This window comes from Enterobacter sp. RHBSTW-00175, from assembly GCF_013927005.1.
Lineage (GTDB): Bacteria > Pseudomonadota > Gammaproteobacteria > Enterobacterales > Enterobacteriaceae > Enterobacter.
Window position 1 is genome coordinate 3,565,234 of the sequence record NZ_CP055930.1, and the last position, 230,686, is coordinate 3,795,919.

Consider the following 230,686-nt stretch of genomic DNA (forward strand, 5'->3'; position numbering starts at 1 on the left):
CCCAGCGTACCGCCCAGTACAGCAATCGGGACGTTCTTTTCCGGGTTTTCCACAACTTCGGCATTCGCACAGGCGGATTCCAGACCGAGGAATGCCCACAGCGTCATGGCGATAGATGACCCCACCGCAGTAAAGAACGGTACATTGTGCGGGTTCCAGGAGTTGGCATACAGCGTAGGGCTAAACCAGAACCAGCCGATGATGCACAATCCCACCACCGGGATGATCACCCCCCAGACGGTGATACTGCTGATCTGCCCGGTGATGCGCGCACCACCGAAGTTCGCAATGGTACAGATCCACAATACACAAATGGTGGCGATACCGATTTGTACCGGACTGAGCGTGGCACCAAACAGCTCCGTACCGTAACCGACAGCCGAAATAGCAATCGCCACGTTGGCAATCAGCAACGACACACCGTAGGTATAGTTGGCCATAAAGTTGCCCGACTTACCGAAGGCATACTCCGCATAGCCACCCATGCCACCTGATTTACGGCTGAACATCCCGCACTTGGCAAAGGCCCACGCCAGCGCCATTGAGCCAACGGCAGTCACCAGCCAGGAGATAATCGAGATCGTACCGACTTCTGCGAGCTTGGTGGGCAGCATGATAATTCCTGACCCCATCATGTTTACCATGGTGAGGATGGTCAGCTGCACCACACCCATCTTGTTAGACTTACTCATAATTTTTCTCCTTTCAGCAACGACGGCTGAGCGGCAGGTTGCTTGATGACGTTACAGCGAACGTGTTTGCGGCCGTCACACTCTTCCACGTACACGCCCTGGAGCTCTGGCGCAAAGCCTGGCAACAGGTTGATACCTTCTTCCAGCGCGGCAAAGTAGCGCAGCACTGAACCGCCCCAGACTTCACCTGGCACAACGCACAGCACGCCTGGTGGGTAAGGGAGAGCGCCTTCGGCGGCAATACGGCCTTCGGCATCGCGCAGAGACACCAGCTCCACCTCCCCGCGCAGGTAGGCATAGTTGGCGTCCTGGGGTGACATCACCACGCGTGGGAAATGAGACTTACGGAACATCTCTTTTTGCAGCTGTTTCACGTTATTACGCGCATACAGGTCGTGCATTTCCTGGCAAATCTGACGCAGGGAATAGTCGGCGTAGCGTTCCGGGTATTGCTTACAAATCGATGGCAGCACCTCTTTTAACGGTGCATCGGTCTGGAGCAGTTTTTCGAAGCGCACCAGCTGAGCCACAAGCTGCTGCAACTTGCCCATATCCTCTGCCGGGGTCAGCAGGAACAGGATGGAGTTCAGGTCGCATTTTTCCGGGACAATACCGTTTTCGCGCAGGAAGTTCGCGAGAATGGTCGCCGGGACGCCGAAATCCTCGTACTCACCGGTACGGGCGTTGATGCCCGGTGTGGTCAGCAGCAATTTGCACGGGTCGATAAAGTACTGATGCTCGGCATAACCTTCAAAGGCGTGCCAGTTCTCGCCAGGGACGAAGTGGAAGAAGCGCAGGTCAGTGGCAATTTCTGCTGTATCCCAGCTTTCCCACGGGCGACCATCTACGGTTTCCGGCACGAACGGGCGAAGGAACTGGCAGTTTTGCAGAATAAGTTTGCGCGCTTCGATACCTGTGACCACGCAATCCATCCACATGTTGCGACCGCTCTGGCCTTCATGCATCCGGGCGTTGATATCGAGCGCCGCAAACAGCGGATAAAACGGGCTGGTGGAGGCGTGCATCATAAAGGCGTTGTTGAGACGCTTATGCGGCACATAGCGCTGCTGGCCTTTGATGTGGCTGTCTTTCTTGTGGATCTGTGAGGTTTGCGAGAAACCAGCCTGCTGTTTATGCACGGACTGGGTCACCAGAATGCCCGGATCGTTCTCGTTTAGCTCCAGTAGCAGCGGCGAGCAGTCGGCCATCATTGGAATAAATTGCTCGTAGCCCACCCACGCAGAGTCAAACAGGATGTAATCACACAGGTGGCCAATGTTGTCCACCACCTGACGGGCGTTATAAATGGTGCCATCGTAAGTACCAAGCTGGATAACCGCCAGTCGGAACGGGCGTTCGTCACGGGCGCGACCCGGGGCAACTTCTGCGACCAGCTCGCGAAGATAGCTTTCTTCGAAGCAGTGCGCGTCAATCCCGCCAATAAAACCGTATGGGTTTCGTGCTGTTTCCAGATAAACCGGCGTCGCACCAGCCTGTAACAGCGCCCCGTGATGGTTGGATTTATGGTTATTTCGATCGAACAACACCAGGTCGCCAGGCGTCAGCAGGGCGTTTAAAACCACTTTGTTTGATGATGACGTACCGTTCAGCACAAAATAGGTCTTATCGGCATTAAACACTTTTGCCGCATGTTGCTGGGCAATACAAGGGGCGCCTTCGTGGATCAGCAGATCGCCCATGGCCACATCCGCGTTACACAGATCCGAACGGAACAGCGTTTCGCCAAAGAAATCCACAAACTGGTTACCGGCAGGATGACGGCGGAAGAACTGCCCCCCCTGATGCCCCGGGCAGTCAAACGCGCTGTTACCCTGTTTGACGTAATCTACGAGGGCACGGAAGAACGGCGGGCGCAGTTGGGTTTCGTACTTCTGCGCGGCAGCTTCAAGCTGGCGGCCATAGAAATCATTGCTGGTGTCAGAGCATTCAAAAACCCCCTGAATGCGGGACAAATATTCTGCCGGAACAATTTCTTCTTTATGTGTGGCAATAAAGACGGGAATACCAAATCCTGTTGCTTCTATTTCTTCTATCGCACCACTTGAAATATCGTTGATGGCCAAAACAACGGCAGCAACATCAATATAATCAGAAGCACTCACATCCACCATTTCGCGAGTGGTGGTAAAGCAATCAGGGCATGAACGGCTGGCAGCAATTTTTAAACTTTTCATCTTTATCTCTTTATTTTAGGCAATAGGAGGCCTTCGATTCTTTACAAGAAAAAAATCGATAATTTACCGGAATAAAAAGCAAAACCTGACCTCTGATAAAAAATCAGTTAATTGCTTTTTACAGAATTAAATCCAGTCCGTCCGGCTACGAAAGAGCCTGGATCAAGAGAAATGAGCGCACGTGTTCACAGGCAGTCGCCTGTAAAATAAGGTTTTTTAGAATAACCTGTAAGCAGATGCGCCAGAAGTCGAAGGACTACCGGGCATTAAAGAGATGAAAGTCGAAGCAGTTACGGTGGGCAAACATCATAATATGAGTTGTCCGCCGTATGTGGGGCATTAAACGATTGTTGTTTTCCATGTGTGTTTTCCTTTCAGTAATTGAAAGCATGGTCATTCTATCCAGGAAAGGGCGACAAACCGTGAAGGAGATCAACAATAATCGATCAGATCAGAAATAAATATTCTATTTTATTGAATATCGCAGATCAAAATGCTGTTTTGTATGATTAATGTTAACATTCTGTTTTTATATTGTTTTGATTGGCGAAAAATAAGCCGTAAATAACGGCTTTGCTATTTTCTAATATATACATAGGGTGTTATTTATTTTAATTAAAATCGAAATGAATAACTATTCAAATCATGAACCGATAACCGATACCGGTTTCAGTTAATAAATGACGAGGACGCGCGGGGTCGACTTCGAGTTTCTGGCGAAGGTGTCCCATATATATGCGTAAATAGTGACTATGCTCAACAGCGTTTGGTCCCCAGACCTGATTTAACAGCTGACGCTGGGTGAGGACCTTACCATGGTTGTTGAGCAAAACGGCGAGCAGACGAAATTCAATCGGGGTGAGGTGGATCTCCTCTTCACCGCGCTGGATGCGCCGCGAAGCTAAATCGACCTGAATGTCGGAAAAGGTGTACACCGGCTCTGAAGGCGTTGTGGCACTGTGTCGGCGCAGCGCCACGCGTAGCCGGGCCTGAAGCTCGCCAATCCCAAAGGGCTTGATCAGATAGTCGTCAGCACCGGCATCGAGTGCCGCAATTTTATCTGTCTCTTCGGTACGGGCCGAGAGCACCAGAATGGGCATCTGACTCCACTGGCGCACTTCGCGGATGAAATCGATGCCATCGCCATCCGGCAGCCCCAGATCGAGAATGACCAGGTCCGGCTTGCGGGTTGCGGCCTCGATCAGGCCGCGCTGGAGCGTCCCCGCGTCATGAACGCGCAGGCCGTCTCCTTCCAGCGCGGCGCGCAGAAAACGGCTAATCGCGAGTTCATCTTCAACAATCAGGACGTTAATCACAAATCCTCTGGCAATTCATCAAGTTCTGGCGGGGGATCAAGAGGAAGTGTAACACAGAAATGCGCGCCACCTTCCAGGCGGTTCGCCGCTGAAATGGTTCCCCCGTGCACATCGATAATGGCCTGGCAGATAGCCAGCCCAAGCCCGACCCCCGGAATGGCAGACTCCTTATTTCCGCGCGCGAACTTCTCAAAAATGGCGTGCTCCTGCCCGGCAGGGATGCCAGGACCGGTATCCCAGACCTCGAGCTGCAAGGTGTGTGCTTCTACCGTTGCGTTAATGCCAATACGGGCTTTCTGCCCCGCATATTTGGCGGCATTTTCCAGCAGGTTGATCAGCACCCGTTCGAACAGCGGCCCGTCAACGTGGATGAGCGTCAGCGGTTCTGGCAGGTTCAGCTCAATATGCCGACCGCCCATTCCGGGCTCGAGCATTTTTAAGGCGCTGCCAACCACTTCCTCGAGCGTCAGCCACTCTTTTTTGAGGTTAAAACCGCCGGACTGAATACGTGCCATATCCAGCAAATTATTCACCAGACGGGTGGTATTGAGTACATGCTGGCGTATTTCGCTGGCCTGCAAGGCGTGGCTGGAGCCTTCCGCCGCCAGGTCAAGCGTCAGGATCTCTGACTGACCAAACAGCACGGTGAGCGGGGTACGCAGGTCGTGTGAAAGCGCTGCAAGCAGGGAGTTACGAATGCTCTCGCGCTCGCTGGCAAGCCTTGCCTGTTCTTCGCTGCTGGTGAGCGCCAGACGTTCAAGCGCACTGGCAACCAGCAGGGTAAATGTCTCCAGCAGGCGTTGCTGCTCGGGGATCATCAGTTGGCGCAGGTTGGTAGGTTCGACAATCACCAGCCCATGATTTTTGTCGGCACTGCGCAACGGCAGGATCTGGTAAGGCACGCCTGGCAACGTATCGGTCCCGGCGCCGGCGGGCAAACCTTTATCAAAACTCCAGCGAGCAATGGCTTCATCCCAGGGTGTCATCCCGGTGGCTGACGTCAGCGGGCGCAACACACCATGCTCGTTTGGTAACAAAATCAGGTTACTGGCGTGAAACGTGGAGCGAATAAACTGCTCGCTGGTCTGGACGATATCCAGAGGCGTGCGGCCCACTGCCAGGGATTTGGACATCTCGTACAGATGGCGAGTGCGCTGTTCGCGATAGCGGGCAATCCGCGCCTGATAGCGAACACCCGCGGTCAGATTCCCGATAACCAGCCCCACGGTAAGCATCACGCCAAACGTCAGGATGTACTGCACATCCGAAACTGCCAGCGTGCCACGTGGGGCGATAAAGAACAGATCGAAGCTCACCACGTTGATAACCGTTGCCAGGACCGAAGGCCAGCGACCGTAGAAAAGCGCCACCACAACCACGCCCAACAGGTAAATCATCACCAGATTAGCGGCGTCAAAGGCGATCAGCCACTGGCTGGCAATGAGGGTTATCAGGGTGCAAAGTACAACGGCAACAAGGCAGCCGCGGATCTGAATACGCCATTTATCACTAAATGCCCGGGCATCCGGCAGGCGGCCTGGCAGGGGAGAGGGCTTGTCATCGAGTGCCACAATCACCAGATCCAGATCGGGTGCTCGTCGGGCCAGCTTATCGGCAAAAGATTCGCGGCTAAACCAGCGTCGATGCTGACGGCGACCAATAACGATTTTGCCGAGATTGTGTTCTCGCGCGTAGCGCAGAATGGCTTTGTCTTCCACCGGGTCGGAGAGGGTGGCGGTTTCAGCGCCAAGCTCCTGGGCAAGCCGGAGCGAGCCAAGGATCGCCCGGCGCTGGTTTTCCGGCAGCGCATGAAGACGAGGGGTTTCGACATACACCGCGTGCCAGACGCTGCCAAATTTTGCCGCCAGCCGGGCGGCAGTACGGATAAGCTTTTCGTTGCCACTGCCGTGATCAATGCACAGCAGAATGGCATCCCGCGTGTGCCAGACGCGCTCTTGTCCTTGCAGATCACGCCAGGCGCGCATCTGATCGTCAACGCGGTCGGCCGTGCGGCGCAGGGCCAGCTCGCGAAGGGCAATCAGGTTGCCCTTGCGAAAGAAATGCTCAATGGCGCGTTCGGCCTGGCCTGCGATATACACTTTACCTTCGTGCAGACGCTGGCGCAGATCGTCGGGGGGAAGGTCAACCAGCACGACTTCATCGGCGGAGTCGAAGAACGGATCCGGCACAGTCTCCCGCACCTGAATACCGGTGACACCGCTGACTACGTCGTTCAGGCTCTCCAGATGCTGGACGTTCACGGTCGTAAAAACGTCGATGCCCGCTTCCAGAAGCTCTTCGACATCCTGCCAGCGTTTAGGGTGGCGTGAGCCTGGCGCATTGCTGTGCGCCAGTTCGTCCATCAGGATAAGCGCCGGACGGCGGGCGAGGGCGGCGTCCAGATCGAACTCAGTGACCAGCCGCCCGCGGTGGCTGATACGGCGGGGCGGTTGCGCGGCAAGCCCGGCTAGCAGCGACGCTGTCTCTTTGCGCCCGTGTGTTTCAACGACGCCGATAAGAATGTCGAGCCCTTGCGCCCGTAACCGCTGTGCTTCAGTGAGCATGGCAAAGGTTTTCCCGACGCCCGCACAGGCGCCGAAAAAGATTTTCAGTTTGCCGCGATGGGCTTCAGCAGTCTGTTCGAGCAGCCTGTCCGGGTCCGGGCGAATGGGCTCGTCGGTCATTTAGTTTTTCCTTAGCGCGTCCAGCGCCAGATTCAGCTCAACAATGTTCACGACTGGCATCCCGATGAAACTGACCAGCGGTTTCTGCGTATGCTCAGCAACCAGCTGGCTGACCTGTTCGGTGGTCAGCTGGCGGGCGGTAGCCACACGCGGAATTTGCCATGCGACCGATGCCGGCGTCAGGCTGTAATCCAGCCCGCTGGCGGAGGCGGTCACCAGCTCGACAGGCACCTCGCGGCTGGCCTGCGGATTAGCTGCACGCAGTGCGGCAACGCGTTCTGCAATCGCATGGTCAAGCTCCGGGTTGCTGCCGGCCAGATTACTGCCACCGGAGGCCATCGGATTATACGGGCTTTCAGCCGTGGCGGAAGGGCGGCCCTGGAAGTAGCGGGCATCCGTAAAGTTCTGGCCAATAAGGCGCGAACCACGGGTTTCTCCATCCTGCATAATCAGCGAGCCGTTCGCCTGATCGGTAAACCACCACTGGCCCAGCGCGGTGGTCACCAGCGGGTATAGCCCGCCGGTAATCAGCGATAACAGAATAAACAGAAGTATAGCGGGGCGTAACATTGTCATTTGATTCACCTTTTAAACCAGCCCGAACAGGGTCAACAGCATGTCGATAACCTTGATGCCAACGAAAGGAACGACCAGCCCACCCAGCCCGTAAATCCACAGATTACGGCGTAGCATGGCGGCTGCAGTCAGCGGCTTGTAGCTCACGCCTTTCAGCGCCAGCGGGATCAGGAAGACGATGATCAGGGCGTTAAAAATCACCGCGCTGAGAATGGCCGACGCCGGGGAGTGCAGATGCATGACGTTCAGCGCATTCAACTGCGGATAGGTTGCCGCAAACGCCGCCGGGATAATGGCAAAATACTTCGCCACATCGTTGGCAATACTGAAGGTGGTAAGCGAACCACGGGTCATCAGCATCTGTTTACCGATGTGAACCACCTCAATCAGTTTGGTCGGGTTAGAATCGAGGTCGACCATGTTGCCCGCCTCTTTCGCCGCCTGCGTCCCGGAGTTCATCGCAACCGCAACATCGGCCTGCGCCAGCGCTGGCGCATCGTTAGTGCCATCACCCGTCATCGCCACCAGGCGACCTTCAGCCTGATACTGGCGGATCAGCGCCAGTTTGGCTTCCGGTGTGGCTTCTGACAGAAAATCATCCACGCCTGCTTCTGCGGCGATCGCGGCGGCGGTAAGACGGTTATCCCCGGTGATCATCACCGTTTTGATCCCCATCTTGCGTAGCTGGGCAAAACGCTCTTTGATGCCGCCTTTGACAATATCTTTCAGCGCAATAACGCCCAGCACATGCGACCCCTCAGACACCACCAGTGGAGTGGCTCCCTGACGGGCAACGCTGTCTACCAGTTTGTCCACTTCTGGCGGGAAATGGCCGTTGTTAGCTTCGATATGGCGACGAATGGCGTCGACGGAGCCTTTGCGGATCATCCGGTCCTGGATGTTAATCCCGCTCATACGGGTTTGGGCGGTGAACGGCACAAAGGTGGCATGCAGACTCTGCACATCGCGCTGACGCAGGTTAAAACGCTGCTTAGCCAGAATAACGATACTGCGGCCTTCCGGTGTTTCATCGGCCAGCGACGAAAGCTGCGCGGCGTCAGCCAGCGTTTTTTCATTTACGCCAGGTGCGGGCAAGAATTCCGACGCCTGACGGTTACCGAGGGTGATTGTCCCGGTTTTATCCAGCAGCAGAACGTCCACATCACCGGCGGCCTCAACGGCACGTCCGCTGGTGGCAATAACGTTCGCGCCCAGCATCCGGCTCATACCGGCCACACCAATAGCTGAAAGCAGCCCGCCGATGGTGGTCGGGATCAGACAGACCAGCAGGGCAACCAGCACAGTAATACTGACCGCGGTACCACCGTAAGCAGAAAACGGCCACAGGGTGGCGGTTGCCAGCAGGAAGACAATGGTCAGTGCAACCAGCAGAATGGTCAGGGCGATTTCGTTTGGCGTTTTACGACGCTGTGCGCCCTCGACCATGGCGATCATCCGGTCCAGGAAAGTTTCACCCGGGTTAACGCTGCACTGGATAACCAGCCAGTCAGAGAGAATACGCGTGCCGCCAGTGACGGAGGCAAAGTCGCCGCCGGATTCACGGATAACCGGGGCGGATTCCCCGGTAATGGCGCTTTCGTCTACCGATGCCCCGCCTTCAATGACTTCGCCATCGCAGGGGATGATGTCCCCGGCTTCAACCAGCACCACATCCCCTTTACGCAGCTCATCCGCCGGGACGTGATCCATCTGCGCGCCATGTTTTGGCTCGCGCAATTTGCGGGCAAACGCGGTCTTTTTTACCCCTTTCAGGCTGTTGGCCTGCGCTTTACTGCGGCCTTCCGCCAGGGCTTCGGCAAAGTTGGCGAACAACACGGTGAACCACAGCCAGAGGCTGATAGCCCCGGTAAACAGCGCATTTCCCACCAGATGACCAGTTCCCATCGCCACTGCCAGTGCCGTGGTGAGCAGGCTGCCAACCCAGACGATAAACATCACCGGGTTATGCCACTGAACGCGCGGGCTTAATTTTTTCACCGCATCCATTAGCGCCTGGCGAACTAAAGACGGTTCAAGCAGGGCCAGTTGTTTACGACTCATGACAAATTCTCCGCAAAATCAGCGTAAAGAGAGATATTCCGCGACCGGGCCTAACGCGAGGGCGGGGATAAAGGTCAGGGCACCGACCAGCAACACGGTGCCAATCAGCAGTCCAGTGAATAGCGCGCCGTGGGTTGGTAACGTACCGCTGGTGGTCGGTTGGATTTTTTTACTCACCAGCGAACCGGCAATGGCCAGCACGGGGACGATGACGCCAAAACGGCCGACAAACATGCAAAACGCCAGCAGACAGTTCCAGAACGGGGAGTTAGCGCTCAGGCCTGCAAAGGCGCTGCCGTTGTTGTTGGCGGCAGACGAGACGGCATAAAGCACTTCACTAAACCCGTGAATGCCCGGGTTGAAGATGCCGCTGCGTCCCGCTTCGGTCATCAACGCCAGCGCAGTGCCCAGCAGCACAAGTGCCGGAGTGACCAGGATAGCCAGTGCAGTGAGCTTCATTTCACGCACGTCGATTTTTTTACCCAGGTATTCCGGGGTGCGACCAATCATCAACCCGGCGATAAACACCGCCAGCAGAACAAACAGCAACATGCCGTACAGCCCGGAGCCTACGCCGCCAAACACCACTTCACCGATTTGCATCAGCCACAGTGGGATCATGCCGCCCAGTGCCGTAAAGGAGTCGTGCATCGCGTTGACCGCACCACACGAGGCCGCTGTGGTGACAACCGCGTAAAGGCTGCTCGCCAGAATGCCAAAGCGACTCTCTTTTCCTTCCATATTGATATTGCTGCTGGCACCCAGCTGCATGAAGTGGCTGTTGCCATTCCATTCGGCCCACATCACCAACGCTGCGCAAATCACGAAGATAAGGGACATCGCCCAGAGCAGGGTGCGGCCCTGGCGGCGATCGTTAACCACATCGCCAAACGCAAAGCACAGCGCGGCAGGGATCAGGAAGATCGCCAGCATTTGTACGCAGTTCGTCAGCGCCGTTGGGTTTTCAAACGGATGAGACGAGTTAGCATTGAAGAACCCGCCCCCGTTGGTGCCGAGCATTTTTATGGCCTCTTGCGAGGCAACCGGCCCCATTGGCAAAAGCTGTTTTGCCCCTTCAAGCGAGGTATAGCTTGTGTAGGGAAGCAGGTTTTGCAGCGTGCCTTGCTGAATAAAGAACAGGGCAATAATGAGGGCAATTGGAAGCAGCACCCACAGGATGATACGTGTCAGATCGACCCAGGCGTTACCCAACGTACCGACATTCTGACGCGCAAATGCTCGCGTCAGGGCGAAGATCACCGCAATGCCGCTGGCCGCAGAGAGGAAGTTCTGCACTGTTAAGCCAGCCATCTGGCTGAAGTAGCTCAGGGTGGTTTCACCGGCATAGGACTGCCAGTTGGTATTGCTGACGAAGCTGACCGCCGTGTTCAACGCCAGATGCCAGGACAGGCCCGGCAACTGCTGCGGGTTCAGCGGTAAAATGCCCTGAAGCATCAACATCGCGAACAGCGCAACCAGGCCGACAATGTTGAGCAGCAGGATAGCCATCAGATACTGGCACCAGTTCATCTCCTGGTCGCGTATTCCCAGTACGCGCCAGAGTCCTTTTTCAACGCTGCCAGCAACGGGCAGCGCCACGTTGTTTATCATCCTCGCAAGCAGGGTTCCCAGTGGTCTTGCAAGCAGGAACAGCACCAGTAAAAAGCTGGCAATAAGCAAAAACGCCTGAGCAGCCATCAGAATGCCTCCGCATTAATCAGGGCATAAACCAGATAACCCAATAACAGGAACACCAGCACGATGCCGGCAATCAGACCTGCACTCACAACCCACCTCCGGGTGACATTTATATTTGTTCTAAAGATAGGATTTACAGCGCAAAGATTTCGCAAAAATCAGGAGGGGGGATGTAAAAAAAGTATAAAAATGGAAATCCACAATTTAACTGTTGGTAAGTAAATCGTTAACTTTTTTGTAACTTAGTTACGGCGAGAGTGTAAATATTCACTAAATGGATGAAAATAAGTGGTCGGATGAGTAGTAAAATTACAAACAAAGCGATATTATTTTAGCCAGGTCACAGATTTTGAATTTTCCGGATGATGTTTCCGGCCAACTATAGGGGAGAAAATATGGATCTGTATAAAGAGTATCCGGCTCATATCGTTTTCATGCGACGCGCTTTCGCCGTAGTGGCTGGCGTGCTGGCACTGCCGGTCATGCTTTTCTGGAAAGACCGCGCACGTTTTTATAGCTATCTGCACCGCGTCTGGGCGAAAACCAGCGAAAAGCCGGTGTGGATGGATCAGGCCGAAAAAGCGACCTGCGATTTCTACTAATACTAAGATTACACACAGCAACAAAAAAACCGCCAACAGCAATGTGGCGGTTTTTTTATCCCTCTGGATTCGCGGTTCCGTTGGGTGGTCTTGCAGCCCCTACCCGGGATTTTCATCATACCCTACTGTAAACAGATGGCAATCCCTCTAAACCTTTATAAAATCCTAATTTTATTCGAATAATTTACCTTTGCTGGTGATGTTATTTATGATGCAGCGTCCCTTTCCACCATCTCGCACATGGGCATCGGTCCAGGGAAAGGTGTTTTTACAGCCGTAAAGCAACCCACCTACCCGGGCTTGTGTCCACCGACTTATCACCGGTGGTGAACGGTGGAGCGGTTAGCAGCAGGGACCGCATAATGAAACGCTATATATGCATTGCGTTCATTGTCGCTAGCGTACTCGTTGTTAAGCGTGATGAGCCGACCAGGTTTGTTGCATTGACCACGATAGCGCAGGACAAGTAGCGTTAAGGCCGCCTCGGGCGGCCTTTTTTATTTCATCACGTCTACACTTCATGGCAAAGTACCGTAAAAGGCCGCCGCTTTTTCCTTTGGTGGCGTGCCCTTACGGACATAATGGATATTTGCCTGGAGTTTTATGCCCACCCATCTGGTTTGGTTTCGCGCCGATTTACGCGTACATGACAATCTCGCCCTCGCGGCGGCCTGCCGCGATAAGCACGCACGCGTGCTGGCGCTGTTTATCGCTACCCCCGGTCAGTGGCAACAGCATGATGTGGCACCCCGACAAGCGGCATACCTTCGCTCGCATCTGAATCATCTGCAACATGCGCTTGCCGAAAAAGGCATTCCGCTGATTTATAAAGAGGTGAGTGACTTTGCTGCGCAGCAAGCCGCGGTAATGGAAATCTGTCAGCAGCACGACGTTACGCACCTTTTTTACAACTATCAGTACGAGTTCAACGAGCAGCAGCGGGATCGTCAGCTGGAAAACATCGCAGAAGAGGTTGTATGCCAGGGATTTGATGACAGCGTGATGCTGCCCCCCGGCAGCGTGATGACCGGCAATCATGAGATGTATAAAGTCTTTACGCCGTTCAAAAATGCGTTTATCAAGCGTCTAAAAGAGGGATTACCCGAGTGCGTTGCTGCGCCGGCCATCAGAGGTGAAGCCTTAACAGATTTGCCTGAACTCGCATTTAACTACCCGCAGGCAGCGTTTAACGACGCCCATTTTCCGGCATCGGAAAAAGAGGCTATCGCGCAACTGCGCCACTTCTGTAAACAGGGCGCGGCAGATTACGAAGCGCGTCGGGATTTCCCCGCCATTGAAGGCACCAGTCGTCTGTCAGCCTGTTTAGCCCTGGGCGTGCTGTCACCGCGTCAGTGTTTGCATCGCCTGCTGGCGGAACAGCCGCGTACGCTTGACGGTGGGCCAGGTTCAGTGTGGCTCAACGAACTTATCTGGCGCGAGTTTTACCGCCATCTGATGACGTATCATCCTGCTTTATGCAAACATCGGCCATTCATCCGCTGGACGGATAACGTCAAATGGCAGCACAACGATGAGCGCCTTCAGGCCTGGCAGAAGGGGGCAACGGGTTACCCGATTGTCGATGCTGCCATGCGCCAGCTCAATGAAACGGGATGGATGCATAACCGTCTGCGGATGATTACCGCCAGCTTCCTGGTGAAAGATCTGCTTATCGACTGGCGCGCCGGGGAGCGGTATTTTATTTCTCAGCTTATTGATGGCGATCTGGCCGCGAACAACGGCGGATGGCAGTGGGCAGCGTCCACCGGAACCGATGCAGCTCCCTATTTCAGGATTTTTAACCCTACAACGCAGGGGCAAAAATTTGATGCTGACGGTGAGTTTATCCGCCACTGGTTGCCCGCGCTTAAGGACGTTCCCGCTAAAGCGATCCACGACCCGTGGGCATGGGCGGATAAACAGGGCATAAGGCTCGATTATCCCCGTCCCGTAGTTGACCATAAACAGGCGCGAGTCGCCACGCTGGCGGCGTACGAAGCCGCTCGCAAAGCTTAAGAGAGTGATGATGAAAAACACTGAACTGGAAAGCCTGATTAACGAAAAACTCAACACCGCCACTTTCAGCGACTACGGGCCAAACGGTCTGCAGGTTGAAGGGCGCGAAACGGTGCAGAAAATTATCACCGGTGTGACGGCAAGCCAGGCGCTGCTGGATGAGGCCGTGCGTCAGGAAGCGGATGCAATCATCGTTCATCATGGCTATTTCTGGAAAAATGAATCCCCGATTATTCGTGGCATGAAGCGCAACCGGCTGAAAACGCTGCTGGCCAATGACATCAACCTGTATGGTTATCACCTGCCGCTGGATGCCCATCCCGAGCTGGGTAACAACGTACAGCTGGCGCAGCTGTTGGGCATTACCGTCATGGGTGAAGTTGAGCCTCTGGTGCCGTGGGGTGAGCTGGCCATGCCGGTCCCAGGGCTGGAGCTGGCTTCCTGGATTGAAGCCCGGCTTGGCCGCCGCCCGCTATGGTGCGGTGATACCGGGCCAGATACGGTTAAACGCATTGCCTGGTGCACGGGCGGCGGTCAGGGCTTTATCGACAGCGCGGCGCGTTTCGGTGTGGATGCATTCATCACCGGAGAAGTCTCTGAACAAACCGTTCACTCCGCACGTGAACAAGGGCTGCATTTTTACGCGGCCGGGCATCACGCAACAGAGCGCGGCGGCATTCGCGCACTCAGCGAGTGGCTGACGGAAAATACCGATCTGGAAGTGACGTTTGTGGATATCCCTAATCCTGCCTGATGAGAGGTGTTTAAGTGCAGCGAGCGCGTTGTTATCTTCTGGGTGAAACGGCAGTGGTTCTGGAGCTTGAGCCTCCGGTGACACTTGCCACGCAAAAGCGTATCTGGCGGCTGACGCAGCGCCTGGCGGATGTACCGGAAGTGGTGGAAGCCATTCCGGGTATGAACAACATCACCGTTGTGCTACGTAATCCGCATACTCTGGCGCTGGACGCCATTGAGCGTTTGCAGTGCTGGTGGGAAGAGAGTGATGCGCTGGAGCCAGAATCCCGGTCGATTGAGATCCCGGTCGTTTATGGCGGTAAGGGTGGCCCGGATTTATCTGTTGTGGCGCAGCACTGTGGGTTAACAGAAAAACAGGTTGTCGAACTGCACGCCTCGGTGAACTACGTGGTCTGGTTTTTAGGATTCCAGCCTGGCTTCCCCTATCTGGGCGGTTTATCACCCGAGCTGCATACGCCGCGTCGGGCTGAACCGCGCCTGAGCGTCCCGGCGGGAACCGTGGCTATCGGAGGGGAGCAAACCGGCATCTACCCGCTTGCCTCACCCGGTGGCTGGCAACTGATCGGACACACCTCTGCACCGTTATTTGAACCCGGGAAGGATGCGCCAATACTCCTTCGCCCTGGGGATACCCTGCGCTTTGTCCCGCAGAAGGAGGGGATATGTTAACGCTTATTCGCGCAGGACTTTATTCCTCGGTTCAGGATGCTGGCCGGTTTGGCCTGCGCCAGTCGGGCGTCAGCTATTGTGGCGCGCTCGACCGGCCGGCACTTGAAATTGCCAACCTGCTGGTGGGCAACCCTGGCAATACGGCGGCACTGGAAATCACTCTTGGTCAGTGTGTATTGGAATTTAGCCAGGAAACCTGGTTTGCCCTGACCGGTGCAGGTTGCGATGCAACGCTTGATGGCAAAGCGGTGTGGACGGGCTGGCGGCTGCGGGCGAAAGCGGGCCAGCGATTGGTGCTCAAACGCCCGTTACACGGCGTACGCAGCTACCTTGCGGTTGCCGGGGGTATCGATGTGCCGGAAGTGATGGGCTCGTCCAGTACCGATGCCAAAGCGGGCATCGGCGGGCATGAAGGGCGCCTGCTTCGCGACGGCGATCGTCTTGCCATTAAGCCATCATCTCGCCACTTCACCACAACCCAGGGGGTGAAACAACTGCTCTGGGGTAACCTGATCCGCGCCTTGCCAGGACCGGAATATCAGGAATTTGACGAGGTTTCTCAGGAGTCATTCTGGCGTTCTCCGTGGCACCTTAGCCCACAAAGTAACCGTATGGGTTATCGTTTGCAGGGGCAGCCGCTGACCCGTACGACAGAGCGTGAATTGCTGTCCCACGGTTTGTTGCCTGGCGTCATCCAGGTGCCGGGAAACGGTCAACCAATTGTGCTGATGAATGATGCGCAGACAACAGGTGGTTACCCGCGTATTGCCTGTATTATCGATGCCGATCGCTACCATCTGGCGCAAATACCGCTTGGGCAGCCGATCCATTTCGTTCAATGCTCGCTGGAAGAGGCGCTGAAAGCGCGTCACGATCAGCAGCGATATCTGGAACAACTGGCGTGGCGACTCGATGGTAAAGATTGATTTAAACGCCGATCTGGGCGAGGGCGGCAGCGCAGATGCCGAACTGATGACGCTGGTCTCTTCGGTCAATATCGCCTGCGGATACCATGCGGGCGATGCGCAAACCATGCTGGCGAGCGTGCGTAGTGCAATTAAAAATGGCGTAGCGATAGGTGCTCATCCTAGCTTCCCCGACAGGGAAAACTTTGGCCGCACGGCAATGGTTTTACCGCCTGAGACTGTTTACGCCCAGACGCTGTACCAGACCGGAGCGCTGGACGCGATTGTCCGCGCCCAGCACGGCGTAATGCGCCACGTGAAGCCGCACGGGATGCTTTACAACATGGCCGCACAGGATCCTGCTCTGGCGGACGCCATTGCCCGTGCCGTGTGGGATCACAATCCGCAGCTGATCCTGGTCGGGCTGGCGGGGAGTGAACTTATTCGCGCCGGTCAGCGCCTGGGGCTGGTCACTCGTCAGGAAGTGTTTGCCGACAGAGGGTATCAGCAGGACGGTAGCCTGGTTCCACGCGGTCAACCAGGAGCGCTTATCACTGATGACGCGCAGGCGCTGGTACAAACACTGGATATGGTGCGCACCGGGCGGGTGAGAACGATTAATGGTACTCAGGCAAACGTACAAGCTGAAACGGTGTGCTTACACGGTGATGGCGAGCACGCGCTGCTGTTTGCGCGTCGGCTGCGGGCGGCTTTTGCCGAACAGGGGATCCTCGTTCGCGCCTGAATTTTACAATAAGGACTGAAAGATGCCAGAAGGCCCGGAGATCCGCCGCGCGGCGGATAGCCTGGAGGCGGCGATAAAAGGCAAACCCCTGACGAATGTCTGGTTTGCTTTCCCTCAACTTAAGCCGTTTGAAGCACAGCTGCTGGGGCAAACGGTGACCCATATCGAAACGCGGGGCAAAGCACTGCTGACGCACTTTTCCCATAACCTGACGTTATATAGCCATAACCAGCTTTACGGTGTCTGGCGGGTGGTTAATACGGGTGAGTCATTGCAAACCACCCGCGTGTTGCGCGTTAAATTACAAACGGCCGATAAAACCATCCTGCTGTATAGCGCCTCGGATATCGAAATGTTAACGCCGGAGCAACTGCTCACTCACCCATTCCTGCAGCGTGTCGGGCCGGATGTGCTGGATACGCGGCTGACGGCGCGCGATGTTAAAGCCCGGTTGTTATCGCCCACCTTCCGCAACCGGCAGTTTTCGGGGCTGTTGCTCGATCAGGCGTTTCTGGCAGGTTTAGGCAATTACCTTCGCGTAGAAATTCTGTGGGCGGTAGGGTTGGCAGCACAACATAAAGCGTCGCAGCTGAATGATGCACAACTCGATGCGTTATCCCATGCGCTGCTGGATATTCCGCGCCTGTCTTACAACACGCGTGGCGTGGTGGATGACAACAAGCACCACGGGGCGCTGTTCCGCTTTAAGGTGTTTCATCGCGATGGTGAACCCTGCGAGCGGTGTGGCGGGGTGATTGAGAAGACAACGCTCTCTTCAAGACCGTTTTACTGGTGTCCTGGGTGCCAGATGTAAAAAAGCAAAACGGTAACCCAGAGGTTACCGTTTTTAATGTTTGTTCCCTCTCCACGTGGGAGAGGGTTAGGGTGAGGGCATCAGGCCGCACCCTATTCACATTAGCGCTTAATATCAGACTTAAAATCACGCTGCTCGTAGCCGGTATACAGCTGGCGAGGACGGGCGATTTTCATGCCTTCGCTGTGCATTTCGTTCCAGTGCGCAATCCAGCCCACGGTACGTGCCATGGCGAAGATCACGGTGAACATGGAAGACGGAATACCCATCGCTTTCAGGATGATACCAGAGTAGAAGTCTACGTTCGGGTAGAGTTTCTTCTCGATGAAGTACGGGTCGTTCAGCGCGATGTGTTCCAGCTCCATCGCCACTTCCAGCAGATCATCTTTGGTGCCCAGCTCTTTCAGCACTTCGTGACAGGTTTCACGCATCACGGTTGCGCGTGGGTCATAGTTTTTGTAAACACGGTGACCGAAGCCCATCAGGCGGAAGGAGTCATTCTTGTCCTTCGCGCGACGCACGAATTCAGGAATGTGTTCAACGGAGCTGATCTCTTCCAGCATCTTCAGTGCTGCTTCGTTCGCGCCGCCGTGTGCTGGTCCCCACAGGGAGGCAATGCCCGCAGCGATACAGGCGAACGGATTCGCGCCTGAAGAGCCAGCGGTACGCACGGTTGAAGTAGAGGCGTTCTGCTCGTGGTCTGCGTGCAGGATCAGAATACGGTCCATGGCACGTTCCAGCACTGGGTTCACTTCGTACTCTTCGCACGGTGTGGAGAACATCATACGCAGGAAGTTACCGGCATAAGAGAGGTCGTTGCGCGGGTAAACGAACGGCTGACCGATAGAATATTTGTAACACATCGCTGCCATGGTTGGCATTTTGGACAGCAGACGGAACGCCGCGATATCACGGTGACGTGGGTTATTCACGTCCAGGGAATCGTGGTAGAACGCCGCCAGCGCACCGGTAATACCGCACATCACCGCCATCGGGTGAGAGTCACGACGGAACGCATGGAACAGACGGGTGATCTGCTCATGGATCATGGTGTGGCGGGTAACGGTGGTTTTGAATTCATCGTATTGAGCCTGCGTCGGTTTTTCGCCGTTCAGCAGGATGTAGCACACTTCCAGATAGTTGGATTCGGTGGCTAACTGATCGATGGGGAAACCGCGGTGAAGCAGGATACCTTCGTCACCGTCAATGAAGGTGATTTTGGATTCGCAAGATGCGGTAGAGGTAAATCCAGGGTCGAAGGTGAAAACACCTTTAGAACCCAGCGTACGGATATCAATAACATCCTGACCGAGCGTGCCTTTTAGCACATCCAGTTCAATAGCATTGTCACCACCCAGGGTGAGTTTTGCCTTTGTATCAGCCATTTACGGTCTCCTTAGCGCCTTATGCTTAAGACTGCTGTTCACCGGATTTGCATTCAGCTGTTAATCACCGTTACCAGATTGTTATTTGGCTTACCGCTCAGCTCACGAGGAGAAACCAGGGTACAGAGCTATGGCGCCTTGCAGGTAAACGGATGAAATATCAGTGAAAACACAGCAAATCAGCGTTTTTGCAGTCCGAATTATTCAAACCTGTATATCACTAATAACTGTCCTGATAACTTCGGTCAATACCATCACACTGTTACATAACTATTTGTCAGGTGAAAGAGAGACCTCATAACTTTTGCGCATTATATGCCTTTTCTGATGACGTTTGTAACAATATTGTTTAACATTTGTCAAATCAGATGATTAAAATTTAAAAAGATGTTGTTATCGTGACCCTGATCACTGTTCCAGAGAAAACCCGACAAACTGTATGTAGGTTAATTGTAATGATTTTGTGAACGGCCTATACTGCCGCCAGGTCTCCGGAACACCCTGCAATCCCGAGCCACCCAGCGTTGTAACGTGTCGTTTTAGCATTTGGAAGCAATGTTTTGCATGACGCGCAGTTATAGAAAAGGAACGCTGCTTGACCCGCATCGCAGTCCGGAGGAAGGAAACAATAAGAACAGCATGTGGGCGTTATTCATGATAAGAAATGTGAAAAAACAAAGACCTGTCAATCTGGATCTCAAAACGATCCGATTCCCTGTAACAGCAATAGCGTCCATTTTGCACCGTGTTTCTGGTGTGATTACGTTTGTGGCGGTCGGTATTCTGCTGTGGTTGCTGGGAACCAGCCTCTCATCTCCTGAAGGATTCCTTCAGGCCTCTGCCATTATGAACAGCTTCTTCGTGAAATTTATCATGTGGGGCATTCTGACTGCGCTGGCATACCACGTTGTAGTGGGCGTTCGCCATCTGCTGATGGACTTTGGCTATCTGGAAGAAACCTTCGAAGCCGGGAAACGCTCCGCTAACATTTCGTTTGTGATTACTGTCGTGCTTTCACTTCTCGCAGGAGTTCTCGTATGGTAAGCAACGCCTCCGCATTAGGACGCAACGGCGTACATGACTTCATTCTGGTTCGTGCTACCGCCATCGTTCTCACTCTTTACATCATCTATATGATTGGTTTCTTCGCGACCAGCGGCACGCTGACGTGGGAAATCTGGAGCGGGTTCTTCGGATCTGCCTTCACCAAAGTGTTCACCCTGCTGGCCCTGTTCTCCATCCTTATTCATGCCTGGATTGGCATGTGGCAGGTGTTGACCGATTACGTTAAACCACTGGCTATTCGCCTTCCTCTGCAACTGGCTATCGTCGTTGCTCTGGTGGTTTACGTCATTTATGGATTCGTTGTGGTGTGGGGTGTGTAATGAAACTGCCAGTCAGAGAATTTGATGCTGTTGTGATTGGTGCTGGTGGCGCAGGTATGCGCGCAGCGCTGCAAATTTCCCAGAGCGGCCAGACCTGTGCGCTGCTCTCTAAAGTCTTCCCGACCCGTTCCCATACTGTATCTGCGCAGGGTGGTATCACCGTTGCGCTCGGTAATACCCATGAAGATAACTGGGAATGGCACATGTACGATACGGTAAAAGGTTCCGATTACATCGGTGACCAGGATGCCATCGAATATATGTGTAAGACCGGCCCGGAAGCGATTCTGGAACTGGATCATATGGGGCTGCCGTTCTCCCGTCTGGAAAATGGCACCATCTATCAGCGTCCGTTTGGCGGCCAGTCGAAAAACTTCGGCGGTGAGCAGGCGGCACGTACTGCGGCGGCGGCTGACCGTACTGGTCACGCACTGCTGCACACTCTGTATCAGCAGAACCTGAAAAACCACACCACTATCTTCTCCGAGTGGTACGCGCTGGATCTGGTGAAAAACGCCGATGGCGCAGTTGTCGGTTGTACCGCGCTGTGTATCGAAACCGGTGAAGTGGTGTACTTCAAAGCCCGCGCAACCGTGCTGGCGACCGGCGGCGCAGGCCGTATTTATCAGTCCACCACTAACGCCCACATCAACACCGGTGACGGCGTTGGCATGGCTATCCGTGCTGGCGTACCGGTGCAGGATATGGAAATGTGGCAGTTCCACCCAACCGGTATCGCCGGTGCGGGCGTTCTGGTGACAGAAGGCTGCCGTGGTGAAGGTGGTTATCTGCTGAACAAGCACGGCGAGCGCTTCATGGAGCGTTATGCCCCGAATGCGAAAGACCTGGCGGGTCGTGACGTGGTGGCACGTTCCATCATGATCGAAATCCGTGAAGGCCGCGGCTGTGACGGCCCATGGGGTCCTCACGCCAAGCTGAAACTGGATCACCTGGGTAAAGAAGTTCTGGAATCCCGTCTGCCGGGCATCCTGGAGCTGTCCCGTACCTTCGCCCACGTTGACCCGGTAAAAGAACCGATTCCGGTTATCCCAACCTGTCACTACATGATGGGCGGTATTCCGACCAAAGTTACCGGTCAGGCACTGACCGTGAACGAGCAGGGCGAAGATGTGGTTATCCCTGGCCTGTTCGCGGTAGGTGAAATTGCCTGCGTATCCGTACACGGTGCCAACCGTCTGGGCGGTAACTCACTGCTCGACCTGGTGGTATTTGGCCGTGCGGTGGGTCTGCATCTGCAAGAGTCGATTGCTGAACAGGGCGACCTGCTTGACGCGACCGACGCTGAAATCGATGCCTCTCTCGAACGTCTGAACCGCTGGAACGGTAACCGTAACGGTGAAGATCCGGTTGAAATCCGTAAAGCGCTTCAGGAATGTATGCAGCACAACTTCTCGGTATTCCGTGAAGGTGATGCGATGGCGAAAGGGCTTGAGCAGCTGAAAGCGATCCGCGAGCGTCTGAAAAATGCCCGTCTGGACGACACCTCCAGCGAGTTCAATACCCAGCGCGTTGAGTGTCTGGAGCTGGATAACCTGATGGAAACCGCTTACGCCACTGCGGTGTCGGCAAACTTCCGTACCGAGAGCCGTGGTGCACATAGCCGCTTCGACTTCCCGGATCGTGATGACGAAAACTGGCTGTGCCATTCCCTGTATCTGCCAGAGTCGGAGTCCATGACGCGTCGTAGCGTCAATATGGAACCGAAACTGCGTCCGGCGTTCCCGCCGAAGATTCGTACTTATTAATGCGGAGACAGGACAATGAAACTCGAATTCTCAGTTTATCGTTATAACCCGGATGTAGACGATGCTCCGCATATGCAGGATTACACCCTGGAAGCGGAAGAAGGTCGCGACATGATGCTGCTGGATGCCTTAATGCAGCTTAAAGAAAAAGATCCGACACTGTCGTTCCGTCGTTCGTGCCGTGAAGGGGTGTGTGGCTCTGATGGCGTGAACATGAACGGCAAAAATGGTCTGGCCTGCATCACACCAATTTCTGCGTTGCAGCGCCCGGGTCAGAAAATTGTTATCCGTCCTCTGCCAGGCCTGCCGGTTGTGCGTGATTTGGTGGTGGACATGGGGCAATTCTATGCACAATATGAGAAGATTAAGCCTTACTTATTGAATAATGGGCAAAATCCACCCGCTCGTGAGCACTTACAGTCTCCTGAGCAGCGTGAAAAACTCGATGGGTTGTACGAGTGTATTCTCTGTGCATGTTGTTCGACGTCTTGCCCATCGTTCTGGTGGAACCCGGACAAATTTATCGGCCCGGCGGGTCTGCTGGCTGCCTATCGCTTCCTGATCGATAGCCGCGATACCGAAACCGATAGCCGTCTGGAAGGACTGAGTGACGCTTTCAGCGTATTCCGCTGCCATAGCATCATGAACTGCGTCAGTGTTTGTCCTAAGGGGCTGAACCCAACGCGCGCCATCGGCCATATTAAGTCGATGTTGTTGCAGCGCAGTGCATAAGTAGTGAGAGGGGAGCGCTGTTCCCCTCACCCTAACCCTCTCCCTGTGGGAGAGGGAATAGATTGCAGGAAATCTTTAAAAACTGCCGACGACCTTCCCCCTCTCCCTGTGGGAGAGGGTCGGGGTGAGGGGAAACCCTTAAGACAGTTTCTAAAGGTTCCTTCGCGGGCCAAATGAAAAGAGCTCGCAGGTGAACCCCGGCACGTACACGTGGTGTGCGTGGTAGTTTCTACGGCGAAAGTAAGCATAAAAATGCTTAAGGGATCACGATGCAGAACGGCGCAATGAAAGCCTGGCTGGACTCTTCTTTCCTTTCTGGTGCGAACCAGAGCTGGATCGAACAGCTCTATGAAGACTTCTTAACCGATCCTGACTCAGTGGACGCAAACTGGCGTTCCATGTTCCAGGAGTTGCCTGGCACGGGAGTCAAACCGGATCAATTCCACTCCAAAACACGTGATTATTTCCGCCGTCTGGCGAAGGATGCCTCACGTTACTCTTCTGCGATTTCCGACCCTGACACCAATGCGAAGCAGGTTAAAGTTCTGCAACTTATCAACGCTTACCGCTTCCGTGGTCACCAGCACGCGAATCTCGATCCGCTGGGACTGTGGCAGCAAGACCGTGTAGCGGATCTTGATCCGGCATATCACGATCTTACCGAGGCTGATTTCCAGGAAAGCTATAACGTAGGTTCTTTTGCTATCGGCAAAGACACGATGAAGCTGGGCGAACTGATTGATGCGCTCAAGCAAACCTATTGCGGCTCCATCGGCGCGGAATACATGCACATTACCTCTACAGAAGAAAAACGCTGGATCCAGCAGCGTATTGAATCTGTGGCAGGCCATGCGACCTTCTCTGTTGAAGAGAAAAAACGCTTCCTGAGTGAACTGACCGCAGCAGAAGGCCTTGAGCGCTATCTGGGCGCGAAATTCCCGGGCGCAAAACGCTTCTCGCTGGAAGGCGGCGATGCATTAGTGCCAATGCTCAAAGAGCTGATTCGCCACGCAGGCAACAGCGGTACCCGTGAAGTGGTACTGGGCATGGCGCACCGTGGTCGTCTGAACGTACTGATCAACGTGCTGGGTAAAAAGCCGCAGGATCTGTTCGACGAATTCGCGGGCAAACATAAAGAACATCTCGGTACCGGTGACGTGAAGTACCACATGGGCTTCTCGTCTGATATTGAAACCCAGGGTGGCCTGGTTCACCTGGCGCTGGCGTTTAACCCGTCGCACCTGGAGATCGTCAGCCCGGTGGTTATCGGTTCCGTGCGTGCACGCCTGGATCGTCTGGACGAGCCAAGCAGCAACAAAGTTCTGCCAATCACCATTCACGGTGACGCAGCCGTAACCGGGCAGGGCGTGGTTCAGGAAACCCTGAACATGTCCAAAGCGCGTGGTTACGAAGTGGGCGGTACGGTTCGCATCGTTATTAACAACCAGGTGGGCTTCACCACGTCTAACCCACTGGATGCGCGTTCTACCCCGTACTGCACCGACATCGGCAAAATGGTACAGGCACCTATCTTCCACGTTAACGCAGATGACCCGGAAGCCGTTGCTTTCGTGACCCGCCTGGCGCTGGACTTCCGTAACACGTTCAAACGCGATGTGTTCATCGACCTGTTCTGTTACCGCCGTCATGGCCACAACGAAGCTGATGAGCCAAGTGCAACCCAGCCGTTGATGTACCAGAAAATCAAAAAACACCCAACGCCGCGCAAAATCTATGCTGACAAGCTGGAAGCGGAAAAATTGTCCTCGCTGGAAGATGCGACCGAAATGGTCAACCTCTACCGCGACGCACTGGATGCGGGTGAATGCGTAGTGAAAGAGCTGCGCCCAATGAACATGCACTCCTTTACCTGGTCGCCATACCTCAACCACGAGTGGGATGAGAGCTACCCGAACAAGGTTGAGATGAAGCGTCTGCAAGAACTGGCAAAACGTATCAGCACTGTGCCAGAAGCTATTGAGATGCAGTCTCGTGTGCAGAAAATCTATTCCGACCGTCAGTCTATGGCGGCAGGTGAGAAGCTGTTCGACTGGGGTGGCGCTGAAAACCTGGCTTATGCAACGCTGGTTGACGAGGGTATCCCTGTTCGTCTGTCCGGTGAAGATGCGGGCCGTGGCACCTTCTTCCACCGTCATGCCGTGGTGCATAACCAGACCAACGGTTCTACCTATACCCCGTTGCAGCACGTACATAACGGCCAGGGCCAGTTCAAGGTCTGGGACTCGGTACTGTCTGAAGAAGCGGTGCTGGCATTTGAATATGGCTATGCCACCGCAGAACCACGCACCCTGACCATCTGGGAAGCGCAGTTCGGTGACTTCGCCAACGGTGCGCAGGTGGTTATCGACCAGTTTATCTCCTCCGGCGAGCAGAAGTGGGGCCGTATGTGTGGCCTGGTGATGCTGCTGCCGCACGGTTATGAAGGACAGGGGCCGGAGCACTCCTCCGCGCGTCTGGAACGTTATCTGCAACTCTGTGCTGAACAGAACATGCAGGTGTGCGTGCCGTCTACCCCGGCTCAGGTTTACCACATGCTGCGTCGTCAGGCGCTGCGCGGGATGCGTCGTCCGCTGGTGGTGATGTCTCCGAAATCGCTGCTTCGTCATCCGCTGGCAGTATCCAGCCTGGATGAACTGGCTAACGGCACCTTTATGCCAGCCATCGGCGAGATTGACGAGCTGGATCCGAAAGCCGTGAAGCGTGTCGTAATGTGTTCTGGTAAGGTTTATTACGACCTGCTGGAACAGCGCCGCAAGAACAATCAGAAAGATGTCGCCATCGTGCGTATCGAACAGCTTTATCCATTCCCGCATCAGGCGATGCAGGAAGTGCTGAAACAATATGCTCACGTTCATGATTTTGTCTGGTGCCAGGAAGAGCCGCTTAACCAGGGCGCATGGTACTGCAGCCAGCATCATTTCCGTGAAGTGATTCCATTTGGGTCTGCCCTGCGTTACGCAGGTCGCCCGGCCTCCGCCTCTCCGGCGGTAGGGTATATGTCCGTTCACCAGAAGCAGCAACAAGATCTGGTCAATGACGCGCTGAACGTCGATTAATTAAAGGATACATAATGAGTAGCGTAGATATTCTTGTTCCCGACCTGCCTGAGTCTGTAGCAGATGCGACCGTCGCCACCTGGCACAAAAAACCGGGCGATGCCGTTAAGCGCGATGAAGTGCTGGTAGAAATCGAAACTGACAAAGTGGTACTGGAAGTACCGGCTTCGGCGGATGGTGTTCTGGATGCAGTGCTGGAAGATGAAGGCACGACCGTAACCTCTCGTCAGATTCTGGGTCGCCTGCGTGAAGGCAACAGTGCGGGCAAAGAGTCCAGCGCGAAATCTGAAGAGAAAGCCTCTACCCCAGCGCAGCGCCAGCAGGCCTCCCTGGAAGAGCAGAGCAACGACGCGCTCAGCCCGGCGATCCGTCGCCTGCTGGCAGAGCACAACCTGGACGCGGCTGCCATTAAAGGCACCGGTGTGGGTGGTCGTCTGACGCGCGAAGACATTGAGAAACACCTGGCGAAAGCACCTGCCAAAGCAGAAGCCAAAGCCCCTGCGGCAGCACCAGCGGCACAGCCTGCTCTGGGCGCGCGCAGCGAAAAACGTGTACCGATGACCCGTCTGCGTAAGCGTGTTGCTGAGCGTCTGCTGGAAGCGAAAAACTCCACCGCGATGCTGACCACCTTCAACGAAGTGAACATGAAGCCAATCATGGACCTGCGTAAGCAGTACGGTGACGCGTTTGAAAAACGTCACGGTATCCGTCTGGGCTTTATGTCCTTCTACGTGAAAGCGGTTGTTGAAGCGCTGAAACGCTACCCGGAAGTGAACGCATCTATCGATGGCGATGATGTGGTTTACCACAACTATTTCGACGTCAGCATGGCGGTTTCTACTCCACGTGGTCTGGTAACCCCAGTTCTGCGTGATGTGGATACTCTGGGTATGGCTGACATCGAGAAAAATATTAAAGAGCTGGCAGTGAAAGGCCGCGACGGCAAGCTGACCGTAGACGACCTGACCGGCGGTAACTTCACTATTACCAACGGCGGCGTATTCGGGTCACTGATGTCCACGCCAATCATCAACCCACCGCAGAGTGCGATCCTCGGAATGCACGCCATCAAAGATCGTCCGATGGCGGTAGACGGTAAAGTTGAGATCCTGCCAATGATGTACCTGGCGCTCTCTTACGATCACCGTCTGATCGATGGCCGCGAGTCCGTAGGCTTCCTGGTAGCCATTAAAGAGCTGCTGGAAGATCCAACGCGTCTGCTGCTCGACGTCTAGTTTTAGCAGTCTTGCCCGGCGGTGCTGAGCTTGCCGGGCCTACAAAAGCAATACCTAACGATTACCTGAAGGATGGATAGAACACATGAACTTACATGAATATCAGGCCAAACAGCTGTTTGCCCGGTATGGCTTACCGGCTCCGGTGGGTTATGCCTGTACTACCCCGCGTGAAGCAGAAGAAGCCGCATCTAAAATCGGTTCCGGCCCTTGGGTAGTTAAATGTCAGGTTCACGCTGGTGGCCGTGGTAAAGCGGGCGGTGTGAAGGTTGTTAAGAGCAAAGAAGAGATCCGTGCTTTTGCTGAACATTGGCTCGGCAAGCGCCTGGTAACTTATCAAACAGATGCGAACGGCCAGCCTGTTAACCAGATCCTGGTAGAAGCGGCGACCGATATCGCAAAAGAACTGTACCTCGGCGCAGTTGTAGACCGTAGCTCCCGTCGCGTGGTGTTCATGGCGTCTACTGAAGGCGGCGTGGAAATCGAAAAAGTGGCAGAAGAAACCCCTCATCTGATCCACAAAGTGGCCATTGATCCGCTGGCAGGCCCAATGCCTTACCAGGGTCGTGAGCTAGCGTTCAAACTGGGTCTGGAAGGGAAACTGGTTCAACAGTTCACCAAGATCTTCATGGGGCTGGCGACTATCTTCCTGGAGCGCGATCTGGCTCTGATCGAAATCAACCCGCTGGTTATCACCACGCAGGGCGATCTGATCTGCCTCGACGGTAAACTGGGCGCTGACGGCAATGCACTGTTCCGCCAGCCGGATCTGCGCGAAATGCGCGACCAGTCTCAGGAAGACCCGCGTGAAGCTCAGGCTGCACAGTGGGAACTGAACTACGTTGCACTTGATGGCAACATCGGCTGCATGGTTAACGGTGCGGGCCTGGCAATGGGCACCATGGACATCGTTAAGCTGCACGGTGGTGAGCCAGCGAACTTCCTCGACGTAGGCGGTGGCGCAACCAAAGAGCGCGTAACCGAAGCGTTCAAAATCATTCTCTCTGACGACAATGTGAAAGCCGTTCTGGTTAACATCTTCGGCGGTATCGTACGTTGCGACCTGATCGCTGACGGTATCATCGGCGCGGTGGCAGAAGTGGGCGTTAACGTCCCGGTTGTTGTGCGTCTGGAAGGTAACAACGCTGAACTCGGCGCGAAAAAATTGGCTGACAGCGGCCTGAATATTATTGCAGCGAAAAGTCTGACGGATGCAGCTCAGCAGGTTGTTGCCGCAGTGGAGGGGAAATAATGTCAGTTTTAATTAATAAAGATACCAAGGTTATCTGCCAGGGCTTCACCGGTAGCCAGGGGACTTTCCACTCCGAGCAGGCGATTGCCTACGGTACGCAGATGGTTGGCGGTGTAACGCCAGGTAAAGGCGGTACAACTCACCTGGGTCTGCCAGTGTTCAACACCGTACGCGAAGCAGTAGAAGCGACGGGTGCAACCGCGACCGTTATCTACGTTCCGGCGGCATTCTGCAAAGATTCCATTCTGGAAGCGATCGACGCAGGCATCAAACTGATCATCACTATCACCGAAGGCATCCCGACCCTGGACATGCTGACTGTGAAAGTGAAGCTGGATGAAGCTGGCGTGCGTATGATCGGCCCGAACTGCCCAGGTGTTATCACCCCGGGCGAGTGCAAAATCGGCATCATGCCAGGCCACATTCACAAACCGGGCAAAGTGGGTATCGTTTCCCGCTCTGGTACCCTGACCTATGAAGCGGTTAAGCAGACCACTGACTACGGTTTCGGCCAGTCCACCTGTGTGGGCATCGGTGGTGACCCGATTCCTGGCTCTAACTTCATCGACATCCTGAAGCTGTTCCAGGAAGACCCGCAGACTGAAGCGATCGTGATGATCGGTGAAATCGGCGGTAGCGCAGAAGAAGAAGCCGCTGCGTACATCAAAGATCACGTGACCAAGCCTGTTGTGGGTTACATCGCAGGCGTAACTGCGCCGAAAGGCAAACGTATGGGCCACGCAGGCGCAATCATCGCGGGCGGTAAAGGTACAGCGGATGAGAAATTCGCTGCACTGGAAGCTGCTGGTGTGAGAACTGTGCGCAGCCTGGCCGATATCGGCGAAGCACTGAAATCCATCATTAAGTAAGTCCTCTCTGCTCCCAGGACTGGGAGCTTTGAAATAAAAATGTCCGTTTCGACATGGTTGGCCGCTGAAAAGCGGCCTTTTTTATTACGCGCGGCATGTCATGAAATAGTCACAAACTGGTGTTAATTTACGGACTTGTAAAGGTAAAATATTTGTTATTTATTTGCGTTAAAGAAAGCGAGTGGAAAAATACGTAAGACCAACTAGAATTAATGTCCTGCCTGCATCCACATGCCTGCGCCACTATAGTTAATCAAAATCACCTCTGTTTATATTAATTATCCCATTCGATAACTTCAGATGTATTTACGTATACATATATTTAACATGGTTTTTACTCTGTTTACCGCAGCGGCACACAATTAACATAAAGCCTTAATTTTGATTTAAATCAATGTTTAATGTTTGGAAAAAGGCACCAAAAAGCGCTAAATTGTGCCAGATCAAAATGGCTGAAAAGTGGTAGTTTTGCTATAAGTTGATCACCGTCGTAAAACGTAAATGTGATTCAATAAAAACCTGTTTATTGTAAGGGTTTTGCAGCGTATTATATTTACGGGATCAATTTGGTTTTTTTATTAACGTATTTGCAACTTTTCATCACTGCTTTTTCCTCCCGTAGAGAATAAGCACTGAAGAAGGGAAGCAGATAACTTTGTATTGGGGCATGCGTGTGGATCTCTCTTATGGGGTTCACTCTCGGAGTCTTCATGCGATGAGCAAGGAGTCATGATGTTAGATATAGTCGAACTGTCGCGCTTACAGTTTGCCTTGACCGCGATGTACCACTTCCTGTTTGTGCCACTGACGCTCGGTATGGCGTTCCTGCTGGCCATCATGGAAACGGTCTACGTCCTCTCCGGCAAACAGATTTATAAAGATATGACCAAGTTCTGGGGCAAGTTGTTTGGTATCAACTTTGCACTGGGCGTGGCAACCGGTTTGACCATGGAGTTCCAGTTCGGGACTAACTGGTCATATTATTCCCACTACGTCGGGGATATCTTCGGTGCGCCGCTGGCCATTGAAGGTCTGATGGCCTTCTTCCTCGAATCCACCTTTGTAGGTCTGTTCTTCTTCGGTTGGGACCGTCTGGGCAAAGTCCAGCATATGGCGGTAACCTGGCTTGTGGCATTGGGTTCCAACCTGTCCGCACTGTGGATCCTGGTGGCGAACGGCTGGATGCAAAACCCAATCGCATCTGATTTCAACTTCGAAACCATGCGTATGGAGATGGTCAGCTTTGCCGAGCTGGTCCTGAACCCGGTAGCCCAGGTTAAATTCGTTCACACCGTGGCATCTGGCTACGTTTGTGGTGCGATGTTCGTTCTGGGTATCAGCTCCTACTATATGCTGCGCGGTCGTGACTTTGCTTTCGCTAAGCGCTCCTTTGCTATCGCTGCTAGCTTCGGTATGGCTGCAATCCTCTCCGTTATCGTACTGGGTGATGAATCCGGTTACGAAATGGGTGACGTGCAGAAAACCAAACTGGCAGCCATCGAAGCTGAGTGGGAAACACAACCGGCTCCGGCTGCCTTTACCCTGTTCGGTATCCCGGATCAGGATGCGCAGCAAAACCACTTCTCGATTCAAATCCCTTACGCGCTGGGCATCATCGCAACCCGCTCCGTCGACAAACAGGTTACTGGCCTGAAAGATCTGATGGTGCAGCATGAAGGCCGTATCCGTAATGGTATGAAAGCTTACTCACTGCTGGAACAGCTGCGTGCTGGTTCTACCGATCAGGCTATACGCGATCAGTTCAACAGCGTGAAGAAAGACCTGGGTTATGGGCTGCTGCTCAAACGCTATACCCCGAACGTCTCTGACGCGACGGAAGCGCAAATCCAGCAGGCCACTAAAGACTCCATTCCGCGCGTTGCGCCGCTGTACTTTGCGTTCCGTATCATGGTGGGCTGCGGCATCATCATGCTGCTTATCATCGCGGCGTCCTTCTGGTCTGTTATTCGTAACCGTGTCGGTCAGAAAAAATGGCTGCTGCGTACCGCGATGTACGGTATCCCACTGCCGTGGATTGCTATCGAATCCGGTTGGTTTGTGGCGGAATATGGCCGTCAGCCATGGGCGATAGGTGAGGTGCTGCCAACGGCGGTAGCGAACTCCTCCCTGACAGCGGGCGATCTGATCTTCTCCATGCTGCTGATTTGTGGTCTGTATACCCTGTTCCTGGTGGCTGAACTGTTCCTGATGTTCAAGTTCGCGCGCCTTGGCCCAAGCAGCCTGAAAACCGGTCGCTATCACTACGAGCAGTCTGCTGCGACTACTCAGCCGGCACGCTAAGACAGGAGTCATCAAATGATCGATTATGAAGTATTGCGTTTTATCTGGTGGCTGCTGGTTGGTATTTTGCTGATTGGCTTTGCTGTCACCGACGGTTTCGACATGGGGGTGGGGATGCTCACCCGTTTCCTCGGTCGTAATGACACCGAGCGTCGAATTATGATCAACTCCATTGCCCCGCACTGGGACGGTAACCAGGTGTGGCTCATCACCGCTGGCGGCGCGCTGTTCGCTGCCTGGCCGATGGTCTACGCGGCTGCGTTTTCCGGCTTCTATGTGGCGATGATTTTGGTGCTGGCGTCTTTATTCTTCCGTCCGGTGGGTTTCGACTACCGTTCCAAGATTGAAGACACCCGCTGGCGCAACATGTGGGACTGGGGCATCTTCATTGGTAGCTTTGTTCCACCGCTGGTGATTGGTGTGGCGTTCGGTAACCTGTTGCAGGGTGTTCCGTTCCACATTGATGAGTACATGCGTCTTTACTACACCGGTAACTTCTTCCAGCTGCTGAATCCGTTTGGTCTGCTGGCGGGCGTGGTGAGTGTGGCGATGATCATTACTCAGGGCGCGACTTACCTGCAAATGCGTACGGTAGGTGAACTGCATCTGCGTTCACGTGCAACTGCTCAGTTGGCCGCTCTGGTGACGCTTGTCTGCTTCGCACTGGCCGGTGTCTGGGTGGTGTACGGTATTGATGGCTACGTGGTGACCTCTGCGATGAACCATGCTGCGCCGTCTAACCCGCTGACGAAAGAAGTTGTGCGTCAGGCTGGTGCCTGGATGACTAACTTCAACAACATGCCTGTGCTGTGGGTTATCCCGGCTCTGGGTGTTCTGTTGCCGTTGCTGACTGTACTGACGTCCCGTCTGGAAAAAGGCGCCCTGGCGTTTGTGTTCTCTTCGCTGACGCTGGCGTGCATTATTCTGACGGCAGGTATCGCGATGTTCCCATTCGTTATGCCGTCCAGCACCATGATGAACGCAAGTCTGACCATGTGGGATGCAACATCTAGCCAGCTGACACTGAACCTGATGACGTATGTTGCGTGTGTGTTCGTACCGATTATCCTGCTCTACACCACCTGGTGTTACTGGAAAATGTTCGGTCGTATCACGAAAGAAGACATTGAACGCAACACTCATTCCCTGTACTAAGTAAGGAGCTGAATATGTGGTATTTCGCATGGATTTTGGGGACGCTTCTTGCCTGTGCATTTGGCATCATTACTGCCCTGGCGCTTGAGCACGTTGAAGCGTCCAAAGCGGGTGACGAAAAGCACTAATGAACATTATCGCGATGCTTTACGCGGTAATGGATAAGCGCCCGTTAAGGGCGCTTTCTTTAGTGATGGCATTACTGCTGGCAGGTTGTATTTTCTGGGACCCTTCGCGTTTTGCAGCGAAGACCAGCGAGCTTGAGATTTGGCACGGTTTGTTCATCATGTGGGCCGTGTGCGCAGGTGTTATTCACGGCGTTGGCTTTCGTCCGAAAGCCATTCACTGGCAGGGTATTTTCTGCCCGCTGATTGCCGATCTGGTGCTTCTCGCTGGGCTGATTTTCTTCTTCTTCTGAATAAGAAATGTCCGTTAATCATATGGGCTTACCCGAGCCCATAAAAATTTACTCTCCGTTTACTTTCTCCCATTCCAAACCACCTTTCCCGCGCGTATAGTAGCGAAGTTTAAAAGAGTTAACTTTTGTTGCATTACCGGGATGTAAAGTGAATACAACGCTGTTTCGATGGCCGGTTCGTGTCTACTACGAAGATACCGATGCCGGTGGTGTGGTATACCACGCCAGCTACGTTGCTTTTTATGAACGGGCACGCACAGAGATGCTGCGCCATCATCACTTTAGCCAACAAGTGCTGTTGGCTGAGCGAGTTGCCTTTGTGGTACGCAAGATGACGCTTGAGTATTTTGCGCCTGCCAGACTCGACGATATGCTCGAAGTCCAAACAGAAATAACATCAATGCGCGGAACCTCACTGGTGTTCACGCAACGGATCCTCAATGCAGAGAACACGGTACTGAACGAAGCTGAAGTACTGATTGTCTGTGTTGATCCACTCATCATGAAGCCTCGTGCGCTTCCTAAGTCTATTGTCGCGGAGTTTAAGCAGTGACTGACATGAATATCCTTGATTTGTTCCTGAAGGCAAGCCTTCTGGTTAAACTTATCATGTTGATTTTGATTGGTTTTTCAATCGCATCCTGGGCCATCATCATCCAGAGAACGCGTATCCTCAATGCCGCTAGCCGCGAGGCTGAAGCGTTTGAAGACAAGTTCTGGTCTGGTATCGAACTTTCCCGTTTGTATCAGGAAAGCCAGGGGCGTCGGGATAACCTCGCAGGCTCCGAACAAATTTTTTACAGCGGTTTCAAAGAATTTGCCCGTTTGCATCGTGCTAATAGCCATGCACCGGAAGCGGTTGTTGAAGGTGCGTCCCGTGCGATGCGCATTTCCATGAACCGTGAACTGGAAACCCTTGAAACGCATATTCCGTTCCTTGGCACAGTAGGTTCCATCAGCCCGTATATCGGCCTGTTCGGTACGGTGTGGGGGATTATGCACGCCTTTATCGCCCTGGGTGCGGTGAAGCAGGCGACATTGCAGATGGTTGCTCCGGGTATTGCAGAAGCACTGATCGCGACCGCTATCGGTCTGTTCGCCGCTATCCCGGCGGTTATGGCGTATAACCGTCTGAATCAGCGTGTGAACAAACTGGAACTGAACTACGACAACTTTATGGAAGAGTTCACCGCGATTCTGCACCGTCAGGCGTTTACCAGCACCGAGAGTAACAAGGGGTAAACCATGGCCAGATCGCGTGGACGAGGTCGTCGCGAGCTCAAGTCCGAAATCAATATCGTTCCGCTGCTGGACGTACTGTTAGTGCTGCTGCTTATCTTTATGGCAACAGCGCCGATAATCACCCAGAGCGTGGAAGTGGATCTGCCGGATGCGACAGAATCACAGGCGGTAAGCACCAATGACGATCCTCCGGTTATCATTGAGGTTTCCGGCGTAGGGCAATACAGCGTGGTGGTAGAAAAAGATCGTATGGATCAGTTACCGCCAGAGCAGGTGATTGCTGAAGCGCAGCGCCGCCTGGAGTCAAATCCGAAGACGGTCTTTTTAATCGGTGGCGCAAAAGATGTGCCTTACGATGAAATTATAAAAGCGCTGAACTTGCTCCATAGCGCGGGCGTTAAGTCTGTTGGCTTAATGACGCAGCCTATTTGATCACCTGCTAGCAGTGGGATACGAGTTTTTGGGAACCGATAGTGTCAAAGGCAACCGAACAAAACGATAAGCTTAAGCGAGCGATAATTATCTCCGCAGTGCTGCACGTTATTCTTTTTGCGGCACTGATCTGGAGTTCGTTCGACGAGCATATAGATGCATCAGCTGGCGGTGGTGGGGGGTCTTCCATCGACGCCGTCATGGTGGATCCTGGTGCGGTAGTACAAAACTATAATCGCCAGCAACAACAGCAGGCGAGTGCAAAACGTGCTGAAGAGCAGCGTGATAAACAGGCGCAACAGCAAGCTGAGGAACTGCGTGAAAAGCAGGCCGCGGAGCAGGAGCGTTTGAAGCAGCTCGAGAAAGAACGTTTGCAGGCGCAGGAAGCAGCGAAAGAGCAAGCGGAACAGCAGAAACAGGCTGAAGCCGCCGCTAAAAAAGCGCAGGAACAGCAGAAACAAGCCGAAGAAGCCGCAGCAAAAGCGGCTGCTGACGCGAAAGCTCAGGCTGACGCACAGGCAAAACTGGCCGCAGAAGCCGCGAAGAAAGCCGCAGCGGATGCCCAGAAACAGGCTGAGGAAGCAGCGAAGAAAGCGGCTGCCGATGCTCAGAAGAAAGCTGAAGCAGAAGCTGCGAAGAAAGCCGCAGCAGATGCCCAGAAGAAAGCTGAAGCAGATGCAGCGAAAAAAGCCGCTCAGGAAGCTGAGAAGAAAGCTGCCGCCGACGCTGCTAAGAAAGCGGCTGCCGCTGAGAAAGCCGCTGCGGAAAAAGCCGCTGCTGCTGAGAAGGCTGCTGCCGCTGCTGCGGCCAAGAAAGCCGCCGCCGCTGAAAAGGCTGCTGCCGATAAAGCTGCTGCCGCTGAAAAAGCTGCTGCTGATAAGAAAGCCGCTGCGGCTGAAAAAGCTGCTGCTAAAAAGGCTGCTGCGGAAAAAGCCGCTGCTGCCTCGGGAGTGGATGACCTGCTGGGCGACCTGAGTTCTGGTAAGAATGCGCCGAAAGGCACAACCAGTGGTAGCGCAGGTGGTTCATCTCCTGCTAAAGGAAGTAAGCCGGGGCAGGGTGGTGCATCTCAGGCAGAGATTGCTTCGTACATATCACAGGTTCAGGCAGCCATTCGTGGTCACCTGTATGACTGGGATACCTACAAAGGCAAAACCTGTACTTTGCGTGTAAACATTGGTTCAGACGGCTCGATACTTAGTGTGAAATCGGAAGGTGGGGACGATGCGTTCTGTCAGCAGATGCTGTCTGCGACCAGCAGAATGACCAAGTTCCCTAAACCGCCATCTCAGGCTGTGTATGAAACGTTTAAAAATGCACCACTGGACTTCAAACCTTAAGTTACATTTTCCCCGTGCAAACGGGGAAAAATAGACCAGGTTTAGTCACAGGGTTCTGGTAGTTTTGTCTATTTGAGTTTGTTAACATTCTGCTAAATTATCGCGGGTAAGGTTACCCAGATAAGGGAGATATGATGAAGCAGGCATTACGTGTAGCATTTAGTTTCTTAATGCTGTGGGCAGCTGTGCTGCACGCAGAAGTACGTATCGAAATCACCCAGGGGGTGGACTCGGCACGCCCAATCGGTGTTGTTCCGTTCCAGTGGGCCGGTCCTGGCGCTGCACCAGAAGATATTGGTGGCATCGTTGCGGCTGACCTGCGTAACAGCGGTAAATTCAACCCGTTAGATCGTTCTCGTCTGCCTCAGCAGCCTGGTACTGCGCAGGAAGTTCAACCTGCAGCATGGTCTGCGCTGGGTATTGATGCGGTTGTTGTAGGCCAGGTTACTCCTGGCCCGGACGGCGGCTATAACGTGGCTTATCAGCTGGTGGATACCGGCGGTGCGCCAGGTACCGTTCTGGCTCAGAACTCTTACAAAGTGAACAAGCAATATCTGCGTTATGCTGGCCACACGGCGAGTGACGAAGTGTTCGAAAAGCTGACCACGATTAAAGGCGCTTTCCGTACTCGTATCGCTTATGTGGTACAGACCAACGGTGGTCAGTTCCCGTATGAGCTTCGCGTGTCCGATTACGATGGTTACAACCAGTTCACTGTTCACCGTTCTTCACAGCCGCTGATGTCTCCGGCATGGTCACCAGACGGTTCTAAACTGGCTTATGTTACCTTTGAAAGCGGTCGTTCTGCACTGGTTATTCAGACGCTGTCTAACGGTGCTGTACGCCAGGTTGCGTCCTTCCCGCGTCACAACGGTGCGCCTTCATTCTCACCGGATGGTTCTAAACTGGCATTTGCTCTGTCTAAAACCGGTAGCCTGAACCTGTACGTGATGGACATTGGTTCTGGTCAGATCCGCCAGGTGACGGATGGTCGTAGCAACAACACTGAGCCGACCTGGTTCCCGGATAGCCAGAACCTGGCGTTTACTTCCGACCAGGCAGGCCGTCCACAAATCTATAAAGTGAATGTCAACGGCGGTGCTCCGCAGCGTATTTCCTGGGAAGGTACACAAAACCAGAACGCAGACGTGAGCAGCGACGGTAAGTTTATGGTAATGGTCAGCTCCAACGGTGGGCAGCAACACATTGCCAAACAAGATCTGGTAGCGGGTGGCGTTCAAGTTCTGTCGTCAACGTTCCTGGATGAAACGCCAAGTCTGGCACCTAACGGCACTATGGTAATCTACAGCTCTTCTCAGGGGATGGGATCTGTGCTGAATCTGGTTTCTACAGATGGGCGTTTCAAAGCGCGTATTCCGGCTACTGATGGACAGGTAAAATCACCTGCCTGGTCGCCGTATCTGTAAATAATAATTAATTGATTACTAAAGGAATCATAGAAATGCAACTGAACAAAGTGCTGAAGGGGCTGATGATCGCTCTGCCTGTAATGGCAATCGCAGCGTGTTCTTCTAACAAGAACGCAAGCAATGACCAGAGCGGCGAAGGCATGATGGGTGCCGGCACCGGTATGGACGCGAACGGCAATGGCAACATGTCTTCTGAAGAGCAAGCGCGTCTTCAGATGCAGCAGCTGCAGCAGAACAACATCGTTTACTTCGATCTGGATAAGTACGACATCCGTTCTGACTTCGCTGCGATGCTGGATGCTCACGCTAACTTCCTGCGTAGCAACCCATCTTACAAAGTCACCGTAGAAGGTCACGCGGACGAACGTGGTACTCCAGAGTACAACATCTCCCTGGGTGAGCGTCGTGCTAACGCTGTTAAAATGTACCTGCAAGGTAAAGGCGTTTCTGCTGACCAGATCTCCATCGTTTCTTACGGTAAAGAAAAACCAGCAGTACTGGGTCATGACGAAGCGGCTTACTCCAAAAACCGTCGTGCCGTACTGGTTTACTAAGAGAATTGCATGAACAGTAACTTCAGACATCATCTGTTGAGTCTGTCGTTACTGGTTGGAATAGCGGCCCCCTGGGCCGCTTTTGCTCAGGCACCAATCAGTAGTGTCGGCTCAGGCTCGGTTGAAGACCGTGTCACTCAACTCGAGCGTATTTCTAATGCTCATAGTCAGCTTTTAACCCAACTCCAGCAGCAACTTTCCGATAACCAAACCGATATTGATTCTTTGCGTGGGCAGATCCAGGAAAGTCAGTATCAGCTTAATCAGGTTATGGATCGTCAGAAGCAGATCATGTTGCAAATCGATAGCCTTAGCAACGGTGGTGCAGCTGCACAGCCAGCAGCGGGCGATCAGAGTGGTGGTGCTGCGGCAACACCGGCTCCGGCAGCAGATGCTTCAGCCTCGACAGGTGCGCCTGTACAGAGCGGTGACGCGAATACGGATTACAATGCGGCCATTGCACTGGTACAGGACAAATCTCGTCAGGAAGATGCAATCGTTGCGTTTCAAAACTTCGTCAAGAAGTACCCTGATTCCACTTACCAGCCAAATGCGAATTACTGGCTTGGTCAGCTGAATTACAACAAGGGTAAGAAGGATGATGCGGCGTTTTATTTTGCCTCCGTGGTGAAAAATTACCCAAAATCACCTAAAGCACCTGATGCGATGTTCAAGGTCGGCGTGATCATGCAGGACAAAGGTGATACCGCAAAGGCAAAAGCAGTCTACCAACAGGTTGTGACGAAGTTCCCGGGTACCGAAGGTGCCAAACAGGCGCAAAAACGTCTGAGTTCGATGGGATGATTACCGCATGACCAGAAATCGCCTTATTTCTGGTCGTGCAGCATGATTACTAAGCAGTTAAGTGATCTTCATCGAAATTTTTGTTGCGCAGAATTCTTAAATCAGTAATATATGCCGCCGTTGCCACGGGATATCAAACAACGTGAAAGCAGCGCAAAAGTGGGTCGTTAGCTCAGTTGGTAGAGCAGTTGACTTTTAATCAATTGGTCGCAGGTTCGAATCCTGCACGACCCACCACTAATCTGGTGGATAGTAGTAATTCAGCGTGAAGGATAACGTTGCGTAAGCAACGGCCAGTAGGGCGAGGCAAAGCCGAGTCATCCTGCACGACCCACCAATTAAAGCAGTACCGGTAATACAGAGTGGGTGATTAGCTCAGTTGGTAGAGCATCTCCTTTACACGGAGGGGGTCGGCGGTTCGAGCCCGTCATCACCCACCACTCGGGTCGTTAGCTCAGTTGGTAGAGCAGTTGACTTTTAATCAATTGGTCGCAGGTTCGAATCCTGCACGACCCACCAATTCTTATTGGTTCCGAGTGATAATTCAGGCAATACCCAGATGGGTCGTTAGCTCAGTTGGTAGAGCAGTTGACTTTTAATCAATTGGTCGCAGGTTCGAATCCTGCACGACCCACCAGCCTGAATAAATTTGAAGTACATCCCGCAAGGGGTCGTTAGCTCAGTTGGTAGAGCAGTTGACTTTTAATCAATTGGTCGCAGGTTCGAATCCTGCACGACCCACCAATGTAAAAAAGCGCCCTAAAGGCGCTTTTTTGCTATCTGCGATTTGAACGATTCGAACCTGCCGCAGGTTCGAGCCGAACAACGTGAGGCAGCGGAGCCGTTTACGGCGACGACCCGAAGGGCGAGCGAAGCGAGTCATCCTGCACGACCCACCAATGTAAAAAAGCGCCCTAAAGGCGCTTTTTTGCTATCTGTTATTCCGATATGTTTCGACCTTGTGGGTCGGGTTAGGCAAAGCCGCCACCCGACAAATGCTGCGCGCACCTAATTCCGGTGACTTTTAAGCTCAAATTCGCTATCTTGTTTAGTATACAAAACACAATTGCCACCCGTTTTGCTATGTCATGCAAAAGAAAGGCAATATTGTTAAGCCAGTAAAACGAGAAGCCAAAATGAGTGTGATGTTCGATCCAGAAGCCGCGATCTATCCTTTCCCGCCAAAACCCGTCCCGCTAACCCTGGATGAAAAACAGTTTTACCGTGAGAAAATCAAGCGACTTCTCAAAGAGCGCGATGCTGTGATGGTGGCGCATTACTACACCGACCCTGAAATTCAGCAACTGGCGGAAGAGACCGGCGGTTGTATCTCCGATTCCCTGGAGATGGCGCGTTTCGGCGCAAAACATCCGGCTTCCACGTTACTGGTAGCGGGCGTGCGTTTTATGGGGGAAACGGCAAAGATCTTAAGCCCGGAAAAAACTATCCTGATGCCGACGTTGAACGCCGAATGTTCACTCGATCTCGGTTGCCCTATCGAGGAATTCTCCGCGTTCTGCGATGCGCATCCTGACCGTACTGTCGTGGTCTACGCCAATACCTCTGCCGCGGTCAAAGCACGTGCAGACTGGGTCGTGACCTCCAGCATTGCGGTAGAGTTGATTGAACATCTCGATAGCCTGGGTGAAAAAATTATCTGGGCACCCGATCGTCATCTTGGGAACTATGTTCAAAAGCAAACCGGTGCTGATGTTCTCTGCTGGCAGGGGGCATGTATTGTGCATGATGAATTCAAAACGCAAGCGCTGGCACGTATGAAAGGGTTATACCCACAGGCGGCTATTCTCGTTCACCCGGAATCACCACAGTCGATTGTTGATATGGCAGATGCCGTTGGGTCAACCAGTCAGCTGATTAATGCTGCGAAAACGCTGCCGCACAAGCAGCTTATTGTGGCCACCGATCGCGGCATCTTCTATAAGATGCAACAGGTCGTGCCGGAAAAAGAGCTGCTGGAAGCACCGACCGCAGGAGAGGGCGCAACATGCCGTAGCTGTGCCCATTGTCCGTGGATGGCCATGAACGGCCTGAAAGCCATTGCGGAAGGGTTAGAAACTGGAGGTGTAGCCCATGAAGTTCATGTTGATGCTGCGTTGCGTGAAGGCGCGTTAATTCCGCTTAACCGAATGCTGGATTTTGCGGCTACACTACGTACTTAATTCAAAACGCCCAGGGGAAAAGATGGATTTTTTTAGCACGCAAAACATTCTGGTTCATATACCGATTGGTGCGGGTGGCTACGACCTGTCATGGATTGAAGCTATAGGCACTCTGGCTGGCCTGCTTTGCATCTGGCTGGCCAGTCTGGAGAAGATCAGCAACTACGCGTTTGGGCTTATCAACGTCACGTTGTTTGCGATTATTTTCTTCCAGATCCAACTCTATGCCAGCCTGCTATTACAGCTGTTCTTCTTTGCCGCGAATATTTATGGCTGGTATGCCTGGTCGCGTCAGAACAGCCAGCAGGAAGCAGAACTCCAAATCCGCTGGTTGCCGCTGCCCAAGGCAATCGCCTGGTTTGCGGCCTGCGTTGTCGCCATCGGCTTTATGACTGTGTTTATCAACCCGGTGTTCGCCTTCCTGACGCGCATTGCGGTGTCAATAATGTCTGCGCTTGGGTTGAATGTCACCCTGCCAGAGCTCCAGCCTGATGCCTTCCCGTTCTGGGATTCCTGCATGATGGTGCTGTCGATTGCGGCAATGATCCTCATGACCCGCAAGTACGTCGAAAACTGGCTGCTGTGGGTCATCATTAACGTCATTAGCGTGGTGATTTTTGCCCTGCAAGGTGTTTACGCTATGTCGCTGGAATATCTGCTGTTGACCTTCATTGCGCTGAACGGTAGCCGCATGTGGATAAACAGCGCGCGTGAACGTGGCTCACACGCGCTATCCAGTTAATGCTGGTGATGATGTGAATGACCGGACTGCATCTCGTTAAGATGGCAGTCCGGGCCATTACAGGGCTGATATTCCATCTGAATGGTTGCGTGAGCAATCTCGTAGTGGTGTTCCAGGAAATGCTGAATGCGTTCAAGTAGCGCATCATGATCGTGAGGTGGTATCACCTGGACGTGCAGCGTCATAATTGGTTTTTCACCGACCAGCCAGACATGAACATGATGCACGTTTCGCACCTCAGGGATCGAGCGGCACAGGTTGCGCTTGAGAGCCGGGATGTCCAGCGAAGTGGGAGCTCCCTCCAGTAACTCATTGACGCTCTCCTTCAAAAGCCGCCAGGCGCTGCGCAAAACAAGGCACGAAACCAGCACCGACAGGATCGGGTCAATAGGCGTCCAGCCTGTATAGAGGATAACCAGCGCAGCCACAACAGCCCCTACCGAACCGAGCAAATCCCCCAGCACATGAAGGGCCGCAGCCCGCACGTTCATATTCTTTTCGCCGCTACCGCGATGCAAGATCCAGAATGCCAGGATATTGGCAAGGAGCCCGGCAATGGCAATAACCATCATGGTTGCACCGGCTACAGGCTGCGGGTGTCTGAAACGCTGGAACGCCTCCCAGACGATAAGAATGGTAATAACAACCAGTGCAATGGCGTTAACAAAGGCTGCAAGGGTCGTGAGTCTGAGCCAGCCAAACGTATGACGGGCATTTGGCCGCCGGCGTGCAAACTGTACCGCCAGCAGTGCAAACAGCAGGGCGGCGGCGTCGGTAAGCATATGCCCGGCGTCTGCCAGCAGCGCCAGAGAGCCTGAAACCACCCCACCGATGACCTCGATGACCATAAAGGTTGCAGTAACCCCGAAAGCCAGCGCCAGCCGTTTGGCGTTGTCATCGGCCCAAGCGTGTGAATGGGAGTGTGCCATATCTATTTTCCTGGTTCATTTTTAGGTTAAGTGTAGAGTTTTTAATGTGTTACACAAACGTGTTTTTTGGCCTGTCTCTGCAAACCCCGGAGAGAGTGTAAAAGGTGGTTTACACTAAGCGGCGGGCAAGTTAGATTGAAAGCATTGCATTCAATACTAGAGTTATGGCAGAGCTGAATAGAAAATGAATTATCAGAATGACGATTTACGCATTAAAGAGATCAATGAGTTATTACCTCCAGTAGCACTCCTTGAAAAATTCCCCGCCACAGAAAACGCTGCAAACACGGTTTCCCATGCCCGCAAAGCGATCCATAAGATCCTGAAAGGTAATGACGATCGTCTTCTGGTGGTGATTGGCCCATGCTCCATTCACGATCCTGCGGCGGCCAAAGAGTACGCTTCCCGCTTGATTAAACTGCGTGATGAGCTGAAAGGTGAGCTGGAAATCGTGATGCGCGTTTATTTTGAAAAACCGCGCACTACCGTGGGCTGGAAGGGGCTGATTAACGATCCACACATGGATAACAGTTTCCAGATCAATGACGGCCTGCGCATCGCGCGTAAGCTGCTGCTGGAAATCAACGACAGCGGTCTGCCAGCTGCCGGCGAATTCCTGGACATGATCACCCCACAGTATCTCGCCGACCTCATGAGCTGGGGCGCCATCGGTGCACGTACCACTGAATCTCAGGTACACCGTGAACTGGCGTCCGGCCTTTCTTGCCCGGTTGGTTTTAAGAATGGGACTGACGGCACCATCAAAGTGGCCATTGACGCGATCAATGCTGCAGGCGCGCCGCATTGCTTCCTGTCAGTGACCAAATGGGGTCACTCTGCCATCGTGAACACCAGCGGTAACGGTGACTGCCACATCATCCTGCGCGGCGGTAAAGAGCCTAACTACAGCGCAAAACATGTGGCGGAAGTGAAAACCGGTCTTGAGAAAGCAGGACTGGCACCACAGGTGATGATCGACTTCAGCCACGCTAACTCCAGCAAGCAATTCCAAAAGCAGATGGACGTGGGCACGGACGTTTGTCAGCAGATTGCGGGCGGCGAAACCGCTGTTATCGGTGTGATGATCGAAAGCCACCTGGTGGAAGGCAACCAGAACCTGGAAGGCAGCGAGCCGCTGGTTTATGGCAAGAGCGTGACGGATGCCTGCATTGGCTGGGAAGATACTGACACGATTCTGCGTCAGCTGGCGGAAGCGGTAAAAGCACGCCGCGGCTGATACGAATTTTGGCAATAAAAAAGCGTGGATTGCTCCACGCTTTTTTTATGTCTGGCGAAAATTACTTCGCTTTACCCTGGTTCGCTACTGCCGCCGCTTTTGCAGCGATTTCATCAGCGTTGCCCAGATAGTAGTGTTTGATTGGTTTGAAGTTTTCGTCGAACTCGTACACCAGCGGCACGCCAGTTGGGATGTTCAGTTCGAGGATCTCGTCTTCACCCATGTTATCCAGGAATTTCACCAGCGCGCGCAGGGAGTTACCGTGAGCTGCGATGATAACGCGCTCACCGCTTTTCAGGCGTGGGAGAATGGTTTCGTTCCAGTAAGGCACAACGCGGTCGATGGTCAGCGCCAGGCTTTCGGTCTGTGGCAGTTCAGCATCGGTCAGTTTTGCGTAGCGCGGATCGTGGCCCGGGTAACGCTCGTCATCTTTGGTCAGCTCTGGTGGAGTTACCGCGAAGCCACGACGCCACTGTTTAACTTGCTCGTCACCGTATTTCTCAGCGGTTTCAGCTTTGTTCAGGCCTTGCAGGGCACCGTAGTGACGCTCGTTCAGTTTCCAGGATTTCTCAACTGGCAGCCATGCCTGATCCAGCTCGTCCAGGACGTTCCACAGAGTGTGGATGGCACGTTTCAGCACAGAGGTGTAAGCAAAATCAAAGCTGAAGCCTTCTTCCTTCAGCAGTTTACCCGCCGCTTTCGCTTCGCTTACGCCTTTTTCGGACAGGTCAACATCGTACCAACCGGTAAAGCGGTTTTCGTTGTTCCACTGGCTTTCGCCGTGGCGCACCAGAACCAGCTTAGTAATAGCCATCTCTTACTCCTCAAGCATTTTGAATGATAACAATTCTCATTATATTGCCGTGACCATGCCAGCGGCAACGCTTAACCATAACCATAGCGAAAATAGTCTCTCAGTGTAAGATGCTTGTGAATCCAGGGTTATGATTTTGTCTATGAGTGGCGCTATTTTCAGCAAGATGGGCAAAAAAAGCCCTCATGGCGAGGGCTCTGCTTTTATACTGCCGGATGACACCTGGTGTTATGCGTGAGGGATAAAATGATATTCCGTTACGCTAACGTACTCTTCACCCGGGCGCAGCACGCAGTCTGGCTGCGGCCATTCTGTATGGTTAGGGCTGTCCGGGAGGAACTCGCTTTCCAGCGCCAGACCCTGCCAGTCGCTGTACTCGTTATGTGTGCGGGCTGGCGTGCCGCCGAGGTAGTTGCCCGAATAAAATTGCAGGGCAGGGGCCGTGGTGTAGACCGTCATCTGCAACTTTTCATCCGCTGACCAGACGTGGGCTGCAGGCTGCTTCACGTCGCCTTTTGCCTGTAACAGGAAAGCGTGATCGTAACCTTTCACTTTGCGCTGATCGTCATCGCTCAGGAAATCCTGGGCGACAGATTTTGTCGCGCGGAAATCAAAGCTGGTGCCGCTCACCGATTTCAGGCCCTGATGCGGGATACCCATCTCATCGACCGGCAAATAGTCATCCGCCAGCAGCTGAAGCTTATGCTGGCGAACATCGCACTGGTTACCGTCGAGATTGAAATACGCGTGATTAGTCATATTGACCGGGCAGGCTTTATCGGTCGTTGCGCGGTACTCAATCGCAATACGGTTATCTTCCGTCAGGGTAAAACGTGCCGTGGCGGCGAGATTACCCGGGAAGCCCTGATCGCCATCGGGGGAGTCCAGCGAGAACAGCACTTCGCCATCATTCTGCCGAACAATCTGCCAGCGGCGTTTATCAAATCCTTCCGGCCCACCGTGCAGCTGGTTTTCGCCCTGGCTTGACAGCAGCGGATAGCTCACGCCATCCAGTTCAAAACGGCTTTTGGCGATGCGGTTGGCGTAACGGCCCACGGATGCGCCGAGATAGGCCGCCTGAGTGATGTATTGTTCCGGCGATGCGCAGCCGAGCAGGGTTTCACGCACGCTGCCATCAGGCATAGGCACACGTGCGGAGAGTAATGTTGCGCCCCAGTCCATCAGCGTAACCACCATCCCTGCGCTGTTGCGCAGGGTTAACAGGCGATACGGCAGACCATCCGGTGCGAGGGTTGGCGTTTCGTTTAGCACTGTCCCGCTCCTTGCGTTGCTTTACACACATAGAAGGTTTCTTTGATGCCGGTTTTGGCTTCGTATTGTTTCGCTACTGCATCCTGAACGGCCGGAACCAGCTCTTCAGGAATCAGCGCCACGATGCAGCCGCCAAAACCGCCGCCAGTCATGCGCACGCCGCCTTTATCACCGATGGTGGCTTTAACAATCTCAACCAGCGTGTCAATTTGCGGCACGGTGATTTCGAAATCATCGCGCATAGAGGCATGAGATTCGGCCATCAACTCACCCATGCGTTTCAAATCGCCTTTTGCCAGCGCTGAAGCGGCTTCAACCGTACGGGCGTTTTCCGTCAGTACGTGGCGAACGCGTTTAGCCACCACCGGATCAAGCTCATGGGCAACTTTGTTGAATTCATTGATTGAAACGTCGCGCAGGGCAGTCTGCTGGAAGAAACGCGCGCCGGTTTCACACTGCTCACGACGGGTGTTGTACTCGCTGCCTACCAGGGTACGCTTGAAGTTACTGTTGATGATAACGACCGCCGCGCCCTTTGGCAGCGGAACCGCTTTGCTTCCCAGCGAGCGACAGTCAATCAGCAGCGCGTGTTCTTTCTTGCCGAGGGCAGAAATCAGCTGGTCCATAATGCCGCAGTTGCAGCCAACGAACTGGTTTTCTGCTTCCTGGCCATTCAGCGCGATTTGTGCGCCGTCCAGCGGCAGATGGTAAAGCTGCTGGAACACAGTACCTACCGCCACTTCCAGCGAAGCCGACGAGCTCAGCCCGGCACCCTGCGGAACGTTACCGCTGATCACCAGATCGGCGCCGCCGAAGTTTTTATTGCGCTTTTGCAGATGCTTAACAACGCCGCGCACGTAGTTCGACCATTGCTGGGTATCGTGCGCAATAATCGGGGCATCAAGAGAGAATTCGTCGGTCTGGTTGTCATAATCTGCCGCTACCACGCGAACCTTGCGGTCATCACGTTTAGCGCAACTGATCACCGTCTGGTAATCAATGGCGCAGGGCAGCACGAAACCGTCGTTATAATCTGTGTGTTCGCCAATCAGGTTAACGCGGCCAGGCGCCTGAATAACGTGGGTGGCAGGGTAGCCAAATGCTTCAGCAAACAGGGATTGTGTTTTATCTTTCAGACTCATTTTTTTTAGACTCCTGATTCGCGATAGTGGACGTCGCTAACGGCACGCAGACGTTCTGCTGCCTGTTCTGCCGTCAGGTCACGCTGGGTTTCTGCCAGCATTTCGTAGCCCACCATAAATTTACGTACCGTCGCGGAACGCAGCAGCGGCGGATAGAAATGGGCATGTAACTGCCAGTGTTGGTTTTCTTCACCGTTAAACGGCGCGCCGTGCCAGCCCATCGAGTAAGGGAAGGAACACTGGAACAGGTTGTCGTAGCGGCTGGTCAGTCTTTTCAGCGCCAGCGCCAGGTCATCGCGCTGCGCATCGCTGAGGTCAGTAATGCGTTGCACATGTACTTTTGGCAGCAGCAGCGTTTCAAACGGCCAGGCAGCCCAGTAGGGTACAACGGCCAGCCAGTGCTCGGTTTCGACTACGGTACGGCTGCCATCTGCCAGCTCGCGTTGGGTGTAATCCACCAGCATTGGCGAGCCATTCTGCGCGTAATACGCTCTTTGCAGACGGTCTTCGCGTTCGGCTTCATTTGGCAGGAAGCTGTTTGCCCAAATCTGGCCGTGCGGGTGCGGGTTAGAGCAGCCCATCGCCGCACCTTTGTTTTCAAACACCTGCACCCAGGGATAGGTTTGGCCTAACTCTGCGGTCTGTGTCTGCCAGGTGCTCACCACCTCTTTCAGGGCCTCGATGCTCAGTTCCGGCAGCGTTTTGCTGTGATCGGGCGAGAAGCAGATCACGCGGCTGGTGCCACGTGCGCTTTCGCAACGCATCAACGGATCCTGGCTTTCCGGGGCATCCGGGGTGTCGGTCATCAGGGCCGCAAAATCGTTGGTGAAAACGTATGTGCCCTTGTATTCCGGGTTGGTATCGCCCGTGACGCGTGTGTTGCCCGGACACAGAAAACAGTCTGGATCATGCTGAGGCAGCGTCTGTTTTGCAGGCGTTTCTTGCGCCCCCTGCCAGGGGCGCTTAGCGCGATGCGGTGAAACCAAAATCCATTGCCCGCTGAGCGGGTTAAAACGACGATGTGGGTGATCGACGGGATTGAATTGCGTCATGACAAATCCTTAATTCGGATAGCCCTGCGGATGGCGTGACTGCCAGTGCCAGGTATCCTGTGCCATTTCATCGAGCGTGCGCGTTACACGCCAGTTAAGCTCTTTATCGGCTTTGGTTGCGTCAGCCCAGTAAGCCGGAAGGTCGCCATCGCGGCGGGGGGCGAAGTGATAATTCACCGGTTTGCCACACGCTTTGCTGAAGGCATTAACCACATCCAGCACGCTGCTTCCGACACCCGCGCCAAGGTTGTAAATATGCACACCCGGTTTGTCTGCCAACTGCTGCATCGCCGCAACGTGACCATCGGCCAGGTCCATGACATGAATATAGTCACGCACGCCGGTGCCATCTTCGGTTGGATAATCGTTACCAAAAATCGCCAGTGAATCGCGACGGCCAACGGCCACCTGCGCGATATACGGCATCAGGTTATTTGGAATGCCCTGTGGGTCTTCACCCATATCGCCTGATGGATGCGCGCCAACCGGGTTGAAGTAACGCAGCAGGGCGATGCTCCAGTCAGGCTGTGCTTTTTGCAGGTCGGTCAGGATCTGTTCCACCATCAGCTTGCTTTTGCCATACGGGCTTTGCGGCGTACCGGTAGGGAAGCTTTCGGCATAAGGGATTTTTGGCTGATCGCCATATACGGTAGCTGACGAGCTGAAGATAAAGTTTTTAACGTTTGCCGCGCGCATGGCTGAAATTAAGCACAGCGTACCGTTGACGTTGTTGTCGTAATACTCAAGCGGTTTTGCGACCGATTCGCCAACTGCTTTCAGACCCGCGAAGTGAATCACGGTTTCAATGGCGTGGTCGTGAAGGATTTCAGTCATCAACGCTTCGTTGCGAATATCGCCTTCGACGAAGGTAGGTTGTTTGCCGCCAAGACGTTCAATCACAGGCAGCACACTGCGCTTACTATTGCACAGGTTGTCGAGGATGATGACATCATGACCGTTTTGCAGCAGCTGCACGCAGGTATGACTACCGATGTAACCGCTACCACCTGTTACCAGAACTCGCATATTTCGCTCCATTGGGCTTATGGTATGAATTAACCATAGCATAACAGAGACACGAAAAGTGTGACATGGGATAAAATAGTGGAATCGTTTACACTAATCATCGCACCTTAATTTTGAATGGACGGTAGCATTCTAGATCAAAGAGATAACGTTGTAATGTTGCAGGTAATCTGAAAAGCGGGGGCAGAGCCCCCTTTGATTAATCGATTTTGCTCAGGAGATAGCGATAGCACTCACCATCCGGGATGAATTCCAGGCGGTGGGTAATGCAGGAAGGGGCATCTTCGGCGTGATGTGAAACAAACAACAGCTGGGTTTCACCTTCCCCGATCAGTACATCCACAAAGCGTCTAATCAACTGGCGATTGAGCGGATCAAGCCCCTGGAGCGGTTCGTCGAGAATCAACAAAGTTGGGTGTTTCACCAGCGCACGGACGATAAGCGCCAGCCGCTGCTGCCCCCACGACAGGCTATGAAACGGCGCGTCAGCGACCCGGTTATCCATACCCAGAATATCCAGCCACTGTTGCGCCAGCTTGTGCTGTTTGTCCGAAACCGCCTGATAAATGCCGATGGAATCGAAGAACCCCGACAAAATGACGTTACGCACCGTGGTACTGACACGGTAGTCCAGATGCAAACTACTACTAACGTAGCCAATATGCTTTTTGATGTCCCAGATGGTTTCGCCGCTTCCGCGACGACGGCCAAACAGGGTGAGATCGTTACTGTAACCCTGCGGATGATCGCCGGTTATCAGGCTCAGCAGCGTCGATTTCCCCGCTCCGTTAGGGCCAGTAATCTGCCAGTGATCGCCTGGGTTTACCGTCCAGCTCAGCTGGTTAAGGATAGGGCGATCGTTATAAGAAACCACACCGTTATGTAACACAATGCGCGGCTGGTGGGGATCTAAGCCGTGGCGGGCAGAAGGGGCGTCGGGCTCCGGAAGCGAAATGCCGTCCAGCTTTTCACTGTGCGCCAGCTGCGCAATCAGTGCCTGCTCCAGTAATGCGACTTTTTCACCGGTTTCGATCAGGCTACAGTCGGCTAAGACACCAGCATGCTGCACAAAATCCGGGATTTCATCAAAGCGGTTAAGCACCAGAACCAGGGTGTAACCTTGCTGATTGAGCTTTTCCAGCAGGGCTGCCAGCTGGGCACGGGATTGCACATCCAGCCCGTCGAAGGGTTCATCCAGGATCAGCAGTTCAGGCTCGCTCATCAGCGCCTGACACAGCAGCGTTTTTCGCGTCTCGCCGGTTGAAAGATATTTAAAACGTCTGTCCAGGAGGGCGGTGATACCGAATTGTTCGGCCAGATGCTGACAGCGTGCGCTGTCTTTTATTTCATCCTGGATTATCTCTGCCGTGGTGCGACCGGTATCTTCTTCACCTGGGCTGAGTAAGTCGGTGTTGTTACGTTGCCACTCATCGCTGACCAGCTTTTGCAGTTGCTCAAACGAGAGGCGAGTCAGGCGTGTAAAACCGCACTGACGCTCACCTTTAAGCTGAGTTAGCTCGCCTGCCAGCGCGCGCGCCAGGGCGGATTTACCGCTACCGTTTGTGCCGACAAAGGCCCAGCTTTCACCTGCGCGTAACGTTAAATCAGGAAGCGCCAGCGTTCGGGTATCGCTAAGACGAAACGTGCCTTGCGAAATATGCAATGATGACATGATTTATCCCATTTTTTGCAGCAATAAGCGTCAGGGATACGCACAGACGGCACGCTTGTCAATGCGCTTAGCATAATGTGGCGATAATCACCCGGTCTGCGTTGAAATATGCGGTGACGACAGCACCTTCCTCTAACTCATCCGCGTCGATGACCGGCACCGTGGCACACAGAATTTGCCCATCCGGTAACGTCATGAGCACCTCACACTGCTCCTCGCCGCGTTCAATGTGGCTGATTGCGCCGTGCAGTTGGTTATCGGCGTGTTTTGCCAGGTCAGGGTCGCGCGTGATGCTGACCCAGGGAGCTTTCAATAACACCAGAACTTCTTTGCCTTCATCTAGCCCGAGACGCTCTCCGCTTTGCGCGGTGATGGCCGCTTTCAGACGCGTAGCGCCGTCAGCCAGCAGGATCTCGATATGCTGCTGCACCTGCGAGTTGTCTCTTGCCGTTACGGTACCAAACCACTGGTTGCGGGCACTGGTCTGGAGCGAGAAACGGGAAATGGCGGCCAACAGGCTGTCCAGCGGAACGTTGTCGTCGTCACTTAAAACATCGAAAGCTTTTTGCTGTATCTGTGCCAGCAGATCGTAAAGCTGGATCAGACGTTGACCGTAGCGGGTCAGTACTGCTCCGCCACCGCCCTTACCGCCAGTCGCTCTGTCGACCAGTGTCTGCTCACTCAGGGTGTTCATCTCATTGATGGCATCCCAGGCGCTTTTGTAGCTGATACCCGCGTTTTTTGCCCCCTGGCTAATTGAGCCAGTTTGCTCTATTTGTTTAAGCAGGGCGATACGTCGCGGATCGGCGAAAAGCTTCTGCTGAAGTCGTAGGGTGAGGAGAATTTCGGCCTGCATAACAATGTCCTGGCAAAAAGTGTATTGTGACCCAAATGCCCCAGCGGGCAAAGCGCACCGCACAAAAGGGGATGTTTTTCTCACTTTTCAGGGTAGAATAAGACGTTCACAATGTCTGGAGAAAACCATGTTAGAGTTGTTGAAAAGTCTGGTATTCGCCGTGTTCATGGTACCAGTGGTGATGGCTCTCATCCTCGGTGCTATCTACGGCCTGGGTGAAGTGTTCAACGTGTTTTCGAACATCGGTCATAAAGACCAGCCTAAAAAGCAGCATTAATTCCCTACAAAACGCCCGGTCAGCCCGGGCGTTTTGCTCTCAAGTTTCTTCCTTTCACGCCGATATTATTCACAACATCGGGTGAGTTTACTCATTAATCGGTACGATTTATCGCTAGGATATCCCGACAGTTGTCGTTATATTCATATGTATATAACGAAACTCACAGGAGCTACAGATGGCACGTACATGGTTACGCCTTTTTGCAGGGGCAACACTGACACTTTCTCTGGCAGGTCACGCACTGGCTGAAGAAGGTAAAATCACGGTCTTTGCAGCGGCGTCTCTGACTAACGCGATGCAGGATATTGCGGCGGAATACAAAAAAGAGAAGAACGTTGAGGTTGTCTCCTCTTTTGCATCCTCTTCTACACTGGCGCGCCAGATTGAAGCCGGTGCACCTGCCGATCTGTTCATTTCTGCTGACCAGAAATGGATGGACTACGCGGCAGAGAAAAAATCTATCGATACGGCAACCCGTGCAACTTTGCTGGGTAACAGCCTGGTTGTTGTGGCACCAAAGGCCAGCGTGCAGGCTGAAATCGCCATCAACAAAGAGACCGACTGGACTCGCCTTCTGAACGGTGGCCGTCTGGCGGTGGGCGATCCTGAGCACGTACCTGCGGGTATTTATGCCAAAGAAGCCCTGCAAAAACTGGGCGCGTGGGAGACGTTATCCCCTAAACTGGCACCGGCGGAAGACGTGCGCGGCGCACTGGCGCTGGTGGAACGCAACGAAGCACCGCTGGGTATTGTTTACGGCTCTGATGCTGTGGTCAGTAAAGGTGTAAAAGTGGTTGGTACGTTCCCGGAAGATTCCCACAAGAAAGTGGAATATCCTGTTGCTGTGGTTGATGGACATAAAAATGCGACAGTCAGCGCCTTCTACGACTACCTGAAGGGCCCGCAGGCGTCTGCAATCTTTAAACGTTACGGATTTACGACTCACTAATGATATTGACCGATCCTGAATGGCAGGCCGTGCTGCTGAGCCTTAAAGTCTCTTCCCTGGCCGTTGTGCTGAGTTTGCCTTTTGGGATCTTCTTTGCCTGGTTACTGGTTCGCTGTAAGTTTCCAGGCAAAGCCCTGCTCGACAGTATTCTTCATCTTCCTCTCGTTTTACCCCCGGTTGTGGTGGGCTACCTGTTGCTGATTGCGATGGGGCGGCGCGGTTTTATCGGCGAAAGGCTATATGACTGGTTTGGCCTGACGTTTGCGTTTAGCTGGCGCGGGGCGGTACTGGCGGCGGCAGTGATGTCCTTCCCGCTGATGGTGCGGGCAATTCGCCTGGCGCTGGAAGGTGTTGATCTCAAACTTGAACAGGCGGCACGTACGTTAGGCGCAGGTCGCTGGCGCGTGTTTCTGACCATTACCTTACCGCTCACGCTGCCGGGCATTATCGTCGGTACCGTGCTGGCCTTTGCCCGTTCACTGGGCGAGTTCGGGGCGACCATAACTTTTGTGTCAAACATCCCGGGCGAAACGCGCACCATTCCATCGGCTATGTATACCCTTATTCAGACGCCTGGCGGTGAAAGCGCGGCGGCAAGACTTTGTATTATCTCTATTGTTCTGGCGCTGGTTTCACTGCTGGTTTCAGAATGGCTGGCGCGTATCAGCCGTGAACGGATGGGGAAATAACCATGCTGGAGCTGAATTTCACCCAGACGCTGGGCGACCATTGCCTGACGCTGAACGAGACCCTGCCGGCGAGCGGCATTACGGCTATTTTTGGCGTCTCTGGCGCGGGGAAAACCTCGCTGATTAACGCCATTAGCGGTCTGACTCGCCCTCAGTCAGGTCGTATCGTATTGAATAAGCACGTCTTAAATGACGTGGAAAACAAAATTTACCTGTCACCGGATAAACGGCGCATCGGTTACGTTTTCCAGGATGCAAGGTTATTCCCGCACTACAGCGTGCGCGGTAATCTGCGTTACGGCATGGCGAAAAGCATGGCCGGGCAGTTTGAGAAGCTCGTTGCGTTGTTGGGCATTGAACAACTGCTCGACCGCCTTCCGTCTTCGCTTTCTGGCGGTGAGAAACAGCGTGTTGCCATTGGGCGTGCATTACTGACCGCACCGGAATTACTGTTGCTGGATGAGCCGCTGGCATCGCTGGATATCCCGCGTAAGCGCGAACTGCTGCCGTATCTGCAACGCCTGGCCCGCGAAATTAATATCCCGATGCTCTACGTCAGCCATTCGCTTGATGAAATTCTGCATCTGGCAGACAAAGTGCTGGTGCTGGAAAACGGCAGTGTGAAAGCGTTTGGCAATCTGGAAGAGGTGTGGGGCAGCAGCGTCATGCATCCGTGGCTGCCGAAAGAGCAACAGAGCAGTATCCTGAAGGTCAGTGTGCTGGAGCATCATCCGCACTACGCAATGACCGCGCTGGCGCTCGGCGATCAGCATTTGTGGGTCAATAGGATTGATAAACCGCTTCAGTCTGCGTTGCGTATTCGCATTCAGGCCTCGGATGTCTCTCTGGTGCTGCAACCACCTCTGCAAACCAGCATTCGTAATATTCTGCGCGCCAAAGTGGCTCAGTGTTTTGATGATAACGCCCAGGTGGAAGTGCAGCTCGAGGTTGGCAGCAAAACGCTGTGGGCGCGTATCAGCCCGTGGGCCAGAGATGAGTTGGGGATCAAACCTGGCCTGTGGCTTTACGCGCAAATCAAGAGTGTCTCGATCACCACCTGATCACAGCAGGTGGGTATAGATATACTGCGCAATGCTGTCGGTGGTGTTGTCGCCAATTACCACGTTGGCGCGCGCTTTAATGGCGTCATCGGCATTGCCCATCGCCACGCCAGTGCCTGCGGCTTCCAGCATACTGATGTCGTTATAGTTGTCGCCAAAAGCAATCACGTTCTGCATTGACCAGCCCTGAGACTCCACATACTGCGTCAGACGTTTGCCTTTGCTGTTGCCTTTGCGGGCAATATCCACCTGATCGTGCCATGACCATTCGCATTCCAGACCGAGCGTCTGCTCGACGTGTTTTGCAAAGCCGTTCAGTTTGGTGGTGTCTTCGTCCGTCAGGGCGAATTTCCAGATAGCGTCAACATCCGCAGCCGCCTGGCGCAAAGAGGCAACCTGAGTAAAGACCGGACGCTGTGCTTCAGGCAACGATAACGCCCAGTTGCTGGTACGGATAACGTGGCCTGTTGGGCGTTCATACACCATCGCGTTATCTACATACATCAGGCCATGAATGTTGTGTTCATCCAGCAGATCAATCAATTGCAGCGCCTGAGGAACAGGCAGTGGATCAGACTCCAGAACCTTTTTTGCCTGATAATCATACAAATAAGTGCCATTACAACAAATTGCAGGTGTATCTAACGCCAGTGCCTGATAAAAAGGATGAATGGCAACGTGATGTCGACCCGTTACGATCAGGAGTTGATATCCCGCTTCTTTTGCACGCTTTAGCGCATCGAGAGAAGAGGGCAGCAGGGTTTTTTGAGGGGTAAGCAGTGTACCGTCTAAATCCAGTGCAATCACACGCGAGGTCATTTGTTCTTCCGGGTTAATATTGAATTTAAGGTCTTAGGGGATGGTACACCGAGTGAAGATCGCTGCAAAATTCCTGGCTAAAATTCAGCATTCACCGTTAAAAATAATCACTTTCACGCGCAGTGAGGAAAGGAGTATTCATGAAACAAACCGTTTATACCGCCAGTCCTGAAAGCCAGCAGATCCATGTCTGGCGTTTGAATGCAGAAGGTTCACTCACGCTGGTTCAGGTTGTTGATGTTCCCGGACAAGTTCAGCCGATGGTCGTCAGCCCGGATAAACGTTTTCTCTATGTTGGCGTGCGCCCTGAATTTCGCGTACTGGCTTACCGCATCGCCCCGGATGATGGCGCACTGACCTTCACCGCCGAAGCTCCGCTGCCGGGTAGCCCAACCCATATTTCGACCGATCACAAAGGCAACTTCGTGTTCAGCGGCTCCTATAACTCCGGCTGCGTCAGCGTGACGCGTCTGGAAGATGGCATCCCGGTTGAAACTGTCGATGTGGTCGAAGGGCTGGAAGGGTGCCACTCTGCCAATATCACCCCGGACAACCGCACGCTGTGGGTTCCTGCGCTGAAGCAGGATCGCATTTGCTTGTTTACCCTGAGTGACGATGGTCACCTGGTTACGCAAAACCCGGCTGAAGTGACGACCGTTGAGGGCGCAGGCCCACGCCACATGGTGTTCCATCCCAATCAGCAGTACGCCTATGTGGTGAACGAGCTGAACAGTTCTGTGGATGTGTGGGAACTGAAAGATCCAAACGGCGAGATTGAGTGCGTACAGACACTGGATATGATGCCGTCAGACTTCTCCGACACTCGCTGGGCTGCGGATATCCACATTACACCGGATGGCCGTCATCTCTACGCCTGTGACCGCACCTCAAGCCTGATTACCGTGTTCAGCATCTCTGAAGACGGCAGCGTGCTGGCGATTGAAGGCTTCCAGCCAACGGAAACCCAGCCACGCGGTTTTAATATCGACCACAGCGGGAAATACCTGATTGCGGCGGGACAAAAATCCCATCACATTGCGCTGTATGAAATCAAAGGTGAGCAGGGCTTGCTGGAAGAGAAGGGGCGTTATGCCGTAGGCCAGGGGCCAATGTGGGTTGTCGTTAACGCACACTAAGCGGTGTAAAACAAAAAACCTCGCCGATGCGAGGTTTTTTTATGCCCAGTGAATGGGTTTTGTAGGCCGGGTAAGGCGAAGCCGCCACCCGGCAAAACAGATTACTGCTTCGGCTCTGCAACCACTTTGCTACCCAGACCGCGGTTGTTGTATTCCCACATGCGGTTGAAGTTAGCGTCGTTCAGGTTGCGCTGCACGTTGCCTTTATCATCCACAGCACCGGTGTTGCCGGAGAATGGACGTTTAGACACTGCGGCGTCTGCCCACGGTTTTGCCGTGTTGAAACCTTCGTTGATCACGCTGTCGCGGATAACAACCTGGCCGTTGGTGGCAGAGTCCACATCCAGAGAGCGACCCAACTGCGCAACGCCATTACCGGACGCGGTGAAGCGGCTGTTCACCGCCAGGAAGCCGTAGAACAGGCTGGACTGTGTTGCCGGCGCGAACACATAACCTTCCTGCTGTGTACGGGAGTTCACTACGCGGAATTCAGTGTTATTAAACACCACGGCGCCACGACCAGAAACGAGGTCTACATCGCCTTCAACGTAGCTGTTGGTGACCAGAGTACGGGTCAGACGGTTATTCACAATCGTGTTCTGTACACCGCTGTTGGTCACGAAGAAGGTGTTCTGACGACCCAGAATGTTCACGTTATTAATCTGAACCTGATCGCCATCACTGCGCAGTGCAACCGCCTGATGAGTACCAGCATCCACGCTATCACCCAGGGTGTTTTGAATGGTCAGGTTCTGCAACTGAAGGCCGTTGTTCTGCGACCAGAATACCGCAGAGCACATCATACCCACGGTCGCGGTACGTTTGCTCTGGCAGTTATCGAACATATACCACGCAGGTTTGCCCGGCATATATTTCCCGGCCGGGTTCACCAGACGACGCCAGGTGTTGCTGTCGATTTCGGAGTCAATCGCCAGACCAATTTTCGCGTCGATGGCTTTTTCACCCGTACCGTACAGGGTAATGCTGCCTGGCGCGGCAGGCACATAAACGGTGCCTTCGTATTCGCCTGGCAGGATCGCGATGTACTGGCGGGATGCGCTGTGTTTGGTGATTGCTGCGTCAACTGCTGCCTGAATAGAGGTATGCGTGACACCCTGCGTACCTGCCGGGCCGACAACAAAATCAGGCTGCTTAGGCAGGTTGATTGAAGACGGGCTCCACGGTGCCCCATTTGGGTCCATTGCCGTGAAGTAACGCGCCTGGCTGAAGTTTTTCGCTTCATCAGCAGACAGTACCGGACGAGATGCGGTGCCCGGTGCAACCTGCTCAGAAGGCTGCTGGTCCGGTGGGGTTGAGCTACATGCGGATAATGTCACGCCAAAGGCAAGTGCTAACGCCAGACGGGAAATCCTGGAAATGTTCAAGGTAAAGCTCCTGGGTATGCAAGTCTTAACGAGATAGACGAAATAGCCTGCTTTTTTATACTAAGTTGAGCGAAACGGGAAGTTTAAATGGTAAAAAGTTGCATTTTTCGCCCAGCGGATGCGGGAAAGTAATCACAAATAAATAACATTTTCCGTAAAGGCGGTTGACAGCGGCAAACAGATGAAAATAAATGTCTATACAACCCATGACAAGTGGAAGCCCCATGCAGCAGCTTCATCCCGACGATGTTATCTGGCGTAATGCGCGACTGGCGACAATGGATCCCGACCATCCCGCCCCTTATGGACTGACTGAACACTCTGCGCTGGTGGTCCGCGGCCGGACGATCCTGGCCGTGATCCCCGAAGCAGACATCCCTCACGGGCACGCTAACAGCAAGGATTTAGCGGGAAGGCTGGTTACGCCGGGGCTTATCGACTGCCATACCCATCTGGTATTTGGCGGCGATCGCGCGGCGGAATGGGAGCAGCGGTTAAACGGTGTCTCTTATCAGACCATAAGCGCACAGGGCGGCGGGATTAACGCCACCGTGACCGCAACCCGCAACAGCACCCCGGAAGCGTTACTGAAGCTTGCTCAGCAGCGCCTGCAACGGCTGATGAATGAAGGCGTGACAACCCTTGAAATCAAGTCAGGATACGGTCTGAATGCCGAAGCCGAAGAGAAAATGTTGCAGGTGGCGCGCCAGCTCGGCCATAAAAATCCGGTGGAAATTAGCCCGACGCTGCTTGCGGCTCATGCGGTGCCCGCAGAATACCGGCATGACCCGGATGCCTATCTCACGCTGGTGTGCGAGCAGATAATGCCTGCCCTGTGGCAAAAAGGGTTGTTCGAATCGGTAGACGTTTTTTGTGAAAACGTCGGATTCACCCCAGCGCAAACCGAGCGGGTATTCCAGGCCGCGCTCGCGCTGGGTATTCCGGTGAAAGGGCATGTCGAGCAGCTTTCTAATCTTGGCGGCGCGGCGTTGGTCAGCCGTTACCAGGGGCTTTCCGCCGATCATATTGAATATCTTGATGAGGCCGGGGTTCAGGCGATGGCAGAAAGCGGCACTGTTGCAGTACTGCTACCCGGTGCTTTCTATTTCCTCCAGGAGCGCCAGCGCCCGCCGGTTGAACAGCTCAGAAAACAGGGTGTTGTTATGGCGGTCGCCACCGACTACAACCCCGGGACCAGCCCGTTTGCCAGCCTGCATCTGGCGATGAATATGGCCTGTGTCCAGTTTGGCCTGACCCCCGAAGAAGCCTGGGCTGGTGTGACGCGACATGCCGCACACGCGCTCGGACGTGGTGCAACTCACGGGCAGTTAAAGGCAGGTTTTGTGGCTGACTTTATCGTCTGGGATGCTAAGCACCCTGTAGAAATGGTGTATGAACCCGGGCGTAACCCGCTGTATCAACGTATCTTTCGTGGGGAGGCAGTATGACGTTATGGCGGCCCGTTTCTGAACAGGTCTGGCAGGGGCGCGATGACAGCGCAGAGGCCAGCAATGCCACACGCATTTTCCAGACCATCCGGCAGCAGGCGCAGTTTGCGCCCGAATCCTCAGGTATTGCGCTGCTGGGCTTCGGGTGTGATGAAGGCGTAAAACGCAACCACGGCAGACCGGGTGCCGTGCAGGCTCCCGATGTCCTGCGCAAAGCGCTGGCAAATATGGCCAGCCATCAGGGGCATGAGCGGCTTGTGGATATGGGCACGATTGATGTCGAGGGTGAAGCGCTTGAAGCCGCGCAGCGGGCGTTAAGCGATGCGGTTACAGCCTGCCAGCGTGCCGGGATGCATACGCTTGTTTTTGGCGGCGGGCATGAAACCGCCTGGGCGCACGGGCGCGGCGTACTGGATGCCTTCCCGCATGAGCGTGTGGCCATTATTAACCTTGATGCCCATCTTGATCTGCGCAAGGCAGAACGTGCCACCTCCGGCACGCCGTTTCGTCAGCTTGCGCACTACTGTGCTGAACAGTCTCGCGCGTTTCAGTATGCCTGTTTTGGCGTAAGCCGGGCGGCAAATACTCAGGCGTTGTGGGATGAAGCCGAACGGCTGAACGTGACGCTGGTTGAAGATCTCCATTTCCGTCGCGACGCGTTATCCGCGCTTGAGGAGGTTCTGGCCCGGGCAGACAACGTTTATCTGACCATCGATCTTGATGTGTTGCCCGCCGGTGAGATGCCCGCCGTATCAGCTCCTGCGGCGTTAGGTATTCCTGCGCTGGACTTGTTGCCGGTCATCGAGCGCATCTGCCGCAGCGGAAAACTGCGGGCGGCAGATTTAGTTGAATTTAATCCACATTACGACCGGGACGGTCAGGGGGCGAAACTCGCCGCCCGTCTGGCCTGGCAAATTGCTCACTGGTGGGCATAACACAGGTTAAGGAGTCACCATGTTTTCACGCTCACCTCAGACCCAACCGAGCCCGCCTGCGCCGTTTTACGAAAAGGTGAAGCAGGCGATCAGCGAAAAAATTGCCAGCGGCGTATGGCGCCCACACGACCGTATACCGTCAGAGGCTGAGCTGGTGGCGCAGTTTGGTTTTAGCCGTATGACCATCAACCGCGCGCTGCGCGAGCTGACCGATGAAGGCTTGCTGGTGCGCCTGCAAGGGGTGGGGACCTTTGTGGCTGAACCAAAAGGACAATCGGCCCTGTTTGAAATCCGCAGTATTGCCGATGAGATTGCAGCGCGTAACCATCAGCACCATTGCGAAGTGCTGGTGCTTGAAGAAACCCAGGCCAGTGCCGAACAGGCTCTGGAGCTGAACGTCAAAGAGGGGACGCGGGTTTTCCATTCGATAATGGTCCACTTTGAAAATGATGTCCCGGTGCAGATTGAAGATCGCTGCGTCAATGCGCTGAGCGTGCCCGAATATCTTGAACAGGATTATACCCGCACCACACCGCACGCGTATTTGTCGCTGGTGGCACCGCTCACGGAAGGGGAGCATATCGTGGAAGCAGTGCGCGCTACACAGCAGGAGTGGGAACTGCTGCGGATTAAAGAGCACGATCCCTGCCTGCTTATCCGCCGCCGCACCTGGTCATCGTCCCAGATAGTGTCACACGCCAGGCTGCTGTTCCCGGGAGATCGTTACCGGTTGCAGGGCCATTTTATGTCCTGAGGGTCATAAGAAGTAAAAGCGTGATAGCTAACTCAATATAACAAAATTGTATCTTTTTTGTTAAAACCATCCTTGTGTGTGCTTGTCTATACAAGTATATCTATTTGTATCATCTGTCCCGTATGAGGAGCACACAATGTCGTCAGGTAAATACCGCCAGCAGGATGTCCGCGCTGCGCGTGGCACCACGCTCACTGCAAAAAGCTGGCTCACCGAAGCACCGCTGCGCATGTTGATGAACAACCTTGATCCTGAGGTCGCAGAAAATCCCCATGAGTTAGTGGTCTACGGCGGCATTGGCCGTGCCGCGCGCAACTGGGAGTGCTACGACGCCATTGTAGAAGCCCTGACTCAACTGGAGAACGACGAAACTCTGCTGGTGCAATCCGGCAAACCGGTCGGCGTATTCAAAACCCACAAAAACGCGCCGCGCGTGCTGATTGCAAACTCAAACCTGGTGCCACACTGGGCGACCTGGGAACACTTCAACGAGCTGGACGCGAAAGGGCTGGCGATGTACGGCCAGATGACCGCAGGTAGCTGGATCTATATTGGCAGTCAGGGGATTGTGCAGGGAACCTATGAAACCTTCGTTGAGGCCGGTCGCCAGCACTATAACGGCTCGCTGAAAGGCCGTTGGGTACTGACTGCGGGTTTAGGCGGAATGGGCGGTGCACAGCCGCTGGCCGCAACGCTTGCTGGTGCCTGTTCCCTGAACATTGAATGCCAGCAGAGCCGCATCGATTTCCGTCTGCGTACCCGCTATGTCGATGAACAGGCCGAAAACCTTGATGACGCGCTGGCGCGCATTAAAAAATACACCGCTGAAGGTAAAGCTGTGTCGATTGCCCTGTGCGGTAACGCGGCGGATATCCTCCCGGAACTGGTGGCTCGCGGCGTTCGCCCTGATTTAGTCACCGACCAGACCAGCGCCCACGATCCGCTGCACGGCTATCTGCCTAAAGGCTGGACGTGGGAAGCCTATCAGCAAAAAGCCGAAACCGACCCGGAAGGCACGGTGCTTGCGGCAAAACAATCCATGGCAGAGCATGTGAGCGCCATGCTGGCGTTCAGCAAGATGGGCATCCCTACCTTCGATTACGGCAACAACATCCGCCAGATGGCCAAAGAGATGGGGGTGGCCAACGCTTTTGATTTCCCGGGCTTCGTACCTGCCTATATCCGCCCGCTGTTCTGTCGCGGTATTGGCCCATTCCGCTGGGTTGCCCTGTCCGGCGACCCGGAAGATATCTACAAAACGGATGCGAAGGTCAAAGAGATTGTTGCAGACGACGAACACCTGCATCACTGGCTGGATATGGCCCGCGAACGCATTAACTTCCAGGGCTTACCGGCGCGTATCTGCTGGGTAGGGCTGGAATGGCGCCAGAAGCTGGGCCTGGCGTTTAACGAAATGGTGCGCAGCGGTGAAGTCTCCGCGCCGATTGTTATCGGACGCGACCACCTCGATTCCGGTTCGGTCGCTAGCCCTAACCGTGAAACCGAAGCCATGCGTGACGGTTCGGATGCGGTATCCGACTGGCCATTACTGAATGCGTTACTGAACACTGCCAGCGGTGCAACCTGGGTATCGCTGCACCACGGCGGCGGCGTAGGAATGGGCTTCTCCCAGCATTCGGGGATGGTCATTGTCTGCGACGGTACTGACGAAGCGGCCGCGCGTATCGCTCGCGTGCTGCATAACGACCCGGCAACCGGCGTGATGCGACATGCGGATGCGGGTTACGAGATAGCGGTTGAATGTGCCAAAGAGCAGGGGTTAAACCTGCCGATGATCCCTGCCACACAAGGAAAGCTTTAATGAACGTTCTTACACTCACCCCCGGCTCACTGACGCTAAAACAGCTGCGTAACGTCTGGCGTCACCCGGTGACACTGGCGCTGGATGAAAGCGCCCATCGCGCAATTAACGACAGCGTTGCCTGCGTCGAGGCCATTGTGGCCGAAGGGCGCACCGCGTACGGTATCAACACCGGATTTGGCCTGTTAGCCCAGACGCGTATTGCGACTCACGATCTGGAAAACCTGCAACGTTCGCTGGTGCTTTCCCATGCGGCGGGCGTTGGGCAGCCGCTGGATGATGAGATTGTCCGTCTGATGATGGTACTCAAAATCAACAGCCTGGCGCGTGGTTTTTCCGGCATCCGACTGAGCGTTATCCAGGCGCTGATGGCGCTGGTGAATGCCGACGTCTATCCGTGGATCCCGGCGAAAGGCTCTGTGGGTGCCTCCGGCGACCTGGCTCCCCTGGCGCATATGTCTTTGCTGCTGCTGGGTGAAGGCAAGGCGCGCTGGCAGGGAGAGTGGTTACCTGCGAAAGAGGCGCTGAAAAAAGCGGGTCTGGCGCCGATTACGTTGGCGGCGAAAGAAGGCCTGGCGCTGCTCAATGGGACGCAGGCATCCACTGCATTTGCCCTGCGCGGCCTGTTTGAAGCCGAAGATCTGTTTGCCTCGGCGGTGGTGTGCGGTGCCCTGACCACCGAAGCTGTGCTCGGCTCACGTCGTCCGTTTGATGCTCGTATTCACGAGGTGCGCGGTCAGCGTGGGCAGATTGATGCCGCTGCGATGTACCGTCATTTACTCACGGATACCAGCGACATTGCCGAGTCTCACCATAACTGTGACAAGGTGCAGGATCCGTATTCCCTGCGCTGCCAGCCACAGGTGATGGGGGCGTGTCTGACGCAACTACGTCAGGCGGCAGAGGTATTGCTGGTGGAAGCCAACGCGGTGTCGGATAACCCGCTGGTGTTTGCCCAGGAAAACGAAGTGGTGTCCGGTGGTAACTTCCACGCTGAGCCTGTGGCAATGGCAGCAGATAACATTGCGCTGGCGATTGCCGAAGTGGGGGCGTTATCTGAACGCCGTATCGCGCTGATGATGGACAAACATATGTCTCAGTTGCCACCGTTCCTGGTGCGTAACGGCGGGGTGAACTCGGGCTTTATGATTGCCCAGGTGACGGCCGCGGCGCTGGCAAGTGAGAACAAAGCGCTGTCGCATCCGCACAGCGTGGACAGCCTGCCGACATCGGCAAACCAGGAAGATCACGTTTCGATGGCTCCGGCTGCCGGGCGTCGTCTGTGGGAAATGGCCTCTAACACCCGTGGAGTACTGGCGGTTGAGTGGCTGGCGGCCTGTCAGGGTGTTGACCTGCGTGAAGGGCTGAAATCCAGTGCGTTACTGGAGCAGGCACGCCATGTTCTGCGCGAGCATGTCACGCATTACGATGACGACCGTTTCTTTGCCCCGGATATTGATAAGGCGATGCAGCTTCTTGAGGAAGGGCGGCTGGTGGGATTGTTACCGTCGGTGCTGTAATTGCTTGCCCGGTGGCACTGAGCTTACCGGGCCTACGGGTGCAAAATGTAGGCCGGGTAAGGCGAAGCCGCCACCCGGCTTTTTATCAGGAGTACATCGCCGTTATCGACGCGCTTCCAAGCGAATGGAAGTGCACGTTAAAGCCCACCATCGCGCCGCTGGCACCTTCGTCCACTTCAATCCTATCCACATCCAGTGCATGAACCGTGAAGATATAGCGGTGGGTTTCCCCTTTTGGTGGTGCAGCGCCGCCGTACCCCGCTTTACCAAAGTCGGTACGCGTCTGGATCGCGCCCTCTGGCAGGGCGGCAACGCCAGAGCCCGCACCCTGCGGCAGGACGCGCGTGCTGGCTGGCAGGTTGGCGACAATCCAGTGCCACCAGCCCGAGCCGGTTGGCGCATCCGGGTCGTAGCAGGTGACGACAAAGCTTTTGGTTCCCTCAGGAACGTCATCCCAGGCCAGATGCGGGGATAAATTATCCCCCTGATATCCCATTCCGTTAAATACGTGGCGCTCAGGCAATTTCTCGCCGTCGCGCAGATCCTGACTGATGAGTTTCATTCGTTTTCTCCGTACTGAGCCGTGCAAAAAGTGTAATGCATAAACAGAGTACCGAAGCTAACGCCCTGGATTAAATCGCAAAATGTGCGGGAACCTTAACCGCTTCGACAACCGCGGCGGTCAGCTTGCGCAGCTGATCCCCGGTAATGAGATATGGCGGCATCAGATAGATAAGCTTACCGAAAGGACGAACCCAGACGCCACGCTCGACGAAGAAGCGTTGTAGCGCGGCCATATTCACTGGATGTGTTGTCTCAATCACGCCAATAGCGCCAAGCACGCGCACATCTGCAACAAACTCAGAACCCGATGCCGCGCTGAGCTCCTGCTGAAGCTGCGCTTCAATTGCAGCCACCTGGGTTTGCCATTCGCCGCTCTCCAGGATGGCAAGGCTTTCGCTCGCGACCGCACAGGCCAGTGGATTTCCCATAAACGTCGGGCCATGCATAAAGCAACCTGCTTCACCGTCGCTGATGGTATCGGCAACGTGGCGCGTGGTGAGCGTGGCGGAAAGCGTCATCGTGCCGCCGGTCAGCGCTTTACCCAGGCACAGAATATCCGGCGCAATACCGGCATGTTCACAGGCAAACAGTTTGCCGGTGCGGCCAAAGCCGGTGGCTATCTCATCGGCAATCAGCAGAATGCCTTCGCGATCGCACATCTTACGAATACGTTTCAGCCACTCGGGATGGTACATGCGCATCCCACCTGCACCCTGCACAACAGGCTCGAGGATCACTGCGGCTATCTCATGGCGGTGCGCGGCCATCAGTCGCGCAAAGCCGACCATGTCCATCTCGTTCCACTCACCACCGAAACGGCTTTGTGGCGCCGGGGCAAACAGGTTTTCCGGCAGGTAGCCCTTCCACAGGCTGTGCATCGAGTTATCCGGATCACAGACCGACATCGCGCCGAAGGTATCCCCGTGATAACCGTTGCGGAAGGTGAGGAACCGCTGGCGGGCCTCGCCTTTTGCGTGCCAGTACTGCAACGCCATTTTCATCGCCACTTCAACGGCGACGGAACCCGAGTCCGCGAGGAAAACGCACTCCAGCGAGTCAGGTGTCATCGCCACCAGACGGCGGCAAAGGTCAACCGCAGGCTGATGAGTGATGCCGCCGAACATCACGTGCGACATCTGGTCAATCTGCGCTTTCATCGCCGCGTTCAGACGCGGATTGTTGTAGCCGTGAATGGCGGCCCACCAAGAGGACATCCCGTCAACAAGCCGCTCGCCGCTGGCGAGATGCAGTTCGCAGCCGTGGGCAGAGGCCACAGGGTAAACGGGCAGCGGGTTCGTCGTGGAAGTGTAAGGGTGCCAGATATGCAGCTTATCGAAGGCGAGATCGTCCTGGGTCATAATCGACTTGTAAACCATTTTGAAAAGTTTTAGGTTTACGAGTATAAACCGAACCGAAAATTAACAAAACCCTTTGGAGAAGCCCGATGGCTCACCACGCACGCTGGACAATGTCGCAAGTCACTGAATTATTTGATAAGCCTTTCCTTGAGCTGCTGTTTGAAGCGCAAACGGTACACCGCCAGCACTTCGACCCGCGTCATGTGCAGGTCAGTACGCTGCTGTCGATCAAGACGGGCGCGTGCCCGGAAGATTGCAAATATTGCCCGCAAAGCGCTCGCTATAAAACCGGTCTTGAATCCGAACGCCTCATGGAAGTGGAGCAGGTCCTGGATTCTGCGCGTAAAGCGAAAAACGCAGGATCGACCCGTTTTTGCATGGGTGCTGCGTGGAAGAACCCACACGATCGCGACATGCCCTATCTGGAACAGATGGTGAAAGGCGTGAAGGAGATGGGGCTGGAAGCCTGTATGACGCTGGGAACGCTGAATGACGATCAGGCACAACGTCTGTCCGCTGCGGGTCTGGATTACTACAACCATAACCTCGACACCTCTCCTGAGTTTTACGGCAACATCATCACCACGCGTACCTACCAGGAGCGCCTGGACACCCTGGATAAAGTCCGTGATGCGGGCATCAAAGTGTGTTCCGGCGGTATTGTCGGCCTGGGCGAAACGGTGAAAGATCGCGCCGGTCTGCTGTTGCAACTGGCCAACCTGCCAACCCCACCAGAAAGCGTGCCAATTAACATGCTGGTGAAGGTGAAAGGTACGCCGCTGGCGGATAACGACGACGTCGATGCGTTTGATTTTATCCGCACCATTGCGGTGGCGCGCATCATGATGCCGACCTCCTTTGTGCGCCTGTCTGCCGGGCGCGAGCAGATGAGCGAACAGACGCAGGCGATGTGCTTTATGGCCGGTGCAAACTCTATTTTCTACGGTTGCAAACTGCTGACCACGCCAAACCCGGAAGAGGACAAAGACGTCCAGCTGTTCCGTAAATTAGGGCTGAATCCGCACCAGACTGATGTGCTGACGGGCGATAACGAGCAACAGCAGCAGCTGGAGCAGCAAATTTTCAACGCCGATACTGACCAGTTTTACAACGCGGCAGCTGTATGACCTGGCAACAACGCATAAACACCGCCCTGGAGGAACGCCGGGCGGCGGAGGCTTTTCGCGTACGCAGGGTTGTGGAAAACGGTGCAGGCCGTTTTCTCACCCGCGACAATCAGCGTTTTTGCAACTTCTCCAGTAACGATTATCTGGCCTTAAGTCAGCATCCGCAGATTGTCCGCGCCTGGCAGCAGGGAGCCGAACGTTACGGCGTGGGCAGTGGGGGATCAGGCCACGTCAGCGGTTACACCACAGCCCATCAGGCGCTGGAGGAAGAGCTTGCCGACTGGCTGGGGTATCCCCGTGCGTTGCTGTTTATCTCGGGTTTTGCGGCCAATCAGGCGGTGATTACCGCCCTGATGGGGAAAGACGACAGAATTGTGGCCGACCGTTTAAGCCATGCCTCACTACTGGAGGCGGCAAACCTGAGCCCGGCGCAGCTTCGCCGCTTTGCCCATAATGACGCCACCCCGCTTCACGCTCTGCTGGACAAACCCTGTGACGGCCAACAGCTGGTGGTGACGGAAGGGGTGTTTAGCATGGACGGCGACAGCGCACCGCTAAACGCCCTGCATGACGTTGCGCAGCAGCATAACGCCTGGCTGCTGGTGGATGATGCCCACGGGATCGGCGTGGTGGGTGATGAAGGGCGCGGAAGCGCGTATCACCAGGGCGTGAAACCCGAATTGCTGGTGGTGACGTTCGGTAAAGGATTTGGTGTCAGCGGAGCGGCGGTGCTGTGCAGTGAAACGGTTGCCGATTATCTACTGCAATTCGCACGACACTTGATTTACAGCACCAGTATGCCGCCTGCGCAGGCCGTGGCGTTATCTGCGTCAATGCAGGTAATACGTGGGGATGACGGAGAAGCACGTCGGCAGCGCTTAGCACAACACATCCGGCATTTCCGCCAGGGCTTAAGCACGCTGCCTTTCCAGAGCACTGACTCACTGAGTGCAATTCAGCCGGTGATCGTAGGGGATAACGGCCGGGCACTGAAGCTGGCGCAAATGCTACGCGAACAGGGCATGTGGGTGACGGCGATCCGCCCGCCGACGGTACCTCCTGGCACGGCGCGGTTACGCCTTACGCTCACGGCGGCTCACGAAACGCAGGATATCGATACGCTGCTGGAGGCGCTGTATGCCGCCCGTCAATAAAGAGGCCATTGCCGCTGCGTTTGGTCGCGCGGCGCAGAGCTATTCACAACACGATGAACTGCAACGTCAGAGCGCGCGTGGGTTGCTCAGCACGCTGGGCGAGAGCCATTTCCCGCAGGTGCTGGATGCCGGATGTGGCCCGGGCGCGAACAGCCGCTACTGGCGCGCCGCGGGAAGCTGTGTGACAGCTATCGATCTCTCTTCGCAAATGCTTGACGAAGCACGCCAGCAACAGGCGGCTGACCGCTATCTGGTCGCGGATATTGAAGCCATTCCCCTGCCCGACGGGCAGTTTGACCTGGTGTGGAGCCACCTTGCAGTGCAGTGGTGCAGCAGCCTGCCTCAGGCGTTGCATGAGCTGTATCGCGTGGCACGACCCGGTGGAAAAATCGCTTTTACCACGCTGCTTGAAAGCTCGTTGCCGGAGCTGAATCAGGCCTGGCATGCGGTGGATGCCGGGGCGCACGCTAACCGGTTTTTATCGCAGGATGAGGTGCTCCAGGCGCTGAAAGGCTGGCGTAACCGCAGCGTGGTGCAGACCATTACGCTCAGTTTTAGCGATGCCCTCAGCGCCATGCGCTCGCTGAAAGGTATTGGGGCGACGCATTTGCATTCGGGACGGGACAAAAAACCGCTTACCCGTGGACAATTGCACCGTTTAGAGATGGCCTGGCCGCAGCAACAGGGCGAGTTTCCGCTCTCTTATCAACTTTTTCATGGGATTATCGAACGTGACTGAACGTTATTTTGTCACCGGCACCGATACGGAAGTCGGTAAGACGGTTGCCAGCTCGGCGCTATTGCAAGCGGCGAATCTGCAAGGGTTTATCACCGCGGGCTACAAACCAGTGGCCTCGGGCAGTGAGATGACAACAGAGGGATTACGCAATACGGATGCGCTGGCGTTGCAACGTAACAGCAGCCTTACGCTGAGCTACTCGCAGGTGAATCCCTACACATTCGCCGAGCCAACCTCGCCGCACATCGTCAGTGCAGACGAAGGCCGGGCGATTGATTTCGCGGTGTTGTCGAAGGGATTACGCGCTCTGGAGCAACAGGCAGAGTGGGTACTGGTGGAAGGAGCAGGCGGCTGGTTTACACCACTTTCGGATCAACAAACCTTTGCCGATTGGGTACAGGCTGAACAGCTCCCGGTTATCCTGGTGGTGGGGGTGAAGCTTGGCTGCATCAACCACGCTATGCTGACTGCGCAGGCCATCCAGCAGGCGGGGTTGCGCCTGGCGGGCTGGATAGCCAACGATGTGGTCGCACCAGGCAGGCGTCATCAGGAATATCTGGCAACACTAAAACGCGTGCTGCCCGCGCCATGCCTGGGTGAGATCCCCTGGCTTGCTGAGGGGGCCGACAGTGCCGAAACCGGTCACTATCTGGATCTCAGCGTCTTGCCTCCAGTGTCATCCAGTGGGCAATAAGCTCATCATTCAGCTCGTTAACGTGGCCCTGTGCCACGTTACGCCCGCGATACAACATGCAGAAGCGGTCCGCAACCCGACGGATAAACGACAGCTGCTGCTCCGCTAACAGTACCGTCATACCCAGCTCACGGTTCAGCCTTATCAACAGTTGCGCAAGCTTCTGGGCAAAGCTCGGCCCTGCGCCGTGCATCGGTTCATCCAGAATCAACACCCGCGGGCGATTCACCAGGGCGTTGGCTATCGCCAGCTGATACTGAATATCGGGCGGTAACCCGTTGGCGCGTGTCTGGCGCAGCGTATAGAGCTGCGGGAAAAGCGCGTAAACCTCGCTTTTGGCTGAGGCATCAGGCTTTCCCGTGGCCCGCATCGCGATATGCAGATTCTCTTCAATGGTCAACTGCGAGAAAATCCGTCTGTCCTGCGAGACGTAGCCAATGCCAGGTCGGTTTCGCTGTTCAGGTGGCTGGCTGAGCAGATCGCGCGGTGGTGCCCCCGCTTCATGCCAGATGATTGTTCCGCTATCAACGGGTAAATTTCCCGCGATGCAGTTCATCAGCGTGGTTTTCCCCATACCCGGCAGGCCAATGACCCCCGTACACAGGCCTGGCGGTAAATCTAAATCAACATTCCATAGCGTATGTTGGCTTCCGTAAAACTGATTAACTGCACGCAGACTCAACATGTTTCTCTCCTTAAAAATCGATGTGGGTATGGCTCGTACGGATTGTGCAAAACTCCTGCCAGAACCGTTAAGTTGATTAAAAAAGAGACTTTTTTAGGAATGAGCCTGGGGCAAGGTAGGGATGCGGCACGGAATTGCACAGTGGCAGTGCTGGCGGTGTTGAGTTGTGGTGCAGCGATAAAATCACTGAATTGTGATTAAGATCTCACCAAACCGTTATGTCTGACGCAACTGATTATCATCAAAAAACAGCTATAAAATTTTTTTGTCACCCCACCGGTGGGAAAAACCGGGAATTAGCTGAGTGGCGGTCTATACGGGCTGGAAGCAGTTATCCACTATTCCTGTGGATAACCATGTGTATTAGAGTTAGAAAACACGCGATAAGCGAGAGAACACGCGGCTTACACCTGAATTGGTGCGAAACGCGGCTTTAGAAAATATCGGTTAAAAATCAAATTGTTATATAAAAGCAATTAGCGTAATGAAACTGTCACTGGTTGCCACAAAACTTTCATTACACGGCTTGACAAATGTTAAAAAAGAAAAAGTTCTGGGGATAACCCGGGTTCGCTGGTGTTTTATTTTGTCGCAGTCTAAATTTTGACCGGGATTACGCTAATCAATCGAACGCTACTCTAAATATCCTGACACGCCACTGGTTTTTCATCCAGTATTTTTTACTGGCAATCCTGGCAGCTGCGAGTAAAATTACTCACCTGCCGCTAATTACGTCATCAGGTCATCGCCCATGAGTAAACCGTTCAAATTGAATTCTGTTTTCAGCCCTTCAGGCGACCAGCCTGAGGCGATCCGTCGCCTGGAAGAGGGGCTGGAAGACGGTCTGGCACATCAGACGCTTCTGGGCGTTACCGGCTCGGGTAAGACCTTTACCGTTGCCAACGTCATTGCGGATCTCCAGCGCCCCACTATGGTGCTTGCCCCGAATAAAACCCTGGCGGCTCAGCTTTATGGTGAGATGAAAGAGTTCTTCCCGGAGAACGCGGTGGAGTACTTCGTTTCTTACTACGATTACTACCAGCCAGAAGCGTATGTCCCAAGCTCCGATACCTTTATCGAAAAAGATGCGTCGGTGAACGAACACATCGAACAAATGCGTCTGTCGGCAACCAAAGCACTGCTGGAACGCCGCGATGTGATTGTGGTGGCTTCGGTGTCCGCTATCTACGGTCTGGGCGACCCGGACCTGTACCTGAAGATGATGTTGCACCTTACCCAGGGGATGATCATCGATCAGCGTGCGATTTTGCGCCGCCTGGCAGAGCTGCAATACACCCGCAACGACCAGGCCTTCCAGCGTGGTACGTTCCGCGTGCGCGGCGAAGTTATCGATATCTTCCCGGCAGAGTCAGACGATATTGCACTGCGTGTTGAACTGTTCGACGAAGAGGTTGAGCGGCTGTCGTTGTTTGACCCGCTGACCGGGCATGTGGAATCGGTCATTCAGCGTTTCACGGTTTACCCTAAAACGCACTACGTGACCCCGCGTGAACGTATTGTGCAGGCGATGGAAGATATTAAAGACGAGCTGGCAGACCGCCGTAAGGTGCTACTGGCGAATAACAAGCTGCTCGAGGAGCAGCGTTTAAGCCAGCGTACCCAGTTTGATCTGGAGATGATGAACGAGCTGGGTTACTGCTCCGGTATCGAAAACTACTCGCGCTTCCTCTCTGGCCGCGGGCCGGGCGAGCCACCGCCAACCCTGTTTGACTACCTTCCGGCGGACGGCCTGCTGGTGGTGGATGAATCCCACGTGACGATTCCGCAGATTGGCGGCATGTATCGCGGCGACAGGGCACGTAAAGAGACGCTGGTAGAGTACGGTTTCCGCCTGCCATCAGCGCTGGATAACCGCCCGATGAAGTTTGAAGAGTTTGAAGCACTTGCTCCGCAAACTATCTACGTGTCGGCAACGCCGGGCAGCTATGAACTGGAGAAATCGGGCGACGAGGTGGTGGACCAGGTGGTGCGTCCTACCGGTCTGCTGGATCCGATTATCGAAGTACGCCCTGTTGCTACGCAGGTTGACGATCTTCTGTCTGAGATTCGTATCCGCGCTGCCATCAATGAACGCGTGCTGGTGACGACCCTGACCAAGCGCATGGCGGAAGACCTGACTGAATATCTTGAAGAACACGGTGAGCGCGTGCGGTATCTGCACTCGGATATCGATACCGTGGAGCGTATGGAAATTATCCGTGACCTGCGTCTGGGCGAGTTCGACGTACTGGTGGGGATCAACCTGCTGCGAGAAGGTCTGGATATGCCTGAAGTGTCGCTGGTCGCGATTCTGGACGCCGACAAAGAGGGCTTCCTGCGTTCTGAGCGTTCCCTGATCCAGACCATTGGCCGTGCCGCGCGTAACGTGAACGGTAAGGCGATCCTCTACGGCGATAAGATAACCCCATCGATGGCGAAAGCGATTGGTGAAACGGAACGTCGACGCGAGAAACAGCAGCGTTATAACGAAGAAAATGGTATTACGCCGCAAGGGCTGAACAAGAAGGTGGTGGATATTCTGGCGCTGGGTCAGAACATCGCCAAAACAAAAGCAAAAGGGCGGGGCAAGGCGCGTTCAGTGGTGGAAGAAGATACTGTCGTGCTGACACCAAAAGCGCTCCAGCAGAAAATTCATGAGCTGGAAGCGCAGATGATGCAACACGCGCAGAATCTGGAGTTTGAAGAGGCTGCGCAAATCCGTGACCAGCTGCATCAGTTGCGGGATTTGTTTATTGCAGCATCGTAACAAAAGCAAAATGGCAGCCAAAAGCTGTACTGCTTGTCAGTTAAGCACGGTGCATGATTCCGTTCACCTTAATATCAGCAGAAAATAATTCGTTCAGAACCTGTGAACGGGATAAGGGGGCCACCGCGGCCCCCTTATCAATTCCCGCGGCCCGCAATGAAATCGGTGCTTCGCACTGCGCTCACCTCCCGACCGTCTGCCTGCGGTCGGCTCGACTCGACATCCTGTCTCATTTCGCCTCTGGCCGCCATCCATGGCGTCCAGCCCTTGTCATCCGGCCTCCGGTTCGCCGATTTCTGCGGGACTCAACAACCGTGCCATTTTCAGGCCGCAGAGAAGGTTGAGGGTACCGCGAAGCGGTGATTTTCTTTGCCGGGAGCCGGGATTGCTAAGGGGGCTGCCGCCGCCCCCTTAGCACGTTCACTGCAGCGGATTATGCAGGTAGCAGGAAAGTCTGAGTGAACGGAACGATGCCACTAAAATAACAGAGTGGCTTAATATCGCTTAACTGACTGGCATTACAGCCAAAAGCTGCCATTTTTAGTGTTTTCTCCCTCTCCCTGTGGGAGAGGGGCGGGGTGAGGGCACCAGACCGCACTGAAGCAAAACCTTAACCCAACGCCTGAATCGCTTTCTCCAGTGCTTCACGCAGCAGATGACGATCGTGGCGATACTGAATATCGCTGGCTTCCAGTGGCTCCTGCACCACCACGCGTGCGCCGATCCCCGACACATCAGCTTTCGGCCCAACCACAACCGCGTCGATGATTTTTTTCCCGACGTACTGCTCCATGATACCGAGCTTGTCCGCAAGCGTCAGGCTTGCTGCCGCCGGGCTCAGTTCACGCCCTAAATTACCGATATAGACCACCGGAGCTGGTGTTCTGCGCAGGGCCTGAGCCAGCTCTTTTACCAGCAGAATGGGCATCAGGCTGGTGTAAAAACTTCCCGGCCCAATCAGGATCAAATCCGCTTCGCCGATAGCATCGACGGCTTCACGCGTAGCGGGAACGCCCGGATATGTCATGAGCTCTTTCGGCGGCAGGGTCAGCTGGTCAATATTCACTTCGCCGTAAACTTCATGGCCTTCCACATCAATTGCCATCAAGTCGACCGGTTGTTCAGACATCGGAATCAGGAACGCATCAACTTTAAGCAGATTACGTATTAAATTGATGGCTTCAAGAGGGCGAACGCTCAGGTGATCCAGCGCCTTTAACATCAGGTTTCCGAGGTTATGGCCAGAAAGTTCGCCATTACCGGCAAAACGGTACTCAAACATCGCTGACGCCACGCTCGGTTCGGTAATTAACTGATTTAAGCAGTTACGCATATCGCCCCACGCGATACCGCCTTCCGAACGACGAATGCGCCCTGTAGAACCGCCGTTATCGGTTGTAGTGACTATCCCTGTAAGCCTGGATCCAAGAGAGGAAAGTGAAGACATCACTCGCCCCAGACCGTGGCCTCCGCCAAGAGCGACTACCCGATCAAGATCCGCAAAAGTGCGATTGCGCATACCTATTCCTTATCACGTTCGAACAGCGTAACAGTAACCTAACTACCCCTAAAAGACGATGCTTCACCCGGTGCAAAATGACGTATATCAATGCGAAAGTACCGTTTTTGCGTATTCTGTTACGAAAATGCACGATCATGTCGCTATATATAAAATTATATAGCGAAAACCGATAATGGCGAAGAGGTGATTTCCGCGCTACTATCGCCTAAACCACGTTTTCGAATTTGAAAACATACACTCTAGCCTTTGTGCCTGTGTCGAAAGATATGGCGCTCTGGCCGTGGCGGATTTGCCACCAGGGTACAGAAAGAAATGACTGTGCCTCCCGTATCTGGAAAGGTGTACATGGCTTCACAACTTACTGATGCTTTCGCGCGTAAGTTCTTTTACTTACGTCTGTCGATTACCGATGTGTGCAATTTCCGTTGCACCTACTGTCTGCCTGACGGTTACAAACCTGGCAGTACCACCAATAATGGCTTTCTCTCCGTGGATGAAGTGCGCCGCGTCACGCGTGCGTTCTCTGAACTCGGCACCGAAAAAGTGCGGCTGACCGGGGGAGAACCTTCTCTGCGTCGCGACTTTCCCGATATTATCGCTGCTGTGCGCGAAAACGACCGTATCCGTCAAATTGCGGTTACCACCAATGGGTATCGCATGGCGCGGGACGTGGCGAACTGGCGTGACGCTGGCCTGACGGCGATCAACGTCAGTGTCGATAGCCTTGATGCCCGCCAGTTCCATGCAATTACCGGCCAGGATAAGTTTCGGCAGGTGATGGACGGCATTGATGCGGCGTTTGCTGCCGGTTTCGAGAAGGTGAAAGTCAATACGGTGCTAATGTGCGATGTAAACCACCATCAACTGGACACCTTCCTGGCGTGGATCAAATCACGCCGCATTCAATTGCGTTTTATTGAGCTGATGGAAACCGGCGAGGGCAGCGAGCTGTTCCGTCGTCATCACATCTCCGGCATGGTGCTGCGCGACGAACTGCTGAAACGCGGCTGGATCCACCAGATCCGCCAGCGCAGCGACGGCCCGGCGCAGGTCTTTTGCCACCCTGATTACGAAGGGGAAATCGGGCTTATCATGCCTTATGAGAAAGAGTTCTGTGCCAGCTGTAATCGCCTGCGCGTCTCGTCTGTGGGCAAGCTGCACTTATGCCTGTTCGGGGATGGTGGCGTAGACCTTCGCGATCTGCTGGAAGACGACTCTCAACAGGACGCGCTTGAAGCGCGTATTTCCGAAGCGCTGACGCATAAAAAACAGACCCATTTCCTGCATCAGGGCAACACCGGAATTACTCAGAACCTGTCATACATTGGCGGGTAATCAGTCTTAAGAAGGAACCAGAAGATGAGTCAGGTAAGCGCAGAATTTATCCCGACACGTATTGCTATTCTTACCGTTTCTGAACGCCGTGGTGAAGAGGATGATACCTCCGGCCACTGGTTGCGCGATGCGGCACACGAAGCCGGGCACCATATTGTTGCTAAAGCGATTGTTAAAGAGAACCGCTACGCCATCCGTGCCCAGGTTTCCCAGTGGATCGCCGGTGATGAAGTGCAGGTGGTGCTGATTACAGGCGGTACTGGTTTTACCGCAGGAGATCAGGCTCCCGAAGCGTTGATTCCCCTGTTTGATCGCGAAGTAGAAGGCTTTGGCGAAGTATTTCGGATGCTCTCATTTGAAGAGATTGGCACCTCAACCTTGCAGTCACGCGCGGTGGCGGGGGTAGCGAACAAAACGCTGATTTTTGCCATGCCGGGCTCCACCAAAGCGTGCCGTACCGCGTGGGAGAACATCATCGCGCCGCAGCTCGATGCCCGCACCCGTCCGTGTAATTTCCATCCCCATTTAAAGAAATAAGTTATGTCACAACTGACCCACATTAACGCCGCTGGCGAAGCGCATATGGTGGATGTGTCTGCCAAAGCCGAGACGGTGCGCGAAGCGCGTGCTGAAGCTTTCGTTACCATGTTGCCTGAAACCCTGGCGATGATTATCGATGGCAGCCACCACAAGGGTGATGTGTTTGCTACCGCACGCATTGCCGGTATCCAGGCCGCGAAACGGACCTGGGATTTGATCCCACTGTGCCACCCGTTGATGCTCAGTAAGGTTGAGGTAAACCTGCTGGCGCAGCCGGAACACAACCGCGTGCGAATTGAATCACTTTGCCGTTTAACCGGGAAAACCGGCGTTGAGATGGAAGCGCTGACGGCGGCCTCTGTCGCCGCGTTGACCATCTACGATATGTGTAAAGCCGTGCAAAAAGACATGGTGATTGGCCCGGTTCGTCTGCTGGCAAAAAGCGGCGGGAAATCTGGCGATTTTAAGGTGGACAGCCATGATTAAAGTGCTCTTTTTTGCTCAGGTCCGCGAGCTGGTCAACACCGATAGTCTGACCCTGGAAACCTCATTCGATAACGTTGCCGCACTGCGCGCACATCTGGCAGAACAAAGCGACCGCTGGGCGCTGGCGCTGGATGAAGGCAAATTGCTGGCGGCAGTTAATCAGACTCTGGTGGATTTTAACCATCCGCTGAAGGCCGGTGACGAAGTGGCGTTCTTCCCGCCGGTGACAGGAGGCTGAAATGGCTGAAACCCGAATTCTGGTAGGTCATGACCGCTTCAGTGTCGGTACAGAATACAGCTGGCTGGCGGAGCGCGATGAAGATGGCGCGGTTGTCACCTTCACTGGCAAAGTGCGTAACCACAATCTTGGCGACAGCGTGAAAGCGCTCACGCTGGAGCACTATCCGGGCATGACCGAAAAATCGCTGGCGGAGATCGTGGACGAGGCGCGTGGACGTTGGCCGCTCGGGCGCGTCACGGTTATCCACCGCATCGGCGAAATGTGGCCGGGTGAAGAGATCGTGTTTGTTGGCGTGACCAGTGCGCATCGCAGCAGCGCGTTCGCGGCGGGCGAATTTATTATGGACTACCTCAAAACCAAAGCGCCATTCTGGAAGCGTGAAGCGACGCCAGAAGGTGAGCGGTGGGTGGAATCGCGTGACAGCGATAAACAAGCTGCTGGTCGTTGGTAGTCTGTTTACGTGGATGTGTTAGTCTTAAAACGTGTGTCTACTTAATCTTAATCAGGAGTGAATCATGGACCGATTTCCGCGTTCCGATTCTATAGTGCAGCAGACCCGAACCGGGCTGCAAACGTATATGGCCCAGGTGTACGGCTGGATGACAGTCGGCCTGCTGCTGACCGCGTTTATTGCGTGGTACGCCGCAAATACACCTGATCTGATGATGTTTATCTTTTCCAGCAAAATCACCTTCTTTGGGTTGATCATCGCCCAACTGGCGCTGGTGTTTGTCCTCTCAGGCCTGGTGCAAAAGCTCAGCGCCGGCATGGCGACCACGCTGTTTATGCTGTACTCGGCGCTGACCGGGCTAACGCTTTCGAGTATTTTCATCGTTTACACCTATTCCTCCATCGCCAGTACATTTGTGGTGAGCGGCGGGATGTTCGGCGCGATGAGCCTGTACGGTTACACCACAAAGCGCGATTTGAGCGGTTTTGGCAGTATGCTGTTTATGGCGCTGATTGGGATCGTGCTGGCATCGCTGGTGAACCTGTGGCTCAAGAGTGAAGCGCTGATGTGGGCGGTGACCTACATTGGGGTGATTGTCTTCGTCGGGCTGACGGCCTACGACACCCAGAAACTGAAAAATATCGGCGAGCAGATTGACGTGCGCGATAGCTCAACGTTGCGCAAATACTCCATCCTTGGTGCGCTGACGTTGTATCTGGACTTTATCAACCTGTTCCTGATGCTGCTGCGTATTCTGGGCAACCGTCGCTAGAGGTTGGTGCGGCCTGGTGCCCTCACCCTGACCCTCTCCCACGGGAGAGGGAACAAACACTAAAAACGGCAACCTTGTTGCCGTTTTGCTTTTATTTTGCCAGTGCCTTCTCATTCTTCTCCCGCAACTTTTTCGCCCGGCTCTCCAGCAGCAAATAACAGACCGTCGCCAGCGCCAGCGGCAGGAAGTAATAGAGCATTCGATACGCGAGCAGGGCGGCGATAATCGTTCCCTGAGAGACGCGCTCCCCGGCAAGCAGGGCGATAAACACCGCTTCCAGCACGCCAATCCCTGCCGGGATATGGACAATTACACCCGCGATACTGCTCACCAGCAGCACGCCAAGCACAAAGAAGTAATTCACGTCTTCGCCAATCAACAGCCCTATAATCGCCCCCATTGCCATCCAGTTGGCGCTGGAAATCGCCATCTGTAATACCGCGAACTTCCATGATGGCAGCACCAGTTTTTGCCCTTTGATGGTTATATGGCGGCGTTTAGCAAACGCACAGGCCCACAGATAGAAGGCGATAATCAGCAGCAGCACCATGCCCAGAATCCGCAGCGTGGTTTCGTCGACATACCAGTGAGCAGGCAACTGCACCACGCCGGTGGTGAAGATCACCCCGCCGAGCAGAATGTAACCCAGCCAGTTGGTCGTGATGCTCAATGAGAAAATGCGGGTGATGGTGCTGCTGGGCAGTCCAAGACGCGAATAGAGGCGGTAACGCATTCCAATGCCGCCGACCCAGGTGCTCAGCGTCAGGTTGAAGGCGTAGCAGATAAACGACACCAGCATCACCTGGCGCTTTGCCAGCTTGTGCCCGCAGTAGGCGCGCCCCAGCAGGTCGTAGCAGCCGTAAATCAGGTAACTTACAATCACCAGCCCAGACTCGCCCAGCAGTACCATGCGGTTGTAGTTGCGGATAACCTTCCACACCTCTTCCCAGTCGACTTTCTGGGCGTACACCACCAGCAACACCGCGACGGCGATAAAGAAAAGCCAGGTGAGGATTTTCTTAGCCAGGCGCCAGTGAGGATGGGATTGTGACATCAGGTTTTTCCTCCATCTTCCACTTCAACGCGATCCTGTGTTTCCATTTCAGGCTGCACCGGCGGGTGTACCAGTGCAAGCTTAGGTGTGTGCGCGGGCAGCCAGCCGACCATGGCCGGGAAATGGCGCAGGAAGTGGAACACCACCACGCCGATACCGAGGTTCCACCAGGTACGTTTCGGTACCATAGAGTCATCCACTCGCACGCAGTCGTTAACGATCAGTCCCTGAAGGTTATCGCGCAGGGTTTGGTTGAACTGGCGATCGTGGACGATCAGATTGGCTTCAAGATTGAGCGACAGGCTCAGCGGATCGAGATTACTGGAGCCAACGGTCGCCCAGTGATCGTCCATCAGTGCGACCTTTCCATGCAGCGGTCGGCGGCGGTATTCGTAAATCTGCACACCGCCTTTTACCAGATAGTTATACAGCAGACGTGCGCCGACTTTGACAATCGGCATATCGGGCTCGCCCTGCACAATCAGTTTCACCCGCACACCGCGACGTGCTGCATTGCGCATGGCGTGCAACAAGCGGTAGCCAGGGAAGAAGTAGGCGTTGGCAATAATTACCTCGCGCTTCGCATTCGCCAGCATCTTCAGATAATGACGCTCAATATCATCCCGGTGCTCGCCGTTATCCCGCCAGACAAACAGCGCCTGCGCTTCGCCGGGCTTGCGGTTCTCTTCCGGGCGATGGTGGCGCTTCCACCAGCGTCGCACAGCATCTTTACCCGGCAGGTTTTCCAGTTCGAACAGTAAAATGTCCTGAACTACCGGGCCTTCGATACGGATCGCGTAATCCTGCTTGGCCTCAGGGCCATAGTCAGACATATGTTCTGCGGAATAATTAATGCCGCCGACAAAGGCTACCGCTTCATCAACCACCACAATTTTGCGGTGCATACGGCGAAAGAGATTGGTGCGCATGCCAAACAGACGCGAGCCGGGATCGTAGTAGCGGAATATCACGCCCGCCGACGTGAGTTCATTGACGAATTCGTCGCTCAGATCCGGAGAACCATAGCCGTCGAGCAGCACTTCGATTTTAATGCCGCGCAGGGCGGCGCGCAGCAGCACGCTATGTAACTGTTTCCCCACCTCGTCCTCGAACCAGATAAAGGTTTCGAGGATCACTTTCTGCTGTGCATGGTCAATGGCCTTGAACACCGCAGGATAATAGTTATCGCCATTTTCCAGCAGCGTGATGCGGTTTCCTTCCTGCCATGAGCATCTCATAAGTGGATCTCCACGCTAAGCGGGGCGTGGTCGGAAAGATGGCGCCAGTTGAGTAACGCCAGGGCAGTCGGGCTGCTGGCATGGGCATTTTTCACGTAGATGCGGTCAAGTCGCAGCAGGGGAAAGCGCACCGGGAACGTCCGCGCGGGGCGGCCATTGGCGCGGGTAAAAATCTCCTCCAGCCCGGCATCCACCTTCAGTGGGTGATTGGCCCGCTGACGCCAGTCGTTAAAATCACCCGCCACCACCACCGGCTCACCTTCCGGTAGGGCGTTGCTCCATTCGGCCAGCATCTTTAACTGCGCCTGACGGTGCGCTTCACGAAGGCCGAGATGCACGCAGCCAACGTGAACGGGAAATTCCAGTTCGGGTGGGATAATGCGGCAGTAAAGCAGCCCGCGTTTTTCGCTTTCGCCCACAGAAACGTCGCGGTTTTCGTAATATTCGATCGGGAAACGCGATAGTACCGCGTTGCCGTGGTGGCCTTCAGGGTAAACCGCGTTACGCCCATAGGCATAATCACTCCACATCGTATCTGCCAGAAATTCGTAGTGCGGCGTGTCGGGCCAGTTTTCGACATGCATTGGGTGCACATCATGGGCGCCCATAACTTCCTGTAGGCAGACGATGTCAGCACTGACGGTGCGTACAGCGTCGCGCAGCTCCGGTAACATGAAGCGACGGTTAAATGCAGTGAAGCCTTTGTGAATGTTAATTGTCAGCACTTTAAGCGATAAATGCTGCGTTTTATGCGTCATAAGCACCTTCCGGGGTGACTATCCTGATGAAAATAAAGTGTAGTAGGCGTCACAAAAAGATGCGGTGTTACGGAATTTTCCGTAAAGTGCGGTAGTCTGAATTAGCAGAGAAATGTTCTTCAGGAGAGAAGCCATGAAGTGGCAACAACGTGTTCGTGTCGCAACTGGCCTGAGTTGCTGGCAGATAATGTTGCATTTACTGGTCGTGGCCGTACTGGTGATGGGCTGGATGAGCGGTACGCTGGTGCATGTTGGCTTAGGGTTATGTGTTCTTTACGGTGTTACCGTACTGTCGATGCTGTTTTTACAGCGCCACCATGAAGCGCGCTGGCGCGAGGTGGGTGATGTGCTCGAAGAGCTCACCACCACCTGGTATTTTGGTGCTGCAATGATCGTGCTTTGGCTGTTGTCGCGTGTGCTGCAAAACAACCTGCTGCTGGCCCTGGCGGGTCTGGCAATTCTTGCAGGGCCTGCGGTTGTCTCACTGCTGACCAAAGAGAAAAAGCTACGCAATGTTTCGTCTAAACATCGCGTACGCCACTGAGCCTGTCGTGGCCGCTATAACCAAAAGCGGCCACAAACTTCCCCAGATAATCCCCATACTTGCATCCTTGAGATAAATTTGTTTGGTGATATCCGTAAAGTGCCGGATGGGGTTAATCCATGTAAGATCCTGCAACCACACCGGCATGTTCTCGATGGGAGAAACATACCCCGAGAGCAAGATCGCCGGCATCATAAAGACGAATACCCCGATAAACGCCTGCTGTTGCGTGGAGCACAGCGCTGAAATCAACAGACCAAATCCCACCAGTGACAGACCGTAAATCACCATAGTGAAGTAGAACAGGGCCAGCGATCCGGCAAAGGGAATTTGATATGCCCAGATCCCCACGCCCAGCACAATTGTCGCCTGGAAGGTGGCAACAATCAGCGCCGGAACGGCTTTACCGACAAAAATCTGCCAGGTGGCCAGCGGGGAAACCAGCAGTTGATCGAGCGTGCCTTGCTCGCGTTCACGGGCGACCGACAACGAGGTTACGATCATCACACCAATGGTGGTGATCATGGCGATAAGCGACGGCACCACAAACCATTTGTAGTCCAGATTCGGGTTATACCAGTTACGCACCACCAACTGGCTGTTGTTGGGTTTAGGTTTGCCTTCCATCAGCTCCTGCTGATAGTCCTTGACCACCTGTTGCAGGTAATTTGCGGCAATTTGCGCACTGTTCGAGTTACGCCCGTCCAGAATCAGCTGCATCGGTGCAGTCTGCCAGGTATCCAGGTTGCGGGAAAAGTCGGCCGGGAAACGCACCAGCAGCAGCGCTTTTTGCGTGTCGATGGTGGGCTGGATCTCCCTGGGGCTTTTCAGCAGCAGAATGTGGGTAAAGGCTTTCGCCCGGGCAAAACGCTGCGTCAGCTCTACGGAGTGTTTCCCGCTGTCCTCGTTGTAGATGGCAATGGTGGCGTTCGTCACCTCAAGCGTCGCAGCAAACGGGAACAGGAATACCTGGATCAGCACGGGCAGGATCAAAATGGCGCGGGTTTGCGGCTCGCGCAGCAGCGATTGCAGCTCTTTGCGGATCAATGTCCATAAACGGTGAAACATGCTCGCTCCTTAATCCAGTCGCCGTTTGGTTTTTACCCACGTCAGCCCAATAAACATTACCGCTGACACCATCAAAAACAGGATGTTGACAATCAGCACCGCCGGAATATTCCCGGCCAGGAACAGGCTTTGCAGCGTACTGACAAAATAACGCGCTGGAATGATATAGGTCACCGCACGGATGACGGCTGGCATACTGTCTATCTGGAAGATAAAGCCCGACAGCATGATAGACGGCAAAAAGGCGGCGTTTAGCGCAACCTGCGCGGCGTTAAACTGGTTACGGGTGATGGTTGAAATCAGCAGCCCCATGCCCAGGGTGCTCAGTAAAAACAGACTGGTGATAAAGAACAACAGCACCAGCGAACCGCGATAAGGCACTCCCAGAATGAACACCGACACCAGCATACAGAGCAGCATGGCCAGCATTCCGAGGAAGTAATAGGGGATAAGCTTACAGAGCAGCAGCTCCACCCGCGTGACCTCGGTTGAGAGCAGCGCTTCCATGGTACCGCGCTCCCACTCGCGGGCGATCACCAGCGACGTGAGGATAGCCCCGATCACCGTCATGATAATGGTCACCGCACCCGGAATAATAAAATGCTGGCTGATGGCGGCAGGGTTAAACCAGTAGCGGGTCTGTATGTCGATCAGCGGTTCGAAGGTTTCCCCCCTGTCTTCCGCCCGCTGTTTCTGCCAGAGCTGCCAGATGCCTTCGACATAGCCCTGCACAAAGTTGGCGGTGTTAGGCTCGCTGCCGTCGGTGATGACCTGAATCGGCGCGTCGGTATTTGCGCGCGCCATGTTGGCGGCGAAATCGACCGGGATAACCACCAGGCCGCGAATTTTCCCCGCCTGCATTTTCTGGATCAACGCCTGGCGATCGTCGCTGATGGTGGCGTCAATGTAGGGCGAGCCGGTCATGGCGTGGGTGAAATTCAGGGCCTCTTCGCTGTGCTGCTCCAGCAAAATCCCCACCCGCAGCTTGCTGGAGTCGAGGTTTATCCCGTAGCCAAAGATAAACAGCAGCAGCAGCGGGATTACTACCGCAATCAGCCAGCTGCTGGGATCGCGTACGATCTGGCGGGTTTCTTTGATGCATAACGCCCGCACCCGGCGCCATGAAATCGCGTTATGACTCATTAGCGTGTTCCTTATCCCAGTCGTGAATGAGCGTGATAAACGCCTGCTCCATGGTGGGGTCCGGTTGCTTATCGTCGGCGGCCTGGCTTTTCAGATCATCCGGCGTGCCGTGGGCGATCAATTTGCCGCGATACACCAGCCCGATGCGGTCGCAATATTCCGCTTCATCCATAAAGTGAGTGGTCACCATGACGGTAACGCCTTTCTCCACCATGCTATTGATGTGCAGCCAGAACTCGCGGCGGGTGAGGGGGTCAACCCCAGAGGTTGGCTCATCAAGAAACAAGATGTCAGGTTCATGCATCAGCGAGCAGGCCAGTGCCAGACGCTGCTTGAAACCGAGTGGCAGGTCGTCAGTGGCGTGAGAGGCAATGTTCGTCAGGCTGAACGCGTCGCTCATGCGGCTGATTTTCTCGTTTTGCGCGCGCCCGCACAGGCCGTAAACGCCGGAGAAAAAGCGTAAGTTCTGTTCAACGGTCAGGTTGCCGTACAACGAGAATTTTTGTGCCATGTAGCCGAGGTGTTGCCGCGCTTTCCCGGAGCTCACTTTCAGATCCATATCCAGCACCAGCGCCTTACCAGAGGTTGGCACCAGCAGGCCGCACATCATTTTAAAGGTGGTGGATTTGCCCGCACCGTTGGGGCCCAGCAGGCCAAAGATCTCGCCGCGTTTCACCGCGAAATTGACGTTGTCGGTGGCGGCAAAATCGCCAAACTTTTTGGTCAGGGATTTGGCTTCAATCACCGTTTCGCCTGGTGTGCCATCAACGGTATGCAGGATCGCCCCCAGCGGGGATTCTGACGTTCCTGCACCGCCCAGCAGGTCGATAAACGCGTCTTCAAAACGCGGTGCGGTCTCTTCTATCTCCACATCCGGCATTCCCTGCGCCTGGCGAATGTCGTCCACCGTGGCCTCTTTTTTGAGAATGACCCGCACAGATCGCCCCTGAATCATCCCGTCGCTGACCTGCGGCAGTTTCAACACTCGCTGGAGCAGCTTGCGGTTGGACTCCTGCGGGCTGTGCAACAAGAAGCTGCGCCCGGCCATGCTTTGCGTGAGCTTTGTCGGCTCGCCCTGATAAAGCAGCTCTCCTTCGTTCATCAGCAAGACATCGCGACACTGTTCCGCTTCGTCGAGGTAAGACGTGCTCCAGAGAATCAGCATCCCGTCGCCTGCAAGCTCGTGCACCATTTGCCACAACTCACGGCGCGAAATGGGATCCACGCCCACGCCGGGTTCATCAAGCAGCAGCACTTTTGGCTCACCCACCAGCGTGCAGGCCAGCCCGAGTTTTTGCTTCATCCCGCCGGATAACTTACCCGCGAGGCGCTCCGTGAACGGCCCGAGCGAGGTAAATTCCAGCAGGCGGGCGAAGGTTTTTTGCCGTGTTTCCCCGGTGACGCTGCGTAAATCGGCATACAGATTCAGGTTTTCCATCACCGTTAAATCTTCGTACAGACCGAATTTCTGCGGCATATACCCCAGCATGGCGTGAAGGGCGCTGTCGTCCTGGACGGGATCAAGCCCCAGCACGCGGGCGCGCCCGTCATCAGGTTTGAGTAACCCGGCGAGCATTCGCATCAGCGTGGTTTTGCCTGCGCCATCGGGGCCAACCAGCCCCGTGACATAGCCCTTTTGCAGCGTACAGTTCAGCGGCGCGACGGCGGGTTTATCCATGCCCGCGAAGCGTTTTACCAGATTGTCGAGTTGAATAACCGCATCATTCATGTCGTTCCCCGTCGGTGAATTTCACGGTAACCGGCATCCCCTGACGAAGGGAATCGTCAGCGTCTGTCACAATGATGCGCAGACGATAGACCAGGTCAGTACGCAGATCTGGCGTTTCAACGGTTTTCGGCGTGAACTCAGCGGTTGGCGACACAAAGCCCACCTTGCCGTGGTATGGCTTGTCAGGGCGACCATCGGTATAAAGCAGCAGCTCACGCCCAGGCCTGACCTGGCTGAGGTTCGGCTCGTCGATATAGGCACGCACCCACACCGGGCGCGTCAGCGAAAGGGTCAGTACGGTGCTGCCTGCGCTTAACATGCTGCCGGGCTCTACGGCGCGGGTCATTAGCGTACCGTCGGACGGGGCAACCAGCGTGGTGTCATGCAAATCCAGTTGTGCCTGCGCCAGTTGCGCCTGCGCCTGTTCAAGGCTGGCTTTGGCCTGTGCGATATCCTGCGGGCGATTACCGGTGTGATACTGGCTTAATTTATCCTGCGCGGATTTAAGCGTTGCCTGCGCCTGGTCGCGGGAAGAACGGGCATTTTCCAGGTCGTTGGCGGAAATGGTGCGGCTTTTCCACAGCCCCTGCTGACGGGCGTAGAAGTTCTGCGCATAGTCGTAGGCGGCCTGCGCCTGTTTGACTGCCGCCGCGGCCTGGGCAATTTCTTCATCGCGATAGCCTGCCAGCATCAGGTCATATTGTGCCTGGGCGACGGAAACGCCTGCTTTTGCCTGCATCAGCGCGTTCTCGTAAGGCGCGGTGTCCAGCACGCCTAACGTCTGCCCGGTTTTAATCGTGTCACCTTCATCAACAGAAAGCGAAGCCAGGCGGCCGCCAACGCGGAAACTCATGTCCACCGTTCGAATATCGACGTTGCCGTACAGCGTCAGGCCGTTGTCTTGTCGGCTCTGATACCACAGCCAGCCACCGATCCCCGCAGCAAGCAGAATAACGACCACCAGAATGATGGCGACAGGTTTTTTCATGACTTCAGGCTCCTTTGCGTTAAGCCTTGCAGGATCAGATCAAGGTGACAGGTGATCACCTGGCTAATCTGCGCGGCTTTATCCTCATCAAATTGTGTCCAGCCGGTGCGTAACAAAATGGTTTCCCGTCCCAGGCGAAAAGCCAGTACTTCGCCCAGCAGGGCGTGGGTATGCAAAATGGTCTCAGTATCGCTGGCATCACGGCCGGTATAGGCCGCAATGAGCCGGGTCAGGTGCGTGTGCATTGGGGAGATCACCTGATCGTGAACCAACTGGTAGGCGGCGGAAGGCGAGAGTTGTTCGCGTGAGATAAACTTACTCAGGTTCAGCGTATCGTCGTGCGTCAGCAGGCGGATCATATTATGGCAGGCGTTAAGGATAAGCTGACGGATGGCGGCCCGGTCAGGCGAGGGCTGGCTGAACAGCGCGGTGGTTTCGTCAACGTGCTGGCGAAAATGCGTGCTGATAAAATCGGCAATCCACTGTGCGCAGGCGAGGTACAAATCCTCTTTTGAGCCAAAATAGTAGGTAATGGCCGCTATGTTCTGCCCGGCCTGCGCGGCAATATCGCGCGTGGTGGCATGAAGTCCATACTCGCCAAACTGTGCCAGGGCGGCGGCGATAAGCTGGCTTTTGGCCTGTTCGCCTTTGGTTGTTGTCGGGGTTGTATTCATAGCAGCACTTAAAATTAATCAATCGATTGATTAAGATTATGCCCGGTTCACAATTTTGTCCAGTTGCACTCTTGTGCGGGAAATATTTCGTCGATGAATCACAGAGGGATATTTTATGCGCCACGTCACAAAAGCTGCTACACTCCGCTGCTTCGCGACATTGTGGTTTTTGTCCTCTCATATTCGTTATATCTCCCTGAAAACTACACCTGTGATGGTCGGGGCGGTTCGGAGTTTTTATGTCTTTTGATTCCCTTGGCCTGAACCCGGAAATTCTGCGCGCGATTGCAGAGCAGGGCTACGTTGAGCCTACCCCAATTCAGACGCAGGCAATCCCTGCCGTGCTGCAAGGCCGCGACCTGATGGCCAGCGCCCAGACCGGTACCGGTAAAACCGCTGGCTTTACCCTGCCGCTCCTGGAGCTGTTGGTTAAAAACCAGCCGCACGCAAAAAGTCGTCGCCCGGTGCGCGCCCTGATCCTCACGCCAACCCGTGAACTGGCAGCACAGATTGGTGAGAACGTGCGTGAGTACAGCCGCTATCTCAACATTCGCTCACTGGTGGTCTTTGGCGGGGTTAGCATCAATCCGCAGATGATGAAACTGCGCGGTGGCGTGGACGTGCTGGTGGCAACGCCGGGTCGTCTGCTGGATTTGGAACACCAGAATGCGGTGAAGCTCGATAGCATCGAAATCCTGGTGCTGGATGAAGCTGACCGGATGCTGGACATGGGCTTCATTCATGATATTCGTCGTGTGCTGGCTAAGCTGCCGTCACGTCGCCAGAACCTGCTGTTCTCTGCGACCTTCTCTGACGAAATCAAAGCCCTTGCTGAGAAACTGCTGCATAACCCGCTGGAAGTGGAAGTGGCGCGCCGTAACACGGCCTCCGAGCAGGTGACCCAGCATGTGCATTTCGTTGATAAAAAACGTAAGCGGGAACTGCTCTCGCAGATGATTGGCCAGGGCAACTGGCAGCAGGTGCTGGTGTTCACCCGTACCAAACATGGTGCCAACCACCTGGCGGAACAGCTGAATAAAGACGGCATTCGCAGCGCCGCTATTCACGGTAACAAGAGCCAGGGCGCGCGTACCCGTGCGCTGGCAGATTTTAAATCTGGTGATATTCGCGTGCTGGTGGCAACCGACATCGCCGCGCGTGGTCTGGACATTGAAGAGCTGCCACACGTGGTGAACTACGAGCTGCCAAACGTGCCGGAAGACTATGTTCACCGTATCGGCCGTACCGGTCGTGCCGCGGCAACCGGTGAAGCGTTGTCTCTGGTCTGCGTTGATGAGCACAAACTGTTGCGTGACATCGAACGTCTGCTGAAAAAAGAGATCCCACGCATCGAAATCCCGGGCTACGAAGTGGATCCGTCCATTAAAGCCGAGCCGATTCAGAACGGCCGTCAGGGTGGCGGTGGCCGTGGTCAGGGTGGTGGCGGTCGTGGCCAGCAACCGCGTCGTGCTGAAGGTGGCGCGCCAAAAGCATCAGGCAAACCGCCGCGTCGCAACAACGAGGCAAAACCAGCGGGTGAAAACCCGTGGCGCAGTGGCGAAGGGAAACCGGCAGGAGAAGGCCAACGCCGACGCCGCCCGCGTAAACCTGCCAGCGCGCAGTAATCTGGAAGCCCGGCCGTAAAGCCGGGCTTTTCTTTTTGCGACAACGAAAAGAAAGTGCCACAATAGTGGCTGTTTATACAGTGTTTCAGGTTTTCCGATGGCTTTAACCGCTGCGCTAAAAGCGCAAATTGGCGCCTGGTATAAGGCGTTACAACAGCAGATCCCCGACTTTATCCCCCGAGCGCCGCAGCGGCAGATGATTGCTGACGTGGCAAAAACGCTCGCCGGGGACGACGGGCGACATCTGGCGATTGAAGCCCCCACGGGGGTCGGGAAAACTCTGTCGTACCTGATCCCCGGCATTGCCATCGCCCGTGAAGAACAAAAAACGCTGGTGGTCAGTACCGCCAACGTGGCGTTGCAGGATCAGATCTACAGCAAAGATTTACCGCTGCTGCGCAAAATTATCCCGGATCTGCGCTTTACGGCGGCATTTGGGCGCGGGCGTTATGTTTGCCCGCGTAACCTGACGGCGCTTGCCAGCAGCGAGCCCACGCAGCAGGATCTGCTCGCATTTCTGGATGACGAGCTGACGCCAAACAACAAAGCCGAGCAGGATCAGTGTGCGAAGCTAAAAGCCTCTCTGGATAGCTATAAGTGGGACGGCCTGCGCGATCACACCGATCAGGCCATAGGCGATGACCTGTGGCGTCGGCTCAGTACTGATAAAGCCAGCTGTCTGAACCGTAACTGCCACTACTACCGCGAATGCCCGTTTTTTGTCGCACGCCGTGAAATTCAGGAAGCAGAAGTGGTGGTGGCTAATCACGCGCTGGTGATGGCCGCACTGGAAAGCGAAGCGGTTCTGCCGGAACCGAAAAATTTGCTGCTGGTGCTGGATGAAGGCCACCATTTGCCAGATGTGGCGCGGGACGCGCTGGAAATGAGCGCTGAGATCACTGCGCCGTGGTTTCGCTTGCAGCTGGATCTGTTCTGCAAACTGGTGGCGACGTGTATGGAGCAGTTCCGTCCTAAAACCACGCCACCGCTGGCAGTGCCTGAGCGTCTGAGCGAACACTGCGAAGAGGCTTATAGCCTGATTGCCTCACTCAATAACATCCTCAATCTTTGGCTTCCGGCAACGCAGGAGGCTGAACATCGCTTTGCGATGGGCGAACTCCCGAATGAAGTGATGGCGATTTGTCAGCAACTGGCAAAGCATCTTGAAAAGCTGCGCGGGCTGGCGGAGATGTTTTTAAACGATCTCAGTGAGAAAACCGGTACGCATGATGTGGTGCGATTGCACCGCATCCTGCTCCAGATGAACCGCGCGCTGGGGATGTTTGAAGCACAAAGTAAGCTGTGGCGACTGGCCTCGATGGCGCAGGCCTCTGGCGCGCCGGTCACCAAATGGGCCACCCGTGAAGTGAAAGACGGCCAGGCACATCTGTTTTTCCACTGCGTGGGGATCCGCGTGGCCGATCAGCTGGAAAAACTTATCTGGCGTAGCGTGCCGCATGTGGTGGTGACGTCGGCCACGCTGCGTTCCCTGAACAGTTTTTCACGTTTGCAGGAAATGAGCGGCCTGAAAGAGAAAGCGGGCGATCGCTTCGTGGCGCTGGACTCGCCGTTTAACCACTGCGAGCAGGGGAAGCTTGTGATCCCGCGTATGAAGTATGAACCGCTTATCGACAACGAAGAGCAGCATATTGCCGAGATGGCCGCCTACTTCCGCGAGCAGGTTGAGAGCAAAAAACACTCCGGGATGCTGGTGCTGTTTGCCAGCGGGCGCGCGATGCAGCGCTTCCTGGAACATGTTACTGACCTGCGGTTGTTGCTGCTGGTGCAGGGCGATCAGCCGCGCTATCGGCTGGTGGAGCTGCACCGCAAACGCATCGACAACGGTGAACGCAGCGTGCTGGTTGGATTGCAGTCATTTGCAGAAGGGTTGGATCTGAAAGGGGACTACCTGACGCAGGTCCACATTCATAAAATTGCCTTCCCGCCTATCGATAGCCCGGTGGTGATCACCGAAGGCGAGTGGCTGAAAAGCCTGAATCGTTATCCGTTTGAAGTACAAAGCCTGCCTGCGGCATCGTTTAACCTGATTCAGCAAGTGGGGCGTTTGATTCGTAGCCACGGCTGCTGGGGCGAGATTGTCATTTATGACAAACGTCTGCTGACCAAGAACTACGGCCAGCGCTTACTGAACGCGCTGCCGGTGTTTCCGATTGAACAACCGGACGTTCCGGAAGTGAAAAAAAGCCCGACAAAAGTGGCCGCCGGGCGTAAAAAAAGCATCCGTGCTAAGAGGCGCGGTCCTACTGGTAAGTAAAGGTGGCTTGCACAACGCTGCTGAAGGTGCCTGCCGCGACGGGCATTGAGGTCGCGTAATAGCGTGCCGCCATCGGAAAATCGGCCATGTGCGTGCTGGCATCAATGACCGCACTGAATCTGGCCTGGGGTGCAAGCACGATATAATCCAGACGATCGGCTAACTCTAATGCCATTCCTTTTGCGGTTCCGCTATTGGCGAACTTAAAGGGATGTATGGCATCGCGCTGACCATCAAGAGAGATAGTGGCAACCGCCAGCGTTGGCGGGCAATTTGTCAGTTTTAAATCAAAATCTTTCCACGGACCGGTATCGCCGACATTCTTGAAATCAGTGGACACGGCCTGCCCCAGATCCACCACCATATTCTGGCTGGCACTGTCGACCTCGCAGGTCGTGTCGTAAATGTTGCCCTCGATATTCAGCGTAACGTCAGTCGCGCCCGCGGAGAGGCTCATCAACGCGAGTAAAAATAGTAACGTTCTCATCATCCCTCCATTACTGGTATTCAAGATCGATTGTGGCAATCGTGTTAGCTTTACCCGCGGTAACGGTGGCGTCCGTCTGGTAATACTGTACGGCGAAGCGGATGACATCCGGAACGTTAGGTTCGGTTTTTCCACCGACCGGGATAGGGTAGTCGTATCTGAGATCGACACCGTCAAGCAGCATTCTCACACCAACGCCCGTAGCGCTGTCGTTGCCCGGGGTAAGGTTCAGGACATCATCAAACTGGCTATTAAGGCCATTCGCGCTGGTTACCGAGGCCGTGAGGTTGACCGCTTCCGTACAGGTGGCGTTGATATCGAAATACTTCCACGCCGTATAGCTGCCCACGTGAGTAAATTGTGAAACCGGGAAGTCACCTAACGTCACCGTCAGGTTCAGAGGATCGATGGAGCAGGTTGCCGTTCTTTCGGAGAGCGTGGCGGAAAAGTTGCTTGTATTCTGCGAACCAGATATACCGGCAGATTTATAAACGCCAAATCCAAAGGACGTCAGGGTATTTGTCAGGGTCCCACTGCCAATATGTGTTGCTGTTTTGATGAGACGTTCGGTGTAGCTGAAAGATAACGTTTGGCCGCTATCACTGGTGACGGTTCCCAGTGGCGTTGAGGTTGAATCACACTCGTAGCCCATGCCACGAACGATCTGTCCGCTGCTGTTTAACAGTTCAATGCCGATACCGTCAATATTGGTGGAGTAAACGCCCGGCATGCCTCCCACTTCTGTACCCGTTCCGTAATAGCACGCGATAACGGTGTGACTCGCTAGCTTTCCGGTGCAACTGCCTGTCACGGTGTGCGTTTTTGCCGAACCCGGGATGACGCTGCCAACATCAAGGGTGGTAGGGACAGAAAGCGTACCGGCAGCAATAGTATAGGGCAGGTCTGGAGAATCACAGGTTGTCGCCGCATGAGCATGCGGCACCAGACAGGCGCTTGTGAGGAGGACAACCAGCGCAAAGGTATATTTAAACATGTTCATTTTTTTCTCGGAAAGGTTTATACGCACTGCGCCGTGATGTTAATAACAGCACCGTTGTCTTTTGTTGGCAGGTGATAGGTTGCGGCGCAATGGCTGTCGGCAGTTTGTCCCCAGCTAACGTCAACCGTGCCTTTTTCCTGCATGCCGGTCAGATAAACCTGCCCGCCATCGCCCACGATAAACTCGCCATCCTGATGAGCCTGAGATGCCGTTGCGCCGAACGGGATAGCGCTGCCATCAGCGCGTTTCAGCGTCATTAATACCCGGCTGCCAACGTGCGTTTCATAATGTGCGCGCACGATGGCGCCGCGCGTTGGCGTCACGGTTTTGGCCGCCTGGTCAACATCCGCATTTCCCGGCAGCGTTTCGGTGTTGAGTGCAAGGGTGTTATGACGGTACGGCGACACGTACGGCACAATGGCATAGCCGCGGAAATCGGTATTCACGCCGGTCTGATTGGTGATGTTGGTGTCGTCTGCACCCGGGGCTTCGACCAGCGCGGCCGTCTCGCCCATTGGCTGACCCAGTGTGATGCCGTGCGCATGGGCGATCATACTTCCCTGCAACCCAACGTTAAGCTGTTGCTGCTGGTTATCCTGGGAATACCCGGCATTTACTTCACCGTAAGTACCTTTGTAATCTGCATTCAGGCTGGTGCTGTCGCCGCTGCTCTGACTGTGGCCTTGCTGAACACCCCAGCTCAGGTTATTGCCTGCAAGTGCGGTGCCGTTCAGACCCACGCTTTGGGTGGTATCGTGTTTTGTGCTGTTCAGGTTGTAGTTGACCCAGGTATTGCTGAGCCAGTGTTCGAGCGGGACAGAGACGTTGAAAGCGATGTTTTGTTCGCTCGTTTTTTCGTTGTTATCGTCACCGCCATCACGCGTGTTTTTATCCAGTCCATAACTGAGCCCGTAGCTGATGCCGTGCCATGAGTTGTTGTAGCCAATGTTCATTGAGGTCATCCCCTGGCTTGCGTTCCAGTAGCTTTCTTTAACCAGGCTTAATGTCAGGGACCCAAACGTACCGCCCAGAGACTGATCGACCGTGGCCTCCTGGCGGTCGCGGCGGGTATCGGGCGCTTCCCAGTCATCATTAAGGGTGTGTGAATCCAGGGTGTCTTGTAGGGTGTAAAAGCCTTTACTGCTGTAGCGATATCCGGCAATGGCAAAATGGGTGCCCGTGGTGGCAAAATCTTTGCTGTAGCGCACGCGCCACGATTGCCCTTGCGTAGGATCGCGATCCTGCATGGCAGATTTAGCATCGGTGACGTCAACGGAGAAGGCACCGAAATCGCCGATGTTTTTACCGATCCCGAATGCCAGCGCATCATAATACTGGCTGGCCTGAAGGCCGCCGTAGGCCGTTAAGCCATAAGGCAGCCCGTAGATGACCGTTCCCTGCATGAAAGGGGTTTTTTCGACGTCATTATCGTAGCTGCGGTAACGCCCGGCCGTCAGGCTATACTTGAGGCGGCCTTCGCGCTGAAGCACCGGGACAGAGGCATAGGGCACCACGAAATGCTGCTCGCTGCCGTCCGTCTCTTTCACGGTGACGTTGAGGTCTCCGCTTCCGCCGGTAGGGTAAAGATCGTTAATTTCGAACGGGCCTGGGGCAACATAGTTCTGATAAATCACATACCCATTTTGACGTACAAGAACCTGCGCGTTGCTGTGTGCTGTGCCGCGAATCACTGGGGCAAACCCTTTCATACTTTCCGGCAGCATGTCATCATCCGACGCAAACTGCGCGCCGGTGTAGGAGATACTGTCGAACACATCAGAAGGCGACGAGCTTTGACCAAGGGTCAATTCCCCACCTAAAGGTGCAATATCGCGCTGGGCGTAGGTATACACCGAAGAAAAATCACTTTCGGTATCGCTGTTGCTACTGGTTTTACTCCAGGTTGAATAGTTGCGAAAACGCCACGCGCCGAGGTTGAGCCCCGGTCGAAGATTGAGAAATGCGCTACGCTGGTCGGTGCTGTTTTCCCCTTTCCCGTGATTATCACCGGCGGTGAAGCTGTAGTTCAGCAGTAAGGCATTAATCCCTTCGTCGAACTCCTGGGGATCGACGTAATCGCGTGGCACTTGCGTAATAGCAGTCTGAGGAATGCTCAGCAGCAGTTGCTGCGGGTTAACATGGAACGTTGCGCTGGCGGAAGGGATTACGCTCAGGTCGACACACTGCGCGTTTTCATCCTGGGTAAATTTATCGCTTTGAATACCTAAGCTTTTTAATTGAGCAATGCTCAGGCACGGTTGGAGGCTCGATTTACCCTCGGCATCTTTCTTCAATGTAAATTCAATTTCTTTATTGGCGACTTTATTATTATTTACGTAGACGTCGACATGGTATTTTCCCGGTACTTGCCCTGGGCCAATCTCATAAATACTGAGATCGGTTTTTTCCTGGGACGGATTATCAATATCCAGTAAGGCCGGGTTGAAATAATCTTCGGCAAGAGCTGTTTGTACACAAACACCCAGCAACGTGCAGCCCAGTGCAATAAGCATTGAGCGTCTGTGCTGCTTTGGTTGTTTTGTTGTATATTCCCAGCCCATAATGGTGTCCGATAATGAATGATGATTTATTTTATCTGTGCAGTCCAGGATGGAGTGATTCCGCCATAATCATTTATTATTTTCCAGCTTACTGCATGTGCGGAGATATTTCCCGGGATGGTGAAATGAGTTTCGCCTTTCGGACTGGCATACGTCACCTTATCGATTTTTTTGCCGTCAAGTTTGATTTCCTGGAAGTTCATATAAAATGGTGTCGGGTTATCAACAATCAACTGGTTCCCTTGTTTATGCCAGACTAAATGTGAGGCAACATCTTCAGGTTTGTCTGTAATACCAGAGGGGCGATACAGCAATTTAATACGTGTCTTAATTGCTATTTGCAGCGTATTAACATTTTCCTTGCGACTGGATGAAGGAATGGATTTAATATTCAGCCAGAACAGCGATTCACGATCTGCCGGTAGGCTACCGTTGGTTCTGATGATACGCAGAACGTTACTCTGTTCTGCATCAAGACGGAACAGGGGTGGGGTAATCAGGAACGGTGCCTTCTCGCGAGTCTTGTCTTCCGTTTCGACCCATGACTGCACCAGGTAGTCGAGGTTATCCGGGTTGGTGATACTAATGGACGATTCTTTTTTATTTTCCGGATAGACCACGCGGGTACCGCCGATGGTAATACCCGCATGAGCGGCGGAGGTGAGCAATAATAAGGACGAAACCAGAAGGAATTTACGCATAGATTTACCGTAATAAAGGAAAAAAAGATATTAGCCACGGAGATGACTAATATCCTTTTCATTAGTTGTAAACGATGGTGAACGTGGATACCGAATTTGCAGGGCCAGCCGTAACGCTGCTGCCGGTCTGAATGTAACGGGCACCAAATTCCAGGTCATTGGTGGTTGTTCCTGATGTCAGTGTATATCCGGCAGAAGCCGTATATAAACTCAGTGGGTTTTCAGTTTTATCTAATAACTGAATACCAACACCGGTTGCAGTACCTGTACCTGCTGTTACCGCCAGCACATCACTGTTACTGCCATCTGGGGTTCCACCAAATTTCACAGCAGCACTGGTTACGGTTTCAGGACAATCTTTAAGTTGAATACTAAAGCGGGTAGTTGCTGTGGTCGATCCGGATCCCGTAAATGCAGATTTCGCAACTTTACCTAATGAAACATCAAGTGGGCTACTTAATCCATTCACAACGGTACAAGCAGAGTCAATAATTTCACCTGTGAAATTAATTTGTCCTTCACCGCTTGCAGCAAATGCGGATACGGAAGCACATGCCATCCCGGCAACAATGCCCGCAATAATAAGTTTTTTCATTGTGTTCCTCTGAATGAAAGTGAGTCATTTTGGCTTTAATCATCACCTGGGTGATTGATTCGCGAGGAACTATGTATGATAACTATGTCTTGTTCAATTAACCTTCTCTGAATCATAAACTTAATGAATTTAATGTGTGTTGCTAATTCTTTAAATAAATAAAAAAGGGCTTATAAAACAATAAATAAATATGGGGCGTTGACACGTCACTTAACGGCTGTGATGAATATCGCGACTCTTTTTCTCCTGAAAGTCTGTTTAGCGAAGGGAAAGCAAAAGGAAATGATTACCCGTATGTTATTTATCAGGGCTATAGTATCTGCAAAGCGTTATAAGGAGAGGTACCATGGATTATCGCAAAATTATCAAAGAGGTAGGCCGGGGTAAAAATCATGCCCGGGATCTGGATCTCGAGACAGCGCGTGAGCTGTACACCCAGATGCTGAACGGTGACGTGCCGGACCTGGAGTTGGGTGGCATTCTGATTGCGCTACGCATTAAAGGTGAAGGCGAAGCAGAAATGCGGGGTTTTTATGAAGCCATGCAGGCGCAAACATTCCACCTGACACCACCCGTGGCAAAGCCCATGCCGATTGTGATTCCCAGCTATAACGGCGCGCGTAAGCAGGCGAACCTGACACCGCTTCTGGCCATTCTGCTACACAAGCTTGGATTTCCGGTGGTGGTTCATGGTGTCAGCGAAGATCCAACCCGTGTTCTGACAGAAACCATTTTTGAGATGCTGGGTATCGAACCAACTCTGCACGCAGGCCAGGCGCAGGCAAAACTGGACGGACATCAGCCGGTGTATATTCCGGTAAAAGCGCTCTGCCCGCCGCTGGAAAAGCAGCTGGATATGCGCTGGCGAATGGGGGTGCGTAACAGCGCCCACACGCTGGCGAAACTGGCGACGCCATTTGCTGAAGATGCAGCGTTGCGCCTTTCCAGTGTGTCGCATCCCGAGTATGTCCCGCGCGTTGCTAATTTCTTTGATGATATTGGTGGACGGGCACTACTGATGCACGGAACCGAAGGCGAGGTTTACGCCAATCCGCAGCGTTGTCCGCAACTTATGCTGATTGATTCAGCAGGTGCGCGTGTCGTTCTGGAACGTGGTGAAGAGAATGTAGACGTGGTGTTGCCGTCAGCGAAAGATCCGCATACGACCGCACACTGGATTGAACAATGCCTTGCCGGGAATGTACCCGTCCCGCACTCCATTAAGCTGCAAATGGCCTGTTGCCTGTTTGCAACGGGTGAAGCTGAAACGGTGGAAGCCGGGCTCCAGCGCGTTGAGCAGTCATTTTAGGCAAAAAAAAGCCCGTCCAGTGGCGGACGGGCAAGCAAGGGTAACAACAACAGGGTCAATGAGGGTGGAGCAACTCGCCAGAGGGTATAGCGAGTGTGGAGCATAATTCCGTTCGGTTATTTGTAGATAACCGCAGTACCGCTAAGTTTGTTGTTGGTGTTTGCGGACGTAATGGTATAGCCGCTTGCACCCGCTGCTTCTGCTTTTTCAGCCAGTTTGGCTTCCAGGCCGTCCAGAGTGGTTGCACCTTCAGCACTTACCACACCGATTTTATTCATGCTCTGCGCCTGAGAAGAGGAGACGGCTTCTGCGGCGAATGCGCCAAAGGAAAGAGCAGACAGGGCAACAGCAGCAACAGCATATTTGATGGTTTTCATAGTTAATCTCTCGCAGGTTATTCTGTTAAGGGGACGATGTTCCGTCGATGTGATAAGTATCACGTTTTTTTGCGGAGGATAAAATCGAAGAGAATTGACGACGTTGCTCAAAAAAATTGAATGACAAATAAGTTATTGAATATTAATAAATTCGAAAGCTCAATTTACACTTCTTGTCGCTGCGCTTTACAGAGTCATAGTGAAGGGCACATTTTGCTACGCGTGGTGCAGAATTTCGTGAGAGTAAAGGAAACCGCTTGCGCGGTTATCTTATGTAAATGAAAGTCAACGTAACTGGCTATCTTTCGATCCTCTGCGATTATATCCTGTATATGATGAGTTTTGTGAATCTTTATCCTGCTGGCATGTGATGCATAACCTTACACCGGGAATGGCTTTACGCCGCGCCTCAGGGATTGGATCGCCGCACTCTTCACATACTTCTAAACTTTCACCCTGCGGTATCTCACCGCGAGCGCGTGCGACAGCATCTTCAATTGTACTGTTGATCTGTTCGTTGACCGCGTCGTCATTTGCCCAACCGGAAGCCATTGCCTACTCCTGTACAGGGGATGTACCTCATAAGATTACTATGGGGTTAAAAAACGTACAGTCAAGGTGGGGAAAAGAGAACTGCATCTGCAAGTCAGATGCAGTTCTTTATCAGGAGGGAGCTTATTTGTAGATAGTGGCTGTACCGTACATACGGTTTGTACCGCCGGCAGAATTGACCACAATGCCTTTAGCACCTTCTTCACGCGCTTTTTCGGCGAGTTTCGCTTGCAGGTCGTCAAGATTGGCTGCACCTGTTACAGAAACAGTGCCCGAAGGGCGCAACTGCCCGGTATCGTCATGCGATAGTGTTTCAACAGACCATGCGGAGAAAGATGCTCCTGCCAGTGCGCCTGCAATGACGATGAGTGTCAGGTATTTTTTCATAATCACATCCTCTGAATGACAACGGGTGATCCACAGTAAGTTTAGAAGCTTGCAGAGTGTGATTTGGAGCAAATATTTGATGATGATCTGCTTGTTTTTTGAACGATATAAATTGACAAACCGCTGACAGATCATAGACATACAGGCTACTGATTTTTTTCGCAATTTTATGCCCCGCACAGAGATATTTACCCTGGAGGCATCAAAGGGTATCTTACGCCGCTGTTTAAAGGAGAATGCCATGACTTCCCAAAAGCCGGGGTTGCACCCGCGTAACCGTCACCGCAGCCGTTATGATATGCAGGCACTATGCCTGAGCTGCCCACCGTTGCAGGACTTTATTGTGCAAACGCCTGCGGGTGAACCGTCGGTTAACTTTGCCGATCCGCAGGCTGTCAAAATGCTCAATAAAGCGTTGCTTGCCCACTATTACGGCGTTGCGCACTGGGACATTCCCGAAGGCTTTCTCTGCCCACCCGTGCCGGGGCGTGCGGATTATGTCCATCATCTTGCCGACCTGCTGGCGGAAGATAACGCAGGCGTTATCCCGAAACAGGCCACGATTCTGGATATTGGTACCGGGGCGAACCTGATTTATCCGCTGATTGGCGCGCATGAATACGGCTGGCGTTTTACCGGAACGGAAATTGACGCCAGTGCCTTCGCCAGTGCACAGGCGATTATCAGCGCCAATGCCGGGCTAAGCCGCGCCATTCGACTGCGTCGACAGAAAGATGCCGCAGACATTTTTAACGGCATTATTCATAAGAATGAGCAGTACGATGCCACCTTGTGCAACCCGCCATTCCATGACTCTGCGGCATCTGCCCGTGCAGGAAGCGAGCGTAAACGCCGTAATCTGGGGCAGGCGGAAGATGGTGCGCTGAATTTTGGTGGCCAGCAGCAGGAACTGTGGTGCGAAGGGGGGGAAGTGGCCTTCATTCTCAAAATGATCGCCCAAAGTAAAGCATTTGGCCGCCAGGTGAAATGGTTTACAACCCTCGTTTCCCGCGGGGACAATCTGCCGCCGCTGTATCGCGCGTTAACGGAAGTGGGTGCGGTTAAAGTGGTGAAAAAAGAGATGGCGCAAGGCCAGAAGCAGAGCCGCTTTATCGCATGGTCGTTTATGGACGATAACAAACGCAAAAAGCAGGCCTGAACCCGTAGGCCCGGTAAGCGCAGCGCCACCGGGCAATAAGGCTACAACGTCGGCTCCTGCGGCGGTGGCGCTGATGCCGGTGATGATAATACCTGATAGGTCTGCACCGGCATTCGTACATCCGCCAGATCAAAGTGTTTTTTTACCATGCTGTCGAGCGCGAATCGCACGGTCCACTGTTTAAGCGGTTGGGTGGTGAACGACACGCGCAAAGTGAACGCCGTATTGGTGAGCCCGACAATACCTGCAAACGAGGGCTCGCCAATGATAAGCCCCCGAATGCCGTCCATCTCCAGCAACTCTTCCACCGCGGCCTTTAGCGCCTGTTTTGCTTTATCTGCATCTTCATGACGATCGACATCATAATTCGCCACCACTGAGCCAATACCGCGCACGAAATTAGCGAAGGTGGTAATCGATGACCACGGAATAATGTGGTACGCGCCGGTGTCCTGGCGCACGCCGACGGAGCGAATGGACATCCGCTCAACCGTGCCGGTTAATGGCCCGATAGTCACCAGATCCCCGGTGTTCATCCCGTTCTCAAACTGAATGAAGATTCCGGTAATAATATCCTTCACCAGCGTTTGTGACCCGAAGGAAATCGCCAGCCCCAGTGCACCTGCACCGGCCAGCAGCGGGGCGATATTCACACCTATCTCTGACAGCACAATCATAATGGTAATGGTGCTGATAATGACCGCCAGCGCATTGCGAAACAGGGTTAACAGCGTGCGGGCGCGGGCGCTCGGCAGCGGCCTGCCGTGAATATCTGAAACCAGACGGTTCTCTATCAGGCTCGCCAGCAGCGTCCAGCCTACAGCGGAGAAGAACAGGATCAGCGCGATGCGAATCAGAATATCGACGGTCTTTTCCCCCGCGCCATTGTGCAGCCAGTTCCAGAAATCAAAAAGTCCCCAGGCGTTTAGCAGCAGCATCACGGCAATGCAGACGGTGAGAATTCTCGCCACCTTAAGTGAAACCGACGCCCAGCCATTCACCCTTTTTTGCAGCTCCGGGTAGTTGCGCTGAACCTGCGGCGACAAAGTGATAGTTTTTGAGATCCAGCGTGACAGCAGGCCCGAAACGAAGGCGGCTATACCGATAATGGCCAGACTTTTGAACGTTGCCCCCATCATAAATTTCAGGCTGTTGCCCGGGTCAAAGAGCGAGAAGAAACAGAGCACAATAAAGTAAGCGCTTGCCAGCCAGTGCCACACCAGCGCGAAGGCGCGTATGAACAGACTAAAGAACGACAGGGAACGGTCGGCCAGTTGTAGCAGGCTTTCAGTGATGCCTTTTTTATTATGAAAGATAAGGTACAACGCCCAGACGGTAATACAGAGCATGATCAACACATTGGCCAGTGCGCCGAACTGGACATTTACCTGATTAGAAATGATCGGCACGGCAACCAGCAACCCGTAGCCAATCAACCCGCTGAGAATACTCAATCGCATGGCCCAGTATCTGGCGCTCTTATCCTGAATGGCGAATGGGCGAAGCTCCGACACGCCCGGGCAAAAAATGAGTCGTAGCAGCGCCTTAAAGAACTCAATCAGGGCAAATGCGTTCAGGAACAGCGCCTGCTGAAAGGCGATGGTTTTACTGCCTGCATTTAGCGCGTCGCTCGATATCTGTCCGACAAACAGGGTGAGGGCCAGTAACAGTAAATCAATGGCAAATGCGCCAGTGATCATCAGCGGTAACGGAAACCAGCTGCCCTTGTCGCGGTTCTTTTTTCTCCCCCACTGACCCATTTTGCGGTACAGCGGCCAGGCGCACAGGCGTGCCAGCCAGTAAAAAGCAAACACAATGGCTGCCAGCATCAGGAAATGGCTTACCGCACTGGTAAAGGTCTGAGGATTGAAGGGTTTATGCGGAGAGCCAATCAAATTGCGCCAGAGCTGGGCAAAGCGTGACGAGAGGGCTTCACTGTAGTGTCGGCTCACCTCGGTGACGTTTTCAAGCACCGTTTTTTGTTCTGCTGCCTCTGGCGGCGCAATCGCGGGAACGGGCTCCTGAGACGGCGTAGCGGCAACTTTACGTAACTGGCCGATGAGCGCCTGGCGTGAGGCATCATTCTCAAGGATATCGGCCAGCGCGCTATAGGCCGCTTTTTTCTGCTCGACATCCGGTTCTGGCGGGGGCGTATTCTGCGCGGTGGACGATGTTCCGGTAGTGACGCCCGGGATAGCGACCGCAAGAGAAGGGGTGCAAAACAGGCTAAGTACAAGCAACAGTATCCACGGCACGGCATCCTCCGGTGAAAATGTCGAATGAAATGATAAGTATAGAAGGCAGGGGAAGGTGGAGGATTTTTGGGAACAATCTGGCAAAAAAAAAGCCGGGTGCAGCTTTCGCTTACCCGGCCTTGTGGCTGAAAGGTGTATCAGGAAACGTGTTGCAGGAACTCCTGCAAACGCTGGCTTGGTGGGTTCGCAATAAGCTCTTGCGGGTTGCCATCTTCAGCGATACGGCCTTTATCAATGAAAATCAGGCGAGACGCCACTTTCTCGGCAAAGCCGATTTCGTGGGTAACGATAACCATCGTCATCCCTTCTTCCGCCAGATCCTGCATGACTTTCAGCACCTCGTGACGCAGCTCAGGATCGAGTGCAGAGGTTGGCTCATCAAAGAGCATCATTTTAGGTTTTACTGCCAGCGCGCGGGCAATCGCCACACGCTGCTGCTGGCCACCGGACAGCTCAGAAGGGTAGTGGTGCGCACGCTCCGCCAGGCCAACTTTCGCCAGCAGATCTTTCGCCAGCGCTTCTGCCGCCGCTTTGTTTGCCCCGCGCACGCGCAGTGGGCCAAACATCACGTTTTCCAGCGCCGTCAGGTGCGGGAACAGGTAGAACTGCTGGAACACCATTCCTGCTTCCTGACGAATCAGGCGGTCGTCTACTTTCGGGTCATTCACTTTCAGACCGTCGACAATCAGATCGCCGCTGGTTATCTCTTCCAGCTTGTTGATGCAGCGCAGCAGGGTAGATTTACCGGAGCCAGATGGCCCGATAATAACCACGACTTCGCCCTGTTTAATGTTTAAATCGATATTGTGCAGCACCTGGGTTGGACCAAAGTGCTTGGAAACGTTTTTAAATTCAATCACAGGATTTTCATCCTTCTTTCAAGACGACGCAGAACAAAGCTCAGAACCAGAGTGATAATCAGATAGACAACGGCTACCGCACTCCAGATTTCCAGCGCACGGAAGTTGCCAGCAATGATCTCCTGGCCCTGACGGGTCAGTTCAGCAACACCGATAACGATAAACAGTGACGTGTCTTTAATACTGATGATCCACTGATTACCCAGCGGCGGCAGCATACGGCGCAGCGCCAGTGGGAGGATAACGTGGCGGATCGTTTCGCGACGTGAAAGCCCCAGAGCCAGGCCCGCTTCGCTGAAACCTTTATGAATCGACAGTACTGCACCACGGGTGATTTCCGCGATGTACGCACCGGAGTTAATCATAATGGTGACAACGGCCGCGCTGAACGGATCAATGCGCAGGTCGTTGAATGCCATAGGCAGGGCGAAGTAGATGAACATGACCTGTACGACGATTGGCGTACCGCGGATCACTTCGATGAAAACCAGTGCGATGTGGTTAGCAATCCAGCCACCGTAGGTGCGGGCGAAACCAGCGACAAGGCCGATAATCAACCCGCCAACCAGACCGAGGACCGAAATCCACAGGGTCATTTTGGCGCCTTCAAGCAAGAGAGGAATGGCAGGCCAGATGGCGCTCCAGTCAAACTGCATGATAATTTCCTGTTACTGTTACCGTGGTAAAAACAAAAAGTTAGCCAGAGGGATAACTAAAATTGTAGGCCCGGTAAGCATAAGCGCCACCGGGCTTTACTGTACCTGATGGATCAGGCTGATTTATTTAGGTTCAGTACCGAACCATTTTTTGTAGATTTCGTTGTACGTGCCGTTCTCTTTCAGGGTTTTCAGCGCGCCGTTAACTTTAGTGCGCAAGTCGTCGCTGCCTTTAGGGAACGCAATACCGTATTGCTGTGCTTCCAGAGATTCACCCACTGCTTTGAACTTGCCGTTACCCGCAGTTTTGATGAAGTAGAGGATGTTTGGCGTATCATGCAGAACGGCATCAGCACGGCTGGTACCCAGTTCCATGTATGCGTTGTCGATGTTCGGGAACTGACGCAGGTCTTTGGTTTTGATGTTTGCTTTTGCGTAGTCAACAGAACCGGTACCGCCTTTTACAGCAACCACTTTACCGTCGAGATCTTTAACGCTTTTAATGTCGTTATTGTCAGCTTTAACCATCACCAGCAGGCCGCTTTTGTAGTAGCCGTCAGAGAAGTCGATCGCTTTTTTACGTTCGTCAGTGATGGTGATACCTGCCAGCGCCAGGTCAACGTTTTTGGTTTGCAGTGCCGGGATGATGCCGCTGAAATCCATAGGTTTCAGGGTGTAATCCAGTTTGAGTTCTTTTGCGATAGCGGCCCACAGATCCACATCGAAACCAACGTATTTGTCACCCTGTTTGAATTCAAACGGAACGAACGCCGTGTCGGTCGCCACAACCAGTTTGTCGGCGGCCTGAGAAGACACCGCAAAAGCCAGGGTAAGTGCAGCCAGTGAAACTTTTAATACAGACTTCATAGCATTTCCTTTTATATCCACGGGGCGATCCCCTGCGAGAACAACAGGCACTATGAAAAAATCGTGCCAACTTTACAACTTATTGTTTTGCAAAGGGGATGATGTCATACGTTGCACAATAAACGTGGCAATCATGTTTTATTGCACCAAGATGGAGCACCCTTTTGGTGCGCTTCGTTTTGGTCAACTGACAGGGGGATATTTAGCGCGGGTTCTGACGAAAAAACAATCTTCTATTAACGGTTGTGTGAGGTGATTATTACATTTCGTTCACTTTTGCAGGGTGTAAACAAAAAAATGCGCACCATAAAAGTGCAAAACCCCCGCCGTAAGCGAGGGTTTAATAGAAAAATCGTATGGATTACTCGATGTTAGACTCGATAAACCACAAGAATTTATCCAGATCGCGGGAAGCTGCGGTGAAGATGTCGGCAGTGTCTTCGTCTTTGGTTTCACCGATGGCTTTACGCACGTCATTGGCGACAATCGCATACCTGTCCGCCAGCTCTTTCAGGTGATCCTGAACGGTGTGGATATCCAGCGGGTAACTTTTAAGCGGCGTTTTGCTGTTGATGACCTGCGTTGTACCTAGTGCAACACCACCTAACTGAACAGCGCGTTCGGCCATGGTATCCAGGTGGTCGGTCAGTGCAGTACGGAATCCATCCAGCATTTCATGTACGGCAATAAAGTTTGCGCCGCGCATGTTCCAGTGAGCCTGTTTCGTTATCAGCGACAGATCAATGAACTGGATCACCTGGCGATTCAGCAACTCAACAGTCGCTTTCTTATCACTATCTGATACATCGTTACGGGTATAAAGCAGATTAGATGATTTCGTTTTTACCAATTTAGCGGTACTCATAATCTCATATCCTCTTGATGTTTGTGTCCCAGGTAATTAACGAAATTGAGTATAGCACCCGTTTAGTACATTGCAGTTTTGATCCTGCCTATCAGTTTAATAGCGTAGAGTGTCTTGAGATGTAAATGTCTTTATTATCATTGCGATAATGTATTGGTTGCGAAGATGTTACTATTTCCCATCGAGCGAAACAGCGGTGCAATGATATTTCAGAATAATGCGAAAATTGTGAGTGAATAATACAGGAAGGGATACTGGCTTATATTCTGCATGGCCATTTTGCCATGCAGAATCATGTTCATCAGTTAATATCGATTTTTTCGACTTTGCTTTCGCGGCGCAGGGTCAGCGTGGAGCCCATTGACGCGGCAATAATAGAGCAGAGTGCAAGTGTCTGGGTGAAGGTCAACGTCTCTCCGAGGAACACCATCCCGGAGATCGCCGCCAGCGCGGGCTCCATACTCATCAACGTTCCAAAGATCCTTGTCGGCAGACGCGTAAGGGCAATCATCTCCAGAGAATAGGGCAGAGCCGTAGAAAGAATGGCAACCGCAAGCCCGATTGGCATGACAGACCATTGCCAGATGGATTCTGTGGCCTGTGCCATGCCAATAGGAACAAAGACGATCGCGGCAATTAATGAACCCAGGGCCACCGTTGCCGGGCCATGCTCTTCACCCGCACGCTGGCCTGTAAGAATATAGACCGCCCAGCAGGCTCCTGCGCCCAGCGCCAGTGCAGCGCCCGTTAAATCAATCTGCGACACATCCTGGCCAAGCGGCAGCAGGAACCACAAGCCCAGTACGGCTAACACCACCCAGATAAAGTCTACCGGACGGCGGGAGGAGAAAAGCGCCACGGCCAGCGGGCCGGTGAATTCGAGAGCAACGGCAATCCCAAGCGGTATGGTCTGAATAGAGAGGTAGAACATATAGTTCATGGCGCCCAGCGACAGCCCGTAAAACAGCAGGGGCAGGCGTTGCTCTTTTTTGAAGCGCAACCGCCAGGGTTTGAAAATGACCACCAGTATCGCCGTACCCAGCACGATACGCAGCGCGGTTACGCCAGGCGCACCAACCAGCGGAAAAAGCGATTTTGCCAGCGACGCGCCACTTTGAATGGAGAGCATGGCGATGAGTATGACTGCAACCGGCATCCAGACCGACGTTTTGCGGGATAACCCTGGCATCCTTTCTCCTGTCATTTTATGTCAAGTGAAGTAAAAGCCGCAGTGTATATGGAAATATGCTGCAACGGTTGAGACTCCGTTGAAAAAAAAAGGCGTGAAATCCGTAAAATGGTTAAGCGTTGATGGATTTATCGACTGTCAGATTAAGAATAATCTGGATGAAAGCAGCGGTATGGACGCGCAGTATTAGCTTTTTGATGCGAAAATTCTGCGTTATTTGAAAGAGATAGCTGAGGATGGAAACGTTCTGTTACAGGAAAGACATCTTTAGACATCACGAATCAGAAAGAGTTTCACAAGATTTTTTGATATATTTAAAACTTACGGATTTACTTGAAGCACATTTGAGGTGGTTATGAAAAAAATTGCATGTCTTTCAGCACTGGCAGCTGTTCTGGCTGTTTCCGCAGGTACCGCTGTAGCTGCTACTTCTACTGTTACTGGTGGTTACGCTCAGAGCGATATGCAGGGCGTGATGAACAAAGCTAACGGTTTCAACCTGAAATACCGCTACGAGCAGGACAACAACCCACTGGGTGTGATCGGTTCCTTCACTTACACTGAGAAAGACCGTTTCGACAACAGCGCTTACAACAAGAGCCAGTACTACGGTATCACCGCTGGTCCAGCTTACCGTCTGAACGACTGGGCAAGCATCTATGGCGTTGTGGGTGTTGGCTACGGTAAATTCCAGCAGACTGAAAACGAAGGTGCTAACCGCACTGCAAGCACCAGCGACTACGGTTTCTCCTACGGCGCGGGCTTACAGTTCAACCCAATCGAAAACGTTGCTCTGGACTTCTCCTATGAGCAGAGCCGTATTCGCAGCGTTGACGTTGGCACCTGGATCGCGGGCGTAGGTTACCGCTTCTAATCACTCCGGTGAGCCAATAAAAAATCCGCCCAATGTGGCGGATTTTTTTATGGAAAGTAAAAGCAAAACGGCAACCCAGGGTTGCCGTTTTTAGTGTTTGTCACCTCTCCCTATGGGAGAGGGCATCAGACCGCGCAGGTCACTTACTCTTTATATCGAAGATATCTGTTCCCAAATGGGTATAGTCAACTTTCTGTAACTTGAAGTTGGTAATGTACACTGGGGGAGCCTTCTTACCCGAAACAAACGGGTAATCATTTTTTATCTCTTCTGCGGAAATCCCGGTCCACTGGGAGAAGAACTCAAGGAAATCATTCGCCGAGCGGCGTGCCTTCACGATCCGATGCGTTTTATCATCGCTCGACAGCACCATAAACGGAACCTGGAAGTTCTGCTGGTACTTGTCATCATGCGCCAGGTACTGCACCTCTTTTCCACGTTCTTTAAACGCTAATCCGTGGTCAGAGAAATAGACCATCGAGAAACTTTCCCCGGTATTACGCAACTGATCATAGAGCTTGCTCAGCAGATCGTCCGTTTGCGTCATGGTATAGAGGTAGCAGGAGGTTTCCTTCGACTGAACGAATTCCGCGTATTTCCCCTGCGTGCGGTCACAGGCCTGCGGGTGTGAACCCATCAGATGCAAGACAATCAGCTGTGGCTGTGTGTGCGGGTTGGCAAAGACCTGAGCGGTCATTTTCAGTAGCGCGTCATCTTTGGTGTTTTTATCGGCTTCAAAATCACCGCTTTTCAGGAACTGAACTTCATCAGCACGCTTTGCAATACTGGCGATAGCCGTATCGTACTCGCCAATCTGCCCCTGATTAGAGAACCACCATGTCTGGAAACCGGCTCGGTTAGCCAGAGTAACAAAGTTATCCTGATACTGCGGTTTACCATCGACCACACGGTTTAATGTCAGACCGAGCGATTTTTGCGTCGAGCCGCTGGCGGCGATGTAATCGGTAAATAAGGTACCATTAACCGAGCTGGCAAACGGCGTATTATCCCAGTGGCCGCCAAACGCTCCCATCGCATCACGACGGGCGCTTTCACCAATCACCACCACATAGGTATGGTATTTCGGTTTGACCGCCAGCACGTTCCAGGTGTCTTTCATATTTGAAAGCTCAGCCATGCGCGCCTGCTCATCAACAACTTCCTGGTTATTGACCACCACGTCTTTCACGAAGCGGAAAACCGGGTAACCGGTATCTTTGAGCTTAAATACGCCACCCCAGGCAAGGTTTTGGACCGGGGCGACAAAGAAGGTCGCCACGCCAACGACCAGACACAGGTGTTCGATTTTACCCCAGGTTTTTTTCTCTTCGGGTTTACGGCGCATGGCAATGACGCCCAGCGCAAAAATGAAGAGGCCCACCACATAGCTATACCACGGGAAAATCGTCAGTATTTCTGTCGACTCTTCCATATTGGTGGAGTGCAGTGCCAGCAGGGTATTAAAGTTCGGCGAGCCATAGGCCTGGCCAAACGGGAAATAAAACGCAGCGACCAGAGAACAGATCCCGACTAACGTTTTCTGTGCGCGCGGAGCAGTACGCCACAACACGTGGAGTATGCAGGTAAAAGCTACGGCATAAAGCAGGCTAAATGGATAGCCAAGCGCAAAGTTAATCAGCAGCGATTGCAGAAAGTAGAATCCCGTCCACGGGCTTAAGGCCCGGCTGCGGGTAACAAGTGTATCTTTCAGGGTTAAATTCATAGGTCACTATCATGAAAACGCCATGTGCTCACCCTGGCGTCAAGGGTCAAAGCCTGCCTGAGAGTGCGTGGAAAGGGAATGTGGGTCCGCTTCAGCGAGCCGCAAATAGTGCAGGGCTGCACGAAGATAGTGCTAGTGGTAAATAAGATCAACAGTTGCTAAGCAGATGTTTTGCGAGGGGGATTGCAAATCCGTGAAAAAGTACGGGAATTAGGCGGCTAAAAGCCAGTTTACACGGGGATTGTGACGAAAAAATGAAGCGGCGTACCGCGACGCCGCTTAGTGGGATGGTTTATCGCCCTGCTGTGGTTTGTTGTTAAAAATGTCGCACAGCATAGACAACAGCATTAACCGTACTTTAAAGGGAGAGTGAGTAAACACGTTCATACACCTCTTGAATTCGTTCATAAGACCTCCTGATTTAAGATCCCTTCGATCCGTGAAGGGTGACTGCATTACATACAGATATAGCACAGGCTATATTGTATAGCTATGGCTATTTCGTTAATTTTTTGTGCTTGTACAGCTATGGTTTACAATGGCGCTCTCGTTACACGGCGCTGGAAGCGTCATCCCCATTGAGGACACACAATGAACCGTCGCGCAGGTAAGCCAACAATAAAAAAAACGACGCAACTGGTTAATGTTGAAGAGCATGTTGAAGGATTTCGTCAGGTGCGCGAAGCGCATCGTCGTGAGTTAATTGATGACTACGTTGAGCTGATCTCAGATTTGATTCGTGAGGTTGGGGAAGCGCGCCAGGTGGATATGGCCGCGCGTCTGGGTGTTTCGCAACCGACTGTCGCAAAAATGTTAAAACGACTGGCCTCTGTGGGCTTAATTGAAATGATCCCCTGGCGCGGAGTATTCCTTACGCCAGAGGGCGAAAAGCTGGCCCATGCGAGCCGCGAACGCCACCAGATCGTTGAGAACTTTTTACTGGTACTGGGCGTGAGCCAGGATATTGCACGCCGGGATGCTGAAGGTATGGAACATCACGTTAGTGAAGAGACGCTGGCGAAATTCCACGAATTCACTGTCAAATACGGGCCATCTGCAGAATGACAATCCCGGGATTGCAGGCGCTGAAACGCGATCGTTTCTTTCATCTCTTATTGATTATCGGGGCTGGGCTAAGCGTATTTGTCCCTTTTGCACCGCACACATGGCCTGCGGCTATCGACTGGCGCACGATCATCACGCTTAGCGGTTTAATGATGCTCACCAAAGGTGTCGAGCTGAGCGGCTATTTTGACGTACTGGGGCGTAAAATGGTGCGCCGCTTTGCCACCGAGCGCAAGCTGGCGCTGTTTATGGTCTTGTCAGCTGCCGTGTTGTCGACCTTCCTGACAAACGATGTGGCGCTGTTTATTGTTGTGCCGCTGACCCTTACGTTACGTAAACTCTGCGAGATCCCGGTAAGCCGACTTATCATTTTTGAAGCGCTGGCCGTTAACGCGGGTTCACTTTTAACGCCTATTGGTAATCCGCAAAATATTCTGCTGTGGGGGCGTTCCGGGCTGTCGTTTGCTGCATTTACCTGGCAGATGATGCCGCTGGCACTGGTGATGATGGTGTCGTTGCTGGTGGTCTGCTGGTTTGCATTCCCGGATAAGAGATTGCAGTACCACAGCGGAACAACAGGCCCGGAGTGGAAACCCCGGCTGGTCTGGAGCTGCCTGGCACTGTATATCGTCTTCCTGACCGCGCTGGAGATGAAACAGGAACTGGCAGGCGTAGGGCTGGTTGCCTGCGGGTTTTTAATTCTCGCCAGACGTGTTCTGGTCAGTGTGGACTGGACGCTATTGCTGGTATTTATGGCCATGTTTATTGATGTCCATCTGCTTATCCAACTGCCGGTTCTACAGAATCTCCTGCACAGCGTCAGCGGTTTGTCGCAGGCAGGTTTGTGGCTCACAGCAATCGGTTTGTCGCAGTTTATCAGCAATGTTCCTTCAACTATTTTGCTCCTCAATTATGTGCCTCCGACTGTGTTACTGGCCTGGGCGGTAAACATTGGTGGCTTTGGTCTTCTGCCTGGTTCGCTTGCCAATCTGATTGCCCTGCGGATGGCTAACGACCGCCGTATCTGGTGGCGATTCCATTTATGGTCACTGCCCATGCTGGCCTGGGCCGCACTGGTCGGTTTCCTGCTGCTTTAGAGGAATGGGCAAGAAATAGACAGAAACGCCACATTCGCAATTCCGCTCAGAAAGGTATAACTCACTTGTACCCATTGAACGAACATTGCGAGGAGCGTTGTATGCGTTATCAAAAACTGGGCAATACCGGTCTGTTTGTTTCTGAACTGTGCCTCGGCACCATGACATTCGGTGGTGAAGGCGGTATGTGGGGCAAGATTGGCCAGCTGCGCCAGAGTGAATCAGAGCAGCTGGTAGGGCGCGCACTGGATGCCGGGATCAACTTTATCGATACGGCGAACGTCTACTCAGAAGGGCGTTCGGAAGAGATAACCGGCCAGGCGCTGAAAAACCTGAAAGTCCCGCGCGAAAACGTGGTAGTCGCCACCAAAGTGTTCGGCGAAACGGGCACGGCAGGGGTGAATTCCCGGGGTAACTCTCGTTACCATATCATCAGCAGCGTGAAAGAGAGCCTGCGCCGCCTTCAGCTTGATCATATCGATCTCTATCAGTTACACGGCTTCGATCCGGCCACGCCGGTTGAAGAAACGCTTTATGCGCTCGATAACCTGGTGCAGCAAGGCCACGTGCGGTACATCGGAGTTTCCAACTGGGCAGCCTGGCAAATCATGAAAGCGCTTGGAATTTCCGAGCGGCTTGGGCTGGCGCGTTTTGCGTCGTTGCAGGCCTATTACACCATTGCCGGGCGCGACCTGGAGCGTGAGCTGGTGCCGATGATGCAAAGCGAAGGTGTCGGGCTGATGGTCTGGAGCCCGCTGGCGGGAGGTTTGCTGAGCGGGAAATATGGCCGTGACGGGCAGGGCGAGGCTGGCAGCCGCCGCCTGGAATTTGATTTCCCGCCGGTTAACAAAGATCGCGCGTTTGACTGTGTGGACGTAATGCGCACCATTGCCGGGAGTAAAGGCGTATCCGTTGCACAAATTGCCCTGGCGTGGCTGCTGCATCAGAAGGCGGTCAGCAGCGTCATTATTGGTGCCAAACGTGTGGACCAGCTTGATGATAATATCGCGGCTACCCACATCCGTTTAAGCGAAGATGAGCTAAAACAGCTGGATGCCGTTAGCGAGCTGCCGCGCGAATATCCGGGCTGGATGCTGGAACGTCAGGGCGAGTATCGTCGTAATCAATTAGCGCAGCAATAACCCCGCTTTCCTCGGCAGCATTCGCCTGCCGGGGTCACTATTTTTCCCGCACTGCTCACAAAAAACGATCCTTCTCTTTGATTGATTTTTCATCTTCACCTATATGACTAGTCATGAAATTTAAATGACTAGTCATATGGGGGGAGTCCATGAAGAAATTACTGCCAGCCAACTTTTTATGGGGAAACTCGGTTTCCAGTATGCAGACTGAAGGCGCATGGAATGAGGGCGGAAAAGGGATGTCGGTGTACGACATCCGGGAAGCAAGTGAACACGCCTCTGACTGGAAAGTAGCAACCGATTCTTACCATCGTTACCGCGAAGATTTTGATTTAATGCAGGATTTGGGCATGAACTGCTATCGGTTCCAGATAGCCTGGAGCCGCGTGTGTCCGCAGGGTGACGGCGAGTTTAACGAAGAGGGAATCGCCTTTTACGATCGCTTCATCAACGACCTGATTGCCCGCGGTATTGAGCCGATGATTTGCCTCTACCACTTTGATATGCCGCTGGCGCTGGCGCAGGAGTACAACGGTTTTAACGATCGCCGCGTTATGGACGCGTTTATCCGTTACGGCAAAAAGATGATCGACTGCTATGGCGATCGCGTGAAGTACTGGCTGACGTTTAATGAGCAGAACATTTTCCATATGCCGGAAGCCTTCAGAATTTCCGGTTACATGAAAGGGGAGAAAACCCTGCGCGAACTGTATGAGCTCCAGCATCATACGATGGTGGCGCATATGGCGCTGACAGAATATCTGCACCAGACCAAACCGGGCAAGCTGATGGGCGGGATGCTGGCACACCAGCTTATCTATCCGGCCACCTGTAAACCGCGCGATATCTTCTGTGCCCAGCAGTATGACGAGTTCCTTAATCAAAACCTGTTGCGCGTCTTTGCAGGGCAGGGCTATAGCCCGGCGGTGATGGCTGTTGTCGAACAACAGGGCTTCGGGGATATCTACCATCCTGAGGATTTGGCGCTGCTGGCGCGTACCAAAAACGACTACATGGCGTTCAGCTATTATGCCAGTAAAACCCTCGACAGCGACGCCATCCCGGATGGGACGCCGGTAAACTATTACCTGCTGCATGGCGACAAAAACAATCCGTACCTCAAAGCGACTGAGTGGAACTGGCAGATTGATCCGTTGGGCTTCCGCGCCATTATCACCCGCTACTACAACGACTGGCGTCTGCCGGTATTCCCGATTGAGAACGGAATTGGGGTGATTGAATCCTGGGATGGCGTTAACCCGATTGACGATACCTACCGCGTTGATTATCACCGCGCGCATATCGAGGCCATGAAAGAGGCCATTTTTGAAGACGGGGCGCAGGTTATTGGCTATCTCGGTTGGGGTCTTATCGACATTCTGAGTTCGCAGGGCGACATGCGTAAACGGTACGGTGTGGTGTATGTGAACCGCGAGAATCATGACCTGCGGGATATGAAACGCGTGCCGAAAAAGAGCTATGCGTGGTTGAAACAGGTTATCCATACCAACGGGCGCGAGATGTAAGTTGTACGCTGCCGGGCCGTTTTTGTGACTGATGAATGGGAATATCCGCTATGTCTGAAACAAAAATTACACCTGCGATGCAGTCCTTCGTCGACAGATTTGTTGAGTTTTCGGCGCGCCTTGCCAACCAGGTGCACCTGCGTTCCTTGCGCGATGCCTTCGCCACGGTAATGCCCATTTTTATCCTCGCCGGTTTAGCGGTGCTGGTGAACAATGTGGTGTTTCCTTGGCTATTTCACGGTGACACGCTGACGCAGTTCAAAGTATGGGGAGAGGCGATTATCAACGGTACGCTGAATATCGCCGCACTTTTGCTTGCACCGATGATTGCCTGGTCGCTGGCACGCAACAAAGATTTCGACAACCCGGTTTCGGCAGTGGTTATCGCGGTCAGCAGTTTTATCATCATGATGCCAATGCATCTGCAACTTACCCCGGTCGGAAGCCAGACCACGGTCAACGTCACGCAGGTGCTGACGTTTGCCAACATCGGCTCGACCGGGATTTTTGCCGGCGTACTGATTGGTTTACTCTCGACGGAAGTGTTTATCGCCATTTCCCGACTGAAGGCACTGCACATCTCGCTTGGGGAAAATGTGCCGCCGGCGGTGAGCAAATCTTTTACCGCGCTGATCCCAACGATCCTCACGCTCTCGTTATTTGCCGTACTGGCCGCGGTACTGGCAACCGTGATGCATACGGATCTTATCCATCTTATTACCACTTTTATTCAGCAGCCTTTGCGTCTGATTAACACCAGCCTGCCGGGCACTATTTTTATCTATAGCTTCGGTAATTTTTTGTTCACGCTCGGTATACATCAGTCGGTGGTTAACAGTGTGGTGCTCGAGCCGTTTCTGCTGATTAATACCAATGAGAACATGCTGGCCTTCGCCAACGGTCAGCCGATCCCACATATCATCAACAATATCTTTGTGCCGACATTTGGCATGGTGGGCGGTACCGGCAGCACCATCTCACTGCTGATCGCTATTTTTGTCTTCTCACGGCAAAAATCGGCCAAACAGGTTGCACGCCTGTCTCTGGCGCCAGGTTTATTCAATATCAACGAACCCGTGATTTTTGGTCTGCCGATTGTATTTAACCTGCCGCTGATGATCCCGTTTGTCCTGTTGCCTGCCATTGGCATTTACTTTGCCTGGCTCTGTACGACGCTCGGGTTAATGTCGCGTTGTGTGGTGATGATCCCCTGGACAACACCGCCTATTCTGAGCGCCTGGCTGGCGACTGCAGGGGACTGGCGGGCCGTGGTTGTGCAGTTGGCAATCATTATATTTGGTGTATTCTTCTACCTGCCTTTCCTCAAGATTGCCGAGAGAGTGGCATTAAGAAACAGCGGGACAGAAAACTAACGGAAGGAAAGGACGATGGCGGCGAAGTACATCACCATAGCGCGTGAAATTAAAAAACGTATTATCAGCCAACAGTATGCCGCCAATGAACCGCTGCCGGACCAGTTTGCGCTGGCGGCGGAGTTCAGTACCAGTCGTATGACTATTCAGCAGGCCATGCGGCAGTTGATTGTTGAAGGACTGGTGTACACCCGTCAGGGGCAGGGGACGTTCATCCGCAAGAATTTCCTGCAACTCTCGCAGTGGGATCTTTCAGGAAGCGACTACTTTGGCGCGACAAAAACCTGGGAGCATCTGGGCACGGTCAGCAGCCAGGTTGTCCATTTCGAACTGCGTTTTCCCAATGAGAAAGAACAAGCCTCTCTGATGATTAACGGTGATGCTCCCGTGTACGACTTTGTACGCCTGCGGTTGCTTAATGGCGAGCCAATGTCGCTGGATTCAACCGTAATGCCGCTCAATCTGGTGCCCGGCCTGAATAAAACACATCTGGAAAGCTCGGTATTTCAATACGTGCAGGAGACGCTGGGCCTGAAAATCATGGGGTCATACCGTGTGGTGCGTGCGCTAAAACCGAATGCACTGGATATGCAGCATCTGGTTTGCGAACAAACCGATCCGATTCTGGAGGTCGAGCAGGTTATCTATCTGGAAGATGGCACACCGCTGGAGTATGCCCACTGTCACTATCGTTACGATCACAGCGGGATCGTGATCGTAAATAATGGGTAATGTGCTATTCAGCTTTCAGGCACACGACTCAAAGTAACTGTCGGTGTCTTTAATATAGAGATCGTTCTGGCATAAATAGTGGATCTGACCAGGCTTAAACGTAAATCGAATTTTTTGAAAGAGTGAACGTTTAATTTTACTGGTATTTGCGCGGGACAAACCGTAATCATGGATGATTTCATGAACAAAACGGATGCTCTGAGCCGAAACATAGACAGGCGTTTTGGTTAACTGGATAAGTTTACTGATCCAGATGTCATCTGCGCGAGGACAGACCTTAAGGAAGTCCTCATTGTAGTGAAAATACTCCGGGATCATACTTTTCTTGAGCACCACACCACCCAGACCGGTGATGATATAGTCCTGCTCAATCACTTTCGGCACCGTAATTAACGGGAAATTACGATAGGTATCGAGGATATCTTTCTTCTTCTTTACCGTTTTACGCACACGGGCCGCGACAACACATTTTTGATTATGACGATAAAAGTCATCAAGAAGGGTTTGCGCCCAAATTTCGTTATAAATGGCATCGTCATCGGCATAGATCAGAATATCGTCATCCGTAGCAACTTGCAGTGCCGGGAATAATTTACGATAAGGTCCTGTATTCTTTACCCATTTAAAGACAAGGTTAGTGCCTGTCTGGCGGATTTTATCCGCCCACTCTGGCTCTTCAGTGATGCCATCGTCACTGAGATATGCTGTGCTGGAAACCCAAACAACAATTTGATCGACCCTGGTACTCTGGTTCGCAAGTGACCACACTGTTTGCGAACAGAGATAAAGGCGCGATTTTGTTGTTGTTAAGTTAATACTGATCATCGTGACTAAGCGGGCTCCAGAAAGAATTTACAACCCTACAAAATACAGAAAAAGCTGATTTTATAAGTTGGCGCATGATAGCACTTAGATGAAAAGAAGTAACCCCGAAGCTTTAGCAGAAAATGGCGGCAATGGGGAATATAGCAATTAATGTCTTTTGGCCGTGGCAAGAATGTGGGATAGCGCAAATAAAAAACCCCGACAGCGCGGGGTTTTTCGGATTACCTAAATAGCGGGTGCATTTAGTTTAAACGCACAGGCATCCCGGAACGGTTTTGAACTGCCTGGTCAACAACCGTGGATTCTACGTCAGCCTGAGAAGTCACAGATTGTACTGCGCTGTTCAGCGTAATTGGCACGATTTCGTTGTTGTTGAACTGGTCTTCGCTAGTAGACAGCGGGTTGTGAACCTCGATGTAACGGCTGCCATCCGGCTCGGAAGTGGCTTTTACCGGCTCGTTGATGAACTGTACGCGAGTTCCGACCGGTACGTTTTCGAACAGGAACTTGATGTCGTCGTTACGCAGACGTACACAACCGTGGCTCACACGCAGGCCGATACCAAAGTTGGCGTTGGTCCCGTGAATCGCATACAGACGGCCGATGTACAGGGCATACAGACCCATTGGGTTATCCGGGCCTGCCGGTACAACGGCTGGCAGCGGCTCGCCTGCGGCAATATATTCCGCGTGCATTTTCGCCGTTGGGGTCCAGGTTGGGCCTGCTTTCTTACGCTCAACTTTGGTGGTCCAGTTCAGCGGGGTGTCTTTACCCAACTGGCCGATACCGATAGGCAGCACGATCACGGTGTTAGTGCCTTTCGGGTAGTAGTACAGACGCATTTCGGCGCTGTTAATCACGATACCTTCGTGCACGGTATCTGGCAGGATCAGCTGCTGTGGGATGTTCAGTACGGTGCCAGCTTTTGGCAGATACGGGTCAACACCCGGGTTTGCTTCCAGCATGTTTGACAGGCCGAGCTGGTATTGTGCAGCAAAATATTCCAGTGGCTGGGAGTTACCCTCTTCAACGGTGACAACCTGGTTTTGACCCACCAGACGGCTACCGTCTGTCGGCAGAGGATAAGTCACCGCAGAAGCGGTTTTGCAAAAACCTACTACGGCTAACGCCGCCGCAAAAAGCGTTTTTAATTTCATGTTCATGTTGTGCGAGGTATCTGAGCCACTCTGGCGATTAGTTGATAAGTCTGAATCTGTGATGGGAGCGCATTATATGTGCATTCCCTCTCGCAGGGAATTCAGATGTGTACGAAATCACACTTTTTTCGATTTTGTTAAAGTTTAGTGGAAAGCTGCAACACGGGATCTCATTTCGGAATTGTGGCATAATGCCGTGTTTATCACACTTTTCGCAGGAATCTCCCGTGTTAGTTACCAGCAACGTCACTATGCAGTTTGGCAGTAAGCCGCTGTTCGAAAATATTTCCGTCAAATTTGGCGGCGGCAACCGTTACGGCCTGATTGGTGCCAACGGTAGCGGAAAATCCACCTTTATGAAGATCCTCGGCAGCGATTTAGAGCCGACGCTTGGCAACGTATCGCTCGATCCTAACGAGCGTATCGGTAAGCTGCGTCAGGATCAGTTCGCCTTCGAAGAGTTCACCGTGCTTGATACGGTGATCATGGGACACGCGGAGCTGTGGGAAGTGAAGCAGGAGCGCGATCGTATCTACGCGCTGGCTGAAATGAGTGAAGAAGATGGCTACAAAGTGGCCGATCTTGAAGTGCTGTATGGTGAAATGGATGGCTACTCTGCGGAATCACGCGCAGGTGAGCTGCTGCTGGGTGTCGGTATTCCTGTTGAACAGCATTACGGCCCGATGAGCGAAGTCGCACCGGGCTGGAAGCTGCGTGTGCTTCTGGCGCAGGCGCTGTTCTCTAACCCGGACATTCTGCTGCTCGACGAACCAACGAACAACCTGGACATCGACACCATCCGCTGGCTGGAGCAGACGCTCAACGATCGTGACAGCACCATGATTATCATTTCGCACGACCGTCACTTCCTGAACATGGTCTGTACGCATATGGCGGATCTGGACTACGGCGAGCTGCGCGTTTACCCGGGCAACTACGACGAATACATGACTGCGGCAACCCAGGCCCGTGAGCGTCTGCTGGCCGATAACGCCAAGAAAAAAGCACAGATTGCTGACCTGCAATCCTTCGTCAGCCGCTTCAGCGCCAACGCCTCTAAATCGCGTCAGGCAACCTCTCGCGCCCGTCAGATTGATAAGATCAAGCTCGATGAAGTGAAAGCCTCCAGCCGTCAGAACCCGTTCATCCGCTTCGAGCAGGACAAGAAACTGTTCCGTAACGCGCTGGAAGTGGAAGCCCTCACCAAAGGCTTCGAAAACGGTCCACTGTTTAAAAACTTCAACCTGCTGCTGGAAGTGGGCGAGAAGATCGCCATTCTGGGTGCTAACGGCGTGGGTAAATCCACCATGCTGAAAACGCTGGTCGGCGAGCTGCAGCCGGATAACGGAACCGTGAAGTGGTCCGAGAATGCGCAGATTGGCTACTACGCGCAGGATCACGAATACGAGTTTGAAAACGATCTGACGGTCTTCGACTGGATGAGCCAGTGGAAGCAAGAAGGCGATGACGAGCAGGCAGTGCGCAGCATTCTGGGGCGTTTGCTGTTCAGCCAGGACGATATCAAGAAGCCAGCGAAAGTGCTCTCCGGTGGTGAGAAGGGGCGTATGCTATTCGGTAAGCTGATGATGGAAAAACCGAATATTCTGGTGATGGATGAACCGACCAACCACCTGGATATGGAATCTATCGAATCGCTGAACATGGCGCTGGAAATGTATCAGGGTACGCTGATCTTCGTTTCCCACGACCGTGAGTTCGTGAGCTCGCTGGCAACCCGGGTGATTGAGATTACGCCTGAGCGCGTAGTGGACTTCACCGGTAACTACGAAGATTACCTGCGCAGCAAAGGTATCGATAACTAAAATAATTCCCCTCACCGTAACCCTCTCCCCATAGGGGAGAGGGGACTGCTCCGTGCGGTTTTCACCCTCGCCCCTATGGGGAGAGGGTCGGGGTGAGGGGCTATTGCATCACCCATTCACCCCCTTCAACGCCATTCACCAGCAGCTTACGTTTTTCTCCCGTCGGTAACGACACCTTCAGTGCTTTCCACGCCGGACGGTAATCCCCGCGCGCGTTGACCTTCAGATTGATGGTCGCTCCGTCACACACCATTTCCCACTCCAGCCACAGCGCATTACCTTTCTGGTAACCCCAGCTTTCGCCGTCATCTTCAAACACCAGGCCGGTCGTCGTACCCACGCCTTTCACCGGGAACAGTTTCAGTTCGCGGGTATCGTCTTTTTCGGTGCTCACATGGGTAATACGTTCGCTAAGCGGCAGACCAGCCCCGGCGCGTACCAACAACGGCAGTTTTTCCAGCGGCGCATCGCGGGTGATCCACTGGCCGCCAGAGAACCACTCGTGGGTGTAAAAATCATACCAGCCGGTTTCGTTATCCGGCAGCCAGACGCGACGTTCGCGCTGCCCGGCTTCGACCACGCTCGCCACCAGCACATCGCGGCCCAGCAAGAAGTCATCGCTCTCTTCAAAGGTCTGAACATCATGTTCATGATCGAGGAAGGTTGGGCGCAACATCGGTTCATCGTCCGCATGTGCCTGCCAGAGCAGGGTATAAAGGTAAGGCAGCAGGCGATAACGCAGTTCAATGGCGCTACGGATTGCAGGCGTCACACCCGGATACATCCACGGTTCGTTCACCGTATGATCGTCATTCCATGAGTGAATGGTAAAACGGGGGTGCATCACACCGTTTTGTACCCAGCGGACAAACAGCTCAGCGTCTGGTTTATCCCCGGAGAAACCGCCGACATCATGGCCCACGTTAAACAATCCGGACAAGCTCATCCCCAGCCCCATACGGGTGTTAAAGCGTAGCGTGTCCCAGTTGGTGCGGTTATCGCCACTCCAGGTCTGCACGTAGCGCTGCATCCCGGCACAACCGGAGCGGGAGATCAGATACGGGCGTTTTTCCGGGGCAAAACGCTGCTGCGCTTCCAGCGAGGCGCGCATCATCAGTAGCGGCATCACCGGGCGAATGTGCTTAATGGCGATCTCCTTGCCGAAACCAAAGCAACGTGCTTCGCCGTCCCACACTTCATATTCGTTATTGTCGTTCCAGGTGGAGTCGATCCCCATTTCCAGTAGCTGTGTGGTCACGCCGTTCTGCCACCACTGCACCGTCTGCGGGTTGGTAAAGTCGAGGTGCGATCCTTCGTCATCCCAGAAGCTGGAGCGTTCTGGTGCATCGGTTTCTGAATCGCGAATGAACAGGCCGCTCTCTGCGACTTCGTTATAGCGCGGATGATCCTGCAACAGGCACGGTTTGATGTTCGCGGCGAGCTTCAGCCCCGCATCGTGGAACGCCTGGCTCATCACTTTCGGCTGCGGCACCTTGTCGTAATTCCAGTTAAAGACGTAACGCTTGCCGTTAATGGAGGTATAACCCGACGACAGCTGGAACGAGTCGCACGGAATGGCGTGCTCTTCGCACAGGCGGATAAAGTTCATCAGCTGGTTTTGCGCGTCCGGCGCATCGGTGTAATGCATGGTTGAGCCGCTGTAACCCAGGCTCCATTTTGGCCCAAACAGCGTTTTCCCGGTCAGGCGCACGAAGGCTTTGGTGATATCCAGTACCTTTTTACCGGTAAAGATGTAGTAATCGATGTCGCCGGCTTCCGCCTGCCAGCGGCGATAGGCGGTATGGTAGTTGTCGATTTCGTTACCCAAATCCAGCCAGCAGCTGCTCAGGTTGTCATAAAACAGGCCGTAGCTCACGTCATCACGACGGGCGATAGTGAACGGAATATGTTTGTAGAGCGGGTCGGTACTGACCGCGTTATAGCCCATGGCGTCAAGGTTACGCATCTCATAGCGCTTACCGTTACGCTGTAAATCACCGGTTTTTTCACCCAGACCGTAGAAACGCTCGTCTTTACGACGGCTCAGGTAGTGCGCCACGCCATCGCCATGGGCGTTCAGCAGATAGGCGCTGGTCGGGCGGTCATTCACCAGCGGCTGCCACTCGCCCGCTTCATTCCGGTAATACCACTCCAGCCACAGCGGCTGATGCACTGTCACACGCAGCTGTTCCGTGGCGACCGTCAGGGTATCGCCCTGTTGTGTCAGCGTCCAGGCAGGGCAGGAAAAACCGCTGAGATCGTCGCGGCGACGGCCTTCCCACGGCACATCTTTCTCTGGCGCGATGCTCCAGGTGCGGTCCAGTGCCAGCTCGCCTTTGCGTTTAATCAGCACGCGGAACAGGTTCTCTTCCAGCACATACAGACACAGGCGGTGCTGATTATCCACCACCAGTTCCAGATGGTTCGCCGACTGTTTATCTACGGTCCAGCTTTTCAGGGTTTTCATATGCAATACATCCACTATCAGGCGCGCTTGGCGCGACGTTCAGCAATAAATGCCACCAGGAAAACAGCGCCAATCAGGTCAAAGAAACCCATGGCAATGAACAGCGGGTTAAAGCCGATTTTGTCGGCGGTAACACCAATCAAAAGAGAGAACAGGAAACTGGCGATCCACGCCGCCGATCCGCGCATCCCGTTGACGGTGGCCATCTGGCCCTTATCAAAAGACTCCACCACCAGAGCGCTTAACATGCAGGAGATAATCTGATGCCCAAAACCACCAATGGAGATCAGCACAATGGTGATATACGGGTCGCGGGTAATAGCCACGATGCCCAGAGAGATCATCAGGAACGCGCCGGTCACGGAGCTGGCAACGATTGAGTTAACGCGGGAGCAACCGAACCAGCGGGTATAGAGCCGGGTAAGATAGCCACTCGCCACGCTACCGATATCGGCGGCGAGGAACGGCAGCCAGGCGAACATCGCAATCTGCTTCAGGTCCATGCCGTGCTCTTTGGCTAGGTACAATGGCACCCAGAAGCTCAGCACGGCCCAGGCCGGTTCCGCCATAAAGGCCGGGATAGCAATACCGTAAAAACGTTTGTTTTTTGAAACCGTCTTCAGCGCCGTCAGGAAAGGCAGTTTGACCGCGGGCGGTTCGTTATCCTGCTTGATATATGCCAGTTCATCCTTGCCCAGGTTCGGGTGCTGTTCCGGGTTGTAATAAAACGCCCACCAGAGGATCACCCACAGCAGCGCCAGCACGCCGGTGAACATAAATGCACCCTGCCAGCCGAATGAGGCATGGGCAAAGTAGATAATCGGTGGCGCAAGCATCGCGCCAATCGAAAAGCCGACACCCGCCCAACCGGCGGCCACCGGGCGTTCAGATTTCGGGAACCATTCACCGATGGTTTTGGCGTTCGCCGGGGTGGCAGCCGCTTCTGAGGCACCCATAAAGAAGCGCAGGATCGCAAGATGCAGCCAGCTTCCGGCTCCCGCATGGAAAATACACATCAGCGCCCAGAGACCCGCACAGACCATAAAACCAATCTTCAGGCCGATGACATCAATCAGCCAGCCACACAGCGGCTGGAAAATGGTGTAGGCAATCTGGAACGCGCCCACTATCCAGGAGTATTGCTCGGTGGTGATGCCCAGGCTCTCTTTCAGCTCAGGTGCAAGAATTCCCAGTGAGTTACGGGTGATGTAGTTGACGGTGACGCCAAGTAAAAACAGAACCAGTACGTACCAGCGCAGGTTTTTAATGACCCGGCGGGTTTTACTTGCTGTTGCAGTGTTATTGATATCCTGACTCATTTCTCTCTCCACTAGAGGGACGGTAGGGGGCAGACGTTTCGGATGTCACACACATTTTTTATGGCTTTGATAGTTATCCGTTTTGCTGATAAAAGTTGCTATACAACTAGTATGGAAGCTGTGTGACAAATTCACATTAAGGGAGAAAATAGGCAGGCAATAGCGGATTTTGTGCAAGCTTTCTCATAACTGGCCGCAATCATTTGGCATTATTGTATTTAACGCACTGTTTACCTGATATTCACGTTATGAAAATTTTTTCATTTCGCAAATGGAGCGAGATCACAAAATGGATAAAAGACTAAAAATCGCTGAAATTGCCGCCCGCACTCAGCTTTCCATTAGTACGGTTTCGCGGGTGCTGGCAGGCAAGGCGAACACCAGTGAAAAAGCGCGCAGCAAAGTGCTGGAGTGCGCGCGGGAGCTGGGCGTGATGGATGGCATGGCAGCTGGCAGGCTGTTGCTGAATAGCCTGATGGTCTTTGCGCCGCAGCGGGCATTTGATGAGCGGTCCGACATCTTTTACTACCGGGTTATCCAGAGTGTAAGTAAAGGGCTGGCGTCTCATGAAGTCCGGCTGCGTTATTGCGCGCTGGAAGAGAATGACAGCGACGCCCAGCTGTTTCTGGCACGCATGAATGAAGCCGATACGCAGGCCGCTATTTTACTGGGGATAGACGATCCGCATATCCACGATCTCGCGGTGGATGTGGGTAAACCTTGTATGCTGATCAACTGCCGCGATCGTCTGATGCGTCTGCCCGCAGTTGCCCCTGACCACCGGGCCATCGGTGAACGCGCGGCTGAGTATCTGTTTGAAATGGGGCATCGCGAAGTGATGACTGTGCTGTGCCTGCGTCGTTACACCATGGAGCTACGTCTGGCGGGCATTCGTGAAGCGTGGCAATACCATAATCTGAAATTTACGGACAAGCGTGACCTGCTGGTAGTACCAAGCTTTAGCGCGAAAGAGACCGAACAGCTGGTCAGCGAATGGCTCCGTCAGCGAGAGGGGAAAGACCTGCCCACGGCGTTTTTAGTTGGCGGTGATTTTATGGCTGCGGGAACCATAAGCGCCTTGCAAAAGCACGGGCTGCGCGTTCCGCAGGATGTGTCGGTGATGAGTATTGATGGTTTTAATCTGGCGGCCATCCAGGATGTGCCGCTCACGGCGATACACGTTCCACGCGATGAGCTCGGAACAGAAGCGGTGCATATGCTTCAGCAGCGACTGATGCGCCCGACAGCGCCGATTGGTACGTTATTGTTGAATGGAACGCTGACAATTCGTGAATCAGTACGGCGGATACGTCAGGGGAAACGACGCACCGCCGTTGAGCGGGAAGGGTTATACGACAGTTAGACCATGCCCAGCGCGCGCTTACCGTGGATATTCAGGTCATTCACGGTAAAGCGATCCTGCCAGGTGGTTTCATAATCTTCACGCGGGAAATCGCCCGGAGATGCACCGGTTTCCAGCGCCGCTTTCACCTTTTTCGCATAGGCGAGGTTTTTCTCGCACATCGGCGCGGCAGGGATATACATCACGTTACCCCAGCCTTGTTGTTCCTCTACCGGGGCGACGGAGTGGATCACGTCACAGTGCCACCAGACAGAATCACCTGCTTCCAGCGCCGGAATGCTGGTTAACGCTTCGATTAACAACGGATGCCATTTTTCAGAAATCGGCAGCACGCGACCTGGCGCCACGCCACAAAGTTCATCTTCCGGTACGTCGTCCAGCAGTGGGCGCAGCAGAATGTAAGCCATCGCTTCCGGGATAGGCACTACGTGCAGCAGGCCCTGGCCCGGGATCATATCCGACAGTGCCGTCCAGCCCTGGAAGGTGCGGAACACAGAACACTTCGTGGTGTTATCTACAGTGTACTCTTCCACTTCGGTACGGTGCGCGGCATTCCACGGATCGTATTTCTCTACATTGCCGTCAAACACGCGAGCGAACACCTGCTGATAAGCTGGCAGCAGCCAGCGCTCCAGCGCGCCGGAATCGGTGTGCGCGCCCAGACCTTTGGAGGTGGTTCCCGGCGGGCGGCGGCGAATACGGTCAGGATAAATGACGCTCACATCCGGATTGAACCACTGTTTACCGTTGCTCTCGAATGTCCATAAACGGTTCAGGAACGATTGTACCTGCGCCATCTCTTCGCTCTGGCGGGCCTGCATCTGCGCCTGGGACCAGTAAATAGGGTAAATCTCCGGGCGGGAAGCCGTTAAGGTGCCGAAGAAGTTATCGCCCGGGCCTTTATAGACATCATCAAACTGATTGAGATCGAGATAGTCGAGCATCGAGTTATCCCATGCCAGCGCCTGCTCGCGAGGGAAGTGACCTTTGATCACCGCACAGCCACGGCGTTTTACTGCGTCCCGCTGTGCATCCGTGATCTGACCGTTTTTAACATCCGCAAACGGGATCACCGGCCAGACGGACTCGCCCTTATTTTTCAGCGCGTTAATCTCTGCCACACGGGTGGCGATTTTATCACTGAGCTTGTCGAACACCGCCTGAACGTCACCGATCTGCGCACGTAACTCACGTTTCATCTGACGGATTGCTGCTTTGTGGTCCGCAGGCAAAATTTCACTGGTAAACGTCAACGTCATAACTGCCTCGCATCTTTCATTCGAAAGTAAAAGTGTCTACAAGTGATACTTTAAGTTAAAAATAAGTTAATGCAAGTTTAAAAACTTGACGTGCAGCACAGGATGAAAAAAGAGTGAGGTGCCGGGGCAGTACCCCGGCGGGAGGCGATCAGAGGTCGAACGGGGAATGTGTGTCGAGCACGGCCTGAATGACATTCAGCGCGCCCTGGTGGTTGTTATCGTCGGTGCTATAGCGGCTGATGTCTTTAATGCTCTGTGCGGCGTTGCCCATCGCAAAAGAATATTTCACCAGTTTCAGCATTTCCGCATCGTTGCCGCTGTCGCCGATGGCCACGCACTCCTGCGGGGAGATTTTCCAGCGTTTCAGCAGTCGGCTGATACCGTTGGCTTTGTGCAGACCCGGGATAATCAAATCAACAAAGCCAAAGCCGCTGGTGACAGGTTTCATAATACCGTCCAGCGAGACATGCAGTTTGTCGACAAGGTTCGGGATATCGCTGTCCGGCAGGTTCAGGGAGAACTTAAACAGAATGTCGTTGATTTCGCGGTAATCGCTGATGCGTTTTAAGCGGTGATAGTGCTTTGACATCAGCTTCACAAACTCTTCCGGGGCGGTGTCGCTGACGTAAGCGCTCTCCAGCCCGCAGGCCACGAAATTCAGCCCTTTGTCTTTCAGTAACTCACCGACGACGATTTGCGACTCATGACGGGTCAGCTCTCCGTGGAAAATCTGTTCGCCGTGATCGAAAACCAGCGCGCCGTTTTCCGCCACGAAGGAGATCTGCTCTTTCAGCTCCGGGAAGAAGGAGATGAGCTGGTAATACTGGTTGCCGCTGGCGACAACGAACGCAATATTACGGGCTTTAAGCTGCTCAAACTGTGCCTGAAAGCGGTCTCTGTCGTACTGCTTGGCATCATCAAGGAAAGTTCCGTCCATATCGGTGACGATAACTTTAACGGTCATACTGTGCTCCTGGGTCACTGCGTTTGAAACATTCTAATAACAAGGTGACGGGGAGCACAAATTTAATTTCGAATGAAAGTCAGTAAGCCGGGTGGCGGCTTCGCCTTACCCGGCCTACGGGGAGAAGATGTAGGCCCGGTAAGCGCAGCGCCACCGGGCATTTTTTTACAGCGTATGTTCCGTACGCGCAATAATATCGTCCTGCGCATCCGGCGACAGGGCGGTAAAGAATGCCGAGTAACCGGCGACACGCACCACCAGGTCACGGTACTGGTCTGGGTGTTTCTTCGCTTCCATCAGCGTTTCGCGCGATACGATGTTGTACTGAATATGCCAGCCTTTATGCACCTCGAAGAAAGTACGCAGCAGGACCATCAGCTTCTGGCGGTCGCTATCGTTTTCCAGCGTTGCCGGGTTCAGCTTCTGGTTTAACAGTACCCCGCCCAGAATCGCTTCAGTCGGCAGCTTGCCTACGGAGCCAATCACCGCCGTTGGGCCAAGATGGTCAGTGCCGGAAGCCGGGCTTGCGCCTTCCGCCAGTGGCGTATGCGCTTTACGACCATCAGGCGTTGCCATCGTCGCCGCGCCGAACGGTACGTTAGCCGAAATTGAAGATGTCCCGGCGTAGTAATTACCGCCAATTGGACCACGGCCGTAGCGCGGGTTGTGGTACTGCTTAAGTTCCGCAATATAGGTTTCATACGCGCGGGTTAACAGTAAATCGACGCTGTCATCGTCGTTACCGTATTTCGGCGCACCGTTGATCAGGCGCTGGCGCAACTGCTCGTGGGTTAACCCTTCGTAATCGTCTGCAAGTGCTGCCGCCAGTTGTTGCTGGCCGATAACCCCCTGCTCGAAGACCAGCTTTTTAACGGCTGACAGGCTGTTGCCGAGGTTGGCAATACCCACCTGTAGACCGGAAACCCAGTCGTACTTCGCGCCACCTTGCTTAATGCTTTTCGCGCGCTCGATACAGTCATCCACCAGGGCAGAACAGAGAATATCGTGGACGTTCTCCTCCAGCATGGTGTCCACCACATACTCAATTTCGATGGATTTACGGGTGTAGTAGCGGATCTGGGTATCCCACGCGGCCATCACTTCTTCGAAGTTGCCGAAGTTACCGGCGGAAAGTGCTTTTTCCTGTGGCAGGAACACTTTACCGCTGGTGGCATCGCGGCCACCTTCCAGTGCTGCCAGCATCACTCGCGCAAAGTTGATAAAGCTCATGCCGGTACAGCGATAGCCCCATTTGCCCCCGACTGCGGTTTCGATACAGCCAATCGCCGCATAATCGTAGGCATCGTCTTTCTCAACACCGAGTTTGATGAATTCCGGGATCACGATTTCATCGTTGTTAAAGGCCGGCATCCCGAAACCACAGCGGATCACCTGCACGCAGGCGTCGAGGAAATCGTTGCTCATCCCCGCATGGTAACGCACGCTCAGGTTTGGCTGGGTAGAGCGCAGACGACCACAGGATTCGAGAATGGCGTAAGAGAGCGGGTTCACCGCATCCATTGGCTCGCCGTTCACCAGCTTCTGACCGCCGATGGTGACGTTCTGATACAGCGGGCTGCCCGCAGACGCTTTCGAGTGTGAGCCAGAGCGGATCTTGTTCACTTCCAGCAGCTTCAGCCAGCAGCTGTGCAGCAGCTCAATGGCGTGCTCGCGATCGAGAGACTGGTTCAGTTCGACATCGCGACGATAGTATGGGTAGAGATACTGGTCCATACGGGCGAACGACACGGAGTGGCCGTTGGACTCAATTTGCAGGACAAGCTGGATGAAATAGCACAGTTGCAGCGCCTGCCAGAAGGTTTTTGGCGGTTCGTGGGCAATCACATCGCAGTTTTCAGCCATTGCCAGCAGTTCGTCACGGCGGCTTTCACGGGTTTCGGTTGACGCCATTTCACGTGCCAGCGCGGCAAAACGTTCAATGTGCAGGCTGACCGCTTCCAGAACAATATCAATCGCTTTCAGGAACTGATCGCCATGCAGATCGTCCAGTACGGTCAGGTTAATGCGGGTGCGGCGTTCGGAAACTTTGGCACGTATCCCGTCCAGGCCTTTTTCCAGCACCAGCGGGAAGTTCACGGCCAGGTGCGCATCACCGGATGTCATATTACCTTCTGCCTTGATGATGCCGGTTTCCAGCAAGCCTTTTTGCTCGTCGGTGAACATGCCGTAGCAGCGATCCTGCACCGTCTGCCCACGCCACCACGGGCAAATTTCATGCAGCACGCGTTTGTTTTCTTCGCTTACCGCAAAACCTGCCCCCGGACGATCCGCCAGGTCATCAATCTCTTTTTCAATCCAGGAAACGGTGTATTCCGGGAAGATTGGCGCCGCGCGGACTTCACTTGCCTGGTTACCGATGATCAGCTCATCGTGTTTGATCCAGATGGTGCGTTGCGCCAGGTGGTGCGCCAGGGCCAGCGCACGACGTACCGGGATCGGCTTGTCCATGTGCTGCTGATACATCTCGGTGTAGTGCTGTGCGCGCTCGGTACAGACCGGCGGCTTAACAATGTGCACCAGTGCAGTTTTGTGTGCCTTAATACGGTCACTGAGGGTGTTGAGATTCAGGGTAGTCATAAGTTTATCCTCGTAAGGTCGCGGTTAACCCTTTCCGGCAGGCGTACTGTTGCGCGAAATCCAGCAGCGCAGGGTTATCCAGCGGTTTATCAGGGGCAGAGTAGGGTTGGCTGAGCAGGGTGTATTTGTTCATGCCCAGCGTGTGATACGGCAGAAAATGAATATCGCGGACGTTCAGTTCATCGGCGGCGAAATTAGTGATGGCGGTGATGGAGGCCTCATCGGCGTTAAAGCCCTGGATCAGCGGCACGCGAATGGTGAGCTGTTTTCCGGCAGCGGCAAGGCGCTTAAGGTTATCCAGCACGCGTTTGGCCGAGCCGTCCGTCCACTGTCTGAAGACCTCGCCATCCACGTGCTTCAGGTCAGCCAGGAACAGATCGACATAGGGCAAGGATGGCTCGATATAGTGCCAGGGCACGTGAAGACAGGTTTCAACAGCGGTATGAATTCCCTGTTCGTGGCTGGTTTTAAACAGTGCGTGCGCCAGCTCCGGGCTCATAAAGGGTTCGCCGCCAGAGAGAGTGATCCCGCCACCGCTGCGGTCGTAAAAGGGTTTATCGCGCAGCACGGTCTCCATAATCTCCTCGACCTGCTGTTCTTCACCGCAGACGGTGAGAGCCTGAGTCGGGCAGCAATCGGTGAGGGCGTCCAGCGTTTCTGCGTTCAGTTTTTCGCGGTGGATGAGCAGCCCATTTAATGCCCGCTCAATATACCCCGGGGCTGCCTGCTGACACAGATCACAGCCGTCCAGGCACAGACGAGCGTCGAACAGCACGTCCCGGGTACGGGAGCGGCTTTCCGGGTTCTGACACCAGCGGCAGCCCAGGGAGCAGCCTTTCAGGAACACCACGGTACGAATACCAGGGCCATCGTGGGTAGAATAACGCTGTATATTGAAGATCATTGTTTCGCCTCTCATCTTGCATATGAAGATTAAATTACTTTCGAATGAAAGTTATCTTGATGCAGGTCAACTCTTGAGCAGGTTTTGCCGTGGTAGGGTAAATGCAGGCTAATTTTGAGGGTTACATCATGGAACTTTATCTCGACACATCCGACGTTGCGGCAGTCAAAAAACTGGCCCGCATCTTCCCGCTGGCTGGCGTAACCACTAACCCGAGCATTGTTGCGGCGGGTAAAACACCGCTGGATGTTTTACTGCCCGAGCTGCACGACGCGCTGGGTGGCAAAGGTCGCCTGTTTGCACAGGTAATGGCGACCACCGCAGAAGGCATGGTGGAAGATGCGCGTAAACTGCGTGCCATTATTAATGATCTGGTGGTAAAAGTGCCGGTGACGGCAGAAGGGCTGGCGGCAATCAAAATGCTTAAAGCTGAAGGTATTCCAACGCTTGGCACGGCGGTATACGGTGCCGCACAGGGGATGTTGTCCGCGCTGGCGGGTGCTGAGTATGTTGCGCCTTACGTTAACCGTGTGGATGCGCAGGGCGGGGACGGTATCCAGACTGTTGCGGAGTTACAGCAGTTGTTGTCGCTTCATGCTCCACAGTCCAAAGTGCTGGCCGCCAGTTTCAAAACGCCGCGTCAGGCGCTGGACTGCCTGCTGGCGGGTTGCGAGTCAATTACGCTGCCGCTGGATGTGGCGCAGCAGTTTATCGCATCACCGGCTGTGGATGCGGCGATTGTGAAGTTTGAGCAGGACTGGCAGGGGGCATTTGGACGGACGTCTATCTGACGGGTGCGGTCTGATGCCCTCACCCCAACCCTCTCACACAGGGCTGAGGGTTCCCCAGTAATTTTTGTCTTTAATTCAGCGATGATATTACGCCATTGAATTAAGGGACTTACAGCGGTGTCATGGTCCGGCTGAAAATCGCCGACGCGTTTACGGAAGGCCGGGGCGACGCGCATGGATGCGCGGCGAGGGCGGCTTTACAGGGACGTTTCATCCGCCCGTCCCCGATTAGCCTGGAGCAAACGCTGAGGGCATCGCGAAGCGACGATTTTCTTGCCGGGAGCCCGGGTCGCCAGGGTAGCGGCGGTGAGCTACCCTGGCACGTTCACCGGTATTGTGGTGACAGAGTAGCAAGGAACGTAAAGTGAACGGAATGACCACCACAGCCGTATGTTCCCCCTCACCCCAGCCCTCTCCCAAAAAGGAGAGGGAGCCGTCCGTGCTCGTATTTTTGTGGGGATTCCTCAGCCCACGGGGAGAGGGAGCAAACATTAAAACGGCAACCTGAAGGTTGCCGTTTGCTTTAACCTCCGCAAACCTCACACCCCGGATTACGCATCAGCTTCATCTCGCGGAACTGGCAGGTCATCGCGTCATACATCACGATTTTGCCTGCCGCAGGCGTGCCGTAGCGGGTCAGTACCTTGATCGCTTCCATCGCCTGCATTGAGCCAATTACACCCACTAACGGTGCCATCACTCCCGCTTCCACGCAGGTGAGTGCATTTTCACCAAACAAACGACTCAGGCAGCGGTAGCAGGGCTCGCCTTCGGCGTAAGTGAACACGCTGATTTGCCCTTCCATACGGATTGCCGCCCCGGAAACCAGCGGTGTTTTATGGGCAAAACAGCCTGCATTTAGCTGATTACGGATAGCGACATTATCGGTGCAATCCAGCACCAGGTCATGCCGGGCGATTTGCGCGAACAGCGCGTCTTCCTCAAGCATGGCGTTAATAAGAGTGAACTGAACGTGGGGATTGATGCGGGTTAGTGCCGTTTTTGCTGACTCGACTTTGGCTTCGCCGAGGGTGGCATCTCTGTGCAACGTCTGGCGTTGCAGATTAGACAGCGACACGGTGTCAAAATCCAGCAGCGTCATGCTACCGACACCCGCCGCAGCCAGGTACTGCGCGGCGGCACAGCCCAGACCACCCAGCCCCACCACCAGTACACTGGCGGCCTTAAGCGCTTCCTGACCGTCGAAATCAAAACCGCGCAGCACAATCTGGCGGTTGTAGCGCAGCATCTCCTGATCGCTCAGTTCCACCGTCATGATTAGCCCCCGAACAGGTGGTTAAAGGTTTCCACCTCGACCCATTCACCCGCTTCCACATGACCGCGTTCGCTCTCGAGCACGATAAAGCAGTTGCCCTGGCTAAAGGAGCTGAAAATATGCGAACCCTGATGCCCCGTGGTGCTCACTTCCAGCTCGCCATCAGCGTTACGTGCCAGAATACCACGCTGGAAATCAAGACGACCCGGTGACTTCTTCAGACGGGTCGCCGCGCGCGCGCGCAGGCGTACCGGAAGCGGGCTGGCTTTATTGCCAGACAGTTTTGCCAGCAGCGGCTGCACCAACTGATAGAAGGTCAGGGCTGCGGATACCGGGTTGCCCGGCAGGCCGCAGAACCAGCTGCGCCCCAGCTTGCCAAAGGCGAAGGGTTTACCCGGTTTGATAGCCAGTTTCCAGAAGCCAATTTCGCCCAGCTCTTCAAGAATGGTTTTGGTGTAATCCGCTTCGCCAACAGACACACCGCCGGAACTTATCACCACATCCGCGCATTTATCCGCTTCAATAAAAGCGGCTCGTAGCTTTTCGGGATCGTCAGGAATAATACCCAGGTTGACTACTTCGCAGCCAAGCTGTTCCAGCATCAGGTGCACCGCCAGGCGGTTGGTGTCGTAAATCTGTCCCTCCTGCAGCGGCTGACCTGGCAGTTGCAGCTCATCGCCGGTGGAAAAGACTGCAACGCGCACACGACGGATAACGTCGATGTCGGCGATACCCAGTGACGCCAGCACGGGCAGCTCCGCTACCGTCAGTTTTTGCCCGGCGCTGAAAACGGTCGCGCCAAGCGTAATATCTTCACCCGCGCGGCGGATGTTCTGGCCTGCCCTGGCGCTGGCGGTAAAACGCACGCCCTCGTCGGTTTGTTCTGTCTCTTCCTGCATCACCACAGCATCGCAACCGGCTGGCACTGGCGCGCCGGTCATGATCCGGATGCAGCTCCCGGCAGGCCATTCACCGTTAAACGGCTGGCCCGCAAAGGCTTTACCCGCCACCGGAAGCGCCAGACCCGTCTGGATATCCGCCAGGCGTACCGCGTAACCGTCCATCGCGGAGTTATCGAATCCCGGCACGTTGAGGGGAGAAACGATATCGCGCGCCGCAATGCGACCGAAACAGCGTACTAAGGGCAGCGTTTCGTGGTCTTGCAGCGGGGAAATGCGGTTGAGCATCTGGGTCAGTGCCGTGTCGAGCGGCATCAGTCCGGCGGTAAAATCCATGGGTGGCTCCTGCGGAGTAACAACGAAAGCGCTCATTATGGCAGAAAAGTACCACTAACTGTATGACCCGATGGGTGTACCCTTTACATCACCGTGGCGTCTTTCTATATTCAAAAATTATCTGAAGAATCAGCAACGATAATGATATTTATAGAAAAAGCCGCTGATCAGGCGAGTGGGTGAGGCGAAATGGTTAATGCGGTAATCGCAATTCATGGCGGCGCAGGGGCAATCACCCGTGCGCAGCTCAGTCCCGAGCAGGAAAAGCGTTATATTGACGCGCTTTATAATATTGTGGAAACAGGGCAGCGAATGCTGGAAGCGGGCGAGAGCGCGCTGGATGTTGTGACCGAAGCTGTTCGTCTGCTCGAGGAGTGTCCGCTGTTTAATGCCGGGATTGGTTCGGTGTTTACCCGCGACGAAACGCACGAGCTTGACGCCTGTGTGATGGATGGTGCCAGTCTTAAAGCCGGCGCGGTTGCCGGGGTAAGCCATCTGCGTAACCCTGTTCTGGCGGCGCGTCTGGTGATGGAAAACAGCCCTCATGTCCTGCTGACAGGCGCAGGGGCGGAACAATTTGCCGTTGCGCACGGGATGGAATCGGTATCGCCTGACCTGTTTTCGACCCCGGAACGCTATCAGCAGCTGCTGGATGCCCGTTCAGAGGGAATTACACAGCTTGACCATACCGCGCCGCTGGATGAGAACAGCAAAATGGGTACGGTAGGCGCGGTTGCGCTGGATAAAGCCGGCAACCTTGCCGCCGCAACGTCTACGGGTGGCATGACCAATAAGCTGCCAGGGCGGGTAGGCGACAGCCCTCTCCCTGGTGCGGGATGCTATGCCAATAACGCCACGGCGGCAGTCTCCTGTACCGGAACCGGTGAGGTGTTTATTCGCGCACTGGCAGCGTATGACATTACTGCGCTGATGGATTACGGCGGCTTGAGTCTGGCGGAAGCCTGTGAGCGTGTGGTGATGGAAAAACTCCCGGCGCTGGGCGGTGTGGGTGGGTTAATCGCTGTGGATCATGAGGGGAACGTGGCGTTGCCCTTTAACAGTGAAGGCATGTACCGTGCCTGGGGCTATGCCGGAGATGCACCCAGTACGGGGATTTATCGTGAATAAGGGGGTTATGCGTGCCGCACAGTGAAAAGCTGGACAGCCGCGAGGTTCTGGCGGTTCAACAACTGAATATTGCGTTTCAGGAAGAGCGGCAGTTCGTCCCCGCAGTAAAAAATCTATCGTTTTCACTTAATCGTGGTGAAACGCTGGCGATTGTAGGCGAGTCCGGTTCGGGTAAGTCGGTCACGGCGCTGTCATTAATGCGCCTGCTCGAACAGTCGGGCGGAAAGGTGGAGTGCGACACGATGCTGCTGCGTCGTCGCAATCGACAGGTTATTGATTTAACTGAACTGAGCGCATCGCAAATGCAGGGGGTACGCGGCGCGGATATCGCGATGATTTTCCAGGAGCCGATGACTTCCCTGAACCCGGTTTTCCCGGTAGGTGAGCAGATTGCAGAATCTATCCGCCTGCATCAGGGCCTAAGCGGTGATGAAGCGCTGGCTGAAGCCAAACGGATGCTGGAACAGGTGCGTATTCCGGAGGCGCAGGCTATTTTGTCGCGCTATCCGCATCAGCTTTCGGGCGGGATGCGCCAGCGCGTGATGATTGCGATGGCGCTGTCGTGTCGCCCTGCGGTGCTGATTGCCGACGAACCGACCACCGCGCTGGATGTGACTATTCAGGCACAGATCCTGCAACTGATTAAAGTGCTGCAACAGGAAATGGACATGGGGGTGATTTTTATCACTCATGACATGGGCGTTGTGGCGGATGTCGCCGATCGTGTGCTGGTAATGCACCAGGGCGTTGCCGTTGAAATGGGCAGTGTAGAGCAGATATTCCATGCCCCGGAACATCCCTATACCAAAGCATTGCTGGCTGCCGTGCCGCGTCTGGGCGCAATGAACGGCAGCGCATTACCGCGGCGTTTTCCGCTGATTTCGCCGGGGGATACCGGGCGTCAGGAGGCTGAAACAGAGCAGGACACGGTTGTACCGGGTCAGCCTGTTTTGCAGGTACGCAATCTTGTGACCCGCTTCCCGTTGCGCAGTGGGTTGTTTAACCGCGTGAAGCGTGAAGTTCATGCCGTAGAGAACGTTAGTTTTGATCTCTGGGCGGGTGAAACGCTGGCGCTGGTCGGGGAATCGGGCTGCGGTAAATCCACCACCGGGCGGGCGCTGCTGCGGCTGGTGGAGTCTCAGGAAGGGAGTATCACCTTTAACGGGGAACGTATTGATACCCTGCCTTCCAGTAAGCTCCAGCCGCTGCGTCGGGATATTCAGTTTATTTTTCAGGATCCCTACGCCTCGCTCGACCCGCGTCATACCGTTGGCTATTCGATAATGGAGCCACTGCGGGTGCATAACCTGCTCGATGGTGATGCGGCCCAGCGGCGGGTGGCCTGGTTACTGGAACGTGTTGGCTTGCTGCCTGAACACGCCTGGCGGTATCCGCATGAGTTTTCCGGTGGTCAGCGGCAGCGAATCTGTATTGCACGCGCACTGGCGCTGAACCCGAAAGTGGTGATTGCCGATGAATCGGTGTCGGCGCTGGATGTCTCTATTCGCGCGCAAATCATTAATTTATTGCTCGATCTACAGCGGGATATGGGCATCGCTTTTTTATTTATCTCGCACGATATGGCCGTTGTTGAGCGCATCAGCCACCGGGTCGCGGTGATGTTACAGGGGCAGATTGTTGAGATTGGCCCTCGTCAGGCGGTATTTGAAAACCCGCAGCATCCCTATACCCGTAAGCTGATAGCGGCTGTACCGGTTGCTGATCCTACCCATCGCCACGCCCAGCGTGTGCTGTTGCAGGATGAGATGCCGGGCAATATTCGTAAACCGGGCGAATCGGTGGAGCGCGTGACGCTTCGCGAAGTCAGTCCGGGTCATTTTGTGGCACCTCCGCGTCAGGACAATGCATTCTCGCGGTTATAACTTACAACAGGCAGGAGAACACAATGGTTAAATTTGTTGCTCGTACATGGCTGTTAGCCGCGAGCGTGACGGCAGCCCTGGCCGCAGCCCCCGCGTTCGCTGCCAAAGATGTGGTTGTTGCGGTTGGCTCCAATTTCACGACCCTGGATCCGTATGACGCTAACGACACCTTGTCACAGGCGGTCGCCAAATCATTCTATCAGGGCCTTTTCGGCCTGGATAAAGAGATGAAGCTGAAAAACGTGCTGGCCGAAAGCTACACCGTATCGGACAACGGTCTGGTGTATACGATAAAGCTCAAAACCGGCGTGAAGTTCCAGGATGGCACCGATTTCAATGCTGAAGCCGTCAAAGTTAACCTCGATCGCGCCAGTAACCCGGAAAATAGCCTCAAGCGTTATAACCTGTTTAAAACCATCGCCAGCACTGAGGTCGTTGACCCTTCGACGGTGAAAATCACCCTGAAAGAACCGTTCTCCGCGTTTATCAATATTCTGGCGCACCCGGCAACGGCGATGATCTCCCCGGCAGCGCTGAAAAAATACGGTAAAGAGATTGGCTTCCATCCTGTTGGCACCGGGCCGTACGAACTGGTCACCTGGAATCAGACCGATTTTGTGAAGGTGAAAAAATTCGACGATTACTGGCAGAAAGGGTTGCCGAAGCTGGACACCATTACCTGGCGTCCTGTGGTTGATAACAACACCCGTGCGGCGATGCTGCAAACGGGTGAGGCGCAGTTTGCCTTCCCCATTCCCTACGAGCAGGCGGCAATCCTTGCAAAAAACAGCAAGCTTGAGCTGGTGGCTAGCCCGTCTATCATGCAACGCTACATCAGCATGAACGTCACGCAAAAACCGTTTGATAACCCGAAAGTGCGTGAAGCCATCAACTACGCGATTAACCGCCAGGCGCTGGTGAAAGTGGCGTTTGCCGGTTATGCAACACCCGCAACCGGTGTGCTGCCGCCAGCCATTGCTTATGCGCAAAGTTATCAGCCGTGGCCGTACGATCCGGCCAAAGCGCGCGAGCTGCTGAAAGAAGCGGGTTACCCGAATGGCTTTAGCACTACGCTGTGGTCATCGCATAATCACAGTACTGCGCAAAAAGTGTTGCAGTTCACCCAGCAGCAGCTGGCACAGGTGGGGATCAAAGCGCAGGTCACGGCGATGGATGCCGGGCAGCGCGCCGCAGAGGTGGAAGGTAAAGGGCAAAAAAAGAGCGGCGTGAGAATGTTCTACACCGGCTGGACGGCATCGACCGGCGAAGCAGACTGGGCGCTATCGCCGCTGTTTGCCTCACAGAACTGGCCTCCGACGCTGTTTAACACTGCGTTCTACAGCAATCCGCAGGTGGACAAAGACCTGGCGGATGCCCTGAAAACCACAAAACCAGAAGAGAAGGCGCGTCTCTATAAAGATGCGCAGGACGTTATCTGGAAAGAGTCTCCGTGGGTACCGCTGGTGGTAGAAAAGCTGGTTTCGGCGCATAACAAAGCGCTGACCGGGTTCTACATCATGCCGGATACGGGCTTTAGTTTTGATGACGCTGATTTGAAATAAAAGACTCATTCCCGCAGGCGACGGCCTGCGGGATGAGAGGGAAAGGCATGTTGAATTATGGGTGATGCTGCCAACTTACTGATTTAGTGTATGATGGTGTTTTTGAGGTGCTCCAGTGGCTTCTGTTTCTATCAGCTGTCCCTCCTGTTCAGCTACTGACGGGGTGGTGCGTAACGGCAAAAGCACCGCCGGACATCAGCGCTATCTCTGCTCTCACTGCCGTAAAACATGGCAACTGCAGTTCACTTACACCGCTTCTCAACCCGGTACGCACCAGAAAATCATTGATATGGCCATGAATGGCGTTGGATGCCGGGCAACCGCCCGCATTATGGGCGTTGGCCTCAACACGATTTTCCGCCATTTAAAAAACTCAGGCCGCAGTCGGTAACCTCGCGCATACAGCCGGGCAGTGACGTCATCGTCTGCGCGGAAATGGACGAACAGTGGGGATACGTCGGGGCTAAATCGCGCCAGCGCTGGCTGTTTTACGCGTATGACAGGCTCCGGAAGACGGTTGTTGCGCACGTATTCGGTGAACGCACTATGGCGACGCTGGGGCGTCTTATGAGCCTGCTGTCACCCTTTGACGTGGTGATATGGATGACGGATGGCTGGCCGCTGTATGAATCCCGCCTGAAGGGAAAGCTGCACGTAATCAGCAAGCGATATACGCAGCGAATTGAGCGGCATAACCTGAATCTGAGGCAGCACCTGGCACGGCTGGGACGGAAGTCGCTGTCGTTCTCAAAATCGGTGGAGCTGCATGACAAAGTCATCGGGCATTATCTGAACATAAAACACTATCAATAAGTTGGAGTCATTACCGAATTATGTATTTAAACGCCTGCTGGGGCTTATCCCTACGCTACTGATTGTGGCGGTGCTGGTGTTTTTGTTCGTCCATATGCTGCCGGGCGATCCCGCGCGGTTAATCGCAGGGCCAGAAGCGGATGCGTCAGTGATTGAGCTGGTTCGCAAACAGCTGGGACTCGATCAGCCGTTGTATAAGCAGTTCCTGCACTATATCGGCAACGTGTTGCAGGGCGATTTTGGCATGTCGATGGTGTCGCGCCGCCCGGTATCGGAAGAGATTGCCAGCCGCTTTATGCCGACGTTCTGGCTCACTATCGCCAGCATGACCTGGGCGGTGCTGTTTGGCCTGGTGGCCGGGATTGTCGCGGCCGTGTGGCGTAACCGCTGGCCGGATAAACTGGGCATGGCGCTGGCCGTGACCGGTATCTCCTTCCCGGCGTTTGCGCTTGGGATGCTGCTGATGCAGGTTTTTTCCGTTGAACTTGGCTGGTTGCCGACCGTAGGGGCGGATACCTGGAAACACTACATTCTGCCATCGCTCACGCTGGGGGCTGCCGTGGCGGCGGTGATGGCGCGGTTTACGCGCGCGTCGTTTGTCGATGTGCTGAGCGAAGACTATATCCGCACCGCGCGGGCGAAAGGGGTAAGCGAGAAGTGGGTCATCCTCAAGCATGGTTTTCGCAATGCGATGATCCCGGTTGTCACGATGATGGGGCTTCAGTTCGGCTTTTTGCTGGGCGGCTCGATTGTGGTGGAAAAGGTGTTTAACTGGCCAGGGCTTGGGCGCTTGCTGGTTGATTCCGTCGACATGCGCGATTACCCGGTTATTCAGGCCGAAGTGCTGCTGTTTTCGCTGGAGTTTATTCTTATCAACTTAGTGGTGGATGTGCTCTACGCCGCCATTAACCCGGCTATCAGGTATAAGTAAGATGCGATTGTTGAACTGGCGTCGTCAGGCCGTTTTGAACGCCATGCCGGGGTTAAAGCCGGACCATATCAGAACCCCGTGGCTGGAGTTCTGGCGGCGATTTCGCCGCCAGCCGGTGGCCATGGCGGCAGGGTTGTTTGTGTTGCTGCTGATTGTGGTGGCGATCCTTGCCCCGTGGGTTGCCCCTTTTGATGCGGAAAATTACTTTGATTACGACCGCCTGAATGACGGACCCTCGATGCTGCACTGGTTTGGCGTGGATTCGCTCGGGCGTGATATTTTTAGCCGTGTGCTGGTGGGGACCCGTATCTCACTGGCGGCCGGGGTATTTGCCGTGTTGATAGGCGCAGCCATAGGTACTGTGCTCGGCCTGCTGGCGGGGTACTACGAAGGCTGGTGGGACAGAATCACTATGCGCATTTGCGATGTGTTATTCGCGTTTCCTGGCATCCTGTTGGCCATCGCGGTCGTGGCCATTATGGGTAGCGGGATGGCGAACGTGATTATCGCCGTAGCGGTCTTTTCCATCCCCGCGTTTGCCCGCCTGGTTCGCGGAAATACGCTGGTGCTTAAGCAGCAGACCTTTATCGAGTCGGCGCGCAGTATGGGGGCCAGCGATACCACCATTCTGTTCAGCCATATTCTGCCGGGTACGGTGTCATCCATCGTGGTCTATTTCACGATGCGTATTGGCGTGTCGATTATCTCTGCAGCGAGTCTGTCGTTTCTGGGGTTAGGGGCACAGCCGCCAACACCGGAATGGGGAGCAATGCTCAACGAGGCGAGGGCGGATATGGTGATAGCGCCGCACGTGGCGATATTTCCGAGTCTGGCGATTTTCCTGACCGTGCTGGCGTTTAACCTGCTGGGTGATGGGTTGCGTGATGCGCTGGATCCGCGGATTAAAGGGTAGTGCAGTGAAATGTGCCGGGTGGCGGCTATACGCCTTACCCGGCCTATAAAAGAGGAGTCGGGAGATTAAACCCGGCTACCCCACAGGTCATACTCGTCTGCGTTTTCGACTTTCACACGTACGATATCACCCGGCTTCACGTTGGTTTCACCGTTCAGGTATACCGCGCCGTCGATTTCCGGGGCATCTGCCATGCTGCGGCCAATCGCGCCTTCTTCGTCCACTTCATCGATAATGACCAGAACTTCGCGGCCCACTTTTTCCTGCAAGCGTTCAGCAGAGATCTGCTGTTGCAGCTGCATAAAGCGGTTCCAGCGCTCTTCTTTCACTTCTTCCGGCACCTGATCGGCCAGTTCGTTTGCCGTCGCGCCTTCTACCGGGCTGTATTTGAAGCAGCCTACGCGATCCAGACGTGCTTCTTTCAGGAAGTCGAGAAGCATCTGGAAATCTTCTTCCGTCTCACCCGGGAAGCCAACGATAAACGTTGAACGCAGGGTCAGGTCCGGGCAGATTTCACGCCACTGTTTGATGCGCGCCAACTGGCGATCAACAGAGCCTGGGCGTTTCATCAGCTTAAGGATTCGCGGGCTTGCGTGCTGAAGCGGGATATCCAGGTATGGCAGGATCTTGCCTTCAGCCATCAATGGGATCACGTCATCAACGTGCGGATAAGGGTAGACGTAGTGCAGACGCGTCCAGATACCCAGTTTAGAAAGCTGCTCGCACAGGCCAACCATGCTGGTTTTCACCGGCTCGCCGTTGTGGAAGCCGGAACGGTGCTTCACGTCAACGCCGTAGGCAGAGGTATCCTGAGAGATCACCAGCAGCTCTTTCACGCCAGCATCAGCCAGACGTTTGGCTTCCGCCAGCACTTCGCCAATTGGGCGGCTCACCAGGTCACCACGCATAGACGGGATGATGCAGAAGGTGCAGCGATGGTTGCAGCCTTCAGAAATTTTCAGGTACGCATAGTGGCGCGGAGTCAGTTTTACACCCTGTTCTGGCACCAGGCTCAGGAACGGGTTGTGCTTTGGTTTTGGCACATAGTGGTGCACGTGCTCCAGTACTTGCTCATAGCTGTGCGGGCCGGTGATCTCCAGTACTTTTGGGTGCACTTCGCGGATTTGATCCACTTTGGCACCCAGGCAGCCGGTAACGATCACTTTGCCGTTTTCAGTCAGGGCTTCACCAATGGCTTCCAGAGACTCCTGAACCGCGCTGTCGATAAAACCACAGGTGTTTACGATCACCATGTCGGCGTTGTCGTAGCTTGGCACCACGTCATAGCCTTCGGTGCGAAGTTCGGTCAGGATACGTTCGGAATCCACCAGGTTTTTCGGGCAGCCCAGGGAGACGAAGCCGATTTTCGGCTGGTGCGTAACATTGCTCATAGGTTAAAAATTCATCAATTATGGAGTTATCAGGGCGGGATTTTACAGCGTTCCGCGGGGGATTTATACAGATCTGTGTGCTGAAGTGGCCTTGTCTGTCTGCCGCAGGTTAACTGCTTTGCTGCTGAACACTGTTTAGAATTACTTATCCCGGCTTTAAGCGTTGCTAATTGGCTAAAAAGTCACCAGACGATATCTTTCACCACATCAACTACACCTGTGAGGTTCTCAATGAAAGATATCTATGTTCAGTCAAAATTAGCAATGGCCAAAACGCTTCACTCTCATGGCGTCTCCGGGTGATGCTGCCAACTTACTGATTTAGTGTATGATGGTGTTTTTGAGGTGCTCCAGTGGCTTCTGTTTCTATCAGCTGTCCCTCCTGTTCAGCTACTGACGGGGTGGTGCGTAACGGCAAAAGCACCGCCGGACATCAGCGCTATCTCTGCTCTCACTGCCGTAAAACATGGCAACTGCAGTTCACTTACACCGCTTCTCAACCCGGTACGCACCAGAAAATCATTGATATGGCCATGAATGGCGTTGGATGCCGGGCAACCGCCCGCATTATGGGCGTTGGCCTCAACACGATTTTCCGCCATTTAAAAAACTCAGGCCGCAGTCGGTAACCTCGCGCATACAGCCGGGCAGTGACGTCATCGTCTGCGCGGAAATGGACGAACAGTGGGGATACGTCGGGGCTAAATCGCGCCAGCGCTGGCTGTTTTACGCGTATGACAGGCTCCGGAAGACGGTTGTTGCGCACGTATTCGGTGAACGCACTATGGCGACGCTGGGGCGTCTTATGAGCCTGCTGTCACCCTTTGACGTGGTGATATGGATGACGGATGGCTGGCCGCTGTATGAATCCCGCCTGAAGGGAAAGCTGCACGTAATCAGCAAGCGATATACGCAGCGAATTGAGCGGCATAACCTGAATCTGAGGCAGCACCTGGCACGGCTGGGACGGAAGTCGCTGTCGTTCTCAAAATCGGTGGAGCTGCATGACAAAGTCATCGGGCATTATCTGAACATAAAACACTATCAATAAGTTGGAGTCATTACCAACGCCATAATACGCATTATAAAGTGCGCTTTGGTGGCCGGGTCCAGCAGGAAGGTAATATTTCTCGCTGGATTGATACCGAAGAGATCCTGGCGGTGGCGCACGACCAAATTATTCCCGGTTATAAAATCGATACCACGAATACGCTGCGCCTGTGGAATGTGCAGGTGAATAGCGAAATTAATGCTGCACGCCTGGCGCAGGAAGAGGTGTCGGAGCCGGGAGAAAATACCTATCACTACGACAAGATCTCGCGCGTGCTCTATCCCGATGATTCAACGGAAGCCGGGCGCGAACTGCGTCTGCGGCAGGCCTATTTCCTGGCTTCGGCAACCATTCAGGACATCCTGAATCGCCATTATCTGCTGCACAAAACCTATGACAATCTGGCTGAGAAGATTGCTATTCACCTCAACGACACTCATCCGGTGCTCTCTATCCCCGAACTGATGCGGGTATTGATTGATGACCATAATTTCAGCTGGGATAAAGCCTGGGACGTGACATGCCAGATTTTCTCCTACACCAACCATACATTGATGAGTGAAGCGCTGGAAACCTGGCCAGTGGCGATGCTGAGCCGCATTCTGCCGCGCCATCTGCAAATTATTTTCGACATCAACGAGCGCTTCCTGAACAAGGTGCGTGAACAACATGGCAATGATGGTGACCTGCTGCGTCGCGTGTCGCTGGTGGATGAATCACATGGCCGCGTTGTGCGCATGGCCTGGCTGGCGGTTGTGGTGAGCTATAAGGTGAACGGTGTATCGGAGCTGCATTCCGATTTAATGTCACAGTCGTTATTTGCTGATTTTGCGCGAATTTTCCCAACACGCTTTACCAACGTCACCAACGGTGTCACCGCGCGTCGCTGGCTGGCGCTTGCCAACCCGTCGCTTGCCACAGTGCTGGACACGAATATTGGCCCGGCATGGCGAACGGACTTAAACCAGCTCAGCGAACTGAAATGGTATATCGATTACCCGTCCGTGAATTCGGCAATTTACCGGGCGAAGCGGGCGAATAAAAAACGTCTTGCTGATTACATCGCCACGCAATTTAACATTGTCGTGAACCCGGGGGCGTTGTTCGATGTGCAAGTGAAACGTATTCATGAATACAAACGTCAACTGATGAATGTGCTGCACATTATCTCACGCTATAACCGCATTAAGGCAAACCCGGAGGCGAACTGGGTTCCACGGGTAAATATTTTCGCGGGTAAGGCGGCGTCGTCGTACTACATGGCCAAGCAGATCATCCGCCTGATTAACGATGTGGCGCAGGTGGTGAATAACGATCCGCAAATTGGCGGCAAGCTCAAGGTGGTGTTTATCCCTGATTACAGCGTCAGCCTTGCGCAGATGATTATTCCGGCGGCCGATCTCTCAGAACAGATTTCACTGGCGGGGACAGAAGCCTCAGGGACCAGCAATATGAAATTTGCCCTGAACGGCGCGCTGACCATAGGGACGCTGGATGGCGCCAATATCGAAATGCAGGAGCACGTTGGCGCGAAGCATTTCTTCATCTTCGGGAATACGGCGCAGCAGGTTGAAGCATTGCGTTGCGGTGGTTATAACCCGCACAAAATCTTCGAACAGGATGAGGAACTGCGTCAGATACTGACGCAAATCGGCACCGGGCACTTTAGCCCGCAGGAGCCTGATCGTTATCGTAACCTGCTGGATTCGCTGATTAACTTCGGTGATCACTACCAGGTACTGGCAGATTACCGTAGCTACGTTGAGTGCCAGAATAAAGTGGATCAGCTGTACCGTCATCCGGCGGAGTGGACATCCAGCGCGATGCATAATATTGCCAACATGGGGTATTTCTCGTCTGACCGCGCCATTCAGGAGTATGCCGACAACATCTGGCATATCGGTAAAACCCGGCTGTAAGCGCGTAACCCCCGACCTTCAGGAAGGGGGTTATTGCAACAAACCATCCAGTACAGAGGAGAGCAACGTGTTGTTCTCCTTTCTGTATGAGGAGTAAATGCTGAACTGTGGCAGCGGGAAATGCGTTTCGATTCGTTTGAGTTTATACATTTCCGAATAGGTGGCGAACGCCCGCTCAGGAATAATGCCCAGACATTCGGTTCTGGCAATGATGATTAAAATCGAGGCAAACGAGGTGGTCAGCAGACATCTCTCGCTGGAGCGAAATTTTTTATCCACGATGCTGCGATAATAAATAATCTTCTCATTGCGCGTGTTGTACCCCACCAGACTGGCATCGCGGAATAACGCCTCGGTGACCGTATCGCCATAACGAGGGTTATCCTGCGCCGCGACCAGTACCAGCTTCATATCGCACACTTTTTGACAGGCAATATTGCTGTTTTCAATGGCAAAGGTGGAGAACACCACGTCTGCCTGGCGCATATTCAGCAACTCTATTATTTTTTGCTCATTGAGGTCGGCGGTGCGGTGTAACAGGCTGATGTCGGAATTGGCCAGCAGCAGTTTTTCTGTTAGTTCAGGCACTACCAGTGGGGAGATAAAGGATTCGGTATACAGGGTCAGGCGCTTTTTGAGCGTCGGTGTCGAGCCGGGCAGTAGCGTCGAGAGACGGTCGATAATAGAGATGGTGTTATCGTAAAGTTCATCTGAAAACACCGTAGGCAGCAGCATGTTCCCGCTGCGGACAAACAGGTTATCGCCCATCATTTCACGCAGTTTTCTCAGTGACTGACTCACCGCAGATGGCGAGATATTCAGCATGTCGGCCACTTTGGAAATACTTCCCACGCTATAAATTAAGCAAAAGATGGTCAGCAGGTTCAGGTCAATCTTTGATAATGAACATATTTTTTCTGACACTGGAATTGTCGACATATTCCCCTCAAGGTCTGCATGGTGACAGACAAAACAATCCTGTTAAAAAAATAGCATAGGCCTGATTGAAGCGCCTTCCGGGGGGAGAAGTTGTAACATTGTAAATGATGTTAATCAGTTGCGTTTTATTGATCTGAGGCAGTAAATTGAACAAAAATTGTACTTATCCTGAAGGTGCACAAAGGCTGACAGAGGAGGAAATAGCATGTCCGTTGACAGACTGAAACGCGATCTGCTGAACAAGCTGATCAACGCCCGAATCGATCTTGCGGCTTACCTGCAACTGAGGACGGCGAAAGGGTATATGTCAGTCAGCGAAAGCGAACATCTGCGTGATAATTTCTTTGAACTTTGCAACTTCATGCGTGAAAAAGCACCCATCCTGAAAGCGGAGTACGCTGAAAGTGAGCTGTTGGCTCTGCGTCGTGCCGCCGAGGTGCTCTCCATCGCAGGGGTATGTTTGATGACCGGACGCCACGACTGCCCAACGTTTATTACCGTCAACGCGGAGAAGCTCGAACACTGCCTGACTACGATCTCTCTTTGCATCATGTGTCTGAACGAGCACGCCCGGCTCGAACAGCACTAAGCCCTGGGGGAGGCAACTCCCCCATCTGATTAAGCTTTTGTAAAAGTGATAACGCGCGCGGGCTGAGTAGCTAACCTTTATGCCATCTGCTGATAAAGGAGCGCGTTATGCATCGATCCTCGCTGATTTTCCTGCCTGCATTGTTATTTCCCGTTTCTCTGTTTGCTGCGCCCGATGCGGTCAAGGTCGAGGTGTTGCAGAACAGGCTCGATCACCCCTGGTCGCTGGCATTTTTACCCAACAACAATGGCCTGCTGGTGACCTTACGTGGCGGGCAGCTCAGGCACTGGCAGGCAGGGAAGGGGCTTTCCGATCCGATTATTGGCGTCCCTAAGGTGTGGGCGAGCGGTCAGGGTGGCTTGTTGGATGTGGTGCTGGCACCTGATTTCGCACAATCGCGGCGAGTCTGGCTAAGCTATGCCGAAGTGGGCCACGACGGTAAAGCCGGTACTGCGGTGGGGTATGGCCGCCTGAGCGACGATGTATCACGGATTGAAGGGTTCCAGGTGGTATTCCGCCAGATGCCAAAACTCTCGACGGGGAATCACTTCGGCGGAAGGCTGGTGTTCGACAACAAAGGGTATCTGTTTATCGGCCTTGGCGAAAACAACCAGCGACCGACCGCGCAGGCGCTGGACAAGCTACAGGGAAAAGTAGTGCGTCTGACCCAGGACGGGAAAGTCCCGCGAGATAACCCTTTTGTGAATACGCCCGGTGCGCGGCCTGAAATCTGGTCTTACGGCATTCGTAACCCGCAGGGCATGGCGATGAATCCCTGGAGTAACACGCTGTGGCTCAATGAACACGGCCCGCGCGGCGGGGATGAAATCAATATCCCGGAAAAAGGCAAAAACTACGGCTGGCCGCTGGCGACATACGGTATCAACTACAGCGGCCTGAAGATCCCGGAATCACAAGGCGAACAGGTTAAAGGTACTGAGCCACCGCTGTTTTACTGGAAAGTTTCGCCCGCCGTGAGCGGAATGGCGTTCTATAACAGCGATGTACACCCGCAGTGGAAGAACAAACTCTTTATTGGAGCGTTAAAGGAAAAGGCGGTGATTGTGCTGAGCGTTAAAGGCAACAGTGTAACCGAGGATGGCCGCATTCTGGAGGACAGAGGGCAGCGTATTCGCGATGTCCGCGTGGGGCCAGACGGGGCGCTGTATATCCTGACGGACGAATCGGACGGGCAACTGCTGAAAGTCAGCCCGTCCGGGGGATAATCAGGAAACGGGCGTCATTACTGCATGTTGATAGGCCGGGCGCTCACTGAGCTGTTTGATCCAGCGTTCAAGGTGAGGACGTGGCGTCCACTTCAGCCCCATATTGGTCAGATTCCAGACAAATGGTGCGACGGCAATATCGCCCACACCGAACGCGTCACCCGAGAACCATTTATGTTTCGCCAGTTCATCGTCCATTAACGCAAACAGTGTTTCGCAGGCATCCTGCGCGGCGTGAATGGCCGGGTAATCACGTTCTGCTTCCGGGGTTCTGATAAGCCCCATCAGGATAACCCGGTGAGTTGGAGAGAGCGTCTGGTTCGCCCAGTCCATCCATTTTTCACCCTGGGCGCGTTTTGCCGGGCTTTCCACCCACAGGCGGCTCTGACCGTACTGGGCGGCGAGGTAACGCACGATGGTGTTGGATTCCCAGAGCGTAATGTTCGTTTCATCGTCAAGCAGCAGTGGCACCAGGCCGTTCGGGTTCATGGCCAGGTATTCGGCCTCTTTGTTCACCCCATACTGCAAACCCGCCATAATCTGCTTAAACGGTAAATCCAGCTCTTCCAGCGTCCAGAGGACTTTCTTAACGTTGGTTGAGTTGTTCCTGCCCCACAGCGTAATCATATTAACTCCCGAAATAGTCAAACAACCTGAGATGTGAATCAGAGCCAGCAATTCGACATGGTGAGATAAACCTAACAATTACGCAACAGAAGACAAAAAAATCACGCTGATCAAAGCGTATCCGGATGTTATTGCATAAACTTTAAAAACTTTACCTGGTTTAGGTTTCTTTAACAGATTTAGTGCGCTATTACTCATCGCTTCTTGCGACACGGTGATGTGACGTAATTTTTTGAATGGACACTCGGGTGGCATTTATGACGCAAAAAACTTCTTCTCTGCGCAGCCTGGCGGCAGGCTCTGCGCTTCTTTTTCTTTTTGCACCGACACTCTACGCAGCTGAGCAGGCGGCTCCTGAAGCCCCGCCTGTTGATGCGCGTGCCTGGATCTTAATGGATTACGCCAGCGGCAAAGTGCTGGCGGAAGGCAACGCCGACGAGCAGCTTGACCCGGCCAGCCTGACCAAAATAATGACCAGTTACGTGGTCGGTCAGGCGTTAAAAGCCGGTAAGATCAAGCTGGAAGATATGGTCACCATCGGGAAAGATGCCTGGGCGACCGGTAACCCCGCGCTGCGTGGCTCTTCGGTGATGTTCCTTAAGCCTGGCGATCAGGTTTCAGTCTCAGATTTAAATAAAGGGGTGATTATTCAGTCAGGTAACGATGCCTGTATCGCCCTGGCTGATTATGTCGCGGGCAGCCAGGACTCCTTCATTGGCCTGATGAACGGCTATGCCCAGAAGCTCGGGCTGAGCAATACCACCTTTAAAACCGTGCACGGCCTTGATGCGCCGGGTCAGTTCAGTACCGCGCGTGACATGGCGTTGTTAGGGAAGGCGCTTATCCACGACGTGCCGGACGAATATGCCATCCACAAAGAAAAAGAGTTTACCTTCAATAAGATCCGCCAGCCGAACCGCAACCGCCTGCTGTGGAGCAGCAACGTTAACGTTGATGGCATGAAGACCGGGACAACGGCAGGCGCGGGTTACAACCTTGTCGCTTCCGCAACTCAGGGCGATATGCGCCTGATTTCAGTGGTGCTGGGTACTAAAACCGACCGTATTCGCTTTAACGAATCGGAAAAACTGCTGACCTGGGGCTTCCGTTTCTTCGAAACCGTTACGCCTATCAAACCTGATGCCACCTTCATTAGCCAGCGAGTCTGGTTTGGCGACAAGAGCGAGGTCAACCTGGGTGCAGGCGAGGGTGGATCGGTAACCATTCCGCGTGGTCAGCTGAAAAACCTGAAAGCCAGCTATACCCTGACCGACAGCCAACTCACTGCGCCGCTGAAAAAAGGCCAGGTGGTCGGCACTATTGATTTCCAGCTTAATGGCAAATCGATTGAACAGCGTCCGCTGATTGTGATGGAAGCAGTTGAAGAGGGCGGGTTCTTTAGCCGGATGTGGGACTTCGTGATGATGAAATTCCACGGTTGGTTTGGTAGCTGGTTCTGATTTTTTTGCCGGGTGGCGGCTTCGCCTTACCCGGCCTACACTCTTTGCCCTTTTGCTGTGGGAGAGGGTTAATACATCAACTTAATCTGCTGTGCCTTCGCATGGGCGACCAGTTCATCATCCGGGCGACAATCGCTTGCGATCGCGTCAAAGCGTGCCAGCTCGCCCATTCGTGCTGAACGGACCTTGCCAAACTTACTGTGATCAACCACCAGGACATGATACTGCGCCGCGTTTAACGCCCAGTGCTTCACGGGTAACTCTTCCAGGTTAAAACAGGTCGCCCCTTGCTGCACATTGACCCCGGCCGCGGAATAAAAGGCGATATCCGGGCACAGGTTGCTGAGCGTGTCCTGGAGATTAAGCGGCTTAAAGATAGCATTGCTGGCGTGGAACTCACCACCGCAGAGAATCACCCGACACTCGGGTTTTTCCTGCAAGGCAAGGAAGGTGTTCAGCGAATAGCAAACGGCGGTAAAAGGCAGACTGCTGTCTATGGCTTCGATTATCCACGGGGTTGTCGTCCCGCAATCAAAGAATAACGTCTGATGAGGCTGTACCAGAGAGGCGGCCTGACGTGCGGCTTTACGCTTTTCTTCGACCAGACGCGTCTTTTGGTCGCTTATCAGATAATGGCTGGCGCTGCGGGGCTCAAGAACAATATACCCGCCCAGCAGCACGACGGGCGCGCTGTCGCTGTTCAGGTCACGACGAATGGTCATCTCAGAAACGCCAAGCAGGTTTGCGGCTTCTTTAAGATGCAGCTTATCACTGCGCTTCAGCGCCTGAAGCAGCTGAGCAATGCGGTCATCGCGACGTGTTTCCATAATTCCTCGGGGTGAAAAAGTGAGCCCCCGCAATGCGGGGGCTCAAGTGTAACCTGTTGGGCTGGGGTTAGTCACGCACCCAACCCTTGCGGATCGGGATGGCAAAAAGCGTGCGATAAAGCTGCGACAGCCCGTTATAAAGCGCCTGACCAAACAGACTCCACAGGATCGCCGCGCTCACGCAGCCAATCAATCCGACGAGGAAACCGCCCACCATATCCAGCGGCCAGTGCACGCCCAGATAGATGCGCGACCAGGCGATAGCGACGGCAACAACCATCAGCACAGCGCCAGACCAGACGCGGTGCCAGAACAGGAACGCCAGCGCGAAGGTAAAGATCACCGTACCGTGATCGCTTGGGAAGGAGTCATCCGGCGCATGGTGCAGGAAGGTATAACCCACATGATCAACGAAAGGACGATCGTGAGGAAAAATATGCCCAAGCGCAAAGCTTGCCAGCACGCTCACCGCAAGCGCCATGGCAACTTTGATCACCAGTTGACGCTGGGAGTTGACCTGGCTGCGCGGGCCCCATAGCCAGAGGATCGCGGCAAGGAGTGGAACAATGCTAATCAGATCCTTTGCAAAAAAGGTGGCGATATCGATAGACCACTCCGGGGAAGCCGGTGTGGCGTTGATCAGATAAAACAGCCCGTAATTCAGATGTTCTAACATAGTGTCGTTACTCTTTAGCAAACCGGGTGGAAACAAGTCCGTAGACCACCACCTGAGAAAACCAGACCCACCACCCAGCCCACAGGTTGTGAGAGAAGAAATGCGCCCCGCGCATGACCTGGCCGTAACCCATTGCCAGACCTAACACAACGCCCAGCACAACGAAGCTCCATGCCAGACGAGGGCGCTCGCGCCAGAAGGCAAAAAACAGACCCATGACCATAAAACCGCTGGAGGCGTGTCCACCCGGGAAGCAGCGACCCGGGCCACTGTCTGCCGGAGCAGCGCTGAACAGGGAATAAGAGACTGCCTTACCGCCATATTCCACCAGATCCCACGGACAACTGTGATGGCTAACGCTTTTCAGCACGCCAACGACCAGTGCACCAAGCCCCATAAACAGCGCGGCGGTAACCAGCCTCGCGTTACGCTTGTACGCGCCGTAAAACAATGCCACCGCGCCTAAAGCAATGGAGATGTACTTCGCCAGCCGGTGGTTTAACAAATCCAGCAGCGGGTTTTGCTGCAACGGGAAGCGCTGCGCTGCGGCGTCATACCAAAAGCCTGTTATCCATCTGTCGAGCGTTTCATCGCGAGATAGCCAGGTAAACAAAACGGCAAGGACTATCAGCACGAAAAGCTGATAACCATAAAAGCGGCCCGGCAAACGGTAAAGTCGTTTTGTCTTATTTGTCGGTAACTTAGATAATTCTGAACGGCTGGAGGTTTGTGCCATAATTAAGGTCAGTGACGTGAAATGTGGCTATCATATTAGTGTCAACTTAAGGAAACCTTAAACAACGACGATATACTCGCCATACTCCAGGTTGCCTGTGCATCGCCGCCTTTATGCAATCTGAATTATTCAGGATAGAGGTGCTTTATTTCTGTTTCTCCTCGATAAATGACTATCTCAGGAAGCAGCATTTCATTACACTCACCGCGATTTTTTCATCATAAAGAGACTGCATGTTAAACCGTTCTTCTTCCGGTAATCGTCTGGGACGTCAGGCGTTACTTTTTCCTCTGTGTCTGGTGCTCTACGAATTCTCAACCTACATCGGCAACGATATGATCCAGCCTGGCATGTTGGCTGTTGTCGAACAGTACAACGCAGGTATTGAGTGGGTGCCGACCTCCATGACCGCCTATCTGGCTGGCGGTATGTTTTTACAGTGGCTGTTAGGCCCGCTGTCAGATCGTATTGGCCGTCGCCCGGTAATGCTGACGGGCGTGGTGTGGTTTATCGTGACCTGCCTTGCCACGCTGCTGGCGCAAAATATCGAGCAATTTACACTGCTGCGTTTCCTGCAAGGGGTGAGCTTGTGCTTTATCGGCGCGGTGGGCTATGCGGCGATTCAGGAATCCTTTGAAGAAGCGGTGTGCATCAAAATTACCGCGCTGATGGCGAACGTCGCGCTGATTGCTCCCTTGCTTGGGCCGCTGGTGGGGGCTGCATGGGTGCATGTCGCGCCGTGGGAGGGGATGTTTGTTCTCTTTGCGGCGCTTGCGGCCATCTCCTTCTTTGGCCTGCATCGGGCGATGCCGGAAACCGCCACCCGGTTGGGCGAAAAACTGTCCCTTAAAGAACTGGGGCGCGATTACAAAGAGGTGCTGAAAAACGTCCGTTTTGTGGCGGGCGCGCTGGCAACGGGCTTTGTCAGCCTGCCATTGCTGGCGTGGATTGCGCAGTCACCGGTCATTATCATCAGCGGCGAGAAGCTCAGCAGCTATGAGTATGGCCTGCTACAAGTGCCGATTTTTGGCGCGCTGATTATCGGTAACCTGGTGCTGGCGCGTCTGACTTCGCGTCGTACCGTACGTTCGTTGATTATCATGGGCGGCTGGCCGATTGCGGCAGGGCTGATTGTGGCAGCTGTGGCCACTGTGGCGTCATCACACGCTTACCTGTGGATGACCGCCGGGCTGAGTCTGTATGCTTTTGGCATTGGGCTGGCGAACGCCGGGCTGGTTCGCCTGACGCTGTTTGCCAGTGATATGAGTAAAGGTACGGTGTCTGCCGCAATGGGCATGTTACAGATGCTGATTTTTACTGTCGGTATCGAGGTGAGCAAGCACGCTTACGCGTTGGGCGGCAATGGGTTGTTCAGCCTGTTTAACCTCGCCAACGGCGTGCTGTGGGTTGCCCTGATGGTAGTGTTCCTGAAGGATAAACGTGTCGGGAATGCGTTGCAGCCGTAATCTGTTGATGTTGGGCTGAGTGATCCCCACAAAACAGTACGAGCACGGACAGTTCCCTCTCCCCTTGGGAGAGGGAACGTAAACTCAATTAAACGGCGCTTCCCCGTTCAACACTTTCTCAATCACATCCAGCACACCTTCATCGTTGTTGTGCAGCGCTTCAAACCGGGCAACCTCTTTAATGTGAGGTCTGGCATTGGCCATCGCAAAGCTAAAGCCCGACTGACGCAGCATTTCCACGTCGTTTCCGCTGTCGCCAAAGGCCACTACCTCACCGTTTTCGATACCCCAGTGCTGCTGTAATATCCGCAGGCCATTGGCTTTATGCACGCCGGGGATAATCAGGTCGATACTGCCGTGGCCTGTGGTGACGGGCACCATGATATCGCCCAGCTTCTCATGCAGCATCGGCTGGATGCGCGGGATTTCGTCATCTGAAACATTAAGCCCAAATTTGAAGAAGATATCGTTCAGATTGTCGAAGTTATCAACCATTTCAAGTCGGTGGTAGTACTGGGCGGCAATCGCCTTGAAGCCGTCATTGTAGGATTTCAGTGTATAGGCGCTGCCTTTCCCGCAGGCGATGATCTCCACTTCCGGGACATCGCTTAACACGGCTGCCACGGCGGCGAAGTCGGCTTTCGACAGTTCACCGTTAAACACGTCTTCACCGGCATTCACCACCCAGCCGCCGTTTTCGGCCACAAAGGCTATCTCGCGCGCGATTTCAGGGAAGAATGAAATCAACTGGTAATACTGGTTTCCGCTGGCGACAACAAAGCGAATGCCTTGTTCTTTCATGCGTGCATATTGCGCCAGAAAACGCTCACGATTGTAGGTTTTCGCATCGCTCAGGAAGGTGCCATCCATGTCGACTGCAATCAGTTTAACGCTCATATCCCTTCTCCAGTGTCGTGTGTTCTGCTTCTGGTTTTGCTACCGCGCGCGCCACCAGCGCCGCAATCATGACCAGCCCTAACACCACCAGCATGGCGCTACGCAACCCGTAGTGCTCACCCAGGAAACCGAGCAGTGGTGGGCCCACCAGGAAGGCGAGGTAACCTGTCGTGGCAACCACGCTGACGCGCGTTGGGGCATCCGGACCGGTGTCGCTGGCGGCGGAAATGGTCAGCGGGAAGCCCAGCGATGCGCCAAGCCCCCATAAAATCACCGAGACACCGGCAATCCAGTCGACATCCACAAAGATGATCATCGCAATTCCCAGCCCGCCCAGCAGGGCACTGGCACGAACCACCGTCACGCGGCTGTAGCGGTCGATGAACCAGCCGCCGGTAAAGCGACCAACGGTCATACCCAGCGTAAACCCGGCGTAAATCAGCGAGCCGGAGGTTGGACTAAATCCGTGGCCATCCACCATCAGCAGCGGTAGCCAGTCATTTGCGGAGCCTTCGGCAAAGGCCATGGCCAGCACCACCACGCCTATCAGCATCAGCTGCATGTCGCGATAAAACGGCAACCCTTTCTCCGCCGATTTTTGCTCGTCAGCGGTGTTTTTGCCCGTCCCGCCAGGGATTGCTCTGATACCGGTAAGAATGGGCACAATGCAGACCAGCGCAGCCAGTAAGATATGCAGACTGGCGGCGATCCCGAATGCCGTGAGTGCCATCCCGACGCCAGCGCCTGCCAGCGTGCCGAGGCTGTAAAAACCATGCATCATGGGTAGCACGGTTTTGTTCATTTCGCGCTCAACGGCTGCCCCTTCAACGTTGATTGCCACTTCGGCTGCACCAAAACTGCCGCCAAACACCGTCAAGCCCAGAGCAAACAGCACTGGGGAGGCGAACCACAATGCCAGGCTCAGTACCAGCATCCCAAATACCGCGCAGCACATGGTGGTACGAATAACTGCGCGCGTACCAAAACGCTTCACCAGCCATGCGGAGCAGAGAATACCGCTCATTGAGCCTACCGACAGGCCAAACAGCACAATGCCCATTTCTGCGGTTGATACCGACAAAATGTCGCGGATGGCGGGTGTGCGGGTCGCCCAGGATGCCATAAGCAGCCCGGGGATAAAGAAGAACATAAAGAGCGCCCACATGCGCAGTCGAAGGGCTTTACGGGGTGAAGTCACTGTCATTGAGGTAAGCACCAGAAGTACAACAATAGCGACAACACTACCAAGTTTGTGTACATTTGTACATAAACGAGATGAGGATTTTATGAGCAGACCACCGAACGATCCCAACCGCCGGGAGAAGATACTCCAGGCCACGCTGGATACCATTGCAGAACACGGGATCCATGCGGTTACGCACCGTAAAATTGCCAGTTGTGCAGGTGTGCCGCTGGGATCGATGACCTACTATTTTGACGGTAAGGAATCGCTGCTTGAAGAGGCGTTCACGTGGTTTACGCGGCAAATGTCGCAGCAGTACCGTGATTACTTTGCAGGCGTTAACGGCCCGGAAATGGCCTGTGAATCCATTACCACCCTGATCCACAGTTCTGAAGTCACCACGCCGCACAATATGGAGCTGATGTATCAACTGTATGCCTTTATGAACCGCAGCCCGGCGCTTAAAACAGTGATGCAGGACTGGATGAAAATGAGCCAGAACACGCTTGAGCAGTGGTTTGACCAGGTCACTGCCCGCGCGCTGGATGCGTTTATTGAAGGCATGACGCTGCACTTTGTAACAGACCGACAGCCGTTATCACGGGAAGAGATCCGCATGATGGTGGGGAGGATTGCGGGTGAGGGCAGGCGCTAGTAAGTGGTTGCGCCGGCCGTCATATTCACCACCGCGCCCGTCATCGCATTCGCTTCATCCGAGGCCAGAAACGCGATGGTATTTGCCACCTGTGCCAGCGTCGGCAGGCGTTTTAGCATGGTGCCTTGTGCCGCACCACCTAAAAACGCATCCACCGAAATGCCCATTCCCTTTGCCTTTAGGGCAAACAATTCACCCACATACGAACCCGCCTGGACCGCATCGGCAATGGCGTGGGAGCGTATGCACAACACCCGGATATTTTTCGGCCCCAGCTCACCGGCGAGCGCCCGTGTAAAAGCCTCTATCCCCGCACACCCCACGATATGCCCGAGATGACCCGGCATGGCCATATTCGCCGCCGGTGCGACGACAGTGATGATACAGCCTGCGCGCTCGGCGCCCATTTTCGGTGAAACAGATTTTGCGATGTTGAAGTACGCCGTGAGGAAAGGATCGAATCCCTGTCTGAATTCGGACAGAGTTAATTCATCGATACGTTTCCCCTGGTCGTGCATAAAACCGGTGGCGTTAACCACCACGTCGATGCTGGTGAGGGCCGGAAGCGGGTCGGTGCCGTGGAGAGCATCAAAGATAAACGTACTGGCTGTGCCGCCCGCGGCGCGGATGCTTTCTGCTGTGGCGTCCAGTCTGGCCTGGTCACGCGCGCCGAGGTATACGTGCGCGCCATCGCGTGCCAGAGCATGTGCCACCGCACTGCCGATTGCACCGCTGCCGCCAAAGATGAGCGCGGTCTGGTGTTTGAGTTGCATGTGTCCACCTTTGTCAGTCCGGGTGAACCAAAAGTATGTGCGATGGGTGGGGAATTGACGAGGGAAGGGGGGATTTCAGGCAACAAAAAACCCATCAACCTTGAACCAAAACGGCGGGGTTGATGGGCTCCACAAATTGGGGACATCAAAGAAAAGCAGTGGCACTAATTATGACTACCCCCTGAAAGAAAAGTTCTGCGCATATCTAAAATATTTTCGACTATGCGCAAATTTTCTCTCTATCCCAGTCCTGGCCAGATGATGATGATGAGTGTACCGGCGAGTGTCAGCAGGACGTTGGCGATAGCGTAGGTGCCCGCGTAACCCAGCGCCGGGATGTTGCTGCGCGCGGTGTCGCTGATGATTTCCATCGCCGGGGCGCAGGTACGCGCACCCATCATGGCGCCGAACAGCAGGGCGCGGTTCATGCGCAACACGTAAGCACCAAACAGGAAACAAATCACCACCGGCACCAGGCTGACGATAAGTCCGGAAACCAACATTTGCCAGCCGACAGAGCCCAGGCTGTGGCCAATGCCACTACCGGCGCTTAAACCCACCCCGGCCATAAACACCATCAGACCAAACTCTTTCACCATGTTCAGCGCACCCTGCGGGATATAACCGAAGGTCGGGTGGTTAGCTCGCAGGAAGCCAAGCATAATCCCGGCGAACAGCAGACCGGCGGCGTTACCGATGCCAAAACTAAAGTTGCTGAACTGGAAGGTGATCATCCCGATCATCAGGCCGACAATAAAGAAGGCGCAAAATGCCAGCAGGTCGGTCACCTGGCTGTGAATGGAGATAAAGCCGATGCGGTCAGCAACGGTTTTCACGCGACGCGCATCACCGCTCACTTGCAGCACATCACCTTTGTTCAGTACCACGTTATCGTCGATTGGCATCTCAATCTGGCTGCGGATCACGCGGTTTAAGAAACAACCGTGATCGGTCAGCTTCAGCTGCGCCAGGCGGCGGCCAACGGCATTATGGTTTTTCACCACAATCTCTTCGGTGACGATACGCATGTCGAGCAGATCGCGGTCGAACACCTCTTTACCGTTACGGAAGCTGGGGTCGAGGCGCGCGTGGGCATCAGGGTAGCCTACCAGAGCGATATCATCGCCCATCTGTAATACGGCATCGCCGTCGGGGTTTGCCAGAATGCCGTTACGGCGGATACGTTCGATGTAACAACCTGTCTGGCGGTAAATGCCCAGCTCGCGCAGATTTTTACCGTCGGCCCAGGCAACCAGCTCTGGCCCCACGCGATAGGCGCGAATAACCGGGAGATAGACTTTACGTTTGCTGTCGGTGTCCAGACCGCGCTCGCGGGCAATTTGCTGCGCGCTGGTCTGCAAATCCTGGTGCTGGAGTTTTGGCAGGTAACGCGCGCCAACAATCAGGCTCACCAGGCCAATCAGATAGGTCAGGGCATAGCCCAGGCTCAGGTGATCGAGTGCGGTTGAAAGGGAATCGCCCGCCATACCGGAGTGGCGAAGGGTATCGCCCGCACCCACCAGCACCGGCGTGGAGGTCATGGAGCCTGCCAGCATACCGGCCGTTAAGCCGATATCCCAGCCAAACAGTTTACCCAGACCTAACGCTATCAGTAGCGCGCTGCCGACCATCACCAGGGCCAGCATCAGGTAATTCTTACCGTCACGGAAGAAAATTGAAAAAAAGTTCGGGCCTGCTTCCACGCCAACACAAAAAATAAACAGCATAAAACCTAAGTTGAGCGCGTCCGTGTTAATGCTGAAATGCTGCTGACCTAATAATAAAGAAACGACTAAAACGCCAATCGAATTACCAAGTTGAACTGAACCCAGGCGTAATTTACCCAGGCAAAGGCCCAGTGCCAGTACCACAAATAATAACAGGATGTAATTCCCGTTTAACAAGTCTGCGACGTTTATATTCACGGAGGCTAACTTCTTGTTTACCAGTAAGTTGTTGAATGAAGAGGCTATTTGGGCTACTGTTTTGGGCGTCAGGGAAAAATCCTAAATCCCATACACCCTTAATTAATTCCGTAAAACAATAGCTGCGGGTTAGTTTAATCGTATTAGCGATCGGCGGCTACCTATTATCGCATTACCCTGTGCGGGCTTCGGCAAGGATTGCCACACTGCTTTATCTGACTGGGCGTCCACTGGACGAAAGTGTATTTGATAGAGAAGAAGTCAGGAGGATAGTTTGAACATTAAACGAAACTGGGCGGGCGTGATCAGCTGTTTTTTGCTCTTCACGGTGGTTTGCCTGTCTTTGGCCTTTAATGTGAAAGGGGCATTCAGGGCCTCAGGCCATCCGGAACTGGGTTTGCTCTTCTTCACCCTTCCGGGGGCGGCGGCCAGTTTTCTCTCTCGCCGGGGAGAGGTGGTCAAGCCGTTGTTGGGGGCAATGCTGGCCGCACCGTTATGCCTGTTACTGATGCGTCTGCTGTTTGTCACGACAAGAAGCTTCTGGCAGGAGCTGGCCTGGTTACTGAGCGGGGTTTTCTGGTGTGCGTTGGGCGCGCTGTGTTTCTTATTTGTTCGCAGCCTGATGCGCCAGCGGCGTCACCACAAATAAAAACGCCCTCGCGCTGAGGGCGTCTTACCATTACTGGGCGGCAAACAGGCCCAGGTTTTCTTTGGCGTAAGCTTCGAAATCAGTGCAGCCGCCAATGTGTTTCTGATCGAGGAAAATCTGCGGTACGGTTTCAACCGGTTTACCTACGGTTTTTTCCAGATCGGCTTTGCTGATCCCTTCCGCATGGATATCGACATAACGGAAGTTAAAGTCATCACGCTCTTCGGTCAGTTTTTCTGCCAGTTCTTTAGCGCGCACACAGTAAGGGCATCCTGGACGACCAAAAATTACTGCAAACATTTCTCTCTCCTCAAAAAACAAGCCTGACGGCGAATGGCACTTATATTGCACGATAACCTGCCGGAATGAAAAGAAGGTTTCACCTGTCGCTTTAATATCTTCAGGCTATGTTTGGCCAATTACATGCCCGGCATCTTTGCCTATACTGGCTGCCATACCGCGTACAGACCGACCAAAGAGAGACACCATGACGCCAACGATTGACCTGCTGCGTTCCCACCGCTCAATTCGCCATTTCACTGATGAACCCATTACCCAGGCGCAGCGCGAGGCGATTCTCGACAGTGCAAGAGGCACCTCAAGCTCCAGTTTTTTGCAGTGCTCCACCATTATCCGCATCACCGATGCACAACTGCGTGAGCAACTGGTCACGCTGACGGGCGGGCAGAAGCACGTCGCCCAGGCGGCTGAATTCTGGATCTTCTGCGCTGATTTCAACCGCCACCTGCAAATCTGCCCGGAGGCCGAACTGGGTCTTGCCGAACAACTGTTGCTGGGCGTGGTGGATACTGCGCTGATGGCGCAAAACGCGCTGACGGCGGCTGAGTCTTTAGGGCTTGGCGGCGTGTACATCGGCGGCCTGCGCAATAACATTGAGGCCGTCACTGAACTGCTACATCTGCCAAAACATGTGTTACCGCTGTTTGGCCTGTGCCTTGGCTGGCCTGCTGATAACCCGGATGTGAAGCCACGCTTGCCTGCGGCCATGATCATGCATGAAAACCGCTACCAGCCTGTCGATCAGGAATTACTGGCACAATACGACGAAGAGCTGGCGCACTACTACATGACGCGCGGCAGCAATACGCGTCGTGATACCTGGAGCGACCATATTCGCCGCACGATCATCAAAGAAAACCGCCCGTTTATTCTCGATTATTTGCATAAACAGGGTTGGGCGACGCGCTAGCACATTCATCCTGTGCCTCTCTGCCGCTATACACGTCATCCTTCAGGCTGCCTTGATTCAACTTGAATGATTTTGTGTATATGATACGCAGGCTTTTCCCATGTCTTTAGAGAGGTGCAGGGTGAAAATTGCCATTTTGTCCCGGGATGGAACGCTCTATTCATGCAAACGTCTGCGAGAAGCAGCGTCAATGCGCGGCCATCAGGTTGAAATCCTCGATCCGCTGTCCTGTTATATGAACATCGATCCGGCGGCGTCGTCCATTCACTATAAAGGCCGCCAGCTCCCGCTTTTCGATGCAGTGATACCGCGCATTGGATCTCAGATTACCTATTACGGCACCGCTGCGCTTCGCCAGTTCGAAATGCTCGGCAGCTACCCGCTTAACGAATCCGTCGCGATTTCCCGCGCCCGCGATAAGTTGCGTTCTCTGCAACTGCTGGCCCGCCAGGGCATCGATCTGCCCGTTACCGGGATTGCCCACTCGCCGGACGATACCAGCGACCTGATCGACATGGTGGGCGGCGCGCCGCTGGTGATCAAGCTGGTGGAAGGTACCCAGGGTATTGGCGTGGTATTGGCCGAAACGCGGCAGGCGGCGGAAAGCGTGATTGATGCGTTTCGCGGCCTCAATGCGCATATTCTGGTGCAGGAATATATTGAAGAAGCCAAAGGTTGCGACGTCCGCTGTCTGGTGGTTGGCGATGAAGTGGTTGCGGCCATCGAGCGCCAGGCGAAAAACGGGGACTTCCGTTCAAACCTGCACCGTGGTGGCGTGGCGCGGGTTGCCAACATCAGCGAACGTGAACGTGAAATCGCCGTTAAAGCGGCGCAGACGTTAGGCCTGGACGTAGCCGGTGTCGATATTCTGCGTGCCTCACGCGGCCCGCTGGTGATGGAAGTGAATGCATCCCCCGGGCTGGAAGGCATTGAGAAAACCACTGGCATTGATATCGCCGGGAAAATGATCGCCTGGATCGAACGCCACGCGACCCCTGGGTATTGCCTGAAAACGGGCGGTTAAATGGATTCGCACGCACTTTTTGCGTACTCTATGCGAAGTTATTTTTAAAGAGGCTGCACAGCTATGGATTTACAGGTCGTTCCTACACTGGATACGTTACGTCAATGGCTTGATGATGCGGGTATCACGTACTTTGAGTGCGATTCCTGCCAGGCACTGCATCTGCCGCATATGCAAAATTTCGACGGCGTGTTCGATGCCAAAATCGATCTGATCAACGACGTGATTCTTTTCTCGGCCCTTGCTGAAGTTAAACCTTCTGCGCTGCTGGCGCTGGCTTCCGATCTTTCGGCGATCAATGCCAGTTCTTTGACGGTGAAAGCATTTCTCGATATTCAGGATGATAATCTGCCAAAACTGGTTGTTTGCCAGTCTTTATTCTCCGGGGCAGGGGTGTCCTTCAAGCAATTTTCCTGGTTTATGCGCCTGAGCGAAGAGCAGATCTCTATGGTCATGCTGGAAGCCAGCGCACATCATCTGCTCTTTAGTAGTGAAGAGGAATCAGAGAATGATGATGCATCTCCCAATTTTCTCCACTAGTGCTGTCTGACTTTTGCGCAGTCGCTGCCAGAGCGACTGCATAACACCATTTTTTCTGCTGTCATTAACCTTTTTTTAAAGAATATTTCACCTCCCCTAAGGCCATTTCGGCTTATCACGTAGACATAACCTGCATAAAAAATTGATAAAAGGCGTTTTTTCGTCTGGGCTATAGCCGGAGACACGGGCTACAGTTATTCTTGCGATGCTTAAAAAAGCGAGCGGAATCTGCCGGGTAAAGAGATTTCTTTTTATTTTGAGCAGAGCGACAAACTATGCATGATTATTGCATATCTTCAGATTGCACAGTTTTAGTTCGTTTGTTAACGAGCTTTCAGAAGGAATAAAGATATGATCGCCTTGAATAAAAAATGGTTATCGGGTCTGGTTGCGGGTGCTCTGATGGCCGTCTCTGCCGGCACGCTCGCTGCGGAACAAAAAACGCTGCACGTTTACAACTGGTCTGACTATATTGCGCCAGACACGGTCGCGAATTTTGAAAAAGAGACCGGCATTAAAGTGGTCTACGACGTTTTCGATTCCAACGAGGTGCTGGAAGGAAAACTGATGGCGGGCAGCACCGGTTTTGACCTGGTGGTTCCTTCTGCAAGCTTCCTGGAGCGTCAGCTGACGGCAGGCGTCTTCCAGCCACTGGATAAGAGCAAGTTACCGAACTGGAAAAATCTCGATCCAGAAGTCCTGAAACTGGTGGCCAAACACGACCCGGACAACAAATACGCGATGCCATATCTGTGGGCGACCACCGGTATCGGCTTTAATGTTGATAAAGTCAAAGCGGCGCTGGGCCCGGACGTCAAGCTGGACAGCTGGGACGTAGTGCTGAAGCCAGAAAACCTTGAGAAGCTGAAAAGCTGCGGCGTTTCTTTCCTCGATGCGCCGGAAGAGATTTTCGCCACCGTGCTGAACTATCTGGGCAAAGATCCTAACAGCAATAAGGCTGATGACTACACCGGCCCGGCGACCGATCTGTTGCTGAAACTGCGTCCAAATATTCGCTACTTCCACTCATCTCAGTACATCAACGACCTGGCAAATGGTGACATCTGTGTGGCAATTGGCTGGGCAGGGGACGTGTGGCAGGCGGCTAACCGCGCGAAAGAGGCGAAAAACGGTGTGAACGTGTCTTACTTCATTCCGAAAGAGGGGGCGCTGGCCTTCTTTGACGTCTTCGCGATGCCGGCTGATGCAAAAAACAAAGACGAAGCGTATCAGTTCCTCAACTACCTGATGCGTCCTGACGTGATCGCCCACATCAGCGACCACGTTTATTACGCGAACGGTAACAAGGCTTCTGTGCCGCTGGTGAGTGAAGCGATCCGCAATAACCCGGCTATCTATCCGCCAGCGGATGTCTTCGCCAAGCTCTTCACCCTGAAAGTCCAGGATCCAAAAATTGACCGCGTACGTACCCGTGCGTGGACCAAGGTGAAAAGCGGTAAATAACATTTAGCGCGTCTGATGTAAGCCGGGCAAGCGTAGCGCGCCCGGCAACCGGCGCACCGATATGGTGCGCCTGCACCATGATTTGATTTATGCCGGAGAGCACCCCGTGAATGATGTGATCCCCCGCCCGCAGGCGAAAGTCCGTAAAGCGCTGACCCCGCTTCTTGAAATCCGCAACCTCACCAAATCCTTTGACGGCCAACATGCCGTAGACGATGTCAGCCTGACTATCTATAAAGGCGAAATTTTTGCTCTGCTCGGTGCATCCGGCTGCGGTAAATCTACGCTGCTGCGAATGCTGGCGGGTTTCGAGCAACCCACTGCCGGGCAGATTATGCTCGATGGTGTCGACCTCTCCAGCGTGCCGCCGTACCAGCGCCCAATCAACATGATGTTCCAGTCTTACGCCCTGTTCCCGCATATGACGGTAGAGCAGAATATCGCGTTCGGCCTGAAGCAGGACAAACTGCCTAAAGCCGAAATTACCGCGCGTGTGGCCGAAATGCTGAGCCTCGTACACATGCAGGAGTTCGCGAAGCGTAAACCGCATCAGCTCTCTGGCGGGCAACGTCAGCGTGTGGCGCTGGCGAGAAGCCTGGCGAAACGCCCGAAACTGCTGCTGCTCGATGAGCCAATGGGTGCGCTGGATAAAAAACTGCGCGACCGGATGCAGCTCGAAGTGGTGGATATCCTTGAACGTGTGGGCGTGACCTGCGTAATGGTGACCCACGACCAGGAAGAGGCGATGACCATGGCCGGGCGTATCGCGATCATGAATCGCGGTAAGTTCGTGCAGATTGGCGAGCCGGAGGAGATTTACGAACACCCGACTACCCGCTACAGCGCGGAGTTTATCGGTTCGGTCAACGTCTTCGAAGGGCTGCTGAAAGAGCGCCAGGAAGATGGTCTGGTCATCGAATCGCCTGGGTTGCAGCATCCGCTTAAGGTCGACCCGGATAACTCCGTCGTGGATAACGTGCCGGTGTATGTCGCGCTGCGTCCTGAGAAAATTATGCTCTGTGAAGACCCACCAGCCGATGGCTATAACTTTGCCGTGGGTGAAGTGGTGCACATTGCCTATCTGGGTGATCTCTCCATCTACCATGTCCGTCTGAAGAGTGGACAGATGCTCAGTGCCCAGTTGCAAAACGAACATCGCTACCGCAAAGGGTTGCCGACCTGGGGCGACGAAGTGCGTCTTTGCTGGGATGCGGATAGCTGCGTCGTGCTGACGGTATAAGGAGCGGACAATGAGTACACTTGAACCTCCAGCCCGCGTACAAAAACCGGGTGGTTTTGCGCACGGACTGACGCGCTTTAAGATGGCGCATGGGCGCAAGCTGGTGATCGCCATGCCTTATATCTGGCTGATCCTGCTGTTCCTGATGCCGTTTTTGATCGTTTTCAAAATCAGCCTGGCAGAGATGGCGCGGGCGATCCCGCCTTACACCAACCTGATGGATTGGGCTGACGGGCAACTGACCCTGACGCTGAATCTTGGCAACTTCCTGCAACTTACCGACGATCCGCTCTACTTTGAGGCCTATTTGCAGTCATTGCAGGTGGCGGCGATCTCGACGATCTGTTGCCTGTTGTTGGGGTACCCGCTCGCGTGGGCGGTGGCGCACAGTAAGCCATCGACGCGTAATATTCTGCTGTTGCTGGTGATTTTACCGTCGTGGACCTCGTTCCTGATCCGCGTGTATGCGTGGATGGGGATCCTGAAAAACAACGGTGTCCTGAACAACGTCCTGATGTGGCTTGGGGTTATCGATCAGCCGCTGACCATTTTGCATACCAACCTCGCGGTTTATATCGGGATTGTCTACGCCTACCTGCCATTTATGGTGTTACCAATTTATACCGCGCTGACGCGGATTGATTACTCGCTGGTGGAAGCCTCCCTTGATTTGGGCGCACGTCCGCTGAAAACCTTCTTTAGCGTGATTGTGCCGCTCACCAAAGGCGGGATTATTGCCGGTTCGATGCTGGTGTTTATCCCGGCGGTAGGGGAGTTTGTTATCCCTGAACTGCTCGGTGGCCCGGACAGCATCATGATTGGTCGCGTGCTGTGGCAGGAGTTCTTCAATAACCGTGACTGGCCGGTGGCGTCTGCGGTGGCGATTGTGATGTTGCTGCTGCTGATTGTGCCTATCATGTGGTTCCACAAGTATCAGCAAAAACAGATGGGGGATCACGGATGAACAACTTACCGGTAGTACGCTCCCCGTGGCGGATCCTGATCCTGGTGCTCGGGTTTACCTTCCTGTATGCGCCGATGCTGATGCTGGTTATTTACTCCTTTAACAGCTCGAAACTGGTGACGGTGTGGGCGGGCTGGTCGACGCGCTGGTACAGCGAGTTGTTCCACGATGATGCAATGATGAGCGCGGTGGGGTTAAGCCTGACCATTGCGGCGTGCGCCGCCACAATGGCCTCGATCCTCGGCACTATTGCCGCAATGGTGATGGTTCGCTTTGGGCGTTTTCGTGGGTCCAACGGCTTTGCGTTTATGATAACCGCGCCGCTGGTTATGCCAGACGTGATAACCGGCCTGTCGTTGTTACTGCTGTTCGTTGCACTGGCTCATGCAATTGGCTGGCCTGCGGACCGTGGAATGCTGACTATCTGGCTGGCTCACGTCACCTTCTGTACCGCCTACGTGGCCGTGGTTATCTCCTCGCGCCTGCGGGAACTGGATCATTCTATTGAAGAGGCAGCCATGGATCTTGGCGCCACGCCGCTGAAGGTGTTTTTCATCATTACCTTGCCGATGATTATGCCTGCGGTGATCTCCGGCTGGCTGCTGGCGTTTACCCTGTCTCTGGACGATCTGGTGATTGCCAGCTTTGTTTCCGGGCCGGGGGCGACAACCCTGCCGATGCTGGTCTTCTCCAGCGTGCGTATGGGGGTTAACCCAGAGATTAACGCCCTGGCCTCTATCATCCTCGGTGTGGTCGGCGTTGTCGGTTTTATCGCCTGGTATCTGATGGCGCGTGCTGAAAAACAACGCGTGCGTGATATCCAGCGTGCAAGACGCGGCTGAAGCATTTAAAATTTCCAGTGAAGTGCCGCGCGTGTCGCGGCACTGTTTTTCAGGGAAGTAAAACATTGGGATTCTTTAAAAAGTCACGTCAAACGCACGCCCGTCTGAACGTCCCTGCGCTAGTGCAGGTGGCGGCGCTCGCCATTATTATGATCCGCTGTCTTGATGTGCTGATGATTCTGAATACGCTGGGTGCGCGTGGTATCGGTGAGTTCATCCACCGCAGCGTGCAGACGTGGAACCTGACGCTGGTTTTTATGAGCAGTCTGGTGCTGGTGTTTGTTGAGATTTACTGTGCGTTTTCTCTGGTTAAAGGGCGTAACTGGGCGCGCTGGGTTTACCTGCTGACGCAAGTGGTGGCCACGGGTTACCTGTGGGCGGCCTCTCTGGGTTATGGTTACCCGGAGCTGTTCAGCATCGCAGGGGAATCCAAACGCGAGATTTTACGCGCGCTGTTTATGCAAAAACTGCCGGATATGCTGGTGCTCTGTTTACTCTTCGTTCCGGCCTCCAGTCGACGGTTCTTCCGCCTGCAATAATGTGTATAATCGCAGCCCTCGTTATTCTTAAGGTTTTCATATGCAGTGCGCACTCTATGACGCGGGTCGCTGTCGCTCCTGTCAGTGGATAGAACAGCCCGTCTCTCAACAACTCACCGCCAAAATGACCGATCTGCAACAGCTGCTGGCTGAACACGCGGTGGGCGAGTGGTGCGCACCGGTCAGCGGGCCTGAACAGGGTTTTCGCAATAAAGCCAAAATGGTGGTCAGCGGCAGTGTCGAAAAACCGCTGCTGGGGATGCTGCACCGCGACGGCACGCCGGAAGATTTAACAGATTGCCCGCTCTATCCTGCTTCGTTTGAACCGGTTTTCGCCGCGCTGAAGCCTTTTATCGCCCGCGCGGGATTAACGCCTTATAACGTGGCCCGCAAGCGCGGCGAGCTGAAATACCTCTTACTCACTGAAAGCCAGCGTGATGGCGGCATGATGCTGCGTTTTGTGCTGCGCTCAGAAGCCAAGCTGGAACAGCTGCGCACGGCGCTGCCGTGGCTTCAGGCACAGTTGCCACAGCTTAAGGTGATTACGGCAAATATTCAGCCGGTGCATATGGCAATCATGGAAGGGGACAAAGAAATCTTCTTCACCGAACAGCACGCACTGGCCGAAAGCTTTAACGATGTGCCGCTGTGGATCCGCCCGCAGAGCTTCTTCCAGACTAACCCGGTAGTGGCGAGCGCCCTGTACGCCACCGCCCGCGACTGGGTACGGGCGCTGAACATCAACCATATGTGGGATCTGTTCTGCGGAGTGGGCGGGTTTGGCCTGCACTGTGCCACGCCCGAAATGACGCTGACCGGGATTGAGATCTCCGCTGAGGCCATCGCCTGTGCAACGCAATCGGCGGCCGAGCTTGGGTTAACGAATCTTCATTTCCAGGCACTGGACTCCACGCAGTTTGCCACCGGGCAGGGCAAGGTGCCGGAGCTGGTGCTGGTGAATCCTCCGCGTCGTGGCATTGGTAAAGCGCTGTGCGACTACCTAAGCCAGATGGCGCCGGATTACATTGTCTATTCCAGCTGCAACGCACAGACCATGGCGAAAGACATTGCTCATCTGCCGGGTTACCGCGTTGAACGCGTTCAGCTTTTCGATATGTTCCCGCACACCGCGCACTATGAAGTGCTGACGTTGCTCGTTAAATCTTAAACAAAATGTGAACTCTTCCACCCTGCGAAATCAGGTAAGCTTAAGTCATCAGAATTAAATAAAGGCTTACCGATGAAGCAGATCCTGCTGGTGGAAGATGACCACGATATCGCCGCGCTCCTGCGCCTGAATCTGGAAGATGAAGGTTACGCCATTACCCACGAGCCGGACGGGGGGAAGGCGTTGCTGCGCCTGGAACAAACGCCCTGGGATGCCGTTATCCTCGATCTGATGCTCCCGACGGTCGACGGCCTTGAGATTTGCCGCCGCATTCGCCAGATGACCCGCTACCTGCCCATTATTATCATCAGCGCCCGCAGCAGTGAAACTGACCGTATTACCGGGCTTGAAACCGGGGCGGATGATTACCTCGCCAAACCGTTTTCGGTGCAGGAGCTGATTGCACGCATTAAAGCGCTGTTTCGTCGTCAGCAGGCGATGGGCCAGGCGCAAACCACCGGCAACATTCAGGCGCACGGCCTGACGCTCGAACCACTCAGCCGCAGTGTGCGTCTGCACGGGCAGGAGGTCGATCTCACACCACGCGAATTCGAGCTGCTGTACTTTTTTGCCCGTCATCCGGGGGAGGTATTCTCGCGACTGGCGTTGCTGGAGCAGGTCTGGGGATATCAGCACGAAGGCTACGAGCATACCGTTAACACCCATATCAACCGCTTGCGGATCAAGATTGAAAAAGATGCCGCAGAGCCGGAGATAATCCGAACGGTCTGGGGCAAAGGCTATAAATTTGCGGAGCAAAACGATGATGCGACGTTTTAGCCTGGGTCAGCGCCTGACGCTGCTGTTTGTTTTGCTCTTGCTGCTCTGTGCGGCGGTGGCCTGTCTGGTGCAAATGTACAGTAGCCAGCAATATGGCAACGCCATGGTACAGCGTCTTTCCAGCGGCCTGGCGCAACAGATTGTGCAGCGTGAGCCGATTCTGGATGCGCAGGGTAGGGTTGACCGCCTGGCGCTGAAACCCCTGTTTGATCGGCTGATGACTTTTAACCCGAGCGTAGAGCTGTATGTGGTTTCACCTGAGGGCGAACTGCTGGCAGACGCAGCGCCTGCGGGACATATCCAGCGGCAAAAAATCGACATCGCGCCGGTGCAAACCTTTCTTAGCGGGGCCGTGATGCCGGTGTATGGCGATGATCCGCGCAGTACCGATAAACAGAAAGTCTTCAGTGCGGTGCCGCTGCGTCAGGACGGGGAGTTACGCGGTTATCTGTACATTATCTTGCAGGGCGAAGAGTCGAACATTCTGGCGGATATTGCCTGGCATAAGGCGTTGTGGAGCACAGCGCTGTGGTCGTTGTTGCTGGTGGCGCTGTTTGGCCTGATGGCGGGATTACTGGTCTGGTATTGGGTGACGCGCCCGGTGAAGCGCCTGACGGTGGAAGTAGCCGGGCTGGAGCAGGACAGTATCAGTGCGATTAAACAGCTTGCTGCGCAGCCGCTGGCGCCGGCCACGGGTGATGAAGTGGCGACACTGCGTAATACCTTTATCGAACTGGCACGCAAAATCACCTCCCAGTGGGATCAACTGGCCGACAGCGACCGCCAGCGCCGGGAGTTTATCGCCAATATCTCTCATGATTTACGCACGCCGCTGACCTCGCTCCTGGGCTACCTGGAAACGTTGTCGCTGAAATCCGCCACCCTGACCCCGCAGGAACATCAGCAGTATCTGACCACCGCGTTGCGTCAGGGGCAGAAAGTGCGCCATCTCTCTCAGCAGCTGTTTGAACTGGCGCGTCTGGAGCATGGTGGCATCAGGCCACAGCGCGAGCGCTTCGCAATGGGGGAGCTTATTTCTGATGTCGCGCAAAAGTTTGAACTGACGGCGCGAACCCGTGCGCTTCAACTGCATATTGATGTGCCAGGCCCCTTGCCGCTGGTGAACGCCGACGTGTCGATGATTGAGCGCGTGGTGACCAATCTGCTGGATAACGCTATCCGTCATACGCCAACTGGCGGGGAAATTCGTCTGGCGGTATGGCAAGAAGATGAGCAGTTGCAGGTTGAAGTGGCGGACAGCGGAATGGGTGTGGATGCAGCGTTGCGTGATGATCTGTTTGTACGGCCTTCGGCGTTAAACACGCAGGCATCGCGGGATAACCGTGGCGGGCTGGGGTTGTTGATTGTTAAGCGAATGCTGGAGCTACACGGGGGGGGGATCAGGCTGATGGATTCGGTGAGCGGGGCGCGGTTTAGGTTCTTTGTACCCTTATAGAATTGCCGGATGGCGCTGCGCTTATCCGGCCTACAATTCCCCCCGTAGGCCGGGTAAGGTGCAGCCGTCACCCGGCAAAAACGATTACTGCGGGAACCACTGCTCGCTGATTTTCTGATAAGTGCCGTCAGCTTTAATCGCTTTCAGGGCGCCGTTCAGTTTTTCCAGCAATGCTTTGTTATCCGGGCGAACCGCGATACCCAGACCGGTGCCGAAGTACTGTGGATCGGTCACTTTCTCGGTTGCTGTACCCAGCTGCGGGTTGGTTTTCAGCCACTCGTTCACCACGGCGGTGTCACCAAACACGCCATCAATACGGCCGTTTTTCAGGTCGATAATCGCATTCTGGTAGCTGTCATAGGCCACGGTTTTCACTTCAGGATGTTTGTCCTGAAGGTATTTCTGGTGCGTGGTGCCGTTTTCCATACCGATGCGTTTGCCTTTCAGCTCGTCAAAGGATTTATAAGCACCTTTCTTCGCAATCACCACGGCGGAGTTCGCGTAGTACGGGTCGGTAAAGGAAACCTGCTTGCTACGCTCTGGCGTGATATCCATACCGGAGATCACCGCGTCGTATTTTTTGAATTTCAGCGACGGGATCAGGCTGTCAAAGGCGTGGTTGGTGAAAGTGCAGTCGGCCTGCATCTGTTTGCACAGCGCTTTTGCCAGGTCGATATCGAAACCGACGATCTGGTTGCTGGCATCCAGGGATTCAAAAGGTGGGTAAGTGGCCGATACGCCGAAATTGATTTTATCTGCGGCTGCTGCGCCAGCGGCGAAAGTTGCCAGTAATGCGGCCAGAACTAACTTTTTCATTTTAATACTCCCGTCTGTCAATCTGTCTTATGCGCCGTGTCTGCGGCATGGACGTACAATGCCAGTGATTGAATTTATATGCAATAAAAATGATTAAATATTATTTTATAAATAAAAAAAGACGGGCAGTGTTTAGACTTGCCCGTCTTCTTGATTTGTGATTATGCAAAAGATGATTTAATTACGGCGTTCAAACGCCAGCGCTTTGCGCTCGATTAAACGCATCATCAACGTCAGCAAACCATTCACCACCAGATACACCAGGCCCGCTGCGCCAAACACCATGACATCGTAAGTGCGTCCATACAGGAGCTGCCCGTGGCCCATCACTTCCATCAGCGTGATGGTGTAGGCCAGAGAGGTACTCTTGAATACCAGCACCACTTCGTTGGAATACGACGAGAGCGCACGTTTAAACGCATACGGCAGCAGGATAGCCAGCGTGTCTTTCTTGCTCATCCCCAGCGCACCGCAGGATTGCCATTGCCCTTCCGGGATCGCACGGATCGCACCGTAAAACAGCTGCGTGGTATAGGCCGCGCTGTTCAGCGAAAGTGCAATCAGGGCGCACAGCCACGGTTCGGAGAGCAGATGCCAGATAACCGGATAGTCCTGTAATGACGGGAACTGCCCTGGCCCGTAGTAAATCAGGAAGATCTGCACCAGCAGTGGCGTACCGGTAAACAGGGTGATGTAGCCGCGCACAATCCACACCAGCACTGGCGTTTTCAGCGTCAGGATGATGGTAAAAATAAGCGCCAGGATCAGAGCCACGATGATGGACGCCACCGTCAGCGTCAGGCTGGTGTGCAGCCCTTTCATCAGCTCGGGTAAATACTCAAGCATCAGCCTGGTCTCCGTTCAAAACGCGTTGCACGCAGGTCAATACGCTTAAGGATGTACTGACTCAGCAACGTGATCACCAGGTAGATAGCGGCGGCCACAATGTACCAGGTAAACGGCTCCTGGGTACGGGTCGCGATACTTTTGGTTTGCAGCATCAAATCGTTCACGCTGATAAGGCTCACCAGCGCCGTATCTTTCAGCAGAACCAGCCACTGATTACCCAGCCCCGGTAGGGCATGGCGCCACATCTGCGGCATCACCAGACGGAAGAAGATGGCGGATTTCGACAACCCCAGTGCCTGGCCGGATTCCCACTGCCCCTGAGGCACCGCTTTTAGCGCGCCGCGCAGCGTCTGCGACGCATAGGCAGAGTAGAGCAGGGAGAGCGCGATCACGCCGCACAGGAACGGGCTGACGTCAAAATTCTCAATCTGCATCTGAATCGGGATCTGTACCACACCAAGATTGATGGTGAAGCCATCTGACAGCATCAGCAGCAGCTGCGAGGAGCCGAAATAGATGAACAGGACCACCAGAATCTCGGGTAGTCCACGCAGCACGGTCACCAGCGCTGAGCCCGTCCAGGCGACGGGGAACCATTTAGCTGATTCCCACACCGCGAAGAACATCGCCAGCACCAGGCCGATAATGAGTGCGCAAACGGCAAGGCCGACGGTCATCCCGGCGGCGCTTGCTAAAGGAAAAATTTCATTCATCAGGAATTACTTCTGGAACCATTTTTTGTAGATGGTTTCGTAAGTGCCGTCTTTTTTCACTTTTTCCAGAGCGGCGTTGAATTTCTGCTGCAATTCGGTGTTGCCCTGGCGAACTGCGATACCCAGGCCGGTGCCGAAGTAATCTTTATCCGTCACTTTGTCGCCCACAGAGGCCAGCTTGTCGTTCGCTTTCAGCCACTCAGTTACCACGGCGGTATCACCAAATACGCCATCGATGCGGCCATTTTGCAGATCCAGCTTCGCGTTTTGATAGCTATCGTAAGGAACGGTGGTGATTTCCGGATGTTTATCCATGATGAATTTCTGGTGAGTTGTGCCGTTCTGCACGCCCACTTTCTTGCCTTTCAGCTGATCAACGGAGGTGTATTTTCCTTTTTGACCAATGAACAGGGCAGAGTTGTCATAGTAAGGAGTAGAGAACAGAACCTGTTTTTCACGCTCAGGGGTGATGTCCATGCCCGCCATTACGGCATCAATACGGCGGAACTTCAGGCTTGGGATCAGGCTGTCGAACGCCTGGTTGCTGAAGGTGCAGGTTGCATCGATCTCTTTACACAGGGCGTTAGCCAGATCGACATCGAAGCCAACAATTTTGTTGTTCGCATCGATGGATTCAAACGGAGGATAAGACGCTTCAGTGGCGAAACGAATAGTCTGGGCTGCGGTAGCGGAAAGGCTGACGCTCGCAAGCAGCGCTGCAATCAATACTTTTTTCATTATCATTTTCCCTAACACATCAGTGAGATAAGTAATTTTTAAAGGCATCGGTTTGTGGATTTGTGAAGCAGCTCGCATCGCCTTGCTCGACGATAAATCCGTTTTCCATGTAGACCACGCGGCTGGCGGTTTTGCGCGCCACTTCCACTTCATGGGTTACGATAACCTGCGTAATGTTGGTTTCCGCCAGTTCACGGATGATGCTCACGATCTGGGCGGTGATTTCCGGGTCGAGTGCCGCGGTCGGCTCATCAAACAGCAGCACGGCCGGTTCCATCATCAGTGCGCGGGCAATGGCCACACGCTGCTGCTGACCACCGGAAAGGTGCAGCGGATAACGATCGCTGTAAGGCTTAAGACGCAGACGTTCCAGCAGTTTTTCGGCACGAGCCATCGCCTGTTCTTTGCTTAAACCGAGCACGCGACAAGGCGCTTCAATCAGGTTTTGCAGTACGGTCAGGTGCGGCCAAAGATTGTATTGCTGAAACACCATTCCCACGTTCTGACGCAGTTCGCGAATGGCTTTATCAGACGGCGTTTTCGCGAAATCAAAGTGGTTACCGGCAATCGCCAGCGTACCTGAACGAGGCATTTCAAGCAGATTGAGGACACGCAGAAGGGAGCTTTTGCCTGCGCCGCTTGGGCCGAGCAAAACCAGCGTTTCGCCCTCTGGGCAGTTCAGCGTGATGTCGAACAGCGCCTGGTGTGCGCCGTAGAAGCAGTTAATGCCGTTTAGTTTAATACTCATCGGGGCAGTCTTTACTCATCCAGGCAATCTATAGCAATTGAGGCCGCAGATAGTACCGTTGACAGAATAGTTATGCAATATTTATGCGTTAAAAGTTAAATATAACCCGTAATACCTTCTAAACATAGCACAAAATAGCGAAGGGCAATGGCGGCGAGTATAAATGTCGGCATTCCGCATGAAATGCCGTACATTTTACGGGGTTAACAATTTTATAACGGATGGTTTAGCGGTTCTCAATCGACTGGCGCAGCGTGCCTGCCGGGGCATGAACACTGCCGCCCACGTAGCGTACGTCGTCGATAGCCCAGCACTGTCCTTCGCGGATCATCAGCACTTCATCCTGCCAGGATTGGGTTCCCTGGGTGAGCTTCACGCGCAGAGGAATGTTTCGCGCATCGGTATTAGGAATGGTGGATGCGCTGGCGACTTCGGCGCTGTCAGGGAGCGTTGTGCGGCTGGAGAAGGGATCGTCTTTCAGCAACGTATTATGCTGCGGATCGCGACTTGCATCATTCAGCAGTTTCGCCAGACCATCGCTCAGATACGGGCGCAGCGCGGTAATGTCATTATTGCGGTGCTGAATACGATAATCATAGAACTGCTGTGCCACAGTATCCGGACCACCGTCTATGCAGGGGCCGCTGCGCGTTCCGATATCCTTAAAAGCCGGTGTAACCGTCGTGGTGCAGGCGCTGAGCACCAGCGCGCATGGCACTAAAAGCGTTAAAGCAGAGTAGCGCATGTTGATTTCCTTATTTATTAACTATCCTTTCAATCATAGCGTAACGAACCGATAATGCTGGCTGAGTTGCACCCTAAGGCATTGAACGCTAAAGAAGGAGAGAAACGATGCAGTTTTCAACAACGCCAACCCTGGAAGGGCAGCCGATTATCGAGTATTGCGGTGTGGTAACGGGCGAAGCCATTCTGGGCGCGAATATCTTCCGCGACTTTTTTGCCGGTATCCGCGACATCGTCGGCGGGCGCTCTGGCGCATATGAAAAAGAGCTGCGTAAAGCGCGCGAAATTGCGTTCAAAGAGCTGGGCGAGCAGGCCAAAGCGCTGGGCGCTGATGCGGTTGTCGGGATTGATATCGACTACGAAACGGTAGGCAAAGATGCCAGTATGCTGATGGTGAGCGTCAGCGGCACGGCGGTGAAAACCCGCCGATGAAGCGTTTGCTCTCCACGCTCCTGCTGGCGCTGTTGCTGGCAGGGTGTGCCACTGAAAAAGGCATTGTCGATAAAGGCGCATATGAGCTGGATACCCGCCACCAGGCGCAGGCCGCGTATCCGCGTATTAAGGTGTTGGTTATTCACTACACCGCCGATGATTTTGACAGCTCGCTGGCAACACTGACGGATAAAAACGTCAGCTCACATTATTTGATCCCCGCACATCCTCCCGCACCTGACGGTAAACCGCGCATCTGGCAACTGGTGCCGGAGAGTGAGCTTGCCTGGCACGCGGGTATTAGCTTCTGGCGTGGCACGAACCGTATAAATGATACCTCTGTGGGGATTGAGCTGGAAAACCGCGGCTGGCAGAAAACGGGCGGAAATAAAACGTTCACGCCGTTTGAACCGGCGCAAATTGCCGCGCTTATCCCGCTTGTGAAAGACATTATTGCCCGTTACCACATCAAACCGGAAAACGTGGTCGCGCATTCCGATATTGCCCCACAGCGCAAAGACGACCCAGGCCCGCTGTTCCCGTGGCGTGAGCTTGCGCAGCAGGGTATTGGCGCATGGCCCGATCCGGCGCGCGTCGCGTTCTATATCAATGGACGGCCACCTTCTCAGCCAGTGGAAACTACCGCGTTGCTGGATTTACTCGCGCGTTACGGTTATGAGGTCCCGGAAAATAGTACCGAGGCTCAGCAAAAACGGGTGATTACGGTATTTCAGATGCATTTCCGCCCACAACGCTGGGATGGTGTAGCTGATATAGAAACAATGGCTATTGCCGAAGCGCTTTTAGAGAAATACGGGCAGGGGTGATCCTTCGGTATCACCCGAATTCTTACACTTTTCCATCACTTGCTTGAGATTAATCTTAAGTTCAATCTCAATTAATTTATAGTTAATTGACTTAAAATTACCCGAGTTTAATATAGACACATAGCTTGCTAAGCATCTTCAGGGATTACGTTAATACTTATTGTCTATTTTCAGTAACTGATCCTGGTTTTGATTCAATAATACGCCGGGTAATTTAATTCACTGGCATGTGTATTCTATATTAATAATTTAATCATCTTAAACGGGTATAACAATGTTAAGCATTTACGGTAAAAAACTGCGTCCACACGATGAAATGGAAACCATTATTTCTGCAACGTCATCGTATGAAGAAAAAACGTTAAAGAAATGGCAGAAAATCTCGACGGTAGATTCTGAGTATATTCATGTTATCGTCAGCGGTGAAGTTGAGTTCCGCCGTGCATCTGACGAGCTGTGCATGTTTACATTACAAGGGCAGTGCATTTTTGGTCTGTCAGCTATTTTTTATAACTCCTCTCATATGTACGGCCTGGTGCGAGCAAACACGGTAGTGCGCTCTATCAAAAAAGACGATTTTGCACGCCTGATGACAGAGAAAAACCTGTGGCCTGAGCTTACCAAAGTGCTCTCATGGTATATCTGCCTGCTGAGCAAGCGCGATGACGTGCTGGTTGCCCGCAGTGCCTATTCCGTTGTCCGCGAATTTTTACTTGAGATCAATGAACTGATTGTAAATCATCAACGTGATATCAACGTTTATGATTACATTCAGGAATACACCAACCTGGCGCGGAGTACCATTATTAAAATCCTCTCAGACCTGAAAAAAGGACAATATATTGTTGTCGAGAAAGGTCGCCTGATTAATATGACATCATTGCCAGAAAAATATTGATTATTCCAGCCGATCTCCTTTCTTAACTAAAGGAGACTGTTTTATCTCTTTATTAATGCTGTGTTTTTGTGAAATATCCTGCGTTTCGTCAACGGGCGGCGCGGGAATTTTCCCCTGCGAGTAATCCTGCTGTTGTTCCTGCAATGCCTGCTTAAATAATTCTTTTAATGATGCATCGTTATTATCCGCACTGTCGGAGGCAATATCATGCGCTTCTGTTCCTGGCAAGGTATCCCGTGAAGTGTCATGAGCAACATTGCCATCCGGTGCTTGTTGCCAGTCGGCATCATCGCTATTGAGCGGCAGATCCTGCATTGCCGGCAGATGCGCACTTTCATGCTGAGGTGCCGGTTTCGGTTGCGGGAACGGTTTGCTTACATACACATAATGCATATCTGAAAGTTGGGTTTCCGGCTTTGCGATGCTCACTTTTACCGGCTCAGGTGCCGGGTGTCGCAGGTTCCAGTAAGTGTGGGCATAAAGCCCGGTTATCAGCATGGCGCACAAACCCACTATCCATAACAGGAATAGGCCAGCGATCTTTTTAACGTCGGGAAAACGATACGAAAACCAGACGGCTTCCCCGGTGGTGTAACTGCGCTGGGCCGCAAGACATATCGTGGACATTATGATTGTTTCTCCTGCGTTTTCGCCCCGGCGGCTGGCTGAGATGCCTGAATAAGTACGCTGGGGGTCGTGTTGGTCACACGCATCAGTTGCATCAGCGTGTCTTCACCTGGAATACCATCTACGTGCAGGTTCATTTGTTGCTGGAAAATACGGGTGCGTTGCATTAGTTCTGCCGTCCAGCTTTGGGCTTGTGTTTCCGGGCGGGAAAGCGCCTGGCTCAGCTGGCTGTCGAGCCACGCAATATCTTTATTGCTGCTGGCTGCGCTGATCTCATCTTTACCTGCGGGCGTCAGACGGTGCAGCTGGGTGTAATTCCCGGTGGCATGTTGGTTGAACCAGCTGCGGCTCACCTGCCAGGTGCGGTTATTCATTAACAGATCCATGGAGTCATTCCCGGCGCGGGCAACAACGGCATAGTTAAGATGATTGCCGGTTTTCAGTTCACTCACCCACGGGTAACCCTCCTGTGCCAGCTCTGCCACCGGGGCACTGCCTTGTTTGCACATCAGGTTCACCTTCGCGGCGTTCTGGCACAGCGCATCCTCTGCCGAGGCATCGTAACCCCACATGAGATACAGCTGATGCATTGCATCCGGCTGGTTAACCATTTCGCCATCAATTGCAGGAGCCACCGGCATTTTTACCTGCGGTTTTTGTTGTTTCCAGCTTGCCGGAACGGGCAGCTGAACAGGCAGTTTTGCGCTAAGGGTGGATGTCAGATACCAGCCGCAGGCGGCGAAGAGTACAGAGGCAAACAATCCAACGGTGGCCAGCTGTTTACGGTGGCTCACTGGCGGAAGGGCTTCGCCTGCCGCGAGGCGTAAATGGCGCGGCCCAACCATCGGAGCGCGTTCTGTCCATGCGGCCAGCATCGACAGATGGGCAAGTTCATTCAGTTTACTGATGTTGCCTTTGGTCAACGCGTGAAATTTACGCACGCGGGCAGGAGCCAAAGGGGATGTTTCAGCGCCATGCTCTTCACACTGAGCCTGCACATAACTGAGAAATTCGCGGCAGGTCAGCGCCCGGAGAGCGTGGTGCGTATGCACATATTCCCGAAGACCGGACTGCGCCAGCAGGTGAGCTTCCTGTTCGGCTGCGCCCATCAGTACCACTGACAACGAAATCTCGCGCTCCTGAGCACGGGTCAACAACATAGCGAGCAGATCATGACAGCTCTCTTTCATTGCTTCGATATGCGAAATCACCAGCACCTGATGCGTTGCTCTGCGCGAGGATGACGCCTGCTGCCAGTGGCCCAGTACCATATCAATCGCCTGAATACGGGACGCACTCTCTTTGGTGCCAGGGTTGAGTTTATACAGCAGGCTGCTGGCGCTCAGTTTCGGGAAGGCATTAATTGCCAGGACTGTCTGGTCGCCTTTCTTTAAGGCATCACCAAACTGACGGGTCAGTTGAGCATCGTTGCAAAAGAGTCCAGTTACCCCCACCTGCCGGGTTTTTTCTTTCAACAGGTTAAATACATCCTGGTGATAGGGAACGAAAAAGTCGCCTGACAGGCGAGTGACTTTTCTGAATGGCGGAGTGTGAAAGTTGAAATGACTCTGATACATAACGTCTTACCGGCTCTTTATATGAATAGCAATGGTGCGAAAAGTAAGGTAAGCCGGGGTTCCGGTCAATTTACAAACAGGGTAAAAATAACCTCCTGATACGCCTTAACATCTGGTTTTTTAACGGTCAATATTTTTCTGTATGAAAGTTAATGGCAATGCCAGTAGTCGATAACGAACCGCCTGACTATTATTTGCATCACATATTGGCGCAGCACGCTGCTGCTTATTTTCGCTTTGCTAAAGGCCAGATGAATAATGAGGTTCTCATTTCTTTCCCGGTTGATTACGCCCTGTATTATGTTTGTATTGCTGATTTTTTGTGGTCAGCAAGGGTACGTCATCATTAAAGATTATAAAAAAGTTACCACCAAGTTAGCTAATGCTGATAAACAGCCCAAAAAAAGTCGCCGTGAAGATAAAAACTTTGCACTTTTTACGGCTGCGATACGCCAGGTTAACCAGTCGCAAGCGGTAAAAACACCGCTGGCTGCAGAGGTTGAAGGCATCGTAAGCAGTGACGACGCCTGGCTTTCCTTTGCCATGATCAAGACGTCTGGCGGGCAAAAAAGCTACCGAGAAGGCGAGACGCTCAGCGGTTTTAATGGTGCTTTTATCGAAGAGATTAATAAAGATAATGTGGTGGTTAATTACGAAGGTACTACGCAGGTATTGGCATTAAAGAAACCTGATTACTTTAAAGGGGGCGTAGATAGCGGCCCGGTAACCAAATCGACAAAAGATGCTGGCGCTGACAGCCTGCATCTTGATGATTATCTGGTATTAAAGCCGTTAATCGAAAAAGGCCAGCTGGAAGGCTATAACCTTAATCCACGGAACGTATCATCTTTCTACAGCCATACCGGGCTGGAAAAGGGAGATGTGGCGGTGAAAATTAATTCAGTCGATATGACCGAAGCGTCACAGGCGAAAAGTATTATTGCTAACTGGTCGAAAATGAAAGAGGCGGAGGTCGTCGTCAGGCGTCATGCTCACCTTGAAAATATTCGGATTAATGTTCTAAACAATTAACAAGTGTACAGACATGAAGAAATTTCCATGGGCGTGCGTGGCGCTTACCGCATTGTCGTTATATTCCGGTTCGCTGTTTGCAGCAAACTTTAGCGCCAGTTTTAAAAATACCGATATTCGTGAATTTATCGATACGGTAGGTCGTAATTTAAATAAAACTATTCTGGTCGATCCTTCCGTTCAGGGAACGGTATCCGTCAGAACCTATAACGTGCTGACGGAAGATGAGTACTACCAGTTCTTCCTGAGCGTGCTGGATCTGTACGGTTTGTCGGTGATCCCGATGGATAACGGTATGGTGAAAGTGGTGCGCTCAAGCGTGGCGCGTACCGCAGGGGCCCCGATTGCCGACAGTAAAAATCCGGGCAAAGGGGATGAAATTATCACCCGCGTTGTGCGCATGGAAAATGTGCCTGTGCGTGAACTGGCTCCGCTTCTGCGCCAGCTCAACGATGCCTCGGGCATTGGCAACGTGGTGCATTTCGAGCCGTCTAATGTGCTGTTATTAACCGGTAAAGCCTCGGTGGTGAACCGCCTGGTGGATCTGGTTGAGCGCGTCGATCGCTCCGGAATGCAGCGCCGTGAAATTGTCCCACTGCGTTATGCCTCGGCCAAAGAGCTTTCCGACATGTTGAACAACCTCAACAACGAAGAGCAGAAAGGGCAAAACGCGCCGCAGTTGGCGACCAAAGTGGTGGCAGATGACGAAACCAACAGCCTGGTTATCAGCGGGTCGGAAGGTGCACGGGCACGTACCCGCTCGCTTATCGGCCAGCTGGATCGCGAGCAGAATAACGAAGGTAACACGCGTGTGTTCTACCTCAAGTATGCCAATGCCGCCAAAGTGGTTCCGGTTTTAACCGGGATTGGCGAACAGCTGAAAGACAAAGCGGGGGCGGCAAAAGCGAAAACCGCCACTGCGACAACAGATCTGAATATTACGGCTGATGAATCCACCAACTCGCTGGTGATCACCGCCCAGCCAAACGTTATGAGCTCGCTGGAGAAGGTGATCGACAAGCTCGATATTCGTCGTCCACAGGTACTGGTCGAGGCGATCATTGCTGAAGTCCAGGACGGAAACGGACTGGATCTTGGCGTGCAGTGGACGGGTAAACACGGTGGGGTACAGTTTGGGTCCACGGGCTTACCGATAAGCCAGGTGAAGAATGGCAACCTGAAAGGGGTGAGCTTCACCGGTATGGCAACCGGATTCTTCAACGGCGATTTCGGTGCGCTGATGACGGCACTCTCTACCGAAGGCAAAAACGACATTCTTTCCACACCGAGCGTGGTGACGCTGGATAACAAAGAAGCCTCGTTCAACGTCGGCCAGGATGTACCGGTGCTTTCCGGCTCGCAGACTACCAGCGGCGATAATGTCTTTAACTCCGTTGAACGTAAAACGGTCGGCACGAAGCTGAAGATTGTTCCGCAAATCAACGACGGCGACATGATTCACCTGAAGATTGAACAGGAAGTGTCCAGCGTGGATAACAGCGCCACGGAAGATGCCAGCCTCGGCCCAACCTTCAACACGCGCACCATCAATAACGAAGTGATGGTGCACAGTGGCCAGACGGTTGTACTGGGCGGTCTGATGGAAAACGTCACCAAACAGTCGGTATCGAAAGTGCCGCTGCTGGGCGATATCCCGCTGGTGGGGCAGCTTTTCCGCTACACCTCGCAAGATACCTCTAAGCGCAATCTGATGGTCTTCATCCATACCACCGTTCTGCGTGATGACGACAACTACAGCGCGGCAACCAAAGAACGTTACGACCAGATGCGTGCGCGCCAGCAGCAGCGTATTGAAGAGAAGAAACTGGGCATTGTTGCCCCCACGGATAACGCCGTGTTGCCTTCTTTCCCTGAACAGAGCGGCGTTGCACCGGTGAAAACCAGTAGCACCACTACCTCGCGCAATCCGTTTAAAGAGTAAGGCAGGGGCGTAACGTGGACGAACTGAGTAAATTTCTGTGCAGCGGCAGCTACGCGAAAGACAACGGCATCCTGTTTTACAACGACGATGTCTATGTCCGTGACGATGTACCGGCGTTTGCGCTGCTGGAAATGCGCCGGGTACTGGGACGTTCTTTTGTTCCCGTGACCCTGACGCCGGAATCATTTGAAGAGATGCTGGCGAAAATCTGGCAACAGAACAGCGGTGTCTCACAGCAGCTGGTTGACGACATGGATGCGGATATCGATCTGATGGCGTTAACCGAGGAGATCCCCGATAACGAGGATCTGCTGGATAACGACGAAAACTCGCCGGTGATCCGCCTGATCAACGCCATTCTTGGCGAGGCGGTAAAAGAGGGCGCGTCGGATATTCATATCGAAACTTTCGAACGCACGCTGAGTATCCGTTTTCGTGTCGATGGCGTGTTGCGACCGGTACTGCAACCCGCGCGAAAACTCGCGCCGCTGCTGGTCTCGCGTATCAAGGTGATGTCAAAACTCGATATCGCGGAAAAACGCCTTCCGCAGGATGGCCGTATTTCGCTGCGTATTGGCCGTAAGGCTATCGACGTGCGTGTTTCCACCATTCCGTCGCAGTATGGCGAGCGCGTGGTCATGCGTTTACTCGATAAAAGTAACCTCAAGCCGGATATCAACAAGCTCGGCCTGATTGATGAAGAGCTGGAAAAGTTAAAAGGGCTGATTGACCGCCCGCACGGCATTATCCTGGTCACCGGACCGACAGGCTCCGGTAAAAGTACCACCCTGTACGCTATTCTTTCGGCGCTCAATGGCCATGAACGCAACATTCTGACCGTAGAAGACCCGATTGAATATGAGCTGGAAGGGGTGGGACAGACGCAGGTTAACCCGCGCGTGGACATGACCTTTGCCCGCGGGCTACGCGCAATCCTGCGCCAGGACCCGGATGTGGTGATGATCGGGGAAATTCGTGACGGCGAAACTGCGCAAATTGCAGTGCAGGCGTCGCTAACCGGTCACCTGGTCATGTCTACGCTGCATACAAACAGCGCCGCAGGTGCGATTACACGTCTGCGGGATATGGGGCTGGAGTCATTTTTAATCGGTTCATCGTTGCTCGGTGTCATTGCCCAGCGTCTGGTGCGTCGGCTGTGTACTCACTGCCGCACGACCAGTCCGCTGGACGACAATGAAAAAGTACTGTTCAGCTTTATGGAAACCCCGCCAAAGGCAATTTATCGCGCCGTGGGGTGTGAACATTGCCGCCAGAGCGGCTATCAGGGACGTGCGGGCATTCATGAATTCCTGGTGGTAGACAGCACCATGCGTCGTGCCATTCATGAAGATAAAGATGAAATGTCCATCGAAACGCAGCTCTTTAAGCAGGCCTATAGCCTGCGGGAAAACGGCCTGCTGAAGGTGATTAGCGGCGTCACGTCACTTGAAGAAGTGATGCGGGTCACCGCCGAACGTGGAGGCGATGACTGATGGCCTTCTACGCATGGACGGCAACGGACGCAGCGGGGAAAACCCGGCGCGGCACGTTGCAGGCCGAGGGGCAAAAGCAGGTTCGCCAGATGCTGCGTGAACAGAAGCTAATGCCCGTAAGTATTACCGAAACCCGCGAGAAGGCGGCGGCGGGGAAAGCCGCAACCGGCGCCAAACTCTCCACGCCTGTGCTGTCGATGTTTACCCGCCAGCTCTCTACGCTGGTCAATGCCGCATTGCCGCTGGAAAGCGCGCTAAAGGCTATTTCGAAACAGACGGAAGACAAAAAGCTGGCGTCGATGGTGGTGGAGATCCGCGAAAAAGTGGTGGAAGGGCATACGCTGTTTGACGCTTTTAGCCAGTTTCCGCGCACCTTCGACAAGCTCTATTGCACGCTGGTGATGGCGGGTGAGAAAACCGGGCATCTGGGCGATGTGCTGGAAAAGCTGGCGGAATACAACGAACAGCGCCAGAAAATGAAAAGTAAGCTAACGCAGGCGATGGTCTACCCGATCACCCTGACGGTGGTGGCGATTGCGGTGATCAGTATTCTGCTGGTGGCGGTGGTACCGCAGGTGATTGAACAATTCACCCATATGAAACAGCAACTGCCGATAACCACCCGCACGCTTATCGCCGTGAGTGATTTTTTGCAGGCTTACGGGATTTATATCGCCGGCAGCCTGGCAGGAGCGTTTGTCGGGTTTAAAGCCTGGATCAGAAACGGCAAAAACCGCTTTCTGTGGCACAGCTGGCTGGTGAATGGCTCGCCGATTAAAAAGCTGGTGTGCGCCATTAACAGCGCCCGCTACATCCGCACGCTGAGTATTTTACAGGCGAGTAGTGTCCCGCTGCTGGAGGGGATGTATATCGCGATGGATGGTATCGAAAACCTCCGCGCGCGACAGGTCCTGGAGCAGGCGGCCGATACCGTTCGCCAGGGGGCATCATTATATGCGGCACTGGAACAGGCGAAACTCTTCCCGCCAACCATGCTGTACATGATTGCCTCCGGTGAAGAGAGCGGTGAATTAGGCAACTTAATGGATCGCGCGGCAGAAAACCAGGAATCCGCGTTACAGCACCGCATTACATTAACACTGTCGGTTTTTGAACCGGCGCTGGTGGTATCAATGGCGACGATAGTTTTATTTATCGTGCTGTCAATATTACAACCGCTTCTGGGTGATGCTGCCAACTTACTGATTTAGTGTATGATGGTGTTTTTGAGGTGCTCCAGTGGCTTCTGTTTCTATCAGCTGTCCCTCCTGTTCAGCTACTGACGGGGTGGTGCGTAACGGCAAAAGCACCGCCGGACATCAGCGCTATCTCTGCTCTCACTGCCGTAAAACATGGCAACTGCAGTTCACTTACACCGCTTCTCAACCCGGTACGCACCAGAAAATCATTGATATGGCCATGAATGGCGTTGGATGCCGGGCAACCGCCCGCATTATGGGCGTTGGCCTCAACACGATTTTCCGCCATTTAAAAAACTCAGGCCGCAGTCGGTAACCTCGCGCATACAGCCGGGCAGTGACGTCATCGTCTGCGCGGAAATGGACGAACAGTGGGGATACGTCGGGGCTAAATCGCGCCAGCGCTGGCTGTTTTACGCGTATGACAGGCTCCGGAAGACGGTTGTTGCGCACGTATTCGGTGAACGCACTATGGCGACGCTGGGGCGTCTTATGAGCCTGCTGTCACCCTTTGACGTGGTGATATGGATGACGGATGGCTGGCCGCTGTATGAATCCCGCCTGAAGGGAAAGCTGCACGTAATCAGCAAGCGATATACGCAGCGAATTGAGCGGCATAACCTGAATCTGAGGCAGCACCTGGCACGGCTGGGACGGAAGTCGCTGTCGTTCTCAAAATCGGTGGAGCTGCATGACAAAGTCATCGGGCATTATCTGAACATAAAACACTATCAATAAGTTGGAGTCATTACCCCGCTTCTGCAACTTAATAACATGGTAGGTTAATTAAATGGCTATAAAACGTAAAAACCTGGCTCGCCAGGCGGGCTTCACTTTGCTCGAATTAATGGTGGTAATTGTTATTCTCGGCGTTCTGGCGAGTATGGTCGTACCCAACTTAATGGGCAATAAAGAAAAAGCGGATGCCCAGAAAGCAACCAGCGATATTGTTGCGCTCGAAGGTTCACTCGATATGTATAAGCTGGATAACCACCGTTATCCAACCACCGAACAAGGCTTGCAGGCACTGGTGACAAAGCCTGAGATTGCGCCAATCCCAAATGGCTACCGCGCTGATGGCTATATCCGCCGCCTGCCACAAGACCCGTGGGGAAGTGATTATCTGCTGGTCAGCCCGGGTGAACACGGCGCTGTAGACGTATTTTCTGCGGGCCCGGACGGTGAAGCGAACACCGCAGATGACATCACAAACTGGTCACTCGACAAACAAGCAAAATAATGAAAAAGCAACGCGGCTTTACATTGCTGGAAATTATTCTGGCGCTGGTGATATTTGCCAGTTGCGCCATGATGGTGGTGTCAACAATACCGTCACGCAGCGGTGCGGATATATTTGGCCAGCAATTAAAAGCCCTTGTGGATTATGGTTCCGATCGTGCAGTGATGGACGGAAATATCGTCGGGCTGGTTATCACGGCTGAAAAATATCAGCTGGTGACGCTTGAAGAGAAAAATGGCGAGCGGCACTGGGTGCCATTATCTGCCGGGCGAATTACCACCCGTGGGGATTTTCCCGAAGAGATGCACGTTTCGCTTTCCCCGCAGCGACTGGCCGCCACGACAGATGCCGAGCCGCAAATCGTCTTTCTGCCTGACGGGGAGATCGGCCGTTTTACGCTTGCGTTGCAAAGTTACGATAAACAGCACCATTTCCGCGTGGTGTCGCAGGGCGCGGCGCCCGTTTCGGTGGAGAACGATGACTAAACGCAGAACGACGCAAAAAGGCATGACGCTGCTGGAGGTGATGGTCGCGCTGGTTATCTTCTCCACCGCCGCGCTGGCGCTGATGAACTCCGTCTCCCTTAACGTGCGCTTTACCCACGGCCTTGCCGAAACATTGCAGGCCAGCTGGGTGGCCGAAAACCAGCTGGCGGAAGCACAGCTCAGCAAAAGCGATTTCCCGGATGCTGAAGAACAGGGCACGGAGCTGATGGGCGGGCGCAGCTGGAACTGGCAAAAGCAGCGGGTAAAAACCGCCAGCAATGTCTGGGCCAACGAAATCCGCGTCTATGCCGAAGGCGATGAAAGCCAGCCGGTGATAGCGCTGCGTATTATTCCGCCAGGAGAGATCAAGTGAAAAACACGCAACGTCAGCGCGGTTTCACCCTGCTGGAGATCATGATTGCACTCACTATTTTTGCGGTGATCAGCACGCTCGCCTGGCAAATTCTGGACGGCGCGATGCGTACCAGCTCGGCAACAGATGCCAGCGCGGCAAAGCTTAACCAGGTTCAGCGCGCCTGGAGCCTGATGGAGCGCGATTTCTTTCAGCTTCAGGCGCGCGCGCCGCGTAATGAGCCGGATGTGTTCCGGCAGGATGAGAACGCCATCGAATTGACCACGCTCAACGGCGTGAGCGGAACGGTGCAGCTGGAGCGTGTGCGCTGGCGGCTGGAAGAGGGGGTTTTGTACCGCGATGTCTGGCCCGCTATCGATGGCCCGGAAAATATAAAACCGGATGAAGTGCCCGTTGTGCATGAGGTGAAGTCGATGCAGTGGCGTTTTTACCTTAAGGGCTGGCAGAAAAGCTGGACGGATAACACCCATCAGCCGGAAGGGGTTGAGCTGAGCCTGACGATGGAAAATGGCAATACCTGGCGCTGGGTATTCACCACCCCCGGGGATATGCCTGAGGTCGCGGCTGCCCCGGAGAAAAAAGATGAGCAAGCACCGGCAGCACCTGGCGCAGTGCCAGCACCAACGGCGCCGCCGGTTGCCACAGGAGCAGAGCCATGAGTCGGGTGAACAAACAGCGAGGCGTTGCCCTGCTGGTGGTGTTGATCCTGCTGGTGATGATGTCAGCGCTGGCGGCCAAAATCAGCCAGCAGTTCTGCCGCAATCTGCAAAAAACGCACTACCAGGTGAGTCAGCAGCAGTTGCGCTGGGCCATGCTGGCGCAGGAGAAGGTGGTCAAAGACACCCTGCAAACCGATGCCAGCGGTGAAAGTAAAGCGCTGGCACCCGAGGGTGACTGGCATCAGCCGCTGGAGACCCAGGGCGATAACTACACGGTGGTGAGCCAGGTTGACGATGCGCAGGACTGTTTCAACGTCAATAACCTGCTGGCCGTCGACACATCCGCTCAGGCGCAAAACGCGCCTGCTGTGGTGGAAAAGCCGCGCAAAGAGCAGATTGTTGAGCAAATTCTGACCGATGGCGGTATCAGCCAGACCTCCGCCGAAGAGGTCTATCTCCAGCTGGCGGATTACCTCGATGGTGATAGCACCACGGTTAAAGAGGGTGCTGAAATTGACGCCTGGGCAGGGGTTGTCCCGGCGCGGCAGCCCGCGAATCAGATGATGCGCAACATTGCAGAAATCAAGCTGCTGCCGGCGTTCCCCGCATCGGCGTATTCGAAAGTCAGCACGCTGTTGTGCGCGCTGCCAGACATGGCCGCGAAGGTGGACGTGAATACCCTCAAACCGGAAAACGCAGCCGTTCTGGCAGCGCTCTTCCCGGGGAAGTTAACGGAAGATGACGCCGCCCGACTGCTTGATGCCCGTCCCGAAGGGGGCTGGGAAAGCGTTGAGGCGTTCAGCAAAGCACTGGAGCAAAACTTCCCGCAGTTAAAAGACGATTTGCCGCAGGTTGCAGAGCAGATAGCCATCAATAGCCGCTATTTTCGCGTCAACTATACCGGCAACACTGACGATTTAACGCTTCGCGTGGTCAGCCAGCTTCAGGTTAATAACGAAGCCGGCGAGATTGTGACGTGGCAACGTCGTTACCGAATGATTGAATAACAAAAGTCGATATCTATGAAACAGGTACTTTTTATTCGTCCCGACAGCCGCGAGGACGGGAAACTATGGTGGTGCGAATCCGGTAGCCAGCAGGTTGAAGCGCTGGATAACCTGGCAGAACTCAGCTCACTTGCCAGTCATTCTCTGGCCGCTCGCGTGTGCTTATTGCTCCCGACGAGCGACATGATCTTCCGCCACTTTACGCTACCTAAAAAAGGCATGGCATCGCCGGGCACGGCGTTCTCATGGATGGCGGAAGAGACATTAATTGGCGAGGTGGACAACCTTCACTGGACGGTGCTTAACAAAAAAGGGCGTGAAGTGGATGCCGTGGCGATCGATGCCACGCGCCTGCGCCAGTGGCTTGCCTGTTTTCGCGAAGTGGGCTTAAACGTCATCCAGGCGTTACCGGATGCCTGGCTGCTGCCTTGCACCACGGGCGGCAGCACGGTTGTTGCACTGGAAGATAACTACTGGCTGCGTCTGGCTCCGGCTTCTGCCTGCGAGGTGGATGGCGCACTGCTCCCGATGCTGATGCAGAAAACGGGCGAAAGCGAAGTGCGTTGCTACGGTGATGTTCCGCACGGTATTGACGTGGATGAATCTTTGCCGTGGCAGCACCCGCTGGCGCTGATCCAGCCCCAGTGGCAGGCTTGTAAGATCAATGTGTTGCACGGCGAGTTCAGTTCGCGGGGCGCGCAAAAAGGGGTAACGAAAGGCGTAAAGGCGATGATCGTTGCCGCCGGTTTGCTGTCGCTCGGCTTGCTGTTAGGCCCGCGTGTGGCGATGGCCTGGATGCTGGTGCAGGAAGAAAACCAGGTTCAGCAGGAGATTGTGCAGGTTTACCAGCACCACTTCCCCAGTATGCGTCAGCAGACCAACATCAAATACCATTTTGGCCAGAATATTAAGAAACAGCGTAAGGGGATCTTCCTGCAACTGGATGAGCTGGAAAAAGCGAAACAGGCCGTGCCGTCGCTGGAAATTAATGCACTGGAATATGATGCGACGCAAGGCGTTCTGACCCTGAGCGTCAGTGCGGAAAGCCCGCAGGCATCACAGGAGTTCGTTAACCAGACGCGCGCTAATTTTGATTTTGCTCTACAGCCAGTTTCAAAAGAGGCGCCTTATACCGCGATGATCACAGGGAAATATAAATGAAAGAACGAATCGCGCAGCTGAAATCGCGTTACCAGAATTACAGCGCCAGAGAAAAAATAATCTTAAAAGTGTGTGCCGCCGCAATAGGCTGCGCCGCGGTGTACTACGCCGGAGTGATCCCGCTGGATAATATGATTCAGGGCAGTAAATCAACACTGGCCCGACAAACGGAAACCCTGAACTGGATGCGTGTCGAAATTGATAAAAACCATCTTCAGATGCTTCAGGTTAAAACGGATAACCCACGCAGTGTTGTGGAAAATAGCGCTCATGAGATTAATTTATCGCTCAGTGATGTGCGCCAGGATGGGCAGACATTATCGTTCGTGGTGAGCCGGGTGAATGTTTATGAATTAAAAAACTGGTTGCGTGAAATCAATCAGACTTCGGGAGTCCGGTTGCAGAAAATGAACCTTACCCCTGTTGACCATATCAGCGATGTCAAAGCCGAAATTCAACTGACCTGGATGAAAATAACATGAATACCTTCGCACTGATCCGGGAGGTTTACCCTGTTGGGTTTCCCGTAATGAGTGCGGTGTTAGGCGCAATTACGGGCAGTTTTCTGGGGGTTGTGGCAGAGCGCGTGCCGGCAATGGTGATGGAAGACGAGGGATGCGGCAATCTACTGTTCCCGGGCTCTCACTGCCCGGTGTGCCAGCATTCGCTGAGGGTTTGGGAGAATATTCCGCTGCTGAGCTGGCTGTTTCTGCGCGGACGTTGCAGCCAGTGCCGCACGGCGATCCCGCTGCGCATCTTCCTGATTGAGCTTTTCACCGCGCTGTTTTTTGGCACAACGGCCTGGTGTGTACCTGATGTGCAGGCACTGCTCGCGCTCTGGCTGCTGGCCGCATTTCTCCTGCCGCTGGCAATGATTGACGCGCAGCATCAGTTACTGCCCGATTGCCTGACGCAGCCGCTGTTGTGGGCGGGGCTCCTCTTTCATACGTTCGACCATTCTTTGCCATTGCGCGATGCGCTTTTTGGCGCAGTGGCGGGGTACCTTTCGCTGTGGCTGGTGTACTGGGCTTTTCGCCTGGCGACGGGGCGCGAAGGGCTGGGATACGGTGATTTTAAACTGCTGGCGGCGCTGGGGGCATGGTGTGGCTGGCAGGCATTACCTTCTGTTGAGCTGATCGCGGCAGTAAGCGGCATTATTGGTTATTTCATATTTAATAATTTAAATAAAAATAACCAAACTATTTCTTTTGGCCCTTATTTATCTGTTGCAGGCATGATTGTTTTTATCGGGCAGGTATTCTCTGTCACATTCTAAATGTACAGGTCAAGGTTTTTTGAAATTTTTTTCGACGGGGAAATGAAAGGTATCTGCTTTTTATTCCGTGTATCGTAATAAACATAAAATAGATGGAGTGGAGCGTGTCTCTTTAACAGAGAGATTTTTCAGGTAGTAAATATTTATAGTAATACCCCGCAAGTTATATTGTTTTAACTATTGCATGTAGAAAATTCCATGTCTTAAAGGAAGATATGGGTCATTTAATTACGAATAAATTTATCAGGAAACAAAAATGAAATTTATGAAGCCTAAATATCTGGCACTTTTTGTTGCAGCGGCATCCGGCTCTGTATTTGCCGCCGCGCCAGGTACGCCTTCAATCAGCAGTGGCAATGATAAGTTTGCTATCGTTGAAGTTGACCAGGCCGCACAGGATTACGGTACTCTCGTTAAAGTGCACAACGATGGTGTGGATGTGAAGGTTGAGTGGAACGTCTGGAGTGGCGATGCGCCGACCACCGGTAAAGTTCTGCTGGACGGTCAGACCGTTTGGTCTGGTGCATCCGGTGCGTCTGGCTCTGCAACCTTTAAAGTCAAAAAAGGTGGCCGCTATCAGGAACAGGTTGAACTCTGTAACGCCAGCGGGTGCTCCAAAAGCGCAAGCAAGCTGATCATCGTTGCCGATACTGACGGCAGCCACCTGCTGCCGCTGAATGTTCCTCTGCAAGAGAACAACAAAACCTTCGCGCAGCACACCGATAAAGTGGTGGGGGCGTATTTCCCCGAGTGGGGCGTGTACGGTCGTGAATTCCCGGTGGACAAAATCCCGGCATCTAACCTGAACCACATCCTGTATGGCTTCATTCCAATCTGCGGCGGCGACGGCATCAACGACGGTCTGAAAACCGTTGAAAATGGTAACAGCTTCGCGGCCCTTCAGCGCGCCTGTGCGGGCCGTCAGGACTTCACCGTGGCCATTCACGATCCGTGGGCTGCTCTGCAAAAACCGCAGTCTGGCGTGACGAACTGGGACGACCCGTACAAAGGTAACTTTGGTCAACTGATGGCGCTGAAAAAAGCCCATCCGGATCTGAAAGTGCTGCCATCTATCGGCGGCTGGACCATGTCCGATCCGTTCTACAAAATGAACGACACGGCGATCCGTGCACGCTTCGTGGCCTCTGTTAAAGACTTCCTGAAGACCTGGAAATTCTTCGACGGCGTAGATATCGACTGGGAATTCCCGGGCGGCGGCGGCGTGAACGAAACGTTGGGTAATCCTCAGCAGGATAAAGCCACCTACACCGCAGTGATGCATGACCTGCGCACCATGCTGAACGAGTTGTCAGCAGAAACCGGTCGTACCTATGAGCTGACCACCGCAATTGGTTCCGGTAAAGATAAGATCGAAGACGTTGACTACAACACGGTACAGCAGTACCTCGACCATATCTTCCTGATGAGCTATGACTTCTACGGCGCGTGGAGTAACACCGAACTCGGTCACCAGGCGGCGCTGCACGCACCAGCATGGCGTCCGGACACCAACTACACCACCTCTAACGGCGTCGATGCGCTGCTGGATCAGGGTGTACAGCCAGGTAAAATCGTGGTGGGTGCGGGCATGTATGGCCGCGGCTGGACAGGTGTGCATGGTTACACCGGCGACAACCCGTTCACCGGTACCGCAACGGGCGCAGTGAAAGGCACCTGGGAACCGGGCGTAGTTGACTATCGTCAGATTGTGAACGAATACAAAGGCAAGCCAGGCTGGGAATACGGTTATGACGCGGATGCGGAAGCACCATACGTCTTTAACAAATCTACCGGCGACCTGATCTCTTATGAAGATGCCCGTTCGACGACTGCGAAAGGCAAATACGTGCTGGCGAAAAGCCTGGGCGGCCTGTTCTCCTGGTCTATCGACTCTGATAACGGCGACATCCTGAATGCGATGAACGAAAGCCTGATGGGGGGCTCAACGCCTGTTGAACCTGTCGTCACCAACCATGCGCCAGTGGCAGCGGCAGCGGATCAGTCCGTGACCGGCCCGGCAACGGTAACCCTGGATGGCTCTGCATCCACCGATCCAGATGGCGATGCAATCACCTACAAATGGACTCAGATTTCTGGCTCCAGTGTAACCCTGACCAACAGCAACAAAGCGAAAGCGAGCTTCTCTGTTGGTGCTGTGACCAGCAACCAGACTCTGGCGTTCCGCCTGACCGTGACTGATGCCAAAGGCCTGAGCAGCACCGCTGACGTCCAGGTTCTGAACAAAGCACCGAAAGCCAACCAGGCACCGGTTGTTAACCAGATGCAGACGGTGAATCTGGAAGCAGGTCAGTCTTACGCGCTGAACGTTCAGGCTGCGGATCCGGATGGCGATGCCCTGACCTATGCGTGGAGCGTTCCTGCTGATATGAATGCGACCGGTACTGACACCGCGAACGTGAACATCACTGCACCGGAAGTCACCTCTGATTCTTCCTACACCCTGAGCGTGGTGGTGAGCGATGGTAAAACCAGCGTTCAGTCCAACGTACAGGTTAACGTGGCGCCGAAAGCGACCCCGGTCGTTCCATCTGACGAAGGCACTACGCCATCTGATGAAGGCACGACTCCGGCAGATGAAGGCACTACCCCAGCAGACGAAGGTACTAAACCGGCTGATGAAGGCACTGCGACCGGCAGCTGTGATAACCCGGTTGATGCCAACGCCAGCAAATATGCTGCGTGGGAATCCAGCAAAGTCTACAACAATGGCGATATGGTAAGCGCTGATAATCTGGTATGGAAAGCGAAATACTGGACTCAGGGCAACAAGCCAGGCTTTAGTGCAGATGCATGGGAACTGGTAAGCCAGGTGAAAATGAACTGGCGCGCTGACACCGTCTACAACGGCGGCGACAAGACGACCTACCAGGGCTTCGAGTACCGCGCAAAATGGTGGACTCAGGGCGACAAACCAGGCAACAGCGATGTATGGGTGAAAGAAGGCGCGTCGGCAGACTGCAAATAATCTTCTGAGCCTGAAATTGTGGGCGTGATATCCGCCCACAATCACTGACCATGCCCCGCTTCGGGTGTGGTCAGTAAATTCAAATACGTTAACAGGATGTGTGTAAGGAGAATGACGATATACCACGCCGGGTGAATAATGAAGCGTTTACTGTTGCTGTTATTAATATTGAGTCAAAGCGCATGTGCGAATTGCTGGAATAAGGCGGCCCATTATTATCATGTCGATCCTTATCTGCTTTATGCCATCGCCAATGTGGAATCAGGAATGAATCCATATGCTGTCGGGAATAATCATGACGGGACGCACGACGTTGGATTAATGCAAATTAACAGCTCACATTTCCCAGAACTGGAACGGCAAGGCATTGATGAATACCGCCTGATGACGGAGCCCTGTACCTCCATTATGGTTGGTGCATCTATTCTCTCAGGAATGATAAAGGTTTATGGATATAACTGGGAAGCTGTGGGAGCGTATAACGCCGGGCTTAAAAAGGAAAATTATCCCAAGCGTATGATGTACGCCCATAAAGTCTGGTCGAAGTATCAGCAATTAAAATCTGAGACACACGAGAGAAATAACTGGTGAGTTTTTTCTTTTTTGAAGCGTACTCCTCAGTATTCTTCAGAAAATGAAAAGCAGCTGTCTGGAGCTTATTTATTAATGGATTAATAAATAAGCTGGGATTTTAACTAACATAATCGTATTTAACAGGAATAACCGAGATGAATAAAAGGACATTACTGAGCGTATTGATTGCAGGGGCTTGCATAGCACCTGTTATGGCTCAGGCCACCATGCTGAAGGCAGAAAGCAGCGAGCCTTACACCATGAAAGCCAGCGATCTGGCGAAAAAAGAGAAAGAACTGACGGATTTTCCGCTGATGCAATCTGTGAAGGATACTATCCGTACGCTGGACAACGCTTCAGTTGAGCAGATTGAGCCAGGCCGCGCTTCCAACCCGGAAAACGTTAAACGCGTAGAAGGGATCCTGAAAGAGAGCGACTGGGAGTACTTGTTCCCGCTGCGCGCCAAAGATTATAGCTACAGCAATTTCCTGAAAGCCGTTGGTAAATTCCCGGCGCTGTGCGACACCTATAAAGATGGTCGTGATAGCGACGCCATCTGCCGTAAAGAGCTGGCAACCATGTTTGCTCACTTTGCCCAGGAAACGGGCGGTCACGAAAGCTGGCGTCCTGAAGCCGAATGGCGTCAGGCATTGGTTTACGTGCGTGAAATGGGCTGGAGCGAAGGCCAGAAGGGCGGTTACAACGGCGAATGTAATACCGACGTCTGGCAGGGTCAGACCTGGCCGTGCGGGAAAGACAAAGACGGTGATTTCCTGAGCTACTTTGGTCGCGGTGCGAAGCAGTTGTCCTACAACTATAACTACGGTCCGTTCTCCGAAGCGATGTATGGCGATGTTAAAGTTCTGCTGGAAAAACCAGAGTTGGTTGCGGATACCTGGTTGAACCTGGCGAGCGCCATCTTCTTCTTCGCTTACCCACAGCCGCCAAAACCAAGCATGTTGCAGGTGATTGACGGTACCTGGCAGCCAAACGATCACGATAAAGCGAATGGCCTGGTCCCTGGTTTCGGCGTGACGACCCAAATCATCAACGGTGGCGTTGAGTGCGGCGGTCCGACTGAAATTGCGCAGTCTCAGAACCGTATTAAGTACTACAAAGAGTTCGCTAACTATCTGAACGTTAAGGTTCCGGCTGACGAAGTACTTGGCTGCGCCAACATGAAGCAATTCGATGAAGGCGGCGCGGGCGCGCTGAAGATTTACTGGGAACAGGACTGGGGATGGAACGCAGATACACCAGACGGCAAGACCTATGCCTGCCAGCTGGTGGGCTACCAGACACCATTCAGTGCGTTTAAAGACGGCGACTACACCAAGTGTGTGCAGAAGTTCTATAACGTGAACATCGTGAATGACGACGGTTCAGCGAGCACACCGGATGAAACCCCGACGCCAGTGCCGGACGAAACCCCAGCGCCAGTACCTGATGAAACCCCGGCAGCGGTAAACCACGCGCCAGTGGCGCAGATTGCGGGTCCAATCGGTGCCGTTGAAGCGGGTGCGCAGGTTTCTCTGAGTGCTGAAGGTTCTACTGACGAAGACGGTAACAAACTGACCTACACCTGGCGCTCTCAGGATGGCCAGACCGTGACCGGTGAAGACAAAGCGGTTGTGACCTTTACCGCGCCAGAAGCGGCGACAGCGCAGCAGTACGAAGTGAGCCTGACCGTCAGCGATGGTGAGCTGAGCAGCAGCACCACCTACTTGCTGAACGTGAAAGCGAAAGCGGCAACGCCATCACAGGATGAAGGGACTTCCGGCTCTTACGCTGCATGGAGCGCGAACAACAAGTACAAGGCAGGCGATATCGTGAACAACCACGGTAAACTGTTCCAGTGCAAACCGTTCCCGTACAGTGGCTGGTGTAACAATGCCCCGGCATACTATGAACCAGGCGCAGGTCTGGCATGGTCTGATGCCTGGACGGCTCTGTAAAAAACAAACGGCAACCTTTGGGTTGCCGTTTTAGTGTTTGTACCCTCTCCCCGTGGGAGAGGGCCAGGGTGAGGGCATCAGGCCGCACCCGTTTAATTATCGATGCAGCTTCCCGTGATCCCGCAACCATGCCGCCGTACGGATAATCCCTTCATCCAGCGTCACAATCGGTTTATAACCCAGCTCGTTCTCTGCGCGCGAAATATCCAGCGTAAAATCAAAGTTCAGCTTAGACACGCCGTAATGCGTCAGGGCAGGCTCTTTGGCGGATTTATTCCCAAAACGCTCCATACTGCGGGCAATCATATCCAGCATTGGGTACGGCACAGAGCGAATACGGCAGTTGATTTGCAACTCGTCAATCAGCCGCTGAACAATGCTGCGAAGTGTGCAGGGCTCACCATTGGTGATGTTATACGCACGGCCAGACACCAGCTTATCGCTATCCGGCTGGCTTGCCAGCCACATGGCGTGAATGGCGTTTTCGTAGTAGGTCATGTCCACCAGCGCATCGCCGCCACGTGGCAGCAACACGCTGCCGTAGTGGTGCATCATCTGCGCCAGGCGCGGGATAAACACTTTGTCGTGCGGCCCGAACAGGCTTTGCGGGCGCAGTACGGTAAACCGCGTATGCGGGTTAGACTGCGCCAGCAGATCGATCACCTCTTCACTGGCCGCCTTGCTGCGGGCAAACTCACAGGCAAAACGTGCCGGGCGGAAATCTTCCTGAATATCGCGATGATGGTGATAATCGAAATAGAGCGACGGCGAGGAGATATGAACAAAGTTACGCACGCCCCAGGCAACGGCCCATTCGCCCAGACGACGCGTGGCGCGTACGTTGGCAAGATCAAAGGCCTCCTGCGTACCCCAGGGAGAGGTAAAGCTGGAGCAGTGCCACAGCGTATCGATACCGGCGAGCATCACTTTCGCCTGTGAGGAAACCAGTTCCGTCAGGTCGGCATGAACAAATTCTGCGCCCATTTTTTGCAGCAGCTTGCCCATCGCCTCGTTGCGGCCGGTAGCTCTGACGCTAACGCCTTTGTTGCGCAGAAACTCGACCGCGTTTCGGCCTAAGCCGCTGGTTGCACCGGTAACCAGTACCTTCATATCGATCCACTGTGTTGAAAAAGAATTTCGTGCGCATTCTTCCGTGAATTACGCCTGTATGCAATGGGAAAGGTGAAAGAATAAGACTTTTATTTAGATCTTTTCCTTCTTTTGTTCTGCAAGTTGCGCAATGCGTTTTGCCATTCCCCGGAAGATAAACAGATGCGCCGGGATCATCAACAACCAGTAGAACAGGCCCGGCATTCCATGCGGATGCCACCAGGCCCGAACGTCCAGTTCACGGTGGCTGCCTTTATCTTTCAGGGTAAAACAGAGCCGCCCAAGCCCGGGCGCTTTCATGCCAAACAGCAGCGCCAGCTGCTTTTCGGGTTCAACGATGATTACCTTCCAGCTGTCCACGGTATCGCCCACGTTAAGGTACGGATGAGCCGGGCGACCTTTTGCGAGCTTATGCCCAATCAACAGATCCATTGCGCCACGGGTTTGCCAGAGAATATTGCCAAAGAAATAGCGCTCTTTGCCGCCAATCTGGTTAATCACTTCCCAAAGGGCTTCCAGGCTGGCGGCGGTTTTCACCGTACAGCCAGCCTGTTTCGGGTAGTAGCCGTACTCCGGGCGCCAGCGGGCAAAAGCCTGGGTGTCGTAGCCCCAGTCGCTGGAGTTCACCAGTTTTTCTTCTTCTTTGAGTGTGTTGCGTACAGCATCATCAAAACGGATCAACGTTTGCGGGATCAGCGCGCGAAGCTCGCGATCGTCAGCCAGAAGATCGTGTTTTAGCCCCTGGATCAACGCTTTTGCCGTGGTTGGCGGCACTGAGGTAATGACATTCAAAAACCATACGGAGATCCAGCGGGTCGGGAAGGGGATGGGGAGCAGCCAGCGATGGCGGCCGCTGACCTGCATGAAATGTTCGAATTGTTCCTGATAGCTCAACACTTCCGGGCCTGCGGCTTCCAGCACCCGATGCTGGTCAGCGGGGTGCTCCAGCAGAGACACCAGATAATGCAGCAGGTTTTCCAGCGCAATGGGCGTGGTACGTGAGCGCACCCAGCGTGGGGGGGTCAGCACCGGCAGGTTATAGACCATATCACGCATCACTTCGAAGGCGGCTGAACCGGCCCCGACGATGATCCCCGCCCGCAGTTCGGTCACGGGGATCCCGGCACTGCGTAATGTTTCCGCAGTCAGCTGACGCGCGCGCAGGTGATCGGATTGCTCATGAACAGGCGCCTGGAGAGAGCTTAAAAAAATCACCTGTTTAACTGGTGATTGCAGCAGGGCATCGCGAACGTTCATCGCTACCTGGCGCTCATGGGCGATAAAATCACCGCCTTCGCCCATGCTGTGCACCAGATAATAAAGCGTGTCGACACCTTCCAGCAGCGTAGTCAGACCTTGCGGCCAGTTTAAATCTACGCTGTGGCAAGTGACGTTCGGCAGGTTTTGCTTTTGCAGGCGTCCAATACTGCGTGCCGCAGCCAGCACCTGATGGCCTTGCTGGCTTAATACCGTCGTCAGGTGCTGGCCAATATAGCCACTGGCACCCAGCACCAGAATACGTTGCGGCACGTTACGCTCCTTTGTTAACGCTGTAAAAATGCCTGCCAGTGGCTCACCACCTGGGCAAGCTGCTCACGGCTAACATCAAGATGCATCACCAGGCGCACAATCGGAGAGGCATTCAGCAGAACGCCGCGCGCTTTCATAAATTCGCCCAGCGCGGCCGCGTTATCCTCGCCTACGCGAACAAACAGCATGTTGGTGTCGTGACGCATCACGTCTGCGCCAATTTCACGCAGTTGCGAAGCCATCCAGGCAGCATTGTCGTGGTCGTCTTTCAGACGCGCGACGTTGTTTTTCAGCGCATACAAGCCTGCGGCTGCGAGGATCCCGGCCTGACGCATTCCGCCGCCGGTCATTTTACGCCAGCGATTTGCACGCTTAATGTAATCCGCATTGCCCACTAACAGTGAGCCAACCGGCGTGCCCAGACCTTTGGAGAGGCAGATAGTGAACGAGTCGCAATATTGCACGACCTCTTTCAGTTCACAGCCATACTCCACGATGGCGTTAAAAATACGCGCGCCATCAACGTGCAGGCCGAGTTTGCGTTCGCGGGTGAATTCCCACGCCGCTTTCAGGTATTCACGCGGCAGTACTTTGCCATTATGGGTGTTTTCCAGGCTTAGCAGTTTTGTGCGCGCGAAGTGGATGTCGTCGGCTTTGATTTTTGCGGCGACCTTATCGAGCGGCAGGGTGCCGTCAGGCGCAGCATCGATCGGCTGTGGCTGAATGCTGCCGAGCACCGCCGCACCGCCCGCTTCATACAGGTAGTTATGCGCACCCTGACCGACGATATACTCTTCACCACGCTCACAGTGGCTCAGTAGCGCCACCAGGTTTGCCTGGGTGCCGGTTGGCAGGAACAGCGCGGCCTCTTTACCGCTTAACTCCGCCGCGTAGCGTTGAAGTTCGTTTACCGTCGGGTCATCGCCGTACACATCGTCCCCGACCGGGGCGGCCATCATCTCTTCGAGCATGGCGCGCGTTGGGCGGGTAACGGTATCACTGCGTAAATCAATCATGGCAAGTCCTTATATTTAAAGAGGCGTGCCAGATGTTTTACCTGAGCCAGTTGGTTTTTGCCAGTTCGATTACCTCGTCACCACGGCCATTAATGATGGCGCGCAGCATATAAAGACTAAAACCTTTGGCCTGTTCCAGCTTGATCTGCGGCGGGATAGCCAGCTCCTCTTTGGCGACCACCACGTCCACCAGTACAGGGCCATCGAGTGAAAATGCGCGTTGTAGCGCCTCGTCCACGTCGGCGGCTTTTTCCACCCGAATACCGGTAATGCCGCAGGCTTCGGCGATGCGGGCGAAATTTGTATCATGCAGTTCAGTGCCATCCGTCAGATAGCCACCGGCTTTCATCTCCATCGCCACAAAACCCAGCACGCTGTTGTTAAAGACCACAATTTTGAGCGGCAACTTCATCTGTACCACTGACAGGAAATCCCCCATCAACATGCTGAACCCACCGTCACCGCACATTGCCACCACCTGACGTTCCGGCGCAGTGGCTTTAGCGCCCAGCGCCTGTGGCATGGCGTTGGCCATAGAACCGTGGTTAAACGACCCCAACAGACGCCGCTTGCCGTTCATTTTCAGGTAGCGTGCTGCCCAGACGGTAGGCGTGCCCACGTCACAGGTAAAGATGGCATCGTCGTCGGCGAAATGGCTGATCTGCTGCGCCAGATACTGCGGATGAATGGCTTTGTCGCTCGGTTTCGCCAGGTCGTCCAGCCCTTTACGCGCATCGCGGTAATCGCTCAGGGCTTTATCAAGGAACTTACGATCGGTTTTTTCTTCCAGGTGGGGCAGCAGCGCGGCAAGCGTCGATTTGATATCGCCCACCAGTGCCATATCTACCTTGCTGTGCGCGCCAATACTCGCCGGGTTGATATCAATCTGAATGATTTTGGCATCCGACGGATAGAACGGACGGTAGGGGAACTGGGTGCCAAGCAAAATCAGCGTGTCGGCGTTCATCATGGTATGGAAACCGCTGGAGAAACCAATCAGCCCGGTCATGCCCACATCGAACGGGTTATCGTACTCCACGTGTTCTTTGCCGCGCAGGGCGTGGACAATCGGCGCTTTAAGTTTGCCGGCAAATTCCAGCAGCTCTTTATGCGCGCCCGCACAGCCGCTGCCGCACAGCAGGGCGATATTGCTGGAGTAACGCAGCAGTTGAGTCAGCTTTTTCAGCTCTTCTTCGGTGGGGGTAACAACGGGCTGTGGCGCGTGATACCAGTGGGTGCTGGCGCTTTCAGGCGCGGCTTTCAGCGCAACGTCACCGGGTAAAACCACCACCGATACCCCGCGATTTAGTACCGCTTTGCGCATGGCAATCGCCAGCACCTGAGGGATCTGTTCCGGGGTGGAAACCAGCTCGCAGTAATGGCTGCATTCACGGAACAGCTCCTGAGGATGCGTCTCCTGAAAATAGCCGCTGCCAATCTCTGTTGACGGAATATGTGCGGCAATCGCCAGCACCGGAACATGGTTACGATGACAGTCAAAAAGACCGTTGATCAGATGCAGGTTTCCTGGCCCGCAGGAGCCTGCGCAAACGGCAAGCTCGCCGGTCAGCTGTGCCTCTGCGCCTGCGGCAAATGCAGCCACTTCTTCATGACGGGTTGGCATCCATTCGATGGTTTTCATCTTGTTCAGGCTATCGCTTAACCCGTTCAGGGAATCCCCGGTAACACCCCAGATACGTTTTACGCCAGCCTGTTCAAGGGTTTTTGCGATGTATGCAGCCACAGTTTGTTTCATGGTGATCCTTCTCCTGTTTGTGATACCGCCTACAAGCTTAGATGAAACTCGCCGCAACGCCCGATGGATCCCCCTTATTTAAAGGTGCTTTTCATTGGTTACTATTCGTCATAATCTGATGATACCTCGGGTAAAAACAGGAATAATTTCAGATGGTTAAAGCAATGTTAATTGCTGTTAATAAAAAGCTAGCGTGCGACGATCTCGGCAAACTCTTGTTACGACTTGCCGTGGGTGGGCTGATGCTGTTTCACGGCCTGCATAAGCTGTTTGGTGGCGTGGGATTCATTAGCGGGATGCTGGTGGAAAAAGGGTTACCAGGGTTTATCGCCTACGGTGTGTTAATTGGTGAAGTGGTGGCCCCGGTGCTGATTGTTCTGGGTCTTTTCACGCGTCCGGCGGCACTGGTGCTGGCGTTTACTATGGTGATTGCGTGGCTGATGGTGGGAACGGGTAAAACCTTCGCGCTGGATGCGGTTGGCGCATGGGCCATTGAAAGCCTGGTGTACTTCTTTATCGGCGCACTGGCAGTGGCATTTTTAGGGGCAGGGCGTTACGCAGTGGGGAAAGACCCCGCGTATAAGTAATCGGGGTTTGAAGTTGTAGGCCCGGTAAGCGCAGCGCCACCGGGCTGTCTTTTTTATGCGAGAACCAGGTCACCCTGCGGATGACATGAGCACGCCAGCACGTAGCCTTCGGCGATTTCCGCGTCCGTTAACGTCATGGTGCTGGTGACGGTATAGCTGCCATCCACCACTTTTGTTTTGCAGCAACCACACACGCCAGCGCGACAGGCGGCAACAACGGGGACTTTGTTGCTTTCAAGCGCTTCCAGCAGCGTAGTGCCTACGCGGCCAAAGAAGGTCTGAGCCGGTTGCAGCTTCGTGAACTTCACGCCACTGGTCGCGGCTTCCGCCACCGGGGTAAAGAACTGCTCTTTAAAGAAGCGGCTAACGCCCAGCGCTTTCACTTCGTCTTCCACGATATCCATGTACGGCGCAGGGCCGCAGGTCATCACGGTGCGGGACGCGATATCCGGCACGCTTTGCAGCAGCTCACGGCTCAGGCGACCGGCAACAAAACCCTGTGTTGCGTTATTTTCAGCTACCAGCGTTACCGGGTAATTACGCCATTCGTCGGCAAAAATCACATCTTCCGGCGAACGCACGCTGAAGATCACCTGCACATCGGCCTGCGGACGATTTTTTGCCAGCCAGCGACGCATCGACATCACCGGCGTAACCCCACAACCCGCTGCCAGCAGCAGGAATTTATCTTCCGTCTTATCATCACAGGTGAAATCACCCTGTGCATCAGACAGCCAGATATAATCCCCGCGCTTCACATCGCGGGTCAGCCACTGTGAACCCGCACCGTCATCAATCCGACGGATGGTGAGTGTAATGTATTCGCTCACACCCGGCGTAGAGGAGAGGGTGTAGGCGCGCAGGGTGTTTGTGGAATTGCGGACACTGACCAGCGCATACTGACCTGCACGGTACGGATAGTAGTCATGGCACAGCAGTGACAGCGTCCACACATCCGGCGTCTCCTGATGGATGTGATGAACCTGCATCCGCCACGGACATTGTGAGGTTGGCATCGTCATGAATCGCTCCTTATGCACTCAGCAGCTGCTGCATATCTTCTTCAACGGTGGTGACCGAACGCAGACCGAATTTCTCGTTCAGCACGGCCAGCAGGTCTGGCGTCAGGAAGCCTGGCGCAGTTGGGCCGGTCACGATGTTGGTCACACCCAGGGAGAGCAGGGTCAGCAGGATGACAATTGCTTTCTGTTCGAACCAGGAGAGCACCAGTGACAGCGGCAGATCATTCACGCCACAGCCCAGTTTTTCCGCCAGGGTTACCGCCAGAATGATGGCAGAGTAAGCATCGTTACACTGACCGGCATCGACCAGGCGCGGCAGGCCTTCGATGTTGCCGAAGTCCAGCTTGTTGAAACGGTATTTCCCGCACGCCAGAGTCAGGATCAGGCAGTCTTGCGGAACGCTGGTGGCGAAATCGGTGAAGTAGTTACGCTCACCGCGTGCGCCGTCGCAGCCGCCGATCAGGAAGATGTGGCGCAGTTTTTCACGGCTGACCAGATCAATCAGGGAATCGGCCGCACCCAGCAGGGTTTCGCGGCCAAAGCCGACGGTGATCAGGTGTTCGATTTCGCTGTACGGGAAGCCGGCCATCTGCTGCGCCTGGGCGATAACAGGTGCAAAATCGTCACCTTCGAGGTGGCTCACACCCGGCCAGCCGACGATGCTGCGGGTCCAGATGCGGTCATCATAGGCACCCACGGTTGGGTCGATGATGCAGTTAGAGGTCATCACGATTGGGCCAGGGAAGCGGGCAAATTCAACCTGCTGGTTCTGCCAGCCGCTGCCGTAGTTCCCGATCAGATGTTTGAATTTACGCAGTTCCGGATAGCCGTGAGCAGGCAGCATTTCACCGTGGGTGTAGACGTTCACGCCCGTGCCTTCGGTCTGTTTCAGCAGGTTGTACAGATCTTTCAGGTCATGGCCGGAGATCAGGATACATTTGCCTTCGGTCGCTTTGACGTTGACCTGGGTTGGGGTTGGGTGACCGTAGGTGCTGGTTTCACCGGCATCCAGAATGCTCATGACTTTGAAGTTCATCTGGCCGATTTCCATTGAGCACTCCAGCAGAGCGTTCATATCGGAAGGCCAGGTGCCGAGCCATGCCATGATTTTGTGGTACTGGGCGTAGATATCGTTGTCGTACTGGCCGAGCACGTGAGCGTGTTCCATATAGGCCGCAGCACCTTTCAGACCGTACAGGCACAGCAGACGCAGGCCGAGAATGTTCTCGCCAATCGCCGCTTTGTCTTTGTTCGGGGTAAATTCTGCCGCCTGACGCTGCAAATCGCCCAGGTCGTCGCTCACCAGCTGAAGGCTGGCCATTGGGTTATCCACACGGGCATTCGCGTCTGCATTCAGGGATTGTGCTTTCAGCGCTTCGCGCAGGGCGATGGCTTCACGGGCATAACCGACAATGCGAGGGGAATCAAAGTTTACGTTCGTCAACGTGGAGAAAAATGCGCGAGGTGCAAAGCTGTCTACGTAGTGGTCGATAATGCCGTATTCACGGGCTTTAAACGCCCATGCAGAAAGACCTTGCAGGGCAGCAATCAGCAGGTCCTGGAGGTCTGACGTTTCTGCCGTTTTGCCGCACATACCCTGCGCGTAGGAGCAGCCATTGCCTGCCGGGGTACGGATGGTTTGTTCACATTGCACACAAAACATAATCACACCTGTTAAAGTTATATTTGATATACATCTTTAAGATTATGCTTGTGCCAGAACGGTGAAAAGCCCTTTCTGCTACAAAATAGAGGGATATTGATTTAGCGCAATTTTGGCGGCAGACAGGCTACCGCCAAAGAAGTATCAGGCGGAGAAGAACGCCATCAAAACAGGAACCAGCAGGCTTAAAATAAAACCGTGCACGATGGCGGCAGGCACCATCTCCAGCCCACCCGAACGCTGTAATACCGGCAGGGTAAAGTCCATCGAGGTTGCGCCGCACAACCCCAGTGCGGTGGAGCGACTGCGACGCACAAGGCCCGGGATCAGCATAATGGCTATCAACTCACGCGCCAGGTCATTAAAGAAGGCTGCGCTGCCAATGACCGGGCCGAAAGATTCAGTGAGCAGAATACCCGACAGCGAATACCAGCCAAACCCGGAAGCCATCGCGAGACCTGTTTTCAGCGGCAGGTCGAGAATAAAGGCATTAATCACACCTGCGACCATTGAACTGGCAATCACCACCACCGCAACCATCATTCCGCGGCGATTAAGGACAATCTGCTTCAGCGTCATGCCATTATTTCGCAGCTGAATACCGATCAGGAACAGGAGGAATATCAGGGTATATTCGCTGGCTTCTGTAGCGTGTTGTAAAAATGCCCATCCGGTTAATCCCAGCAGGAAACCCAGTACCACCACACCGCACAGTTTTAATGATTCCAGCGCCATTGCAATTCGCGAAGGCAACTTTTCCTGATGGTGATGATTTTTCCATGGAATAGTCCGTTCGAGCCAGAACAAGGCCGCGATATTGCACAGCAAAATAACCACAACAGTCACGATGGAATAATGAAGGATTGCAAGCAGATTGACGGCCAGGTTATCCAGGAAAGCCAGGCTAATTCCCATAAAGAATAGAATGACGTAGACAATCCAACTGAGGAAGCGATTGATGAGCCTTAATGCTGATTCACGATGAAGCGGAATAAGGTAGCCCACAATCAGGGGCAGCAGAATGATTAAGAGTCCTGAAAACATGAACAGCCGGGTCCTTATGGGTATCTGTTGAGCGCCAGAGACACTACCCAATAAAGGCTGTCCAGTAAAGCGGCAAAAGAAAGCCGGGTGGCGGCTACGCCTTACCCGGCTTGTGTAGGTGGTGCGGTCTGATGCCCTCACCCCGACCCTCTCCCGTGTACGGTCCGGGGACATGGTAGACAGGTGTTCGGGGACATGGTGAACACTTTTTAACATCCTTTACCCATGGTGATCGACTTTTTCTTCAGGTCGATCACCCCCACTTTCGTGCTGTACCACCACACCTCGTAGCTGCCGTCTTCCTGCATCTCCTTCAGCCCGACCCGTTCTCCCCTGAACGCCTTGCCTGCGCTCAGACTTACCCCTTTCACGCTCAGCTTTCCGCTGATATCCACTTTCCTGACCATCACGCCCTCGTCGTATTCCGGGGGCGTGGTGTTGCCGCTGTACTGCCGCTCTGACGGCTTATACCGCGACCCCGGTACCGCCATATCCAGCGCCTCATGCGGGCGTTCAAGGTTATAGACTGTCCGCCAGTGGTCGAAGGCGCGCTGCAGTTCGCCCCCGCTCGCGAACCACTTCCCCTGCAGCACTTCTGCCTTCAGGCTCCGGTGAAAACGCTCCAGCTTACCCTGCGTCTGCGGATGATACGGCCGGGAGTGCCCCACCCGGATACCCAGACGCATCAGCCACAGCTCCAGCGCCGTCCAGGTGCCGGTGGTGTCTCCCCACGGAGAACCGTTGTCCATCGTCATCCGGTCCGGCAGGCCGTAGCGCTCAAACACGCTGACCAGCTGCTGCTGCACGGTCTCGCGCCGTTCATCGGTACAGTGCGCCAGGCACAGGGAAAATCGGGAGTGGTCGTCCAGCAGGGTGAGCGGATGGCAGCGGCCGCCTCCAAAGGGAAAGTGGCCCTTAAAATCCATCTGCCAGAGGCGGTTCGGCGCGTCATGTTCGAACCGTCCCGTGGCGGGAATGCCCGGTGAAGTGCCCGGCAGCAGACCGTGACGGGCCATGAGGTTATGGACGGTGCTGAAGGCGGGCATGGTGTGCCCCTGGTCTTCCAGCCAGCGCTTTATCTTGCGTGCGCCCCAGCGTTCATGGCGGTCATGCGCCATACGCAGCAGGGCAGTGATGTCGTCAGATGAGCGGTTCGGGGAATGGTGCGGTATGCGCGGGCGGTCCTGAAGGCCGGAGGCCCCTTCCTCCGCCCAGCGGCGAAGCCACTTATAGCCGGTGGCAGGTGAAATGCCGAAGCGACGGCAGAGGGAACGGATGTTCGCCCCGTCCTGCGAGGCGAACAAAACAAACTCGGTACGTAATGACATGGTATCTCTCGCATCCCAGGACATAAGCGACTCCATAAACGGGTTCTTATGCCTTAGTTGTAAGTGTCTACCATGTCCCCGAACAAGTGTTCACTATGTCCCCGGACCGTACACCCGGTGGGAGAGGGAGAAAACAGTTAATCGCGTTTTTCCAGCAGAGTGCGGTAGAGCACGCCACCCAGAATACCGCCGATGATTGGCATCACCCAGAACAGCCACAGCTGCTCAAGCGCCCAGCCACCCTGGAAAATCGCCACGGCGGTACTGCGCGCCGGGTTTACCGAGGTATTGGTTACCGGAATAGAGATCAAGTGGATAAGCGTCAGAGCCAGACCAATGGCAATGGGCGCGAAACCGGCGGGTGCATGTTTGTCTGTTGCGCCGTGAATAACCAGCAGGAAGCCTGCGGTCAGCACAATTTCAATGACGATGGCTGACATCATGGAGTAGCCGCCTGGAGAGTGCTCACCAAAGCCGTTAGATGCAAAGCCGCTGGCTGCTGCGTCAAAGCCTGCTTTACCGCTGGCAATAACATACAGAACACCCGCAGCAATAATGCCGCCAATAACCTGTGCAACAATGTAGCCAATAACGTCTTTTGCCGGGAAGCGACCGCCAGCCCACAAACCTAATGTCACTGCCGGGTTAAAATGACCGCCAGAAATATGTCCAACCGCAAACGCCATGGTTAATACGGTTAAGCCAAATGCCAGAGCCACACCGACAAAACCAATCCCTAATTCTGGAAATGCTGCTGCCAGAACTGCGCTGCCGCAGCCACCGAACACCAGCCAGAATGTACCAAAACATTCTGCCGCTAATTTTCTGAACATAACCACCTCAATAATAAATTTCCGCACACTTTCCCGCATACGGGTTATATCGTCATAAAGGGATGACGACTCAAAGAGTCATTATTTTAGAAACCAACAACACCCCTTCGCCACTTAAATAAATTCGATAAATTTGATTTAAGGCAATGTGATGTCAATCCTTGTTCAAAATGAAGGTTAATACAGCATAGTCCACTTCTCGGGCGGTAGTATCTTGTGTGGTAATTCCTATTTCAAATGAAACGTTGCGGGGAAATTCTGATTTTTTCGTGCGGCTTCGGAATAACTGAGGTGTATTACAGTGTTATGCAGGGCTTCCTCCCGCTATACTCCTGATAACTTGAAGGAAAAAGCGACCTATTCGCGGGGGATTTATGCTTCTCGAACGTGTGGATATTGTGGGATTTCGCGGTATTAACCGCCTGTCGCTGACGCTTGAGCAGAACAACGTTCTGATTGGGGAGAACGCCTGGGGTAAGTCCAGTTTGCTGGATGCGCTCACGTTGCTGCTGTCACCGGAGGATAAACTGTACCACTTTGTGCACGATGACTTCTGGTTTCCTCCGGGCGATGTTACGGGGCGTGAAAAGCATCTGCATATTATTCTGACGTTCCGGGAGGCAGAACCGGGCCGACACTGTGCGCGCCGCTTCCGCCCGATGTCGCCGTGCTGGGTTCCCTGCGATGACGAATTCCACCGTATCTTCTATCGCCTGGAAGGCGAGCTGGGCGAAAACGACACCGTGTTAACCCTGCGCGAGTTCCTTGATGGGAAAGGTAACCCCATTCCGCTGGATAACATCGACGAACTGGCCTACCACCTTATTCGCCTGACACCGGTACTGCGTTTGCGCGATGCGCGATTTATGCGCCGTATCCGTAACGGCACCGTACCGAATATGCCGGAAGTGGAAGTCACCGCACGTGAACTGGATTTCCTGGCACGCGAGCTGGTTTCTCGCCCGCAAAATTTAACCGACGGCCAGATTCGTCAGGGCCTCTCGGCGATGGTGCAACTGCTGGAACACTACTTTTCCGAGCAGGGGACCTCGCAATCTCGCAACCGCCTGATGCGCCGCCGTTCTCATGATGAACAGCGAAGCTGGCGGTATCTCGACATTATCAACCGGATGATCGACAAACCCGGTGGGCGCAGTCACCGGGTGATCCTGTTGGGGCTATTTTCCACACTGTTGCAGGCGAAAGGTACTGTCCGGCTGGACAGGGACGCCCGTCCGTTGTTGCTGGTGGAAGATCCTGAAACCCGTCTGCATCCCATTATGCTTTCCGTCGCGTGGCATTTACTGAATTTGCTGCCGCTGCAACGCATCACGACCACCAACTCCGGGGAACTGCTGTCGCTCACGCCCGTTGAGTACGTCTGCCGTCTGGTGCGCGAATCCTCACGCGTTTCTGCTTATCGGTTAGGGCCGGGTGGGTTAAATGCGGAAGATGGCCGCCGCATCGCGTTCCATATCCGCTTTAATCGCGCCTCATCGCTCTTTGCGCGCTGCTGGCTGCTGGTGGAAGGGGAAACGGAAACCTGGGTCATTAACGAGCTGGCGCGCTTGTGTGGGCACCATTTTGATGCCGAAGGCATTAAGGTGATTGAGTTTGCCCAGTCGGGGTTAAAACCGCTCATCAAGTTTGCCCGTCGGATGGGAATTGAATGGCACGTTCTGGTAGACGGCGACGAGGCGGGTAAAAAATACGCCGCTACCGTTCGCAGCCTGTTGAATAACGAGCGGGAAGAAGAACGCGACCATTTGACCATGCTCCCGGCCATGGACATGGAACACTTTATGTATCGTCAGGGATTTGATGACGTTTTCCACCGTGTAGCGATGGTGCCGGTCGATGTGCCGATGAATTTGCGCCGGGTGATCGCGAAGGCAATTCATCGTTCGTCAAAACCGGATTTAGCCATTGAAGTGGCAACAGAGGCAGCGAGAAGGGGTGTGGAGTCAGTGCCAACGCTACTGCGGAAAATGTTCTCCCGCGTGCTGTGGCTGGCACGCGGGAGAGCCGATTAAGTTCGGCTTGCCTGGATAACCTGATCGGTCAGGCTATCCAGCAGCTCATAACGGCGGCGATACTCAGAGCGCTTTTTGCTCGCAATCTCTTCCATCGGTTTGCGCGGCATCGTGAGCGGCAGAACGAAGTTGCCGTTATCACGTTGCTCACCACCAATGGAAAGCCAGAAGCTGTCGTAATCTGCCAGCAGTTTGCCCTCTTTTTTCTTGCGATAACGCCAGCTGCGATAGATGTGGGTGGCGTTACTCACCGCGACAATCTGCTCAACCGGGAAAGCGGTTCCCAGCGTCATCGCGGTTTCAACCAGCAGACGTTTTGGGAACAGGCCGTGACAGGCTTTCGTCGCCCCCTGAATCAGCTCGTGAGGTACATGGGCTTTTGCACCCTGCAACCCGCCAATAAAGAGCGTGGATTTCCCTTCGAACTGACACAGTGTAAAAGTTATCTCAGCCAGAACGGTGTTCTGATGGTCGCAAAACGCCAGTGTCGCTTCACCTTCTTTATCGAGGAAGGCATCGGCGCACAGACGCACGGTAAATTGCTGTTCATCTTTGCCTGTTAGGGTCAGCAGCGTCATGCCGGGTTTAGACAAATAGCCGTTCATCAGGGTTGCCGGAAGATGGCGACTCATCGCCTGGTAATGCCAGTTGAGAGACTCAAGCGCGTGCTGGCGGGTCATATTGACCGTCAGCCACGGGCGATGCAGACGACACGGCAGACCAGGCTGCACCTGTAGCATTTGCATTAAGCGGGGTTGTTTTGCCAGGTTTGCCAGCAGACGCGCGGTGCTGAATGGCGTTGCCAGCGAACGTAACATGAATTTACGTCGATAAGAGGGGTTATGCCACGCAAGTCCGGGCGTGAGATTGCCAAACGCCAGGTTTTTGAACAGCTGCCAGCCGGATTTGGGTTGCGGCTGATGTGAAAAAGGTGTGTCGACGATGGAAGACATGATAGATCTCGCTTCTTTTGGCAGACCTTTATTTCAGCAGGAGGTATATCAACATCTCGTAAACAAATTGTGACGATTCCAGGAAACAGGGGTTTCGTTGAGGAGAGGTTTAGTTAGAATCAACCGTTATGATTGCCGGAACATTTATTTGGAATATTTATGAACCTTAAGGGAAAACGCAGAAAGCTGTTACTGCTGCTGGCGGTGGTCGTGTTAGCGGGCGGATTCTGGTTGTGGCAGGTGCTGAATGCGCCCGTACCGCAATACCAGACGTTGATCGTACGCCCGGGTGAGCTGCAACAAAACGTACTGGCGACAGGCAAACTGGATGCGCTTCGCAAGGTTGATGTCGGGGCTCAGGTCAGTGGTCAGTTGAAAACCCTGTCGGTTGAAATTGGCGACAAGGTGAAGAAAGGTCAGTTGCTGGGGGTTATCGATCCTGAGCAGGCTGAAAACCAGATCCGTGAAGTGGAAGCCACGCTGATGGAGCTGCGCGCCCAGCGTAGCCAGGCGCAGGCGGAGCGTAATCTCGCGCAGGTGACGTTAACCCGTCAGCAGGCGCTGGCTAAAACACAGGCCATTTCGAAACAGGATCTGGATACCGCCACAACCGAGCTTGCGGTCAAACAGGCGCAGATTGGCACCATTGATGCACAAATCAAGCGTAATCAGGCCTCGCTGGATACGGCAAAAACCAACCTCGACTACACGAAAATCGTGGCACCAATGGCCGGGGAAGTGACGCAAATCACCACCCTCCAGGGGCAAACGGTGATCGCAGCGCAGCAGGCACCGAATATCCTGACGCTGGCGGACATGGGCACCATGCTGGTTAAAGCACAGGTATCCGAAGCGGATGTTATCCACCTTAAGCCGGGGCAAAATGCCTGGTTTACGGTGCTGGGTGACCCGCAAACCCGCTATGAAGGCGTGCTGAAAGACATCCTGCCAACGCCGGAAAAAGTGAACGACGCCATCTTCTACTATGCCCGCTTTGAAGTGCCAAACCCACAGGGTGTGCTGCGTCTGGACATGACCGCACAGGTGCACATTCAACTGACCGGGGTGAAAAACGTGCTCACTATTCCGTTGTCCGCCCTGGGAGAATCGGCAGGCGACAGTCGCTATAAAATCAAAGTGCTGCGCGCCGGTGAAACCCGTGAACGCGAGGTAATGATTGGCGCGCGCAATGATACTGATGTGGTGATTGCCAAAGGGCTGGAAGAGGGAGAAGAAGTGGTTATCAGCGAAAGCCATCCCGGAGCCGCTAAATGACGGCATTGCTGGAACTGAATAACATTCACCGTAGCTATCCATCAGGTGACGGGCCGGTTGACGTGTTAAAAGGGATTTCCCTGCGCGTGGAAGCGGGTGAGATGGTGGCGATTGTCGGGGCGTCTGGCTCTGGTAAATCCACGCTCATGAACATCCTCGGTTGTCTGGATAAACCTACCCGTGGCACGTATCGTGTGGCGGGGACGGATGTCTCCACGCTGGATGGCGATGCGCTGGCGAAACTTCGCCGCGAACACTTTGGGTTTATTTTCCAGCGCTATCATTTGCTTTCTCACCTGAGTGCGGCGCAGAACGTTGAAGTCCCGGCGGTGTATGCAGGCGTTGAGCGGAAAAAACGGCTGGAGCGCGCTCAGGGGCTGCTGACGCGTCTTGGACTGGCAGAGCGAGTGGATTACCAGCCATCGCAGCTTTCAGGCGGCCAGCAGCAGCGTGTGAGTATTGCACGCGCGCTGATGAACGGCGGACAGGTGATTCTGGCGGATGAGCCGACTGGCGCGCTCGACAGCCATTCCGGCGAAGAGGTGATGGCTATCCTTCATCAGCTGCGTGACCAGGGGCATACGGTCATTATCGTTACCCACGATCCGCTGGTGGCGGCACAGGCGGAACGGATCATTGAGATCCACGATGGCGAACTGGTCAGTAACCCGCCTCCGCACCCGTCAAGGGCGGCAGCGCCGAAAGAGGTCTTGCCTGCGTCAAGCGGCTGGGGGCAGTTCGCCAGCGGTTTTCGCGAAGCCCTGACAATGGCCTGGCTGGCGATGGCGGCTAACAAAATGCGGACATTGCTCACCATGCTCGGCATCATCATTGGGATCGCCTCGGTAGTGTCGATTGTGGTGGTGGGTGATGCGGCGAAGCAGATGGTGCTGGCGGATATCCGGGCGATAGGCACCAATACCATTGATGTCTATCCCGGCAAAGATTTTGGTGATGACGAGCCCCAGTATCAGCAGGCGCTGAAATACGATGACCTGATGGCTATCCAAAAACAGCCATGGGTTAACTCCGCCACGCCTGCGGTATCGCAAAATTTACGCCTGCGCTACGGCAATATCGATGTGGCGGCCAGTGCTAACGGCGTTAACGGTGACTATTTTAACGTGTACGGGATGACCTTCAGCGAAGGGGCAACCTTTAATGCGGAACAGTTGGCTGGCCGGGCGCAGGTGGTTGTGCTGGACGCCAACTCGCGCAGGCAGCTTTTCCCGGATAAAACGAATGTGGTGGGTGAAGTTATCCTGGTAGGAAACATGCCAGCCACGGTTATCGGTGTGGCGGAAGAGAAACAGTCGATGTTTGGCAGCAGCAAGATTTTGCGCGTCTGGCTGCCCTATACCACGATTTCCGGGCGGATCATGGGGCAGTCGTGGCTGAACTCCATCACTGTGCGCGTGAAGGAAGGCTATGACAGCGCGCTTGCCGAACAACAGCTTGAGCGTCTGCTGACGTTGCGCCACGGGAAGAAGGATTTCTTTACCTGGAATATGGATGGCCTGTTGAAAACGGCTGAAAAGACCACACATACTCTTCAGTTGTTCCTGACGCTGGTCGCGGTGATTTCGCTGGTTGTGGGTGGCATCGGGGTGATGAATATCATGCTGGTGTCGGTGACAGAGCGCACCCGCGAGATTGGTATTCGCATGGCGGTTGGGGCCAGGGCAAGCGATGTGCTGCAACAGTTTTTGATTGAAGCGGTGCTGGTGTGCCTGGTAGGAGGCGCGATGGGGATTGCCTTATCGATGATTATTGCCTTTACCTTAAAGCTCTTTTTACCCGGCTGGGAGATTGGCTTCTCGCCTGTGGCGATCCTCACCGCATTTTTGTGTTCGACCTTTACCGGTATCTTGTTTGGCTGGCTGCCTGCGCGCAATGCAGCGCGATTAGATCCGGTGGATGCGCTGGCGCGGGAATAGCCCGAAAATAAAAATGCCAGCCGATCGGGCTGGCATTTTGCCTGCGGGATGTACACAATGAAACAGAGGGCTACGCAACAACTTCCGCTTCGATGGGCACGATGACGCTGGCATGATTGCCCTTCGGCCCCTGGTGTACATCGAACCGAACCGATTGTCCGGCTTTGAGCGTTCTGTAACCATCCATCTGAATGGTGGAATAGTGAGCGAAGATATCCTCGCCGCCGCCTTCGGGGCAGATAAACCCAAACCCTTTGGCGTTGTTGAACCACTTAACAGTACCCATTTCCATGCTTCGACATCCTTCGTAAATCTTATAAATTAAGATGGAATGAACCGGTGGTGGAGTGGGGGCTGTTCAAAACCTCGCCATCTCACGCCTGTACAATTTAGATAAACGAAACAGGGCGTCAAGAGTTTGGCGCTGGAGTTGGGACAATAATCAACCAAAATTTGAAGCAGTTAACGCTATTGCAACAGTTTGTGACAGACATCGCGGATGACAGTAATAGATGATTGTTATCTAACATCTGAGGTAGATTCAAAGTGATTATGCAAAATGGGTAAGACGAACGACTGGCTGGATTTTGACCAGCTGGCGGAAGACAAAGTGCGTGACGCGCTAAAACCGCCATCCATGTATAAAGTAATGTTAATGAACGATGATTACACGCCGATGGAATTTGTTATTGACGTGCTACAAAAGTTCTTTTCTTATGATGTAGAACGTGCAACGCAACTGATGCTTACCGTTCATTATCGTGGCAAAGCTATCTGCGGCATCTTTACCGCCGAAGTGGCGGAAACCAAAGTAGCGATGGTGAACGACTACGCAAGGGAGAACGAGCATCCGTTGCTGTGTACGCTGGAAAAGGCCTGATAAGGCATAAAATTGGGGGAGGTGCCTATGCTCAATCAAGAACTGGAACTCAGTTTAAACATGGCTTTCGCCAGAGCGCGTGAGCACCGACATGAGTTTATGACCGTCGAGCATTTACTGCTCGCACTGCTTAGCAACCCATCCGCCCGCGAAGCGCTGGAAGCCTGCTCCGTGGATCTGGTGGCGCTACGTCAGGAACTCGAAGCCTTCATCGAACAAACCACACCGGTGCTGCCAGCCAGTGAAGAAGAGCGCGACACGCAGCCGACGCTCAGCTTCCAGCGGGTATTGCAGCGCGCGGTCTTCCACGTCCAGTCTTCCGGGCGTAGCGAAGTGACTGGTGCAAATGTGCTGGTTGCCATCTTTAGCGAGCAGGAGTCACAGGCTGCCTATCTGCTGCGCAAACACGAAGTCAGCCGACTCGACGTGGTTAACTTTATCTCTCACGGAACGCGAAAAGACGAGCCTAACCAGGCATCGGATTCCAGCAATCAGGTCAATAACAATGAAGAGCAAGCAGGCGGGGAGGATCGTATGGAAAACTTCACCACCAACCTTAACCAGCTTGCTCGCGTTGGCGGTATCGACCCGCTGATTGGCCGCGATAAAGAGCTGGAGCGCGCGATCCAGGTGCTGTGCCGTCGCCGCAAGAACAACCCGCTGCTGGTGGGTGAGTCTGGCGTGGGTAAAACTGCGATTGCCGAAGGGCTGGCCTGGCGTATTGTGCAGGGCGACGTGCCGGAAGTGATTGCCGATTGCACGATCTATTCGCTGGATATTGGTTCACTTCTGGCGGGCACCAAATACCGTGGTGATTTCGAAAAACGCTTTAAGGCGCTGTTAAAACAGCTGGAACAAGACACCAACAGCATTCTGTTTATCGATGAAATTCATACCATCATCGGCGCAGGTGCGGCCTCTGGTGGCCAGGTGGATGCCGCTAACCTGATCAAACCGCTGCTCTCCAGCGGCAAGATCCGCGTGATTGGCTCCACGACCTACCAGGAGTTCAGCAACATCTTTGAGAAAGACCGTGCGCTGGCGCGTCGCTTCCAGAAAATCGACGTGACTGAACCGTCCGTTGAGGAAACGGTGCAGATCATCAACGGCCTAAAACCGAAGTACGAAGCGCACCATGACGTGCGTTATACCGCGAAAGCGGTGCGTGCGGCGGTAGAGCTGGCGGTTAAATACATCAACGACCGTCATCTGCCTGATAAGGCAATTGACGTGATTGATGAGGCGGGTGCGCGCGCGCGCCTGATGCCAGCCAGCAAGCGTAAGAAAACCGTTAACGTGGCGGATATTGAGTCTGTAGTCGCCCGTATCGCGCGTATCCCTGAGAAGAGCGTTTCTCAGAGCGACCGCGACACGCTGCGTACGCTCGGCAATCGCCTGAAAATGCTGGTCTTTGGTCAGGATAAAGCCATTGAGGCCTTAACCGAGGCTATCAAGATGGCCCGTGCCGGACTGGGGCATGAGCATAAACCAGTGGGTTCCTTCCTGTTCGCCGGCCCGACCGGTGTGGGGAAAACCGAGGTGACGGTTCAGCTCTCTAAAGCGCTGGGCATTGAGCTGCTGCGTTTTGATATGTCCGAGTACATGGAGCGTCACACCGTCAGTCGTCTGATTGGTGCGCCTCCGGGATATGTGGGCTTCGACCAGGGGGGGCTGCTGACCGATGCGGTTATTAAGCATCCGCACGCGGTACTGCTGCTTGATGAAATCGAGAAAGCGCACCCTGACGTGTTCAACATCCTGTTGCAGGTGATGGACAACGGTACGCTGACCGATAACAACGGGCGCAAGGCGGACTTCCGCAATGTGGTGCTGGTGATGACCACCAACGCCGGGGTACGTGAAACCGAGCGTAAATCCATTGGGCTTATCCACCAGGATAACAGCACCGATGCGATGGAAGAGATCAAGAAGGTCTTTACGCCAGAATTCCGTAACCGTCTGGACAATATTATCTGGTTCGATCACCTGTCGACTGAGGTTATCCATCAGGTCGTGGATAAGTTTATCGTCGAGTTGCAGGTTCAGCTGGATCAGAAAGGCGTGTCGCTGGAAGTGAGCCAGGAGGCCCGCAACTGGCTGGCTGAGAAAGGCTACGACCGTGCGATGGGTGCGCGTCCAATGGCGCGTGTGATTCAGGACAACCTGAAGAAACCGCTGGCGAATGAACTGCTGTTTGGTTCGCTGGTGGATGGCGGCCAGGTGACGGTGGCGCTTGATCAGGCGAAGAGCGAGCTGACGTACGATTTTCAGAGTGCGGCGAAGCATAAGCCTGAAGCGGCTCACTAAGTTAAACGTTGAACTTAAAAACCGGGCATTTGCCCGGTTTTTTTATGCCTGCAAGGTAAAAGCAAAACGGCAACGGCGTTGTCGTTTTTAGTGTTTGTTCCCTCTCCCTGTGGGAGAGGGTTAGGGTGAGGGCATCAGGACGCAGAGGAATTTTGCGAGGCGCTTTCCAGTTTCTTTCGAAGTCAGTTGCTGGATAAATCCACAGTAATAAAATGGCGGCGCACCTGCAAAATCAGGTGCCGGGATTGGCGTCCTGATTACACACTAGAAATGATGTTGATGCGTCAACTATCATCAGGTTCGTTCACACTTTTGAAAGCTAGCGATATAATCCGCAGACTCAATTATGGTGGGCTGAACCGGGGCTTCTTTTGAAGCGCCGATTTTCCCGTGTGGGTCGGTACGCCAAACCGGTTCAGTCTGCCACCTGAGTTGGCGTTCGGGTGGAGATCTCATAATTTCACACGGAGTCATAACCAAATGGAACATAACAATTTTTCACAGCTATACACCGAACTCTCCCTCAATCCCGATCTCCCAACGCTTGCTGAGCGTTGCAAACTGCTCACTGAAATCCTTCTGGACTGCAAATCACTTCCGCAGACTCAGCCTGTTTGTCGTTGTCTGGGGGCGTACCTCGAAGACGTTAAAACCGGCCTCGCAGAATCAATGCGAGATTTTCAGGTCGTTGAATTTGAAGCGGAAGAAGAACTGCCGGGCAAAAAAGAGTGGCTACTGGAAGATACGGAAACGAAGTGCGATTACTGCCGGGCTCTGAACCATGTGCTGCTCATATCACATTTTGACCTCGACATGCTGCCGCACCTCTCGGGATTGCTTCATGACATCACGCATTCAATGGCGACAGATTTGGTGGCATCCGGTGGTGAAAACACTGTGATCCATATTATTTCCTGAGTGCGGACTTGAGCGTCGGGGAACAACCCCGGCGCTTTGTGGATGAACCCTTTTTTTTGGTGACTTTATAACTTATTGATTTATAAAGACAGGATAGTCTCACTTGAAAAAAGGGTTTACTGTCTTAAAGTTGATTATTTTCTTTACGAACAATAAGATGGCGTAGATTCGTTTCAGTTCACTGCCGTACAGGCAGCTTAGAAATCAAGCCATACGACATCATGGTTAGATAACCTGTTCACTGCCGTACAGGCAGCTTAGAAACTGTAGAATTGTTTTCTCTTTGTCTACAACTAGTTCACTGCCGTACAGGCAGCTTAGAAATGAACGGATTTACCATCCGGCGAGATAATCACGTTCACTGCCGTACAGGCAGCTTAGAAATGATGGATTCATTGTCTCAGGGGGCTTAATGAGTTCACTGCCGTACAGGCAGCTTAGAAATTGCTCACTTGGGTGAACAGGCCGTACTCAATGTTCACTGCCGTACAGGCAGCTTAGAAATTTTTGAGGCCACGGAAGGCAAGACGTGAAATGTTCACTGCCGTACAGGCAGCTTAGAAATTTACCATCAAGCCAGTACAGCATTGCAATCGGTTCACTGCCGTACAGGCAGCTTAGAAAACCGAAAAGAATGGCCGCAACGATATTTGGATGTTCACTGCCGTACAGGCAGCTTAGAAAGAAGGCCGTCGATATGTCCCGCGCTAACAACCGTTCACTGCCGTACAGGCAGCTTAGAAATTCCCACTGCGCACCATTTTTGCGGGCAAAGCGTTCACTGCCGTACAGGCAGCTTAGAAATGAATAGCCGAAGTCAAGAGCGCTCAGCACTTGTTCACTGCCGTACAGGCAGCTTAGAAATATCCCAGAAGTTTGAGAGTCTCCCGACTCTTGTTCACTGCCGTACAGGCAGCTTAGAAAGCATGGCGTCTGAAGTGTGGGTCACGTTTAACGTTCACTGCCGTACAGGCAGCAAAACTAAAACTAACCCTCTAAAACATTTATGGTATCTATTTAAAACTTAATATCAGCAAATCTGCACTCTTTATTTTTTTCACAATAAATAAAAAATTCATTCATATATTAATTATATTTCAATAAATATATTATTCGTATCAATAATGCATTGAATGTGGAAATATTTTTTTCGATTTATTATCGCGGTAATGACTATTCATTCGATTCCCGTCACAGTTGTTTTCATCTTATTTTCGATAACATACTGTACATTCAATGTCTTGAAATGAAAGCCCTTGCCATGGCAGTAAACAGCATTACTCCAACTGACTTAAAAACCATTCTGCATTCAAAACGTGCCAATATTTATTACCTGGAGAAATGTCGCATCCAGGTAAACGGTGGTCGCGTTGAATATGTTACTCAGGAAGGTAAAGAATCATTTTACTGGAATATTCCCATCGCCAATACCACAGCCGTCATGCTGGGCATGGGAACCTCCGTAACGCAAATGGCGATGCGGGAGTTTGCGCGGGCTGGTGTGATGGTTGGCTTTTGTGGAACGGACGGCACGCCGCTCTATTCCGCAAATGAAGTCGATATTGATGCCTCCTGGCTATGCCCGCAAAGCGAATATCGACCGACGGGATATTTGCAAAACTGGGTCTCATTTTGGTTTAACGAAGATATGCGTTTACAGGCGGCTAAGCATTTTCAGTTTATTCGTTTAGAGCAGATCGAAAAACAATGGTTAGGGTTGCGAATGCAGCGTGAAACCTCTTTTCAGCCGGATCCCGGGACGCTGAGAAATATCCTTGAACGCGCTCGACAGGGTATGGAAAACGCTAACGACCACACCACATTGATGCTCCAGGAAGCACAGCTCACGAAATCGCTCTACAGGCTGGCCAGTCAAACCGTAGGTTACGGCAGCTTTACCCGGGCTAAACGGGGCGGCGGTGCAGATTCGGCAAATCGTTTTCTCGATCAAGGTAATTATCTGGCCTACGGATTGGCAGCGGTGGCGACCTGGGTCACTGGTATCCCTCATGGCCTCGCGGTCATGCATGGTAAAACCCGACGTGGGGGACTGGTCTTTGATATTGCCGATTTAATAAAGGATGCGCTGGTAATGCCGCAGGCCTTTATCGCCTCGATGGAAGGGGAAGACAATCAACTTTTTCGTCAGCGCTGTATTAGCATCTTTCAGCAAACAGATGCGCTGGACGTAATGATTTCCACCTTGCAGGACACCTCGCAGACACTGGCGGAAAACGCATCATGAATGTCCTGCTCATTTCCCGTTGTACAAAAAATGCCCGTGACGAAAGCTGTCGTCTCATCGACCAGTTTGCTGAACGAACAGGTGATGCGGCCTGGCAGACAACTATCACACTTGATGGCATTACCACCCTCAGAAAACTGCTGCGCAAGACGGCTCGTCGAAATACCGCGGTTGCCTGTCACTGGCTTAAGAAAAACGGGCAGACAGAGCTGCTGTGGATTGTCGGAAACCTCAGACGTTTCAATGCGCAGGGGCGCGTTCCTACCAACCGTACCACTCAGCATGTCCTGAAAAATGGGGCAGAACATCAGTGGAACAGTGCCGAAAGCATCGCATTGTTGGCTGCCATCGCCGGGCTGTTTCACGATTTTGGTAAAGCCGGGATGAGTTTTCAGCAGACGCTGCGGGGAGAGAGCAAACATTTCAGTCAGCCCTATCGCCACGAGTGGATTTCGGTTCGATTGTTTCAGGCGTTTGTCGGTGAACAAACGGATGCGCAGTGGCTGGCGTCGCTCGAACACCTTAAAGCCACAGATGAAAAGGGTATGCTGAAAGCGCTAACGATGGATACGCCCGAAAAGAGCAACAGCCCGTTGCGAGAATTACCGCCGCTGGCAAAGGTGATTGCATGGCTGATGCTGTCGCACCATCGTTTGCCGCAATCTCACTCTGCACGCCCTCAAATGTTGTATTGCGATGGCTGGCTTGAACGTCAGCTGAATGCAGACTGGAATTCGCTCAACCACATATCCACAGAAAAGCATCGCTGGACGGATCGCGACAGAAAAAATGTCTGGAAATTTCCGTATGGTACGCCTCTGAAGAGTCACACGTGGCGTGAGAAAGCGCGTCAAATTGGTAAACGTATTAGAAACATGCCTGCACTTCTTCATTATGGTGCAATGGATAATCTGTTCACCGTCCATCTTGCACGTTTGTCGCTGATGCTGGCAGACCATGTTTACTCATCTCAATCCGCGTTTGTGGGATGGCAGGATGAAGCCGTCCAGACATGGGCCAACAGCGATCATCGGACGCATCTACTCAACCAAAAACTTGATGAACACAATGTTGGCGTGGCGCACCTTGCATTGCTGATGGGACGCTCGTTCCCCACGTTACGCCGTACGCTGCCTGCTATTGCCCGGCATAAAGCCTTTCGGGAACGGGTGAAAAATCCCCGTTTCCACTGGCAGAACCAGGCGTGGGATGTTGCCGTGTCCCTGCGGGAAAAAAGCACTGAACGGGGTTTTTTCGGCATTAATATGGCGTCAACCGGGTGCGGTAAAACCTTTGCCAACGCCAGGATCATGTACGGCCTGGCTGACGAGCAGGAAGGATGCCGGTTTAGCGTGGCGCTGGGATTACGGACGCTGACGCTACAGACTGGGCAGGCTTTGCAATCTCGATTGGGGCTGGATGATGACTCGCTGGCTGTGGTGACCGGTGCGGCGGCGGTGAAGGAGTTGTACCAGGATAATGATGAAGAAGATACCGGCAGCGCCAGCGGCGAAGCATTTTTTGCCAGCCATCATTACGTCCATTACGAAGGTGCCACCGGGAGCGGCATTGCCCAGCAATGGCTGGCGAAAGAACCGACTCTTAACAGACTGGTTAGCGCGCCAGTTCTGGTTACGACCGTAGATCACCTGATGCCAGCCACCGAAGGTATACGCGGTGGTCGGCAGATCCCCGCCATGCTGCGTTTACTCACCAGTGATCTGGTGCTTGATGAGCCAGATGATTTTGACATTGATGATTTGCCTGCCCTGTGCCGACTGGTGAACTGGGCGGGTATGCTCGGCTCCCGTGTACTTCTCTCTTCTGCGACATTACCGCCAGCATTAACAGAAGCGCTGTTTGAAGCCTATTGGGAAGGTCGAAAAGTCTGGCAGGCTGAATGCGGTCACTCTGACAGGCCACTAAGCATCTGTTGCGCCTGGTTTGATGAGTATGGCGCGCAGTCGGAAGATGTGGCTGACGAAAATCATTTTCGTGAGGCGCACGGCAGATTTGCGAGCCAGCGCGTTAAGCGCCTGCCAGACCAGCCACGGCTCCGATTGGGGAAACTGGCGGCTGTTGAGCCGCAGTCAACCAGCATTGCAGGCGTAATTTCAGCAGTGGCAGAAACCCTGCACCAGCAAATGATTGAACTCCATCGCCAGCACCACTCTGCGCATCCCAACGGCAAAACCGTGTCGTTTGGCCTGATTCGTATGGCCAATATCAACCCGCTGGTTGCCGTCGCACAAGCGCTGATGGCATTACCCTCACCAGAAAACTACCGCATCCATTATTGCATTTATCACAGCCAGCATCCGCTGGCGGTGCGTGCGGCAATTGAAAAGCGGCTGGATCGCGCTTTTACCCGGCATGAGCCGGAGCAGGTCTGGCAACTGCCGGAAGTGCAGCAGGCGCTGGCCTCGTCGGAGCAGCATCATCTTTTTGTCGTGCTCGGAACCTCTGTCCTGGAGGTTGGGAGAGATTTTGATGCTGACTGGGGAATTGTCGAACCCAGTTCGATGCGTTCGCTTATTCAGTTTGCCGGGCGTATTCAACGCCACCGTCAGCAGGTTCCTGAACGTGAAAATCTGGTGATTCTGGCACAGAACATACGCGCGCTTCGGGGGGAAACCGTGGCCTATTGTCGACCCGGTTTTGAAACCGAACGCTATATGTTGCCTGGTCACGATCTTCACGACCTGCTCAGCGAAGAGGGGTATCGCGCACTGAATGCAATTCCACGCATTGTTGAGGGGGTTGCGGGCAATGCGCTGGCGGCGCTGGAACATACCCGGCTGCGTGCTGCGCTGCTGGAAGACGGAGATAAATCAGAAGCGATAGCGGCATCCTGGTGGCGGCTTCCCCTGACGTGGAACGGTGAGCTTCAGCAACGTACGCCGTTTCGCCGCACGTCGCCGCAGACCTCGTTTTTTTTGAGTATGGAAGAAGACGACGACATCCCCGAGTTTTGTCTGATGCAGGAAAACGGTGGGTTAAAGCCGGCAGGGGGATTTAGCCTACAAACGCTTTCCACGGCTGAAGGCGTGGACGCGTGGATTGCAGTTGATTATGCAGAGGTACTCCAGGCACTGGCCGAGACGAAGCATATGGAGTTGACGGCTGTATCACGACGGTATGGTGAAATTACGTTGAGAGTCGGGAGGGGAGACGAGACAGAGCAGTGGCTGTATCACCCGGTGTTGGGTGTGTTTCGCGCCCCCTGAAAAAGGGCGCGAGCTGCTTGTACAGCAGTAATAAATAATAGGGACTTTATATATTTCTAAGCTGTCTAAACGACAGTGAGTGAAGATTATATTCATTTGTGGGGTTTTGACAAGTTAATCATCTTTGAATAGTAACTTAATATAGGTGTAGATAAGAAAATTGAAATGGGTTAATTTATCATTGGTTTGATAATGGGATTATTTATTACGATGATAATTAATAGGTTTTTATTTTTCTCATTTATTGTTTTTGTCTTTTTGTACTCAAAGTATTCATATTGATTATAAATTTGTTTTTTATATTTATATGATTTATTGATATGGAAAATTAAGGTGATATATGAGTGAAGGAGCACTGTTCTCATTTATTTCAGCCTATATAGCCGGGCGACGGCAAGCAAAGCTGGAAGCATTTGACAAAGGGGCCGCAAAACGTAGCGATGAAGATAGTGCGACGCTTGCGGCTGAACGACGGGAGCTGGAGCGTCGCTATGAACCGAAAGCGTGGCTGACGGATGCGGCGAAGCGAGCCTGTCAAATTAACCTCGTGACCCATGCGGCGAAATTTACCCACGGGGATTCAAAAAGCAGCAGTATTTACAGCGAGGCAGCGGCGGAAGGAGGTTATCTCAGCAGCGCAGCGTTGTCAGGTCTGGAACCGGATGCCGTTGGAAATGCTGCGGCGCTGGATGTGGCAAAAATGCTGCAAATGCGGATTGATGGTGGCGATTCTCTACTGGCGAGCCTGAAACGCGGCGATCGCCGTGCTCTGGCCGTTTTTACCAATGATGCTGATCAGTTGAATGAGTGGGTTGAAGGATTTTCGCAAGCCTTTTCGCCCGGAGTGCCTGTCTCGCACAAGCTTGCTAAACAGGGCTATTTCCCGGTAGGTGACGAGTACCATTTGTTAAGCCCGCTATTTGCCACTTCGCTCGTTCACGCGGTGCATCAGAAAATGATTGCCCTTCGATTTGGTGATGAAGTTAAAGCTATCTGGAAAGCCCGACGTGAGAAGACCTGGCATCCAGGCACGCTAACGTCATTCCCGGATTCAGCAGAAATGCATTTTGGTGGCACTAAACCGCAGAATATTTCTTACCTCAACAGCGTGCGCGGTGGGCGTATGTGGCTGCTGTCTTGCCAGCCGCCACAGTGGAAAAGAGCAGAGAAACCGCCGACAAATTTACAGTCTATTTTCACATTGGGCGGCCAGTTTGATCGGCGTGCGAAAGGCACCGTCAGGCTGCTTGTTTCCTTGTTAAAAAGCGCCGGGGATTACACCAATTTTCGTATTCGCGAAGCGCGTGATGAGTATATTGATGCGCTGATCGACCTGCTGTTTGTCGTGGCGTCAGAACTTCAACGAAGCGAGTGGCAGCACTGGACAATTAAATGCCCTCAATTAGCCAGTCATCAAATGCTCTGGCTCGATCCCTGGCGCGCAAAAACAGACGAAGCTTTCCGTCTTGAACGTGAAAAAGAAGACTGGCAGGCAAGCGTCGCAACAGATTTTGCCCTCTGGCTGAACGTTCGTTTGAATAAGGAATTAAAGGACTTTGGGAAAGTAGAGCAACGTGAGTGGGAAACCCGCGAACGCTTACGCTCCAACCTGCGCGAGATGGAAAAAATCATCCAGGAGGCGCTTATATGAGTTCATTGATTCTGCTTCGCCGTATTCGGGTCGAAAACGCTAATGCGATAGCTGGCCTGACGTATGGTTTTCCTGCTATCACCCATTTTTTGGGTTTTTCCCATGCGCTCTCGCGCAGGTTAACTGAAACCCAGGGGCTGCATATTGACGGATGTGCGGTCATAAGCCATGAGCAGCAAATTCATGCGCATTCTTCCGGGCGTGATTATCAGTTCGCGCTAACCCGTAATCCCCTGACGCGTGAGGCAAAAACCGCCTCCTTCAATGAAGAGGGGCGTATGCATATGACGGTGTCGTTACTGCTCGAATGTCATGGTGAAATCCCAAATGGTGAATATGGGCAGCGTGACCTGGCTGAGTATCTTACCCGGGTGTGCCCAACGCTTCGGCTGGCGGGCGGAATAATCGTCGATATCCAGAATATCTCTGTTATGGCAATGCCTGCCAGTAGTCGAGAGATGGCGCGATTACAGTGGCAACTGATGCCGGGCTTTGCGCTGCGCGATCGCAGCGGCTGGTTGAATACACATCATCAAACCCTTCTGGAAAATGATCCAAATGCCACACTGCTTGACGCCTGGTTCGATTTTTCGGCTTTGAAAACACGGGCTGAGCCGCTCGAACAGGGCGACATTCAAGAAGGTGACGCTGTCCGGTGGCAGTACGTTCCCAAACCCAACCCCGGTTATCTGGTGCCGCTAATGACGGGTTACCAGCGTATTTCCGAGCTATTTGCCCCGGGCGTGGTAGCGAATGCGCGTGACGCAGAAACACCTTTCGCGTTTACCGAAGCGGTGTATGGCGTGGGCGAATGGTGTGGGCTGCATCGAATTCAGTCTCTTGACGAGATTTTCTGGCGTTATCGCACGACGGAAACGGGCTATTACTGTCAGGGTGCGGGCGCACCGGTGACATCTGAACATCTAATTTAAAAAGGACTTCTCTATGGCAAAGGCTCCAACAGCCGTTAAAACGGCGTCTGTACTGGCATTTGAACGTAAGCTTGCGACCTCGGATGCGGTGATGTATTCCGGAAACTGGGACGGTGACCAGTGGCAGCCCATTCGCATTCAGGAAAAGGCCGTTCGCGGCACGATTTCGAATCGTTTAAAAAATGCACTCACCAACGATCCGGCGAAACTGGATGCTGAGATCCAGAAAGCCAATCTCCAGCGGGTGGATGTGGCTGCATTACCAACAGATGCAGATACCTTAAAGGTTAAATTTACCCTGCGCATTCTGGGAAATCTGTCGATCCCTTCAGTGTGTAATGACCGGGCCTATCAGGATGAGCTTCAGCAGGTCATCGACGGTTATATCAGTGAACAGGGTTTTACCGAACTGGCACGCCGTTATGCCACCAACCTGGCGAATGGCCGTTTTTTATGGCGTAACCGTGTTGGCGCCGAAAAAATTGTTGTGAAGGTTACAGGCAGTCAGTCGTGGGTGTTTGACGCTTACGATTATGCATTGCGCGATTTTTCCTCCAGCGATAACAATCTCAATGCACTGACTCAGGAAATCGAAAAAGGGCTTAGCGGCGAAGGATTTGTTTTATTGAATGTAGAAGCGCAGGTCCTTCTCGGCGAGGGTCAGGAGATCTTCCCGTCTCAGGAGCTGGTGTTGGACAGTAATAGCAGCAAAAGCCGCCTGTTGTATCAGGTGGAGGGGGTTGCCGGTATGCACTCACAGAAAATCGGCAACGCGCTGCGCACCATAGACACCTGGCATCCTAATGCTGATGAATTGGGGGCCATTGCGGTAGAACCCTATGGTTCCGTTACCAGCCGCGGCGTGGCGTGCCGGCAGCCAAAGGAGAAAATGGACTTCTACACGTTGCTTGATAACTGGGTAACGAAAGGTCAAAAGCCAGATGTTGAACAGC

209 protein-coding genes, 5 tRNA genes, 1 other RNA gene, 1 pseudogene, 1 CRISPR repeat array and 1 riboswitch (2 of these 218 running past the window's edge) are annotated in these 230,686 nt (G+C 53.8%); of the genes and pseudogenes, 128 read left to right on the forward strand and 88 right to left on the reverse strand.

The window, feature by feature from the left end; all coding sequences use genetic code 11:
- From potE to kdpF, 9 genes are all read right to left on the reverse strand, one after another.
- Positions 1–692: the 5' portion of a putrescine-ornithine antiporter gene (gene potE / locus HV107_RS16945; protein WP_014069358.1), read on the reverse strand. Its footprint begins 622 nt before the window's first position; only the first 692 of its 1,314 coding nucleotides appear in the window; the start codon lies at positions 690–692; its stop codon lies beyond the left edge, outside the window.
- Positions 689–2,887, reverse strand: coding sequence for an ornithine decarboxylase SpeF (gene speF / locus HV107_RS16950; protein ID WP_182060043.1), 2,199 nt, complete (start codon positions 2,885–2,887; stop codon positions 689–691). Before speF ends, potE begins: the two co-directional genes overlap by 4 nt.
- 256 nt (positions 2,888–3,143) lie before the next feature.
- Complete coding sequence (gene speFL, locus HV107_RS16955) at positions 3,144–3,248, reverse strand: leader peptide SpeFL (RefSeq protein ID WP_003858645.1); 105 nt, start codon at positions 3,246–3,248, stop codon at positions 3,144–3,146.
- Positions 3,249–3,525: 277 nt separating this feature from the next.
- Positions 3,526–4,203 (reverse strand): two-component system response regulator KdpE, encoded by a 678-nt coding sequence (gene kdpE, locus HV107_RS16960; protein ID WP_014069360.1) that lies wholly within the window; start codon positions 4,201–4,203, stop codon positions 3,526–3,528.
- Positions 4,200–6,887: a two-component system sensor histidine kinase KdpD gene (gene kdpD, locus HV107_RS16965; RefSeq protein WP_182060044.1), complete on the reverse strand. Its 2,688-nt coding sequence runs from the start codon at positions 6,885–6,887 to the stop codon at positions 4,200–4,202. The genes kdpE and kdpD overlap by 4 nt, the downstream gene beginning before the upstream one ends.
- The gene (kdpC, locus tag HV107_RS16970; protein ID WP_182060045.1) at positions 6,888–7,463 is read right to left on the reverse strand and encodes a potassium-transporting ATPase subunit KdpC; all 576 of its coding nucleotides are present in this window, start codon (positions 7,461–7,463) and stop codon (positions 6,888–6,890) included. It abuts the gene before it with no gap.
- A 12-nt stretch (positions 7,464–7,475) separates the two neighbouring features.
- Positions 7,476–9,524: a potassium-transporting ATPase subunit KdpB gene (gene kdpB / locus HV107_RS16975; protein WP_182060046.1), complete on the reverse strand. Its 2,049-nt coding sequence runs from the start codon at positions 9,522–9,524 to the stop codon at positions 7,476–7,478.
- A gap of 18 nt (positions 9,525–9,542) precedes the next feature.
- Positions 9,543–11,222, reverse strand: coding sequence for a potassium-transporting ATPase subunit KdpA (kdpA, locus tag HV107_RS16980; protein ID WP_182060047.1), 1,680 nt, complete (start codon positions 11,220–11,222; stop codon positions 9,543–9,545).
- Positions 11,222–11,311 (reverse strand): K(+)-transporting ATPase subunit F, encoded by a 90-nt coding sequence (gene kdpF / locus HV107_RS16985; protein ID WP_014069365.1) that lies wholly within the window; start codon positions 11,309–11,311, stop codon positions 11,222–11,224. The genes kdpA and kdpF overlap by 1 nt, the downstream gene beginning before the upstream one ends.
- Before the next feature lie 306 nt (positions 11,312–11,617).
- On the opposite strand from kdpF, the gene HV107_RS16990 reads away from it, so the two are divergent.
- The 7 genes from HV107_RS16990 to nei all read left to right on the forward strand — a co-directional run bounded on the left by HV107_RS16990 (position 11,618) and on the right by nei (position 17,729).
- The gene (locus tag HV107_RS16990; protein ID WP_013097552.1) at positions 11,618–11,824 is read left to right on the forward strand and encodes a YbfA family protein; all 207 of its coding nucleotides are present in this window, start codon (positions 11,618–11,620) and stop codon (positions 11,822–11,824) included.
- 603 nt (positions 11,825–12,427) lie between these two features.
- Positions 12,428–13,840: a deoxyribodipyrimidine photo-lyase gene (phrB, locus tag HV107_RS16995; protein WP_182060048.1), complete on the forward strand. Its 1,413-nt coding sequence runs from the start codon at positions 12,428–12,430 to the stop codon at positions 13,838–13,840.
- Between the two features lie 10 nt (positions 13,841–13,850).
- Positions 13,851–14,594: a type 2 GTP cyclohydrolase I gene (locus HV107_RS17000; RefSeq protein ID WP_182060049.1), complete on the forward strand. Its 744-nt coding sequence runs from the start codon at positions 13,851–13,853 to the stop codon at positions 14,592–14,594.
- A 14-nt stretch (positions 14,595–14,608) separates the two neighbouring features.
- Positions 14,609–15,265 (forward strand): 5-oxoprolinase subunit PxpB, encoded by a 657-nt coding sequence (gene pxpB, locus HV107_RS17005; RefSeq protein WP_182060050.1) that lies wholly within the window; start codon positions 14,609–14,611, stop codon positions 15,263–15,265.
- On the forward strand, positions 15,259–16,191 hold the full coding sequence (gene pxpC / locus HV107_RS17010; RefSeq protein ID WP_182060051.1) for a 5-oxoprolinase subunit PxpC: 933 nt from the start codon (positions 15,259–15,261) through the stop codon (positions 16,189–16,191). Before pxpB ends, pxpC begins: the two co-directional genes overlap by 7 nt.
- A complete protein-coding gene (gene pxpA, locus HV107_RS17015; RefSeq protein ID WP_182060052.1) occupies positions 16,178–16,915 on the forward strand; it encodes a 5-oxoprolinase subunit PxpA in 738 nt (245 codons plus the stop codon). The genes pxpC and pxpA overlap by 14 nt, the downstream gene beginning before the upstream one ends.
- A 22-nt stretch (positions 16,916–16,937) precedes the next feature.
- Positions 16,938–17,729: an endonuclease VIII gene (gene nei / locus HV107_RS17020; protein WP_182060053.1), complete on the forward strand. Its 792-nt coding sequence runs from the start codon at positions 16,938–16,940 to the stop codon at positions 17,727–17,729.
- A 101-nt stretch (positions 17,730–17,830) separates the two neighbouring features.
- Here the strand turns inward: nei and HV107_RS17025 are convergent, their stop codons facing one another.
- A complete protein-coding gene (locus HV107_RS17025; RefSeq protein ID WP_182060054.1) occupies positions 17,831–19,114 on the reverse strand; it encodes a citrate synthase in 1,284 nt (427 codons plus the stop codon).
- Between the two features lie 639 nt (positions 19,115–19,753).
- Here HV107_RS17025 and sdhC point away from each other — a divergent pair.
- The 27 genes from sdhC (at position 19,754) to pnuC (ending at position 42,028) form a co-directional block, all read left to right on the forward strand.
- Positions 19,754–20,158, forward strand: coding sequence for a succinate dehydrogenase cytochrome b556 subunit (sdhC, locus tag HV107_RS17030; protein WP_182060055.1), 405 nt, complete (start codon positions 19,754–19,756; stop codon positions 20,156–20,158).
- Entirely contained in the window at positions 20,152–20,499 is a 348-nt protein-coding gene (gene sdhD / locus HV107_RS17035) for a succinate dehydrogenase membrane anchor subunit (RefSeq protein ID WP_008501088.1), read from the forward strand. Before sdhC ends, sdhD begins: the two co-directional genes overlap by 7 nt.
- Positions 20,499–22,265: a succinate dehydrogenase flavoprotein subunit gene (gene sdhA / locus HV107_RS17040; RefSeq protein ID WP_014069375.1), complete on the forward strand. Its 1,767-nt coding sequence runs from the start codon at positions 20,499–20,501 to the stop codon at positions 22,263–22,265. The genes sdhD and sdhA overlap by 1 nt, the downstream gene beginning before the upstream one ends.
- A 15-nt stretch (positions 22,266–22,280) precedes the next feature.
- The gene (gene sdhB, locus HV107_RS17045) at positions 22,281–22,997 is read left to right on the forward strand and encodes a succinate dehydrogenase iron-sulfur subunit SdhB (RefSeq protein ID WP_182060056.1); all 717 of its coding nucleotides are present in this window, start codon (positions 22,281–22,283) and stop codon (positions 22,995–22,997) included.
- Positions 22,998–23,266: 269 nt separating this feature from the next.
- Positions 23,267–26,074 (forward strand): 2-oxoglutarate dehydrogenase E1 component, encoded by a 2,808-nt coding sequence (sucA, locus tag HV107_RS17050; RefSeq protein WP_182060057.1) that lies wholly within the window; start codon positions 23,267–23,269, stop codon positions 26,072–26,074.
- Positions 26,075–26,088: 14 nt separating this feature from the next.
- On the forward strand, positions 26,089–27,309 hold the full coding sequence (gene odhB / locus HV107_RS17055; RefSeq protein ID WP_182060058.1) for a 2-oxoglutarate dehydrogenase complex dihydrolipoyllysine-residue succinyltransferase: 1,221 nt from the start codon (positions 26,089–26,091) through the stop codon (positions 27,307–27,309).
- Between the two features lie 85 nt (positions 27,310–27,394).
- On the forward strand, positions 27,395–28,561 hold the full coding sequence (sucC, locus tag HV107_RS17060; protein ID WP_014069379.1) for an ADP-forming succinate--CoA ligase subunit beta: 1,167 nt from the start codon (positions 27,395–27,397) through the stop codon (positions 28,559–28,561).
- Complete coding sequence (gene sucD, locus HV107_RS17065; protein ID WP_182060059.1) at positions 28,561–29,430, forward strand: succinate--CoA ligase subunit alpha; 870 nt, start codon at positions 28,561–28,563, stop codon at positions 29,428–29,430. Before sucC ends, sucD begins: the two co-directional genes overlap by 1 nt.
- A 732-nt stretch (positions 29,431–30,162) precedes the next feature.
- The gene (gene cydA, locus HV107_RS17070) at positions 30,163–31,731 is read left to right on the forward strand and encodes a cytochrome ubiquinol oxidase subunit I (protein ID WP_182063537.1); all 1,569 of its coding nucleotides are present in this window, start codon (positions 30,163–30,165) and stop codon (positions 31,729–31,731) included.
- Positions 31,732–31,746: 15 nt separating this feature from the next.
- On the forward strand, positions 31,747–32,886 hold the full coding sequence (gene cydB / locus HV107_RS17075) for a cytochrome d ubiquinol oxidase subunit II (protein WP_014069385.1): 1,140 nt from the start codon (positions 31,747–31,749) through the stop codon (positions 32,884–32,886).
- Between the two features lie 14 nt (positions 32,887–32,900).
- Entirely contained in the window at positions 32,901–33,014 is a 114-nt protein-coding gene (cydX, locus tag HV107_RS17080) for a cytochrome bd-I oxidase subunit CydX (RefSeq protein ID WP_182060060.1), read from the forward strand.
- Complete coding sequence (gene ybgE, locus HV107_RS17085) at positions 33,014–33,304, forward strand: cyd operon protein YbgE (RefSeq protein WP_182060061.1); 291 nt, start codon at positions 33,014–33,016, stop codon at positions 33,302–33,304. Before cydX ends, ybgE begins: the two co-directional genes overlap by 1 nt.
- 148 nt (positions 33,305–33,452) lie before the next feature.
- Positions 33,453–33,857, forward strand: a complete 405-nt coding sequence (gene ybgC, locus HV107_RS17090; RefSeq protein ID WP_014069388.1) for a tol-pal system-associated acyl-CoA thioesterase — start codon at positions 33,453–33,455, stop codon at positions 33,855–33,857.
- Positions 33,854–34,546, forward strand: coding sequence for a Tol-Pal system protein TolQ (tolQ, locus tag HV107_RS17095; protein WP_182060062.1), 693 nt, complete (start codon positions 33,854–33,856; stop codon positions 34,544–34,546). Before ybgC ends, tolQ begins: the two co-directional genes overlap by 4 nt.
- A 3-nt stretch (positions 34,547–34,549) precedes the next feature.
- Positions 34,550–34,978 (forward strand): colicin uptake protein TolR, encoded by a 429-nt coding sequence (tolR, locus tag HV107_RS17100; protein ID WP_003858589.1) that lies wholly within the window; start codon positions 34,550–34,552, stop codon positions 34,976–34,978.
- A 41-nt stretch (positions 34,979–35,019) separates the two neighbouring features.
- Entirely contained in the window at positions 35,020–36,318 is a 1,299-nt protein-coding gene (gene tolA / locus HV107_RS17105; RefSeq protein ID WP_182060063.1) for a cell envelope integrity protein TolA, read from the forward strand.
- Positions 36,319–36,452: 134 nt separating this feature from the next.
- A complete protein-coding gene (tolB, locus tag HV107_RS17110; RefSeq protein ID WP_182060064.1) occupies positions 36,453–37,745 on the forward strand; it encodes a Tol-Pal system beta propeller repeat protein TolB in 1,293 nt (430 codons plus the stop codon).
- A gap of 35 nt (positions 37,746–37,780) precedes the next feature.
- The gene (gene pal / locus HV107_RS17115; protein WP_003858578.1) at positions 37,781–38,302 is read left to right on the forward strand and encodes a peptidoglycan-associated lipoprotein Pal; all 522 of its coding nucleotides are present in this window, start codon (positions 37,781–37,783) and stop codon (positions 38,300–38,302) included.
- Between the two features lie 9 nt (positions 38,303–38,311).
- Positions 38,312–39,106, forward strand: a complete 795-nt coding sequence (cpoB, locus tag HV107_RS17120; RefSeq protein ID WP_182060065.1) for a cell division protein CpoB — start codon at positions 38,312–38,314, stop codon at positions 39,104–39,106.
- A 161-nt stretch (positions 39,107–39,267) separates the two neighbouring features.
- Positions 39,268–39,343: transfer RNA gene (locus tag HV107_RS17125), tRNA-Lys, on the forward strand.
- Between the two features lie 127 nt (positions 39,344–39,470).
- Positions 39,471–39,546 (forward strand) — tRNA-Val (locus HV107_RS17130).
- Positions 39,547–39,549: 3 nt separating this feature from the next.
- Positions 39,550–39,625: transfer RNA gene (locus HV107_RS17135), tRNA-Lys, on the forward strand.
- Between the two features lie 42 nt (positions 39,626–39,667).
- A tRNA-Lys gene (locus HV107_RS17140) sits at positions 39,668–39,743 on the forward strand.
- A 31-nt stretch (positions 39,744–39,774) separates the two neighbouring features.
- A tRNA-Lys gene (locus HV107_RS17145) sits at positions 39,775–39,850 on the forward strand.
- Positions 39,851–39,879: 29 nt separating this feature from the next.
- A non-coding RNA gene (locus HV107_RS17150) (RtT sRNA) lies at positions 39,880–40,005 on the forward strand.
- A 237-nt stretch (positions 40,006–40,242) separates the two neighbouring features.
- Entirely contained in the window at positions 40,243–41,286 is a 1,044-nt protein-coding gene (gene nadA / locus HV107_RS17155; protein ID WP_182060066.1) for a quinolinate synthase NadA, read from the forward strand.
- Between the two features lie 22 nt (positions 41,287–41,308).
- Positions 41,309–42,028, forward strand: coding sequence for a nicotinamide riboside transporter PnuC (gene pnuC / locus HV107_RS17160; protein WP_182060067.1), 720 nt, complete (start codon positions 41,309–41,311; stop codon positions 42,026–42,028).
- On the opposite strand, the gene zitB is transcribed toward pnuC, so the two are convergent.
- Entirely contained in the window at positions 42,025–42,957 is a 933-nt protein-coding gene (gene zitB, locus HV107_RS17165) for a CDF family zinc transporter ZitB (RefSeq protein ID WP_182060068.1), read from the reverse strand. The genes pnuC and zitB overlap by 4 nt on opposite strands.
- Before the next feature lie 184 nt (positions 42,958–43,141).
- On the opposite strand from zitB, the gene aroG reads away from it, so the two are divergent.
- The gene (gene aroG, locus HV107_RS17170; protein ID WP_182060069.1) at positions 43,142–44,194 is read left to right on the forward strand and encodes a 3-deoxy-7-phosphoheptulonate synthase AroG; all 1,053 of its coding nucleotides are present in this window, start codon (positions 43,142–43,144) and stop codon (positions 44,192–44,194) included.
- Between the two features lie 61 nt (positions 44,195–44,255).
- On the opposite strand, the gene gpmA is transcribed toward aroG, so the two are convergent.
- The 7 genes from gpmA to modE all read right to left on the reverse strand — a co-directional run bounded on the left by gpmA (position 44,256) and on the right by modE (position 52,028).
- Complete coding sequence (gene gpmA, locus HV107_RS17175; RefSeq protein ID WP_014069398.1) at positions 44,256–45,008, reverse strand: 2,3-diphosphoglycerate-dependent phosphoglycerate mutase; 753 nt, start codon at positions 45,006–45,008, stop codon at positions 44,256–44,258.
- A 228-nt stretch (positions 45,009–45,236) separates the two neighbouring features.
- Positions 45,237–46,280, reverse strand: coding sequence for a galactose-1-epimerase (gene galM / locus HV107_RS17180; protein ID WP_182060070.1), 1,044 nt, complete (start codon positions 46,278–46,280; stop codon positions 45,237–45,239).
- Complete coding sequence (gene galK, locus HV107_RS17185; protein ID WP_182060071.1) at positions 46,274–47,422, reverse strand: galactokinase; 1,149 nt, start codon at positions 47,420–47,422, stop codon at positions 46,274–46,276. Before galK ends, galM begins: the two co-directional genes overlap by 7 nt.
- A 5-nt stretch (positions 47,423–47,427) precedes the next feature.
- Positions 47,428–48,474, reverse strand: a complete 1,047-nt coding sequence (gene galT / locus HV107_RS17190) for a galactose-1-phosphate uridylyltransferase (protein ID WP_182060072.1) — start codon at positions 48,472–48,474, stop codon at positions 47,428–47,430.
- A gap of 9 nt (positions 48,475–48,483) precedes the next feature.
- The gene (gene galE, locus HV107_RS17195) at positions 48,484–49,500 is read right to left on the reverse strand and encodes a UDP-glucose 4-epimerase GalE (protein WP_182060073.1); all 1,017 of its coding nucleotides are present in this window, start codon (positions 49,498–49,500) and stop codon (positions 48,484–48,486) included.
- Between the two features lie 199 nt (positions 49,501–49,699).
- Complete coding sequence (gene modF / locus HV107_RS17200) at positions 49,700–51,172, reverse strand: molybdate ABC transporter ATP-binding protein ModF (protein WP_182060074.1); 1,473 nt, start codon at positions 51,170–51,172, stop codon at positions 49,700–49,702.
- A gap of 67 nt (positions 51,173–51,239) precedes the next feature.
- A complete protein-coding gene (gene modE / locus HV107_RS17205; protein ID WP_182060075.1) occupies positions 51,240–52,028 on the reverse strand; it encodes a molybdenum-dependent transcriptional regulator in 789 nt (262 codons plus the stop codon).
- Between the two features lie 127 nt (positions 52,029–52,155).
- Here modE and HV107_RS17210 point away from each other — a divergent pair, with 127 nt between their 5' ends.
- From HV107_RS17210 to modC, 4 genes are all read left to right on the forward strand, one after another.
- Entirely contained in the window at positions 52,156–52,305 is a 150-nt protein-coding gene (locus tag HV107_RS17210; RefSeq protein ID WP_182060076.1) for an AcrZ family multidrug efflux pump-associated protein, read from the forward strand.
- Between the two features lie 178 nt (positions 52,306–52,483).
- Complete coding sequence (gene modA / locus HV107_RS17215; protein ID WP_182060077.1) at positions 52,484–53,257, forward strand: molybdate ABC transporter substrate-binding protein; 774 nt, start codon at positions 52,484–52,486, stop codon at positions 53,255–53,257.
- Positions 53,257–53,946 carry a molybdate ABC transporter permease subunit gene (modB, locus tag HV107_RS17220; RefSeq protein ID WP_014069407.1) on the forward strand — a complete coding sequence of 230 codons (690 nt, stop codon included), beginning with the start codon at positions 53,257–53,259 and terminating at the stop codon, positions 53,944–53,946. The genes modA and modB overlap by 1 nt, the downstream gene beginning before the upstream one ends.
- A gap of 2 nt (positions 53,947–53,948) precedes the next feature.
- Complete coding sequence (gene modC, locus HV107_RS17225) at positions 53,949–55,007, forward strand: molybdenum ABC transporter ATP-binding protein ModC (protein WP_182060078.1); 1,059 nt, start codon at positions 53,949–53,951, stop codon at positions 55,005–55,007.
- Here modC and HV107_RS17230 read toward each other — a convergent pair whose 3' ends face one another.
- Positions 55,008–55,826, reverse strand: a complete 819-nt coding sequence (locus HV107_RS17230; RefSeq protein ID WP_182060079.1) for a pyridoxal phosphatase — start codon at positions 55,824–55,826, stop codon at positions 55,008–55,010. It abuts the gene before it with no gap.
- A gap of 140 nt (positions 55,827–55,966) precedes the next feature.
- On the opposite strand from HV107_RS17230, the gene pgl reads away from it, so the two are divergent.
- Positions 55,967–56,962, forward strand: a complete 996-nt coding sequence (gene pgl, locus HV107_RS17235) for a 6-phosphogluconolactonase (protein WP_182060080.1) — start codon at positions 55,967–55,969, stop codon at positions 56,960–56,962.
- Positions 56,963–57,063: 101 nt separating this feature from the next.
- On the opposite strand, the gene HV107_RS17240 is transcribed toward pgl, so the two are convergent.
- Positions 57,064–58,347 carry a putative acyl-CoA thioester hydrolase gene (locus HV107_RS17240; RefSeq protein WP_182060081.1) on the reverse strand — a complete coding sequence of 428 codons (1,284 nt, stop codon included), beginning with the start codon at positions 58,345–58,347 and terminating at the stop codon, positions 57,064–57,066.
- Between the two features lie 224 nt (positions 58,348–58,571).
- Here HV107_RS17240 and hutI point away from each other — a divergent pair, with 224 nt between their 5' ends.
- The 5 genes from hutI to hutH all read left to right on the forward strand — a co-directional run bounded on the left by hutI (position 58,572) and on the right by hutH (position 64,826).
- Positions 58,572–59,795, forward strand: a complete 1,224-nt coding sequence (gene hutI, locus HV107_RS17245; RefSeq protein WP_182060082.1) for an imidazolonepropionase — start codon at positions 58,572–58,574, stop codon at positions 59,793–59,795.
- On the forward strand, positions 59,792–60,730 hold the full coding sequence (hutG, locus tag HV107_RS17250; RefSeq protein WP_182060083.1) for a formimidoylglutamase: 939 nt from the start codon (positions 59,792–59,794) through the stop codon (positions 60,728–60,730). The genes hutI and hutG overlap by 4 nt, the downstream gene beginning before the upstream one ends.
- Before the next feature lie 19 nt (positions 60,731–60,749).
- A complete protein-coding gene (locus HV107_RS17255) occupies positions 60,750–61,484 on the forward strand; it encodes a histidine utilization repressor (RefSeq protein ID WP_182060084.1) in 735 nt (244 codons plus the stop codon).
- 136 nt (positions 61,485–61,620) lie between these two features.
- The gene (gene hutU, locus HV107_RS17260) at positions 61,621–63,306 is read left to right on the forward strand and encodes a urocanate hydratase (RefSeq protein ID WP_182060085.1); all 1,686 of its coding nucleotides are present in this window, start codon (positions 61,621–61,623) and stop codon (positions 63,304–63,306) included.
- Complete coding sequence (gene hutH / locus HV107_RS17265) at positions 63,306–64,826, forward strand: histidine ammonia-lyase (protein ID WP_182060086.1); 1,521 nt, start codon at positions 63,306–63,308, stop codon at positions 64,824–64,826. Before hutU ends, hutH begins: the two co-directional genes overlap by 1 nt.
- Before the next feature lie 85 nt (positions 64,827–64,911).
- On the opposite strand, the gene HV107_RS17270 is transcribed toward hutH, so the two are convergent.
- Both HV107_RS17270 and bioA read right to left on the reverse strand, forming a co-directional pair.
- Positions 64,912–65,388 (reverse strand): kinase inhibitor, encoded by a 477-nt coding sequence (locus HV107_RS17270; RefSeq protein WP_182060087.1) that lies wholly within the window; start codon positions 65,386–65,388, stop codon positions 64,912–64,914.
- 70 nt (positions 65,389–65,458) lie between these two features.
- Complete coding sequence (gene bioA / locus HV107_RS17275) at positions 65,459–66,748, reverse strand: adenosylmethionine--8-amino-7-oxononanoate transaminase (RefSeq protein ID WP_395675638.1); 1,290 nt, start codon at positions 66,746–66,748, stop codon at positions 65,459–65,461.
- An 86-nt stretch (positions 66,749–66,834) separates the two neighbouring features.
- On the opposite strand from bioA, the gene bioB reads away from it, so the two are divergent.
- The 4 genes from bioB to bioD are packed head-to-tail and all read left to right on the forward strand — an operon-like array spanning position 66,835 to position 70,462.
- Positions 66,835–67,875 (forward strand): biotin synthase BioB, encoded by a 1,041-nt coding sequence (gene bioB / locus HV107_RS17280; protein WP_182060089.1) that lies wholly within the window; start codon positions 66,835–66,837, stop codon positions 67,873–67,875.
- Positions 67,872–69,029, forward strand: a complete 1,158-nt coding sequence (bioF, locus tag HV107_RS17285; protein WP_182060090.1) for an 8-amino-7-oxononanoate synthase — start codon at positions 67,872–67,874, stop codon at positions 69,027–69,029. The genes bioB and bioF overlap by 4 nt, the downstream gene beginning before the upstream one ends.
- Positions 69,013–69,768 (forward strand): malonyl-ACP O-methyltransferase BioC, encoded by a 756-nt coding sequence (gene bioC, locus HV107_RS17290; protein ID WP_182060091.1) that lies wholly within the window; start codon positions 69,013–69,015, stop codon positions 69,766–69,768. The genes bioF and bioC overlap by 17 nt, the downstream gene beginning before the upstream one ends.
- Positions 69,761–70,462, forward strand: coding sequence for a dethiobiotin synthase (gene bioD, locus HV107_RS17295; protein ID WP_182060092.1), 702 nt, complete (start codon positions 69,761–69,763; stop codon positions 70,460–70,462). The genes bioC and bioD overlap by 8 nt, the downstream gene beginning before the upstream one ends.
- Here the strand turns inward: bioD and HV107_RS17300 are convergent.
- On the reverse strand, positions 70,425–71,147 hold the full coding sequence (locus tag HV107_RS17300; RefSeq protein ID WP_182060093.1) for an ABC transporter ATP-binding protein: 723 nt from the start codon (positions 71,145–71,147) through the stop codon (positions 70,425–70,427). The two genes, bioD and HV107_RS17300, sit on opposite strands and share 38 nt — an antisense overlap.
- Positions 71,148–71,898: 751 nt before the next feature.
- On the opposite strand from HV107_RS17300, the gene uvrB reads away from it, so the two are divergent.
- On the forward strand, positions 71,899–73,914 hold the full coding sequence (gene uvrB, locus HV107_RS17305) for an excinuclease ABC subunit UvrB (RefSeq protein ID WP_182060094.1): 2,016 nt from the start codon (positions 71,899–71,901) through the stop codon (positions 73,912–73,914).
- 610 nt (positions 73,915–74,524) lie between these two features.
- Here uvrB and yvcK read toward each other — a convergent pair.
- On the reverse strand, positions 74,525–75,433 hold the full coding sequence (gene yvcK, locus HV107_RS17310) for a uridine diphosphate-N-acetylglucosamine-binding protein YvcK (protein ID WP_182060095.1): 909 nt from the start codon (positions 75,431–75,433) through the stop codon (positions 74,525–74,527).
- 226 nt (positions 75,434–75,659) lie between these two features.
- Positions 75,660–75,794: riboswitch (molybdenum cofactor riboswitch) on the forward strand.
- Here yvcK and moaA point away from each other — a divergent pair.
- The 6 genes from moaA to HV107_RS17340 all read left to right on the forward strand — a co-directional run bounded on the left by moaA (position 75,782) and on the right by HV107_RS17340 (position 79,261).
- Entirely contained in the window at positions 75,782–76,771 is a 990-nt protein-coding gene (gene moaA, locus HV107_RS17315; RefSeq protein WP_182060096.1) for a GTP 3',8-cyclase MoaA, read from the forward strand. It overlaps the preceding riboswitch by 13 nt.
- Before the next feature lie 24 nt (positions 76,772–76,795).
- A complete protein-coding gene (gene moaB, locus HV107_RS17320; protein WP_182060097.1) occupies positions 76,796–77,308 on the forward strand; it encodes a molybdenum cofactor biosynthesis protein B in 513 nt (170 codons plus the stop codon).
- Positions 77,309–77,311: 3 nt separating this feature from the next.
- Positions 77,312–77,797 carry a cyclic pyranopterin monophosphate synthase MoaC gene (gene moaC, locus HV107_RS17325; protein ID WP_166717434.1) on the forward strand — a complete coding sequence of 162 codons (486 nt, stop codon included), beginning with the start codon at positions 77,312–77,314 and terminating at the stop codon, positions 77,795–77,797.
- Entirely contained in the window at positions 77,790–78,035 is a 246-nt protein-coding gene (gene moaD, locus HV107_RS17330; RefSeq protein WP_182060098.1) for a molybdopterin synthase sulfur carrier subunit, read from the forward strand. The genes moaC and moaD overlap by 8 nt, the downstream gene beginning before the upstream one ends.
- 1 nt (position 78,036) lies before the next feature.
- Positions 78,037–78,489, forward strand: coding sequence for a molybdopterin synthase catalytic subunit MoaE (gene moaE, locus HV107_RS17335; RefSeq protein WP_014069430.1), 453 nt, complete (start codon positions 78,037–78,039; stop codon positions 78,487–78,489).
- A gap of 64 nt (positions 78,490–78,553) precedes the next feature.
- On the forward strand, positions 78,554–79,261 hold the full coding sequence (locus tag HV107_RS17340) for a Bax inhibitor-1/YccA family protein (protein WP_182060099.1): 708 nt from the start codon (positions 78,554–78,556) through the stop codon (positions 79,259–79,261).
- A 91-nt stretch (positions 79,262–79,352) separates the two neighbouring features.
- On the opposite strand, the gene HV107_RS17345 is transcribed toward HV107_RS17340, so the two are convergent.
- The 3 genes from HV107_RS17345 to HV107_RS17355 are packed head-to-tail and all read right to left on the reverse strand — an operon-like array spanning position 79,353 to position 82,311.
- On the reverse strand, positions 79,353–80,315 hold the full coding sequence (locus HV107_RS17345) for a YbhN family protein (protein ID WP_182060100.1): 963 nt from the start codon (positions 80,313–80,315) through the stop codon (positions 79,353–79,355).
- Entirely contained in the window at positions 80,315–81,553 is a 1,239-nt protein-coding gene (clsB, locus tag HV107_RS17350) for a cardiolipin synthase ClsB (RefSeq protein WP_182060101.1), read from the reverse strand. Before clsB ends, HV107_RS17345 begins: the two co-directional genes overlap by 1 nt.
- Positions 81,550–82,311: an endonuclease/exonuclease/phosphatase family protein gene (locus HV107_RS17355; RefSeq protein WP_182060102.1), complete on the reverse strand. Its 762-nt coding sequence runs from the start codon at positions 82,309–82,311 to the stop codon at positions 81,550–81,552. Before HV107_RS17355 ends, clsB begins: the two co-directional genes overlap by 4 nt.
- 133 nt (positions 82,312–82,444) lie before the next feature.
- On the opposite strand from HV107_RS17355, the gene HV107_RS17360 reads away from it, so the two are divergent.
- Positions 82,445–82,855 carry a YbhQ family protein gene (locus HV107_RS17360; protein ID WP_182060103.1) on the forward strand — a complete coding sequence of 137 codons (411 nt, stop codon included), beginning with the start codon at positions 82,445–82,447 and terminating at the stop codon, positions 82,853–82,855.
- On the opposite strand, the gene HV107_RS17365 is transcribed toward HV107_RS17360, so the two are convergent.
- Genes HV107_RS17365 through cecR form a run of 5 tightly spaced genes read right to left on the reverse strand, consistent with a single transcriptional unit; the run spans position 82,817 to position 88,457 of the window.
- Positions 82,817–83,923, reverse strand: a complete 1,107-nt coding sequence (locus HV107_RS17365) for an ABC transporter permease (protein ID WP_182060104.1) — start codon at positions 83,921–83,923, stop codon at positions 82,817–82,819. The genes HV107_RS17360 and HV107_RS17365 overlap by 39 nt on opposite strands.
- A gap of 9 nt (positions 83,924–83,932) precedes the next feature.
- Complete coding sequence (locus HV107_RS17370) at positions 83,933–85,066, reverse strand: ABC transporter permease (protein ID WP_182060105.1); 1,134 nt, start codon at positions 85,064–85,066, stop codon at positions 83,933–83,935.
- Entirely contained in the window at positions 85,056–86,795 is a 1,740-nt protein-coding gene (locus HV107_RS17375) for an ATP-binding cassette domain-containing protein (protein WP_182060106.1), read from the reverse strand. The genes HV107_RS17370 and HV107_RS17375 overlap by 11 nt, the downstream gene beginning before the upstream one ends.
- A complete protein-coding gene (hlyD, locus tag HV107_RS17380) occupies positions 86,788–87,783 on the reverse strand; it encodes a secretion protein HlyD (protein WP_182060107.1) in 996 nt (331 codons plus the stop codon). The genes HV107_RS17375 and hlyD overlap by 8 nt, the downstream gene beginning before the upstream one ends.
- The gene (gene cecR / locus HV107_RS17385) at positions 87,780–88,457 is read right to left on the reverse strand and encodes a transcriptional regulator CecR (protein ID WP_182060108.1); all 678 of its coding nucleotides are present in this window, start codon (positions 88,455–88,457) and stop codon (positions 87,780–87,782) included. Before cecR ends, hlyD begins: the two co-directional genes overlap by 4 nt.
- A gap of 239 nt (positions 88,458–88,696) precedes the next feature.
- On the opposite strand from cecR, the gene rhlE reads away from it, so the two are divergent.
- Positions 88,697–90,082: an ATP-dependent RNA helicase RhlE gene (gene rhlE, locus HV107_RS17390; RefSeq protein WP_182060109.1), complete on the forward strand. Its 1,386-nt coding sequence runs from the start codon at positions 88,697–88,699 to the stop codon at positions 90,080–90,082.
- A 97-nt stretch (positions 90,083–90,179) separates the two neighbouring features.
- On the forward strand, positions 90,180–92,357 hold the full coding sequence (dinG, locus tag HV107_RS17395) for an ATP-dependent DNA helicase DinG (RefSeq protein WP_182060110.1): 2,178 nt from the start codon (positions 90,180–90,182) through the stop codon (positions 92,355–92,357).
- Here the strand turns inward: dinG and HV107_RS17400 are convergent.
- The 5 genes from HV107_RS17400 to HV107_RS17420 form a co-directional block, all read right to left on the reverse strand.
- Positions 92,344–92,847: a fimbrial protein gene (locus tag HV107_RS17400; protein ID WP_182060111.1), complete on the reverse strand. Its 504-nt coding sequence runs from the start codon at positions 92,845–92,847 to the stop codon at positions 92,344–92,346. The genes dinG and HV107_RS17400 overlap by 14 nt on opposite strands.
- Positions 92,848–92,854: 7 nt before the next feature.
- The gene (locus HV107_RS17405) at positions 92,855–93,844 is read right to left on the reverse strand and encodes a fimbrial protein (RefSeq protein ID WP_259349634.1); all 990 of its coding nucleotides are present in this window, start codon (positions 93,842–93,844) and stop codon (positions 92,855–92,857) included.
- Positions 93,845–93,861: 17 nt separating this feature from the next.
- Positions 93,862–96,357, reverse strand: coding sequence for a fimbria/pilus outer membrane usher protein (locus HV107_RS17410; protein ID WP_259349635.1), 2,496 nt, complete (start codon positions 96,355–96,357; stop codon positions 93,862–93,864).
- 74 nt (positions 96,358–96,431) lie between these two features.
- A complete protein-coding gene (locus tag HV107_RS17415; RefSeq protein WP_182060113.1) occupies positions 96,432–97,106 on the reverse strand; it encodes a molecular chaperone in 675 nt (224 codons plus the stop codon).
- A 61-nt stretch (positions 97,107–97,167) separates the two neighbouring features.
- The gene (locus HV107_RS17420) at positions 97,168–97,701 is read right to left on the reverse strand and encodes a fimbrial protein (RefSeq protein ID WP_182060114.1); all 534 of its coding nucleotides are present in this window, start codon (positions 97,699–97,701) and stop codon (positions 97,168–97,170) included.
- A 346-nt stretch (positions 97,702–98,047) separates the two neighbouring features.
- Between HV107_RS17420 and ybiB the strand changes: the two genes are divergently transcribed.
- Complete coding sequence (gene ybiB / locus HV107_RS17425) at positions 98,048–99,010, forward strand: DNA-binding protein YbiB (protein ID WP_182060115.1); 963 nt, start codon at positions 98,048–98,050, stop codon at positions 99,008–99,010.
- A 116-nt stretch (positions 99,011–99,126) separates the two neighbouring features.
- Here ybiB and ybiJ read toward each other — a convergent pair whose 3' ends face one another.
- From ybiJ to mcbA, 3 genes are all read right to left on the reverse strand, one after another.
- Positions 99,127–99,387 carry a DUF1471 family protein YbiJ gene (gene ybiJ / locus HV107_RS17430; protein WP_182060116.1) on the reverse strand — a complete coding sequence of 87 codons (261 nt, stop codon included), beginning with the start codon at positions 99,385–99,387 and terminating at the stop codon, positions 99,127–99,129.
- A gap of 285 nt (positions 99,388–99,672) precedes the next feature.
- A complete protein-coding gene (locus HV107_RS17435; protein WP_182060117.1) occupies positions 99,673–99,939 on the reverse strand; it encodes a DksA/TraR family C4-type zinc finger protein in 267 nt (88 codons plus the stop codon).
- A gap of 123 nt (positions 99,940–100,062) precedes the next feature.
- The gene (gene mcbA / locus HV107_RS17440; RefSeq protein ID WP_182060118.1) at positions 100,063–100,326 is read right to left on the reverse strand and encodes a DUF1471 family periplasmic protein McbA; all 264 of its coding nucleotides are present in this window, start codon (positions 100,324–100,326) and stop codon (positions 100,063–100,065) included.
- 241 nt (positions 100,327–100,567) lie between these two features.
- On the opposite strand from mcbA, the gene rlmF reads away from it, so the two are divergent.
- Positions 100,568–101,485: a 23S rRNA (adenine(1618)-N(6))-methyltransferase RlmF gene (gene rlmF / locus HV107_RS17445; protein WP_182060119.1), complete on the forward strand. Its 918-nt coding sequence runs from the start codon at positions 100,568–100,570 to the stop codon at positions 101,483–101,485.
- Positions 101,486–101,526: 41 nt separating this feature from the next.
- Here rlmF and ybiO read toward each other — a convergent pair whose 3' ends face one another.
- From ybiO to rhtA, 6 genes are all read right to left on the reverse strand, one after another.
- On the reverse strand, positions 101,527–103,740 hold the full coding sequence (gene ybiO / locus HV107_RS17450; RefSeq protein WP_182060120.1) for a mechanosensitive channel protein: 2,214 nt from the start codon (positions 103,738–103,740) through the stop codon (positions 101,527–101,529).
- Between the two features lie 137 nt (positions 103,741–103,877).
- On the reverse strand, positions 103,878–104,600 hold the full coding sequence (glnQ, locus tag HV107_RS17455) for a glutamine ABC transporter ATP-binding protein GlnQ (protein ID WP_014069454.1): 723 nt from the start codon (positions 104,598–104,600) through the stop codon (positions 103,878–103,880).
- Entirely contained in the window at positions 104,597–105,256 is a 660-nt protein-coding gene (gene glnP, locus HV107_RS17460) for a glutamine ABC transporter permease GlnP (protein ID WP_010428919.1), read from the reverse strand. The genes glnQ and glnP overlap by 4 nt, the downstream gene beginning before the upstream one ends.
- A 123-nt stretch (positions 105,257–105,379) precedes the next feature.
- A complete protein-coding gene (gene glnH / locus HV107_RS17465) occupies positions 105,380–106,123 on the reverse strand; it encodes a glutamine ABC transporter substrate-binding protein GlnH (protein WP_014069455.1) in 744 nt (247 codons plus the stop codon).
- Between the two features lie 361 nt (positions 106,124–106,484).
- On the reverse strand, positions 106,485–106,988 hold the full coding sequence (gene dps / locus HV107_RS17470; RefSeq protein ID WP_182060121.1) for a DNA starvation/stationary phase protection protein Dps: 504 nt from the start codon (positions 106,986–106,988) through the stop codon (positions 106,485–106,487).
- A 301-nt stretch (positions 106,989–107,289) separates the two neighbouring features.
- Positions 107,290–108,177 (reverse strand): threonine/homoserine exporter RhtA, encoded by an 888-nt coding sequence (gene rhtA / locus HV107_RS17475; RefSeq protein WP_182060122.1) that lies wholly within the window; start codon positions 108,175–108,177, stop codon positions 107,290–107,292.
- A 355-nt stretch (positions 108,178–108,532) separates the two neighbouring features.
- Here rhtA and ompX point away from each other — a divergent pair, with 355 nt between their 5' ends.
- Entirely contained in the window at positions 108,533–109,051 is a 519-nt protein-coding gene (gene ompX / locus HV107_RS17480) for an outer membrane protein OmpX (protein WP_014069459.1), read from the forward strand.
- Between the two features lie 139 nt (positions 109,052–109,190).
- Here ompX and HV107_RS17485 read toward each other — a convergent pair whose 3' ends face one another.
- The gene (locus tag HV107_RS17485; protein ID WP_182060123.1) at positions 109,191–110,774 is read right to left on the reverse strand and encodes a phosphoethanolamine transferase; all 1,584 of its coding nucleotides are present in this window, start codon (positions 110,772–110,774) and stop codon (positions 109,191–109,193) included.
- Positions 110,775–111,053: 279 nt separating this feature from the next.
- Positions 111,054–111,182, reverse strand: coding sequence for a manganase accumulation protein MntS (gene mntS / locus HV107_RS17490; protein ID WP_182060124.1), 129 nt, complete (start codon positions 111,180–111,182; stop codon positions 111,054–111,056).
- 183 nt (positions 111,183–111,365) lie between these two features.
- Between mntS and mntR the strand changes: the two genes are divergently transcribed.
- The 6 genes from mntR (at position 111,366) to HV107_RS17520 (ending at position 117,709) form a co-directional block, all read left to right on the forward strand.
- Positions 111,366–111,839: a manganese-binding transcriptional regulator MntR gene (gene mntR / locus HV107_RS17495; protein ID WP_182060125.1), complete on the forward strand. Its 474-nt coding sequence runs from the start codon at positions 111,366–111,368 to the stop codon at positions 111,837–111,839.
- Positions 111,836–112,936 (forward strand): anion transporter, encoded by a 1,101-nt coding sequence (locus HV107_RS17500; protein ID WP_182060126.1) that lies wholly within the window; start codon positions 111,836–111,838, stop codon positions 112,934–112,936. Before mntR ends, HV107_RS17500 begins: the two co-directional genes overlap by 4 nt.
- A 101-nt stretch (positions 112,937–113,037) precedes the next feature.
- On the forward strand, positions 113,038–114,078 hold the full coding sequence (locus HV107_RS17505; protein ID WP_182060127.1) for an aldo/keto reductase: 1,041 nt from the start codon (positions 113,038–113,040) through the stop codon (positions 114,076–114,078).
- 149 nt (positions 114,079–114,227) lie between these two features.
- Complete coding sequence (locus HV107_RS17510; RefSeq protein ID WP_182060128.1) at positions 114,228–115,604, forward strand: glycoside hydrolase family 1 protein; 1,377 nt, start codon at positions 114,228–114,230, stop codon at positions 115,602–115,604.
- A gap of 50 nt (positions 115,605–115,654) precedes the next feature.
- Positions 115,655–116,977, forward strand: a complete 1,323-nt coding sequence (locus HV107_RS17515; protein ID WP_014069469.1) for a PTS sugar transporter subunit IIC — start codon at positions 115,655–115,657, stop codon at positions 116,975–116,977.
- A gap of 15 nt (positions 116,978–116,992) precedes the next feature.
- A complete protein-coding gene (locus HV107_RS17520) occupies positions 116,993–117,709 on the forward strand; it encodes a GntR family transcriptional regulator (protein ID WP_182060129.1) in 717 nt (238 codons plus the stop codon).
- Between the two features lie 15 nt (positions 117,710–117,724).
- Here HV107_RS17520 and HV107_RS17525 read toward each other — a convergent pair whose 3' ends face one another.
- A complete protein-coding gene (locus tag HV107_RS17525) occupies positions 117,725–118,534 on the reverse strand; it encodes a glycosyltransferase (RefSeq protein WP_182060130.1) in 810 nt (269 codons plus the stop codon).
- Positions 118,535–118,776: 242 nt separating this feature from the next.
- Positions 118,777–119,697 (reverse strand): L,D-transpeptidase, encoded by a 921-nt coding sequence (gene ldtB, locus HV107_RS17530; RefSeq protein WP_182060131.1) that lies wholly within the window; start codon positions 119,695–119,697, stop codon positions 118,777–118,779.
- 221 nt (positions 119,698–119,918) lie between these two features.
- On the opposite strand from ldtB, the gene HV107_RS17535 reads away from it, so the two are divergent.
- On the forward strand, positions 119,919–121,514 hold the full coding sequence (locus tag HV107_RS17535; RefSeq protein WP_182060132.1) for an ABC-F family ATPase: 1,596 nt from the start codon (positions 119,919–119,921) through the stop codon (positions 121,512–121,514).
- A gap of 100 nt (positions 121,515–121,614) precedes the next feature.
- On the opposite strand, the gene HV107_RS17540 is transcribed toward HV107_RS17535, so the two are convergent.
- Together HV107_RS17540 and HV107_RS17545 are read right to left on the reverse strand one after the other, a co-directional pair.
- Complete coding sequence (locus tag HV107_RS17540; protein WP_182060133.1) at positions 121,615–123,981, reverse strand: glycoside hydrolase family 31 protein; 2,367 nt, start codon at positions 123,979–123,981, stop codon at positions 121,615–121,617.
- A gap of 17 nt (positions 123,982–123,998) precedes the next feature.
- Positions 123,999–125,300 (reverse strand): MFS transporter, encoded by a 1,302-nt coding sequence (locus tag HV107_RS17545; RefSeq protein WP_182060134.1) that lies wholly within the window; start codon positions 125,298–125,300, stop codon positions 123,999–124,001.
- A gap of 289 nt (positions 125,301–125,589) precedes the next feature.
- On the opposite strand from HV107_RS17545, the gene HV107_RS17550 reads away from it, so the two are divergent.
- Positions 125,590–126,663, forward strand: coding sequence for a LacI family DNA-binding transcriptional regulator (locus HV107_RS17550; RefSeq protein ID WP_182060135.1), 1,074 nt, complete (start codon positions 125,590–125,592; stop codon positions 126,661–126,663).
- Here the strand turns inward: HV107_RS17550 and HV107_RS17555 are convergent.
- The 4 genes from HV107_RS17555 to HV107_RS17570 form a co-directional block, all read right to left on the reverse strand.
- Positions 126,660–127,922: a DUF1479 domain-containing protein gene (locus tag HV107_RS17555; RefSeq protein WP_182060136.1), complete on the reverse strand. Its 1,263-nt coding sequence runs from the start codon at positions 127,920–127,922 to the stop codon at positions 126,660–126,662. The two genes, HV107_RS17550 and HV107_RS17555, sit on opposite strands and share 4 nt — an antisense overlap.
- A 148-nt stretch (positions 127,923–128,070) precedes the next feature.
- Positions 128,071–128,886 (reverse strand): Cof-type HAD-IIB family hydrolase, encoded by an 816-nt coding sequence (locus HV107_RS17560; protein ID WP_182060137.1) that lies wholly within the window; start codon positions 128,884–128,886, stop codon positions 128,071–128,073.
- 165 nt (positions 128,887–129,051) lie between these two features.
- Entirely contained in the window at positions 129,052–131,484 is a 2,433-nt protein-coding gene (locus HV107_RS17565; protein WP_182060138.1) for a formate C-acetyltransferase/glycerol dehydratase family glycyl radical enzyme, read from the reverse strand.
- Between the two features lie 4 nt (positions 131,485–131,488).
- A complete protein-coding gene (locus tag HV107_RS17570; RefSeq protein ID WP_182060139.1) occupies positions 131,489–132,388 on the reverse strand; it encodes a glycyl-radical enzyme activating protein in 900 nt (299 codons plus the stop codon).
- Positions 132,389–132,516: 128 nt separating this feature from the next.
- Here HV107_RS17570 and fsa point away from each other — a divergent pair, with 128 nt between their 5' ends.
- Positions 132,517–133,179: a fructose-6-phosphate aldolase gene (fsa, locus tag HV107_RS17575; protein ID WP_182060140.1), complete on the forward strand. Its 663-nt coding sequence runs from the start codon at positions 132,517–132,519 to the stop codon at positions 133,177–133,179.
- A 122-nt stretch (positions 133,180–133,301) separates the two neighbouring features.
- Entirely contained in the window at positions 133,302–133,547 is a 246-nt protein-coding gene (locus tag HV107_RS17580) for a hypothetical protein (protein ID WP_182060141.1), read from the forward strand.
- A gap of 155 nt (positions 133,548–133,702) precedes the next feature.
- Here the strand turns inward: HV107_RS17580 and moeB are convergent, their stop codons facing one another.
- The gene (gene moeB / locus HV107_RS17585; RefSeq protein ID WP_182060142.1) at positions 133,703–134,455 is read right to left on the reverse strand and encodes a molybdopterin-synthase adenylyltransferase MoeB; all 753 of its coding nucleotides are present in this window, start codon (positions 134,453–134,455) and stop codon (positions 133,703–133,705) included.
- Between the two features lie 2 nt (positions 134,456–134,457).
- Complete coding sequence (gene moeA, locus HV107_RS17590; RefSeq protein ID WP_182060143.1) at positions 134,458–135,690, reverse strand: molybdopterin molybdotransferase MoeA; 1,233 nt, start codon at positions 135,688–135,690, stop codon at positions 134,458–134,460.
- 189 nt (positions 135,691–135,879) lie between these two features.
- Here moeA and iaaA point away from each other — a divergent pair, with 189 nt between their 5' ends.
- The 6 genes from iaaA to gsiD all read left to right on the forward strand — a co-directional run bounded on the left by iaaA (position 135,880) and on the right by gsiD (position 142,920).
- Entirely contained in the window at positions 135,880–136,818 is a 939-nt protein-coding gene (iaaA, locus tag HV107_RS17595) for a beta-aspartyl-peptidase (RefSeq protein ID WP_182060144.1), read from the forward strand.
- Between the two features lie 11 nt (positions 136,819–136,829).
- Positions 136,830–138,701: a glutathione ABC transporter ATP-binding protein GsiA gene (gene gsiA / locus HV107_RS17600; RefSeq protein ID WP_182060145.1), complete on the forward strand. Its 1,872-nt coding sequence runs from the start codon at positions 136,830–136,832 to the stop codon at positions 138,699–138,701.
- Between the two features lie 23 nt (positions 138,702–138,724).
- A complete protein-coding gene (gsiB, locus tag HV107_RS17605; protein WP_182060146.1) occupies positions 138,725–140,263 on the forward strand; it encodes a glutathione ABC transporter substrate-binding protein GsiB in 1,539 nt (512 codons plus the stop codon).
- Between the two features lie 115 nt (positions 140,264–140,378).
- Positions 140,379–141,076 (forward strand): IS1-like element IS1B family transposase gene (locus HV107_RS17610; protein WP_095033700.1). Its coding sequence is split into 2 segments (ribosomal slippage): positions 140,379–140,628 and positions 140,628–141,076, totalling 699 coding nucleotides; the frame shifts between segments, so codons are not numbered across the junction.
- A gap of 1 nt (position 141,077) precedes the next feature.
- Entirely contained in the window at positions 141,078–142,007 is a 930-nt protein-coding gene (gsiC, locus tag HV107_RS17615; protein WP_182060147.1) for a glutathione ABC transporter permease GsiC, read from the forward strand.
- A gap of 1 nt (position 142,008) precedes the next feature.
- Entirely contained in the window at positions 142,009–142,920 is a 912-nt protein-coding gene (gene gsiD, locus HV107_RS17620) for a glutathione ABC transporter permease GsiD (protein ID WP_182060148.1), read from the forward strand.
- 65 nt (positions 142,921–142,985) lie between these two features.
- Here gsiD and rimO read toward each other — a convergent pair whose 3' ends face one another.
- Positions 142,986–144,311 (reverse strand): 30S ribosomal protein S12 methylthiotransferase RimO, encoded by a 1,326-nt coding sequence (gene rimO / locus HV107_RS17625; protein ID WP_014069489.1) that lies wholly within the window; start codon positions 144,309–144,311, stop codon positions 142,986–142,988.
- Between the two features lie 353 nt (positions 144,312–144,664).
- On the opposite strand from rimO, the gene HV107_RS17630 reads away from it, so the two are divergent.
- Both HV107_RS17630 and glgP read left to right on the forward strand, forming a co-directional pair.
- Positions 144,665–145,362 (forward strand): IS1-like element IS1B family transposase gene (locus tag HV107_RS17630; RefSeq protein ID WP_095033700.1). Its coding sequence is split into 2 segments (ribosomal slippage): positions 144,665–144,914 and positions 144,914–145,362, totalling 699 coding nucleotides; the frame shifts between segments, so codons are not numbered across the junction.
- A gap of 11 nt (positions 145,363–145,373) precedes the next feature.
- Positions 145,374–147,281: pseudogene (glgP, locus tag HV107_RS17635) on the forward strand (glycogen/starch/alpha-glucan family phosphorylase); the annotation flags it as partial.
- Positions 147,282–147,311: 30 nt separating this feature from the next.
- Here glgP and HV107_RS17640 read toward each other — a convergent pair.
- Entirely contained in the window at positions 147,312–148,220 is a 909-nt protein-coding gene (locus HV107_RS17640; protein WP_182060149.1) for a LysR family transcriptional regulator, read from the reverse strand.
- A 205-nt stretch (positions 148,221–148,425) separates the two neighbouring features.
- Here HV107_RS17640 and bssR point away from each other — a divergent pair, with 205 nt between their 5' ends.
- The gene (gene bssR, locus HV107_RS17645) at positions 148,426–148,809 is read left to right on the forward strand and encodes a biofilm formation regulator BssR (protein WP_182060150.1); all 384 of its coding nucleotides are present in this window, start codon (positions 148,426–148,428) and stop codon (positions 148,807–148,809) included.
- Positions 148,810–148,916: 107 nt separating this feature from the next.
- Positions 148,917–150,035, forward strand: coding sequence for a PQQ-dependent sugar dehydrogenase (locus HV107_RS17650; RefSeq protein WP_182060151.1), 1,119 nt, complete (start codon positions 148,917–148,919; stop codon positions 150,033–150,035).
- Here HV107_RS17650 and HV107_RS17655 read toward each other — a convergent pair whose 3' ends face one another.
- A complete protein-coding gene (locus tag HV107_RS17655) occupies positions 150,036–150,662 on the reverse strand; it encodes a glutathione S-transferase family protein (protein WP_182060152.1) in 627 nt (208 codons plus the stop codon).
- Positions 150,663–150,919: 257 nt separating this feature from the next.
- Between HV107_RS17655 and dacC the strand changes: the two genes are divergently transcribed.
- Positions 150,920–152,122 carry a serine-type D-Ala-D-Ala carboxypeptidase gene (gene dacC, locus HV107_RS17660; protein WP_014069493.1) on the forward strand — a complete coding sequence of 401 codons (1,203 nt, stop codon included), beginning with the start codon at positions 150,920–150,922 and terminating at the stop codon, positions 152,120–152,122.
- Positions 152,123–152,190: 68 nt separating this feature from the next.
- Here the strand turns inward: dacC and deoR are convergent, their stop codons facing one another.
- The 3 genes from deoR to HV107_RS17675 form a co-directional block, all read right to left on the reverse strand.
- A complete protein-coding gene (gene deoR / locus HV107_RS17665) occupies positions 152,191–152,949 on the reverse strand; it encodes a DNA-binding transcriptional repressor DeoR (RefSeq protein WP_014069494.1) in 759 nt (252 codons plus the stop codon).
- A 67-nt stretch (positions 152,950–153,016) separates the two neighbouring features.
- Entirely contained in the window at positions 153,017–153,625 is a 609-nt protein-coding gene (gene ybjG / locus HV107_RS17670; RefSeq protein WP_182060153.1) for an undecaprenyl-diphosphate phosphatase, read from the reverse strand.
- 7 nt (positions 153,626–153,632) lie between these two features.
- Positions 153,633–154,361: a phosphatase PAP2 family protein gene (locus HV107_RS17675; RefSeq protein ID WP_182060154.1), complete on the reverse strand. Its 729-nt coding sequence runs from the start codon at positions 154,359–154,361 to the stop codon at positions 153,633–153,635.
- Between the two features lie 233 nt (positions 154,362–154,594).
- Here HV107_RS17675 and HV107_RS17680 point away from each other — a divergent pair, with 233 nt between their 5' ends.
- Complete coding sequence (locus HV107_RS17680) at positions 154,595–155,827, forward strand: MFS transporter (protein WP_182060155.1); 1,233 nt, start codon at positions 154,595–154,597, stop codon at positions 155,825–155,827.
- An 84-nt stretch (positions 155,828–155,911) separates the two neighbouring features.
- Here HV107_RS17680 and HV107_RS17685 read toward each other — a convergent pair whose 3' ends face one another.
- Positions 155,912–156,724 (reverse strand): Cof-type HAD-IIB family hydrolase, encoded by an 813-nt coding sequence (locus HV107_RS17685; RefSeq protein WP_182060156.1) that lies wholly within the window; start codon positions 156,722–156,724, stop codon positions 155,912–155,914.
- Entirely contained in the window at positions 156,714–157,928 is a 1,215-nt protein-coding gene (locus tag HV107_RS17690) for an MFS transporter (protein WP_182060157.1), read from the reverse strand. The genes HV107_RS17685 and HV107_RS17690 overlap by 11 nt, the downstream gene beginning before the upstream one ends.
- 82 nt (positions 157,929–158,010) lie before the next feature.
- Between HV107_RS17690 and HV107_RS17695 the strand changes: the two genes are divergently transcribed.
- On the forward strand, positions 158,011–158,562 hold the full coding sequence (locus tag HV107_RS17695; RefSeq protein ID WP_182060158.1) for a TetR/AcrR family transcriptional regulator: 552 nt from the start codon (positions 158,011–158,013) through the stop codon (positions 158,560–158,562).
- Here HV107_RS17695 and HV107_RS17700 read toward each other — a convergent pair.
- Together HV107_RS17700 and HV107_RS17705 are read right to left on the reverse strand one after the other, a co-directional pair.
- Positions 158,559–159,335, reverse strand: a complete 777-nt coding sequence (locus HV107_RS17700; RefSeq protein ID WP_182060159.1) for an SDR family NAD(P)-dependent oxidoreductase — start codon at positions 159,333–159,335, stop codon at positions 158,559–158,561. The genes HV107_RS17695 and HV107_RS17700 overlap by 4 nt on opposite strands.
- Positions 159,336–159,574: 239 nt before the next feature.
- Complete coding sequence (locus tag HV107_RS17705; RefSeq protein WP_182060160.1) at positions 159,575–161,260, reverse strand: aspartate:alanine antiporter; 1,686 nt, start codon at positions 161,258–161,260, stop codon at positions 159,575–159,577.
- A 274-nt stretch (positions 161,261–161,534) separates the two neighbouring features.
- On the opposite strand from HV107_RS17705, the gene HV107_RS17710 reads away from it, so the two are divergent.
- Positions 161,535–161,909, forward strand: coding sequence for an inner membrane protein YbjM (locus HV107_RS17710; RefSeq protein WP_182060161.1), 375 nt, complete (start codon positions 161,535–161,537; stop codon positions 161,907–161,909).
- Positions 161,910–161,939: 30 nt separating this feature from the next.
- Here the strand turns inward: HV107_RS17710 and HV107_RS17715 are convergent, their stop codons facing one another.
- Positions 161,940–162,209 (reverse strand): GrxA family glutaredoxin, encoded by a 270-nt coding sequence (locus HV107_RS17715; protein ID WP_014069504.1) that lies wholly within the window; start codon positions 162,207–162,209, stop codon positions 161,940–161,942.
- Between the two features lie 187 nt (positions 162,210–162,396).
- Between HV107_RS17715 and nfsA the strand changes: the two genes are divergently transcribed.
- From nfsA to HV107_RS17770, 11 genes are all read left to right on the forward strand, one after another.
- Entirely contained in the window at positions 162,397–163,119 is a 723-nt protein-coding gene (gene nfsA, locus HV107_RS17720) for a nitroreductase NfsA (protein ID WP_182060162.1), read from the forward strand.
- 121 nt (positions 163,120–163,240) lie between these two features.
- A complete protein-coding gene (rimK, locus tag HV107_RS17725) occupies positions 163,241–164,143 on the forward strand; it encodes a 30S ribosomal protein S6--L-glutamate ligase (protein ID WP_182060163.1) in 903 nt (300 codons plus the stop codon).
- A gap of 63 nt (positions 164,144–164,206) precedes the next feature.
- On the forward strand, positions 164,207–164,683 hold the full coding sequence (locus tag HV107_RS17730) for a YbjN domain-containing protein (protein ID WP_182060164.1): 477 nt from the start codon (positions 164,207–164,209) through the stop codon (positions 164,681–164,683).
- 351 nt (positions 164,684–165,034) lie between these two features.
- Complete coding sequence (potF, locus tag HV107_RS17735) at positions 165,035–166,147, forward strand: spermidine/putrescine ABC transporter substrate-binding protein PotF (RefSeq protein WP_182060165.1); 1,113 nt, start codon at positions 165,035–165,037, stop codon at positions 166,145–166,147.
- 106 nt (positions 166,148–166,253) lie between these two features.
- Positions 166,254–167,387, forward strand: coding sequence for a putrescine ABC transporter ATP-binding subunit PotG (potG, locus tag HV107_RS17740; protein ID WP_182060166.1), 1,134 nt, complete (start codon positions 166,254–166,256; stop codon positions 167,385–167,387).
- A gap of 10 nt (positions 167,388–167,397) precedes the next feature.
- Positions 167,398–168,351, forward strand: coding sequence for a putrescine ABC transporter permease PotH (gene potH, locus HV107_RS17745; RefSeq protein WP_166717117.1), 954 nt, complete (start codon positions 167,398–167,400; stop codon positions 168,349–168,351).
- Positions 168,348–169,193, forward strand: a complete 846-nt coding sequence (gene potI, locus HV107_RS17750; protein WP_182060167.1) for a putrescine ABC transporter permease PotI — start codon at positions 168,348–168,350, stop codon at positions 169,191–169,193. The genes potH and potI overlap by 4 nt, the downstream gene beginning before the upstream one ends.
- A gap of 17 nt (positions 169,194–169,210) precedes the next feature.
- Positions 169,211–169,732 carry a YbjO family protein gene (locus HV107_RS17755; protein WP_182060168.1) on the forward strand — a complete coding sequence of 174 codons (522 nt, stop codon included), beginning with the start codon at positions 169,211–169,213 and terminating at the stop codon, positions 169,730–169,732.
- 40 nt (positions 169,733–169,772) lie between these two features.
- Positions 169,773–170,900 (forward strand): 23S rRNA (uracil(747)-C(5))-methyltransferase RlmC, encoded by a 1,128-nt coding sequence (gene rlmC, locus HV107_RS17760; protein WP_182060169.1) that lies wholly within the window; start codon positions 169,773–169,775, stop codon positions 170,898–170,900.
- A gap of 72 nt (positions 170,901–170,972) precedes the next feature.
- Positions 170,973–171,680 (forward strand): response regulator transcription factor, encoded by a 708-nt coding sequence (locus tag HV107_RS17765; RefSeq protein WP_182060170.1) that lies wholly within the window; start codon positions 170,973–170,975, stop codon positions 171,678–171,680.
- The gene (locus HV107_RS17770) at positions 171,664–173,136 is read left to right on the forward strand and encodes a sensor histidine kinase KdpD (protein ID WP_182060171.1); all 1,473 of its coding nucleotides are present in this window, start codon (positions 171,664–171,666) and stop codon (positions 173,134–173,136) included. Before HV107_RS17765 ends, HV107_RS17770 begins: the two co-directional genes overlap by 17 nt.
- 84 nt (positions 173,137–173,220) lie before the next feature.
- Here the strand turns inward: HV107_RS17770 and artJ are convergent, their stop codons facing one another.
- From artJ to HV107_RS17800, 6 genes are all read right to left on the reverse strand, one after another.
- Positions 173,221–173,952 (reverse strand): arginine ABC transporter substrate-binding protein ArtJ, encoded by a 732-nt coding sequence (gene artJ, locus HV107_RS17775; RefSeq protein ID WP_182060172.1) that lies wholly within the window; start codon positions 173,950–173,952, stop codon positions 173,221–173,223.
- Positions 173,953–174,129: 177 nt separating this feature from the next.
- Complete coding sequence (gene artM, locus HV107_RS17780; protein ID WP_182060173.1) at positions 174,130–174,798, reverse strand: arginine ABC transporter permease ArtM; 669 nt, start codon at positions 174,796–174,798, stop codon at positions 174,130–174,132.
- Positions 174,798–175,514, reverse strand: coding sequence for an arginine ABC transporter permease ArtQ (gene artQ / locus HV107_RS17785; RefSeq protein ID WP_182060174.1), 717 nt, complete (start codon positions 175,512–175,514; stop codon positions 174,798–174,800). The genes artM and artQ overlap by 1 nt, the downstream gene beginning before the upstream one ends.
- Positions 175,515–175,520: 6 nt before the next feature.
- Positions 175,521–176,252, reverse strand: a complete 732-nt coding sequence (gene artI, locus HV107_RS17790; protein ID WP_182060175.1) for an arginine ABC transporter substrate-binding protein ArtI — start codon at positions 176,250–176,252, stop codon at positions 175,521–175,523.
- Between the two features lie 19 nt (positions 176,253–176,271).
- Positions 176,272–177,000 (reverse strand): arginine ABC transporter ATP-binding protein ArtP, encoded by a 729-nt coding sequence (gene artP / locus HV107_RS17795; protein ID WP_182060176.1) that lies wholly within the window; start codon positions 176,998–177,000, stop codon positions 176,272–176,274.
- 226 nt (positions 177,001–177,226) lie between these two features.
- Positions 177,227–177,745 (reverse strand): lipoprotein, encoded by a 519-nt coding sequence (locus HV107_RS17800; RefSeq protein WP_182060177.1) that lies wholly within the window; start codon positions 177,743–177,745, stop codon positions 177,227–177,229.
- A 107-nt stretch (positions 177,746–177,852) separates the two neighbouring features.
- Here HV107_RS17800 and HV107_RS17805 point away from each other — a divergent pair, with 107 nt between their 5' ends.
- The 3 genes from HV107_RS17805 (at position 177,853) to HV107_RS17815 (ending at position 179,901) form a co-directional block, all read left to right on the forward strand.
- A complete protein-coding gene (locus HV107_RS17805; protein ID WP_112012253.1) occupies positions 177,853–178,176 on the forward strand; it encodes a heavy metal-binding domain-containing protein in 324 nt (107 codons plus the stop codon).
- Entirely contained in the window at positions 178,173–179,003 is an 831-nt protein-coding gene (locus tag HV107_RS17810; RefSeq protein WP_182060178.1) for an N-acetylmuramoyl-L-alanine amidase, read from the forward strand. Before HV107_RS17805 ends, HV107_RS17810 begins: the two co-directional genes overlap by 4 nt.
- Positions 179,004–179,277: 274 nt before the next feature.
- Positions 179,278–179,901, forward strand: a complete 624-nt coding sequence (locus HV107_RS17815) for a helix-turn-helix domain-containing protein (RefSeq protein WP_182060179.1) — start codon at positions 179,278–179,280, stop codon at positions 179,899–179,901.
- Here the strand turns inward: HV107_RS17815 and HV107_RS17820 are convergent, their stop codons facing one another.
- Positions 179,902–180,528 (reverse strand): hypothetical protein, encoded by a 627-nt coding sequence (locus HV107_RS17820; protein ID WP_182060180.1) that lies wholly within the window; start codon positions 180,526–180,528, stop codon positions 179,902–179,904.
- Positions 180,528–182,105 carry a peptidoglycan-binding protein gene (locus tag HV107_RS17825; RefSeq protein ID WP_182060181.1) on the reverse strand — a complete coding sequence of 526 codons (1,578 nt, stop codon included), beginning with the start codon at positions 182,103–182,105 and terminating at the stop codon, positions 180,528–180,530. Before HV107_RS17825 ends, HV107_RS17820 begins: the two co-directional genes overlap by 1 nt.
- A 300-nt stretch (positions 182,106–182,405) precedes the next feature.
- Here HV107_RS17825 and gspC point away from each other — a divergent pair, with 300 nt between their 5' ends.
- The 16 genes from gspC to HV107_RS17910 all read left to right on the forward strand — a co-directional run bounded on the left by gspC (position 182,406) and on the right by HV107_RS17910 (position 199,486).
- On the forward strand, positions 182,406–183,137 hold the full coding sequence (gene gspC, locus HV107_RS17835) for a type II secretion system protein GspC (RefSeq protein ID WP_182060183.1): 732 nt from the start codon (positions 182,406–182,408) through the stop codon (positions 183,135–183,137).
- Between the two features lie 13 nt (positions 183,138–183,150).
- Complete coding sequence (gspD, locus tag HV107_RS17840; protein ID WP_182060184.1) at positions 183,151–185,079, forward strand: type II secretion system secretin GspD; 1,929 nt, start codon at positions 183,151–183,153, stop codon at positions 185,077–185,079.
- Positions 185,080–185,093: 14 nt separating this feature from the next.
- Positions 185,094–186,572, forward strand: a complete 1,479-nt coding sequence (gene gspE, locus HV107_RS17845) for a type II secretion system ATPase GspE (protein WP_182060185.1) — start codon at positions 185,094–185,096, stop codon at positions 186,570–186,572.
- The gene (gene gspF, locus HV107_RS17850; protein WP_182060186.1) at positions 186,572–187,783 is read left to right on the forward strand and encodes a type II secretion system inner membrane protein GspF; all 1,212 of its coding nucleotides are present in this window, start codon (positions 186,572–186,574) and stop codon (positions 187,781–187,783) included. The genes gspE and gspF overlap by 1 nt, the downstream gene beginning before the upstream one ends.
- A 28-nt stretch (positions 187,784–187,811) precedes the next feature.
- Positions 187,812–188,509, forward strand: a protein-coding gene (locus HV107_RS17855) for an IS1-like element IS1B family transposase (RefSeq protein WP_095033700.1) whose coding sequence is annotated in 2 segments (ribosomal slippage) — positions 187,812–188,061 and positions 188,061–188,509 — 699 coding nt in all. Because the reading frame shifts where the segments join, the coding sequence is not laid out codon by codon here.
- Positions 188,510–188,561: 52 nt separating this feature from the next.
- Positions 188,562–189,011 (forward strand): type II secretion system major pseudopilin GspG, encoded by a 450-nt coding sequence (gene gspG / locus HV107_RS17860; RefSeq protein ID WP_182060187.1) that lies wholly within the window; start codon positions 188,562–188,564, stop codon positions 189,009–189,011.
- Positions 189,011–189,496: a type II secretion system minor pseudopilin GspH gene (gspH, locus tag HV107_RS17865; protein ID WP_182060188.1), complete on the forward strand. Its 486-nt coding sequence runs from the start codon at positions 189,011–189,013 to the stop codon at positions 189,494–189,496. Before gspG ends, gspH begins: the two co-directional genes overlap by 1 nt.
- The gene (gene gspI / locus HV107_RS17870) at positions 189,489–189,869 is read left to right on the forward strand and encodes a type II secretion system minor pseudopilin GspI (protein WP_182060189.1); all 381 of its coding nucleotides are present in this window, start codon (positions 189,489–189,491) and stop codon (positions 189,867–189,869) included. Before gspH ends, gspI begins: the two co-directional genes overlap by 8 nt.
- The gene (gene gspJ, locus HV107_RS17875) at positions 189,866–190,528 is read left to right on the forward strand and encodes a type II secretion system minor pseudopilin GspJ (protein ID WP_182060190.1); all 663 of its coding nucleotides are present in this window, start codon (positions 189,866–189,868) and stop codon (positions 190,526–190,528) included. The genes gspI and gspJ overlap by 4 nt, the downstream gene beginning before the upstream one ends.
- Positions 190,525–191,535 (forward strand): type II secretion system minor pseudopilin GspK, encoded by a 1,011-nt coding sequence (gspK, locus tag HV107_RS17880; protein ID WP_182060191.1) that lies wholly within the window; start codon positions 190,525–190,527, stop codon positions 191,533–191,535. The genes gspJ and gspK overlap by 4 nt, the downstream gene beginning before the upstream one ends.
- A gap of 15 nt (positions 191,536–191,550) precedes the next feature.
- Positions 191,551–192,696, forward strand: coding sequence for a type II secretion system protein GspL (gene gspL / locus HV107_RS17885; protein ID WP_182060192.1), 1,146 nt, complete (start codon positions 191,551–191,553; stop codon positions 192,694–192,696).
- Positions 192,693–193,178: a type II secretion system protein GspM gene (gene gspM / locus HV107_RS17890; RefSeq protein WP_182060193.1), complete on the forward strand. Its 486-nt coding sequence runs from the start codon at positions 192,693–192,695 to the stop codon at positions 193,176–193,178. The genes gspL and gspM overlap by 4 nt, the downstream gene beginning before the upstream one ends.
- Positions 193,175–193,972 (forward strand): A24 family peptidase, encoded by a 798-nt coding sequence (locus HV107_RS17895; RefSeq protein ID WP_182060194.1) that lies wholly within the window; start codon positions 193,175–193,177, stop codon positions 193,970–193,972. Before gspM ends, HV107_RS17895 begins: the two co-directional genes overlap by 4 nt.
- Before the next feature lie 256 nt (positions 193,973–194,228).
- Entirely contained in the window at positions 194,229–196,958 is a 2,730-nt protein-coding gene (locus tag HV107_RS17900; protein ID WP_182060195.1) for a glycosyl hydrolase family 18 protein, read from the forward strand.
- Between the two features lie 138 nt (positions 196,959–197,096).
- Entirely contained in the window at positions 197,097–197,549 is a 453-nt protein-coding gene (iagB, locus tag HV107_RS17905) for a type III secretion system invasion protein IagB (RefSeq protein WP_182060196.1), read from the forward strand.
- Between the two features lie 137 nt (positions 197,550–197,686).
- Positions 197,687–199,486, forward strand: a complete 1,800-nt coding sequence (locus HV107_RS17910) for a glycoside hydrolase family 19 protein (RefSeq protein WP_182060197.1) — start codon at positions 197,687–197,689, stop codon at positions 199,484–199,486.
- Positions 199,487–199,582: 96 nt separating this feature from the next.
- Here the strand turns inward: HV107_RS17910 and HV107_RS17915 are convergent, their stop codons facing one another.
- The 4 genes from HV107_RS17915 to poxB form a co-directional block, all read right to left on the reverse strand.
- Positions 199,583–200,596: an NAD(P)-dependent oxidoreductase gene (locus tag HV107_RS17915; RefSeq protein ID WP_182060198.1), complete on the reverse strand. Its 1,014-nt coding sequence runs from the start codon at positions 200,594–200,596 to the stop codon at positions 199,583–199,585.
- A 93-nt stretch (positions 200,597–200,689) separates the two neighbouring features.
- Entirely contained in the window at positions 200,690–202,126 is a 1,437-nt protein-coding gene (locus tag HV107_RS17920) for an SDR family oxidoreductase (protein ID WP_182060199.1), read from the reverse strand.
- 14 nt (positions 202,127–202,140) lie between these two features.
- A complete protein-coding gene (gene ltaE / locus HV107_RS17925) occupies positions 202,141–203,142 on the reverse strand; it encodes a low-specificity L-threonine aldolase (RefSeq protein ID WP_182060200.1) in 1,002 nt (333 codons plus the stop codon).
- A 37-nt stretch (positions 203,143–203,179) separates the two neighbouring features.
- The gene (gene poxB, locus HV107_RS17930) at positions 203,180–204,898 is read right to left on the reverse strand and encodes a ubiquinone-dependent pyruvate dehydrogenase (protein WP_182060201.1); all 1,719 of its coding nucleotides are present in this window, start codon (positions 204,896–204,898) and stop codon (positions 203,180–203,182) included.
- A 152-nt stretch (positions 204,899–205,050) separates the two neighbouring features.
- On the opposite strand from poxB, the gene HV107_RS17935 reads away from it, so the two are divergent.
- Positions 205,051–205,485: a DoxX family protein gene (locus HV107_RS17935; RefSeq protein ID WP_182060202.1), complete on the forward strand. Its 435-nt coding sequence runs from the start codon at positions 205,051–205,053 to the stop codon at positions 205,483–205,485.
- A 53-nt stretch (positions 205,486–205,538) separates the two neighbouring features.
- Here the strand turns inward: HV107_RS17935 and hcr are convergent, their stop codons facing one another.
- The 5 genes from hcr to aqpZ all read right to left on the reverse strand — a co-directional run bounded on the left by hcr (position 205,539) and on the right by aqpZ (position 211,375).
- Positions 205,539–206,507 carry an NADH oxidoreductase gene (gene hcr / locus HV107_RS17940; protein WP_182060203.1) on the reverse strand — a complete coding sequence of 323 codons (969 nt, stop codon included), beginning with the start codon at positions 206,505–206,507 and terminating at the stop codon, positions 205,539–205,541.
- A gap of 10 nt (positions 206,508–206,517) precedes the next feature.
- The gene (gene hcp, locus HV107_RS17945) at positions 206,518–208,170 is read right to left on the reverse strand and encodes a hydroxylamine reductase (protein WP_182060204.1); all 1,653 of its coding nucleotides are present in this window, start codon (positions 208,168–208,170) and stop codon (positions 206,518–206,520) included.
- A gap of 144 nt (positions 208,171–208,314) precedes the next feature.
- On the reverse strand, positions 208,315–209,214 hold the full coding sequence (locus tag HV107_RS17950) for a lysine exporter LysO family protein (protein WP_182060205.1): 900 nt from the start codon (positions 209,212–209,214) through the stop codon (positions 208,315–208,317).
- A gap of 209 nt (positions 209,215–209,423) precedes the next feature.
- Positions 209,424–210,578 (reverse strand): IS481 family transposase, encoded by a 1,155-nt coding sequence (locus HV107_RS17955; protein WP_182059485.1) that lies wholly within the window; start codon positions 210,576–210,578, stop codon positions 209,424–209,426.
- 101 nt (positions 210,579–210,679) lie between these two features.
- The gene (gene aqpZ / locus HV107_RS17960) at positions 210,680–211,375 is read right to left on the reverse strand and encodes an aquaporin Z (protein WP_014069553.1); all 696 of its coding nucleotides are present in this window, start codon (positions 211,373–211,375) and stop codon (positions 210,680–210,682) included.
- Between the two features lie 374 nt (positions 211,376–211,749).
- On the opposite strand from aqpZ, the gene HV107_RS17965 reads away from it, so the two are divergent.
- Positions 211,750–213,408: an ATP-dependent endonuclease gene (locus HV107_RS17965; protein ID WP_182060206.1), complete on the forward strand. Its 1,659-nt coding sequence runs from the start codon at positions 211,750–211,752 to the stop codon at positions 213,406–213,408.
- On the opposite strand, the gene HV107_RS17970 is transcribed toward HV107_RS17965, so the two are convergent.
- Positions 213,405–214,361, reverse strand: coding sequence for a VirK/YbjX family protein (locus HV107_RS17970; RefSeq protein ID WP_182060207.1), 957 nt, complete (start codon positions 214,359–214,361; stop codon positions 213,405–213,407). The two genes, HV107_RS17965 and HV107_RS17970, sit on opposite strands and share 4 nt — an antisense overlap.
- A 159-nt stretch (positions 214,362–214,520) precedes the next feature.
- Between HV107_RS17970 and macA the strand changes: the two genes are divergently transcribed.
- A complete protein-coding gene (gene macA, locus HV107_RS17975; RefSeq protein WP_182060208.1) occupies positions 214,521–215,636 on the forward strand; it encodes a macrolide transporter subunit MacA in 1,116 nt (371 codons plus the stop codon).
- Positions 215,633–217,573 (forward strand): macrolide ABC transporter ATP-binding protein/permease MacB, encoded by a 1,941-nt coding sequence (macB, locus tag HV107_RS17980; protein WP_182060209.1) that lies wholly within the window; start codon positions 215,633–215,635, stop codon positions 217,571–217,573. The genes macA and macB overlap by 4 nt, the downstream gene beginning before the upstream one ends.
- Positions 217,574–217,643: 70 nt before the next feature.
- Here macB and cspD read toward each other — a convergent pair whose 3' ends face one another.
- Positions 217,644–217,865: a cold shock-like protein CspD gene (gene cspD, locus HV107_RS17985; RefSeq protein ID WP_014069558.1), complete on the reverse strand. Its 222-nt coding sequence runs from the start codon at positions 217,863–217,865 to the stop codon at positions 217,644–217,646.
- A gap of 267 nt (positions 217,866–218,132) precedes the next feature.
- On the opposite strand from cspD, the gene clpS reads away from it, so the two are divergent.
- From clpS to csy3, 8 genes are all read left to right on the forward strand, one after another.
- Positions 218,133–218,453 (forward strand): ATP-dependent Clp protease adapter ClpS, encoded by a 321-nt coding sequence (gene clpS, locus HV107_RS17990; protein WP_006174393.1) that lies wholly within the window; start codon positions 218,133–218,135, stop codon positions 218,451–218,453.
- A 27-nt stretch (positions 218,454–218,480) separates the two neighbouring features.
- On the forward strand, positions 218,481–220,760 hold the full coding sequence (gene clpA, locus HV107_RS17995) for an ATP-dependent Clp protease ATP-binding subunit ClpA (RefSeq protein ID WP_182060210.1): 2,280 nt from the start codon (positions 218,481–218,483) through the stop codon (positions 220,758–220,760).
- Positions 220,761–221,240: 480 nt separating this feature from the next.
- A complete protein-coding gene (locus HV107_RS18000; RefSeq protein ID WP_182060211.1) occupies positions 221,241–221,678 on the forward strand; it encodes a hypothetical protein in 438 nt (145 codons plus the stop codon).
- 176 nt (positions 221,679–221,854) lie between these two features.
- A CRISPR array of direct repeats spans positions 221,855–222,662; the repeat unit is 28 nt; unit sequence GTTCACTGCCGTACAGGCAGCTTAGAAA.
- 277 nt (positions 222,663–222,939) lie between these two features.
- The gene (gene cas1f / locus HV107_RS18005; protein ID WP_182063539.1) at positions 222,940–223,923 is read left to right on the forward strand and encodes a type I-F CRISPR-associated endonuclease Cas1f; all 984 of its coding nucleotides are present in this window, start codon (positions 222,940–222,942) and stop codon (positions 223,921–223,923) included.
- The gene (gene cas3f, locus HV107_RS18010) at positions 223,920–227,150 is read left to right on the forward strand and encodes a type I-F CRISPR-associated helicase Cas3f (RefSeq protein ID WP_182060212.1); all 3,231 of its coding nucleotides are present in this window, start codon (positions 223,920–223,922) and stop codon (positions 227,148–227,150) included. Before cas1f ends, cas3f begins: the two co-directional genes overlap by 4 nt.
- Positions 227,151–227,490: 340 nt before the next feature.
- Entirely contained in the window at positions 227,491–228,801 is a 1,311-nt protein-coding gene (gene csy1, locus HV107_RS18015) for a type I-F CRISPR-associated protein Csy1 (RefSeq protein WP_182060213.1), read from the forward strand.
- Positions 228,798–229,733, forward strand: a complete 936-nt coding sequence (gene csy2, locus HV107_RS18020) for a type I-F CRISPR-associated protein Csy2 (RefSeq protein ID WP_182060214.1) — start codon at positions 228,798–228,800, stop codon at positions 229,731–229,733. Before csy1 ends, csy2 begins: the two co-directional genes overlap by 4 nt.
- Before the next feature lie 13 nt (positions 229,734–229,746).
- Positions 229,747–230,686: the 5' portion of a type I-F CRISPR-associated protein Csy3 gene (csy3, locus tag HV107_RS18025; RefSeq protein ID WP_182060215.1), read on the forward strand. 59 nt of this gene lie beyond the right edge of the window; only the first 940 of its 999 coding nucleotides appear in the window; the start codon lies at positions 229,747–229,749; its stop codon lies beyond the right edge, outside the window.

Coding starts and splice junctions, on each gene's coding strand:
- HV107_RS17525 (WP_182060130.1), bottom strand. CDS start 118,534: ATGATCAGTATTAACTTAACAACAACAAAATCGCGCCTTTATCTCTGT.
- kdpC (WP_182060045.1), bottom strand. CDS start 7,463: ATGACAATGTTACGCCCCGCTATACTTCTGTTTATTCTGTTATCGCTG.
- hutH (WP_182060086.1), top strand. CDS start 63,306: ATGAACGTTCTTACACTCACCCCCGGCTCACTGACGCTAAAACAGCTG.
- HV107_RS17510 (WP_182060128.1), top strand. CDS start 114,228: ATGAAGAAATTACTGCCAGCCAACTTTTTATGGGGAAACTCGGTTTCC.
- clpA (WP_182060210.1), top strand. CDS start 218,481: ATGCTCAATCAAGAACTGGAACTCAGTTTAAACATGGCTTTCGCCAGA.
- HV107_RS17935 (WP_182060202.1), top strand. CDS start 205,051: ATGGTTAAAGCAATGTTAATTGCTGTTAATAAAAAGCTAGCGTGCGAC.
- HV107_RS17360 (WP_182060103.1), top strand. CDS start 82,445: ATGAAGTGGCAACAACGTGTTCGTGTCGCAACTGGCCTGAGTTGCTGG.
- hutI (WP_182060082.1), top strand. CDS start 58,572: ATGCAGCAGCTTCATCCCGACGATGTTATCTGGCGTAATGCGCGACTG.
- clpS (WP_006174393.1), top strand. CDS start 218,133: ATGGGTAAGACGAACGACTGGCTGGATTTTGACCAGCTGGCGGAAGAC.
- cas3f (WP_182060212.1), top strand. CDS start 223,920: ATGAATGTCCTGCTCATTTCCCGTTGTACAAAAAATGCCCGTGACGAA.
- tolR (WP_003858589.1), top strand. CDS start 34,550: ATGGCCAGATCGCGTGGACGAGGTCGTCGCGAGCTCAAGTCCGAAATC.
- moaB (WP_182060097.1), top strand. CDS start 76,796: ATGAGTCAGGTAAGCGCAGAATTTATCCCGACACGTATTGCTATTCTT.
- HV107_RS17230 (WP_182060079.1), bottom strand. CDS start 55,826: ATGACCTCGCGTGTGATTGCACTGGATTTAGACGGTACACTGCTTACC.
- zitB (WP_182060068.1), bottom strand. CDS start 42,957: ATGGCACACTCCCATTCACACGCTTGGGCCGATGACAACGCCAAACGG.
- HV107_RS17420 (WP_182060114.1), bottom strand. CDS start 97,701: ATGAAAAAACTTATTATTGCGGGCATTGTTGCCGGGATGGCATGTGCT.
- HV107_RS16990 (WP_013097552.1), top strand. CDS start 11,618: ATGGATCTGTATAAAGAGTATCCGGCTCATATCGTTTTCATGCGACGC.
- dinG (WP_182060110.1), top strand. CDS start 90,180: ATGGCTTTAACCGCTGCGCTAAAAGCGCAAATTGGCGCCTGGTATAAG.
- cas1f (WP_182063539.1), top strand. CDS start 222,940: ATGGCAGTAAACAGCATTACTCCAACTGACTTAAAAACCATTCTGCAT.
- aqpZ (WP_014069553.1), bottom strand. CDS start 211,375: ATGTTCAGAAAATTAGCGGCAGAATGTTTTGGTACATTCTGGCTGGTG.
- cydX (WP_182060060.1), top strand. CDS start 32,901: ATGTGGTATTTCGCATGGATTTTGGGGACGCTTCTTGCCTGTGCATTT.
- HV107_RS17820 (WP_182060180.1), bottom strand. CDS start 180,528: ATGTCCACGATATGTCTTGCGGCCCAGCGCAGTTACACCACCGGGGAA.
- ldtB (WP_182060131.1), bottom strand. CDS start 119,697: ATGAACATGAAATTAAAAACGCTTTTTGCGGCGGCGTTAGCCGTAGTA.
- ompX (WP_014069459.1), top strand. CDS start 108,533: ATGAAAAAAATTGCATGTCTTTCAGCACTGGCAGCTGTTCTGGCTGTT.
- gspF (WP_182060186.1), top strand. CDS start 186,572: ATGGCCTTCTACGCATGGACGGCAACGGACGCAGCGGGGAAAACCCGG.
- aroG (WP_182060069.1), top strand. CDS start 43,142: ATGAATTATCAGAATGACGATTTACGCATTAAAGAGATCAATGAGTTA.
- dacC (WP_014069493.1), top strand. CDS start 150,920: ATGACGCAAAAAACTTCTTCTCTGCGCAGCCTGGCGGCAGGCTCTGCG.
- HV107_RS17570 (WP_182060139.1), bottom strand. CDS start 132,388: ATGATCTTCAATATACAGCGTTATTCTACCCACGATGGCCCTGGTATT.
- glnH (WP_014069455.1), bottom strand. CDS start 106,123: ATGAAGTCTGTATTAAAAGTTTCACTGGCTGCACTTACCCTGGCTTTT.
- moaC (WP_166717434.1), top strand. CDS start 77,312: ATGTCACAACTGACCCACATTAACGCCGCTGGCGAAGCGCATATGGTG.
- pxpA (WP_182060052.1), top strand. CDS start 16,178: ATGGTAAAGATTGATTTAAACGCCGATCTGGGCGAGGGCGGCAGCGCA.
- pal (WP_003858578.1), top strand. CDS start 37,781: ATGCAACTGAACAAAGTGCTGAAGGGGCTGATGATCGCTCTGCCTGTA.
- gspM (WP_182060193.1), top strand. CDS start 192,693: ATGAAAGAACGAATCGCGCAGCTGAAATCGCGTTACCAGAATTACAGC.
- speF (WP_182060043.1), bottom strand. CDS start 2,887: ATGAAAAGTTTAAAAATTGCTGCCAGCCGTTCATGCCCTGATTGCTTT.
- HV107_RS17555 (WP_182060136.1), bottom strand. CDS start 127,922: ATGACGTTGACGTTTACCAGTGAAATTTTGCCTGCGGACCACAAAGCA.
- HV107_RS17515 (WP_014069469.1), top strand. CDS start 115,655: ATGTCTGAAACAAAAATTACACCTGCGATGCAGTCCTTCGTCGACAGA.
- HV107_RS17680 (WP_182060155.1), top strand. CDS start 154,595: ATGTTAAACCGTTCTTCTTCCGGTAATCGTCTGGGACGTCAGGCGTTA.
- moaA (WP_182060096.1), top strand. CDS start 75,782: ATGGCTTCACAACTTACTGATGCTTTCGCGCGTAAGTTCTTTTACTTA.
- bioC (WP_182060091.1), top strand. CDS start 69,013: ATGCCGCCCGTCAATAAAGAGGCCATTGCCGCTGCGTTTGGTCGCGCG.
- kdpA (WP_182060047.1), bottom strand. CDS start 11,222: ATGGCTGCTCAGGCGTTTTTGCTTATTGCCAGCTTTTTACTGGTGCTG.
- gpmA (WP_014069398.1), bottom strand. CDS start 45,008: ATGGCTATTACTAAGCTGGTTCTGGTGCGCCACGGCGAAAGCCAGTGG.
- HV107_RS17435 (WP_182060117.1), bottom strand. CDS start 99,939: ATGGCTTCCGGTTGGGCAAATGACGACGCGGTCAACGAACAGATCAAC.
- artM (WP_182060173.1), bottom strand. CDS start 174,798: ATGCTTGAGTATTTACCCGAGCTGATGAAAGGGCTGCACACCAGCCTG.
- HV107_RS17695 (WP_182060158.1), top strand. CDS start 158,011: ATGAGCAGACCACCGAACGATCCCAACCGCCGGGAGAAGATACTCCAG.
- artQ (WP_182060174.1), bottom strand. CDS start 175,514: ATGAATGAAATTTTTCCTTTAGCAAGCGCCGCCGGGATGACCGTCGGC.
- rimO (WP_014069489.1), bottom strand. CDS start 144,311: ATGAGCAATGTTACGCACCAGCCGAAAATCGGCTTCGTCTCCCTGGGC.
- HV107_RS17255 (WP_182060084.1), top strand. CDS start 60,750: ATGTTTTCACGCTCACCTCAGACCCAACCGAGCCCGCCTGCGCCGTTT.
- HV107_RS17765 (WP_182060170.1), top strand. CDS start 170,973: ATGAAGCAGATCCTGCTGGTGGAAGATGACCACGATATCGCCGCGCTC.
- sdhB (WP_182060056.1), top strand. CDS start 22,281: ATGAAACTCGAATTCTCAGTTTATCGTTATAACCCGGATGTAGACGAT.
- HV107_RS17770 (WP_182060171.1), top strand. CDS start 171,664: ATGATGCGACGTTTTAGCCTGGGTCAGCGCCTGACGCTGCTGTTTGTT.
- ybiJ (WP_182060116.1), bottom strand. CDS start 99,387: ATGAAAACCATCAAATATGCTGTTGCTGCTGTTGCCCTGTCTGCTCTT.
- ybiB (WP_182060115.1), top strand. CDS start 98,048: ATGGATTATCGCAAAATTATCAAAGAGGTAGGCCGGGGTAAAAATCAT.
- nadA (WP_182060066.1), top strand. CDS start 40,243: ATGAGTGTGATGTTCGATCCAGAAGCCGCGATCTATCCTTTCCCGCCA.
- HV107_RS17900 (WP_182060195.1), top strand. CDS start 194,229: ATGAAATTTATGAAGCCTAAATATCTGGCACTTTTTGTTGCAGCGGCA.
- ltaE (WP_182060200.1), bottom strand. CDS start 203,142: ATGATTGATTTACGCAGTGATACCGTTACCCGCCCAACGCGCGCCATG.
- HV107_RS17405 (WP_259349634.1), bottom strand. CDS start 93,844: ATGAACATGTTTAAATATACCTTTGCGCTGGTTGTCCTCCTCACAAGC.
- HV107_RS17950 (WP_182060205.1), bottom strand. CDS start 209,214: ATGTTTTCAGGACTCTTAATCATTCTGCTGCCCCTGATTGTGGGCTAC.
- rlmF (WP_182060119.1), top strand. CDS start 100,568: ATGACTTCCCAAAAGCCGGGGTTGCACCCGCGTAACCGTCACCGCAGC.
- modF (WP_182060074.1), bottom strand. CDS start 51,172: ATGTCATCATTGCATATTTCGCAAGGCACGTTTCGTCTTAGCGATACC.
- potI (WP_182060167.1), top strand. CDS start 168,348: ATGAACAACTTACCGGTAGTACGCTCCCCGTGGCGGATCCTGATCCTG.
- HV107_RS17580 (WP_182060141.1), top strand. CDS start 133,302: ATGGTCCGGCTGAAAATCGCCGACGCGTTTACGGAAGGCCGGGGCGAC.
- pnuC (WP_182060067.1), top strand. CDS start 41,309: ATGGATTTTTTTAGCACGCAAAACATTCTGGTTCATATACCGATTGGT.
- rhlE (WP_182060109.1), top strand. CDS start 88,697: ATGTCTTTTGATTCCCTTGGCCTGAACCCGGAAATTCTGCGCGCGATT.
- ybjG (WP_182060153.1), bottom strand. CDS start 153,625: ATGTTAGAACATCTGAATTACGGGCTGTTTTATCTGATCAACGCCACA.
- modC (WP_182060078.1), top strand. CDS start 53,949: ATGCTGGAGCTGAATTTCACCCAGACGCTGGGCGACCATTGCCTGACG.
- HV107_RS17345 (WP_182060100.1), bottom strand. CDS start 80,315: ATGTCACAATCCCATCCTCACTGGCGCCTGGCTAAGAAAATCCTCACC.
- hcr (WP_182060203.1), bottom strand. CDS start 206,507: ATGACGATGCCAACCTCACAATGTCCGTGGCGGATGCAGGTTCATCAC.
- HV107_RS17370 (WP_182060105.1), bottom strand. CDS start 85,066: ATGAGTCATAACGCGATTTCATGGCGCCGGGTGCGGGCGTTATGCATC.
- HV107_RS17655 (WP_182060152.1), bottom strand. CDS start 150,662: ATGATTACGCTGTGGGGCAGGAACAACTCAACCAACGTTAAGAAAGTC.
- potH (WP_166717117.1), top strand. CDS start 167,398: ATGAGTACACTTGAACCTCCAGCCCGCGTACAAAAACCGGGTGGTTTT.
- HV107_RS17675 (WP_182060154.1), bottom strand. CDS start 154,361: ATGGCACAAACCTCCAGCCGTTCAGAATTATCTAAGTTACCGACAAAT.
- HV107_RS17560 (WP_182060137.1), bottom strand. CDS start 128,886: ATGACCGTTAAAGTTATCGTCACCGATATGGACGGAACTTTCCTTGAT.
- HV107_RS17270 (WP_182060087.1), bottom strand. CDS start 65,388: ATGAAACTCATCAGTCAGGATCTGCGCGACGGCGAGAAATTGCCTGAG.
- HV107_RS17545 (WP_182060134.1), bottom strand. CDS start 125,300: ATGAGTCAGGATATCAATAACACTGCAACAGCAAGTAAAACCCGCCGG.
- moaD (WP_182060098.1), top strand. CDS start 77,790: ATGATTAAAGTGCTCTTTTTTGCTCAGGTCCGCGAGCTGGTCAACACC.
- clsB (WP_182060101.1), bottom strand. CDS start 81,553: ATGAGATGCTCATGGCAGGAAGGAAACCGCATCACGCTGCTGGAAAAT.
- sucD (WP_182060059.1), top strand. CDS start 28,561: ATGTCAGTTTTAATTAATAAAGATACCAAGGTTATCTGCCAGGGCTTC.
- moeB (WP_182060142.1), bottom strand. CDS start 134,455: ATGACGGTGGAACTGAGCGATCAGGAGATGCTGCGCTACAACCGCCAG.
- gsiD (WP_182060148.1), top strand. CDS start 142,009: ATGCGATTGTTGAACTGGCGTCGTCAGGCCGTTTTGAACGCCATGCCG.
- HV107_RS17970 (WP_182060207.1), bottom strand. CDS start 214,361: ATGTCTTCCATCGTCGACACACCTTTTTCACATCAGCCGCAACCCAAA.
- bioA (WP_395675638.1), bottom strand. CDS start 66,748: ATGACCCAGGACGATCTCGCCTTCGATAAGCTGCATATCTGGCACCCT.
- HV107_RS17375 (WP_182060106.1), bottom strand. CDS start 86,795: ATGAATGATGCGGTTATTCAACTCGACAATCTGGTAAAACGCTTCGCG.
- HV107_RS17715 (WP_014069504.1), bottom strand. CDS start 162,209: ATGTTTGCAGTAATTTTTGGTCGTCCAGGATGCCCTTACTGTGTGCGC.
- gspD (WP_182060184.1), top strand. CDS start 183,151: ATGAAGAAATTTCCATGGGCGTGCGTGGCGCTTACCGCATTGTCGTTA.
- sdhC (WP_182060055.1), top strand. CDS start 19,754: ATGTGGGCGTTATTCATGATAAGAAATGTGAAAAAACAAAGACCTGTC.
- uvrB (WP_182060094.1), top strand. CDS start 71,899: ATGAGTAAACCGTTCAAATTGAATTCTGTTTTCAGCCCTTCAGGCGAC.
- HV107_RS17810 (WP_182060178.1), top strand. CDS start 178,173: ATGAAGCGTTTGCTCTCCACGCTCCTGCTGGCGCTGTTGCTGGCAGGG.
- kdpB (WP_182060046.1), bottom strand. CDS start 9,524: ATGAGTCGTAAACAACTGGCCCTGCTTGAACCGTCTTTAGTTCGCCAG.
- HV107_RS17365 (WP_182060104.1), bottom strand. CDS start 83,923: ATGTTTCACCGTTTATGGACATTGATCCGCAAAGAGCTGCAATCGCTG.
- HV107_RS17540 (WP_182060133.1), bottom strand. CDS start 123,981: ATGAAAACCCTGAAAAGCTGGACCGTAGATAAACAGTCGGCGAACCAT.
- HV107_RS17895 (WP_182060194.1), top strand. CDS start 193,175: ATGAATACCTTCGCACTGATCCGGGAGGTTTACCCTGTTGGGTTTCCC.
- hutG (WP_182060083.1), top strand. CDS start 59,792: ATGACGTTATGGCGGCCCGTTTCTGAACAGGTCTGGCAGGGGCGCGAT.
- ybgE (WP_182060061.1), top strand. CDS start 33,014: ATGAACATTATCGCGATGCTTTACGCGGTAATGGATAAGCGCCCGTTA.
- HV107_RS17300 (WP_182060093.1), bottom strand. CDS start 71,147: ATGTTGAGTCTGCGTGCAGTTAATCAGTTTTACGGAAGCCAACATACG.
- mntS (WP_182060124.1), bottom strand. CDS start 111,182: ATGAACGAATTCAAGAGGTGTATGAACGTGTTTACTCACTCTCCCTTT.
- modA (WP_182060077.1), top strand. CDS start 52,484: ATGGCACGTACATGGTTACGCCTTTTTGCAGGGGCAACACTGACACTT.
- bssR (WP_182060150.1), top strand. CDS start 148,426: ATGTCCGTTGACAGACTGAAACGCGATCTGCTGAACAAGCTGATCAAC.
- HV107_RS17340 (WP_182060099.1), top strand. CDS start 78,554: ATGGACCGATTTCCGCGTTCCGATTCTATAGTGCAGCAGACCCGAACC.
- modB (WP_014069407.1), top strand. CDS start 53,257: ATGATATTGACCGATCCTGAATGGCAGGCCGTGCTGCTGAGCCTTAAA.
- sdhD (WP_008501088.1), top strand. CDS start 20,152: ATGGTAAGCAACGCCTCCGCATTAGGACGCAACGGCGTACATGACTTC.
- kdpD (WP_182060044.1), bottom strand. CDS start 6,887: ATGACCGACGAGCCCATTCGCCCGGACCCGGACAGGCTGCTCGAACAG.
- cydA (WP_182063537.1), top strand. CDS start 30,163: ATGTTAGATATAGTCGAACTGTCGCGCTTACAGTTTGCCTTGACCGCG.
- HV107_RS17550 (WP_182060135.1), top strand. CDS start 125,590: ATGGATAAAAGACTAAAAATCGCTGAAATTGCCGCCCGCACTCAGCTT.
- iagB (WP_182060196.1), top strand. CDS start 197,097: ATGAAGCGTTTACTGTTGCTGTTATTAATATTGAGTCAAAGCGCATGT.
- artJ (WP_182060172.1), bottom strand. CDS start 173,952: ATGAAAAAGTTAGTTCTGGCCGCATTACTGGCAACTTTCGCCGCTGGC.
- HV107_RS17955 (WP_182059485.1), bottom strand. CDS start 210,578: ATGGAGTCGCTTATGTCCTGGGATGCGAGAGATACCATGTCATTACGT.
- hlyD (WP_182060107.1), bottom strand. CDS start 87,783: ATGAAAAAACCTGTCGCCATCATTCTGGTGGTCGTTATTCTGCTTGCT.
- mntR (WP_182060125.1), top strand. CDS start 111,366: ATGAACCGTCGCGCAGGTAAGCCAACAATAAAAAAAACGACGCAACTG.
- cspD (WP_014069558.1), bottom strand. CDS start 217,865: ATGGAAATGGGTACTGTTAAGTGGTTCAACAACGCCAAAGGGTTTGGG.
- HV107_RS17650 (WP_182060151.1), top strand. CDS start 148,917: ATGCATCGATCCTCGCTGATTTTCCTGCCTGCATTGTTATTTCCCGTT.
- gspI (WP_182060189.1), top strand. CDS start 189,489: ATGACTAAACGCAGAACGACGCAAAAAGGCATGACGCTGCTGGAGGTG.
- HV107_RS17410 (WP_259349635.1), bottom strand. CDS start 96,357: ATGCTTATTGCACTGGGCTGCACGTTGCTGGGTGTTTGTGTACAAACA.
- macB (WP_182060209.1), top strand. CDS start 215,633: ATGACGGCATTGCTGGAACTGAATAACATTCACCGTAGCTATCCATCA.
- dps (WP_182060121.1), bottom strand. CDS start 106,988: ATGAGTACCGCTAAATTGGTAAAAACGAAATCATCTAATCTGCTTTAT.
- speFL (WP_003858645.1), bottom strand. CDS start 3,248: ATGGAAAACAACAATCGTTTAATGCCCCACATACGGCGGACAACTCAT.
- HV107_RS17400 (WP_182060111.1), bottom strand. CDS start 92,847: ATGATGAGAACGTTACTATTTTTACTCGCGTTGATGAGCCTCTCCGCG.
- sucC (WP_014069379.1), top strand. CDS start 27,395: ATGAACTTACATGAATATCAGGCCAAACAGCTGTTTGCCCGGTATGGC.
- galT (WP_182060072.1), bottom strand. CDS start 48,474: ATGACGCAATTCAATCCCGTCGATCACCCACATCGTCGTTTTAACCCG.
- sdhA (WP_014069375.1), top strand. CDS start 20,499: ATGAAACTGCCAGTCAGAGAATTTGATGCTGTTGTGATTGGTGCTGGT.
- artP (WP_182060176.1), bottom strand. CDS start 177,000: ATGAGTATTAAACTAAACGGCATTAACTGCTTCTACGGCGCACACCAG.
- gspC (WP_182060183.1), top strand. CDS start 182,406: ATGTTTGTATTGCTGATTTTTTGTGGTCAGCAAGGGTACGTCATCATT.
- gspG (WP_182060187.1), top strand. CDS start 188,562: ATGGCTATAAAACGTAAAAACCTGGCTCGCCAGGCGGGCTTCACTTTG.
- yvcK (WP_182060095.1), bottom strand. CDS start 75,433: ATGCGCAATCGCACTTTTGCGGATCTTGATCGGGTAGTCGCTCTTGGC.
- HV107_RS17355 (WP_182060102.1), bottom strand. CDS start 82,311: ATGACGCATAAAACGCAGCATTTATCGCTTAAAGTGCTGACAATTAAC.
- HV107_RS17800 (WP_182060177.1), bottom strand. CDS start 177,745: ATGCGCTACTCTGCTTTAACGCTTTTAGTGCCATGCGCGCTGGTGCTC.
- HV107_RS17825 (WP_182060181.1), bottom strand. CDS start 182,105: ATGTATCAGAGTCATTTCAACTTTCACACTCCGCCATTCAGAAAAGTC.
- HV107_RS17520 (WP_182060129.1), top strand. CDS start 116,993: ATGGCGGCGAAGTACATCACCATAGCGCGTGAAATTAAAAAACGTATT.
- macA (WP_182060208.1), top strand. CDS start 214,521: ATGAACCTTAAGGGAAAACGCAGAAAGCTGTTACTGCTGCTGGCGGTG.
- HV107_RS18000 (WP_182060211.1), top strand. CDS start 221,241: ATGGAACATAACAATTTTTCACAGCTATACACCGAACTCTCCCTCAAT.
- fsa (WP_182060140.1), top strand. CDS start 132,517: ATGGAACTTTATCTCGACACATCCGACGTTGCGGCAGTCAAAAAACTG.
- odhB (WP_182060058.1), top strand. CDS start 26,089: ATGAGTAGCGTAGATATTCTTGTTCCCGACCTGCCTGAGTCTGTAGCA.
- artI (WP_182060175.1), bottom strand. CDS start 176,252: ATGAAAAAAGTATTGATTGCAGCGCTGCTTGCGAGCGTCAGCCTTTCC.
- galK (WP_182060071.1), bottom strand. CDS start 47,422: ATGAGTCTGAAAGATAAAACACAATCCCTGTTTGCTGAAGCATTTGGC.
- cydB (WP_014069385.1), top strand. CDS start 31,747: ATGATCGATTATGAAGTATTGCGTTTTATCTGGTGGCTGCTGGTTGGT.
- iaaA (WP_182060144.1), top strand. CDS start 135,880: ATGGTTAATGCGGTAATCGCAATTCATGGCGGCGCAGGGGCAATCACC.
- HV107_RS17000 (WP_182060049.1), top strand. CDS start 13,851: ATGAAAAACACTGAACTGGAAAGCCTGATTAACGAAAAACTCAACACC.
- hutU (WP_182060085.1), top strand. CDS start 61,621: ATGTCGTCAGGTAAATACCGCCAGCAGGATGTCCGCGCTGCGCGTGGC.
- gspL (WP_182060192.1), top strand. CDS start 191,551: ATGAAACAGGTACTTTTTATTCGTCCCGACAGCCGCGAGGACGGGAAA.
- gspH (WP_182060188.1), top strand. CDS start 189,011: ATGAAAAAGCAACGCGGCTTTACATTGCTGGAAATTATTCTGGCGCTG.
- HV107_RS17915 (WP_182060198.1), bottom strand. CDS start 200,596: ATGAAGGTACTGGTTACCGGTGCAACCAGCGGCTTAGGCCGAAACGCG.
- HV107_RS17690 (WP_182060157.1), bottom strand. CDS start 157,928: ATGACAGTGACTTCACCCCGTAAAGCCCTTCGACTGCGCATGTGGGCG.
- moeA (WP_182060143.1), bottom strand. CDS start 135,690: ATGGATTTTACCGCCGGACTGATGCCGCTCGACACGGCACTGACCCAG.
- cecR (WP_182060108.1), bottom strand. CDS start 88,457: ATGAATACAACCCCGACAACAACCAAAGGCGAACAGGCCAAAAGCCAG.
- phrB (WP_182060048.1), top strand. CDS start 12,428: ATGCCCACCCATCTGGTTTGGTTTCGCGCCGATTTACGCGTACATGAC.
- bioB (WP_182060089.1), top strand. CDS start 66,835: ATGGCTCACCACGCACGCTGGACAATGTCGCAAGTCACTGAATTATTT.
- HV107_RS17805 (WP_112012253.1), top strand. CDS start 177,853: ATGCAGTTTTCAACAACGCCAACCCTGGAAGGGCAGCCGATTATCGAG.
- rhtA (WP_182060122.1), bottom strand. CDS start 108,177: ATGCCAGGGTTATCCCGCAAAACGTCGGTCTGGATGCCGGTTGCAGTC.
- HV107_RS17700 (WP_182060159.1), bottom strand. CDS start 159,335: ATGCAACTCAAACACCAGACCGCGCTCATCTTTGGCGGCAGCGGTGCA.
- moaE (WP_014069430.1), top strand. CDS start 78,037: ATGGCTGAAACCCGAATTCTGGTAGGTCATGACCGCTTCAGTGTCGGT.
- HV107_RS17815 (WP_182060179.1), top strand. CDS start 179,278: ATGTTAAGCATTTACGGTAAAAAACTGCGTCCACACGATGAAATGGAA.
- cpoB (WP_182060065.1), top strand. CDS start 38,312: ATGAACAGTAACTTCAGACATCATCTGTTGAGTCTGTCGTTACTGGTT.
- nei (WP_182060053.1), top strand. CDS start 16,938: ATGCCAGAAGGCCCGGAGATCCGCCGCGCGGCGGATAGCCTGGAGGCG.
- csy1 (WP_182060213.1), top strand. CDS start 227,491: ATGAGTGAAGGAGCACTGTTCTCATTTATTTCAGCCTATATAGCCGGG.
- deoR (WP_014069494.1), bottom strand. CDS start 152,949: ATGGAAACACGTCGCGATGACCGCATTGCTCAGCTGCTTCAGGCGCTG.
- csy2 (WP_182060214.1), top strand. CDS start 228,798: ATGAGTTCATTGATTCTGCTTCGCCGTATTCGGGTCGAAAACGCTAAT.
- HV107_RS17500 (WP_182060126.1), top strand. CDS start 111,836: ATGACAATCCCGGGATTGCAGGCGCTGAAACGCGATCGTTTCTTTCAT.
- HV107_RS17210 (WP_182060076.1), top strand. CDS start 52,156: ATGTTAGAGTTGTTGAAAAGTCTGGTATTCGCCGTGTTCATGGTACCA.
- sucA (WP_182060057.1), top strand. CDS start 23,267: ATGCAGAACGGCGCAATGAAAGCCTGGCTGGACTCTTCTTTCCTTTCT.
- rlmC (WP_182060169.1), top strand. CDS start 169,773: ATGCAGTGCGCACTCTATGACGCGGGTCGCTGTCGCTCCTGTCAGTGG.
- poxB (WP_182060201.1), bottom strand. CDS start 204,898: ATGAAACAAACTGTGGCTGCATACATCGCAAAAACCCTTGAACAGGCT.
- HV107_RS17730 (WP_182060164.1), top strand. CDS start 164,207: ATGGATTTACAGGTCGTTCCTACACTGGATACGTTACGTCAATGGCTT.
- HV107_RS17565 (WP_182060138.1), bottom strand. CDS start 131,484: ATGACTACCCTGAATCTCAACACCCTCAGTGACCGTATTAAGGCACAC.
- potF (WP_182060165.1), top strand. CDS start 165,035: ATGATCGCCTTGAATAAAAAATGGTTATCGGGTCTGGTTGCGGGTGCT.
- pxpC (WP_182060051.1), top strand. CDS start 15,259: ATGTTAACGCTTATTCGCGCAGGACTTTATTCCTCGGTTCAGGATGCT.
- HV107_RS17910 (WP_182060197.1), top strand. CDS start 197,687: ATGAATAAAAGGACATTACTGAGCGTATTGATTGCAGGGGCTTGCATA.
- HV107_RS17965 (WP_182060206.1), top strand. CDS start 211,750: ATGCTTCTCGAACGTGTGGATATTGTGGGATTTCGCGGTATTAACCGC.
- HV107_RS17415 (WP_182060113.1), bottom strand. CDS start 97,106: ATGCGTAAATTCCTTCTGGTTTCGTCCTTATTATTGCTCACCTCCGCC.
- bioF (WP_182060090.1), top strand. CDS start 67,872: ATGACCTGGCAACAACGCATAAACACCGCCCTGGAGGAACGCCGGGCG.
- glnP (WP_010428919.1), bottom strand. CDS start 105,256: ATGCAGTTTGACTGGAGCGCCATCTGGCCTGCCATTCCTCTCTTGCTT.
- gsiB (WP_182060146.1), top strand. CDS start 138,725: ATGGTTAAATTTGTTGCTCGTACATGGCTGTTAGCCGCGAGCGTGACG.
- nfsA (WP_182060162.1), top strand. CDS start 162,397: ATGACGCCAACGATTGACCTGCTGCGTTCCCACCGCTCAATTCGCCAT.
- HV107_RS17505 (WP_182060127.1), top strand. CDS start 113,038: ATGCGTTATCAAAAACTGGGCAATACCGGTCTGTTTGTTTCTGAACTG.
- galE (WP_182060073.1), bottom strand. CDS start 49,500: ATGCGAGTTCTGGTAACAGGTGGTAGCGGTTACATCGGTAGTCATACC.
- gspK (WP_182060191.1), top strand. CDS start 190,525: ATGAGTCGGGTGAACAAACAGCGAGGCGTTGCCCTGCTGGTGGTGTTG.
- hcp (WP_182060204.1), bottom strand. CDS start 208,170: ATGTTTTGTGTGCAATGTGAACAAACCATCCGTACCCCGGCAGGCAAT.
- HV107_RS17025 (WP_182060054.1), bottom strand. CDS start 19,114: ATGGCTGATACAAAGGCAAAACTCACCCTGGGTGGTGACAATGCTATT.
- modE (WP_182060075.1), bottom strand. CDS start 52,028: ATGCAGGCCGAAATTCTCCTCACCCTACGACTTCAGCAGAAGCTTTTC.
- pgl (WP_182060080.1), top strand. CDS start 55,967: ATGAAACAAACCGTTTATACCGCCAGTCCTGAAAGCCAGCAGATCCAT.
- tolB (WP_182060064.1), top strand. CDS start 36,453: ATGAAGCAGGCATTACGTGTAGCATTTAGTTTCTTAATGCTGTGGGCA.
- HV107_RS17485 (WP_182060123.1), bottom strand. CDS start 110,774: ATGAATTTAACCCTGAAAGATACACTTGTTACCCGCAGCCGGGCCTTA.
- HV107_RS17685 (WP_182060156.1), bottom strand. CDS start 156,724: ATGAGCGTTAAACTGATTGCAGTCGACATGGATGGCACCTTCCTGAGC.
- mcbA (WP_182060118.1), bottom strand. CDS start 100,326: ATGAAAAAATACCTGACACTCATCGTCATTGCAGGCGCACTGGCAGGA.
- HV107_RS17640 (WP_182060149.1), bottom strand. CDS start 148,220: ATGTCGACAATTCCAGTGTCAGAAAAAATATGTTCATTATCAAAGATT.